Raw genomic sequence first — 230686 nt, 5'->3', positions numbered from 1 at the left:
CGCGCTGACCGCCGAGGGGGATCCGAATATCGGCGCGATCGAGGGTGAGGATTTCGTCGTCTGCTTCGAGGCACTGGCCACGCCGGTCGCCGCGCGGCAATGGCTGGCGAAGCTGCGCGAGCACACCGACAAGCCGGTCAAATATCTGATCCTGTCGCACTACCACGCGGTGCGCACACTCGGCGCCAGCGCCTACGACGCGGAAGTGGTCATCGCGCACGACAACACGCGCAAGCTCATCGCCGAACGCGGACAACAGGATTGGGATTCCGAGTATGGGCGTATGCCGCGGCTTTTCAAAGAGCCCGACACCATTCCCGGACTGGCCTGGCCCACTCAGACCTTCTCCGACTCGGTCACCATCGACCTCGGTGGCAACCGCGGCGACCTGCAGCTGAAGTTTCTGGGCCGCGGGCACACCGAGGGCGACATCGTGGCCTGGCTGCCCCAGCACAAGATCCTGTTCGCCGGGGACCTGGTCGAGGCCGAGGCCGCCCTGTACACCGGCGACGCCTTCCATCGGGAATGGGCCACCGGCACCCTCGACGCCGTCGAAGCACTGGGCGCCGAACAGCTCATCGGTGGCCGCGGCGCGGTGGCCCGGGGGCGTGATGCGTGCGACGCCGCGATCGAGCAGTCCCGGCACTTCCTGCGGGTCATGCTGACCGAGGTGGGCACGGTGCACCAGCGTGGCGGAACTCTGAAGGAGGCGTTCGAGGCCACGCACGTGGCGCTGTTCGACCGCTACGGGCGCTGGCCGATTTTCGAACACTGCCTGCCGTTCGATGTCTCCCGCGTGTGGGACGAATTGTCCGGTATCGAGCGGCCCGTCATCTGGACCTCCGAGCGTGACCGTGAAGTCTGGAACCAGCTGCAGGACTGAGGAATTCGACATGACAACCGATAAGACGGTCGCCATCATCGGCAATGGGCCGGTCGGTCAGACGACTGCGCTGCTGCTGGCCCGCTGGGGTATCCCCGTGATCGTGCTGGATGCCCGCCCACAGCGCGACGAGATCGGCTCGAAGGCCATCTGTCAGCAGCGTGACGTGCTCGATGTATGGGAATCCGTCGGTGCTGGACGCCGCATCGCGCAAGAGGGCGTTACCTGGACCACGGCCCGCACCTTCTACCGTGATCGCGAACTGTTCTCCTATGACCTGCCGGATTACGGTAAGTCGGCGTTCCCGGCGTTCGTCAATATTTCGCAGACCCGCACCGAGCAGATCCTCGACGAAGCCATCGCGGCGTCCGAACTGATCGACGTGCGCTGGGGCCATACCGTCACCGGAATCGCGCAGGACGACAACGGTGTCCGCCTGCGCTGCGCCACTCCCGCGGGGGAGGCGGCCATCACTGCTGCGTACGCCGTCGCGTGCGGCGGCCCGCGCAGCGATGACCTGCGCGGGGAGCTCGGCGTCGACTTCGGCGGTGAATCCTTCGATGATCGGTTCCTGATCTGCGATATCCGGGCCGATCTGCCGGACTGGGCCACCGAACGCCGCTTCTACTTCGACCCGGAGTGGAATCCCGGGCGGCAGGTGCTCATTCATCCCTGCCCGGACTCGACGTTCCGCATCGACTGGCAGGTGCCCGGCGACTACGACCTCGACGCGGAGCGAGCCAGCGGCGCGCTGGACGCGCGTATTCGCCGGATTATCGGCGACACGGACTACGAGATCGTGTGGAACTCGGTGTACCGCTTCCACTCTCGGGTCGTCGACCGCATGCGCGTTGGCCGGGTACTGCTGGCCGGCGACTGCGCCCACCTGGTGTCGCCATTCGGCGCGCGTGGCTTGAACTCCGGCGTCGCGGACGCCGAGAATGCCGCGTGGAAGCTGGCTTTCGTGCTCAATGGCTGGGCGCCGGCGGAACTGCTGGAGAGCTACCACGTCGAGAGACACGCGGCCGCTCTGGAGAATATCGAGGTCACCACCGACACCATGAACTTCCTGGTGCCGCGCGATGACCAGCAGCGCCGGGTGCGCCGCGACACCCTCGAACGCGCGGCGGTGGATCCCGCTACCAGTGCGGCGGTCGACTCCGGTCGACTGTCCGAGCCGTTCTGGTATGTCGATTCGCCGCTGACCACCCCGGATCCCGGCCGTCCCTTCCATGGTCGGCCGCCCCGTGGCACCGTCGCGCCCACTGCCCCGGGCATCATCGCGCCCGACGCGCCGGTCACCCTGCCCGATGGTGGGCACGGACGGCTACGGGAGTTCGCTCGCGACGGATTGCTGCTGCTGGCCGGACCGGATGTGGATGTGCAGGCCCTGGCGCGGTGCGCGACCACCGCCACGTCAGCGCCGATCCGGGTGCTGGAGATCGCGGCGATCGACCGCGAAGGGACACTTACTGCCGCATTGCGATCCGAGCCCGGTGAAGTCTGGCTGGTGCGGCCCGATGCCTACATTGCCGCGGCACTGGTCGAACCGAGTGTCGAGGAACTGACCGGTGCGATCCGGCGGGCCGGCGGTGCGCCGGCCGAGGTCGCCGTGGTGGCCTGACAGCGCGGCGCTCGAGTGCTCGTTTCAGCGTCGCCAACCACCTAATGGTCAATGATTTGACTATAAATCGAGGAGTTTTCGACATGGCCTACTACCGCCAGGTGGGACAGATCCCACCTAAACGACACACCCAGTTCCGCACCGGCGGCGGTGCGCTGTACTACGAGGAGTTGATAGGGGAGGAGGGCTTCTCCAGTGACTCTTCGCTGCTGTACCACCGGCATATCCCCTCGGCGATCCGGGAAGCGGCGACATGGGAGCCCGGAGACCTTTCGCTGAGTCCCAACCATCCGCTCATCCCGCGGCATTTACTGTTGCCCGCGCTGTTTGCGGGTGATGAGTGGAAGTCGATCGACGTGGTGACGGGTCGTCGACTGGTGCTCGGCAACGACGACGTCCGCATCTCCTATGTTGTCGCCGGTGCGGAATCACCCTTGTACCGCAACGCCATCGGCGACGAGTGTGTGTACGTCGAGTCGGGCGCGGGCCTGGTGGAGACGGTGTTCGGAGCGCTGCCGGTGCGGGAGGGTGACTATGTCGTCCTGCCCAGGGCGACCACGCACCGATGGCTGCCGGAATCAGGAAAACCGTTGTGCGCCTACGTGATCGAGGCGAACAGTCATATCGCGCCGCCCAAGCGCTACCTGTCGCGCTTCGGCCAGCTGCTCGAACACGCCCCGTACTGTGAACGCGATCTACACGGCCCCGCCGAGCCGCTGCTGTCGGAGCAGACCGACGTCGAAGTCCTCGTCAAACACCGGGGACCCAACGGGATCGCAGGTACGCGCTATCTCGTTCCGCACCACCCGTTCGACGTTGTGGGCTGGGACGGCTGCCTCTACCCGTATACCTTCAATATCTCCGACTTCGAGCCGATCACCGGCCGGGTGCACCAGCCGCCGCCGGTGCATCAGGTGTTCGAGGGGAACAAATTCGTCATCTGCAACTTCGTTCCCCGCAAGGTGGACTACCACCCGCTATCGGTGCCGGTGCCGTACTACCACTCCAATGTCGACTCCGACGAAGTGATGTTCTATTGCGGCGGCGACTACGAGGCGCGCAAGGGCACCGGAATCGGGCAGGGGTCGATATCGCTGCACCCGGGCGGGCACGCGCACGGCCCACAGCCAGGTGCGGTCGAGCGCAGCCTGGGTAAAGAATTCTTCGACGAGCTCGCCGTCATGGTCGACACCTTTCGGCCGCTGCAGCTCGGCGAGGGCGGAATAGCCTGCGATGACGGCGTCTACGTCGGCAGCTGGTCGCGGGCGAACTCATGACCGGACTACTGGACGGCCTGGTCGACGATGCCGGACTGTTCCCACCGACCGCATTGAGCATGCCCGACGCTGTCGCGCGGCACAGGGCCGACAGCCTCGCGGCCAGTCCGGTACTGACGCACCGATTCCTGTGCCCGGCGAGCCGTATCAGCGAACTGCGCGCCCAACTCGAAATCGGCGACCGCATTCGCGTCGGCCTAATCGCGGACAAAGGCCTGTCCGGACTGGCGACCGCGCTGTCGGACATAGCAGCCGACCCGGTCCTCGACTTGGCGCTCATCGAGTTCCCACTCGCTGCGGCGAACGTACCGGTGGCGGAGGTGATCGCCCAACTGCCGGACCGTGTACCGGTTTTCGTCGAGCCCGTGGCGTACTCCGACATCGCGGCCCTCACCCCCGAACTGGCACGGCTCGGTGTCGGCCTGAAGCTCCGTTGCGGCGGCATTCGGCCGGAATTGTTCCCGTCGGCGCCCGCACTGGCGGACGCACTGGTCGCCGCTGCCGGTGGGGGCGTTCCCGTCAAAGCCACCGCCGGTCTGCATCACGCGGTGCGCTACACCGATGAGCGGACCGGATTCACCCACCACGGATTTCTGAATCTGGTGCTCGCTGCCGCGGCCGCCGCCGGGGGCACGGACGCGGACGCGATCGAGGCCACCCTGCTGAGCGACGACTCCCTGCGGTTGGTGCGCGCGGCCACCACCCTGGATGCCGTGGCCGTCGCGGCCACACGTGGCCTGCTCACCAGCTACGGATCGTGCAGCACGACCATCCCGGTGGCCGAGGCCCAGGCCTTTGGACTTATTGACCCGGAAAGGATTTCATAATGACCACCACTTGGGCGCCGGTACCCGAGGGCTCTGGCTTCGGAATCGACAACCTACCCTACGGAGTCTTCTCGCCATCGGACGGAGTTGCCCGCATCGGAGTCCGGATCGGTGATCATGTGCTCGATCTATGGGCGGCTTTGGGCGACCAGGTGTTCGAAAGTGCTTCGCTGAACGACTTCATGGCTTGCGGGCGGGAATTCTGGACAGCGACCCGTCGTCGGATCACCAACTTGCTCACCGACCCGACGCAACGAGCCCGCGCGGCCGAGATATTGCATCCGGTGGACCAGGTCACACTGCACCTACCGATAGAGGTAGCCGATTACGTCGACTTCTATGCCAGCGAGCACCATGCCACCAACCTGGGCACCATGTTTCGCCCGGATTCGGCTGCGCTGCTGCCGAATTGGAAGAATCTACCGGTCGGCTACCACGGCCGCGCAGGCACGGTCGTCGCCTCCGGCGCTTCGGTGATTCGTCCTCGGGGACAGCGCAAGGCTGCGTCGGATCCGGTGCCGACATTCGGGCCGTCAGCGCGGCTCGATATCGAAGTCGAGGTCGGCTATGTGGTCGGTACACCCAGCAAACTGGGAAAGCCGGTGTCCACCAAGGATTTCGCCGACCATGTCTTCGGTGTGTGCCTGGTCAACGACTGGTCGGCCCGCGATATCCAAGCCTGGGAGTACGTACCGCTCGGGCCGTTCCTCGGCAAGTCGTTCGCTACCTCGATCTCACCGTGGATCGTTCCGTTGGAAGCTCTGGCCGCCGCGCGGGTACCGACGCCGCCGCAGGATCCGAAACCTTTGCCGTATCTGGCGGAGTCGCAGCCGTGGGGACTGGATCTGCGGCTGGAATTCGCGCTGAACGGGCACACCGTGTCGCGGCCGCCGTACGCGCAAATGTATTGGTCTCCGGCGCAGATGCTCGCGCACATGACGGTCAACGGTGCGAGCCTGCGTACGGGTGATCTGTTCGCTTCGGGCACGGTGTCCGGACCGGCTGCGGATCAGCGTGGTTCGCTGATCGAACTCACCTGGAACGGAACCGAGCCGGTGCACCTGCCCGATGGCGGCACGCGCACCTTCCTGGAGGATGGCGATGTCGTGACGTTGAGCGGATCCGCCCCCGGTCCCTCCGGTGCGCTGATCAGCCTCGGCGAGGTCACCGCCCGCATTCAACCGCCGGAAGCGGCGGGTTCCTGACGCATTGTTCTGTGCGGCGGCGGGTACCGCGAGTCAGTCCGGAGTACCCGCCGCTGATGCCGCGAGTCCGCGGATAGCCTGGTCGACGAGCCGCTTCGCCAGCGAATCGTCCAGCGGGCCGGTACCGAAGAGCAAATGGAAGTAGATCGGCGCGTAGATCATCTCGGCCGCATCGCCTGGTTCGATGTCGGAACGGAACACGCCCTCGTCAACCCCTCGGCGAATCAGCTTGTCCACCGCCGCGTATCGGTCGTTCCAGAACCGGGTCTTGAAGTCGGCGAGGGTCGCCGGGTCGTACTGCCCTTCGGCAATGATCTGGGCGATCAGCCGCCCCTGCGGTCCGGCGTACCGCGCGACCAGTGACTTCACATGGGTTTCGAGGGCCTCGCGGACCGGAAGATCCTCCGGAACTCGGACCTGTGGCAGATGACCCTCCATGAAGGCGTCTATGACCACGGCGGCCTTGTTGGGCCACCATCGATAGATGGTCGCCTTACTGACCTTCGCCCGCTTGGCGATCATCTCGATGGTCAGCTTCTGGACGGTGGTCGCCCGTCTCCGATCCCGAACCAGTAGGTCCATGGTTGCGTCCAGGATCGCCTGTCGACTCGATTCGCTTCGTACAGCCACAAGAGGATGTTATCCCGAATCCATTGTCAAGCACGGTATTGGCATGGTTCTATATTCCTATACGATACGAAACGTTTCGGATGACATAAGGGTGGTTAGCAATGAAGCTCAGCCGAATCTCCCGTTCGACGCCGGACGGCGACCAAACCAGGCTCGTCGCGGTCGAACCGGATCGGGATCGAGTGGTGGATCTAGCCCAGGCCTACCGCATCGGCCGTCAGCGCGGGTCGGCGTCCGACGCGGCCGCACGGCGGCTCGCGGCCGCGTACTTCCCGTCGAGCATGGCCGCCGCGATCGCGGCAGGTCCGGTATTCCTCGAGGCCGCGCAATGGGCAGTGGACCAGGCGGGTGACGATGCGTCGCTGCCGATCGGTGAGGTCGATTGGCAGCCCGCTGTCGATCCGCCGGTGATCCGCGACGGCCTGACCTTCCCGCTGCATATGAAGCAGTTCCACGAGAAGGTCGGCGGCGGTCTGCCGAACCCACAGCTATTCAAGACTCCCGGCTACTTCAAGGGGTCCACGGGTGTGGTCTACGGGCACGACCAGGAGGTGCCCTACCCGGGCTACTCCGAATTCGTCGACTACGAACTCGAAATCGGGTTGATTGTCGGAGGCTACGGCAGCAACCTCACGCCCGATGAGGCGCAGTCCACGTTGTTCGGTCTCACCATCTTCAACGACTTCAGCGCCCGCGATGTGCAGGGCTCCGAAATGGGGATGGGTATGGGACCGCAGAAGTGCAAGGACTTCGCCTACGGTATCGGCCCGTGGATCACGACCATGGACGAGTTCCAGGACTTCGACGCCATCACCGGTTCCGTCCACGTCAATGGCGAGCAGTGGACCAGCACCAAGGCCGACGGCATGATCTACACCCCCGCCGAACTGCTGGCCTATGTCTCCATCGGTGACAACCTGCAGCCGGGCGACCTCATCGGCTCGGGCACGCTACCCAACGGCTCCGGCCTCGAAATCGACAAGAAACTGCGCCCGGGCGATGTCGTCGAACTCGAGATCAGCGGCGTCGGCGTGTTGCGCAACCGGCTGAGCGCCGAACCCACGACCGCGCCGTGGTGGCCGGAGCCGCGTCCGTACCCCTTCGGTACGGCCACAGTCTGAGAGGAAACGCCCAATGACCGAAAACACCGTGATCGCGCCCGTTCGCCGGATCGTGACGGGCCACGACGAGAACGGCCGGTCGATCATCGTCAGCGTCGGCGAATGCCCGAATGTCTTTGTGTCCGAGGATGTTCCAGGATTCGGTGCGAGTGTCGCCTGGCTCACCGAGCCCGGCGATATCTCCAATGCCGGAAACGAGGACGCAGCCACCGCTGACACACAGGTGCCCATGTACCCCAAGGTGGGTGGCAGCATCTTCCGGATCGCCACCTTCCCGCCGGATGCCGCATACAGCGACCGCGCGGCGAAGACGATGTTCGGCGAATTCGGCGGCGAGCACGCGCGTGCCGCGGCGGAGCAGGATTCCCGGCACTTCTGGTTCCACCGCACCGACTCCCTCGACTACGGCATCGTGCTCGACGGTGAGATCTGGCTGATGACCGACGAGGGTGAATGCTTGATGAAACCCGGCGACGTCGTCGTCCAGCGCGGCACCAGCCATTCGTGGTCCAACCGCAGCGATAAGCCGTGCCGGATGGCGTTCATCCTGCTCGGTTCGCTGCCGCTGTTCGACGAGGCACGGCCGTGACCAGTGATGTGGTGTGGCGGCCCAGCTCGGAGCGTGTGGCCGCCGCGGAGGTCACTCGCTTCCGGGCGGGTTTACCCCCCGAACTTCGGGGTGCCGAGTACCTGGATCTGTGGCGCTGGTCGACCGAACATCCGGACCGATTCTGGCTGGCCATGGCCGACTTCGAGGATGTCCGGCTGGGTGGCGCACCGACCGGACCGGTCGCTCCGGACGAAATGATCGGTGGCGCTTGGTTTCCCGGCCGCACCGTCAACTATGCCGAGCACATGCTGCGCAAGGCCCCCGAGACCGCGCTGATCGTTGTGGACGACGACAACCGGTCGCATACCGTGTCGCGCGCGGAGTTGCACCGGCAGGTGGCGGCCCTGGCCGCGGCACTGCGGTCGATGGGTGTGCTGCCCGGTGACCGGGTGGCCGCGGTACTGCCCAATCGATCCGAGGCCGTGGTCGCACTGCTCGCGTGTGCGGCGGTCGGTGCCATCTGGTCGGTGTGTTCGCCGGAATTCGGTACCAGTGCGATCGTGTCCCGCTTCGCTCAACTGAGCCCGCGGGTACTCATCGCCGCGGACGGCTACCGGCACGGTGGGCGCGAACACGAGCGAACCGCCGAAATGACCGAGGTGGCAGCCGAATTACCGGAGCTCGAGCACGTGATCTGGGTGGATGATCTGCGTCCGGGGCAATGGCCCGCCTTCGACGTTCCGGTGCGAACCTGGGCTGCCGTCACCGACGCAGACATCGAACTTCAATGCACCGATCTGCCATTCGAGCATCCGCTGTGGGTGCTGTTCTCTTCCGGCACAACGGGAATCCCCAAGGGCATCGTGCACGGCCACGGTGGTGTGCTGTTGGAGCATCTGAAGATGCTGCGCATCCACAGCGATGTGCGGGCGGGCGATCACTACATGAACGTCGCCAGCACGGCCTGGGTGGTCTGGAACATGCTGGTCTCCGGCCTGGGCGTCGGCGCGACGGTGGTGCTGCTCGACGGTAGCCCGGTCCGGCCCGAACTGGGCCGCGTCTGGCAGGTCGCGGCCGAACACGACGTCGACGTCATGGGACTCAGCGCTGGCTATATCCACGCCTGCCTGAAGGCGGGCGTGCAGCCGCCCCGAAGCCGGTTGCGCACGCTCCAGGTGACCGGATCACCCCTGTCGGAAGCCGGATTCGATTGGGTCTACGAGCATTTCGATGATATGTGGCTCTCATCGATGAGTGGTGGCACCGACATCTGTTCCATCTTCGTCGGCGGCGTCCCAGAACTGCCGGTGCGCAAGCCGCGACTACAGGCACCGGCGCTCGGTGTCGCGGTCGCCGCGTGGGATGCTGACGGTAATCCGGTGGCGGGGGAGCAGGGCGAACTGGTTGTCACCAAGCCGATGCCGTCCATGCCGCTGCGATTCTGGAACGACCCGGACAACAGGCGTTACCTGGCCAGCTACTTCGAGATGTTCCCCGGCATCTGGCGGCACGGCGATTTCATCGAATTCGACGCGGACGGCAGTTCGGTGATCCATGGGCGTTCGGATTCCACATTGAACCGCCAGGGCATCCGGATCGGATCGGCGGAGATCTACCGTGTCGTCGAGGATTTCCCCGAAGTGCGGGAATCCCTGGTCGTGGGAGCCGAACTCGGCGCCGACGACTACGACATGGTGTTGTTCGTGGCGGCGATCGACGGTGTGGATCACGATGCGCTGCGGGCCCGGATCGCGGAAGCGCTGCGTACCTTGCTGTCGCCGCGGCATGTACCCGACGACATCGTGTTCATGCGCGCCATCCCGCATACGCGGACCGGGAAGAAGCTGGAGGTCCCGGTCAAGCGCATGCTCCAGGGCGCGGCCCTGACCGATGTCGTGGACCTGGGCGCGGTGGACGACAGCGGCCTGCTGCGGGAATACGAGGACTTCGCACACCGACGACACACTCTGGAGACAGTATGAGCAACGACGTCAGCTTTCACATCGGCACCTTCGCAGACGGAGACCAGCCGCCGTATCCGGGAATCGTCGTGGCCGGGCGCGTGTACGACACGCGTACGGTCCTGCCACATACGTCGACGGCGGCGATGCTTCGCGACTGGGAGCCTGCCCTGCGGTCCTTGCAGGACATGGCGAATACGGTGACCGGCGACGGCCGTCCGGTGGAGGAATTACGCGTGCTCGCGCCGGTGCAGCAGCCGGGGCAGATCTTCGCGGCGGGCGCCAACTACCGCGAGCACATCATCCAGATCACGGTCGCCCACCGCATCGGAACCCCCGGCGCGTCCGAGGCGGAACTGCGTGAGCAGGCCGCCCGGGAGACCGACGAGCGGGCCGCCCATGGCGACCCCTATGTCTGGGTCGGCGTGCCGACAGCCATCAGCGGTGCCTATGACGACGTGATCCTGCCGTCCGTGGGCGAAAACCACGACTGGGAACTGGAACTCGGCGTGATCATCGGACGCCGGACTCGCGATGTCGGCGTGGCCGAGGCCATCGACTCGGTCGCCGGATACACCATCTGCAACGACCTGACCACGCGGAGTCTGGTGCCGCGCAGCGATATTCCGATGATGGGCACCGATTGGATGCGGGCGAAGAACGCGCCCACCTTCTATCCGACCGGGCCGTATCTCACCCCGGCGAAATTCGTGTCGGACCCGCTCGATCTGGAGATCACCCTGCACCTCAACGGCGACCTGATGCAGAAGGGCTCGACCAGCGACATGCTGTTCGGCCCCGCGCAGCTGATCTCCTATATCTCCCGCTACACCACGCTAGAGCCGGGCGACATGGTCATCACCGGTTCGCCCGCGGGCAACGGCTCACACCATGGCCGGTTCCTGCGTGCGGGGGACGTGATGGAGGCCGAGATCACCGGCCTCGGAAAGCAGCGCACCGTCTGCCGATCGGCCTCCACCCAGGGCTGATCGAGGGCGAGCGCACCGAGGGCCCGACCGCGTACCACCGCGGTCGGGCCCTCGGTCGATGCCGCCGAGGCCCCCCGTGCTCGGACCCCGGCACCGAATCTTCCAATGCCGCAACCGAATAAGGCTTGGTCAGACGGTGCTGCCACCTCGGCGAGCACCGTGCTGCCCGTCATGAAGGCCGACAGATCCGATGCGCAGCAGAGGACGACGCGGGCGATGTCGTCGGGAATACCTGGGCGGCCACAGACCCCACATCCCGCGCGCCGAGTTCTTCATCGGCGCGAGCGCATCCACCCGTGCTTCAGCAGCGATGCGCTACCCACGTCGATAGACAGCGCGTCTCTATCGGCGGACGAGAAGGCTACCCTGGTGCTCGCGATGATGGGCGGCCTGCGCATCCGATCCCCGCTCGATCCGTTTCGGAAGCCTCCGGGCTGCTCGAGGTGATCATGAAACCGGCGTCACGCCCCGGGACCCGAAAAGGGCGGGGGCAGATGGAAATTCGCTGCCTCCCGCCCCGCTGACCGAGCCCGATATCTCACATGGGCGGTGCGACGAACTGGCCCTTGTCGGGGTCGTTGAACATCTGCTTGCTGATCCACTCGTCCGCGGTCTCCGCGATCCCCCACACATCGGAGGTCGCTGGATCGGACACGTCGTAGATGCTGGGGTGCCAGGTGTCCTCGTCGATGGTGGCGAGCTCGGTGCTGTACTCCATGGTGTTGCCGTTGGGGTCGTGGAAGTACGTGAAGGTGTTGTCACCGGCGCGATGCCGGCCGGGGCCCCAGATCTTGGGGATCCCGGCGCGCATGAGACGGCCGCTGCCGTAGAGGTATTCGTCCAGGCCTCGCAATTCGAACGAGACATGATTCAGCGCGGTATGCGGGCCGCGGGAGATCGCGATGCTGTGGTGCTGGTCGCTGCAGCGCAAGAACCAGAACAGCCCGCCCAACCGGGGATGGGTGTTCGTGTCGGACAGGCGGAAGTTCAGGTGCTTCTCATACCAGGCCGTCATCTTCTCCGGCTCGGGCGAATTGAACACCACGTGCGACAGGCGCACCGGAATATCTTCCTTCTCCTCGATCTTGCGATGCTGGCGGGTCTCCACATCCGACGACACCTCGATGGTGCGGCCCTCGAGGTCGAAGAACCGGAAACCGTAACCGCCACCGGGGGTTTGGAGGATATCCGGCTCATTGATCAACTGCACGCCCTGGCTGCCGAGACGGGCGGCGAGTCCATCGACGGCCGCGCGGTCGGCCGCGCCGAGCGAGATCAGGTCGAGGCGTTTCTCCGCAGCCTTCCGGACGCGCACGATGTACTGCTCCGGCGAGCCTTCCGCAGCGAAGTAGCTCACGTCACGCTCGCCACCTGTGCTGGCCAAACCCCAGTGCTTGGCATAGAACTCGACTTGTTTGTCGTAGTCGGGCACGGCGATGTCGACGTGACGCAGATGGGTGATCGGACTGAACGACATTCTTCCTCCTTCGAAATTCAATCTGCCGGTGCCGGCTTCTACGCCACTACGGGCGCGGCGGGCGTCGGCGGTGCGGCGGTGAGCGCGGGGACCATGGTGAGCAACTCCGCTAGTCGCGTCGCGGTATCGGCGACGCCGAGTACATACCGGTCCGGCCGCACCACGACGGCGTGCGAGTCGACCGCGGCGAGAAGCTCGCGGACCTGTTCAGGGTTGGTCAGAACGACAATCTCGGGATTGGCCTCGACCTCGATTCGCCGGTCCTCGGGGAGCCCAGCGAATAACTCGGCAGTGGTCGCCAGCAGGAAGCGCGCACCAACGATGTCGTCGAGGCGAGTCCCGTCCGCCAGCATGGGCTGGCTCGAGAGATGTCCTGCGTTCGGATCGTCAGGCCCAGCATGCCATCCCGGCCCGAGCGCCGGGAGGGGTGGATACACGTCCTGAGGGTGGCTGCGGATGTGCGCGTCGCGGCCCGCGGCCGTTGCCGGATCGGTCGTCTGGACGAGATGGGCCATGGTGGCCGCCTTCTCCACCCAGTAGCGGGCATGCGGTAGCCGTTCGCTCTGGTAGGTATCGAGCAGGGTCGGCGCGGCGGTGCCGCGGGCTACCGCTTTCAGCTTCCACGCCAGATTGGCGACGTCGCGCATACCGGCGCAGAGACCTTGGCCCCACAGCGGTGGCGCCTGGTGCGCGGCGTCGCCGGCGAGAAAGACGTTGCCGACGCGCCACTGCTCCGCGACGCGAGCCCGGAATGTGTAGATGGCGATCCGGTCGGGTTCGAAGTTGGTGACCGACAGGACGCCCCGGCTGATGCGCTCGATAGCCGAACGGGTCACGATCTCGGCCGGGTCGTCGCCGGGCATGACCTTGAATTCCATCCGTACGCGGTCGCCGGGCAACCGGACCCACAGTCCGGGCCGGGAATGGTGTCCGAGGAATGCCATCGTGCCGGGCAGGCCCGGGCCGCCGTGCAGCAGACCGTCGACGACCAGCCACGGGTCGTCGGAACCGAGCTTCTCGGTCTCGACGCCGAGTTGTCGCCGCACCGGCGAATTGGCGCCGTCACACGCGATCATCCAGCGGGCGGTAATGAATTCCGTCGCGCCATCGGCATTCTCGACCCGGCATCGGACAGCGTCGGAGTCCTGCGTGAAATCGAGGAGCGTGCGCCCCGAACACAGTCGTACATTCGGGTGTCGTTCGAGTTCCTCGCGCAGCAGCGCCTCCATATCCGGCTGATGGAACATCAAATCGTCATGCCATGCCTGAGTGCCGAATTGACCGGTGGGCAGCTCGAAGAGGATCTCGCCCGCCTCGTTCTCCATGCGGAATTCGGTCATCGGCTCGCAGATCGCCGACGCCCGCTCGCCGATACCCAATGCCTGCAGTGTTCGGAGTGTTTCGCCGTCGAAATGCACGGCGCGGGCATGCGGCCAGGTGGCGGCCTCGCGTTCAATTCCGATCGCGGAGATTCCCGCGCGTCCCAGTAGGGCGAGAGCCGTTGCCCCTACCGGTCCGCAACCGATGACAGCTACTTCGTAGTCGTACGACACCATCACTCCCTTGTGTACTAAACGTATCGTATCGAATCGACTGTACGTCGGTGCGGCGTGGATCACAATCCCTCTGGTCGACGAGATTTCGTGCGGGGACCTCGGGTTGCTACTCCGGACGGCGTTCGCCGAGCAGGCTGCCGCGTGCTCGGAATTCGGCGATCACCTCGTCGGCACATCGGATGGTCACATCGCAGACCATCGTCCGTCCCGAGCGGGAGCGGACGATCGCCTCGGCGGTCAAGACGTCACCGAGATATGCCGGGCGAAGGAACTGGATATCGGCGGCGGCGGTCACTGCGGCAGGACCGAAACTATTTGCGGCACAGGCGAACGCGGTATCGGCCAGGGTGAAAACCAGCCCCCCGTGCAAGATGTTGTGGCCGTTGACCATGTTCGGCCGAACCGGCATACGCGCCGATGCGCGACCCTGGCGGGCGGACACCATTTCGATGCCGAGCGTTCGTGATACCTGGTCGGTGGCCAGGAGTTCATGTACTGCGTCGACGACACGGTCCTCGTCGGCCCCATCGACGGCCGTGGTCACGGGGATACCGCCGAGGTCAGGGGAGCGGGCTCGAAAAGTTCGTCGACCACGGGTGCGCCGGGGGGCACCATCGCCAACTCGGCCCGAATCGCATAAAGGCGCCGCAGCCCGGCGGCCGCGGGTGTGAGCGAGTCCGGGGCGGACCGCAGGCTCGCACGGGCCGAGAGTTCCGTGTACCCGCCCCGAATCAGCACGTCGACCGCTTGCGCGGGCTCGGCTGTGGTGAGCCAGTGCCGAGCCCGGTCCAGGCAGGCCAGATAGGTGCTGATCGCCTCGGCGGATGCCAGGCCGGCCGGTCCGGCCACCAAGCCTTGCCCCGGGTAGTCGGGCAGTTCGTCGCCGATGGCGAGCAGTACCGGCAAGCCCTGCCCGCGGGCCAGCTCGTCCAGGGGTGGTCCGAGCAGGGTTGCCGCGATAGCGCCGGCGAGCAAGGCGTCGTAGCGCTCGCGCACCCCGCCCACGGGGGTCAGGGTGTAGTCGTCGGAGGTGAGTCCGTGCGAGCGCAGTAGGTGCCGCAGGACGATGGCGAACCCGTTGTCGACCGCGTCCACCCCCAGCTCGGCCCCGCGCAGAGCCGTGATCGTGTCGAAACCCTTGCGCCCCAACAGATGCAGCGGGGTGGTTCGCTCCACCTGCGCGAGCAGCCGGATCGAGGCTCCGGTGGCATTCCAGACGATCAGGTTGTCGATGGCCGTCACGGCCAGGTCGCAGTCTCCTGCGACGAGCTGGGCGCGCTGCTGGTCCGAGGATCGGGTGAGCGTGGTCTCGACCTCGACTCCCGCTTCGGCGAGGAAGCCGCGTTGGTCGGCTACGACATACAGCGGCGGGGGGACGAACACCGATTGGCGCAGTCGAACGGTCATGGGTGACTACCTTTCCTGGATCCCGATTGGCGGAATCGCGCGTACGAAACGGTACGTCTAGTACACAGTTACTGTAGATGACGGTTCTCGGCCGGGCGCTCTTTCCCCGATTAGGTGGTCGGCAGGAAATTTCCGCGATTCGCCCATTCCTTCCATCTGCTCTACGTATCGTATGCAACGAAACGGATCGTTTCTGTTAGTACGTCCGTGATCAGGAGGAGAACATGAGGATCAGCGCAGACCTCGCTCGTTGCGAAGGCCACGGACTCTGTGTGGAAGCGGCGCCCGAGGTGTTCGACCTGGACGACGACGCCGTCGTGGTCGTCACCCGGGCGGTCATACCGCCGGAGTTCGTCCGCAAAGCCGAGTCCGCGGTACGGCGCGGTCCTGAACGCGTTGCTGCACAAGGTCAGCCACATCCACGCCGATGCTCCGGTTCGTCGCTACAATAATGTGTTGCGCGGCTTGGCATCTCTGCCGGTCACTGTGACGACCGGCTGATCTGACCGGCTCCCGGTCCAACATCCATCCGCACCCGGGCGCGCGACGGGGCGCTGGGCCGGACCACAAACCGTGAGTATTGGTATCGAAGTCCGGCACGGATGTACCGGACTTCGATATCACTGTCGTCAGTGAGCGGCTTCCCGGAGCGAATCAGTGTTCCGGCGTCGCCACTGCGTGAACTCGCGCGGCATGCTCCAGCCCAGCACCGCGGTGACGGCGTCGGCGCTGCGTTGCACTGCTACGAATCTCCCGTTGTCGACCGCCCCTTCGACAATGTCAACCGGGAGGTCCGGCTGGAGTCGGCCGACCATTTGGATCCGGTGGCCGAACTGCTCGGACCAGAAGTACGGTGCGTCGAGATGTGGGGCACCCGGCGCGACACCCGTGAGGTGGGCAAGCAACGCGCGCGCCGCGGTGGCCGCCATGCCGGACGCCGACGTCCAATGCTCCACTCGGATCTGCCGGTCGCCGCGCTGGAACCGCGCCACGTCGCCAGCAGCCACGATGCCCGCCACATTCGTCCGGCCCCAGGCATCGGTCAGCACACCGTTGTCGCAGAGCACGCCGGATCCCGCGAGCCACTCCGTATTGGGAATCGCGCCGATGCCGACGAGGACCAGGTCGGCCGGTAGTCGCGTGCCATCGTCCAGTACGACGGCCGAGACCCGCTGAGCGCCATCGAATTCGGAGACTGTGTGGCCGGTGCGAAGCTCGACGTTGTGGTCGTTCATCGTCCGGCGGAGCAGATCGGAAGCCACTCGGCCCAGGTGCGCCTGGAACGGCTGTCTCGCGGCTTCCACAATGGTCACCTGTTTGCCGAGAGTGGCCGCCGTCGAGGCGACTTCGGCGCCGATGAAACCGGCGCCCACGATCACAACCCGCTGCGCGGACTCGAGTGATTGTCGAAGCGCGACGGCATCGTCGAGAGTGCGCAGGACGCGAATTCCGGTTAGCCTGTCGCCCTTGGGAATTCGCCGGGCACGGGCTCCGGTGGCGAGGACAATTCCATCGGTGGCCAGGGTCTCCCCGTCACCGATGGTCACCTGCCCCGGCCGCAGGCGGGTCGCCCCCGACCCCAATACCCAGCGTGCGTCGAGGGAGTCGTGAGAGGCGCTGTCCGCCAACGCGATATCGGCGATCTCGACCTTACCGAGCAGAAAGTCCTTGGACAGGGGTGGGCGATCGTAAGGCAGGTGGGGCTCGTCCCCGATGATGGTCAACTCACCGTCGAATCCCTCCGCGCGCAGGGTTTCGGCGGCCCGGAGGCCCGCCAGCGACGCGCCGACCACGGCGATGTGGGTCATGATCGCGCCTCCACGAGGAAGATTTGGCCATTCTCGACCACCACCGGGAACGTGGCGATCGATGTACGGGCCGGGGGTACATCGGGGGACCCGGTCGCCAGATCGAAGCGTGATTCGTGCAGCGGGCACTCGACACAGCCGTCCTCGACCCAGCCGTCCGACAACGAGGCCGTCTGATGGCTACAGGTATCGGCGATACAGAAGATCTCGCCATCGGAGTCGGCCACCGCGAGGGGAATATCGATCCCCGGCACGTCGGTCACGCGGATGATGCCGTTCGCCGGGACGTCCGCGCGGTCGCAGAGTTTGATTCGAATCATGGTGTCGCTCATTACTTCTCCGGCTGATCGAACTGCACCGGCACGGACGCCGGTCCACGGAACTGCCAGCCGACGAACCGCGGCTCGGCGGCCGGCCGGATACCGGGCAGGTCCAGGATCCGAGGCACGGCGGCGCGCATCATCGCGCGCACCAGATGGCTGCCGAGGCAGAAGTGCGCACCGACGGAGAAGCCGAGGTGATCCTCGAGTCCGGGGCGGTCGATGTCGAACTTCTCGGGATCGGCGAACTTCCGGTCGTCGTAGTCGGCGGCCATGGCCAGCACCAGGACGGTGTCACCGGCCTTCAGATCCGCTGCGGGGCTGGAGAAGTCCTGGATCAAGCGGCGCGGGTAACTGCCGACCGGTGTCAGCCACCGCACGGATTCGTCGATGGCGCGCTCGAATGCCGCACTGTCCTCGCGAACCCGCTGGCGGGTCTCGGGGTGGGTCATCAGCAGCCACGGCAGGGTGGCGATCGCGTCGCGGGCGTCGTTGAAACCGCCCGCGATCATGAGCTGGATATTGGCCGCGATCTCCTCGAGAGACAGCGGTTCGTCCGGGCTGGCGTTGGCCATGGCCGAGACAACCGTGGCGTCGGGCTCGTGACGCACCCGTTCGATGGCCAGCCGGACCACCTCGATGTTCTCGGCGCGCGCGTCCTCGACGACCTTCCAGACCTCGGGATCGTCGGTGTTGTTGATGAAACCGCCGATGTAGGCGTCGGACCAGCGGTGGATGTCCTCGGGTGTGGCGTCCAGGAGACCGATCACCTCCCGCAGGCAGGCCCCGGTGAAGCCGTTGGCGAAATCGGTCGCCAGATCGGCGCTTCCGCGACCGCGCAGTGGCGCGAGATAGCGCCGAGCGAGGTCGTCGACGACCTCGGGCCAGGCGCGCTGGATCGAGCGGCGCTTCAGCGGCTCGTCACCGGCGCCCCGGAGGCGGCGGTGCAGATCTCCTTCGCTGCGGATCATGGTTTGCCCGAGGGTGCGGGTGAGCAGCGCGCCGGGGATCTCGGTGGAGAAGATCTCCGGATGCGAGTCCACGAAGACGACGTCCTCGAAGCGGCTGATCAGCCACATTTTCATGGTTTCGGACCAGGTCCAGCGGTCGGACTCGCGCAGGGCGGCGAATGTGGGAAAGGGGTCGACCATCATGGCGTCGAGGTCGAGATCGATTTGCGGTGTCGGCACCGGGATTCCTCCTCATCGAGGGTGTTGCACCTCATGAGTGTGATCCGCGCCATCTCCTATGAAAAGCACATATATCGGGCCTTTGATCTAAGTTGTTCTTATGAAGTCGCTCGACGTCACCTTGCGCCAACTCGAATTCTTCGTGGCCACCGTCGAACGCGGAACATTGAGCGCGGCGGCGGCGCAGTTCCACGTTTCGCAGACCGCGGTGTCATTGGCCATCAGTCAGCTCGAGAAGGCGCTCGGCGTTCAGGTTCTGGTCCGCCGACCCGCCAAAGCGCCCGCGCTCACGGCCGCGGGACGGCAGTTGCTCGTCGATGCCAGGCAGGTGCTCGGCCATGTGGGTGAACTCGAAAGCGCGGTGCGCACCATCGGAGGGGATATCTCGGGTCGGCTCGCCGTCGGCTGCTTTCCGACGATCACCCCGTTCGTGATGGGCAGAATTCTCGAGGAGGTGCCGGTCCGCTATCCGGAACTGGAGATCGACCTCGTCGAGGACACCGTCGAAGGCCTGCAGCGGCGGCTCGCCGACGGCCTGTGTGATCTGGCGATCATGTACGACATCGGTTTGGGCAGCGATGTCACGACCCAGCCGTTGTATTCGTGCGCCCCCTACGCGGTGCTGTCGGCCGGACATCGATTCGCCGCGCGGCGCACCGTCGCGCTGTCCGAACTGATAGACGAGCCGATGGTGATGATCGATATGCCGCCCAGTTTGGAGTTCTTCACCGGCCGGATCGCCGAGGCCGGCTTTACGCCTGATATCCGCTACCGGACCAGAAGCGTCGAGACCGTGCGCACATTCGTCGGCCGCGGTATGGGCTGGGCGGTGCTGCTGCACCGGCCGGGGACCGAGCGCAGCTACGACGGCAGTGCGGTCGCGTCGGTCGATCTCGATGGAATGGGCCCGCCGGTCGACGTTCTACTCGTCATGAACGCCACCGCGCGAATGACCCGGCGCGCGCGGGCCTTCGCGGACATGGCTCGTGAACTGCTGCGCACCGGCCCGGTACCTGCCCGAATGTGAGTCACGGTGGCCGACGCTCGCCGTGGCATCGGACTATGCGCCGGTGATGAATTACAAGGCTGCGGCGATCGGGCGCAGGGCTATGCGATGCACATCGGTATAGATATTCATGGTGTCGCCGCGCAGGAAGCCGACGAGCGTGAGCCCGGCCTCGGCGGCCAGATCCACCGCCAGTGAGCTGGGGCCGAGACCGCGCCCAGCATGGGAATACCCGCCATCACGGCCTTTTGTACCAGTTCGAACGAGGCGCGGCTGCTCACCATGAGAGCGAGATCCGCTGTGGGAATCCGGTTTTCGCGCACGGCCCAGCCGATCACCTTGTCCACCGCGTTGTGTCGCCCGACATCCTCCCTGACCACCAGGGCCGTGCCGTCGGCGGTGAACAGGCCGGCGGCGTGCAATCCGCCGGTCGCGGCGAAAACCTGCTGCTGGGAGCGTAATTCGTCGGGCAAGGTGGACAGCACGTCGGAGTCGATCGTGAAATCGCCGTATCCGGGCCGGAATCGGCTTCGGATCCGGACGTCGTCGACCGTGGTCTTGCCGCACAGTCCGCAGGCGCTGTTGGTGATAAACCGGCGCTTCGGCAGCGGTCGCGGCCGACGTAGCTGGATATCGAGGACGTTGTAGGTGTTCTGCCCGTCGGCATCGGTTCCGGCGCAATATCGCGCGGAGACGATGTCGTCGACGGATTGGATGATGTTCTCGCTGTACAGGAATCCGTGGACCAGGTCGATGTCGGTGCCCGGGGTTCGCATGGTGACGTTGAGTGACTCGCCGCCGATGCGCATTTCCAGGGGTTCTTCGACCGCCAAGGTATCGGGGCGACGGATTTCGCCGGTCGCGGTCACCCGCACCATTGCGCGGCGTGCGGTCACCCCGCTCATGGCTGCGCTCCGGCCGGGGACGATGCTGGTTCCAGGCGGATCGTGACAGCCTTGGAGACCGGCGTGTTGGAGCGTTCGGCGACGTGGTCGAGCGGGACGAGCGGGTTGGTTTCGGGGTAGTAGGCGGCGACATTGCCGCGGGGAGTGGGGTAGGGGACCAGCCGGAAGCCGGTAACCCGGCGTTCGATGCCGTCGGTCCACTCCGACACCAGGTCGACGAGATCGTCTTCGGCGAAACCGAGGCCGGCGATATCGTCCGGGTGCACCATGACGACCTTGCGCCCCTGCTGGATTCCGCGGTAACGGTCGTCGAGTCCGTAGATGGTGGTGTTGTACTGGTCGTGGCTGCGCAGAGTTTGCAGGATGAGCCGGCCCTGCGGGACCGGCAGCCAGTGCAGATCGTTGACCGCGAAATTGGCTTTGCCGGTGGTGGTGTGGAATTCGCGGGCGTCGCGAGGCGGGTGGGGTAGCTGGAAGCCGTCGCGGTGGCGCACCCGCTCGTTGTAGTCGACGCAGCCGGGCACCACGCGGGCGATGGCATCGCGAATGGCGTCGTGGTCATGCCGGAATTCGTTCCACGGCACCGGATGGCCGGGGCCGAAGAGCTCTTGCGCGAGTTCGCAGACGATGGCGACCTCGCTGCGCAGGTGCTCGCTCACCGGCCGCAGCCGCCCGGTGGACAGGTGCACCATTGACATCGAATCCTCCACCGACACTTGCTGTTTGGTTCCGGTGGGGGAGAGGTCGAGATCGCTGCGGCCGAGGGTGGGCAGGATCAGCGCCATCGTGCCGTGCACGACGTGGCCGCGATTGAGTTTGGTCGAGACGTGCACGGTCAGCTCGCAGTTGCGCAGCGCGGACTCGGTGGCGTCGGTGTCGGGAGCGGCGGAGACGAAGTTCCCGCCCATGCCGAAGAACACCTTGGCGTGTCCGTCCCGCATGGCGCGAATGGCGTCGACGGCGTCGTGACCGTGCTTGCGGGGACTGGTGATCCCGAATTCGGAATCCAGTGCGGCGAGGAATGTTTCGGGCATCTGCTCCCAGATGCCCATGGTACGGTCGCCCTGCACATTCGAATGCCCGCGGACCGGGCACACGCCCGCACCCGGTTTGCCGATCATGCCGCGCGCCAGCAGCAGGTTCGTGCCCTCCTCGATGGTGGCGACACCGTGACGCTGCTGGGTCAGTCCCATCGCCCAACACAGAATGGTCGCCTTCGAACCGGCGAGCCGGGCGGCGGTGCGTTCGAGCTGTTCGCGAGTCAGGCCGGTCGCTTCCTCGACGAGGGCGAGATCCACTGCGCGCATGTGCCTTTCGTAAGCCTCGAAGCCCGCGGCGTGCCGGTCCACGAACTCCCGGTCGACCACCGTGCCGGGTGCGCTATCCTCGGCCTCGAACAGCAGTTTGCCCAGCCCCTGGAACAGCGCCATATCGCCGCCGAGGCGGATCTGGAGGAAGTCGTCGGCGATCTGGACTCCGGTGGTGAGACCCTTGACCGTCTGCGGGTCGCGGAACCCGATCAGGCCCGTCTCGGGCAGCGGATTGATCGCGATGATCTTCGCCCCCGCCGCCTTCGCCCGCTGTAGCGCGGACAGCATGCGCGGGTGGTTGGTGCCGGGATTCTGGCCCGCCACGACGATCAGATCGGCCTTCTCGAAATCGTCGATCGACACCGAGCCCTTGCCGATACCAATGGATCCGGTCAGCGCGGTGCCCGAGGACTCGTGGCACATGTTCGAGCAGTCGGGCAGGTTGTTGGTGCCGAAGCTGCGCGCCAGAAGTTGATACAGGAACGCGGTCTCGTTGGCGGTGCGGCCCGACGTATAGAACAGCGCCTCATCGGGAGAGGAGAGGCCGCGCAACGCGACCGCGATCAATCGGTAGGCATCCGCCCAGTCGATGGGGGAGTAGTGGGTCTTGCCGGGCCACAAGACCATCGGACGGGTCAGCCGACCCTGTTGGCCGAGCCAGTACCCGGACTTGTCGGCCAGCTCCCGCACCGAATACCGGGCGAAAAACTCCGGTCCGACGGTCCGCAATGTCGCCTCTTCCGCGACGGCCTTCGCCCCGTTCTCGCAGAACTCGGCCGGGCGGCGATGCCCGGCCGGCTCCGGCCACGCGCAGCCCGGGCAGTCGAAGCCGTGCCGTTGATTGACGCGCGCCAGCGTCCGCGCCGTGCGAAGCACGCCCATCTCTCCGACCGCGTGGTTCAAGGCCACCGTCACCGCGGTCACGCCCGCCGCCTGGGTTTTGGGGGCGGTGACCGAGAGTTCGGACTCGTCGGTGTCTCGTACCGGCGCGCTGCGGTGCATGGCTGGAATCACTCTCTTACGAAATGGGAAGAACACTGGTAGGTCAGTACCCGCGGGCGATCCACTCCGACAGGTGGGGCGCTTCGGTACCGATGGTCGTGTCGTCGCCGTGGCCGGTGTAGACGCGGGTGTGCTCCGGGAGTGTGAGCAGGCGGTCGCGGATGGACCCGATGATGGTGGGGAAATCGGAGAACGATCGCCCCGTCGCCCCCGGTCCACCGGAGAACAGCGTGTCGCCGGAGAACAATGTGTCGGCTTCGGGCAGGTGCAGGCACACCGATCCCGGGGAATGGCCCGGTGCGTGCAGGACGTGAATCTCGGTCCCTGCGATGCCGATGCGCTGTTGGTCGTGCAGTGGCCAGTAGGGCTCGCCCGGATGAGTCAGCTGCCAGAGCGGATCGTCGCCGGGGTGTAGCAGGACGGGCGCGTAGGCGTATTCGGCGAGTTGCGGGGCGAAGGTGACGTGATCGTTGTGCCCATGGGTGCACACGACGGCGATGACATCGCGGTCGCTGATGGCCTCCAGGATGGGGTCGGCGTCATGGGCCGCGTCCACGACGACGACCTCATCGTCGTCACCCACCACCCAGACATTGTTGTCGACTTCCCAAGTGCCGCCATCGAGTTCGAAGACTCCGGAAGTCACCACCCGTTCGATACGAAGCCGCCCACTCACAGCACGACCACCGACCGCAGCACCTTGCCTTCGTGCATGGTGTGGAAGGCCCGCTCCACGTCATCGAGGGCGATGCGCTCGCTGACGAACTTGTCCAAGGGCAGGCGCCCCTGCCGGTAGAGGTCGATCAGCATCGGGAAGTCGCGGTCGGGCAGGCAGTCGCCGTACCAGGAGGATTTGAGCGCGCCGCCGTGGGAGAAGAAGTCGATCAACGGCATATCGAGCCGCATCTGCGGGGTGGGTACACCCACGAGCACCACGGTGCCGGCCAGATCGCGGGCATAGAACGCCTGCTTCCAGGTTTCCGGGCGGCCCACCGCATCGATGACCACATCGGCGCCGAAGCCGCCGGTGAGTTCCTGGACGGCGGCGACGGTATCGGTGGTGGTGGCATTGACGGTGTGGGTGGCGCCGAGGTCGGTGGCCCAGGCCAGTTTTCGCTCGTCGCGATCCACGGCGATGATCGTGGACGCGCCCGCCAGCCGGGCGCCAACGATGGCGGCATCGCCGACACCGCCACACCCGATCACAGCCACCGAGTCACCGCGGCCGACGTTCCCGGTGTTGATCGCGGCACCCAGCCCGGCCATGACGCCGCAGCCGATGAGTCCGGCGACCGCCGGATCGGCGGTGGGGTCGACCTTGGTGCACTGGCCCGCGTGGACGAGGGTCTTGTCGGCGAACGCGCCGATACCGAGCGCCGGGGTCAGCTCCGTGCCGTCGGTCAACGTCATCTTCTGGGTGGCGTTGAAGGTGTCGAAACAGTACTGCGGGCGGCCCCGCCGGCAGGCCCGGCAACTGCCGCACACGGCCCGCCAGTTCAGGATGACGAAATCGCCGATCTCGACGGATTCGACTCCCTCGCCGACACTTTCGACCGTGCCCGCGGCCTCGTGCCCGAGCAGGAACGGGAACTCGTCGTTGATGCCGCCCTCTCGGTAGGTGAGGTCGGTATGGCACACGCCGCACGCGGCGACGGCGACGACGACCTCGCCCGGCCCTGGATCGGGGACGATGATGTCGGTCAATTCGACCGGTGCGCCCGGCTTGCGGGCGATGACTCCACGGACCTGCTGCGGCATAACTGGCTGTTCCTCCGTTGAATAGATCGAGCCATGCGTTCATGGGCATGCTTGGGCAGCGAGGCTGACTCCGGCGATCCGTTCGCGGACTTGGCCGGGTGGAGGGTGATCCCTATCCCTTTGGCGGGCTGACTCGCGCCTGACTGATCCTATACGAATCGTTTCGTTTTACAAGATTTCAACCGTTTTCGAGCAGCGTGGCCTCGAGAGCCGAACCCGGCGGAATCCGGTAGTCGTCCGGCATTACCCGCAGGTGGACCGCGAGCAGATGATCGCGGGTGGCTGCCACAGCCTCTTCGACGTCGCCCGCCACGCACGCGGTCAGGATGCGCTCGTGTTCGGCGACGGCATTGCCCCGCCGGACGTCGAAGTGCATGCGAATGCGCTCGGCCTGCGCCGCCATGTCACTCGTCAGGCGCGACAGCGTCTTGGAACCGCCTGCCTGGTACAGCGCCTGATGGAATGCGCGGTTGAACGGGCCGAAGGAGTTCTGCGCGGCAGTCGGGTCGGCCATCGCCCTGGCCAGTTTCTCGTTGGCCGCGCGCATGCGGTCCAGATCCGCCGGGCGCAGCCGCGGCACCGCGAGGCGGGCGGCGAACGTCTCCAGGTGGATGCGCAGCACTGCGATGTCCTCCGCCTCGACCGGATCTACGCCGGTCACCACCACGCCTCGGTAAGGGAGTCGTTCGATTAGCCCTTGCGCCTCCAGTTGCAGCAGCGCCTCACGGACCGGGGTGCGGCTGACGCCGAGGGAGGTGGCGACCTCGGACGGATCGATGCGGTCACCGGGACTGAGGTCGCCGCCGATGATCCGGTCGCGCAGTCGATCGCAGACCTTGTCTGCGACCCGTCGGTGGATCGAATCCATACTCACCACTCCCTGTGCTGTCGCCGGCGCGCGGATTACCGGCGGATCCAATATCCAATGTCCAACCCTATGGTGCGTCACATCCTAATCCGATACGATCCGTTTAGTATCGATACCGCTCGGAGAGGAAGGAGAGACGATTGACGCTCCTACTGGATGACGCCACAGTGCAATCAGTCTTCGACTGGAAACCCGCCATTGCCGCACTGCGGGAGGCGTACGGGGCGGCGTCCGAGGAATCGCGATTTCCGGAGCGGACGATCGCACGCGGCGGCACCTCTATGTTGCGGACCATGAGCGGTGTGCCGGGCAGCGGCGCGCTGATGGGCTTGAAGACCATCGCCGGCGCGATCGGCGTGCGCCAGTTCTCCTACCTGATTTCCCTGTTCGATCAGCAGACCGCGGAGCTCGTGGCGCTGCTCGACGGCAACTCGATCACCGGTTTCCGCACCGCGGCCACCTCCGCCCTGGCGGCCGACCTGCTGGCCGTGCCCGGACCGGTGACCGTGGGGGTCATCGGCTCCGGCTTCGAGGCGAAGAAGCACGTGCGCGCACTCGCCGCTGTCCGCGACCTCGAGGCCGTGCGCGTGTTCAGCCCCCGCGCGGAGAGCCGAGCCCGCTTCGCCGCGGAATTGGCGGATCTGAATACCTCGATCAGCGCGTCCGAGTCGCCGCAGGCGGCCGTGGCAGGGGCGAATCTGGTGATCTGCGCGGCGCGTTCCTATGACGAGTCGCCGATCCTGCTCGGTGCGTGGCTCCAGCCGGGCACGACGGTCGTCTCCATCGGCTCCACCGTGCGCGAACAGCGCGAAGTCGATCCTGAGGTGATCGCGCGCGCGGATGTCCTCATCGCGGACGTACTTCAGGAAGTGCTGCACGACAGCGGCGACCTCATCGCCGCGGCCGCGGCCGGGGTCGACGTCACCGACCGGATCGCCGCGCTGTCGGATCTCGTCTCCGGACGGCATCCCGGTCGCACGACCGCGGAACAGATCGTTGTGTACAAGTCCGTGGGCTCCGCGGTGCAGGATCTGGCCGTCGCCGCCATGTGCGCGGAGGCCGCCCGCACCGCGGGGCTCGGCTCGGAACTGCCGATCCACATCCAGCCCGTTGGAAAGTAAGGACGCACCATGGCAATTCCTCTGACCGATCAGCCGATGCTCGCCGACGTCCTGCTGTCCCGCAGTGCGGCGTTCATCGGCGGCGAATGGGTCGAGCACGGTGACTCCGGCAGCTTTACCGTCGAAAACCCTTCGACGGGAGAACAATTGGCCGAGCTTCCGTCCTTGAGCCGGGCACAGGTGGCGGGCGCCATCGATGCCGCGCATCGGGCGCTGCCCGGGTGGCGGGCGTTGGCCGCGAAAGAGCGCTCCCGGATTCTGCGGCGGTGGTTCGACCTCGTGACCGAGCACACCGAGGACCTGGCCTGGCTGATCGTCGTCGAAGAGGGCAAGCCGTTGTCCGAGGCGCGGAGCGAGATCGCTTATGCCGCATCGTTTCTCGAGTGGTTCTCCGAAGAGGCCAAACGGGTGCGGGGTGACATCTTCCCGGCTCCGGATGCCGCGAACCGGGTGCTGGTGCTCAAGGAACCCGTGGGTGTCTGCGTCGCGATCACACCGTGGAACTTCCCCGCCGCGATGATCACCCGCAAGGCCGCGCCGGCGCTGGCCGCGGGCTGCACGATGGTGGTCAAGCCCGCCGAGCAGACCCCGCTGACGGCGCTGGCCCTGGCGGAGCTGGCCCGGCGTGCCGGCGTGCCCGCCGGCGTCTTCAATGTGGTGGTCGGCGAGGCACGCGAGATCGGACCGGAACTCACCGGCAATCCGCTGGTCCGCAAGGTGAGTTTCACCGGGTCGACCGAGGTGGGACGACTGCTGCTGGAACAGTCGGCGGCAACCGTCAAGAAGGTGTCGATGGAGCTGGGCGGAAACGCGCCGGCGATCGTCTTCGACGACGCGGACCTCGAGGCCGCCGTCGCGGGCGTGCTGGCCGCGAAGTACCGCAACACCGGCCAGGCGTGCATCAGCGCGAACCGGGTGTATGTGCAGTCGGGTATCTACGAACGCTTCACCGCGCTGCTGGCCGAGAGAGTCGCCGAGCTGACGGTCGGCGACGGTTTCGAACCCGGTGTCGCACAAGGGCCCCTGATCGACGGTGCGGCGCTCGCCAAAGTCGAGGAACACGTCTCCGACGCCGTCGCGCACGGTGCGCGGGTGGTGTGCGGCGGCGCGAGGCATGAGCGCGGCGACCTGTTCTATCAGCCGACCGTATTGGCCGATGTCGCCGCGGGTATGAAGATCACCCGCGAGGAGACCTTCGGCCCGATCACTCCGCTGATTCCGTTCACCGACGAGGCCGATGTGATCCGGCAGGCGAACGACACCGAATTCGGCTTGGCCGCTTACCTTTTCAGTCGCGACGCGGAGCGGGTCTGGCGCGTTGCGGCGAACCTGGAGGCCGGCATGGTCGGCATCAACTCCGGCTTGATCTCGAACGAGACCGCGCCCTTCGGCGGCATCAAGCAGTCCGGCCTGGGCCGGGAGGGATCGATCTACGGCATCGACGAATACCTGGAGATGAAGTACCTGGCATGGGCGGGCAGCGGAGCGCTCTGAGCGCAGCCGCTCGAGAAGTCGCCCCCATCTATCGAAACAGCGGCAAGGAGGCCCACATGGCCGAGTACAACCTTTCAGAAGTCCGGGACTGGGCTCGGGAAAAGCTTGTCGGTGCGATCAACTGCACCATTCCGTCGTTCACCAACGACCTACGCGACATCAACGAGAAGGGCATTCGCCACGACATCCGGCTGGCGAAGGAGCACGGCTTCATCGGCAGTCTTGGTATTTCCGAAGTCAGCATCACGCTGCCGGAATACGTGAATTTCCTGCGGATCGCCAAGGATGAGGGCGGTAAGGACTTCTACATCGTCCACCACGCGAGCTGGAACGACCTCGAGCAGAACATCGAGGCGGTGCAGCGAGCGGAGGAAGTCGGCGCGGACCTGGTGCTGCTGTCGTACCCACCGAACTTCTATCCCGAGTCCGAGCAGGAGATCTTCGACTACACCAAAGCGGTGGCCGATGCGACGAATCTCGCCATCATTCTGTTCCCGATGGTGTCCTGGGGCTTCAGCAGCCGAATCCACCCGTCCGATATCCCCACCCGGCTCATCCGCCGCATGATCGACGAGATTCCCAATGTCGCGGTGATCAAGGCCGAGGGCGGATTCCCGAGCATCCAGAGCGTCATCGAATGCACGCGGCTGTTCGGCAAGGAGGTCGTCATCTCGAACCCGATCGAGGGTGAGCTCATCCCGCTCTCGCAGGTCATGCCCATTCAGCTCTCGGCCACCAGTGATCATGAGTTCTTCGGCCCGATGATTCCCCGGGTCATGCAGTTGCTGCGGGACGGCAAGTACGACGAGGCCACCGAGATCTATTGGCAGCTGCACCCGGCCCGCAAAGTCAAGGCCGGCCTGTTCGGCGCGGTGCACGGCGGCTCCGTGCTGAACCGCCAGGCGTGGAAATTCCAGGGGTGGCTCCAGGGCTACAACGGCGGGCCGCTGCGGATGCCCACCATGCGCATCCACGATCACCAGATGGCCGCGCTGCGTAAGGGTTTGACCGATTCCCGTCTGGAACCGAGCATGGACCCGTTCCGGGAATTCTTCATCGGCCGCAATCCCGCGTAGAAATTTCCACTGATCAGTCGCGTCGGCCGACCGGAGGGCCGACCGGAGGGTGGAACTTCCGGTCGGCCGCGCCCTTCAGGCACTCACGGACCGAGCCGACTCCGAACCGATCAGCGGCACGCCGAGCTGCGTTCGCAGCCTCATCCACCGACGATGGCCCGCAGCGCCACGTACAGGACCGACGGGCACAGCAGGCAGCCCATGCCGGTGTAGAACGTGGCTGTCATGGCGCCGTATGGCACCAGACGCTCATCGGTTGCGGCCAACCCGCCGGCCACGCCGGATGTCGTGCCCAGCAAGCCGCCGAAGGCCATGGCGGACTTCGGATTGTTCAGGCCGATCAGGGGAGCGATCAGTGGTGTCCCCACCATCACCACCACGGATTTCACCAGTCCGGCGGCCACCGACAGCGCGATCACCTCCGAGCTGGCGCCTATCGCGGTGCCGGTCACCGGGCCGACGATGTAGGTGGCCGCACCGGCGCCGATCGTCGTCATCGATTTGGCATCGGTATAGCCGAAGGCTGCCGCGATCGCGGCCCCGATCACGAACGACACCACCACGCCCAGCACGATCGACAGCGCGCCGGCCAGTCCGGCGCGTTTGATCTCGCGCAGGTCGACGCCGTACGCGGTGGAGACGATCGCGAAGTCCCGCAGCATCGAACCGCCCATCAGACCCAGGCCGGATAAGACGGCGAAATCGGCCAGTCCGTGGTCGGCGCCGGTCACCTTGCCACCCCAGAATGCCAGTGCCAGGCCGAGGATGATGGCGATGGCGGACCCCTGCAGCCGACCATGGGTCAGCTTCTGCGAAAGCCATCCGGATATCAGCACCAGCGCGCCGACCACTACGAAGGCGGTGAGCAGACCATTGCGTTCGAAGACCGAACTGATCGTATTCATCTCACACCTCCTGCTTGTTCTCTGTGGTCAGCGGCGGCAGCGGTTCAACCGGGGCGCCGATCCGGGCCAACACCGGCACAAGGGCAAATCCCGCGGCGAGTGCGCCGAGGCCGGCCAGGATTGCCATCGGTCCGCCGGCGACGGCCTTGACCACGTTCTGTGTCGAGGCCATGGCGATGACGATCGGGATGTACATCGCGCTCCAGAAGAGCACGCCCCGTTCGCTGGGCTCGGGGAACTTGCCCCGCTGGCGGAGCCAGTGAGTGACCAGCATGAGCATGATCATGGCGAATCCGACTCCGCCGACATTGGCGTCGACGCCGACCGCGATGCCGAGCAGGTCGCCGACGAGGGTGCCCGCGAGCATGCACGCCGCCAGCGTTGCCACTCCGTAGAGAATCATTGTCTTTCCTGACTAAAAGAGTGCGGTCGAGCGTGGCCGACCGGTGGGCTATGCGTCCGCGCCGACGAACAGGTCGGCGTAACGCTTGCGTAATTCGGCTTTCTGTACCTTTCCCATGACATTGCGGGGCAGCGACTCCACGACGCGGATCGCACGAGGCTGCTTGAAGCGGGCGAGGTCACCGGCGATGAAGCCCAGCAATTCCCCGGCCTGGGGTTGTCTGCCCGGCATCGGGACGACGACGGCCACCACCGTCTCCCCGAAATCCGGGTGGGGGACTCCGATCACGGCGGACTCCAGCACGTCGGGGTGGCTGTCGAGCAGTTCCTCGATCTCCTTCGGGTAGACGTTGTAGCCCCCGGAGATGACGAGGTCCTTGTCTCGGCCGACGATGCACAGATAGCCGTCCTCGTCGATGCGGCCGAGGTCGCCGGTGATGAAGAAGCCGTCCGCACGAAACTCCGCAGCGGTCTTCTCGGGCATCTGCCAGTAGCCGGCGAAGACATTGGGGCCGCGGACCTCCACGACGCCGACGTCACCGTCGGGCAGCGCCCCACCGGTTTCGCGGTCGACTACGCGGATCTCTGTGCCGGGTAACGGTTTTCCGACGGTGCCGGGTTTGCGCGGCCCGCCCTGGTATGGGTTGGTGGTGTTCATGCCGGTCTCCGTCATGCCGTAACGCTCCAGGATGGCGTGGCCGGTACGGGCTTCGAACGCTTCATGGTCACTCGCGAGCAGCGGGGCGGAGCCGGAGACGAACAGCCGCATCGAGGCGCAGGTGTCCGGGGTGAGCCGGTCGTCTTTGAGCAGGCGGGTGTAGAAGGTGGGCACGCCCATGAGCACGGTGGCCCGGGGCAGCAGATCGATGATCGCCTCGGAGTCGAACTTGGGTAAGTAGTACATGCTGGCACCCGCCGCCAAAGTCATGTTCGCCGCGACGAACAGCCCATGGATATGGAAAATCGGCAGGGCGTGGATCAGCCGGTCCTCAGCGGTGTACTGCCAGGCCTCCAGTAGCGCACGGCAATTGGAGGCGAGGTTGCCGTGGGTGAGCACCGCTCCCTTGGAGCGCCCCGTGGTGCCGGAGGTATAGAGGATTGCCGCCGGGTCCTCGGCCGTGGCCTCGTAGACCTGCTCGTAGCAGTCGTCGCCCGCGAGAAGGGTGCCGTCGCCCGAGACGCCGAGGGTCTCGACAACGAGTCCTTCCCCGCCGCGGTGGGCGTGATCGGTCCGCCGATTCGGGGAGCAGACGAGCACGCGCGGCGAAGCGTCGCTGAGGAAATAATCCATCTCCGCACCGGTGTAGGCGGTGTTCAGCGGCAGGAAGACGGCGCCGATCCGCAGGGTCGCCAGATACAGTGCGATGGCCTCCGGAGATTTCTCCACCTGCATGGCGACCCGATCGCCGGGAGTGACACCGTCGGCGACGAGTCGGGCGGCAATCCGTCGCACAGTATCCGCGGTCTCGCGGTAGGTGATGGACCGCTCGCCCGGCAGCTCGAACAGCGTGTGGTCCGGCCGTCGCCGCACCTGCGCGGCGAAGGATCGGTAGATGGTCGTGAAGGGCTGCATCGTGGATGTTCCTCTTTCGTCGTCGGTGGTCATGGCCGTATCTCGAACGTGGGACGCCGCCGTGGCATCGCCCAGCACGTCGCGCAGCGGTCCGCCGACTGCCACGATGCGGCGGCGAACGAAGTCCTCGTGCTGACGCTCCAGCCGCTCCGGCTCATAGCGATAGTTGATCATCGCGCCGTAGGACTGCCGCCAAGCTTCCGGTGAGTGGCTCGCGGGCCAGTTCAGCCGCCAGGCCGTGGCTCCGTTGCCCAGGTGGAAACGTGCGACCGGGTCGAGGGGGCGGCCGTCGGCATGTCGCTCGGCGGCGATGTAGCGAGCCAGCGCGCGGTAGAGCCGCGAACGAATCCGGTCGATGTCCGCCGCACCCAGATCCACCGTCACCAACTCCTGGACGAGCGTCCGTAGCTCTTCGTCCTGTTCGGCCTGCTTGTCGAGCCAGTGCCGGAATCCGGGGATGGGCGAGAGCGTGACGAATCGGGCCAGATGTGGCAATTGCTCTCCGACCTGCTCGATGACCTGTTTGATGAGAAAGCTGCCGAAAGAGACTCCGGCTAGACCGTCGAGGGCGTTGTTGATCGAGTAGAGCGCCGCAGTGTCCGCTGCCGCTGGGTTCAGCTCCGGGCCTGGCTCCAGTAGCGGGCCGATGGTATCGGGCATGCCGCACACCAAGGCGACCTCGACGAAAATCAGCGGCACGTCCCCGGTGGCCGGGTGGAAAAAGGCGTAGACGCGGCGATCCTGAGGTTCGAGGCGACGGCGGAGTTCGGCCGCGCTCGCCATCGGGTGGACCTTCTCGTAGTGCAGGAGATGCTGGTGCAGCTCCTGCGGTGAATCCCAGCTGAGTTGCTCCATACGGAGGAAGCCGCGATTGAACCAAGAGGTGAGGAGATGGTGGAAGTCGTGGTCGAGGGGGCGCAACTCCGAGTGACGGCGCAACAGCCGCCGCAGGTCCGCGCGCATCTCGACCAGGGCCAGGGTGGCGTCGGGGGCGTGGTTCATCCGGCGGAGCAATTGCTGGCGGGCCGGTTCGACCACGTCGAAGAGCCGGACCAGCTCCTCCTCGCTCCCGGATCCGGCGTTGTGTGCGTCATCCCACCGCCGGAAGGCGGCCCGAACCTGATCGCCGTCGACGTCGTAAGTCGCAGTGATGTGGGTGAAGAAGGCGAGTTTGTCGTTGTCGTCCAGCTCGGCGTAGGCGGCGAGGGCTCGAGTCGCGACCGCGCGCATCGAGGCTTCGCCCATATCGCTCGTCAGCACCTCGCAGGCGGCGAGCAGCTGGTCCAGCGGGGATACGAGCGAATCGGCGTCCGTCGGATCGCTGCCGTGCTGTCGCCCGAGAGCTCGGAACAGGTCGGTCAGCAGCCAGCCGTCTTGTTGCCCCATCGCGATTTCCTTCCCACCGTCTCTGTATGCATTAGAGACGGTGATGTATATAACAGGGACGATAGAGTATAGATGTGAGGCGCGCCACCCCTGGTGGTCGAGTAATCTGCTCTCGGAGGTGCACATTGGCTCGAGTCCCGGAATCTCAGCGTGTACGCGACGCGCTCGAGGACGCCGTCGTCCACGGCCGTTATCGACCCGGCGAACGCCTCGATGCCCTACAGCTCGAGCAGGAGTTCGGATGCTCTCGCACGCCGATCCGAGAAGCGCTGCTGGCCCTGGAGCGCTCCGGACTGGTGCAGATCCGCCCCAAGCAGGGCACCTACGTCACCGAGCTCAGCATTTCCGAGCTGGCCGAACGCTTCGAGGTCATGGCCGAACTCGAAGGGATGGCGGCACGGCTCTGCGCGCGCCGCATCGAACGGGCGGAACTCGATGAACTCGAACGTGCGCTGAAGGAGTGCGAGAACCACGCGACGACCGGCGATGCCGACGGCTACTACTACGCCAACGCCCGGTTCCACGGCGTCGTCTACGACTCCTGCGGCAACGAGTATCTGCGGCAGCAGGCCCTCACGCTCAAACGAGCCCTACAGCCGTACCGGCGACTACAGCTGCGAGTACCGGACCGCATGCGTAGATCCTTGACCGAACACCGTGAGATCGCCGACGCCATCGCTTCCGGAGACTCCGAATCCGCGGAGAACGCCGCCCGTGAACACGTGCTCGTGCAGGTCAAAGAGTTCAGCCAACTGGTGCGGACTTGGCGGCAGCTGACGGGGCGCTGATCGAGGCCGAATTGATCGCAATGCTGGCCCGCACCAGGGCAACGGGCGACGAGTCGCCGGGCATGGCCAACCATTTCCGAAGCGGAAGAGTAGTGCCTCGAGCCGGCCGAGCGGACGACACCGAGCGGGGCGACCCGCTCGTCGACGTCGACCTCGAGCGGTCCACGCCCCAATAACTGCCGCATCCCGAACCACGGTGCGCGGGAACCGAAAAGACCCGCCGACATGCTCGGGACGAGCCCAGCCATGGAATCGGCCCGGCCACACGTGCAATTGCCGCACGTGGCGCGAAATCAAGGGATTCGTCTGTTGTTCAGCAGCTGCCCGGAACACCGAACACCGCTCTGCTCCAACGGGTTTCATCTGTGATGACCAAACGAAACGGCTCGGACGTCCCCGGTGCGCTCCGAGACCCGTTCAGATGCCATAGCTTCCAGCAGTTCTCGGCGTGTCCGGGTGGGCTTGCTGCCACACTGGGCGGGTCAGGCCGATTCCAGCCGGACGGAACTGCACGAATGCCCGGTGCCGAACGTATGGATGGAGCGTGATCGCATGTCGCAGAGTTCGAATCATTCCGGTGGCCGCGCAGAGGACGCCGTACTGCTCGCGGCCGGACTCGCGGATCTGGCGCTGAGCCGGGTCGGGCCCGCGGTGGATCGGCTTCGGGGGCTGCTGCGGCGGTCGGACTTGGCGGGGCTGGCGGGTGAGGCGGAAGCGGATCTGAAAGCGCGCGGACGTCTTGCGCTGGACCGGTATGCGACAGTGTCCGAGGCGCATCTGGAAATCCTCGCCCAGCAGGTTGTGGCGCAACGCGGCACCTCCAGTGATGTCTGATCACTACGATCCGGGCGCCTTCAAAGCTCGCGTGGATGCCGCGCTGGAACAGTTCGTCGGGCAGGAGTACGACCAGTTCCTGACCATCGACCCGCAACTGCGGCCGGTGGCCGACCAGATCGTGGTGGCGACCACGCACGGTAAACGACTGCGAGCGGCGTTCTGCTACTGGGGTTGGCGTGCAGCCGGACAGCCGGATAGTGACGCAGTCGTGCGGGCCGCGGCGGCAATGGAATTGGTGCACGCAGCGGCGGCGGTGCACGACGACATCATCGATGACAGTCACCTGCGGCACGGTCTGCCCACCGCGCACATCACACTGCGGGAACCGTTGTCGGATCGACCGTGCACCAAATCGTCCGCCCGGGCACTCGCGATGCTGGTCGGGGATATGTTGATTGCGTTGGCCGGACAGCTTTTCGTCGCCAGCGGCCTGCCCTCGGCGTACCTGTCGCGAGCGCGGCCCCTGTGGGCGTCGCTGGCGCGGGAATTGATCGCGGGGGAGTGCCTGGAAATCCTCTGCACCGGTGCAGCACCGGACATCGCCGAGTCGTTGAAGGTGGTGCGATACAAGACCGCGAAGTACACCGTCGAGCAGCCGTTGCTCATCGGCGGCGCACTCGCAGGCGCCGCCCCCCGGCTGCTGAAGGCGTTGTCCGCGTATGGATTACCGTTGGGCGAAGCGTTTCAACTGCGCGATGACCTACTCGGCCTGTTCGGCGATCCAGCCCAGACCGGTAAGGCGAGCCTCGACGACCTCCGCACTCGACGTCCTACCGCTCTGCTCGCCGAGACCTGGCAGGCCGCCGACCACACACAGCGTAAACAATTGCGGCGCTTGTTGAATCGACGCGACCCCAGCAACGACGACCTGCACGAAATCCGCGATCTGATGACCCGTGTCCAGGCTCCTGCCCGAATCGAATCGATGATTACCGCGCGGGTCGAGGAGGCCACCTCCGCACTGGCCGGCGTCGGCGTTACGGCACACGCCGCCCGAGCACTGACCGAACTCGCCCACGCCGCGACCGCACGCCGGCATTAATCCTCGCCTGATACCAGGAGCCCAGATGACCTACACCGAAACGTCATTGGATGCACTGCGACAGTACGGCGACGAAATCGCCGACGTCACCGTTACCACGATGTTCGAACGCGGCGAGGTGGGCAAGTTCAACACGCTCATGCGCTATGTCTCCACCGTGGGCGCGCCCCTGCCCGACGGTCTGCCCGACGTCGCCCGGGACTATCTGCACGAAACCTCAACTCCCCCAGCATGGGTGGACTGGGATGAGATGGAGAAGGCCAGGCAGTTCTTCATCGATAACAACGTGCACATCTCCACCGCACTATCTTTTGCCGCGATGCCGGCCTGCTACGTTCTGCCGCCGGTCGCGAAACTGCTGTCGGCCACGCATTCGCTGGAGTACCCCTCCAAACGCATGGCCGAGACCGGACAGTTCACCGTCTACCTGATGCAGCCCGATGCCTTCGAGGCAGGCAGCCGTTTCATACCCGCGGTCCAGAAAGTGCGGTTGCTGCACGCGGCGATCCGTCACCATCTCTATCAGGAAAACCGATGGGACACCGACACATTCGGCACTCCCATCTGCCAGGAGGACATGATCGGCGGCCAGATGCTGTTTTCCCTCCTCGTGCTCGACAGCCTGCACCGACTGAACATCCACATGAGCGTCGACGGCGCGGAGGCGTACTTCTACGCCTGGCGCGTGGTCGGCGCCATGCTCGGCGTCGATCAGCGGCACGCACCACAGGATGCGGACTCCGCGCGGCAATTCCACGACCTCTATATGACCCGCCATATGGGCCCCAGCGACGAAGGCGTCCGCCTCACCCGACAGCTCATCGACCTCTACGAGGACGTCGTACCCGGAACCTTCTTCGACCCCATCGTCTCCGCGCTGATCCGCTACCTCATCGGAGACACCTGCGCCGACTGGCTGCAAGTGCCGCGCACCGCCTGGGATACAGCCGTCAAGACCGCGCCCACCCTGCTCGGAATCCTGGAAACGATCGAGGACAAATCCCCGATGGGCGCTTGGGCCCTCGATCGCCTCGGCCATTTCACCACCCTTTTCGAACTCAGTTCCCTCACCCGCGGCCGTGTCATGCATTACGCCATCCCGGACCATCTCAAGCCGGAGTTCGGTGTCTCGTCCACACTTTCGCGTACCCGTCGCTGGACACCCCCGCCCGTCTCCATCACTACCTGACACGATCAGTACATGCCCGAGGCGACATCCGTGTAAGCGCGTGCTCATGCAGCGCGTCGCGGACGAATGCCAGATCGCCATTGTCCGCGTTCGGGATCCACGCTCGCACATTCCGATGAGCGGACGCCCAACACCGCAGCTGCCGATGGCGACGGTGTGTCCGGGGCATCGTTGCGCCCAGCATGTGTTCAACCATTGCGTTGTGGCACTTCACCCTGGTGGCGATCGGGAGTGCGCAGGGGAGCGCCGACGTGGTGCAGGTGTCTCAGCGCCTCGCGGTAGGAGGAGATCAGCCCGGTTTCGTGGTAGGGCACTCCGATTTCGGTGCAGTAGTCGCGGACGATCAGCTGGGCGTGACGTAGGTTCGGCGTCGGCATGCTCGGGAACAAATGATGCTCGATCTGATAGTTGAGCCCGCCGAGGGCGAGGTCGGTCAACACGCCACCCCGCACATTGCGGGAAGTCAGCACCTGGCGACGGAGGTAGTCGGGACGTTCGTCGCCGATAAACGTTGGCATGCCCTTGTGGTTCGGGGCGAAGATGCAGCCCATGTACAGGCCGAAGAGGCCCTGGTGCACAGCAAGGAACGCGAAGGCTTTGTCGGCGGGCAGAACTGCGAACAGTGCGACCAGATAGGCGACGAAGTGCCCGAACAGCAGCGTGCCCTCCAATCCGCGGTGTTTGACCGATCGATTTCGGAGTGCACGTACGCCGGCCACATGGAGGTTCAGGCCCTCCAGCAACAGGAGAGGGAAGAACAGGAACGCCTGTGCCCTCCCAATGAGACGAGGCAGACCGCGGCTGGACCGTGCCTGCCGTTGTGACCAGGTCAGAATGTCGGGTGCGACGTCCGGGTCGAGTTCCTCGTGGTTCGGGTTGGCGTGATGCCGGGTGTGCTTGTCCTGCCACCAGCCGTAACCCAGGCCGATGCCGAGATTGCCGACGAGGCGCCCCACGACCTCCGTCGGCTGCCGTAGCCGGAAGACTTGGCGGTGCGCGACATCATGCATTACGAGGGCGACCTGAGCGAACGTCACGGCCATGAACCCCGCGACCAGCAGCGTCCACCACGAATCACCGACGAGGACGAACGCCGCCCAACCGGCCGCGAACGCGACCCCGACGAGGCTGAGCCGGACCGCGTAGTAGGCGAGACGTTGGTTCATCAGCCCCGCGTCGGAGATCCTGCGCAACAGACGGGCGTAATCACCGTCGGCGCCGCGCCGCGGTGACCGTGGAGATGACTCGGGGACCAAGGCAGGTGTCGTCATAGATCTTCCTGAGAGCTGAGTCGGAGACGCCACCTCCGTCCGTCGACGATGCCGGCCGGTCGGAATCGGAGAGCGCCGATTTCGATACCCCGAAGCTATCGGCCCGATTCTCGTTACCCGTAACCCTTTGGTATGACATCGAATCGGACTGGGGTGTGATACCGGATGCGTGCCGCGGACCAAGCCGACTGACCAGTTACCACCTACCCGTCAATGAGCCCTTGTATCAAGGGTTTCCACTCGGCGGTGCTCGATAGCGATGCGTTCGATGTCGCTGGGGGTTCCGGCCATGATGATGTGCGTGTGTTCGGCCACCAGTTCGGCGGGCCAGGTCCACCAGGCGGCGCGGCGTAGCCGTTCGATGTCGGCACTATCGAAGCGCTGCCGGATCGGCTTGGCGGGGTTGCCGCCGACGATGGTGTAGGGCGGCACGTCGGCCGTGACCACCGCACCGGCCGCGATGATGGCGCCGTCGCCGATCCGCACACCGGGCATGATCGTGGACTGGTAGCCGAACCAGACATCGTTGCCGACGACGGTGTCTCCTCGGCTGGGCATGGAAGTGACGATATCCAGGGTCTGCTCGGCCCACCGGCCGCCGAACATGGTGAACGGGTAGGTGGACACGCCCATGGTCGGGTGCTCGGCACCGGCCATCAGGAACCTGGTCCCGGCCGCGATAGCGCAGTACGCCCCGATGATCAGTCGCTCCGGTCCGTACGCGTAGAGCACGTTGCGACGCTCGAAGTCCGTCGCACCGTCGGGGTCGTCGTAGTAGGTGTACTCGCCCACAACGATATTCGGTGAGCTGACCAAGGGTTTCAGAAATACCACGCGGTCGTGCGCGGGCAGAGGATGAACAGTGGTGGGGTCTGGTGACAACTCGAGATCCTCGTTATTCATGGATGGTGATGGGACGGACGGTCACGATAGTGCCGCCGAAATTCGATGGCCGCTTCCCACGGCCAGGAATGCGCAGTGGACGCCGAACTGGCTGCGGTAGCGCTGCTGGGCATGGATCCGGTTGTGTCCCAGCGAGCTAGCCGCATCCTACGGCCGATCGGTCCCAGATTTCCCTCGAGGAATCCGCCCCTGTGGCGGCGGCAACCCAGACTTCTGACCGGGGTGCGGTAGCCGCTCGGCGCTACATCTTGGCGCTGCGGGCCATGACGAAGCTGTAGAGCCCGTAGGTGATGATGCCGGCCCCGGCGATCAGGAGCAGGACCATGCCGAAAGGTTGCGCGCCGAGCGTTTTCACGGCCCCGTCCAAGCCTGCGGACTTATTCGGATCGGATTCGGTCGCGGCGAGGATGACCAGCAGCCCTGCCGCGGCGACGGCCAGCCCCTTGGCGATGTAGCCCACAGTGCCCAGCCGCCGCACGAAGGCGCTCTTGACTCCGCGCAGATCGTCGAGGAAATTCTGCTTGGCTCCTTTGTACACGTGGTAGCCGCCGACCGCGATGATGACCAGCCCAGCAGCGACGAGCACAATCGTGCCCGCCGTGTGCTGCATCAGGCGTGCGGTGAGCCCGACGCTCTGGCTACTGCTCGGCTGGCCACTGCCCTGCGCGAAACGGAACGCGGTGATCGCGAACGCGAAATAGACGACGGACAGCGCGAGTGCTTTGGCCCGATCGAACACTTCGGACTTCCGGCTGTCGGCGCCCGGTTCGGACGCGCTGCCGAAGACGGCCTCCGCCAGCCGCCAGAGCGCCATCAGCACGAACGCGACCACGCCCACCCAAAGGGTGAACTTGCCACCCGGTTTATCCGCCAGTTCCGCCATGGCCCCGGATTGATCAGCGTTGCCCCCACCGCCGAACGCGAGTCGGATCGCGATGTAGCCGATGAGCAGGTGGACGAGGCCGGACATGACATAGCCGGCGCGGGCGAGACGCGCGAACACGCTGCTCTGGGCGATCTGCCCGACGGTATGGGATAGACCGGGGTGGGTCATGCTGCTCCTCCATCCAGGTACCACGGCGCGAAGCCGGCGCAGGACATCGACCGGATACCCATGTGCGCGGAGAAAGCACCTCCCCGGGCCGGCGCCCGGGTGACGGGTCGTTACGTTCCGTTTTGACCGAGCAAAGACCGAGTCATCAGACCCCACTCCCATGATCCCCGTGGCGAGCGACGGAAAGATTCAGCCCTTCCTTCCGAACCGAGCGAGGTAGTGCCGGGCCGAATACGGTGCGGACGGGAAAGTGCGTCCGACATCGACCCTGGCGGCCTCCGCATCCGATACCAGTGCGGCCGCGGGGACTCCTTCCTTCACGTCGGAAGGTCCGGCCCACTGCCGGTTTCGAGGTCTGCGCATCTGACCGGCATCCCGGAACGCACCTACCAGCGACGGCCGGCCGGCGGCGCGACGGTGACCCCACCCTTTGGTCCGTGGCTGCGACCAGCGGAAAGCTGCTCGATAAGCGGCAGATGCGGATGTTTGCAAGGGTACGTCTCCGTGTGCGTGGCGCTTCGTCTCGATAACCAGCTTCTGTCGATCGTGTTGCCGCGTTCTGACGGGGTAGCGGCACGAGCGTGAACGCGAACCTTCCTACTTGCCGTGCTGTCGGCGCACCATCTCGGTGATCCAGATGGGCGCGAACGGAGACGTGCAGTTCGGTGGGGTCGGGTAGTCTTTCAGCACCTCCAGGCGCTCACCGATGTCGATGGCACGGGCGCGATGCTCGGCGTGCTCGATCCCGATCTGAGCCAGGCAGTGGTTCATCGCCCACTGCGGGCGATCCGGGGCGTCTTTCATCTGCGCCTCGATGACGTCGAGCAGTCCTGCGAGGTCGAGGCCCTCGGGCTTTTTCGCGACGCGTTCGGTGGTCAGCTCCCAGCCGGCACTCGCGACCACTGGATCCGGATCGGCGAACCAGGCCAGGCGCAGCTCTTCGGCGTGCGGGTTCTTCTTCACCACGTAGTTCACGAGCCAGTCGTGCACCTTGGGTGTGCGCGCCTCGCGTAGCATGAGGTCCAACTCGTCACGTTCGAACACCTTTGGGCGGCAGATCAGGGTCGCCAGCAGTCTCGCCGCGGTGTCATCGGTCTCCCACAGTTGGCGCGCGAGTTCCTGCTGCGTTTTCAGCCGCTTCGCGAGCGCGCGCAGCTTGCTGAGGTTCACAGCGTGATCGTCACCGTGTTTCTCGTTCACCTCGCGTATCTTCGGGTCCTCGAGCGCGGTCAGCTCGGCGATCACCTCGGCCACCGTCGTCTCGGCCACCTCAGCCTCCTGTCCATCATGTGGGAGATTTCGCCTACGAGAAGGCACGGTCAACCAGGTGATCAGCAAGCGCGTGGTCAAGACTGCTATCCGCTCGGTTAGGCGTGTCGGGCATCCTCGTCCGGTCTCTGTTCGGCGGCATGGTCGGGTCCAGTTGCTGCTCGGCGGGCTCGCTTTCCGCGGGCTATCTCGGTGGCGAGGGCGTCCAGCGGCTGGGCGAAGGGCTGCAGTGGGTCGGTCAGTCGGGTCAGCCAGGCTCGGGCTGCGTCTACACCCTCGGGGTCGAGGGTATAGAGCCTGCGGGTGCCCTCCGCGCGGACAGTCACCAGCCCGGCGTCGCGCAGCACTTTGAGGTGTTGGGAGACGCCAGGCTGGGAGATCTGGGCATGTCGTTGCACGGCGGTGACGATCATGCTGGCCGGTTGTTCACCGGTTGCCATCAGTTGGAGGATGAAGCGGCGGACCGGGTCACCGAGCGCCTCGAAGACCTTGTCCGGCGCCGGGGTTCTCAAGAGGCCGGACCGTCCTCGAGTTCGGTCGTGTAGAAACCGATTGTCAGTTCGGCGGCCTGGCGAGCGGCCGCCGGATCGTCGCCGTTACCGATTGCCGCGTCGGCCCAGCCGAGGGCGGCCGCGCGGACGAAGGCCTTCCCCTCGGAAGTGGTCGGAAACGCCAGCCCTTCGGCCGGGTCCACCGCTTGGCCGCTTGCCAGGTGCAGCCCCAGAGCCATCAGAGCAAGATCCCACCCGACGCCGACGCCGCCGGGACCGTACGGCCACGCCACCTCGGTATCGACCTTCGCCTCGTGCACGAGCTTCAGCTCGGTGCCGTCCCCGTCGGGCGTGAGCGTGACCTCCAGCCACGACACTTGGGGCCCCACCTCCCAGGTGACGGCAAACCGTTCGGGCGCCTCGCACCGCTCGACGACACCGTTGGCGTTGCCCTCCAGCTGGTAGCGACCCCCGACCTGCAGGTTGCCGCTGATGGGCAGGAACCAGCGCGGGATCCGCTCGGCATCAGTCAAGGCGTCCCAGAGGTCGGCTCGGTCGGTGGGGTAGGTGCGTCGGGCGACAGCGATCGTCGTCAGCGCTCCATCGCGGGAGCCGGTGCGGACCTCACGAGTTACGAGCCCGACCACCTCGGCCGGGTCGATGAGTATGGTCATCTAATCTCCTTGTATAAGTTGTTACTTATATAGAATCATATGGTCGATTCCTGCGCAACGCCCCGCCATCGGCATTACCGAGCACTCTCAGGGGAACTTGCCAGCTATGGCGTCAATCACGTGACCAGCGAGATCCGGCCAAGATCTTGACTCGAGACAGTCGCATGTCTAGTAACGACAACTGGCTCACCCGAATCACTGCGATCACCGCGCCCGGCACGGTGGTGCTGTCCGGCGCGATCTTTCTCTTCGAAGGCATTCCGAAGTTCCTGCGGCCCGAGACGCTCGGCACCGGCCGGTTCGACAAGGCTGATATCCCGGCGGCTGCGCCGCGGCGACCGATAAGCGAGGGCGGGGCAGAGCGCCCGCCCCGATTCGAATAGCACACTGTGGCAACGGAGGAGCCGATCATGCGGTGGTATCACGACTATCTGCGCTGGCTGTATCGCACCGGCCGTCCGAATCTGTTCGCGCGCATACAGAATTGGCTCTCAGCCCGCCCTTTCGCGGCCGGAATCATGCCCCGCCGGGTCTCGGCGTTGGGGAGCCGGGGCCGGCGCAGCGGTCGCCTCATCTGGTTTCCGATCGTGCTGACCGAATTCGACGGTCGGCGCTATGTGGTGTCGATGCTCGGTGCCAACGTCAACTGGGTGCGCAATCTGACCGCCGCGGGCGGCCGAGCCATCCTGCAGCACGGTCGGGCTCACGGATGCCACCAGCGGACCGTGGCCGATGTTCAGCTCGACAGCCGTCCAGTGACGGTGCGCGTGCGCGTCCGACGACTGATCTCTGCCCAAAAATCGCAATCGGCCACGGGCGGTGGAAGGTCGGTGATTCGAGGTCAGCTCAATATGAAGTAGCGCAACCATAGATACGGTGCGGCGACCACGATGGTGATCGCGGTGACCACCGCACCCTTGCGGGTGAACTCCCAGAACGAGATCGGCGCCCCGGCGCGGGCGGCGATACCGAGCATGACCACGTTGGCGCTGGCGCCGACCGCGGTCAGGTTCCCACCGAAGTCCGAGCCGAGGGTCAGCGACCACCACAACGCGTCCGCGTGTACCGGATTGTCGATACCGCCTGCGAGGTCGGCGACCAGCGGGCTCATGGTCGCCACGTACGGGATGTTGTCGATGATCCCGGACAGCAGCGCTGAAACCACCAGGATCAACATCACCGCCACCAGAGCGTTACCGCCGGTGGCGTCGGCGGCCCAGCTGGCCATCGTCTCCACGACCCCGGTTTCGACCAGAGCTCCGACCATGACGAATAGGCCGGCGAAGAACAGCAGCGTCTCCCATTCGACCCCGGACAGGTAGTCCTCGGGCTCGGTCCCGGAGATCAGTACCAGCACACCGGCCCCGAGCAGCGCGACCACAGACGGATCGATATGCAGGATCGAATGCCCCACGAACCCGGTGAATACCGCCAACAGCACGACCCCGCACTTGGCCAGCAACCGCAGATCTCGGATCGCTTCGCGTTCGTCGAGGGCCATCACGTCCGCGATCCGCTCGGGCGCCGCATCGAACGAACCCCGGAACAAGCGCGGCAGCACGAGGGTGAACACCGCCAGTTCGAGCACCACGATCGGGGCCATATGTACCAGGAAGTCGTTGAACGACAAGCCACTTCGGCTGCCGATGATGATATTGGGCGGGTCACCGATCAACGTGGCCGCGCCGCCGATGTTGGACGCCAGTACCTCGGCGATCAGGAACGGCGCGGGCCGGATGCCGAGCCGGTCGCATACCAGCAGGGTGACCGGCGCGATCAGCAGCACGGTGGTGACGTTGTCCAGGAACGCCGATGCCACCGCCGTGATCAGCGTCAGCAGGATCATGACCCGCACGGGAGATCCCTTGGCGCGCTTGGCCGCCCAGATGGCGGTGTATTCGAACACCCCGGTCTGACGTAGCACCCCGACGATGACCATCATCCCGAACAGCAACAGCACGACATCCCAGTCGATACCGGTGTCGTGGGAGAAGAAGGCCTGTTCGGAATCGAGCACGCCCACAGCCAGGATTACCGCGGCACCGGCGAGCGCGGCGATCGTTTTGTGGATGCGTTCGGTCGCGATCAGCACATAGGCGACCACGAACACGACAATCGCGATCGCGGTCACCGCGGGCCACCCGCGCAGCAGCTACCGGTCAGGTCTTGGCGAGGGTCACCTGCAACAACCGGGACGCGGTGATCACCCCGATCATCCGCTTGCCCTCGACGACCGCGATCAGCGGACACCGGCAGCGCGCCATCAGCGCGGCCACCTCCACCACGGTGTCGTCGGCGCGGGCCACCGGCACGATCGGCTTGCCCGTCGATTGCGGCAGTAACTGGCCGACGGTCTTGCCCTGCAACGCCTCGGCGATCCGGTCGGCCACCGACTCCGACAACACCCCCGCCAACGACGGATCGTCCTGCACATATCCCGGAACCAGGAACCGCACCACCTGCGAGGCGGGCAGCACCGCGCGCGGCACCTGATCCGCATCCGTTACCACGATGCCCGGCAGCCGATGCTCGGCCAGCAGCCTCGCCGCGGCCAGCGCCTCGGAATCCATGGTCACCGACGGATAGTCCTCGGCTATCTGACTTGCGTGCACACCAGTACGATACGACCGCCGCGATCCCTACCGCGGCACATCCGGGCTCGCCGCCACCGGCAGCCCTTCTGGGCACCGTCAAAGACAACATTTGTGTGCGCACTACGTCACTCCCCATCGCCGGCCGGCCCGACCCGAAACCGGGCCGGGTTGCCGACCAGACTTCCCGGCGCACCTACCGTAAAGATGCCGTAAAGATGCCACCAAGGCAAACTGCGAATAGGTCGTGAACCGGCGGTCAGAGCCCAGCGCTCTACGGCGAGATGTGTCTTCTGCCGCCGTCGGCTTGCTCGACGCTGCCAGTCCGGCCACCGCACGTCGGTGGCGGGCCAAGGCGCCGAGGGGACTCCACCCACGGTCACGCCACGACGGCACCAGCGCCTTCAGCAGTAGTCCCAAACCGGGGACCGGGTGTAGTCGATCTTCGGCGAGTGGACCATGCCCTTCGGGCCGATCTACACAGCGGCGGCGTATGACTCCGACTAGTATTCGCCCGTCACTGCGGAGGATCTCTACACGTTTCTGCTCCCGGCCGCCGACCATGTCGAACTGCCAGTCCGGCTGGAAAATGCGATTCGGCTGGCGCCTCGATCGGCCCGTATCAGGCAAGCGAGCCGTACTGGACAATCGGGGCTCGTACCGCGACGCCCGACGTGGCTCTGACCACCTCACACCGAGCCTCTGGTTGCATCCGGAAGGGTTGCTGCCTGAACTCATTTGGACGAGCTGCTATCTCCGGCTCTGAAGTGGTCGGGACTACCCCGCCCCGAGTCGCCGACTGCAGCAATAGGATTCGGCCTCACCGGGGTTGCGACAGCTGATCGCAGGCACAGCATTGCCCCGCCGATCGTGATCGGCGGGGCAAGGCTGTGCGGAGGTGCCTGACCTCGGGCTCGAAACCGAAGGCTCAGTGGGGAATCGCGAAGTTGGCGCGGAATACGCCGTGTGGGTCGCGGGCCTGCTTGAGCTTTCGCAGCCGGTCCAAGGTGCCGGTGTCGAAAACCTCTGCGACACTGTCGCCGGCGGACAGGACGGTATACGGTTTGCGGCCGCTGACCCGCGCGCCCAGATCGGTGATGATGCGCTTCTGAGTGGCGTGTACCGCGGCGACGGTGTCGGGGTCCGAGCCGACGGCCTGCAGAGACAGTGCGTAGGGCTCCGCGAATGGCGGAACCGCACCTCGGGTGGGCTCGGCGAGCGCACCTCCCAGCTGCCGGAGCTGGATGCCCATCAGCGGATCGATCGGCGCGTGCAGCAGAATCTCGGCGGCGGTCTCGTCCAGGGCGGTCAGCAGCTCGGTTCGGAGTAATCCGGGGCCTGGGGCGGTGGGCTCGTTGACGATGGCGCCCAACTCGGCCGGGCCCAATTCCCGGCGGGTGTCCGCGAGGATGCCGTCGATCGTGTCCAGCCGTCGCAGCAGGTCCCGTCCGCGCGCCGGTTCGCCCAGGTAGGCGGCGGCGATCGCGATTACCGGCGGAGCCTGCGGCAGCTCCAGCCGATTGAGCCAGACCGTGAGCTCGCCCGGTGCGTGATCGGTGATGTCCTGGAAGGCATCACGGACCGCCTCGGTCTGCTCGGCCGGCCAGGCGATCAGGCCACCGAACAAGGCCGGAGCCGCGAACAGATCGAACTCCACTGCCGTCACCAGTGCGAAATCCCCGCCGCCGCCACGCAATGCCCAGAACAGCTCCGGGTCGGACTCCGCGGTGACCCGGGCTCGACGACCATCGGCATCGACGATGTCGAAGGCCGGACGCTGTCGGCCGCCCAACCGTATTTACGGCCGAACCACGACAACCCGCCACCGAGGGTATAGCCGACAACGCTGACCACCGGGGAGCTTCCGGCCAGCCCGGTCAAGCCGTGCGGGGCGGCCGCCGCCTGCACATCGCCCCAATTGGTTCCCGCGCCGACGCGCGCACGTCGCCGCGCCGGATCCACCTCGATCCGATCGAGCCGGCGCGTGCGCACCAGGATGGTTCCGGCGGTATCACCGGAAGCGCCGTGGCCGTTGGGCTGAGCGGTCACCGACAGGCCCGCGTCACGCGCGTAGCCGACCACTGCGGCCATATCCTCCGCGTCTTCGACGTGCACGACGGCCGCGACCGGCTGGTCGATATTCAGATTCCACGGCGTCCGTGCCGTATCGAACTCTTCGTCTCCCGGCAGCAGTACCCGTCCGCGCACGGCGGATCGCAATGTGTTGTGTGACATTCGGATTCCCTTCGCTACAAAAATGTTCACCGCGTCGTGCCCGCGCCACTGGACGGAGCCTGCCCCCGGGCGGGGGCCCGGGGGGCAGGGTCGGTTGCGGGGGAGATAGGTGTGGGCATCGGAAAGGCCACTTCGATATGGGCGGCGGCAGTCAGCGCACGACGCTCGGCGAATGGGGCCGTGATCAACTGGACCCCGATGGGAAGACCCTCGGCCGAGACGCCCGCGGGGACCGTGACCGCGGGCAGCGCCAGGTAGTTGGCGGCGATCGTGAGGCGGTGCGCCGCATACATGGTCGCGACTTGTGCGGTGCCGCCGAGGTCGTAGCCGACCGGCCAGGGCAGTTCGTCCGAGACCGGGCCGAGCACGATCGGATGCTCCGCGAGGAAGTGGGACCAGGCCGCGCGGCGGGTGAGGCGCTCACCCAGTGCGGTCATGTAGCCCGCCAGATCCAGCGGCGGGAACAGGTCGATCGCCGCGTCGATGAAGGTGTTCAGTCCAGCGCTGCCGACTCGCCGCATGGCTTCGCGGCGCTGGACCACCACCTCGGTGGAGACCAATCGGCCGTAGTCCGCCGCCACCTCGCCCAATTGCGGCGGCTCCAGTTCGGTTACCGGATATCCCGCGCGTTCGAGTGCGTCGGCGCAGCCGAGCAGCGCGGCCCGCAGCTGCGGATCGATATCGTCATCGAGCGTGACGGCGACCGCGGGCCGGGCGGTATCGGTCACGTCACGCACCGGAATCCATCCGGGATCGCGCAGATCAGCGCTGTCGCTGAGGACCTCGAAGGCGGTCGTCAGATCGCGCACGGTGCGCGCCAACGGCCCTGGTGCCGTGAACAATTGGTTCGTTGGTGCGGGTGCGGCCCCGGACAGACTCGAGGCCACCGCCACCCGGCCGGGTGTGGTGCGCAGGGACGCGACTCCGCAGAACGCGGCGGGTATGCGCAGTGAACCGCCGAAGTCGGTGCCCAGGCCGAGGGGTGTCATGCCCGCCGCTACCGCGGCGGCGTCACCGCCGCTGGAACCGCCCGGGCTGCGAGTCGGGTTCCACGGATTCACCGTCGGGCCCGCCTCGTCGTTGTCGGTGTGCCAGCGAGTGGCGAAGTCCGGCATGTTCGTTCGCCCGATGACGATCGCCCCGGCTCGCCGCAGTGCGGACACCGCGGGTGCATCCGCTGCCCGCGACAGCCTGTCCGAAGGCCGCCACGCCCCAGGTGGTCGGGCTGCCCGCGACATCGAGGTTGTTCTTGATGGTGACCGGAACCCCGTGCAGCGGCCCGATCGGCACCCTGCGGTCGGCTGCGGCCGCCTCCGCGCGCGCGGTCTCGGCGAATACCGTGGTAAGCGCGGCGATTTCGGAATCGACCTGCTCGATGCGCTCGAGATGCGCCTCGACGACCTGGGCCGCGGTGACCGCGCCCTCGGCGATCAGCGTCGCGAGCGAGACCGCGTCCCGCGTCCACAGCGCGCTGTCCTGGCCGGTGTTCACGATGCCTCCTGTTCGGCGAATACCGCTGCGGTGCGCGGTGTTCGGCTGTCGTCGATGGATTTGCCGAGGGTGATGAAGAAGAGGATCAGCCCGGCGGTAAGCAGGATGTGGCCCACACCCGCGCCGAGCGCGATCGCCTCACCGCTGCTGCTGCCGAGGACGGTGAGGGTGCCGTGCAGCGTCATGACCGCGATGGTGATGACCAGGCCGATGTTGTACAGCCAGAAGAACCAGGCGTACAGGCTTTTCCGGGCGCTGAGCGTGAACTGCTTCTCCAAGGCCAGCACGATGAGGAAGAACAGCATGCCCAGTGCCAGCACATGGGTGTGCACGACACCGAGCTCCGACCGCCCGGTGAAATGTTCGGCCTTGGTGATTTCGCGGTAGTAGAACCCGGCGATCAGGCCGATGATCATATAGATGTGAGCGGTATTGAACAGCATCTTCATCGGGCGCTCAACGGTTTTCACGGCGCAGCAGCAGCGCGCCGGTGGCGGCTACCAGGGCGGCGGTGAGGCCGTGCACATTCAGGGCGGTGGCGGTGGAGCCGCGGCGCACCAGGATGGTGAGCATGTCGCCGGTCGGGATGAGGGCGATGGTGAGCAGGGCGACGCCGAGGGCGCGGCGCTGCCCGGCCGCGAGCAGGGCCAGCATGATCAGGCCGGTGACCACATCGCGGACGCCTTTGACATTCAGGAAGCCGTCGGCATCACCGCGCGGCCAGTCGGTGAGGCCGAAACCCGGGGCCATTCGCTGCGGGGCGAACAGATAACCGCCGCCGACGGAGATGATGAACCCGGCTCCCAGTACGGCGCCGGCCGTACCGAGACGTTCGCCGAGCCGGCGGGAACCACGCACGGAAACAACTGATTCCGTGTTCGGAGGAAGGGACATGAGCACTCCTGGATCGATGGGATACGCGTCCCGAGCATCCAGTGCTGCCCGTACCGTTCGCTGACAGTCGTTGTCAGCGAACGGTACGCAGCAGTTCGAGCACCGCCTCGTCCGGAAGCCGGGCGCCCGCAAGGAACTCCGCGCCGAGGCGCACGGGCCCGAGCGCCGCTTCCGCCTGGTCGAGCGCCCGCCGCCGGAACGGGCCGATGCGGATCACCCCGGCCCGCCGGTTGATCCGGTCGGTGGCGCCGAGAATGCGGGCCGCGCGCCCCGGGGCGCCCTTCGCCAGAGCAACCAGGGCATAACCGATACCGATCTCGGCCAGCAGCGCCGCCGAGGTCTGGGCGGCCAGATCGCGGGGCATGGCCAGCTCTCGCAGCGCGTCGTCCGGCCGGCCCGCCGCGACCAGGGCCGCCGCATGCGCGGTGCTCACGAAGGCCAGGTTCACGAAGCGGACGGTATCGTGGCGTCCTGCAGGTGGCGGGCCGGCGGGCAGCGGTTGCTCGGACATCAGCCGGTACAGTTCCATCGCGCGGTCGTTGTCGCCGCGCAGGTGGGCCAGGTGCGCCTGCATCGCCGCCAGGAAGCGCCCGGGCGCGGGGATGATGTGCGGGGTGATCAGGGCCTCGGCCAGGTCGATATAGGTTGCCGCACCGTCGGTATCGCCGCCGACCAGGTGCATATCCGCCGTGAAGAGCAGCACGCCCATGCGCTCACCGGCGCCCAGGTCGGAGCTGAGCAGTTCCAGCGCGCTCGCGATCAGCGGGCGGGCGCTGTCCAGGCCGAGCATCCGGGTCCGGTAGCTGGCCAGGGAGATCAGGGCGCGGCTGTGCGACCGGGCGTCACCGTGCGCGCTCAGGCAGGTGAGCGCCGCCTCCAAGGTGGGCAGGGCGCGGGCCGGATGGTCGCCGCCCAGTTCATCGAAACCTCGTGCTATCAGTGCATTTCCGCGTAGCCATGGATCGTCGGAGGTGGTGCACGCGGTCAACAGGCTGTCGTCGTCGCCGAGCAGGTCACGCAGCGCCAGTATGAGCACGAACATCGGGTGCGGGGGCCGATCCTCGGTGAGGGCCGCGCGGGTCAGCCGCTCGAATTGCCCTGTGTCATCCCGGATTTGGCCCCACCAGATGTTGGTGAAGTACGCCGGCAGCTCCTCGGCGTATCGGCAGGCCAGATAGGCCCCGGTACACCCCGGTGGCGGTGTGTCGCCGAGCGGGGCGAGGACCTCGCGGCGGCGTTCGGAGATGTCGCCATGCAACCCGCGCAGCAGCCAATACCAGACGAGATTCGCGTACAGGCGAACCGCACGCTCGCCGTCGCCGACGTCCAGCGCCCACCGCAGCGCGGTTTCGCAATTGCCGTTTTCGGCGATCAGCCGCGCGAGCCAATCGGGTTGTGCGGCAGTGCGTAATCCCTGAGCGGCGGCGTCAGCGAATTCCAGGAAGCAGTCGGCATGGATGCGAGCGACCTCGTCCGCATCGCCGGCGGCGGTCAATTCCGCTGTCGCATAGGCCCGGATGGTCTCGGCCATTCGATAGCGCTGTCCATCGAAGTCCACCAACGACTTCGTCACCAGTGAGGTGACCGTGTCAATGGCGTCCGGACCACACACCTGGGTGATGGCGTCCAAGGTAGCCCCGCCCGCGAAAATCGAAAAACGCCGTGCTGCTGCGGCTTCCGCATCGGTGAGCAGTCCCCAGCTCCAGGCGACGGCCGCGTGCAAGGTGCGATGGCGGGGGACCGCGTGGCGAGTACTGTTGGTGAGCAGCCGGAAGCGATCGGTGAGCCGCGCGCTGAGGTCCGGCAGCGGCAGGCTCCGCAGGCGAGCGGCGGCAAGTTCGATAGCCAGCGGCATGCCGTCCAAGCTGCGCACGATGGCGCGGATATCCGCGGAATTACTCTCGGACAGGGCGAAATCCGGGAGCGCCGCGGTGGCGCGGTCGATGAACAGCCGGACCGCGGGCGATGCGGTGACCGCCACGATGCCCGCGTCGGCTTCGGGCAAGTCCAAGGTCCGGACCGGATACAGTCGCTCGCCGTCCACGCCGATCGGCTCCCGGCTCGTGGTGAGCACCCGCAGCAGGGGCAGCCGCTGCAACAGATCGTCGATCAGGCGCGCGGTCGCCTCTACGACATGCTCGCAGTTGTCGAGTACCAACAGCATTCGGCGGCCGGACAGCGTCCGCTCCAGTACATTGGCCCATTCCGTGGACAGTTCGTCGGGTCGCTCGAACTGAGCGAGCGCGTTCGCTATCGCCACTCCGACCGCGTTCATGGCCGGCCGGTCGGCCTGTTCCCGCTCGAGTGCGGCGAGTTCGACGAAAGCGAAACCGTCCGCCCAGTCCATGGCGTGCGCCTTGACCGTCTCGGCGGCCAGCCGGGTCTTCCCGACGCCCCCGGTGCCCGACAGTGTCACCAGTCGGGCCTCGCGCAGCGCCCGTCGCACTCCTTCCACGTCGCGTCCGCGTCCGACGAAGCTGGTGAACCGCCTGGGCAGCAGCGGCGCGGACACCTGTGATGTCTCGCTGTTCCGGGACGCTGCCGTGACTCCTGTTCGACCCGATCCGGGCGTCGTCTCGATGACAGGTTCGTCGACTGCGGGATTACGGGGTGCGTTCGTGTGAATTTCGGCCAGGGCCGAGCGCAGCACCTCGGCGGGTGTCGTGCCGAGCTCGTCCAGTAACAGGGTCTCTGTTCGTTGAAACTGTTGTATCGCCTCGGATGTTCGTCCCGCTGCCGCCAGCGCCCGCACCAGTCGTGCGGCCAGCGTCTCCCGGAACGGATGTGCCGCTGCTTCCGAGCGGAGCTCACGCAATACCTCGCCGCCTCGGCCCAGGGCACGAAAGGCGTCCGCTCGCAGTTCGACTGCCTCGAGCCGCTGTTCGGTCAAGCGCAGTGCCGCGGCGCGCAATGCCTCCGATTCCCCCGCATCGATCAACGGCTCCCCGCGCCACAAGGCGAGCGCGGCATCGAAGCACGCGCTGGCTCGTTCGGCCGCACCGGCCGCCAGCAATGTCCGCCCCGCCTCGACCTCACGCGTGAACCGATGCACATCGACGTCCTCGGGCGCGAGTTCGAGCACATACCCGCCCCCGTCATTGCGCACCGCCCCCGGTGCTGCCGCGCGTAACCGACTCGCCAAGGTCTGCAACGCATTCCCGGCCCCCGCCGGCGGGTTGTCCCCCCACACCCCGTCCACCAGACGCGCTGCCGGCACCACTCGCCCGGCTTCGAGCGCCAGCAACCCCAGCAATGCCCGCACCCGCGGCCCCCCGACTGACGCCTTCGTCCCGTCCGCGGCCTCCACCATCACCGGACCCAATAGCCTTACCAGCATGAATCGTCCACCTCGCGGTCGATCCTGCGTGGCGCCCGGCCCGCTCGTCAAACCGGGCGAACCTGGGACCTCGCCGCATTGCGGCTATCGAACCGCCTCAGGCGGAAGCCGACGGCCGCGAGGACCCGGTCGGTGTCGGGCCGTAGCTGGTGGATCTGCGTCGAAAGGCCGAGACTGGTTATTGCCTGCCCGCGCCTTTGCGGCGCGCGACCGCACCGGTCGCACCCCTCAGAACCGCCAGATCGGGCGAGGTGCGCGGGGCTCCGCCTATCGATATCGAGGAGGCTGGAAATGAATCACTCAGACTTGGACCCGACCTTCTATCGGAGCGCAGCGGAAGCGGCGGCCGCGCCACCGGAGCGGCTCGCATACGTTGTTGCGTTCGACCGCGCGGCACAGAAGCCAGATGCGCTGTCGGTAATCGATGTGGATCCGGCCTCGGCCACCTACGGCCGGGTGGTGGGCTGGACCGAGGTACCCCACCTGGGCAACGAGCTGCACCATTTCGGCTGGAACGCCTGCAGCAGCGCGCTGAAGCATGAGGGCCACCACATTGAGGGGCTGGCTCGGCGGTACCTGATCGTGCCGGGTCTTCGCTCGTCGCGCCTGTACGTGTTCGATACCCAGCCCGACCCACGCCAGCCCATGCTGTCCAAGATCGTGGACAGCTCCGAGCTCGCGGCCAAGGCCGGCTACTCCCGTCCACACACGCTGCACTGCGGGCCGGACGGTGTGTTCATGACCTGCCTCGGCGGGAGAGATGGATCGGACGGGCCGGGCGGGATCGCGCTGCTCGATCACGGTACGTTCGATGTGCTGCGGCAATGGGAGACCGACCGCGGGCCGCAATACCTCGCATACGACGCCTGGTGGCATCTCAACCAGAACACGCTGATCAGCAGCGAGTGGGGCACTCCGTCCATGATCGAGGACGGGCTGAAGCCGGAGCTCCTGCTGGCCAACAGGTACGGCCACGCGATCCACTTCTGGGATCTCACCACTGGTCGGCACCAGCAGCGGATCGATCTCGGCGAGCAGTACCAGATGCCACTCGAGTTGCGCCCTTCGCACGATCCGGACGCCGCTTGGGGGTTCGTCGGCGTGGTGATCTCGACCCAGGATCTGTCGGCCTCCGTGTGGCGTTGGCACCGCGATGGTGGAGTGTGGGCGGTCGACAAGGTGATCACCATCGCGGCCGAGCCGGCTGATCCCGACCTGCTGCCGCCGGTGCTGAAACCGTTCGCCGCAGTGCCGCCGCTGGTCACCGACATCGACCTGTCGGTCGACGACGCATACCTCTACGTCTCCTGCTGGGGTACCGGGGAGCTCCAGCAGTTCGACGTGCGCGATCCGGCTCACCCGAAACAGACCGGGTCTGTCCGGCTCGGCGGGATCGTTGGCCGCACTGCCCACCCGAGCGCGCCGAACCAGCCGCTTGCCGGCGGCCCCCAGATGGTCGAGATCAGCCGTAACGGTCGGCGGGTCTACCTCACCAACTCGCTCTACAGCGCGTGGGACGACCAGTTCTACCCGGACGGGGTTGGTGCCTGGATGGCCGTGATGCACACCGATCCCGACGGCGGAATGACCATCGATGAGTCGTTCTTCCCACACGACGAGGACTTTCGAGGTCTGCGGGTGCACCAGGTGCACCTCCAGGGCGGCGACGCCTCTTCCGACTCCTACTGCTACCGGTAGGCGGGTCGAGCGGGGACCGCTGGATCTCGACCGCATGCGCCCGGACGACGGAGTGTCCGCACACGTCCAATCTCGGACACGCAGGATGAGCGGAGGAGGCCTGCCCAGAACCTGCTTGCTCGAGGAGTAGAACTCGCTCGAGCCCAGGGGTCTGTCGAGTGGTTTTCAATCCGGAGCTCGCGAGGGTCAGCCCGCACCGCGCGCCATAGTCGCCTCGCGCACCCTTGCCGCCCTGGCCACCGCGTGGCCCGGCTGCCCGGTGAGGCGATCCACTCGTGTGGCGCGATTTGAGGCAAACGCCTCATGCGACCACGGAGGCGGCGGACCGATGATCAGGGCATGACAAATCGAGTTCAGGAATCATGGAGATCACCGGTCATGACCGAATTGACATTCGAACCACCGACCGTCGAGCGGTTCGGTAAGCACACTTCAGATCCCGCACATGGAATGCCGGGCGGCGGGCGGGTCGATGCACTCGACGTAAGCCGGCATGTCGGGTCGCGGCAGATTCTCCAGGAGCTGTCGTTGTCGATCGAACCAGGCGAGTTGGTCGCCATTGCCGGCGGCAGTGGAGCAGGAAAGAGCACATTGCTGGAGATCCTCGCGGGACTGCGACCACCGTCTGCCGGGGAGGTTCGGCATGACGGCGTCGTTCGCCGGGCCCGAGTCAGTGCCGATTCCCGTATCGGCTACGTGCCCCAAGAGGACATCATCCACCTCGAGATGCCCCTGCGCCGCACACTGCACTACGCGGCGCGGCTGCGGCTACCCGCAGGCACATCGGCGGCCGAGGCGGACCGGATAGTCGAAGAGACTATGGATGACCTCGACCTGGCTGATCGGGCCGAGGTGCCGGTCCGAGCGCTCTCCGGCGGCCAGCGCAAGCGGGCCAGTATCGCCGTGGAGCTACTGACCCGGCCACACCTGTTCTTCCTCGACGAACCCACCTCCGGGCTCGATCCGTCGACCGCAGCCGACGTGATGCGCCTGCTGCGCCGACTCAGCCAGCGCGGGGTCACGGTCGTCCTCACGACGCATGAGCCGGCCGGCATCGACCGGTGTGACCGGGTGGTATTCCTGGCGCGCGACGGTCACCTGGCCTTCACCGGCAGCCCGACCGAGGCTCGGCACTACTTCGGGGTGGAGGATCTCACCGAGGTGTACAACCGGCTGGCTCGTGAGCACACCCCTCAGATCTGGGCAGAGCGATTCGCCGACAGCGGTGGAAAGTCGAAAGCCCGACCTGACTTGGCTCTACTGCCCATCCCTGCCACCCGTTCAGACGTCAAGCACACCGGCACGGTCCGGCAATGGTGGCTACTTACCCGACGCAATGTCGATGTTCTCCTTCGCAACCGGCTGACCCTGGCGGTCCTGCTCGGCTCACCGGTGCTGGTCACCGCGATGATGGCGACGCTGTTCAAGCGCGGCGCGTTCGATCCGCGTAGCGAAGCCGACCTCGGCCCGGCCCAGATCGTGTTCTGGATTGCATTCGCAGGCTTCTTCTTCGGCCTTACATACGGCCTGCTCCAGATCGTCGGGGAGATGGCCGTCTTCCGGCGGGAGCGCCTGGCCGGCCTCAGCGTGGGTGCCTACGTGGCATCCAAGGTGACAGCGCTCTTTCCGGTTCTGGCTGGAGTGAGCGCGGTGCTCCTGGGTGTGCTGCGTGTGCTCGGTCGGCTCCCCGCCGTTGGATGGGACGTGTCCGCCTTCCTGTTTGTGACGATTGTGATCGAGGCGACCTCGGCACTGGCCCTCGGATTGCTCGCGTCGGCCGCGGTCTCCAACGCCGCGCAGGCCGCCCTCGCCCTGCCGATGCTCTGCTTCCCTCAGGTTCTGTTCGGTGGCGCCATAGTCCCGGTTGACGAGATGGCCTTCCCGGGACGCGTGATGAGTCTCGGCCTATCCAACCGCCACGCATTCGAAGCGCTGGGTCGCGACCTGGATCTCGACCGATACACCGCCACGCTGCCGGCCATGTCCGCCTACGGCAACACCTTCCACGGAGGCACGGGCGCCAATCTCATCGCGCTCGCCTCGTTTGCCGTTGGCCTCATGCTGGCCACGGTATGGGTCTTGGACCGGAGGTCCCGGCCCGACGCATCCCGGCGATGAAGGCCCCGCACAGTCGGTCCCGCCAGATGTCTGAACAGATGTCGGCGGGCACCGGGCGTGCGGCACCAACGATGTTCCACTTCCGAGCCACAGACTGACGTCCAGACCGGCCTGTCAACTGTCAATACCGTCCACCCGGACGCGCATCGAATACGCGCTCAGCCATGTGACGTCAAATATCGCACCGGGCAGCATCATTGGTGGTTGCCGAGCTGAAGTACCTGGCGCAGTGGATGCTTCAATTTCCCACAGCCGCATTGACCGGGAAACCCGCCAGACCCCGATCGATCGCGGCGAGACTGGCCTGTGTGCGGTTGTTGACGCCGAGCTTGGCGTAGACACGTTCGACGTGGTTGCGTGCCGTCTTCTCGGCGATGAACAGTTCGACGGCGATTTCTCGGTTCGACCGGCCCTGCGCGACGAGTCGCAGGATCTCGACCTCGCGGTCGGTCAGCCCGGCCGGCCATGGCGTCCGCCGCGATATCCGCGGACCGGCCACCGCAAGCACGGCCGCAGCCGACTCGGCGTCCAAGCGTCCGGCGCGCGCCTGCTTCCGTAACTGATCGGCAGCGCCGCGAGGATCGAGCGGCGGCCGGTGGGGACGCGGCTCGAGCAGTCGCTGATAAGCCTCCGCCGTGGCAAGCAGCCGGTCCAACGAGGTCAACTCCGCGCCGGCGATCCCCCGGGGAAAGCCGGACCCGTCGATCCGTTCCCGGTGCTTCATCGCGACCGGCACCACCGACTCCAGGCCGTTAACTCGGCTCAGTATCCGGCCGGTCAGATCCGGATACATCCGTACCCGTTCCCATTCAGCCGTAGTGAGCGGCCCCTTCTTCTCCCAGATCTGGTTGGACACTCCCATTTTGCCGAGGCCGTGCACGAGGCCGGCACGGTAGAGATGCTTGATGTCCGACGGCGACATACCCAGGTATTGGGCTGCCCCGGCCACCAGATTCGCGACGCCGCGCGAATGCCCCAGAGTGAACGGGGATTTGAGATCGACGAAATCAGCCATGGCCTCGAGTAACTTGTCGCTCTCCTCGTCCGTCAGGGTTCGGTCACGATCCGGTGCTTGGGCCAACGCCACGGTCCAGACGTCCATTTCGAGCAACCCGTCCACGATCGCCGCCGCATCACGATCGAACACCGCCGCCACGGCCGGGCTGAACTGACTGCCGCGCCGAGAGCGGAGAACAGCCTTCGCGTGCTCGAGCCCACCTGTCCTCAGGTGCACCTCGACGACGTCTGCGACGTGAGCGATGTGGATCTCGACCGGGATATCCTCTCCGCGAGAACCGTTGGGCAACCCCCGGCCGTCCCAGCGTTCGAAGACGTAGGCCAGCGCCTTTCCGACCTGCCCGTCCAAGCCCATCCGATCGGACAGAACCCCGGCGGAACTGCAATGCGACTGGATCAGTGTGGCGACCTGGCCGCGAGCTGTGACCAGAAAGGCGGTGGCACGGATGCCCCGCTCCCAGCCTGGCAATCCGCGTCCAACATGGCTCATCATCAGCCGCAGAAACGGGAGGCCGGTCGTGTCCACCGCGTAGGTGCCGGCCCGGAAGGCGATGTCGTCGCCGAAGAGCGCCGAGAGTTCGTGAGAGTCGGCGTGACAACCAATCCAACCGACCAGATTGGTGTAGTACACGGTCGCTCGCTGTTGTAGGTCGAGCCCCATTCGTTCGGCGATCCGTGTCGCGATCAAGGACGACCGAAGCATGTGTTCCATCGGCTGACCCAGACCGAGGTCGATCGCAAGCGATATCGCGGCGAGCAGTTCGGCTCTGCTCAGACCCTTTCCCGAGCCGGGCAGCCTCCCGTGCGGGTGCATCTTCCCATTGTCCACCCGAATGAACAACGGCCAGGCGCCGGGCCGCGTCGATGATGCGCTCACGGTTGCGTTCGGCATCGGCGCGCAGGGCAGGCTCGTCGGCGGTCACCGGCGGGGTCGGGGGACTTGTCACATGGACCACTCTGCAGGTCGATTCTGCCGCGATATTCCTCGCGCAGGTCGAGTAGCGCCTCGACGCCGAGCAGCCCGATGATCGGGTCGACGTCGGGATGGGCGCGAATCGTGGTAGTGCCGTTGGTGATCGCCAGGTCGAGAACGCGCCGCGCCCGGTCGCGGATCGAGGCGCGGGTGAAGGTGCGCTCGAGTTCGCCGGTGACCGCGATCGCCCCGGCCAGGGTGCCATCGAGGTTCGGTCGTTCGCGGTCGAGCAGTGCCTTGTCCAGGTGCAGGTGTGATTCGATAAGTCCCGGGATGACGACGCGTCCGGCGCAGTCGATTTCGTGGTCGGCACGCCCGGACGGTAGGTGGTCGAGCTGCATGATGACGCCCTGGTCGATGACAATGTCGACCAGGGCCGCGTCGTCGGCGATGCGGGCGTCGCGCAGCAGCAGATCCGCCATGGACAACCTCCGGGAGAAGAACGGGACAAAAGTTGTATACGACCCTCGTGTTTCGTTCCGCCGCGAGAAATGCGACGTCTGGGTTACCGATCCTGTTGCGCCGCTGGATCAGCGGCGCGGTCGCGGCGCCGGTATGCCGAGGTGGCGTGGGCGATATGTGCGGCGACCACCTGGGTAGCGCGCTCCGGATCGCCGGCGTCGAGTGCGGCGCAGATCTCCTCGTGCTCCTGCCAGGAATCCTCGGCGCGCCTGGGCAGGTCAACCGCGTATACCCAGGCGATCTTCCAGCTGAGCTGGGTGATCAGCTGGCTGAGCAGGGTACTACCCGAGGCCTCGGCGAGTACCTCGTGGAAGCGGCTGTTGAGTCGGGTGAGCTCGTCGAACCGTCCGTCGCGCACGGCGTCCTGGCCGAGTGCGGTGAGTTCCTTGAGCCTGCCGAGTTGCTCCGGGGTGCGGCGCACCGCGGCGCGGCCCGCGCACAGCGGTTCGAGCAGGGCGCGGATTTCGAGCAGATCGGCGGCGTCGGCCTCGGTCAGTTCGGCGACGAAGGTCCCGGCGTACGGGCGCGACCAGGCGAAACCCTCGGCCTCCAAGGTGCGTAGCGCCTCACGCACCGGAACTCGGGATACTCCGTAGCGCTCGGCGAGGGTGTCCTCGGTGAGGCGTTGGCCGGGCGCGAAGACGCCGCGGATGATGTCGTCGCGGATGGCTCGGCACACTTGTTGCGGAGTCATCCGTCGGGTGGTGCTGCTCACATGGCTCCCACAGCGCGCTGGGTAGTGTTGTTCCCAGCGACCTGCGAGCAGTCCCTGGCCGATTCATTCGAGTGCCCCTCAAGCAGTCGCTAGCGGTGGCGGACGACCGAGAGCAGTGGTTGTATACGATCCACTCCTCAACCGTCGGATCGGATGCCATGAATTTACTACAGTCGCGTGCCGGTGCCCGCTCCACAGACATATACCTTCCAGCAGATCCCGACCGGATCTCTTGGGGACTACTGCCGAATTCCCTCGCCAACCCGGTGATCACGGTGGACTCCGGTACGGCTGTGTGCTTGGACACCATCAGCCACGAAGGCATACTCGAGGATCAAGGCCGGGATCCGGCGGCCTTCTTCGCAGCGAGTGGGATCACGGAGATCCTGGCCGACACCGCGGAGGTGGCGCGCTCGGTCGTACACGACCCGAGCGTGCACGGGCCGCATGTGGTAACCGGCCCGATCGCGGTGCGCGGTGCGCGCCCCGGCGACGTGCTCGAGGTCGAGGTGCTCGAACTGCTGCGGCGCGCGGAATTTCCGCAGCTCGGGGACCACGATCCGGATGGTCCAGTGCCGCCGGTGTGCACGATCGCCACCGTCGATGCGGCCGAGCGCGGGGTGATAGATATCGGTGACGGTCGTGCGCTGCGCTTTCCGCTCGACCCCTTCCTTGGCATTATGGGCGTGGCCGCGGCCACCGAACAGGCTGTGCATTCGGTGCCGCCTGGCCCGCACGGCGGGAATATCGACGTGCGGATGCTGGGCGTCGGTGCGCGGCTTTACCTTCCGGTTCAGGTGCCGGGCGCGATGTTCTACGCGGGTGACCCGCATTTCGCGATGGGCGACGGTGAAGTCGCGCTCACCGCCTTCGAGGCCCCGCTGCGCGCCACCGTGCGACTGACACTGCACGCCGATCCCGGGGCACGGAAAATGGCTGCCGCCCTGGCTCTTCCGTATGCGGAGACCGCGACCGACCACCTGCTGCTCGGCCTGGACACCGATCTGGACGAGGCGGTGAAACAGGCCACCCGCAATGCCATCACGTTTCTCGGTGCGCGCTATCGGATACCCCCGGCCGTCGCGCTCGCGTACCTCAGTGCCGCAGCGGATTTCCGCATCTCCCAGGTGGTGGATGTGGTGAAGGGCGTGCACTGCTGTATCAGCAAGAGCCATGTGGAGGGGCTGTGAGCGAGTGCATCCGGTTCTCCGCGTCCGAGCGCGGCGCGGTGGCGTCGTGAACGGCTGAATCGCCCGAGTCTCGCGCCGCGCCGCCCATTTCGGCCGCGGCCGTCTGCGTGGACCCGTTGGAAGGACTTCATGGATGGATCTCCCACATCTGGCCTTACTGCTCCTCGCGGGTTTCGGCGCGGGGGTATGCAACGCCATTGCCGGGGGCGGCAGTCTGCTCTCATTTCCCGCACTGCTCGCCACGGGACTGCCGCCCGTCGCCGCCACGGTGACCAATTCGGTGGCGGTCTGGCCCGGCTATTTCGGTGGTGCGGCGGCGCTGCGGCGGCGACTCGACGACTATCGTGCCCTCGTCCCGCGTCTGGTCGTGACCGGGGCGGCCGGTGCGGTGGGCGGCGTGATCGCCTTGCTCGCCGCGCCGCCGCAGATCTTCGCCGCGCTGGTGCCCTATCTGATTCTGTCGGCGACGGCCCTGTTCGCCGCCCAGCCGCTGGTATCGCGGAAGTTGCCCGCGCGACAAGGGGATTCCAGGACAACCCTGTTCCTGGGCGTATTCCTCGGGGGTGCCTATGGCGCGTATTTCAACGGCGGCATGGGGGTCGTCGTCCTCACCGCACTCGCCCTCGGCATCGACGCCACGATCACCAGCCTGAACGGTCTGAAAAACATACTGACCCTGACCGTTTCGACGACCGCCGTGTTCGCCGTCGCATTGTTCGGCCCTGTGCACTGGCTCTCGGTGGCGGTCCTCGCTCCGGCCTGCCTCGTCGGCGGCGTGGTAGGCGCGAAGTTGGCGGACCGGCTGCACCCCAACGCTTTCCGCGCCGTGGTCATCATCTTCGGCATGGGTGCGGGGGCAACGATGCTGCTCAGCTGACTACCAACCCTGACATCGCCATTCGCGGTGGTGAATTCGTGTCACTGGTCGACCCGTCCGGCTGCGGTAAGTCCACGCTGCTGCGACTGGCCGCCGGTTTCGAGCGGGCCACCGCGGGCACTGTCGACGTCGCGGCGGCCCAACTCGGCTATGTATTCCAGGAGTCGACGCTGCTGCACGGTCCGCCGATCACCGCCGCAGGCAATGCGAACCCGGTGAAGGTTCAGCTCGCGGAGAAGATCGTCGGAAACGGAACCGATGACACCCTGGGCAATTTCGACACCGCGCGGGTCGACCGCGTCATCACCTCCGTGACCGATACGCTGCGCGGTCGTGGTCAGCAGGTTTCCGACGGCGTCACCGCCGCCGACCTGGTTACCAACCAATTCATCGATCCCGCAATCGGTTTGCGGGCCCAGTAGTCCGCTCAGGTCGCCTCGGGTACCGGGAGCCCGAGGCGGGCGACGATCTGGGCGAAGGACGAGCTGCAGGCCGCCGAGGCGAACTACCAGGTGTGGCCGCCCTGCCGCCATGGGCAGCGACCAATGCCGGGCTAATGGTGGGTCTGTGACCGAAGGGCTGGGTGAAAACCATTGGCCGCCGCTACTCGGACCATTCGTTGATGCAGTTCGCGAGTGGCCTGAGCGGCGAGCGGATGGGTCGAGCGGCTACCGGCCCATGCGCAGTGCCCGCCGACATAGACCGCACGCAAGTTGCGTGTTGAGCAGGCCAAGACGTAGGTGGCGACGGGATCCCATACTGGTCCAGTGTCGGGAGCGAACGGATCCACGATGATGAAGTCCGCGTATTTTCCGACCTCCAGCGAGCCGATCCGGTCTGCTGCGCCGATGGCCGATGCCGCGCCGAGCGTGTGCAGTCGCAGCATCTGTGCCGGTGTCAGGATGGCTGCGTCGCTGTGCAGCGCGCGTTGGGTGTACAGGCCGGTGCGCATGTTTTCGAAGGGGTCGGATACGTCGGTGCACGATTGATCGTCCAGCCCGATCCCCACCCGCATGCCGGTGGCCAAGATCCTTGGTATATCAGCGATCCCGGATCCGAGGCGGCCGTTGGACATCGGCTGCCACACCATGGCGCATCCGGTCTCGGCCGCGCGATCGATCATTCGGTCGGTGGGATGGACGAAGTGGCCGAACGCGAAATCCGGGCCGAGGACTCCGGCTTCGTCGTACCAGTCGAACTTGGCTTGCTGGATGTCGAGTTGTTCCGCGGTTTCGACGAAATGCGCTTGGTTGGTGACGCCGTGACGGTCCATCATCGCGTGTTCGCGCTCGGCGGTGGCAGGTGAGGTCGACCACTGTACGGATCCGTAGACCGAGCCGCTCAGGTAAAGATTGGGCGGCACAGTAGTTTTCGCGTAATCCATCACCGCACCGAAGGCCCCGAGCGCTTCGTCTTCGGGCAGTTGCTCGTCGTCGAGCCGGACGCTGGCGACGAATCGGATGCCCGCGTCGCTGGTGGCATCGATCTGGCGGGTGAGAAACTCGAGCGGCCGGACAGCGGCCGCCTTCATACTCGAGGAGGCGTAGTCGAACAGCGCCAGCACCCGGCTCTGGGTGAAGTTGTAGGCCGAGGTGATGCCGTTGGCGAGAAAGTCGAACGACCCCGCCAGGGTGAACCAGTACAGGTCCTCGGCGCCTGCGGCAAGCAGCATCTCGGTGTTGCGAGTGACCCACGGGTAAAGCGTGCTGTTGGCGGCGACACCGCGCATCCCACCGGTGAAGAGATGGCTGTGCGCGGAGACGAACCCGGGCCCGACCATGGCGCGCGCCACGTCGCGGACCTCACCACCCTCGGCAGGCGGATCTCCTTCTCCCACACCGGATATTCGGCCGTCGGCATCGACGGTCATCCAGCCGTGCAACCACTCGCGATCTCCCGCGACGGGCAGCAGCGTCGCATTCTTGATTGTCAGTACGGTCATCCGACGCGTCCGGGATCGAAGGTGCTGACCTCCGGGATGGCCTGCACCAGGGAATCGACTGTGCTCTCGAATAGTTCGGCGCCGAACGTGGCATCCGCACCGGTCGGATCGCCGATCACGCCGGACGCCGCGAAATCGTCGGCGAGCCAACCGAATCGGACCCGTTTACCGAATCCGACGTGCTTGTGGCCCGCGATCGAGTGCGGTACAGCGGCTTTCGCCTTGGTCATATCGACGAGATCGGGGCGCACGTGCAGCATCATCGACGTCTCGGCCCATCCGGCGTGGATGCCGAAACCCTCCTCGGTCGGCCCCGGCCGGGCAGGCGATGCGTAGAGGAAGGTCTGCAGGTCGAATCGGCGGCGCAATTCACGTAGCGCCACCTCGAGCAGGGCCGAGTTGCCGCCGTGGCAATTGACGAACAGGACCCGCCGCGCCGGCGTCGCGGCGATGCTGCGCCCCAGATCGACTACGACGCGCATCATCGTCTCCGCCTGCAACCACATCGCGCCGGGCAGATTGGCATGCTCGTCGGACTTGGTGTAGCCCAATGCGGGCAGCAACCATACGTCACTGCCCGCGGCGGCGGCGCGATCGACCGCGGCGCCGGAAACGGCCTCGGCCAGCACCAGATCGGTGCGCAGCGGCAGATGTGGGCCGTGCGGTTCGATCGCGCCGGTGGGCAGCACGAGCACGGAGTCGCGGCTCAGCGCCTCGGGGACTTCGGCCGTGGTCAGATCGGCGAAGTGCCGGGTGGATGTGGTCACCGCTGCCACCTTCCTGGATTGAGCAGACCCTTCGGATCGGTGCTGCGCGCCAGCGCCCGGACCCGATCGGCGTCGAGATCGACATAGGACTGGTGCGGCGAATGCACAGCGACGCCGAGCGCCTCCAGCGCGGGCACCCCCGCGAATACCTGTTCGGGATCGTGGTAGACGCCGTTGATCATCCCGAACATGGTCTGATGCCCGACTTCCAAGTGCAGCATCCCGCCGTCATAGACGTCCTCCACTTCCCGCAGCCGGGTGACGAGCGCGTCGCCTTGGCATTCCATGTGAAAGTAGGTGTCCGGCACGGCTTTCTGCAGCCACCAGGTCGGGTGGTTGTAAGAGAGGGTGCTCAACCGCATCGTCTGCGCCAGCCCCTCGCGCACCGCCTCGATCCGGCCGCCACCGGCCTCCAGCACCGCAACCGTCTCGTCGAGCGCTGCGGCGTCGACGATGCCGCGGACACTGGCCCGGCCGAGCATCAACGCGGGGTCCGACGGCAGTGCGTCGACGATCGTCGCACCATCGGCGGACAACAGCCGCGGCTTCGGTTCGATCGACGCGGCGCGCATGGCGGCAGGGAATGCCTCGTAATGGGACCCGAAGCTGGCGTACACGCACCTCCAGTCTTGCAGTGGTTCCAACCGGACCGTGGCCGAAACGATGATCCCCGCCACCCCATAGGTATGCACCATCGGCTGTGCCGCAGCACCTTCGAGGTGGAGCAGTTCGGCATCTTCGTGGCCGTAGACGACATCGACGGATTCCACGAAACCCATGTGGTTGCGGCCGTGCACAATGGTGCCCGTGCCGGCGGAGCCACCGGCCAGAAATCCGCCGAGGGTGGATTGCGCGGTCGACGGGTACATCCAGAGCTGCCGTCCGGCATCCCACGCGGCCTGCTCCAGGTTGATCATCCTGGCGCCCGCCTCCGCGGTGATGGTGGTGTCGGTGAGGTCTCGGATACCGGCCAGCGAGGTCATGTCCATGACAAGGCCGCCGAAGCGGGGCACCACCTGGCCGTAATTGCCGGTGCCCTTGCCGCGCGCGGTGATCGGTACGCCGCGACGCACCGCAGCCCGCACAATCGCCGGAACCTGTTGGGCCGTCTTCGGATAACATACCGCGTCCGGCCGCCCGAGGGGTTGCTGGGCCGAGAGGATCGGGCTCATCCCCGACCCGTCACGGGAGGCCCGGGCCAGGGCGCGGTCGAGGGTGCTCACGCCGCGCGGGCCGAGCAGCGCGAGCAGGTCATCGACCAGGCCGTCGAGTTGCTCGGGGCCGAAGTCGGGACGATCATCGGCCTCGATCATGGCGGCGGTCACGACGCGAAACCGATCTTGGGATCGATGAATCGGTTCGTCGCGATCTGTTCGGTCGTCAGTCCTTGTGGGACCGAGACTTTCTGCTCGGTGTAGACCGGCCGGGTGATGTCGATGACCCGCTGAACTCGCGCGGTGTCGAAATCACCGACCGTGGCATTGCCGCCGTTGCCGACCACACCGGCCTCGCGCATCCGCTTCGTCGCAAAGGTCGCGTTGCCCGCGTCGTATACCCAGCCGGTGTCGTACTTGTCGACTGCCTGCACGATCAGATCGTTGGCCGTGGCCGGATCGGCGAAATAGTCGAGCTGGGCTTGCTGCATCACCGGAACAAGGCGTTGCAGGCACGCCGAATCGGCCTCCAGCTTGCCGGACCGGACCGCGAGCGCGGACTTGTACTCTGGGTACCCGGCGTCGTGCAGCAACTGGTAGGCCACGGGCTTGTGCCATTGGGGGATCTTCTGTTCGTAGAGATAGGGTTCGGCGCTGATGAACCCTTGTTGCGCCTTGGCGCCGCCGGCAGCGACGAAGTTGGCCGGTGTGCCGTCGTAGCTGCCGTCCACCTGACTCTTGTCTAGAATGCCGGCACCGGTCAGATAGTCCATATAGGCGGCGCCCTGGAAGTACAGCACGGTCGCCTTCGCGGCTTTCAGGTCGCTGATGGAGTGCACATTCGGATAGGTCGCCGGATCCCACATGATCATCTGCGGGTTGATCTCCAGCGGTGCGAAGACGCCGGTGGTCGGCTTGGTGGCCGCGGACTGGATGGACTGGTCGGTGTCGACGAAGCCGAGCATGATCGAGTCGTCCTGATACATCTGCGATGTCACGGTCTGGAATCCGATCGCGGGGCCACCGGCGCGGATCTCCAGGTCCACCCCGGTGTACTCACCGTGGGCGAAAAGCGGACCGGTGACCTTCTTGCCCGCGGCGTCGATCGCCGGGTTCGGACCGAGTAGTTGATAGAGGCCGCCGTGTTCGGCCTCCGGGTTCCAATCGCTCTGCACCACGATTTTCGTCGGGCAGACCTGCTTCAAGTCGATCGCGCCGATCGTGCCGCTGTAACCGGAAGTTGCTGTCGGGCTGTCTGTTTGGGCGCAGCCGGTCAGTACGGCGAGGCCGATGACGGTCGCCGCGACGGTCACGCGGGCCGAACGCGGCAGACTAAGTGTTCTCATGTTTCTCCCAAAGGGGTGCAGCGGCAGGGTGGGATTTCAGTTGCGGGCGGAGTCGTACCAAGCGCCGACCAGCCGGCGAGACAGCCAGCTGAAGAACGCGAAAACTACGACACCGAGGCCGGAGGCCAGCAGGATCGAGGCGAACAATTCGGGTGACTGCAGCCGGGATCGGTAGTTGTCGATCAGGATGCCGATGCCGGGATCGCCCTGCTTGAAGAAGAAGTCGCCGACGATCGCGCCGACCACCGCGAGCCCGGCCGAGATCCGGACACCGGCGAAAATGGCGGGCATCGCGGCCGGGAACTCGAGCTTGCGCAGCACCGTCATCCGGCCAGTGGCACGCAGCGCGAACAGTTCCCGCAGGCTCTTGTCCACCGATTTCAGCCCGAACAGCGTGTTCGACACCACCGGGAACAGGGCGATCAGCACGCAGACGAACACCCGCGCGGTGAATCCGAAACCGAACCAGAAGCCGATCAGCGGAACCAATGCCAGGATCGGAATACACTGCAGCACAATCGCATAAGGAAACAGGGCAATCTCCGCCCAACCAGCTTGCGCCATCAGCACCGCCCAGACGATCCCCAGGACCACGGCGATCACCAGACCGGTGCACGCCACGGTCGCGGTCCGCTGCAACGCCTCCCACATATCCGGCGCTCCCGGACCGAGCAGGCCTTCGGTCACCACTTCATGCGGCGGCGGCATCAGAAACCGGCGCGACGGTGCCAGCACTGTGTAGGTCACCAGGTACCAAGCGCCGATCACCATGGCTAGGACCGCCAGCGGAGCAAGGACCGTACGCAGTTTGAACGTGCGCGCCGGGGCGGTGGTCACAATTGATTCGGATACTGTTGCGGCAGTGACTGTTTCGACGTTCATGTGTGACTTCCTCGCAGCGCCTGCGAGACTCGGCTCGCGAGTGCGGTGAACTCGGGGGTGAAGCGGATATCCGGTCGGCGCGGAAAATCGAACGGAATGTCGATCTCCTCGACGACGCGGCCCGGCCTGCCCGACATCACCACGACGCGGGTCGAGAGGTACACGGCCTCGGTCACCGAATGCGTGATGAACAGGCCCGCGAAGCGACGGTCGTCGAATAGTTCGGTGATCTCGTCGCCGAGCCGCTGTCGCGTGATCTCATCCAGTGCGCCGAAAGGTTCGTCGAATAAGAACAACTCGGGATCAACGGTGAGCGAACGAGCCAGCGACACCCGCATCCGCATACCACCGGAGAGCATTCGCGGCAGGTGTTCGGCGAACCCAGCGAGACCGACCAACTCGATGGCATCGTCGGCACGGCGATAGCGTTCGGCCTTGGCCATGTGATCGAGTTCGGCCAGTAGCGCAACATTGTCGCGCACCGAGCGCCATGGCAGCAGGGTGGCGTCCTGGAACACATAGCCGATCCGATTCGCCCCGACCTGGGTGTAACCCCCGGTCGCGGACTCCAGGCCGGAGGCGATTCGAAGCAGCGTCGACTTCCCGCATCCAGAGGGACCGACGACGCTGACGAATTCACCGGCCCGGACTGTCAGATCAACGCCCGAGAGCGCGACCGTGCCGTTGGGATAGGTGAGCTCGGTCGATTCGAATCCGAGCACCTGAGTGCCGGGGCGGGGCGGGGCGGCGCTCATGGTTGGCATGCTGGACATCAGACCTCCAGTACTGCGAAATCGGCTGTGCGATGGTCGGTTCGGCTGATGGATACGATCGCGCCGTCGCGAATGACGATCCGGTCCGCAGGTGCGTTCGCGACAACATCGAGCAGACTGCTGCCGCGTACGGCGAGAAATTCCGCGCGGGCGCCGGGCTTCGCGCCGGCCTCGGGCAAGCCGAGCACCGCGCGCGCACCGTCGGTAACCAAGTGCACGGCCACTTCCGGCGCCAGATGACCCGCCGTGATCAGCAGTGCGGCCGTTTCGAGTGCGTCACTGCGGCCGATCGGGTTGAACGGATCGCGGACATTGTCGGCACCGGCCGCGACGGGGATGCCCGCGTCGAGCAGCGCGGCGAGCGCGGTCAATCCGCGCGGCATAGCGACCGGGTCATCCCAGCCCTGCAGATACAAATTGGTGATGGGCAGGCTGACGATCCCCACGCCACTGCGCGCCACCGTGGCCAGCAGCGCGTCCAGTTCGTCCGCGGCCATGGTGCCGAGCCTGCAGCAGTGCCCAGCGGTGCGCGTCCGGGCGGCGGGCCACCCGGCGACCCGCTCGGCGAAGTGGGCGAGTGTGTGGTGGTCGCCGCACAAGAACTCGTCGACGTGTAGGTCGGCGCCGACTCCGCGGGCCTCGGCAATGTCGAGTAGCCGGGTGAGTTCGGCGATCGGGTCCGGCGCGATATGCGGTGCGCCACCGATCAAGTCGGCGCCCGCGTCCAGGGCCGCGTGGAGCAGTCCGGGATCGGCCGCCGGGGGTGTCAACGCCACGATCTCGATGTCGACGAGCCCGGACAATCGCCTGCGTACGCTATGCACCGCACGGATACCGCGCAACGGGTCCGTGCCACCGAGGATGTCGACGTGCGACCGAATGGCGGTCGTGCCGTTGCGCAACAGGGCCGATGCCGCCGCGGTCGCCCGGCTGCGGAAAGACTCCTCGGTCAGTTCGGCACTGCCCTGGCGCCATGTGTCGATCGCCGCTCCGAGATTGCCGAAGGTCGGCGTGAGCGCATCCCAGCTCAGCGCCTTGTCCAGGTGTGCGTGTGGCTCGGCGGGTGCGGTCAACAGCACGAAACCGGTCAGATCTATTGATGCGTCGGAGGTTTCGCCGATCCGGTCCGGTGCACTCGGGCGAACCGCGGTCACCAACGAGTGCCCGCCGTCGCGTCCGATGTCGAGATCGACCACCGAGCCGTCGGGCAAGGTTGCCCCGCACAGGCGCGAAACACGCTGCGGTAGCGGATGATCCATGGAGGTCCTTCGAGAGAGAAACAGGTCGTGGTGGCCCGCTCGTGGCTGGTCGGCGAGACGTTACGGATAGAGCTAATGTTGATGTGATCAACATTTAGCACTATTCAGCCGCCTTGTTTCGAGTAGATGAACGAGCCAGCTACGGTCTTGTTAATTCGCCGAGGTGACAGCGGGTGGTCTAGCGTGCGGGTGCCCGTCCGTGACGCACTTCGACGATCGGTGGTGGGATATGAAGGTGGAGAACGTGACCAAAAAGGCGACCGTCGACGCGCAAACCATGCTCGGGGCCGAGATCCGCCGCCGCCGGCGTGATCGCGGACTCACCCTGGTCCGACTGGCCGAGCAGGCGCAGATCTCGCACCCGTTCCTCAGTCAGCTCGAACGTGGCCTGGCACGGCCGAGCATGCTGACGCTGGCTCGCATCGCCGAAGCGCTGGGAACCACCCAGGTCGAACTGATGCTGGCGGCGGACACCCGCGGCGGCGAGGACGCCGAAGGGACTGCCGAGGGGCAGGTGATCCGATCCCACGAGGGCGTCCAGTTGCCGCGGGGTATCGCCAGATCGGGGCAGGAGGAGGGCTCGACCCGGCTGCTGGTGCACGGGCGCGCATCGTTCTACCCGCAAGAATTCGTCGACGTGCATGCCGAGTTCGGCCCCTACTTCGAGCACGACGAGGACGAGTGGGTGTACGTCGTCGAGGGGGCGATCGTGGTCGACCTCGGTGACCATGGCCACGCGCGACTCGCCGACGGTGACAGCCTCTACTACACTGGCGGCACACCACACCGGTGGCGTGTGGTGGACGGCCCGCATGCCAGGCTGATTGTCGTGAAAGCGGCTGGGCGCGAGGCGGATTCCCGTGGCTGGGACAAATAACTAGGCGGGGCCCGTATTTCCTGGAGGCCCTGATGAATGATTCCGACTCCATCACCGTCGTCGTACGCGACCGCCGCCGAGTGGCCGAGAATATCGACGAGTTCACCCTCGGCCACCCGCACGGTGGCCGACTACCGCCGTGGCAGGCGGGGGCGCATATCGACCTACTACTCGGCGACGGGATCGTCCGGCAGTACTCACTGGTTTCCGATCCCGACGACACCATTTTCTATCGGATCGCGGTACTGCGTGAGGCGCATGGGCGCGGTGGTTCGGTCCGGGCCCACCAACTCCTGTCGATCGGCGCAACGGCCTCGATCCGGCCGCCGCGCAATCACTTTCCGCTCGTGCGTGCACTCGGCTACGTGCTGATCGCCGGAGGTATCGGGATCACGCCGATGCTCGCGCTCGCCGCCGCCGCGCAGCGAAGCGGGCGGCCGTGGCGGCTGATATACACCGGCCGTGACGAGTCGGCCATGGCTTACCTGCGTGAGCTACGCGAACGCTACGGCGATGCGGTCCTACCGCATCACTCGGCGCGCGCGGGACGCCTGGATGTGGCGGCACTCCTCGCCGATTCGACGCCGGGAACCGCGGTAATGGCCTGCGGTCCAGCAGGGTTGATCGCCGCGGCGGAGGACGCTTGCGCGGGACTCGAGGCGGTCGATGTGTTCGCTGAGCGGTTCGTCGCGCGAGATTTCGCGGAGTCTGCCGCGGTCGCGTTCGAGGTGTCCCTCGCGATGTCGGGGCTGACGCTCACGGTTCCGGCGACTCGATCAATACTCGAGGTGGCCGAGGAATGCGGCGTGGTCGCGCTCTCGTCATGCCGGGAAGGGACCTGCGGTACCTGCGAGACGGGCGTGGTGAGCGGGGAGGTCGATCACCGCGACTCTGTGCTGTCGCCGGAGGAGCGCGCCGAGGGCGAGTCCATGATGATCTGCGTATCACGCTGCGCTGGAGCACGATTGGTGCTCGAATTGTGAAGCGCTGAATGTCCGGCATCGAATTCGGCGGCACGAACGCAGCGGCGGTACCAGGCCGCTGGGGCTGCCCTTATCCAGCCGCTGGGGCCGCCTTCGCCGCAGCGGGGCGAAGGCGGCCAACGCGCCGGCCACGCGATGTCCTGATGCAGGGGGTCAGCTGGTCTTGATGGTCCCGCCGTCGATGACGAGGTCGGCTCCGACGATGTTGGTAGCCTTGCCCGAGACCAGGAACGCCACGAGGGCCGCGACCTCTTCCGGTTCGGAGATTCGGCGCGAGGCGATGTCGAACTGGGCCGGCAGCGCCGCCAGCAGTTGTTCGTGCGAGATGCCCTGTGCGGCGGCGAGCTTCGCGCCGACCCATTCGGAACCGCGCCAGATCCGGGTGCCGACCACGCCGGGCGAGACCGTGTTGACGCGGACTCCCTGCGGACCGAACTCCTCGCTCAGGCGCTTGCCGAAGGCGGTGAGCGCGGCCTTGGCCTCGCTGTAGCCGACCGGCCCGGCGGACGGGAGATGTGCGTTGATCGAGGAGACGTTCACGATCGCGCCGCGACGGTCGACCAGGCTGGGCAGGGCGGCACGGGTCGCCCAGACGGCGCTGAACAGGTTGACATCCAGGAAGTGCCGCCACTGATCGTCGGTACTGTCGAGGAATCCGCCCAGCGTCAGTTGGTCGGCGTCGCCGCCACCAACGTTGTTGATCAGGATGTCGATCCCGCCGAGCTCTTTCAGCGCGGTGTCCACGAGCGCAGTGGCGCCGTCTTGCGAGCTCAGATCCACCGAAGCGGTGGCCACGGTGGCCTTTTCGAGTTCGGGTGTGATGGTGCGGGCGGCGCCGACCACGCGTGCGCCCGCGGCGGACAACGTCTCGGCGACGGCCAGGCCGATGCCGCGGCTCGCTCCGGTGACGACGGCGGTCTTGCCGGTCAATTCGAGATCCATGGAGACTTCCTTTCTTGAACTACAGGTCAAAAACTGGGGTATGCGAGAGCCACCGCAACGTGGCGGATCGGTCAGAGGGCAGTCAGAGCGACGTCGATAGTGCGATACAGCGCTTCGGTGTCGCGGGTCTTGGCCATGGTGCGCAGGCCGACGCTGGTGTTGAGCAGGAACTCGGCCGTGGCCCGCGCATCGACGTCGGGGCCGACGTCACCGTCGCGTCGGCCCTGTTCGATCCGGGCGGCCAGCACGGCGACGATACCATCCTCGATGCCACGCAGGGTTCGGGTGATCTCCTCGTCGTGGCCACCGAGCTCGGCGGCCGTGTTCACGACCATACAGCCCCGCCGAACCGGCCGTGCGACATCGGAATCCACGGTCTCACGCAGGTACGCGCCGATGCGTTCGCGGGCGCTTCCCGGTTGGAACAGCAGCTCCTCGGCGTGCTCCACACCCATCCGTCCGTAGCGGGCCAATGCCTGGTCGAACAGTTGCCGTTTGCTGCCGAACGTGTGGTACAGGCTGCCCTTGCCGACGCCGGTGGCCTCGGCGAGTTGTGCGGGAGAGGTACCGGCGTACCCGTGGGTCCAGAACTCCTCCATCGCGCGCTCGACCACGGTATCGGTTTCGAAGTTCCGTGGCCTGCCCATGCGACGACTCTAAATGTTATTGACCCGTAGGTCAAGAATGCTGGTGGCCGCGGCCGCCGACCTTCCGCGTCGCTCGGCCGACAGGCCCGAACCGGTTCCGGTGCAGACCAACCCACACACTCCCGACAGCAACTACCGCCGTCGAGAGTGTCACAACCTCAAGGACCGTTGCCGGAACCCGGCGGCGACGTATCACCCAACCCGGCGGACGTTCGTGGTCAACGCACTAGACGCAGAGGTGAGTCCACGGACGAGGTCCGCGGCGGTCGCGGTGAACCCGAAACACTGTCGGACGTTGTACGTCGTTGCCTCCATACAGTATTCGGGCGAGGTGGTGGCCACCGCATCGGTGAGCAGCACCACGTCATAGCCGATGTTCGCGGCGTCCATCAATGTCGACAACACGCATTGATCGGCGTTCACACCAGCGAACAGCAGGGTGTCGACCCGCAGGTTGCGCAGCACGGAATCCAGCACCGTATCGACGAAACCACTCATCCGGTACTTGTCGACGCGAATGTCTGCTGGCGCGATCTCGAGATCATCGACTACGTCCGCGCCCCAGCTGCCCGCTTCGAGCACTGCGGTGCTCGAAGCGGTTGCCGCACTGCCGATTCCGACGCCAGCGCCGGCGGGATCGTAGACATGCAGCACACCGGGCGGCAGGTTGGCCCGATCGGGCCGGTTGCCCCAATTCACCCACACGACCGGGATATCGGCTCCGCGCACGGCCGGCAGCGCCGTCCGCAGAGTATCGACGGCCACACGTGCGGGCGAGACGTCCACTCCGATGCGCGCAAGCCACCCGTCGACATGACAGAAGTCGTTCTGCAGGTCGATGACGATCAACGCGGTGCGCGCAAGATCGATGCTCACCCGTTGCGGCAGAGCATCGAGCTCCAGTGAGTGTGGCGGATGGATGGGGCGACGCAGATCCGCATGGTCGCCGGACAGCGACCAGGAGTTTCGGGACATCAGGTGTGGTCCTGTCGGTCGAAAGGTGGAATGGCGAAGGTGAGCAGGGTGGAGTCCTGTCCTGGTCCGGCCAGCAGACACAACCCGACCGGCAGGTTTCCCGCCCGGAGATGGGGCATCGACAACGCGGGCAGACCCGCCAGCGACGCGAGGCAGGTCAATCGCAATGTCTGCTGCCGCACCGCTTCCACCTCCGCCGACGAAGCGTCTCGGCGTGGAGCCGCCGACGAGGCGGCGGGCAGTGCGAGGACGACGCCGGGGGGAAGTATCCGCCGCAGCCGGGTACTCATGTCGTCGAGCAGGCCGCGGGCCTCGGTCTCGGTCGCGGCGTCGATCTCGCGGCCGACGTGGAATCGAGCGGCGACATCGGGCGCCAACGCGGTCGGCTGAGCGGACACGAAGGTGCCGTGCGCGCGCCAAGCCTCGGCGGCCTGAACCGTGCGGAATGCCATGAGAACCGTGTCGAGCCCGGCGCCGTCGGGGTAGTCGAGCGCGATCGTCTCCGGCGGTGGCAATACGTTTCCAGCGGCCGCATCACGCAGCGTCAGTGCCTGCACCGCGGCCCAAAAAGATTCGCGTGCCGCAGGATCCAGCAGATCGACCAGTTCCGGTGCCACCACCACCCTGGTGACGGGATGTACTTCTTGATTCGGCAGCAGCGCCCCGCCCGCCCGGGCGAGCAACGTCGCATCGCGGGTGAGCAGGCCCACGGCATCGAAGCTCGGTGCCAAACCCACCAGACCCGTCCGCGCGACCACCCCGTGGGTCGTGCGTAGCCCGTAGAGCCCGCAATATGATGCCGGGACGCGAATCGAGCCCGCGGTGTCGGTGCCGAGGCCGATATCGGCGAACCCGGCGGCGACCGCGGCCGCCGGACCGCTGCTCGACCCGCCGCTGACTCGGTGCGCCGCAACCGGATTCGGTGTCACGCCATAGTGAATATTGGCGCCCGCAAGTGAGAATGCCAGCTCGTCGGTGGTCGCGATACCCGTGATATCGGCCCCTGCCGTCAGCAATGCGGATACCGCCGCGGCGTGACGAGACTCCACCGGCGCTGCCGCCAGCCAGGTCGGGTTCCCCGCTCCGATTGCGTACCCGGCCACCGCGAACAGATCTTTGACGGCCACCCGCGCATCGCGGAGCGGTCCTCGGCCGCCGCGCACGAGCGGCGCCTCGGCCGGCGCGACACGCCAAATTGATGAGTCGGGGCTGACCGTGCTGCCGTCGGTGGGCTCGGCACCGCCGGACACATGCGCCACGGTGATGGTCCATCGACCGCCGCTGTCGCGCTCCCAGACTTGGGTTTGGACACCTTGTGAACCGTCCGTTCGGCGGGTCTCCGCGAGGATCGCCGAGGCATCGGGGCCGAGTCTGCGCACATATACCCGCACGAGGGAGCGGGTCGGTGCGCCGGCTCGCCCGGCCCGGAACTCGGCGATCGCGGCGTGGCCGACCAGCGCGGTTGCCGGATCGCTGCGGATCGGCCGAGGACCATCGGCGAATGCGGCGTCCAGTTCGGCGAGATCGTTGGCCATCAAGGCCCTTTCATACCGCGCGAATGCCGAACGTAGATCGGCGTCGAGGTCATCGAAGGGAGAGGTCACCGGTCAGACGGTAGCCATGAATGTTGATGTGATGAACATTGTTCACGTAAAGCTGTTGTGAACCTTTTTGCCGCGACCGGTTGATGGACTGCGACCTTCGCTCCGTTCGACGGTCGGTCCGCAACCTTTACTTCCTGGAAACGCGGCGCCTCTACATTGGCAAATGTAACTGTCATCAACATTTGAGGAGCCGCGGTGGCCTCACGAGCTCCCACCTTCTGCGCCGAAGCGCAGGCCTGGTTCCACGTTCGAGACATGGGGGAGGGCATCCACCTGATCAACGAACCCGGGCATGTCGCCAGCTACCTCGTCATCGGCGAACACACCGCGCTGCTGTTCGATTCCGGGCTCGGCATCGCTCCGATATCCCAAGTGGTGCAGGCGTTGACGACGCTGCCGGTGTTGGTGGTGTCATCGCATCACCACATCGATCACCGCGGCGGCAATGCCGACCTCGCCGCGCAGGTCGACGTTATCGACTTCGCCGCGCACCCCACGGCTGCGGACCCGAATTCCGGGTGCCTGCACACCGCTGCTGATCCAGCGTTCCTTCGTACGTATGCCGCCGCCATGTCGCGGGTGGTCGCCGAGTTCGACCGGTTCGCCCTGCTGGATTCCCAGTATTTCTTCACCCTGGCGCGGGTCGGTCGGTTACGTCCGCTGCCGGACCTGACCCAGTGGGCGATACCGCCGACCCCGATCAGCCGGGCGCTGGCCGACGGCGAAATCATCGACCTGGGTGGACGACAGTTCGAGGTACTGCACACGCCCGGCCATGCGCCGGACACCCTGTGCCTGTTCGACCACACCACCGGCACGCTGCTCTCGGGTGACACGGTGCTCGCCGCCGCCCACTGGCTGCACGGCGCCGGAGCCGACCCGGTCCGGTTTGCCGAATCGACGCACCGCCTGTCGAAGCTCCCGATCACCCGAATTCTGGCCGCCCACAACCTTATCTGCGAACTACCGGCCAGTGCGGCCACCGAGGTCGCCCATGCCGCGGCGGCGATGCTGGAGGGAACAACGATCGCCGGGCCGGCCCGCGACATGCTCGGCCAGCCGGTAACCCGCCACGACTGCGGTCCGGTCACCCTGCTCACACCACCCGTCGCCTGAACCGCGTTCCGCGGCGATAGCGACATCTACCCGAAAGGATCCGATATGGCTGGGGCACCTCCCGTCGTACGACACCTCGCCGACCTGTCGGCAGCTCTCATCTCACCCGCGGACACGGTACGGCTGTGCACACTCGCTGGACCCGAACACGGCTCCAGCGCAAGCGTATTCCTCGAAATCTGGGAGCCGGGCGGTGCGCAACCACTGAACTCCCATGAGGATTCGGCCGAAATCTTCATCGTGCTGGCCGGCACCGCCCGCGCACACAGCGACACACACGCCGTCGACCTCGGCGCGGGCGACGTACTGATCCTGCAACCGGGATCCGAACACCGCATTCTGAACACCTCCGGCACCGAACGGCTGTACACGATCACCGTGATGGCGGATGACGCAGGATTCGCTGATCTCGTCGACCGCGGCACGCCCACGCGGCTGTCCGACGCGGATATCCGCACTCTGGCAACAGGATTCGGGTCCGCGCCGAGTCATTGAATTTGCCGCCGGTCCGAAACACTCAGCACTGCAATGCAAATCTCACTACCGATAGCAATGGGGTGCGTCCTCGCGTCGTACTCGTCAAGGCCGCGACACCGTTGGTGTCCATCGGCCTGACGCTCGCCGCCTGGTACGCCGTATCGCTGGTGGTGCTCGCTCCCGGGCGCCGACTCTCACTCCCACCACCGCATATTGTCTTCACCGAATCGCTGGCGAATTCCGCCAAACACTCCTGCCTGCAGCGGCTCGTCCCCGATGAGCCAGCGGGCTACCGCACAGTTCCGCGCCGACGCGTCGCATGTGAATGACGTTGGCGTGGACGTAGTTTCGAAGAACCCCCAAGTTCAGCGCGATAGTGCCGAGCTCGCCGCCTACGGTTCGAAGGCGCTCATCGACGTCTCATCGGCAACGACTCCGACGGTGTGATCGGCAGTTTCGACGAGGCCGGGTACAGCGGGTGATCGACGAATTCGCCCCGATCCTGCGCCGGGAATATACCGAACAACCTGCGCGCCGAAGACATCGTCACCAAGGAGTTCCTCGACCCGACGATCAACGTCGGCAGCTGAAAACCCCACGCAGACAAGGACTGACAATGACCGAAAGCTACGACCTGTCCGAGGTATCCCGCGAGCAGCAGATGGGCGGCCTCGGCGTGGAGACCGACGCCCGCGATATCCGCGTCATCGACCTGACCGATTTCGCGGACCGCCGCGCCGAGATCACCAATCAGCTATGGGCCGCGGCCACCGAGATCGGCTTCTTCCAGCTCTCCGGGCACGGCATCCCGCAACACCAGATCGACAATGTATTCGCCCGCACCGCAGCATTTTTCGCGCTCCCGGAGTCGACCAAGGCGCGATATCCACTGGTCAAGGCGAATAACGCCGGGTGGGAGAGCCTGAGTCAGGTACGCCCGTCCATCGGCGTGCCCGATCAGAAGGAGTCCTACCAGATCACCCGCCCGCATATGGCCGAGCTGTGGCCGAGCGAAGCGGAGTTGGTCGAATTCCGCGCCGACATGCTCGATTTCGAGTACCAGGCGTGGACTGTCGCGATGCGCGTACTCTCCTGCTTCGCCGAACGCCTCGGCCTGGACCGCAATCACTTCAGCAAGGCGCACGATCCGGAATCCCCGCAGTACCAGAGCACGCTTCGGCTGTTGCACTACTTCGCCGTTCCGACAGAACTCCAGGGCGTGCCGGGTCGCTGGCGTGCGGGTGCGCACACCGACTTCGACTGTCTGACGCTGCTTTTCCAGCGGGACGGGCAGGGTGGCCTACAGGTCTGTCCCGGCAAAAAGATGCAGGAACAGCGATGGACGTCGATAACCCCGTCGTCCGCACTGATCACCTGCAATATCGGTGACATGCTCACCCGCTGGAGCGATGACGAACTGCCGTCGAACTTCCACCGTGTCCGCAGCCCAGGCGCGGGCGAGTACCAGGGCGACCGCTACAGCATCGCCTACTTCGCCCAGGCCGACCGCGACGCCGTCATCCAGGGGCCGCGCCACAAGTACCCGCCGGTGACCGCCGCCGACTTCCTCGCTCAGCGCGTGCAGGCCAACTACCGGCCGCGAGGGTAGCTTCACCACCGAAGACGAAAGACCGCCACCACACTCACCGAATCCGATCCGGCAAAGCTCGCGACCATCCTGACCGCGCAGGGGTGAACCTGCGCTACGCAGCCGCCCGGCCCGCGACACCGAGCCCGCCGCTGGCGGCCATGCCGTATGTCGCGGAAGCCAACCGGCGGATCGCGGAACTGACCGGCGCTAGGTTCGGGCGTAGCTATCTCGATTTGGTGGCGGATGGCCGCTTCGAGATGGACTCGACTGCCGCCGCGATCGGATTCGCGGCCCTGCGGGCGCAGGCGCCCGGATCGGCGCTACCGCTGGCGGAGACCATGCAAGAGGCGTTCTACCGAGCCGGTGACAGCCTCTCCGATCCCGCGACCTATCTGCGCATTGCCGAGCAGCACGAACTGGACGCCGACCGGGTGATCTCCGATCTCGCGGATCCGCGGACCCGTGCCGTGGCGCTTCGCGACTTCGGCCGCGCCGCGGAAGTGGACCGAGATGGCGGGGCTTCCCATTGGCCGGCACCTACCGCACTCCGGACGGTGTCACGTCCAACGTGATGGAGCAACTGGCCGAGGAATGGGACGGCTGGACCGCCCACGACGACACCTACGTCGTCGACGGCGAGAACGTCGTCGTCCTGGCCCGCTACACCGCCACCCATAAGCACACCGGCAAACCACTGAATGTTCGTGTGGCGCACCACTTCACGGTGCGCGCGGGCCACATCGTCCGTTTCGAACAATTCGTCGACACCGCCCTGGTCCGCGACGCCGCCGCCGTATGAGCGCAGCTGCGGCCTCGGGCGGACGAGGCGTTACCGGCTGGACCGGTAGGGCAGAGGGAACCGTGCGCGACCACGTCACTCATCTCGGGTCTGTGGGTCCCACCAGGATGGTGACTGCCGCGACGGCGGTGGGGCCGCCGACATTGTGCGCTGGGAGGCCGAGCCCCGGGAGGGCCCGGTCGGATAGGAAACGTGTCAGTGCTGCGATCTGGTCCCGTGTGCGGTGATTACCGGAATCGCATATTCGTCGGTTATATACACCAGCTGTGCAATGAGTATGAAGCATGTCCTGGCTATTGACTGTGAGGTGACCGAAGGTCTGCAGAGATCTCGCCGGAACCGCGGACCAGTAGGCGAGTGGGTATCACCTCGTGGCGGGGGAGGCCGTCGTCACCATCCAGGCGGGCGAAAAGGATTTCGGCGGCGACGCGGCCGATCGTCGCCGGATCCTGGGTGATGGCGGTGAGCGCTGGCTGCAGCAGTTCGGCCAGCGGCAGATCATCGAAACCGACAACGGCAATCCGGTTTTGCAAGCCACGCTTCCGGATCGCTTGCAGCACACCAACGGTCACCAGATTCTGGGCGCCGAACAGGGCGGTGGGGGAGTCCGGGCGGTCGAGCAGCGCCCCAGCGGCGGCCGCGGCGGCCGCCGCGGAGTGCAGGTCGGCGCAGATCAGGTCCGGATCGAGGGGTATGCCGGTGTGGGCAAGGCCCTCGATGTAGCCGGCGTAACGTTCCGCAGCGGTCCAGATCGTATGCAGGTCACCGAGATAGGCGATACGGCGGTGGCCTGCGGCGGCCAGGTGTTCGACGGCAAGGCGGGAGCCGGTGCGGTTGTCGACCGTGACGCTGTCGATTTCGGTGGTGGCCGGCATGCGGTCCACGAATACGACCGGGGTACCGCGACGCTGCTCGTGCAGCAGAGAGCCGTGATCGGTGCCCACCGGCATTACGATCAGCCCATCCACTCGTCTGGACAGCAGGGCGTCCAGCACCTCACGCTGGCGGGCCGGGTTCTCGTCGCTGCTCACCGCGAAGACGAGGGTGCCCCGGCTGTGCGCGAAATCCTCGACCGCCCGGTGCAGCGCCGAGGCGTACGGGTTCGCGACATCCATCAGTACCAGACCGATCGCGGCGGTCTTCTGGCCGTGCCCGCGCAACGTACTGGCCGCCAGGTTGTGCCGATAGTCGAGCATGGTTGCCGCATCGGTGACCCGCGCGGCCAGTTCCGGCGAGACGCCGCCTTCGCCGCGGACCACGCGCGACACCGTTTTGATACTCACCCTCGCCAGCGCCGCCACATCGCGCATGGTGGCGCCCCGGCGTGGCGCCTGGGATTCTGACAACGCTGACATAGCAACCCTATCCGTTCGCTCGTGTTCGATCCGAGAACCGTCAAATATGCTAGAAGAAACGTCTAGACGTGGCATAGATCACGTTATATGGTCTCTGACAACGTTGTCTAAGTAGTACCTGCAGGAGTACACCGATGTCCTCTCGTGTCGTCCGCATCGCCGCCGTCTGTTTCGCGGTCACCTCCCTGGCCTTCTCCGTCGCCGCCTGCGGCAAGGGGTCGAGCAACAGCAACAACGGGCAGGTCGTCGTCGGGCTCATCACCAAGACCGACACCAACCCCTTCTTCGTGAAGATGAAGGAGGGTGCCCAGAAGCAGGCTGATGCCGCTGGCGTCAAATTGCTCACCGCCGCAGGCAAGTTCGACGGTGATAACGCCAGCCAGGTGACGGCGATCGAGAACATGGTCAATGCGGGAGCCAAGGGCATCCTGCTCACTGCCAGCGATACGAAGGCGATCGTCCCCGCAGTTGAGAAGGCCCGTGCCAAGGGTGTCGAAGTGATCGCTTTGGACACCCCGACCGATCCCCAGAGTGCGGTCGACGCGCTGTTCGCGACCAATAATTTCACCGCAGGCCAATTGATCGGCACCTATGCCAAGGCCGTCCAGGGTGACAAGCCGGTGAAGATCGCGATGATCGACCTCAACCCCGGCGTGACCGTCGGCGTATTGCGGCACAACGGATTCCTGTCCGGTTACGGCGCCGCGCAAGCCACTCAGGACATGGCGCAGTACGTCACCGCCCCGAACGTGGTCTGTGCGCAGCCCGCTCAGGGCGACCAAGCGAAGTCGCAGACGGCGATGGAAACCTGCCTGCAGAAGGATCCGGACATCAACCTGGTCTACACCATCAACGAGCCGTCCGCGCTGGGTGTCTACACCGCGCTGAAGACCGCTGGCAAGGAGAACCAGGCGATGATCGTCTCCGTTGACGGTGGGTGCACCGGCGTGCAGGCGGTCCGCGACGGCAAGATCGCGGCGACCTCGCAGCAGTACCCGTTGAAGATGGCCAGTGCGGGCGTGCAGGCGATCGTCGATTACGCCAAGAACGGCAACAAGACCAGCGGCTACACCGACACCGGCGTCACGCTGATCACCGCCAAGCCGCAGGCCGGCGTCGACTCCAAGGACGTGCAGTACGGCCTGGACAACTGCTGGGGCTGAGAACTCCCGTCCCCAGCCGGAAAGCACGCCGGGACGGCGAATGAAGCTGCGCCGTATGCCGGGATGGTGACGGCCCTCGTTGTCCCGGTGTGCGCTCGGCCCGGTCCACCTGATTTCGTCGACGAGCGAGGATTCGCATGACCGCAACTACAACGTCTCCCGCGCCGCCGGAGCCGAAACACTCAGCGCTGAACCGGATACTGTCGGTGCCGAACGTCGGACCGGTGATCGCGATCCTGATCGCGGTGGTCTACTTCACCGCCCAGTCCGACCGGTTCCTGGCCGGTGACAACTTCTCGCTGATCGTGCAGCAGGTGATGGTGGTCGGCACGCTGGCGATCGGCCAGACGCTGATCATCCTCACCGCCGGTATCGATCTGTCCAACGGTGCGGTGATGGCGCTGGGCAACATCGCGATCACCAAGCTAGCCGTCGACACGGGTTTGCCTGTGCCACTGGCGATTCTGCTCGGGCTGGCGCTGACGGCCGCGTTCGGGTTGCTCAACGGCGCGCTGGTGAGCCTGATCAAGTTGCCACCGTTCATCGTCACTCTCGGCACGTATGGCATCGCGTTCGCGCTCACCCACATCTACTCGCAGGAACAGACGATTTCGGGTCTGCCGGACGCACTCACGTTCTTCGACAAGACATTTCCGCTGGGCGAGACCGACATCACTTACGGGTCGGTGGCGATGCTGGTGCTGTTCGCGATCACCTGGTACGGGCTGCGGCTGACAGCGGCAGGGCGGCACGTCTACGCCGTAGGCAATAACCCGGAGGCGGCGCGGCTCAGCGGCATCGACACCCGCCGTGTGCTTCTCGCCGTCTACACGGTCGCGGGCCTGATCTACGGCTTGGCGGCGCTGCTGCTGGTGGCCCGCACCGGCGTCGGTGACCCGAATGCCGGCCAGACCGACAATCTGGACTCGATTACCGCCGTGGTACTGGGCGGCACCAGCCTGTTCGGCGGACGTGGCAGCGTGATCGGCACGCTACTGGGCGCGCTCATCGTCGGCATCATCCGTAACGGCCTGCAACTGACGGGGGTGCCGTCGATCTACCAGACGCTGATCACCGGCATCCTGGTGATTGCTGCGGTGGCCGTGGACCAGCTCAACCGCAGGAGGCAGAAATGAGCGAGACAGCCACCGCAGCAGGCGACGCCACCACCGCAGGCGACGGAGCTCAGGCCGCGGTACAGCCGGTGCTGCAGGCAAAGGGCCTGGTGAAACGCTACGGTCAGGTCACTGCGCTCGACGGCGTGGATTTCGACCTGCTGCCGAACGAGATCCTCGCGGTCATCGGCGACAATGGTGCCGGGAAATCCTCGCTGATCAAGGCACTGTCCGGGGCGCTGATCCCGGATGAGGGCGAGATCCTGCTCGACGGCGAACGGGTGCGCTTCCGGCGCCCGACCGACGCCCGCCGGGCCGGTATCGAGACCGTCTATCAGGAGCTGGCGGTGGCACCGGCCCTCGATATCGCCGACAACCTGTTCCTGGGCCGGGAACTGCGGCGCCGCGGCATCCTCGGCTCGGTGTTCCGGATGATCGACAAGGATCGCATGGTGCGAGAATCGCAGCAGCACATGTCGAATCTGAAGATCGGGATCCGATCTATGAAGCAAGCGGTGGAGACACTATCCGGCGGCCAGCGCCAGGGTGTCGCGGTCGCGCGCGGCGCGGCCTTCGCGCGGCACGTGGTGATCATGGACGAGCCAACGGCAGCGCTGGGTGTCAAGGAGACCGGTATGGTGCTGGATCTGATCCGCGAGGTCCGCGACCGCGGCTTGGCCGTCATTGTGATCAGCCACAACATGCCGAACGTGTTCGAGATCGCCGACCGGGTGCACATCCAGCGGCTCGGCCGCCGAGTCGCGGTGATCCGCCCGCACGAATTCTCCATGTCCGATGCGGTGGCGATCATGACCGGTGCGATGGCCGGTGCGGAGGTCGACAACAACCGTGTCCATCACTGAGGCCGTGGCCGAGCGCGGCCTGATCGCGGTCGCGGGGGAGGCTCTGGTGGACCTGGTGCTCGCCGACGCCCCCGATCGCTTCCAGGCGGTGCCCGGCGGCAGCCCCGCGAACGTGGCCGTCGGCTTGGCCCGGCTGGGCGTGCCGGTTCGGATGCTGGCCCGCTTGGGCGGCGACCCGCTGGGCCATCGCATCCGAAACCACCTGCGGGACAACGCCGTCGCCCTCGATCATGTTGTGGACGCCACCGAGCCGACCTCACTGGCGATCGTCGATGTCGACCCGGATGGCATGGCGCACTATGACTTTCGCGTCGACGGCACGGCCGACTGGCAGTGGACCGACTCCGAACTGTCCACCGCTCTCGACGGCAGCGTGCTGGCCTTGCACACCGGCTCACTGGCGCTGACCGTGCCCCCTGGCGCCGACGCCTTGACCCGCCTGGTGGACCGTGCCCGGTCTACCGCCACCATCAGCTACGACCCGAATTTCCGCCCGCAGTTGATGATTCGCGACAACATCCTGGACCGAGTACACGCCATGATCGCCTGTGCCGACATCGTGAAGGCTAGCGCCGAGGATCTGTCCTGGCTGTACCCGGGCCGCAACCCCGAGGAGGTGGTCGCCGACTGGTCCGCCCGCGGCCCTGCTCTCGTGATCGTGACACTGGGCCCCGACGGCGCACTTGCCGCCACTGCCGCAGACGCCACTCCCATCCATCGCCCCGGCCGCCCCGTCGAGGTGATCGACACGGTCGGCGCCGGAGACGCATTCACGGCAGGCATTCTCGCCGGTCTGCGCGATCACCATCTGCTCGGCGCCGCATACCGAGAAGCCCTGCGTGCCATCCCGAAGCACGTCCTCACCGCCATTCTCGACAAGGCCACCATGGTCGCAGCGCTGACCTGCGGCCGCCGCGGAGCGGACCCGCCGACGGCCGCCGAGCTGTTCACAGGTCGCTGAATCTGGACTTCCTGGCGTTCCCCCAGTTCGGCGCAGCCCCGCTCGAACAGCTCATCGGCTACATCGAGTCCGCGCTGGCGTGGGCGTCGGACACCCTCGCCGCCCGCCCTGCGCCGCGCGACCGAATGGTTGCGGGCCAACCTCTACGAGCCCGAGCACGTCACCCTCTGCTGGGCCGACGCCCGAATGTCGAACATCCTCTACGACAGCGAATTCCGGGTCACCGGTGTCCTCGACTGGGAGATCGCCTACATCGGCGACCACGAGGCCGACCTCGCCTGGATGCTGTTCCTGGATTGGGCGTGCTCGGAATACCAGGACACCGAACGACTTCCGGGAACACCCACCCAGGAGGAAACGATCGCTCGCTACGAGCAACGCAGCGGGATGACGGTGCGCAACCTGCGCTACAACGAGAAACTGGCGGCCGTCCTGCTCAGTATCCCGCTGCTGCGGATGGCGCACCGGCTACAACTACCGCCGGAGATCGATGTGACCACGTTCTGCACTGCACGGATCGAGCAGCTGCTCCGCGACCCCTAGGCCGTGGATCGTGGATCAGAACAGCACGTCCGCGTGACGCTCACGGTCGAACGCGGGGATCGGGCCGCCGGAGCGGAGGGTATTGGCCAGGGCCGGGTCGGCCAGATGGAGGCGACCGATCGCGACCAGATCGAACTCCTCGTCCGACAACCGCCGGTACATCTCGTCGAGCGATGCGGGTTCGGGAATGCCGTTCTCGCGCAACGACTTACTCAGACCGATGCTGCCGACGGCCATGCTCGGCGCCCCGGTCAGCTTCTTGGCCCAACCGGCCAGGGTCAGGTCGCTGCCGTCGAAGGCGGGCTGGTCGAAACGGTGGGTGCTGGCGTCGAGAACGTCCACGCCCGCCTCGACCAGGGCGGTGAGGATCACGGCCAGCTCGTCCGGGGTGCGGGCGATGCGGGCGGTGTAGTCCTGCTGCTTGTGCTGGGAGAACCGGTAGAAGATCGGCAGGTCGGGGCCGATCGCGCGGCGGACCGCGCGCACCACTTCGACCGGAAAGTTCGTCCGTCGGCGCAGGTCGCCGCCCCAGTGGTCGGTGCGCTGGTTGGTGGCGTCCCAGAGGAACGCGTCAAGAAGGTAGCCGTGGCCCGCGTGCAGGGCGATGCCGTCGAAGCCGACGTCGACGGCATTGCGCGCCGAGCGTACGTAGGCGGCGATGACGTCCTCGATGTCGCGCTCGGTCATCGCGGCGGTCGGGGTGGTGGCCCAGGTCAGGTACCGCTGCGGGTATCCGGTGCGGCCGACCCGGCCCCACAACCCGGACGGGCGCAGCGGGGTCGGTGTCGGGTCCACCGCACTCATCGCACCCCACAGCGGGCCGACGTGCCAGAGCTGTGGCACTATTCGGCCGCCCGCCTCGTGCACACCGTCGACCACGTGGCGCCATCCGGCCAGCGCCGATTCACCGTGCAGCCGAGGCACTTTCACACAGTCGACCGCCGTCGGGTGATCGATCCCGATGCCCTCGGTGATGACCAGCCCGGTGCCGCCGTCGGCTCGCCTGCGGTAGTAGGCGGCGACGTCGGCGCCGGGTACTCCGGCCGGCGAGCGCCGCCGGGTCATGGGGGACATGACGATGCGGTTGGGCAGCGTCAGCGATCTGACGCGCAGCGGCGAGAACAGGGGGTCCACGGCGACACCCTGCCAGTGTCGGGGCTTTCCGGCAATCGGCCGGGTCCCACCCGAACAGAGATAATCGCGGGGACAACGATATTCCACGCGCTCTCGCGTGGCAGCGAGGAGGCCGAGCTGTTCGTGTCGAGAATGGCCGACGCGCTGTACGCGCTGGTGGCCGCGGGTAGGACGGCGCAACAATGAAGATCGATCTCCAGCTGAACGGTCGTCCCGACGAAGCCGTCTCGCGGGCAAACGAATTGATCGCGTGCGGCGCCGACGGCCTGTTCACCTTCGAAGGGCCCCACGATGTCTTCCTGCCGCTGCCCCTGGCGGCGACCGGTGCCGAACCCTGTCCGTAGTCGAGAACGTCATGACCGTCCCGCAATAGCAGCCCTCGGCGAGTGCGGGCGCGAGCACATGCCCAAGGACCGCCAACCGCCCACCCGAAACCGCAGGTCGTCCCCGTTCCCATGTTCGACACACCCCGCCGAGGCGCCAATCTGCGAAGCGTTTCCGCAGTTCAGAGCGCGCGCCCGGTCTCGAGACTAGGGTGGCGGACATGTTCGACTGGCGATTCCTTCGGGGCGTCGGCATTGCCGTCGCGATCCTCGCGGTGGTCCTCGGCGTATTGGTCGGCTCAGGGCTGATGCTGACCGACACGGCCGGTCCGATCGTCGACGGGCTGGCCGCTATCGGCTTCATTTAGTCCAGCTGCCACGAGAGCGGCCGGATAAGTGGACGCCGAAGGCGTCGGCGCCTCGTGATCTGCCCAGCTCAGGCCTGGTGATCCGCTGCGGCGGCAGACTTGGTCGGCCACAGTGCCATACGGTCGATGAGCCGGTCGCGCAGCACGAGGGTATGAAACACGACTGCACTCATGTGAGCGGTAAAGGTCAAGAAGAGCAGGAACGCGAGAATCGAGTGGCCGATTCGCAGCACGGCGTACAGGGTGATGTTGTGCGGCGCGATGCCGGGAAGGTGGAGCGGCCCGAAGAGGATGATCGGGTAGCGGGCCGCCGCGAGCATTGCCCAGCCGATCAGGGGTTGCACGAGCAGTAGCGCGTACAGCAGATATTCCGACCACGTCGCGATCTTGCGTTCCCGGCGGCTCATCGTGGCCAGGAATGGCGGCGGCCGATGCGTGAGTCGATTCACCAACCGCACCACTGCGAAAACGAGGATCGTGATGCCGAGCGGTCGGTGGATGGCCAGCAGCAGGGGGTAGTAGCTCAGCGACGCCACCATGGTGACGCCGAGGAGCAGTTGGGCGATGACCGTTACCGCCATCGACCAGTGCAACAGTCTCGAAAGAAGGGTGAAGCGGCCGGGCTTATCGCTCATCGCGCACCTGGGCGACGTTGACCTCGCTCGGCCGCTTGGCCTCGGCGGCGCGGCGGGTGAATGAGCGGGCGTAGACGGCAGAGCGCGCGCTCAGCAGCGGATCGTCGGATACGACGATGCCGTCGGGTAATACGGTCGGGTCGAAGTTGATGTCGCGTGCGTTTCCTGCGGCCTCGGTCTGGACGGCGTTGATCGTGATGGTGCCGGCGTCGATCGTGGGCCGTGAATCCGGCCACCGCTTGGTGGCATCGTTGGTCGGGTCCTCGGGGCCGCCGATGGTCAGGAGCAGCCGCCAGCTCAGCGGGCCGCGCGCCACCGCGTCGATCAGGGCGTCGAACAGGTAGTCGTTCTGTGCCGACGGCGGGGCACCGGTGGGCTGACCGTTTTGTAGCGGGACTGCCACCCAGCGGACGGGAGCGGTGGCGCCCGTGTCGTTGGTGAAATGAAACGCGTTGAGCCCGTGAAAGGTGCTGTTGGCGAACCCCGAACTAGGCGGGGACTGGTTGATGATCTTCATGGCGGCGGCGGACTCGGGGTGGCGGTCCATAAACGCGGCCATCAGCTGCGGGTCGGGCTTGCCGGTCTCCGGCACCGGCTTGGTGGCGAGCAGTCGTTCGTAGAATCCCTGCGGTGTGCTGTCGACGAAGACCGGGATGTTGACCATCGCGGTGCGCCACTGTTGGCCACCGGGCGGTAAGAACAGCAGGGCCAGCCCGCGAACTGTGTCCGGTTTGTCGGGCTGATCGGGCAGCCCGCCGGAAAGCGAAAACCGGCCGATCACCGGAACCGTCCCGGCTTTGAACACGGTCGCCTTGCACACCGCGGTACCGGCACCGTTGCTTTGGAAGGTCCCGCTGGCGCTGAGGCCCTTGGCATGGTTGCGCCGGAAACCGTCGTGACGCCCGTACACATGTTCGAACCGGTCGACGAACCGTGCAGGTGTCAGCGCGTCGGGCCGCAGCCAGCCGCCCGCGAAGGCAAACGCACCAACGTCCACCGCGGCGACACCGGCCACCGTCGTCATCCCCATCAGCGCGCTTCGCCGGGTGAGCGTGACCCTGTTCAGCCATCGATCCGGTGCGGGATCGGCACCGTGGTCGGGCTGCGTGTCCAACTCGTCCCGATGGCCGGAATCATTGCTGCCTTGCACTCGCCACCTTGCCTTTCCGCCGCGTGCGCCACTGGTATCGATGCCGGATCCGGAGCGGTCCACCTATCGCGGGCGATCGCCTGGACTCCTTGCCTGCGATGCGCCTCAGGTCGATGCGGCTGTGATCAGGACTTGGCCGCGTGGACACCTTTGTGTGCGTGAACGTCGTGTTCGACTCGGTCACCCAGGCTGGTATCGACGTTGCGCAGGTATTCGAAGACACGCTTCAGGACCGGCTCGGTTACGCCGGCCAGCAGGTGGCTCACGATGGTGTCGACGAGGCGATCACGTGCTGCGGCATCCATCACGGTGCGGACGAGGGTTCCCGCTTGGCCCCAATCCTCGTCTTCGCGGTGTCGTTCATAGGCGGTACGCACGATGTCGCCGTCGGTGTACCAACTGGCGGGTGGGTAGTGCTCGCTGGCGGCACTGAGGTCACGGGTGACCTCGAACCGGCCGAACGCGCCGCTGCCCTTGGCGTGCGGTTGCCACTCGGTGATCCGCTCCCGGTTGAACTGAGCCATCTGCTCGATCAGATAGGCATCCTGCAGCAGAATCGGGCCTCCGGGACCGACAGTCAGCGAAAACTCGTCGCTTTCAATACCCGAATCTGTTGTCAGTTTCGACTGTGAGGTATTCATCTCCCGACCTCCGATGTGTGTGGAAATCCGGGGAAGTGACCTAGCGCGGCGAACCTGTAGCTCACAAATGGACACACCGTCGCGGCATCACACCGCGCAACGTATAAATCGCCGATCATCCTCAGTGCTTCGAGCGCCGAAAACGCCGCTACACCCGCACTGCTCTGCGGAAAAAAATCCTACTCTTCCGCCAATCAGACCGAGGGCCCGTCAGTGAGATCACCGCTGTAGCGGGTCGAGGGTGGCTGGCGGCCATCGGGCGTCGCCGACTGGAAGCGACACCGTCCGGTGTCGATGCGTGATCGGGCCTGGCCGATCGAAACACTTTCCGCCGCACGAACGGCAGAGCACATGCTGCGATCAGAGCGAGAAGGCGTCGTGCTGCGCTCCGGCGGCAACGGCGCGGGGCGGGTGCGGCTGCCAGTAGGGCTTACCTGCCGAGATGCGGTGCGAGCCTCGAGCGGCTCGGTCGAGCGGCCGAGCCTGACGGCGGTCTCGGTGCCCGCGTTCGGTGACTACCGGCGGGTAGGGTGCTGCCCGGACGTCAGGGAGCGCCCGAGTCGCGTGCGGCGGCGCTAGCCAGGGGTGCGAATACGTACTGGCGCAGCGCGATACGGTCGGGGGTGAGCGCAGGGAAGGTTCGGCATGAATGGTGATGGTGGAGCGGCGGCGTACGAGCGTGCTGAAGCGTTGACGCGTGCGGACCGTGCGGCGGAGGCGGAGCCGGAATATAGGGTGGCGGCGTCGGCGGGGCATGTCTGTGCGATGCGGACGTTGGGCTTGCGGGCTGTCGAACGCGACGATGAGTCCACTGCCGAGAAGTGGTGGGTGCAGGCGGCCGCGGCTGGGGATACGAAAGCGATGCACAACCTCGGGTTTCTGAAATCCGAACAGCGGCAGCTCGCTGAATCGGAACGCTGGTATCGGGCTGCAGCGGAGGCCGGGAATGCTGACGCGGCATTCAATCTGGCGTTGCAACTGGTCGAGCGAGGGGATAGAGAGGAGGCAGTCGAATTCTATGCGCAGGCCGCCGAGGCGGGGGATACGAAGGCGATGAGCAACCTCGGCAACCTGCTGTCGGAGCTGGGACGGGACGAGGAGGCCGAGCGGTGGTTGCGGGTGGCCGTCGACGCTGGTTCCGGTGCGGCGATGGCCAACCTCGGCTCGTTGTACTTCCGGTGCGAGCGGGTCGCGGAGTACGAACAGTGGTGGCGTCGTGGGGCCGCGGCGGGCGATGTCACCTCCATGTACAACTTGGCGGTGGTCCTCGAGGTACGGGATCGAGACGAGGCGGCGGAGTTCTTTCGCGCCGCCGCCGCGGCAGGCCACCCGTATGCCGAGGAAAAACTGCAGGGGCTGCTGACCGGCTGGACACGCAGCGGCGCGCCGTACATCGCCGGGATCTTCTGACCCGCCGGAACCGGTGCTTGGCGGGTCGACTCGAAGTGGCCGATCTTGTCGTCGACGTTCGCGACCGGTGCCGGTGCGGGTCGATTCGTGGACCGGACGATCAGGCCCGGATGCAGCCTGCCCGTAACCCCGCCATCCATGTCTCCCTCGGCAACCCAGGCGCGGTGGCTGTGCTGCTGCAGGGACTCGGACCAGCCGCCAGTCCTCCAGGACAACGGCTACTGGAAGGTCAACGGGACCGGATACATGGACGGCGCCATCCGCTCCGGACAGCGTGTCGCCGCGGAGATCATCGCCGCCCGCTGAGGGAGCGGGTCACGATCTCCTGACAAGATCCTTACCGGCGACCTTCCCCGTGGGCAGTCATTCCTGCGCGGACACTGCATCTCGACATCGCCGGCCGCCTACACGGATCACTGATGCGCCAGAGCCTGTTTCCGTCACGACTCCGGTTGGACGGCAACACGTTTGGTTGGATACAGCCATCGCGTATGACCGGCCTCAGCAGACCGGAGCGGCAAAATCGGTTGCCGCCCCGGTCAGGAGCACCCACTGCCGACACGTTCCGCGACGCTGCGGAACTGCCCCTTCTCCAAAGAAGCGAGCTCGACCAGTGCCCAGCGCATATCAGGCACTGTCAGGTCGAACATTCAGCGTGACAACAGCTTTCAACCAGTAGCGCACTACCCGGTATGGCCCGCAATCGACGCTACTGCGTCCGCGAGCCGACACCGTCACCCGGTGAACTCCACCGAGGCCGCGCGACGGTGGCGGCTCCGAACTGGAACAGAATCCTGCTCGCCATGAACGGTCTCGCCACCGCCGCACCCAACTCGAACTAGCCGATAGGCAGGCAGAAGGTGTTCTCGGCCGAGCCAAGGGGGATGGGAATACACAATTCCACCGAGCCACCGACCGGAGTGGCCGTGGCGGCTGCTGCCGAGGCTGTACCGGCGCTCAACGCGATTGCGGGCAGCGCGAACGCGAATACGGCGAGTCGACGGATAATTCTTGAATTCATACAGTCATCCTCAGTTGTGCTATGTGACAAGCCCCGAACTCGAGGCGGCCCAATCAGATCACGGCCCGCGGGACCGCTGCCCGCCGTCGGCAAGAATTTGGGTTCTCAGATTATGTGTTTGCGGAGTTTTCGTGGATATGCCCAATAATTCCGCGGTATTCACGAAAACAACTGTGTTGTGAATACACACGAGAATTCTGTAGATTGATTGTCTTTCGTCGCAGCCGTCGAGTACCTGGAGGTCGGCTACGTGGGCATGGCCGCCACTGCAGCTTCCGTGGCATCTATGCTTGTGCTTGCGCTTTGTGGGGTTCTCAAGTCTGTTGAAGCCCGGTCACTCTGTCCGAGGCGCATTGTGGTGGCACCGAAAACGCTGTCGTTCGCAATAGTGTCGGTCACAAACATTCGCCTGGCCCGTTTTTCGCTGCGCTGCTGCCAGTAGTTTGATCTTGGAAACTCCTCACGCCTGAGAGGCCGCTGGACATCGAGGTCTCGGACATCGTTGTCCGGCAGTTGCCTTCGATGCCTGGAGAACATGTTCGACAAACTGGGGCCGGCCCACCGGCCTGGTGAAGGAGAAATATGTCCACCGACACCGATACGACACCTGAATCGGATGCCCTGCTGGGCAGGTTCTGGTCCGATCGGCTTTCGTCGATCACTCGCCATGATCTGCCCGCCTCGATCGTGGTGTTCCTCGTCGCCTTGCCGTTGTCGCTGGGCATTGCCATCGCCTCCGATGCCCCCATCGCAGCCGGCCTGATCGCGGCCGCCGTGGGCGGCATTGTCGTTGGCTTCCTGGGTGGCTCCCCGTTGCAGGTCAGCGGGCCCGCGGCCGGTCTGAGCGTGGTGCTCGCCGAGACCATCCACCAGTTCGGTTGGAAGACAACCTGTTTCATCACTGTCGGGGCCGGCCTGCTACAGATTGTGTTCGGGTTGAGCCGGATCGCGCGTGCCGCGTTGGTGATTGCGCCGGTGGTTGTGCAGGCGATGCTCGCTGGTATCGGTGTCACCATCGCCCTGCAGCAGGTGCACGTGCTGTTGGGCGGCTCGTCGTTCAGCTCGGCTTTCGAGAACATCACCGAGCTGCCCGGTCAGCTGCGGAACCTGCATGGTGACGACTTGGTGGTCGGCGTGGTCGTCATCGGCATCATCGTCGCCTGGCGTTGGGTGCCGGAGCGGGTGCGGCTGATCCCGGGCCCGCTAGTGGCGGTGCTGGTGGGTACGGTGCTCTCGCTTGTGCTGCCCGGCGATCCGGAGCGCATCAAGATCGACGGTTCGCTGTTCGACGCCATCGGCCTGCCCGGCCTGCCCGGCGGCGACTGGGGTGCGGTGGCGCTTGCGGTGCTGACCATCGCCCTGATCGCCAGCGTGGAGAGCCTGCTGTCGGCGGTGGCGGTGGACAAACTGCACACCGGCAAGCGCACCAACTTCGACCGGGAGCTGGTGGCCCAGGGCGCGGCCAACATCACCTCTGGCATGCTCGGTGGCCTCCCGGTCACGGGCGTGATCGTGCGCAGCTCCACCAACGTGGCCGCCGGAGCACGCACCCAGGCATCTGCGATTCTGCACGGCGTGTGGATCCTGGTGTTCTCCATCGCGCTGGTGGGCGTCGTGCAGCAGGTCCCGAAGTCGGCACTGGCCGGGTTGCTGATCGTGGTGGGCATGCAGCTGGTGAAGCTGGCCCACATCCGGCTCGCCCACCGCACCGGCGACCTGGCGGTATACGCGGTGACCATGGTCTGTGTGGTGTTCCTCAACCTGCTCGAGGGCGTGCTGATCGGCCTGGCGCTGGCGTTCGCGATGCTGCTGTGGCGAGTAGTGAAGGTGTCGGTACAGGCCGCGCCAGTGGCGGGCACCGACCGCTGGATCGTCACCATCGACGGCACATGCACATTCATGGCGCTGCCGAAGCTGACCAAGGAACTAGCCAAGGTCCCGACCGGTACCGACGTACTGGTCGAGCTGACCGTCGACTTCCTCGACCACGCCGCCTACGAGGCCATCCACGACTGGACCCGCCAGCACGAAAGCATCGGCGGCAACGTGGAATTCGTGGAGATCGGCACCGCGCGCATGGAACACGCGATGACCGGACCACCACGGCGCGGCCGGGCGCGCGGCATGCTCGACGAGGCACTCGGCCCGTGGCGCGACCGCAGCGATAATGCGGTCACGGCCGGTGTGGCCTCCTATCACCGCAGCCACGCCCACGTGCTGCGGCCACACCTGGACGAGTTGCGGGATCGGCAGGATCCGCACTCGCTGTTCCTCACCTGTACCGACTCGCGGATTGTGCCGAACGTGATCACCAACAGCGGCCCCGGCGACCTGTTCACCGTCCGCAATGTCGGCAACCTGCACCCCGCGGATGGTTCGGACGCCTCGGTGGAAGCGGCGCTGTCCTTCGCGGTGGACAACCTGAAGGTGCGCAACGTGGTGGTGTGCGGCCACTCCTCGTGCGGTGCGATGAACGCGCTACTCGCCGGCACCTCCGCCGGAACGAGGCTGGACGCCTGGCTCGCCCATGCCCGGCCCAGCCTGGACGCCTACCGGGCCGAGCACCCGGTACGGTTAGCCGCGGCGGCCGCGGGCTACGACGAAGCCGCTCAACTGGGCATGGTGAACGTCGCCATGCAGCTCGAGACCCTGCAGAATCATCCAGTTATGCGCGAGGCCGTCGCGGAGCGCGGCCTGACGGTGTCGGGCCTGTTCTTCGATATCTCCACTGCCTGCGTGCTGGAGATCACCGCCGATGGCATCAGCCAGATCACCGACCAGGACGCCACCGCACCGGTCACCGTCTGACCGATTGGATGCGAGTTCACCTGCACGCCAATCGAAGTCGTGCCAGGCCTCGACGTTCTCGCAGCCATGCCGCGGCGGCGGTGTCGCCCAGCATCCCGGCTATCGGATCATCGCATCGCACTCGACCTGGTACCTGTGACATGTCCGCAGGGAAAGGTCGACCATGCAGCCCCAACGACTGCGGGTTGTCTTTCCGGGCTGCAGATCGAGGAGATCGTTCAGCGACACCGCTCCTCGGCACAGTTCGTAGACAGCGACCTGGAAAACTCGTCCAGTACCTGCATTCCGATATTCCGCGCTACAACGCTGACGGGCGCCCGCCGGTGCCGGAGCGAACCACGATCGCGGATCCTCAAACGGCTGCTCACCGGAACCGAGGCCCGCCAGCCCTTCGGCTATGCCACCGACGGTCAGGCATAGGCGCGCGAGACGACAGCGATCAGCTGGTCGAGGAGACTCGGGGGAGCGATTTGTTCGAGCCCGCCTTCCGGTCCGCCGTCGACGACGTCGGTGGCCGAACCAAGTCGGCCCAACGCCGCTGTCACACTTTCGGTAACCACCGCGTGGACCGTCTCGATCGGGATTCCCTCCTGTGCGCAGCGGGTCGCGGCGTGCTCGAACCAATCGAATGTGAGGGCACCCGAGGCTTCGGCGGCGTCGAATACGACGAGCGCACGTTCGATGCCGGCCTTGAGAACTCGGTCCGCGACGGTATGTCGAGGGCGTTCGTTGTGGGCGGATGTTGCGCCTGCTGTTCGGCGTTCGTCGTGCGGGTCCACTGCCATGGCGCTCCCTCTGCCGCCCTTCAGACATCGACCGTACGGGCTGATCGCTGCGGCTTCGCGCTGACCGGCTCATTTCAGTGATCGAACGAACCGAGCGTCATCTCGATTGTGAACCTTCCCTACAATCTCGGCCCGGTGGCGTGCTCGGCGAACTCGGCCAACGTATTGCCGATACGCGACGCCAACCGGACGTTTGACCAATCCAGCGACCGCGTATCCAGGGGCGGCGCCTTCAGATCTGTGGTTGATCACAGCGGCGTGATCAACTCCATTCCACAAAACCCAGAAGCGCTGATAGCCGGACCGATTCCGGCGATCGCCACGTTACCGTTATGTGCTTCGCCACGCCGCGGGGATGGAAGGGAGTCACAATGACCATCGCCAGTTCAGCCCGTCGGGACTTGATCGTCTCAGGCCAGCCCGTCACATCGCCATTGAAAGACGTCCGGACACTATCGCGGAAAATGGTCGGCCACTTCGTCGAGCACATCGTTCCGTGCCGGACGTTGCCCGGCGAGGCGATCAATGGCGACATCACCACGATCACCCGGACCTGCCTCGAGCTCGCCGTGAGCATGCTCGACGGCTCCGATGGCCCCGAGCGGACCCAGAAACTACGCACTGCCGCCGAAGGCTGGGCTCGCGAAGGCATCCCGATCGACACCATCCACCACGCGGTACACGAAGGGTTCAAGCTCGGCTTCGACCTGGTCCTCGCCGATGCGACGGCCGCGGACTTCGACAGCATCAAGTCGGCCAGCCGGCGACTGCTCGAAATCCTCGACACAATCACCGCCACCGTCTCCCACGCCTACGTCAAGGAGTTGCGGGCCGTGGTCAGCGACCACCACACCGCCGCGCACACGCTCACCTCAGCTCTGCTCGGCGGCAACTCCACCTCTACCATGGCGCGCGAGTGCGGCATAGAGATCGCCGAATCCTATTGGATTCTCGCCGTGGCCATCCCAGCACACCCGGAGGAACACAACCCGCGCCTGGATGCCAAAGTCGTTGCACGACGCAAACTTCGGCGTATACAAGCGGAGCTCGCCAAAAAGTACACCGGCAATGCCCTTTCACTACTCAGCGTCGACGGCGGCACGATCCTACTACCCGCGACACTGGTGCCCAACGAAGACCTCGACGCGTTGATCGATGAATTGTCACGCGCCGCACAGGTTCCCATCACCGCCACGGTCGTCACCGCCCCGACCTCCCGTATTCCGGGCGCCACCGACCAAGCACACGAACTCCTCGACATGGTGCAGCGGCTGCAGTATGCGCGCGGACTATATCGCTTCGATCAACTCGCGATGGAATACCAGCTCACCCGCCCGGGCCCTGGTCTGGAATGGCTTCGCACAATTTTGGCCCCACTCGACGAACACCCCGAACTCCTCGAAACACTGCAACGACACTTCAGCCACAACCTCACCCGCCGGCGCACCGCCCAGGCGCTGCACGTACACACCAACACCGTCGATTACCGACTCAAGAGAATCGGCCAACTCACCGGCTTCGACCCAACCAAACTCTCCGGTATCTGGCACCTCCGAGCAGCTCTGATCGCCCGCGGATACCCGCAGCACACAACCGACACAACCAGCCGCCCCGCACTCGATCAGCCAACTCGAACGCGACCATAGGGTGTGCGCCGCAGCAGCAGCAACCACCAGTTGGACATCGCAGGCCACCGCAAGGCATCAGACACCACCCGAACTACCAGTTGAAAGCCCAATAGTTCCATGGCGGCCGCGGCCGACTCGGACCGGTGGACCTACGGGAGGTGATGTGAATCCACCCGGCTGTTGTCGATCCGGGTCGCCAGAGTTCGGCGGGCCAGGTGGTCGGCCGCGTGGTGGAGGGCGAGGGTGTTGGTTTGCCGGAGGCTCGATGACCGGAGCGATGCTGCTTTCGGCGGTGACTCGCTCGAAGCTATTGGCGCGCTAGGACATCGACGATACCTGCAGAGCTGGAAAGACATTCGTGATATGACCGTCGACGATCCGCCGGGTCGACATGCTGGTTTCTCAGGGTTCTCTCAGCTGAACCCGTATCGAACCCCCACAGGCCACCACCTGCGGTTTTGCGATGATTCGGCTCGGAAAAGTCACCCGCCCTCCTGCATAACCGCAGCTAGAGCGGGTGACGTGGTGTACTGGTTGTGCCCGGAGGGGGAATCGACCAGTACGTCAACCTCCTGCAACACCGAAAACTGCTGGTGATCGGGCAAACAGCGGTGGCGTGACGGTTCTGGTCCGGTTGCCGCAGGTTTCGTGCCCCCGGCCGGGGCGTGTCGAACATGGGAACGGGAACGACCTGCGGTTTTCGGGTGGCGACTGGTGATCAAAGCCGATACCAACTATGGACGGCCGATACCAACTATGGACGGCCCCAGCGGTGATCATGAGACCACTCGAACTCCAAAGTTGGGGTCAGGGGTTCGAGTCCCCTTAGCTCCACTCAAAATAGCAGGTCAGGACCGGTATTGTGCCGGTCCTACCCTGTTTCTATTTGGCCCAGCCCCGCGGACCCCCCGGTTTGCATTCTGGTTTGTATCGGATTCTTCGGAGGGGCCGGCGGGTGTAGTGATCCAGGGCATCCGATTGCGCATAGCCGACTTTCGGTGCGCCCTATGTGCGGCATAGAAAGGCGAGAAATCAGGGGAGGACGAAGCGTAACCAAGCGTCCGCGGACATGGCGAGCCTCCTGAGATCCGGCGATCTCTCTGTGCGTGATGTTGCCGGAGCCCCAGGAGGGCTTCGATTTACCCGTGGGATCAGGCCGATGGCACGGTGAGCGCGCCCCCGACCAACGAGGTGTCGATCAGATCGTGGCCGTGTCGATCACGAAGCGGTAGCGCACGTCCGAGTTGTCGACCCGTTCGTACGCTTCGTTGATCTGGCTCGCCTCGATCAGCTCGATCTCTGCGCCTAGGCCGTGCTCGGCGCAGAAGTCGAGCATCTCCTGGGTCTCGGCGATGCCGCCGATCATGGAGCCGGCGAGGATCTTGGCGCCCCCGATCAGCGAGAACAGGTTCAGCGAGATGGGTTCCTCGGGAGCGCCCACGTTCACCAGCGCGCCGGCCGTCTTCAGCAGGCTCAGGTAGGCGCCGAAGTTCAGCGGCGCGGACACCGTGGAGAGGATGATGTCGAAGGAACCGGCCAGCTCCTCGAACGTTTTCGGATCGCTGGTGGCGTAGTAGTGGTCGGCGCCCAGCTTCAGGCCGTCGTCCTTCTTGCGCAGCGACTGCGACAGGACGGTGACTTCCGCGCCGAGAGCGTGAGCGATCTTGACGCCCATATGTCCCAGGCCGCCCAGGCCGATCACAGCGACCTTCTTGCCGGGTCCGGCGCCCCAGTGCTTGAGCGGGGAGTACGTGGTGATGCCGGCGCACAGCAGCGGCGCCGCGACGTCGAGGGGGAGGCCCTCGGGGATGCGTACAGTGAATGCCTCGTCGACGACGACCTTCTGTGAGTAGCCGCCGTAGGTGGGTTCGCCGTCCTTGCCGATGCCGTTGTAGGTCTGCACATTTCCCTGCACACAGTGCTGCTCCTGGCCGTTGCGGCAGGGCTCGCATTCGCGGCAGGAGTCGACCATGCAGCCGACGCCGACGCGGTCGCCGACCTTGAACTTCGTCACACCGGAACCGACCGCCTCGACGACGCCGGCGATCTCGTGCCCCGGGACCATCGGGAAGATGGCCTCACCCCAGCCCGCACGGGCCTGGTGAATGTCGGAGTGGCAGATCCCGGCGAACTTGATGGCGATCAGTACGTCGTGCTCGCCGACCGTGCGGCGCACGATGGTGGTGCGCTCCAGCGGAGCCTTGGCGCTGGGCGCGGCATATGCGGCAACAGTGGTGGTCATGGCTTCCAGCGTGCCGGACGAACCGGCACTCGCCTAGGCCATGCTTTGCGTACGTCCAGTGGTCCTACCACCGACAGGATCAGGTTCGTAGTCGTACGACCGGGAATACTGGACAGCATGAGCGACAATCCTGCCCCGGACGACGCTCAGGCCGCCCACTCCGACGGCCTGGACCAGCGCGCCGAGCTCAGCGAGTTCTTGCGTACTCGCCGGGCCCGGCTCGAGCCGGGTGACGTAGGGATTCCCTGGCAAGGGCGGCACCGGCGGGTGCCGGGCCTGCGTCGCGAGGAACTGGCTCAGCTGGCCGGGGTCTCGGTGGCTTACTACACACGGCTGGAGCAGGGCAACGGGCGCAATGTGTCGGCGGAGGTGCTCGACTCGATCGCGCGCGCCCTGCGGCTGACCGACGCCGAGCACGCGCACCTCACCCACCTCGCCAAGCCCAAGCAACTGCGGCGCAAGTATCGGGCACCCAAGCAGCAGCAGGTGCGGGTCACGTTGCAGCAACTGCTGGAGTCGATGGACAGGATGCCCGCATACGTGGCCGGGGCGCGATCGGAGATCCTCGCCTGGAACCAGATGGCGGCGGCGCTCTTCGGCGACTGGGGCCAGCTGCCGCCCGCCGAACGCAATTGGGCGCGGCTGACCTTTCTTTCTCCCGACTACCGGCGGCTGTTCCTGGACTGGGATTCCAAGGCGTCCGACATGGTCAGCTATCTGCGGCTGTACGCGGGCCAGCATCCGGACGACCCGGAGCTGTCGGCGCTGGTGGGGGAGCTATCGGTCAAGAGCGAGGAGTTCCGGCGGCTGTGGGCCACGCATGACGTGAAGGAAAAGGGGCATGGTGTGAAGCGGATGCGGCACCCTGTGGTCGGTGAGCTGACCCTGGCGTACGAGACGTTGTACCTCCCGGACGAGGCGGAGCAGTACCTGTGTGTCTACCACGCGGAACCGGGCTCGCCGTCGGCGGAGGCGCTGTGTCTCCTGGCCAGCTGGGGCACGGACGCCGCCCAAGCGCCCATCAACTCAACTCGCCCCTGACGCCCCGGCTGGGCTGGGTTTCGCGTCCGGTCGCATCGCTCCCCCCGATCATGCTGGAGGTGCAGCACCAGGTCGGGTACGGCGTATGCCGAGAGTTGTGGACAAAATCGTGCTCGAGAAGGCCGTCGAAACATCGGCGGGCCTTGTTGGCGCCGCACCGGGTGTGGCAAGGCAGCCGTTCACCTTGGTCGGTAACTCTTATGGGGCGGCACGCCCTTGGCGCCCGTCGGTCGCGGGTTCTGGGTCAAACTCGAAGAATTCAATCCGGGTGGCATGAAGGATCGGCCGGCGCTGCACATGGTGCGCCGAGCCGAAGTGCGCGGAGATCTCGCGCCGGGCGCGCGGATCGTCGAATCCACCAGTGGCACACTAAGTCTCGGCTTGGCTCTGGCCGGTGTGGTGCACGGCCACCCCGTCACCTTGGTGGCCGACCCGGGCCTGGAACCGATCAGGTCACGGATGCTGGCTGCATACGGAGCCGAGGTCGATTTGGTCGCCGAGCCACATCCGATCGGGGGTTGGCAGCAGGCCCGCCGCGATCGCATGACCGAGTTGCTCGATCGTGAACCGGGTGCGTGGTGCCCGGACCAGTACGGCAATCCAGACAACGTCGATGGCTACGAATCGCTTGCCCTCGTATTGATCGAGCAGCTGGGCCGGGTCGACGTGCTGGTGTGTGCGGTGGGCACCGGCGGACATTCGGCCGGGGGATAGGGAGGTCACCTCGTGACGGTGTTCAGGAAGTTCCGCAGCTTCGACCTTGCCGCGCGGCTGCTCATGGTCAACCAGTTCGGCATCAACCTCGGCTTCTACATGCCGTATCTCGCCGGATACCTGGCCGGTCCGCTCGGTTTGGCGGCATGGGCGGTCGGTCTGGTGCTGGGGGGTGCGGAACTTTTCCCAGCAGGGCATGTTCCTTTCGGCGGCACGCTCGCTGATCGGCTCGGTTACAAACCACTGATCGTGGCCGGATGTGGGGCATGCCGCGAAGGCGGTCACGCTCAGCCAGAAAGATCCAACGGATTCATAGCTGCTCGCTCGACAATGGGGCGCTGACATTGTCCGAGATGCTGGAGTCGAGCATCGGTTCGCCGCCGCGGCCGTTGCTCGCGGTTGTCTTCGGTGCTCGATCAAACAGCGGCTCTGTCCGATTCGGCCGGCAAGCTGTTCAGCAGGGTGCGCACCATGGTTGGTACCTGGACGTCGAGTTCTGTGGGTATCGGCCGATCGGCTGTGAGGTATCGCCGCACCGCGGCGTAGGGCAGGTCGACAACTGTGAGAACGATCGTTGCCGTGGACAATCCGGTTTCGGTGCGTAACGAGTGGACGAGTTCGCGAATGGCCGCATCCCACCGGGCTGCTTCGCTGGCGCGCTCCTCACGCGCGGTCGCGGGCCAGCTCTGGGGAGCGAAGTGGTGGACACCCGCGAGCAGAACCTGCGCATCGAGCGGGCTGCTCCGGCACCACCGCACGATGTGGCCTGTGATCGCGGCGGCGGCCTCGACCGGATCGTCCACGTCGAACAGGACGTAGGCGTCCCGATGCAGGTGCCCGACGGCCCTGTTCCACAGGGCAGCCAGCAATGAGGGCCGGTCGGCGAAGCGATGGTAGACCGATCCGCTCGGTGCACCGGATTCCCGGATCACACCGGACATCGTGACGCCAGCCGGACCCTGCGCAGCCAGCAGCCGCGCAGCAGCGTCGAGGATCGCCGCGGTGTCGTGTACGAATCTCACCACGCTGTAGAGATTACTCTCCAGACATCCTTGTAGAGTGAAGTCTCTACAATGATGAGAGGCCGATCATGACCATCACCACCGAAGACGTCTACCGACTTGCTCCGTTCGTCCGCACCCTCGGAGTGGAATTCACTGAACTCACACCCGCCGCAGTCGCGGCCCGCCTGACCCACACCGTGGAGCTGTCGACAACAGGGGGTGGCCTGCACGGCGGTGCCCTGATGGGGTTGGCCGATGCGGCTGCCGCGGTCTGCGCGGTGCTCAATTCCGCCCCCGGGGCGCTGCCCGCGACAGCCGATTCGACGACGCACTTCCTGCGTCCGGTCCGCGGAGCGGCGCATGCGGTCGCCGAGCCGATGCGCATCAGCCGCAATGCGGTCGTGGTGGGCGTGCAAATCACCGACGAATCCGGCGAGCTGTGCGTCCATGTGATCCAAACAGTGCAGATACGCGTTCCGCGCGTAGCCGCCTGAGGTCGAAAGATCAGCGATCCGAGCCACGGCGCAGGAGCAGGAGCAGGGCATGGATCGCGGCTACCGTGGGCGACCTGCGCCAGCGATGCGCCGATCGCCGCTAGATCGGTGAAATCGGTAGGTCACGCCCTGGCTTTCACCTGCCGAACGCCTACCGGCCTGATCCGAATCGCTGGCCCTTCGACCGTCAGAGGCCGGGTTGTGAAGCGTGAGGCCCACAAAAATGCCAGGTCATAGTGCGGCTTCACATGTAGAAGGCGTAACGGGCTTGCGGACGATCCTGGGGGCTGAGGTGTCGCACGATCTGGCCGACGCGGTCTGCGGTGCGCAGGGTGATGGGTTGTCTGCCGTCGAGTTGGGTCTGGTTCCAGTTCATTTTGGTCAGCGCGAGCAGTTCCTCGGCAAGGTGTTCTGGGCTGGACTCGGTATCGATCATGCGGAACGGGAGAGGGGTGGGATGTACATGTCGGGGTAAGAGCCGTAGAAGGGGCCGCTGCCGCGGGTGTAGTGGACGCGCTGCTGGGCATCGAGGCTGAAGAGGGTGCCTCGCAGGGTGCGCGGCGGATCGGAAAAAGCCGGACAGGGTCGTGGCTCTGGAAACCAGAGCAGTTCGATGGTGTCGATGTCGGCCTAGTCGGCGGCGGCATGGAACCCGGCGATCTCTTCTGGAGTGTAGGAGGAGGTCTTGTGCAGAACCACTCGCGCGCCACGACGTCCGCAGTCTCGACGGAGGCACTGCCTGACGAACGGCGAGGGACGGGCCACGTCCTCGTCACAGACGTCGAAGCCGTCCGCGCGCAGCTGCTTCACACGTCTGCGGTGCAGCATGGGTCCGGCGCCGGCCGAGGTGGCTCACAGCCCGCATCTGCCGGCGGTGAGTGCGGTGATTGCACACTCGGCGGCATGCCGTGCCGCGAGTGCGGAGGGCAAGGGCGCACAGCTGTGAGAGGCACGGTCGACCGGTCCGCTGGTGATCTGCCACTGCCAGACGGCACGTGCGGCGGGCGGTGACGGGGGGTCCCAGACGAGTGCCGCAGCCGGGGGAGCGTTCTGCGCCGTCTGGACCAGCACGTCGTACATGACCCCGTCGCCCACTGCGGTGGTGACATACCTCCCGCCGTTGTCGTGAACGGTCCAGTCCAGGGGTGTCGGGGTCGACTCCGACACTTCCAGGAGGGCGTCGGCGAGGTCGGCCAGAATCCGGTACAGCGCGGCGCGTACCGCCTCGGTGTGGTCTCGGCCCCACTGGCACGGAGACCGTTCGGCGACCTCCTCCGCGAGGGTGTGCGCGGCGAGTTCGTCCAGCAGGTCTCCAGCGCCGGGATCTCCTCCCGCCAGGACCGCGGCAGCGCCCCAGGAGAGATCGTCCCGGGTCACGTCCGAGAAGCGTGCCAGTTCCCACAGGTCGGCCGGTCCCAGGTCGTCGACCGTGCGCCGGATGCAGAGGGCGGCCGTGTCCGAGGGGGCCGGGATCTCGGCGTTCAAGAGGCCCGCGCGCACGTCCGTGGCCGCGCACACATCGCCCGGCTCGAGCACGCCCGGCGGCACCGACCCCACTGTCTGGAGGACCTGCTCGTGGATGCGGCGTACGGGATGAGGCCCGCGGGGAGGTGCCGGTCGTCCGATCAGTGCGCACAGGGCCTCGAGCAGGTACGCCGGCGGAACCCTCAGACTGGTGCACGCTCCTGCCAGACGACCGGCCATCCTGATCAGTCGCCCAGCACTGCCAGGGCGTCGATCTCCACGAGCAGTCCCGGCGGGAGCTGCATGTAGACGGTGGTACGGGCGGGGAAGGGCTCGCCGACGGCTGCCGCGTACGCCTCGTTCATCTCGGCCGGGTGGGCGGGGTCGGTGAGGTACACGCGCAGCATGACGACGTCCTCCAGGCCCGCCCCGCCCGCCCCGAGTACGGCGTTCACGTTGCGCAGGACCTGTGCGGTCTGCTCGGCGACGGTGGTACCGACGACCTCGCCGGTGTCCGGGTCGAAGGGGAGCTGTCCGGAGACCTGCAGGACGGGGCCTTTGCGGATGCCCTGGGACAGCGGGGCGAGCAGAGAGGGTGCGTTGTCTGTAGTGATGACGGTTCTGGTCATGGTGTTCCTTGAAGCGGTGGTGGTCCTTGGAGGGGATGAGCAGGCGAGACCGGTACGGGGCGTCAGCTCCAGACCTGTCGTTCCTGGCTGCGGGGGTCGTCGATCTGGGTCCACTCGACATCGATGTGCATCGTGGCCCTGCGCTCGGTGTCGTAGGGGTCCCAGCCGGGGTCGCCGGTGGTGGCGAACCGGATCCAGGTCTCGTGCATGCGGTCCGCGAGATCCGCCGGGGGCTTGTCGGGGCCGAGCAGGGCGGCGGGGCCGGTCAGATCGGGCCGGTCCGCGAGGTCGAAGACGAAGGGCAGCTCGACGGCGTGGGTGGCGCCGAGCTCTCCGTCCAGGGCCTGGGAGCGCCAGGCGAACTCGTACGCGTAGGTGGCGGACTTCGGGTGGGCGGCATGGGCGCCGACCAGAGCGCGGCTGCCCGCGCCGAACAGCGCGTCGGCCATGATGGCGGAGCGCAGCCCCGCGAAGGACGCCTTGGGGCGGGACTTGCGGTAGGTCTCGACGAGCTGCACCGGATTCGGGTGCGAGCGGGCCGCCGCCTCGTCGACGTCGGCGGCGGTCGAGGTGGCGTACTTGCCCACCGGGACGAGGTAGAGGTTTCCCTCTTCGGTGTTGGTGCCGACGAGCAGGTCGACGTCGGAGCTGTGTCCGGTGGCGACGGCTTCGGCGGGCTGGGTGTCCAGGACCAGGCTGAAGGGGCTGAGCCCGATCAGCGGGTCATGGTGGGTGGCGGTCTGCAGATCGATGCCCGCGAGCTTGGAAGCGGCCTCCACCAGACGCTCGTCGGAGATCCCCGCGAAGGCGTCCACGTGTGGCTCGACGCCCAGGACGTCGGCGGCCGCGGAGGTGACGCGGGCGGCCTGCTCGGTGCTGAACGCCCCCAGGCCGCTGCCACTCTGCACGATCGCCCTGTGGAACAGGCCCGCGGCCTGTGGGGCGGCCAGGACGCCGCCGACGATGGTGGCCCCTGCAGACTGGCCGAAGAGCGTGACGTTGTCCGGGTCACCGCCGAAGCCGGCGATGTTTTCCCGCACCCAGCGCAGCGCGGCGACGACGTCGAGCAGGCCGCGGTTGGCGGGCGCACCGGGCAGATCGAGGAACCCGGCGATGCCGAGCCGGTAGTTGAGGGTGACGAGGACGACGCCGTCGCGGGCAAAGGCGGACCCGTCGTACATCGCGGACCGTGTCGAACCGGCGACGAACCCGCCGCCGTGCACGAACACCATGACCGGCAGGTCGCTCTGCGCGACGGCGGGCGTCCAGACGTTGACGGTGAGGTAGTCCTCGCCCCGGCTCCAGCCGGTGCCGAAGTAGGGGGCCATGTCGATGCTGCCGAGCTTGCGCTCGGACTGCGGCGCGTTGGGGCCGGGCACGGTGGCGTCCCGTACGCCGTCCCACGGCTCGTGCGGCTCGGGCGGCGCGAAGCGGCCCGCGCCCAGGGGCGGGGCGGCGTAGGGGATATTCAGGAAGGCGGCGGTGCCGTCGTCCTGGCGCAGACCGCGGACGGCTCCCTGCGTAGTGGTCACGACGGGTTCGGCGTGGTGGTTCATCTCTGGTGCCTTTCCGCGGGCTTCAGCCCTGCTCGGTGTACAGGGTGAAGGGCGCCCAGCCCTTGACGGCGAAGGTGCTTCCCTCGCGTACGACTTCGGTGGCGCCATGCCCGCCCAGGTGCGCCGGGATCACGAGCGCGTTGTTGTCGGCCGCCCAGCCCAGCACCTTGCGGCGGGTGACGCGGGCTTCGGCGGGGTTCTCGCAGAAGCAGCTGTTGGCGTCCGGCTCCAGTATCTGCACCGGGCTGTGCAGCATGTCGCCGACGAACACCGCACGGTCCGTGCCGGAGGTGAGAGTCAGCACGGAGGAACCGGGGGTGTGCCCGGGAGCACTGTCCAGGCGCAGGTTCGCGTCGATCTGGTGGCTGTTCTCCCACAGCTGCGTCAGGCTGGCCTGGTGCACCGGGGCGACGCTGTCCTCGAAGACGTTCTGGTTGCCGCGGCCGAGCAGCGGCTGGTGTCCGTTCTCTGGGTTCCAGAAGTCGAAGTCGTCCTTCGGCATCAGGTAGGTGGCGTTGGGGAAGGTGGGCACCCACTGCCGCCCGTCCAGGTAGGTGTTCCAGCCGACGTGGTCGATGTGGAGATGTGTGTTGATCACGATGTCCACGTCCTCCGGCTGGACACCGGCCCGGGCGAGGTTGGCCAGGAAGTCGGTTTCGAGGTGGCTCCAGACCGGGGCGTAGGGACGCTCCTTGTGGTTGCCCACGCCGGTGTCGACCAGGATCGTCCTGCCCTCGCTGCGCAGCAGCCAAGTCTGGATCGCCGAATTCACGATGTTGGTCTCGGAATCCAGGAAATGCGGGGCTAGCCAGTCGGTACCGGTCTCCCAGACTTCCTTCGAGCTTTCCGGGAAGAAGGTGTCGGGAGTCATTTCGACGGAACCGAAATACTCCCATACCCGTGTGATGGTGACGTTGCCGAGCGTGATTTGTTCCATGGGGCGTCCTTGGGAATGTGGAGGTTTTCCTGGAACCGTACGAGCGGCCTCGGCGCGCGCGGTATCCGTAACGTGACTGCACCTGCGCGCATGGCCTGTGCACTGAGCCCGGCCGCTTGTAGCCTGGGCGGGCCAGGGCAAGGCGACTCCGATCGAAAGCGGCAATTCCGGGAGACTCCGTGGACGAGCACACAGGCGACCGCGGTGCGGTCATGAGACCGGAGCCGGATCCGGGGGAGCTGATCGTCGGCCGGGACGCGGAATTGGCACGCCTCTTTCGTGCGGTGGACTCGGTGTCGGCTGACCCGGTGCTGATGCTGGTCGGTGACATGGGCACGGGGAAGAGCGCGCTGCTGGAGCATGCGGTGCACCGGGCTGAAGCCGGCGGCGCTCGCGTACTGCGGGCCGAGGGGAGCGAGTCGGAGTCGAGCCTGGCGTTCTCCGCACTGCATCAGTTGCTGCGGCCGGTGCCGGCCGAGGTCGACGCACTGCCAGGGAGGCAGCGCGCGGCGCTGCAGGACGCCTTCGGCGAGGGGTCGGCCACGCCGGGACCCGATCTCATGCTGGTCGGGGTCGCCGTCCTGAGCCTGTTGTCAGGCCTGGGCGACCACCATCCGGTGCTCGTGGTGCTGGACGATGCGCAGTGGTTCGATCGTGCTTCCCTGGACGCGCTGTCCTTCGTTGCCAGACGGTTGGAAGGTGAACCGGTCACCATGCTGATCGGTGCCCGTGGCGGCGATCACCTTCCGGGATTCGACCGTCATGTGCCGATGCTCACCCTGGGATCGCTCGACAAAGCTGCGGCCAATCAGCTGCTGGACCTGCAGCCGAAGAGCCCCACCGGGCACACCAGGTCGCGGATCCTCGACCAGGCAGGCGGCAACCCGCTGGCGCTGTTGGAACTGACGAGGACAGCCTCAGCACAGGACACGGCTGCGGGGCTGCCGTCTGCAGGTCCGCTTCCGCTCACCGATCACCTGGAGCGGATCTTCGCCGCTCGCCTGAACGGTCTCCCCGCCTCCACCATGTGGGCTCTGCTGCTCCTGGCCGCCATGGACAGCGCCGACTCAGCGATCGCCGTCTCGGCGGGGCTGCCGCGCGCCGAGGACGCGGCCTGGCTGCCAGCCGGGCAGGCCGGGCTGGTCCGGCGGACCGGCCAGGACGTCCGGTTCCGCCACCCACTGGTCCGGTCCGCCGTGTATCACGCCGCGTCCTTGGGCGCCCAGCGCGAGGCTCACCTCGCGCTCGCCGAGATGCTGCGGGACGAACCGGACCGGCGTGCCTGGCATCTTGCCGCCGCCTGCCCGCACCCGGACGCGGCCGCGTCGGCGGAGCTGGAGCGGACCGCTGGCCGGGCCCGCCGCCGCGGCGGCCATGCGGCGGCGGCCCAGGCCCTGCAGCGCGCCGCGGAACTCGCACCGCAACGCGAGGACAGTGCCCGGCTGCTGGTCGAAGCCGCCGCGGCGGCCGTGTTCACCGGAGACATCGCCTGGGTCGAGGAACTGGTCGCCGCAGCACGCGCGCGCACGGATGACGCAACCCTGCTGGCCTCCGCCGCCGTGCAGGCCGGACGGCTGGCGGTCCTGACCGTGCGCCACACCGTGGTCTTCTCCCGACTGGCCGACGACGCCGAGCGGTTGGCGGCCTCCCAGCCCGCCGCCGGGCTGGACCTCGTGGCCGGCGCCGCCGTGGTCCGCTTCTACTCCGGAGAGGAAACCCAGCGCCACCGCATCCAGGACATCCTGCGGCGCCTTCCCGAGAACGCCTCACACGCGGGTTTGCGCACCTGGGTGAGGGCTGTGTCGGACCCCTTCGACGACCGGGCCCAACTCGTCTGCCTGCTCCCGCAGTTGGCCGCTGAGGCGGAAGCCCGGCCGGAGCGGCTCACCGCCGTCGGGATCATGGCGTGGCTCTTGGACGAGACCCCACAGGCCGTCCGCGCCTTCGACGAGGCCTTCGACCACTGGGAGCTGCAGGGAGCGCTGCCCGAGGGGCTGGGCGGCGCGGTCGCCTGGGCCTACCTGGAGCGAGGAAGGTGGGAACAGGCCCGTGAGGCCTGCGCCCGCACCACCGCAGTCGGCCGGGCGGCCGGCCTCGACCACGCCGTGGCCTGTGCGGCCACCGTGGATGCCACCGTGCTGGCCTTCCAGGGCGATGCGTCCTCGGCCCGTGCCCGGGCCGAGGACGCGCTCGTCCTGATCGATCCGCTGGAAAGCCGCTCGGTCTCCGTTTATGCCCGTCGTGCGCTCGGTGCCGCGGCAGCCACAGAAGGCGCCTACGAGACCGCGTACGGCCAACTCCGCATGGTCTTCACGGTAGACGGCGCGCCCGTGCACTACCACGCCTCCTACCCGGCCCTCGCGGATCTGGCCGCGGCCGCTGTGCGCTGCGGCCGCCATGAGGAGGCTGTCGCGATCGTCGAGCGCTCGGCATCTGCGCTGGCGGACAACGCTTCACCTCGTCTGCGTGCGCTGATCAGCCGAGCCCGTGGCCTGCTGGCGGACCCCGACGACGCCGAACCGCACTTCCGGGCGGCTCTGGCGGATCCGGTACTGGAGTACTGGCCCTTCGAACGCGCACAGACCCTGCTCGACCTCGCCGAGTGGCTGCGGCGCCGTCGGCGCATCGCAGAGGCGCGTGGGCCGCTCACCGAGGCCCTGGAGACCTTCTGGCGCCTGGGCGCACGCCCGTGGATCGAGCGCGCCCGGGCCGAATCGCGCGCCGCCGGCCTCGACGTCACAGATGCGGCGCCCGACGCGCTCGCCGAACTCTCCCCGCAACAGCAGCAGATTATCCGGCTCGCCGCCCGCGGGCTGACCAACCGAGAGATCGGCGAAAAGCTCTTCCTCTCCCCCCGCACGGTCAGCTCGCACCTCTACCGCAGCTTCCCCAAGCTGGGCATCACCGCCCGATCCCAGCTGCGCGACCTCATCGAGGGCACCCTCGCGACGGCCGGCCACCAGGAATAAGGGCACCCCTGGCCGTGGAAGCAGTCACCTGACGCATACCGCCCGCCATCCCGCCGGACCAGACTGGCCACACGAGCGAGGAAGCAGGAACCGGCCAGGCGAACCCTTCGCCCTGGTACCCCGAGGCCCCCACTTGTCCCCAAGGCCTTGCGAAAACGCGGGCCCCAGGCCAGTGATCCCGGGCTGCGCACGGCCCCGCTCGTCGGAGCCGGACGGGAGCGGCCGACCACGACGAAGGAACGGAAATCCACGGTGGCTGCGAAAACAGCGTCGCTACGGGACCGGGTTGCCGCAGCCGACCCGGGGCTGCTGCGTCTGACCGCCGGGCTGCGTGCCGTCCTCGGCCTCACTCTCACCCTGGCCGCGCTGACGGTACGGGATCAGCCCTCGGTCGTACTTCTGGCTGGCGGCTTCACAGTGGTGGTCACCTCGTTGGCGAGCAGCGACCTGCACCCCCGCAACCAGTTCCTCACTCTGCTCGCCGGGGCTCCCGTGACCCTGGCCGCCTTGACGGCCGGGGGCCTGCTGGCGCCTTTCCCCTTCGCGTCCCACCTGGCCTTCCTACTGCTGATCTTCACCGCGGTATATGCGCGCCGCTTCGGACGACGGGGCCTGGACCTCGGGATCTTCGCCTTCATGGCCTACTTCCTGTCCCAGTTCGCCAGGATTCAGCCCCACCAACTCCCGCAATTGACTGGGGCGTTGGCCGTCGCCTTCGCGGCAGCCGCAGTCACTCGCTTCTGTCTGGTGCCCACGACCTCCTATGGAATCGTGCGGCGCCTGAGGGCGGCATTCAACAGACGGCTTCGTGATGCACAGCAGGCCACGTCAGATCTACTCGCAGACGGCGGAGCTGGCGTCCGCAGAGTCGAACGACGTCTCGACCGGCTGCACACCTCCGCGCTGCTGCTTCAGGAATTCCTGTACGAGGCTCCCGTCGGGCTGCTCCGAGACACAGCGGCGGAGCTGGAGCGGACGGCACGTGCGGACGCGACCGCACAACGCCTCGGCGTACTCGCGATCCGCGCGGCGAAGGATTCGACCGGGTCCTCCGCCAGCACGATGGGGGAGGCGGAGACGGCGGACTTGACCGACCGGACAGAGCGCGACCGTGTGACGCTGCGTCCAGGGGCAGCACAGCCCTCAGGCCCGTGGCGGCATACGACGCGGCAGGCGTTCCAGGTGACCGCCGCGGCCGCGCTCGCCGTACTCGGCGGACATCTTCTCTCCCCGCACCTGTGGTACTGGGCCGTGGCCACGGCATGGGTCGTCTTCATCAATGCCGAGCACACCGGGGACGTCCTGCTGCAGAGCGGCCGGCGGCTGATCGGCACCGTCGCCGGGGTGCCGTTCGGATACGGGCTCGCCGCCCTGGCCGACAGGCACACCACCTTGGCCCTGGCCTTTCTCCTCGCCTGCATCTTCGGGATGTTCTACACCCCCTCCGGCAGCTACTGGGCGGTGACCTTCTTCATCACCGGCTCCCTCAGCATGGTGCTCTCGGTCCTGCATACGCTCTCCCCGCAGCTGCTCGCACTTCGCGTCCAGGAGACCGTTCTGGGGGCCGGGTGCGGGATTCTGGCAGCCGCGCTGGTCGTCCCCATCGCTGTCCGCACGGTCGCCGAAATGCGTCTGAGAGAGCTACTTTTCCTTCTCGACCACCTCGTGCGCTGCGCGCCGCAGGCCAGCGTCCCGAAGCCCGCCCTCGATGCACGTGATCTTGATCAAGCGCTGGAGGCCTTCCGCACGGCTTGCCGTCCCCTGGTGCATCCACTCAATCCCCGCCGCGCCGAGCGCGCCCGGGTCCGCCGTGTTCTCGAACGCGTGGAAGCCACCTCCTTCCACGCGCGAAGCCTCGCCACCGAGACGGGACGCGCACGAGACGCAGCAGCGTGGCCCGCGTCTCAGCACTCGTCAACAGCTCGGCAGAACCGAACGAACCAAGCCATCTTGCCTCCGCAGCCCTGTACTCCCTGCCCATGCACCGCCCGACCTGACAGCTGATAGCAGCCACAACCCGTGCGCGTAGCCCTACCTGTCCGGGCATTCGCGTACGGGTCCCCCTGCGCCGCCGCTCAGGATTTCGCGAACCTGTGCGCTTCCGACCGGGCGGCTCAGAAAATCCGCCGCCTGGATGGTGAGCCGCACCGATATTCGGCCGCTGCTTTCCACCGTCGACGTGCCCACCCTCGTCCGTCGTGAGTGGCGAGGACCGGGTCGTGCTGCCGGATACCGTTCGCCAGTTGGCTTCCGGCATCGCCGGTGCCGAGCTGATCGAATACCCGTCGGCCGGGCATATTTTCACGCCTGCGGAAGCTGGGCCGTGGGTTGCGGAGGTGTCCGCCTTCCTGGACCGCCTGCCACGATGACGCAAATGGCCGCAGCGCAAACGACCACGGCCGGTGCACTGTACGGACGATTGGCGGTGCTGGGCCTGGCACTGTTCGTGTACCTGACCGCCGAGCTGTTCCCGATCGGCGCATTGAACGATCTCGCCATGGGATTGCATGTGGCCCCCGCCACGGCCGGGCTCCTGCTCACCGCGCACGCGATCGCGGCCGGGGCGGCGACGCTACCCGCGGTGTGGGCTTGTCGGCAGCTGGACCGGCGCCGCGCCCTCACCGTATCCCTTGTGCTGCTGGCCCTCTCACAGCATGCCGAGAGGCTGCTTGCTTCTCCCAGTCGCTCCGCGCGGCGCGGGTTTCCTCGGTTCGAAGCTTTCGATCACGTTGCCCAGCGGCCTTTCGCTGCCGCACATTGAACACCCCTTCCCGCATAGCCTCCACGGCTTCGACCGCCGCCGCTAACCGTTCAGCCCGGCGCTCCTTCCGTCGTTCGTTGCCCAGCTGGCGAGTCACGTTCCGCCAGGCAATCCATGCTTCCAACATGGCAATAGCGGCCGCGAAGATTGTCGCGACGGGTTGCGCCCACCAGTATGGATTCACGCTTCCCGCGGACTGTGCGGTAACCAAGTCCTCACGCATTCGAAACCGCCGGCCTGCGTTTGGTTTTCGGACGAAGCGTCATGACGCCCCCTCGGAGGACCCCACCACTACAAGGTTGATGGATGCCTTGCTGTCCTCGGATCGAGCGCCGAAGCTACCGATCGGCCCTACCGGAGGTGTCCGGGACGGGTCCTCGAAATCTCAGACCTCGCCGGACATGGGCGGCCACGATGTCAGCAACCAGCCAGTTGCTGCATGGTGTCTTCGATCGGGCTTCGGTCAAGGTCTTCTGCATTTGCCCGATGTTGATTGACTTCCTTGCTGATAATCAGTCGATTCAGCGGATGACGTCTACGGGAGTGTGGTGTCTCTGCGACGTAACAGCCAGCGCCGGATTTCGTCCGCACCCCAGATGATCACCGGGAAGGGTGCGACGAAGGCGAGCATGTCCGGGGCGAGCGCTGCCGTGCCGAGTAGGTGTTGAACCGGCGGGAAATAGACGATCACGGCCGCGAGCGCGAGTTCGAACGCGATGCCCCACAACAGGAGTGGGTTGGACAGCACGCCGATCGAGCGCAGCGAGGCCCGTTCGGTGCGGGCCGCGAACGCGGTGCCGATCTGACCGGCGACGAGGCCGAAGAAGGTCATCGTGGTGGCCTGCAGGTAGGCGTGGTGCAGTGGCGTACCGGGGCCGGTGGGATCGCCCGGATGCCATCCCGCGCCCAGCAGGACATAGAAGAAACCCGCCATGCCCAGTGCCGCCGCGATCGCACCGAGAAACAGCCAGGCGCGCAGCACCATCGGAATTCGGATGATCGATTCGGTGCGCCGCCGAGGCGGTCGGCGCATGAGACCGGGCTCGGCCGGTTCGCGACCCAGTGCGAGCGCGGGCAGGGTTTCGGTGCCGACATCGATGGCCAGTAGCTGTAAAACGGTCAGCGGCAAGGGGATCGCACCACCTGAGAGCGCGAACACGATGAACGGGGTCACCTCGGGCGTCGCGTGAGCGAAGATGTAGAAGATGAACTTGCGAATGTTGTCGTAGACCCGCCGCCCGGCCTCGATCGCCGCGGCGATGGTGGCGAAGTTGTCGTCGGTGAGGACCATGGTGGAGGCCTCGCGGGCCACATCCGTGCCGGAGCGGCCCATCGCGATACCGATATCGGCGCGACGCAGGGCGGGCGCGTCGTTGACGCCGTCACCGGTCATCGCCACCACATGGCCGGTATCGCGAAGTGCGTCCGCGACACGGAGTTTCGCCTCGGGCGAGGATCGCGCGAAGATCAGCTCGGGCGTCGTGGAAAGCAGTGCGTCCAGGTCGGCTTCGCTCATCCGGTCGAGCTGCTCGCCGGTCACCACGACCGGTTCGCCGCGGATGATCCCTACCTGGGCGGCGATGGTCGCTGCTGTCAGGCCGTGGTCGCCGGTGATGACGATGATGCGGATTCCTGCGCTGTGGCACGTTGTGACGGCATCGGCGACCTCGGCGCGGGGCGGGTCCGTCATCGCGACAAGTCCGAGCAACACCAGTTGCTGTTCGGCGTGTTCGCGCACCGTGGGCACGGGCTCGGTCGGCAGGCGGCGTTCGGCGACCGCGAGCACCCGAAGTCCTTGCCGTGCTTGCGTATCCACCAGCTCAACAAGCGTTGCGCGCCGGGCGGGATGCATCGGTCGCGGGTGGCCGTCGCCATCGAGTTCGGCGGTGCACAGCGGCAGCACTGTTTCGGGTGCGCCCTTCGTGTGCACCCAGATGCCGTCACTCGAGCTGTCGATCGTCGACATACGTTTCCACGCTGGCTCGAAGTGAAACTGTTTCTGCCGCAGACGTTGCCGGTCGTCAGGGTCCGTATGCGCACCCAGTGCTGCGCCGGCGATGAGGATGGCGGTTTCGGTCGGATCACCCAGCGCCCTTCCGGTCTGATCGAAGCGGGCGTTGTTGCAGGCGATCATCGCGGCGGCCAGTCGAGTGAGCGTCGAGTCGGCCGTGGGCGGTGCATGCGGTCGGAGCTCGTGCGGCCCGGTCGACGTATGGATCACGGTGACCTGCATCCGGTTGTCGGTGAGCGTGCCGGTCTTGTCGGTGCAGATCACATCGGTCGACCCGAGGGTCTCCACTGCGCTGAGCCGTTTCACGACCGCACCGCGTCGCGCCAGGTCGCGGACGCCGATCGCCAACGCCAAGGTGATCGTCGGCAGCAGGCCCTCCGGGACATTGCCCACCAGGAGTCCGACCGCGAAGACCACCGCGTTGAGCAGCGACAGCCCGGCGCCTATGGTGGCGAGGGGTACGAATGCCGCTCCGAGCAGCAGCGAAACCAAGGCGATCAGCCAGGCGACGCGGCGCACTTGATGTTCGAGCGGGCTCTCCTCACGCCCGACCCGTTCCGACAGTGCCGCGATGCGGCCGAGCTCGGTATGCATGCCGGTGGCGAAGACGACTGCGTGCGCGTCACCGCCGGTGCATGCCGTCCCGCTGAAGACGATGTCCTGTGCCTGGGCGAGCGGCACACCGGTGTCCGGGGCTTCGGCCGAACGGAACACCGGCAGCGATTCTCCCGTCAGTTCGGATAGATCGACCTCGACACCGCCCTCGAGCAGGCGGGCGTCGGCCGAGATCCGGTCGCCTTCCTGGATCACCAGCACATCGCCGGGCACCACATCGACGGCATCGATTTGGGTGATCTCCCTGTCCCGCATCAGCGTCGCTCGCGCTGGTAGGTACGCCGCGAGTAACTCCACTGCTCGCTCGGCATGCCGCTCTTGGATAAACGCGAATCCCGCGTTGATCACGATGACGACGACCACGGCGATGGCCACTGGTTCGATGCCGACCAGCCAGGCCAAGCCCGCAGCTGCCCAGAGCAGCAGTGCCAGCGGATGGGTGAACTGCGCCAGTAGCTCGCGCGGCCAGGTCCGTGCGCCCCGTCGACGCAGTGCGTTGGGGCCGACGTGGATCAGCCGACGCTGCGCCTCACGGCCGGTCAGCCCGGATCGAGAGCTGTGCAGATCGCGAAGTAGCAGCTCTATCCGCTCCGTCGGATCGAGCAGCATTCCGGATGTTACGTCGGCCTGCTCGGCGGCGACCGCAGTAGCACTGTCCACTGATGGCGAAACTGGCCTGTTCATAGGGATCAGTGCGGTCGGGCGTTGATGACCGGGATGTCGGCGGCGGGCAGGACCGCTTGGCCGGCCGAGCCGAGCGTCATCGCTGCGTCGGCACACAAGCCGTCGGTCAGCACGGCGACGGCCTGGTGGACATCGGTTGTGCGGCTGTTGATCACGATGATCACCACGACGTCACCGGGTTCCACGCGGCCGTTGTGGACCCCCACCTCATAGCTGGTGTCGTCGGTGTCGAGGCTGTCGGTGATGACGCGCGACCACCCCTGGGCTTTGTATACAGCGGGTGTGAAGGGGTCGTCGAGGTGGGGCATGATGTCCTCCTCGGGGCTGGCACCGGGTGAATCGGGGGCGGCATACTGCTCAGCCTGAGGTGCGCGCGGCGAGAGCCCAAGGGTCCAAAGGTGGTGTCCAGCGGGGCGATGGTCCTCGCACAGAGTTCTTGCAGGGCAGTGCTAGATTCCGGGTGTCGAGATGCTGCGCGGGGCCGGTGCGAATGCGCCTGTTCATTCCTCCATATGCGGTGGGTTGAGCTTCGTGGCCAGTACGGCGGCCTGGGTGCGTCGTTCGACGCCGAGCTTGGTCAACAGCCGGGAGACGTAGTTCTTCACGGTCTTCTCGGCCAGGAACATACGGCCTGCGATCTGCCGGTTGGTCAGCCCCTCACCGAGCAGTTCGAGCAGCGTTCGTTCTTGGTCGGTGAGCGTGGCCAGCGGCCCAGTCTTTGCTGCGGCTTCCTCGCGCAGTTTCGCCATGAGCGCGGCGGCGGCCCGATTGTCGAGCAGGGATTTGCCCGCGCCGACTTCGCGGATGGCGTCGATCAGTTCGAGGGTGTCGATGTCCTTGACCACGTAGCCGCTGGCACCGGCCAGGATGGCGTCGAGCATGGCCTGTTCGTCGGTGAACGAGGTGAGGATCAGGCAGCGGAGTTCGGGATGGTGGTTCAGCAGTTCGCGGCATAGTTCGATGCCGTTGCCATCGGGCAGGCGCACGTCGAGGACCACGACGTCGGGGCGCAGGGCCGGGATGCGCGCCATCGCATGCGATACGGTGCCCGCCTCACCGATGACTTCGAGGTCGGGCTCGGCGCTGATCAGGTCGGCCACACCCCGACGCACGATCTGGTGGTCGTCCACCAGGAACACTCTGGTCATTGCGCTGTGTCTCCGCGGAGCATGCATTCAGCGTAGGGCGGTGTTCGTGATCGCGGGTCGGAGTTCGACCCTTGATTGGTGACCGAAGCCCCTTGCCTTTCAGTGTGAATAATGTTGTGCCACGCGCAAAGTGCTACGGCGGTGGTGTCGGCGAGCATCAGACCGGTGTCCACGGGTAGCGCCTGCGGCCAGACCGCTGCGATGGCGGACATGTCGGCGGCGATCTGGGGGGTCGCGTCGGAATCGCCGTCGCCGCGCAGACGGATGCGGCGCTCCGCCACCGAGGGCGGGCAGTGGCACCGCAGTTGCAGCAGGTCGGCGTTCGCCTCGGCCGCGAGTGTGGCGGCGCGCTGCCGCTCGTCAGCGTCGATCCAGCTGGCGTCCAGGATCACCGAGTGGCCGAGTGCCAGCAGCTTTTGCGCCCTGCTACGCAGTTCGGTGTAGACACGAGCTTTACCTGCAGCGGAATACGTTCCGGCGCCGAAGGTTCCGATCGAGCCGGTGACCTCGCCGGTACCCCGCAACTGCTTGCGCACATGATCACTGGAGAGCAGGACCGCTCCCGTGCTCGCAGAAAGCTCCACGGCAACGGTCGATTTCCCGGTGCCGGGCGATCCGCCGACCAGCACCAGACGAACCGCGGCCCGCTCGAGATGGCGCAGTGCGAGCCACAGGTGCCGGTGCATACGATCGCGGGCCGTGGACTCGCCCTGGCCGAATCGGATGATGTCCACCTTCGCTCGCACGAGCGCCCGGTAGGCAACGTAGTGGTCACGCAACGAGGCGGGCGCCGGATCCTCAGTGATCCGCTGGTAGTCGTCGAGCAGCCGCTCGCCCAGTTCGGTATGCCCGCGGAACTCCAAATCCATGGCCAGGAACGCGAGGTCGTCGAGGCGGTCGACGTAACGCAGCCGGTCGTCGAAGTCCAGGCAATCCAGGATGCGGAAGCCGTCGGCCAGTTCGAAGATGTCCTCGGCCTGCAGGTCGCCGTGCCCGTCCACGATGTGCCCGTCGGCGATCCTGTTGTTCAGCAACGGTTCTCGGCCGTCGATGTAGCGCATCGCGAGCCGGTCGATCCGGTCGAGGAGATCCGGATCGGCGACGTCGGCCCGCTGTTCGGCAAGACTGCCCAGCAGCACCTGCCACCGATGGCGCAGTGCGTCCGCGGTGCCCTCCGCGTCGATCTCTGGTCCGCGACGGGCCCTGTCGTGGAAGCTTGCCAGCATCTGTGCCAGCGCCGACAGCTCCGCTGTGCTCTTAGCCTGGTCGGCCAGGATGTTGGACAAACGGCCGTCTTCGGGCATGCGGCGCATGACCAGCAGCGGCTCGGCGGGGGAGCCGCTGGGGTCGCTGAGATGGGCCAGGCCGAGATATACGTCCGGAGCCAGGCGGCGATTCAATTCGAGTTCCCTGGCACAGGCGTGCTCGCGCAGTTGCGGCGTGCTGAAATCGAGGAAGTCGGTTCGGACCGCCTTCTTTACCTTGTAGGCCCGGTCCCCGTACAGAACAACCAGTCCGGTATGGGTTTCCCGTAGCTCGGCGGGTGCGGCGAATCCGGGCATGGCGCAAACCCTTTCGGTGTGCTCACTGGTGGTGCTTCAAGGATTTCGTATCGGCCCCGGCTAGGTGATGTCCGAAGGTCACCGAGGTGAAGGGACTTTCGCATCTGTCACACCAGGTCGGCTCGCGGCTTCAAAAGTCATACGAGAAGGTGTCGTCCTGCCCGGGTGCGCGCAGTCTTGCGCATTCTGGGCCGTCAGAGCTGGATGCCGACTCGCGCGATACTGTTCTGGCGGTAGGCCGTCACAGTGAAGTCCGTGTCGGCGACCAGCCGCATCATCCTGGTATTCGCCGGAATCAACTCGGCGACGAATCGTTCGATACCGCGCTCACGCGCGAGGTGAACCAGGCAGCGCAACAGTTCGAGGCCGAAAGCGCCGGTCCGATCGTCCCGATCAGAATCGATGACTATCGCGAGTTCGGCCGTCTTGGTCGTGCCGAGCACGACGAAGTTACCGAGGCCGACGATCCGGTCGTCGGCGAAAGCGCCGAGCACACAGTGCGCCGGATCCCGCACGGCGAGGGCGCGAGCGACGTTGGGCAACTCCGTCGGACGCGGCACGAGATTTCGGAAGAGGCCGTCCTGATCGGGCCTCCCAGCGTGCAGAGCCGCGACAGCGGCGGCATCGGCTGGGTCGAGCGGACGGATGGTGATGGTTTCGGTCGAAGTGATCATGCCGTGGACTCCCAGCCACCGAGATCGAGATTGTGTCTCGAGCAGAGCATCTCTGAACGGGGTCGGATCGGGATGGGCCGAGGATCCCCAATCGAAGGACTGAACAGCACAGATGAGCGCGGACCGGGCTCGATCCGGTGCCGGATTATCTTGCCATTACGCGGTTCGGGTGACCATGACAGGGCAATGGGCGTGCTGCACGAGGAAATTGGAGGTTGAGCCGAGCAAAAAGTCGGTGAAGCCGCCCCGGCCGCGGCTGCCGACCACGATCAGTTGCGCCGACTTCGACCACTCCGTCAGCCGATCTACCGGCCCGGTCCGGTATACCTTGCGGGTGACGGGAACATCGGGGTACTTCTCCGTCCATCCGGCGAGTCGTTCGGCCAGTACCGCGTCCTCGACGGTTTCCACGGCGGGGCCGAAGCGCCCGGATTCGGCATGACCGGCGAATTCGCCGAAATGCCATTCGCTCCAGGAATGCAGGGCGATCAGATCGGTCTTGCGGTCAGATGCTTCGGCGAACGCGGCCGCGATGGCGGCCTCGCCGACGGGGCTGCCGTCGATCCCGACGACGATGGGTCCATCGTGGCGGATCTGGTCTCCAGTATCGGTGGGGCGGGCCACGACGATGCTGCCGTGCCCGTGGCTGGTGACCGCGAGCAGTGTGGAACCCAAGTGAGCGATGGTTCCGGCGTTGCCGGTGGCGCCGAGGACGACGAAGTGTGCGGTCTTCGATAGATGTGTCAGCAGACGGGCCGGGCTCGCGTCGGATACCTCGGTGGCGATGTCCACCTCGGGTGCGACTTCATGGGCGAGCCCGCGCGCCGCGGCGACGATTTTCGTGCCGCGCGTGCGGACGGTCTCGACCACAGAGGTGGGGACCACGTGGTAGCCGCCGAGCAGCGATTGGGTCGCGACGAGATCGAGGCCGTGCACGATGAGCAGTCGGCGGCCGCGCCGGCCGGCGACCTCGGCGGCCCAGCGGACGGCGAGGTCGCTTCCGTCGGACCCGTCGACGCCGACGACAACCGGTGCCGAGGCCACCTGGTGTGGATAATCGCGTTGCTGCGCGCTCATGGGAAGTCCTTCGATCTGAGCTGAGTCGGATACCCGAACGGTATAAGTTCCAGACGGATCCAACTGCGGGCGATGGTCCCTGATCCGCAGGCCGAAGGACGCTTCGGCGGCCCCTACCGCCACTGGCTCGAACCCACACGAGAAGTACCCAAGGCCCCCCGAGAGCGTCGGTGGCCCGACTGACGGTGGGCTGCGTACCGGCCCCGCCGGGAGCGTGAACGGGTGACAGGTCGGCACCGATCGGTCGCGATCGATCGGTGATATACCGCGAAGGAACGCAAAGCGCGTCGAGCGGCGCAAGTCGGCGGTTCAGGTCCGCTTGATCACCAGTGCCGAAATTCAGCGTTGTGATCGGGGAAGAAGAGGTCACCGGGCCATCGAGCTGTGGCCTTTGGCCTCTTTGGCGTCATCGTCGGCGCATGCGACGGTAGCGGCACAGATGTTGGCGTCGAGGACAAGGAACAGCAATGGCTAGTAGGCATCCTGATGCCGACAGCGTGCGGGCCGCGTTGGCGCTGGCCTTGCGTGCGCCGTCGGTGCACAATACCCAGCCGTGGCAGTGGCGCGTCGGCGACACCACGGTGCACTTGTACGCCGACGACAGCCGTCGGCTGCCGCAGACCGATCCGGATCGGCGCGATCTGATGATCAGTTGCGGGGCGGCGCTGCATCACTTCCGGGTGGCGGCACGCTCGTTCGGGTGGGACACCGTCGTGCATCGATTTCCGAATCCCGCCCAGCCCGACCATCTTGCGGCCATCGAGTTCGCTCCGGTGACACCGGACGCCGACATGGTCACGGCAGCCCGCGCGATCAGCCAGCGCCGTACCGACCGGCGGCGGGTCACATCGTGGGAGGTACCACATATCGCCACGATCATCGCGGCGGGCGTCGCCGAGGGGGTGCTGGTCAGTGAGATTCCCGGTGGCTCGACCCGCATCGGACTGGTGCGGGCCTTCAAGGATGCCTCGCGTCAGCATCACGTGGACAGCGGATATCAGTCCGAGCTGGCCGAGTGGAGCGGACGTCATGCGGCTGAGGAAGGGGTGCCCGCGCGCAATGCCGTGGTCGCCGCCGATCCGCTGACTCGCGAGTTCCGCAGCCCCGGACTGACCGAGGCGGTGATCCAGGATCTCGACGACGGCGGCGTCTTGCTGCTGGTGCACACCGCGTCCGATGATCCGCTGTCCCGATTGCGCGCCGGGGAAGCCACCAGCGCGGTGCTGCTGGCCGCGACGGGCTTCGGATTGGCGACCTGTCCGCTCACCGAACCGCTGGAACTGCCGGGTACTCGTGATCTCGTGCGTGCGGATGTGCTATCCGACAGCGGATTCCCACAGGTCATTATCCGGATCGGCTGGGCGGCCACCGGCGCCGAGCCGGTTCCGATTACCCCGCGCCGCGCACTGGCCGACGTGGTTCGCCCCTTGTGACTTCCCGAGACCCGGTGCAGTAACGCCCGAATTCGGGTCAGTTGGCTGCGCGCCCAGGGCATCGCGACGGTGGCCGCTTATCTGCTGCTGCTCGCACGTGTGCTGCTGCTGGCTGGTTCACGGCGGCTGTCGCTTAGTCCAGAGTCGGCGACGGCGTCGATGACCCGGCACCGCTGCCTTCCAGGCGCCGGGCCGCGGCCAGGCGATGGTGTTTGCGACGCGTGTGCCGCATTGTTTGCGGCACTGCAGTACGGAACTCGCCTCGTTCGTGCGGTGGATTCTCGCTGAGGCAGAGGATCTCCCCGCCATGTCTGGTGGGAGCGAGCGAGCAACTGCGGGCAGTGCAGCAACCGGAACAAAGGACTTTTGGCCGCCGGGCGGTCGGCATTGTCCTCTCGCTGCCGGACCCGGCCGCCGCGCACAGTCGAGGCATGGACTTTGTACGTGACATTGCCGCTATCGGACTGGCCGACGAGGTCGAGGCGGGCGGAAAAGGCGCCAATCTGGGCGAGCTGACCGCTGCGCGGCTGCCCGTGCCCGCAGCGTTCGTTGTGCTGCGCTCGGGCTATCTGGAAGCAATGCGCCGCAGCGGGGTGGCCGATGATCTGGCCGCGGAGCATCGTGCCGCGCTGGGTGCCGTCGGTGACCAGGTCGAACTCGCCCAGCACTGTGATCGGCTGCGGGCGCTGGTGGCCAAGGCGGGCATGCCCGAGGACCTCGAAGAACAGATTGTGCGCGCCTACGACGGACTCGGCGGCGAGGCGGGGCCCGCGCTGGTCGCGGTTCGTTCCTCCGCCACTGGGGAGGACAGCGCTTCCGCTTCGTTCGCCGGGATGAATGTGACAGCGACAAACGTGAGCGGCGCCGCGGATGTGGTCGAGGCGGTGCGCTCCTGCTGGGCGTCGCTGTTCAGCCCGCGTGCCGAAACCTATCGCGCTGAACGGAACTTCACCGGTGAACCGGCCATGGCCGTTGTGGTGCAGGTGATGGTCGCGGCCGAACGCAGCGGGGTGGCGTTCACCGCCGATCCTGGGACCGGAGACCAGAGCCGGATCGTGATCGAGGCGGCACGCGGGCAGGGCGAGGTCGTCGTCTCCGGAGCCGTAGAACCCGACCACTACGTTCTCGCTAAGGAGGATCTGCGAATTCTGGAGTCGCACACCGGAAAACAGGGCTTCGCGATCGTCCGCGGCATGGACGGAACTGGCGACCGGACCATCGAGGTCGATGCGGACAATCAGGCTCGGGTACTCGATGATGAGCAAGTTCGCGGGATCGCCCGGCTCGCCATGGCAGCCGAAAAACACTACGGCGCACCACAAGATGCGGAGTGGGCGATCGAGGGCGACCGGATGTGGCTGGTCCAGGCCCGCCCGATCACCACCCTCGGTACGATGCAAGCGCCGCGCGCCGACAGTGGCGACGGAGCGGCGCTGGTGACCGGGTTGGCCGCCGCACCGGGTGTGGCCAGTGGCGCCGTTCGGGTACTCGCCGGACCATCCGAGGGACATCTGCTGCACGAGGGAGAGATCCTGGTCGCCGAGATGACGACGCCGGACTGGGTGCCGACCATCCGCAAGGCCGCGGCACTGGTTACCGACAGCGGCGGCGTCACCTGTCACGCCGCCATTGTCTCCCGGGAACTGGGCGTGCCATGCGTAGTCGGTGCCCGCACAGCGACAAAGGATCTCGTGGACGGGCAGATCGTCACGGTCGACGGTGGCAGGGGCCGGGTCGTCGCGGGCGCGGTCACCCGCCCGGTCCGTGCCGTCGAGGTGGCGGCCGCGCCTCCTGCCGCGGTCACCACCGCCACCAAGATCTACGTCAATCTCGCGATGCCCGATATCGCGGAAGCCGTTGCGGCACAGGACGTGGACGGCGTTGGGCTGCTTCGCGCCGAGTTCCTGCTGATCAGCGCGCTCGGCGGGCGGCACCCGCACGACCTGATCGCCCGCGGTGAGCAGGAAGCCTTCGTCACCCGGATGGCGGACTCGCTCGGCGGGATCGCTCGCGCCTTCGCGCCCCGCCCGGTGATCTATCGCGCAACCGACTTGCGCAGCAATGAATTCCGCGGGCTGACCGGTGGCGAACAGTACGAGCCGGTGGAGGACAATCCGATGATCGGATATCGGGGCTGCTTCCGCTACATCCGCGAGCCGCAGATGTTCGCGCTCGAGCTGGCCGGGCTGGCCCGGGTGCGCGAGCAGAACCCGAACGTGCACTTGATGATTCCGTTCGTGCGCACCCGCTGGGAACTGGAGGCATGCCTCGAGCTCGTCGACGCCAGCCCGCTCGGACGGGCCCGCGGCCTGCATCGCTGGGTAATGGCCGAGGTCCCCTCGGTCGTGCACTGGCTACCGGAATATATCGGCCTCGGCATCGACGGTGTCTCTATCGGCAGCAACGACCTCACTCAGCTCGTCCTCGGTGTGGACCGTGATTCGCAGTTGTGTGCGGAGGTTTTCGACGAGGCCGATCCGGCTGTGCTGGCGGCGATCGAACAGATCGTGCAGACCGCCCGTGCCCACGGCATCACCTGCTCGCTGTGCGGCCAAGCGCCCTCCACCCGTCCCGACTTCGCCGAACACCTTGTCCGCATGGGCATCACCTCCATCTCGGTCAACCCGGACGCGATCGACACGGTCCGCCGCACCGTGGCCGCCGCGGAACGCCGAGTGCTGTTGGACGCCGCCCTGAACGCACGGCGGTGATGTGCGAGTGCGCATAAGAGAAGACTCCCGGCTCTCTGGCTGGAAGTTCCGGGGGTCTTCCCGCACTACCGGGACGCGGCCGCTCAGCTCTGCGCGCGGGCGATGATGAGTGGGCAGTCGGTGGCGTGCAGGATAGCTTGGCTGACCGAGCCGAGGGTCATGCCCGCGAAGCCGCCGCGGCCGTGGCTGCCCACGACGATCAGTTGGGCCTTTTCGGATTCGTCGAGTAGGCGTCTGGTCGGTCGGTCCTCGACGACCACGCGCTGTACTTCGAGATCCGGATATTTCTGCGCGTAGCCGGCCAGGCTCTCCGACAGCAGTTCTTCGGCCTCTTTCTGCATGTCGGCGCGAGAGATGTAGCGGTTGAATTCGGACCAGGTGAGTACCGCGCGCACGGCGACATCACGATGGGCGGCCTCGTCGAAGGCGACTTCGATGGCGTGGACGCTGGTGGGGGAGCCGTCGACACCGTAGTCGATCTCACGGAAAGCGATGTTCGGTCCGAAGTCGACCGGGGCGGCGATGCCGTACACGATGTGCAGAGGTGCGCGGTGGTGGACGGCGTCGACGGCGGCCCAGCGGGTGGCCGCCGCCGCGGTTTCGGAGCCGTCGATGCCGACCACGACGGGAGGGTTGATGGCGTTGGCAGACATGTGATGTCGCTACCTTCCTGTCGGAGCGGGGCTTACTCCGGGTGGACGACCATGACCGGGCACTGCGCGGTCTGCACCAGTGCGTTGCTGGTTGAGCCGAGCAGCAGCCCGCGGAATCCGCCCCGGCCCCGGCCGCCGACCACGAGAAGTTGAGCGGACTTCGACCAGTCGAGCAGCGGTCGGCGAGGCCCGGATAGGTACACCTTCCGGATGACATGGATGTCCGGATATTTCGCGTGCCACGTCGTCAGCTGTCCGGCAAGGAGCGCCTGTCCCGCGGTCTCGATGTCGCGGTCGGAGCGGATGCTGGGGAATGGGGTGAAGATGTCGAGGTACAGCTCGCCGCAGGCATGGACCGCGACGAGTTGGCTTTCACGCTCGTCCGCCTCGGCGAACGCGACCGCGATCGCGGCCTCGCTGACCGGGCTCCCGTCCACGCCGACGACGACGGGACCGGCGTCGCGGGTCTGCTGTTCGGTACCGGTGTCGCGGACTACCACGATGGTGCCGTGGCCGTGGTTGGTCACCGCGAGCAGGGTGGAGCCGAGGTGGGTGAGCGTACCAGCGGTGCCCGCCGCGCCGATCGCGACAAGATGCGCGGCTTCGGATCGGTGGATCAACAGCTGGGCCGGATTTGCCTGGGAGACTTCGGTTTCCACGGCCAGGGTGGAATCGACCCGATGGGCCAGGCGCTGGGCCATCAGCACGTAGTCTTGGCCGCGTCCGCGGATCTTCCCGAGCACACCGGGTAGCGCACTGAACGCCGCGCCGATCGAGGAGAGATCGAGGCCGTGCACGATGCGTAGTCGGCGTTGCCGGCGTGAGGCCGTTTCGGCGGCCCAGCGGACGGCGAGGTCGGAGGCTTCGGAACCGTCGACGCCGACGACTACTTCGGCCGAGGTCAGCCGGTGCGGATCATCGTTGTTCGGGGTGGCCATGAGCGCGGTGTCCCTTCGCTTCCGATGATCCGGTTACCCATACATTAGGAATCCGCACTGGCCGGGCACGGCTGTCGTTGGTCCCCAACCACAGGGCCTAAAGACAATTCATGCCATCGTGGACGGCAAGCAGCGCAGGGGCGCTCAGGGTAGGGGCGCCGACCAGCTCAACACCATGCCCCCGCCCTCGCCCCGCGCAATGCTGAAACTGCTGCCCGATCGCTCGGCCCGCGACAGATCTGCGCGACGATCTGGATGCGGCCGGGCTGACCGCGAAGATCGGCGTGGACTACCTGTACCCGACCTTGCCGGCTGCGATTCCGCCTACCAGGCGGCCGAGAAAGCGAGGTCGGTGGACCCTGGGGAGCGATGACCTTCTTCTCTGCTCGCGTACGCGCCAACGCGCGATGCTCGAGTCAGGACAAATGCCACCGGAAGAAGGTGACTGGTGTTGTCGGAGGACTCGGTGTTCCCCGTCCGTGGCGCGTGGTCACCGCTGCTGCGGGTGTGGTGGTTGCGACCGTGGCGTCCGAATCCCCTGCTGCGGCCGTTGGATCGGATCGAGGCCGTGCTGCGGATCATAGTCGTCGTCGCGGTGCTCGTCGCGATTCCGGTTGCCGGAACGCTTGGGACGACGGCCTATACCGGCGCCGCCGCTCGGATCCGTACCGAGAACGCGGCGAAGTCCGCTGTCAGCGCGGTGATCACGGAGGAACCCCAGCGGATGTCTTCACATCTGCTCGAGGCACGGGTGCAGTGGCTCCGGGATGGCCGACCCGGTACCGCGACGGTGCGGGTGCGTGGCAGTGCCGCGATCGGTGATCACCTGACGGTGTGGCTGGGACCCGATGGCGCTCCGACGGGCCCACCACAGCCGTCCAATGTCGCCGCGATGACCGGCATCGGCGTCGGTGTCGTGGTGCTGAACGGCACCTGGGTGGTCGCATGGCTGCTGCTACAGGGCACCGTATGGCTGCTCGAGCGTCGCCGTCAGATGCAGTGGGACCAGCAGTGGCGAAATCTCAACCGCCCGATAACAGAGGACAGGCAATGAGGGGAACGACCATGGGCAATTCCACAGTGCCGGAGATAATTGTGGCGGTCGACGGCTCGGCCAGTTCATATCAGGCGGTCGCCTGGGCGGCGGTCGATGCCGCGCTGCACCACTGCCCGCTGCGCCTTCTCACCTCGGTGGCGGTCCCCGACTTCGGCCCCGACCGGACCTTGAACGAGACGGACATCGACTGGTTGCGCCGCGACGGTGAGCGGATCCTCACCGAAGCGACCCGCGTGGCGCACCAGGCCGCCCCAGGCGAGGAGCTGGACTTGGCCACCGAGGTGATCTTCGCATCGATCATCCCGACCCTGATCCTGCACTCGGCGCAGGCCAGGATGCTGGTAGTCGGCAGCCGCGGGATCGGCGCGCTCCACCGCGGACTGCTCGGCTCGGTCAGCACTGCGGTCACCCACCACGCGCATTGCCCGGTCGCCGTTATCCACGGGAATTCGGCCATCGATCCGGTGTCGGCGAGTAAACCCGTCCTGGTCGGTGTCGACGGGTCATCCAATAGCGTGCCCGCCATCGAGCTCGCGTTCGAGGAGGCATCGCGCCGCAAGGTCGGACTGACGGCGCTACATACCTGGAGCGATGCCAGCGGCATCGATCTGCCGCATTCCGGCTGGGAGGCCGCGCGTGAGTCCGAGCAAGAGCTGCTGGCCAAGAATATGGGCGGCTATCGCGACCGGTACCCGGACGTGTCCGTGCTACGCATCCTGAAGCTGGACAGGCCGGTTCGAGCGCTGCTCGAAGAGTCGGCAAATGCCCAACTGCTAGTCGTCGGCAGCCACGGCCGCGGCGGATTCGCAAGCATGGTCCTCGGCTCCACCAGCAACGCCCTGCTACACACAGTCGATTGCCCGATGATCGTGGTACGCAAGGGGTGACGGTCACCTGCCGCCTGCAGCAGTTTGGGGGCCTATATGCGGACTCGGGCTGGGTAAGACGGCTTTGGGTCCGTGCCCGGCTGCCGCAGCGGCTCAGGGGTGGCCGTCGCGTGTGGCAGCCCGAGCGACGAGGCGATCAAGGTGGTCCAGGCGAGAATGGCGGCCCAGTCGCGCAGATCGCCGGACCGCTGATCTGCCGCCGTCGACTAGGCACGGTCATCGCGAACATGCTGCGCCGGTCGCTCGTCACAGACCGGACGGGTACATCTCGGGGGTCGTGCCCGTGACCGGCGTTGTGCGCGCGCAGCCAGATGGCGAATTCACGGGCCTCGGTGTTGCGCCACATCCAGGTCGGGAATCGTTCGAATCCGCGCAGCGCCTGTTCGGCGCTGGGGTCGTTGCCACGCCCGTGCACGTACTGGTTCACCCCGGTAGGTATCGGGCCAGTCCGCCTCGGTGGCGACCGCGGTGAAGCCCTTCTCCTCGGTCAGCCAGCGGGTGATCGCCGCGCGGGCCCGGTAGAACTCGTGTGTGCCCTGCGAACTTTCGCCGATCAGCACGAACCGGGCCTTGCCGATGAGTTCCTCGAGCACACGAGTGTGTGGGAGGCCGTCGGGTACGTCGATGGCGGCGCCGATGCTCGCCGCGGTGTCGACGAGCGGGACGGCGACGCCGGGGGTCGAGAAGCCGAGCAGAGTACGCACCTGCTCGTCGTTGACCTGGGTGAAGTCCCAGAACCATTCGCCGACCGCGCGGAACGGCGAAGGCATTGTCGCGCAAACCATTTCGTCGATCGAGGCACCGAGTTCCCGGCAGGTCGACTCCGGTGCGGCGGGACCGCGACAACGATCCGCTTCGGCTCGCCCACCCAGATCGCCTCGATGGCCGCGAACATGCTCGCGCCGTTGGCCAATCCGTTGTCCACCCAGGATCACCGTCCACCCGGCCACCTCGATCGAGTCTCGATCGGCGCGATAGGCGGCCTCACGCCGGCACGGGCCACCATCCAAGGGCCGAAGGTTGGGAGGTCGCGTCGGGACAGGCGTTTACCGCTGTCCGCTTTCCGCAGGCCCCGGTCAACGAACTGATCTCGGCGCAGACCGATGGACCGATCGGTTCCCCGGAGCACAAGGTGACGGCTGTGGCCGTGCGCCGCGTAGCGAGCGGGGCCGAACGTCCTCGGTGAGCAGGTCCTCGGGCTCTGGGGAAGGGACCCATGCCAGCGGATAGTCGAGATAACCGGCGTCTCGCCGCCTGCGCGAAGGAAGGTACCCCCGATGATTCGGATGGATGGGCTGACGAAATATTACGGCCGCAAACCCGCGCTGGTCGACGTGACGCTGCGGATCCCGGCCGGGGTCGTTTTCGGCTACCTGGGACCCAACGGCGCGGGCAAGACGACCACGATTCGGATCCTTGTCGGACTCATGCGCCCGACTCGCGGTACAGCATGGGTACAGGGAGCGGACACGGTCCGAGAACGCGAGGCCGCCCAGCACTGCATCGGGTACCTGCCCGGGCAATTCGTCGCCTACCACAATCTGACCGCACAGCAGTACCTCGAGTACCTAGCAAACCTGCGCGGCGACGTCGATCCCGCGGTGCGTGAGGCGCTGGTCAAGCGGCTGGACCTGGACCCGACGGACCGCATCGGCGCGATGTCGCACGGCAACCGGCAGAAGGTCGGCATCGTGCAGGCGTTCATGTCCGAGCCGGATGTGCTGGTGCTCGATGAGCCGACGCAGGGGTTGGATCCCTTGGTACAGCGCGAATTTCTCGCGATGGTGCGCGAAGCCCGCGACGCCGGACGCACGGTCTTCCTGTCCTCCCATGTGCTCTCGGAGGTGCAGGCCGTCGCCGACACCGTCGCCATCCTGCGGAAGGGACGAGTGATCGCCGAGCACTCGGTGGCCGAGCTGACCAATCAGGCACGCCACCGCATCGACCTCACCTTCGCCGGCGAGCCCCCGGACTTGGGCGTGCTGCGCCGAATCGATGGCGTGCGGCGGGTCGAGCAAAGCGCCGTCGCCGTGCACGTCGACGTGGACGGTTCGACCGCCGAACTGCTCAAAGCCGTCGCACCCTACGACGTGGTCGACATTGTCAGCCATGAACCGGATCTCGAAGAGGTCTTCCTCGCCTACTATGGACAGGAGTGAAAGACCATGCTGCGCAACGTCTATCAGAAGAGTCTGCGTGATCAGCGGCGTGGGCTGATCGGCTGGAGCATCGGGATCGTCGCGCTCGTGCTGATGGAAAGCGCGTTGTGGCCGTCGATCTCGGAAATGGCCGGCATGCGCGAGTTTCTACAGAACTATCCCGAGCCGCTGCGCAAGCTGTTCAATCTGGACACCTTCGGCACCGGGACCGGCTTCCTGAACGCGGAACTGTTCAGTATGTTGCTGCCGATCCTATTCCTGGTCTTCGCGATCAGCCGTGGCGCGCGGGCGATCGCGGGCGAAGAGGAACTCGGCACACTCGAGGTGCTCTTGGTGACCAGGGTCTCGCCCGTGCGCTTGGCGCTCGAACAGGCGGCCGTGCTCGCGACCGCCGTGTTCACGCTGGGCGCTGTGCTGTTCGGTGCGATCGTGGTGTGTTCGGCGATCTTCGGCTTGGACATCGCAATCGGCGCCGCGCTGACCGGAGCATTGTCGATGGTGCTGCTCGGCATCGAATTCGGCTGGCTCGCATTGGCTGTCGGCGCTGCCACCGGTAAACGGTCTGTGGCACTTGCCGTCACGTCGGTGTTCGCGGTCGGCGCGTACGTGCTCTACGTCGCGAGCAAACTGGTCGAGGCCGTGCGGCCATGGGGACCGGCGTCGCCGTTCCATCAGGCGATCGAGGGCGGGCCACTCGGTGCCGGGCTGCCTGCGGCATATGGCTGGCTGGTGCTGGCGGGTGCGGTGGCGCTGGTGGCCGCCCTGCCGGTCTTCGACCGCCGCGACATCGCGGGAGTGTGATCCATCGCCGTGGCGGAATTCGGCCTGCCGGTTTGATTTGGGACGGGCTGCGGCTGGGGGCCGCAGCCACGGGCGCGTGCGGCAGGTGTTGTACTCGGCCTACTGGTGTTACGTCATGAGGATATCGGTGAGCGGGCGGTGCGGCTCAGTGGCGCATGGTGAGGATGTCAGCGAGGGGGCGTCGCGGCGTCGGCGGGGTCTCGGCCTCGTCGTCGGGCGCTGTGCCGATGCGGATCACGACCTGCGGCACGCCGGGATGGGGGAGCAGGCTCGCGAGGGCCTTTCTGCCGGTGGGTAATTCGGTGATATGGGTCAGTGCGCAGGTCGCCAATTTGGCGGCGGTGCACTCGAGTAGTAGGGCGGACAGCGCCTCGCCGGTGTACAGCCAGTCGGTTTGGGAATCGGTGATCGAGCTGAGCATCAGCAGTCGCGACTGGTCCTCCAGCGTGTCGCGGCGGGCCGAATGCGGCGCGGACGGGTATTTGCGTCCTACACTGACGCGGGCGGATTCGGCATCGGAGACCAGCGCGTTGCGCGGAATGCCCTCCGGACCGCTGGAATGTCCAACCCACCAACGCAATTCGGACTGGTACTCCATATCGTATCGACGCATCGCGGTGGCCTGCTTAGATGCCGCCGCGAGTCGGGAGCGGACGCTGTCGTCGAGGACGGACAGCTCCAGATCATGGAATGTCACCAGCATGCGCGCGGTGTGCACCAACTGCGGCCAGTCTCTCGGCGGCAGCATCGGCAGCCGGTCGGTGTGCCGCCGATCGATGGCGCGAGCGCGAGCGAGCACACTGTCCGGTGGGTCGGGCCACCCGCGGAAGTCGATGACCGCGAGGTAATCGGGTTGCTCCGGATCAGGCAGGCGTGTGGTGTCGGTGTGCCAACCCTGTGCGGCGAACGCGGTGCGCACATGGTGCAGCATCGCACCGCAGCTGATCACCAACTGCCTGCCGAGCGGGTCCGCCGCGCTCAGCAGCCGGTCGTTGTCGCGGCGCAGATGCAGCCGAGTGCCGTCGAACTCCCAGCGCCACGGCTGGGTGTTGTGCACCGACGGCGCCCGGCTGGCCAGCCGCATGGCCGCCAACACGGTCGGATGGTCCGGCGCGGAGGGGACTGAAGAGGGGTTGCTATCGGTCATATCGCGAGTGTCGTCCGTCGCCATATCGTTCGATATGGGATTTGCGCCCGTTCTCGAGGGCACATCGTCACCGGCCGGAACAGTGGCGTCCCGGGTGTCGGAGCCGACCTCGATACGCCGGTGGTCGAGCCCTTCTTCGTCGAGCAGCCGATCGAGCCGCCTGCCGACCTCTCTCCCGGAGGTATGCAATGCGACCGCGGAACCGCCCAGCCTGCCCACACATCGGGCGACATTGATCCCACCTCCGCCGCCGCGCACCGAGCATAGCCGCGCGCGGTTCTTGCCCTCGCTGATCAGCCGATCCACCTCGAAGGCGGCGTCCACGGTCGGATTCAGGGTGACCGTCACAATCGTCGACACGGGATGACTCCTCTACCCGGGCGTATGACTCAGCTTCGGGCACGGCGGCGGCAGTCTCACAGTGCCGAAGGACCCCCGAACGAACGCCGTTGGTCGGTCGGGCCGGATCGACCGTCGCCGTCACCTCGACCGCGGAATCATGACCTTTGCTGGTGTGGGAGGGCGAAACTAGTTCGGGTGCACGACCATGATCGGACAGTCCGCATGCTGCACGAGCCAGCTGCTGGTCGAGCCGAGGAGTAGACCGCGGAGTCCGCCACGGCCGCGGCTGCCGACCACGAGCAGCTGTGCGGACTTCGACCAGTACTCCAACTGCTCGCGTGGCCCGGCAACGGAGACCTTGCGGGTTACGGTGACGTCAGGGTATTTCTCCTGCCAACCTGCGAGACGCTCGGCCAGCAGTGCGTGTTCGGCGATCTCGAGGTCGACGATGGGGATTTCGAGATACGCATCGGCGGTCGCGGACCCATCGGTCCCCACCACCACCGCAGCCGAGGCCAACTGGTGTCGATCCGCGTCATGTCTCATTCCGCTGCCCCTTAGGTCGCGATGTTCGCGTGGGTGTGTATCGGACTGTCGAACAAAGCATCTCGCCCGACCGACTCGGCTGTGAGGTGCCGAACGTCATCGGTCGCGATGACCAAGAGCATGCGACGGTTGCGTGGTCCAGCCGCGGGACTCAGGTCTCCATGGGCACTGGAACACGGGGCGCCGGTCATCGATTCATGACGGTCGCAAGAAGCGGGGAAGGGTTCGGTTTGCTGCACCGGGCCTCCCGCGGCTGCGGACTATCCTGTTGCGATCCCGGCGCGCGCCAGCTCGGTCAAGGTCGCCTGAACCACCCGTGGGCGCGCTGCCGCGACGGGGCCGGACAGGCCGACACCGAGGTCGAGGGTCGCTGCTTCCACGGCGATGACGACAAGCTCACGGGGGAGGCGGCCGAGCGCGCGGCCGAGAGGTACCGCGTCGGGGATGCCGAGGGCGTGGGAGCTGGTGGCGGTCGTGAGTTCACGCAGGGCCTCGACAGTTGTACACCAAGCGCGGCCCGGAGTGGACGGTTCACACTCGACGGCGTCAACGACGACGGCGAGCTCGGCGCCGTCCCAGGCATCGAGCAGTCCGGTCGGTTCGCCGTCGCAAACAGCGACGAGAACACCGGGCAGATCGAGCGCTTCGATGTCTCGGGCCACGGCCGGACCGATCCCATCGTCGCGGCGAAATTCGTTCCCGACGCCGATAACGACAGCCTGCGGCCCGGTCACCGGCGCACCACATCGAGTGCGAGGAAGTGCGCCGAGCACGAGATGCATGGGTCGTAGTTGCGGATGGTGCGTTCGCACAGTGCGGTGAGCGCCGCGTCGTCGAGGTCGAGGTGGTCTGTGACGACGCGACGCAGGTCGTCTTCGATGGCGGCCTGGTTCTGCGAAGTGGGCGGAACGATGTCGGCGGCGCGGATGATGCCGTCGCCGTCGATGTCGTAGCGGTGATACAACAGACCTCGTGGTGCTTCACTCACACCGTGGCCGATAGCCGCCCGAGGGGCGACGGGAACGGCTGCGCGCGCGGGTGTTTCGTAGTCTTCGATCAGCCGTAGCGCCTCCTCGATGGCATAGACGACCTCGACGGCGCGAACCAGGATGCTGCGGAACGGGTTGCGGCATTCACTGCCCAGTCCGATCTCGGTGGCGACCTGACGGGCTGTCGGCGACAACCGGGTGGAGTTGAGTGTGTACCGGGCCAGCGGTCCGGTGAGGTAGCGGCGGCCGTCGAGGGTCGCATGCAGGGCGGTCGAGTGCGGAACCTGGCCTTCGGTGACGTGGTCGGGGAATTCGGCAGCGGAGAAGGCGAGTCCTGTGCTGCTGTGGATATCTCCGGTTTCGATCGCGTACCGGTGCGCGGTGGATACGGCGAGCAGATCGTGGTTCAGTTCCGCGTCCGGAAATTCGAGGCCACCAGTCCAGCGCGCGGTGTGCACGGCGTAATCCAGAGCGCGGCGCAGCTGTTCGGCCAGTGGTGCGAAATCGGTAGGGGACGGAACGGAGTAGAAGCCGCCGACTCGCACGTTGATCGGATGGATGGATCGTCCGCCGATCAATTCGAGGACGGCGTTGCCGGCCTTTTTCATCGCCAGGCCCTGTTCTACGAGCTCACGATGATCGGCGGCCAGGGTTATGGCGTCGGGATAGCCGAGAAAGTCGGGGAGATGCAGCAGGTAGATGTGTAGGGAATGGCTGGAGATCCACTCTCCGCAATACAACAGTCGGCGCAGCCGCGCCAGGGGCGGGTCGAGCTCGGCGCCGCACAGCTGCTCGAGTGCGTTGCATGCGCTGGTCTGGTAGGCGACCGGGCAGATGCCGCAGATGCGGGCGGTGATGTCGGGTGGTTCGGTGTAGGCGCGACCGCGCAGGAACGCCTCGAAAAAGCGAGGCGGCTCATAGATGTTCAGCTCGGCCCGCTCGACGGCACCGTCGGAAACGACGATCCGCAGCGCGCCTTCGCCCTCCACCCGCGCAAGCGAACTGACCCGCAACTGCCTACTGCGATGACTCATCCGACCTCCTGCCCGCGAAGGCCGGGGCGGCCGCCGCGACAGTGTGGAACACTCGGTCGACGTCGTCGGTGGACATGCCATTGACACTCAGAATCGGCAGCAGCGCACGGATATTCGGAGACGCCATCGGGCCGAAGCAGCCGTAGCAGCCGCGATGGTAAGCCGGGCACAGCGCACCGCACCCGGCCTGGGTGACCGGGCCCAGACACGGAATGCCGTGTGCGACGGTCACACACGTGGTGCCGCGACGCTTGCACTCGGTGCAGACGCTGGTGTTCGGCAGGTCGGGTTTGCGCCCGGCGAGGAAGGCACACAGCGTGTCCAACAGTTGGCGACGGTCGATCGGGCAGCCGCGCAGCTCGAAATCCACTGGCACGTGCGCGGAGATCGGTGTCGAGGTGGCCAGCGTCGAAATGTATTGCGGGCTGGCGTATACCACGGAGGTGAACTCACTGACATCGGCGAAGTTGCGCAGCGCCTGGATGCCGCCGTGAGTTGCGCAGGCACCGATGGTGACGAGAATCCGTGACTGCGCCCGGATCTCGATGATGCGTTGCTGTTCCTCGGGTGTGGTGATCGATCCTTCGACCAGCGACACGTCGTAGGGTCCGGGTTCGACCGTGCTGGTCGCCTCGGTGAAATGTGCGATGTGCAGGCGTCCGGCCAGGCTCAGCAGCTCGTCCTCGCAGTCGAGCAGGGTGAGCTGGCAGCCGTCGCAGGAGGTGAACTTCCATACCGCCAAGGTCGGGGTCTTCGTCCGGGAAGTGTTCATCACAGCTCTCGAATCGATAGCAGCGGTTGGGCTGTCGCGTAGTCGACGACCGGGCCGTCGCGGCACAGCAGCAACGGTCCGAGTTGGCAGTGCCCGCAGTGGGCGACGCCGCACTGCATGTTGCGTTCGAGCGCGATCCGGATGTCGGTTGCGGCGATTCCCTTGCGCAGCAAGGTTTGCGCGCAGAATCGCATCATCGGTTCCGGACCGCACAGGAATGCCGTTGTGCGACCGGCATCCAGCGTGAGCCTGGTCAATGGTTCGGTGACGAAGCCGACCGCGCCGGTCCAGCCCGTCGCCGGATGATCGACAGTCTGCTCCAATTCGATGTCACCGGTTGCGGCCCACTGCTGTTGGTCGTTTCGGAACAAGATGTCGGTCGGGGTCCGGGCACCGGTGATCAGTACCACCCGCCGGTAGTGGTCACGCGCCGCGAGCGCCGTGAGTACGACCGGCCGCAGTGGCGCCAGTCCGACGCCGCCGCCGACGATCACAAGATCGCGCTCGAGTGCGGATTCGGGGTCCCACCCGCTGCCGAACGGCCCGCGCACGCCGATCAACCCATCGACCATGGTGTCGTGTAGCGCGCGGCTGACCGCGCCGACGGCGCGGATCGTGTGTTCGAGGACGTCGTCGGCGGCCGGGCTGCCGCTGATCGATATGGCGATCTCGCCGACGCCGAAGCTGTAGAGCATCATGAACTGCCCGGCCCGAAACCGTTGCGCTGCCTGGTGAACCGGTTCGAGCACGAGGGTCACGGTGTCGCGGTTGTGTGGGATACGGCCGACGACCCGGTAGGGCAGCATGGTGTCGCCCGGTGCCGGTGTACCCCGCGCGATGGTGGCGCTCGACGTCGCGCCGCGCTGGCTCATCGAACGTTTCCTCGGTCGCCGACGCCGCTCAGCGGTGAGGGTGTGAAGGTATCGCCAGGATTGCGGTACAGATCGAGCAGCCGCGCCCGGGTGGCCTGCAGGCGTTCCAGCACAACTTCGAGCAGCATACGGTTCAGGGCACGGCCGAATACCGGGTCCAGGTCGGCGAGCTCGGTCAGTCGAGCGGAATCGAATTCGATCGCGAGTACCGGTTCGACCGTGTGCGCACCGAAGTGCCAGCGGTATGGCGGTATCAGCCACGACCAGCCCAGCAGGTCTCCGCTGCCCAGCGTTTCGACGACGATATCGCCGCGGCCCGGGACATGCGCGTCGAGCCTGACCTGGCCGACGCGGATCAGCCAGCACCGGTCGGCCGATTGCCCCTCGGTGATCAGCTGCCGGCCGGCGGGGAAGCTGACGTCGCGACCGGCGTCGGCGAGTACGGCAAGTTCCGCGTTGGTCAGTGATGCCAGCTGTGCGAACTGCGATAGTTCGTCAACTGCGGTCACTGGCACCCCCTTCGGCGAGCGCGGTCATTTCGGCGGTGATGTCGATCCCGGCCGGGCACCAAGCGATGCAGCGTCCGCAGCCGACGCAGCCGGAACTGCCGAACTGGTCGTGCCAGGTGCCGAGCTTGTGGGTGAGCCACTGCCGGTACCGGCTCTCGCCGGACTGCCGGACACTGCCGCCGTGCTGATAGGAGAAATCCAGTTCGAAGCAGGACACCCAGCGTTCCCAGCGTTCGGCGTGGTCGCCGGTCAGGTCGGTGACGTCCTCGGCGGAGGTGCAGAAACAGGTAGGGCACACCATCGTGCAGTTGCCACATGTGAGGCACCGAGATGCCACGTCCTGCCACTGCGACGACTCGTGGGATTCGCGAAGCACAGTAGGCAGGTCGGCGTCCGGCATCGACCGTCCCATCCGTCCGGCAGCAGCGTCGACCGCCGTCCGAGCAGTGGTGACGTCAGTGGTTTCGGCGGGACGCGTGGTGAGGTGCGCGAGCACATCTGCTCCGCTCTCGCTGCCGACATCGACCAGGAAGCGATGCTCGTCGTCGTCGATCGTTTCGGTGAGCGCGAGGTCATATCCTTTCGAGACGCCGGGCCCTGTGCCCATCGAGACACAGAAGCACACGCCTCCCGGCTCGGTGCAGTTCACCGCGACCACGAACAGGCCTGCGTGGCGACCGGTGTATCCAGTGTCGGGATATGTCCCACCTCCGAGTACGCGGCCCAGGATCGCGATCGCGGCGAGATCACACCCACGCACGCCGAGAAACGCAAACCGTTGTGCGGAGTCTTCGGCACGTTGCTCGTTCAGGTCAGGCCCCATCTCCCACACCTTGCGGTGTGGCGGATGCAGGAACTGCTTCCACGAGCCGGGCCCGGCCGAATGCGCGAACACAGCCGCATCGTCGCGGCGCCGCAGCCGATACCGTCCGGGCGAGGTATCCACGCTCCACCCGGCGGGCAGTTGCGCTCCGGACGTGAGGTCGTCCAGCACGATCGCACCGTCGCGCTCCTGCGGACCGATGACGCGATACTCCGCCTCGTGCAGTACTTCTACGAGGCGGTCCAGGCCGGCGCGGTCGATCACCATGGTGTCGCCAGGCTTCATAAGGCCCCCTGCCGATCGCAGTATTCGTACGATGTCGAGTCTTGTGAGCGGATACCTGTGCGACGAGGGCCGAAGGTCACCACTCACGGCGACCGATGCCCCGAGCCAGCGACCGCTGTGCTCGCGACCGTCCCGTCGGTCAACGGGCTGCTGCCCGAGGGGCAAGAGGGTTCCACCCTCAGGCGGGCTGGCGGCGACCAACAGGGCCGCGGACAGGCCGACCCGCCTGGTCGGCACCGCATGGGCGATGCCCCACAGGCCGATGAGGGGCGCTGTTCCGTAGGCCGGTAACTCTCGCATCGCTCCACTGTTGGGCCCGGATTTCCCATGCTGCCAGGGTCTTTCGTCGGTACCCAGGAGATTCCTTCCGTTTGCTCTATACGCCTCGTGGTTTGATCGCTCCGGATCAGACCGGTGTCGATCGAGATGCTTCGGCAGCGGCGTCGGCTTGCGGTGCGCACTCGCCGCCGAGGCGGAGTACGGTGGCGAAGCCTGCGGCGAGGCATTCGGTCAGGGTCGCGAGGTCGGGGATCGCGGCGGTGTCCGCGTTGATCGCGACGTAGCAGGTTCCGGCGTGCGAGGTCATTGTCACGTTGACGGCCGTGCCGATGGTGGGGCCGAAAGCGTACATAGCGTCTATGCGCGCCCCGGCGATATAGAGGGGCACCGGGGAACCGGGGACGTTGGAGGCGACAAAGTCGACATGCTTGAGCATCTCGGTGACCACTCCGACCGGCAACCGGTTGAACGCCGCCGCGACAGCACCGGATAGCGGTATGGCCGGCTCGCGGCGCCAACGGTCGACCGCGGCGTCCACGGCGCGCATCAAGTCTGCGGTCTCGGCGATGTCGACCGGCAACGTGAAACGTGCGAGCGTGATCCGGTTGCCGCCGAGTGGATCATCGGCCGTCCGGAGACTGATCGGCATGGTCAGCCGCAGATGGTCGACTGTCGCCCCGTGCTGCTCGTGATACCTGCGCAGTCCGATGACCACCGCGGTCAGGAAGGCATCGTTCATCGTGCAGCCCACAGCGCGCGCGGCGCGGCGTATTTGCTCGACGGGTGCATCGAGCACCGCCAGTCGGCGACCGAGACTGCGTTCGATCATCACTGGCGACAGCGTCGCGGTAACGGGCTTGGCCAGGCGGACCAGCGAGGTCGCGAGCGCGGCGCTGTCGCGTACCGCCCGCGCGGGATGAGTGAGAGCTCGCCACGCGGTTTGCGGCGTCGCCATGATGCCGCCGCGAAGGAGATCTGAGCCGACCGACCAGTTCCATGCCACGGTATCGCGCAGAGCGCCGTCATGGTCGTACGGCGGCTCGGGCGGATGGCCGTGATCGGTGCCCGCACGATCGAAATCGAGTAGCGCGGTGGCGATCTGAATGCCACCGATCCCATCGGTGAGGCTGTGGTGCACTGTCATCACCAGCGCGCATCCCCCACTCGACAAACCGCTGAGCAAGGTCGAGCGCCACAATGGACGAGCCGGATCGAAGGCGGTCATCGCCTCGGTGCGCGCGAATTCGAGTACCGCGGATAGGGTTGCCGGTTCCGGCAGCGCGCCTCGTCGCAGGTGCCAGGACAGGTCGAAGTCCGGATCGAGCGCCCACCTGGGCGGGGCGAGACCGAACGGCGCGGTGACCAGCCGATGCCGCAACCTCGGCACGAGGCGGGTGCCGCGATCGATCGTCTCCACCAGGCGATCCCAGTCCGGATCGGTATCGAGGATCAGAACCGAGACGATGGTCGAACGCAGGACCGGATCCCGTTCCATGTTCCATGAGAACAGGTCCGATTGCGACATATGGGATTCGCGGGGGCCCATCACCTGCTGCCTTCGTCTTCGCCGTTGTACGTCGTACCGCTTCGCTTGTGCTTCCCCAGACCTCCACGGTCCGGGTCGGTTCCGCCGAGGCCGTCGCGCGGATCTTGTCTTCCAGAACCGTCGATCGCCGCACATCCGTTCCGATAACTCGACGCTGAACGCGATGTAGGCAGAAAACGTGGCGGCCAGCGGACATCGCGTCCCACGCCGAGCAGCATGTGCTCGATGTCGCGGGCCCCAAGGACGGCGCGCTCGGCGGTATCTGTATCAATAAGCCTGCTCGGTCCCGACCGAAGACAACCGATCACGAAGACCTTTATGTCGAGGCCCTTTGTCCTATCCCTGGACCGCTGGCGGGTCGGGAACCACCGATGGTCGGGGGTTACGCTGTTTCGCCGTACCTCTCGGTCAGCGCGCGACTACGCACTCAGGCCTCTGAGGTTTCTGTCCCGCTTTAGACAGACCCTCGGCCTGGGACTCGGTAGAATGAAGTGATGACGTTCCTCCAACAATCAGAGGAACTTTCCGATCTCAGCAAGATCGAGGACCGGGCGTCTTCGGTTGCCCAGATGCTGGTCGACCGCATCACCGCGACTCCAGACGCGGAGGCGTTCCGATTCCGTGACGGCAAGGGCTGGACCAGCGTGTCCTGGAGGCAACTCGGCGACCGCGTCGATATCCTCGCCGCCGGATTGATCGCACTGGGAATCCAGGGCGAAGACCGGGTCGCGCTCGTATCGTCCACACGCTATGAATGGGTGCTCGCCGACTTCGCCGTGATGTGCGCCGGTGCGGCCACCACCACCGTGTACCCAACCACCAACGCCACCGGCGTCGCGTTCATCGTCGCCAACTCGGGCAGCCGTATCGTGATTGCCGAGGATCAGACCCAGCTCGACAAACTGATCGAACACCGCGTCGAACTGCCCGACGTGCAACAGGTAGTGATCGTCGATGGCGAGGGCGACGGAAACTGGGTCATCACTCTCGACGACCTCGAAAAGCGCGGACGCGGACTGCTCGCCGAATCCCCCGACGCGGTCGCCGACCGCATCCGCGGGATCCGGCCCACGCATCTGGGTAGCATCATGTACACCTCCGGGACGACGGGCACTCCGAAGGGGGTTCGGCTTCCGCATTCGGCATGGACCTACAGCGCCGCAGCGATCGACGCCGTCAACGTGCTCGGCCCCGACGACCTGAACTTTCTGTGGCTGCCGCTGTCCCACGCGTTCGGCAAGGTGATGTTGGCGCTGTCACCACTGATCGGCTTTCCCACAGCGATCGACGGCCGGGTGGACAAGATCGTGGACAACATGGCGGTACTGCACCCCACCATCGTGGCGGCCGCCCCGCGCATCTTCGAAAAGGCGCATGCCCGGATCGAGGGCATGATGGCCGAAGAAGGCGGGCTCGAGAAGAAGCTCTTCGACTGGGCGATCGGGGTCGGCCTGAAGGTCTCGCGTGCCACACAAGCCGGCGAGAAACCGTCGCCTCTCGTTTCACTGCAGCACAAAGTTGCCGACAGGCTGGTGCTTTCCAAAGTCCGTGAACACTTCGGTGGTCGGCTGCGGTACTTCGTTTCGGCATCGGCCCCCTTGGACCGCGATGTCGCGCAATGGTTCGACGCGATCGGCGTCATCGTGCTCGAAGGCTACGGCCTGACCGAGACCGCCGCCGCCTCGTTCATCAACCGCCCAGGTGCATACCGGTTCGGAACCGTAGGCAAACCGTTCCCTGGCACCGAGGTCAAGATCGCCGAAGACGGTGAGATCCTGATCAAAAGCCCGGGTGTGATGAGCGGCTATCACGACCGCCCCGACGCCACCGACGAAGCTTTCGACGCGGACGGCTGGTTCCGCACCGGCGACATCGGCGAGGTCGACGCAGACGGGTTCCTCCACATCACCGACCGCAAGAAAGACTTGTTCAAGACCTCGCAAGGCAAATACGTCGCGCCCTCCGCGATTGCCGCCACATTCAAGGGAATGTGTCCATACGCAGCGGAATTCATCGTCTACGGAGAGACACGACCCTATTGCGTCGCCTTGGTCGGCCTCGACGCCCAGGCCATCACCGAATGGGCCGGCAAGCACGACCTAGCCAACAGACCGCTCGCCGAAATCGCTCGGCACGAAAAGACCCACGACGTCATCGCCGCCTATGTCGACCAACTGAACACCCAACTCGATCGCTGGGAACAGGTCAAGAAATTCGACATCATCGACCACGAACTGTCCGTCGAGGCAGGTGATCTCACACCGAGCATGAAACTTCGCCGCAAGATAGTCGTCGAGAACCTCGCCGACAGCATCGACACCCTCTATCACTGAAGTCGATCGATGACGGTCACCTTCACACGTTTAGGTCGGAGGCGCCCACTTGGTGAGCCAGCCGACGCGCGGTACGGACCAGGTCCGCACCTTCGCGGCGGATCGCATCGATCACCGGGGGCATGATCACGTCGTAGATCCCATAGACGGCCCCGGCGGCAGCGAGGTCCAGGCCGTGCACGATCCGCAGGCCGCGGCCCCGCTGCGACGCCATCTCGGCGGCCCAGCGGACGGCGAGGTCGGCGGCTTCGGAGCCGTCGATTCCGACCACTATTTCGGCCGACGGCAGTCGGTGTGGATCGTCGTGGTGCTGGGCGGTCATGGGCAGTGTCCCTTCGGATTCCAAAAATCAGCTATCCGGAGATTAGGGATCCGAGGCGATCCGGGCACGCTTGGCGTTGGTCCCGAACCACAGGGCACAAAGGCCGCTCCTGTCGTAGCTGATCCGGCATGCCCGAGCTTGCGCGGCCACATGTGCGTCTCGCCTCAGAGCTTGTCCATGCCGGCCTAACTCAGGGCAAAGGTGCCGACCAGCGCAGCATCGTCCCGCCGTCCGGACCCTTCGCAACGCGGAAACTGCCGCCCGCCTGTTCGGCGCGCGTCGCCAGATTCGCCAATCCGCTCAATCGCGCGACATCGTCGGGCAGGCCGATACCGTCGTCGGTCACCTCTATAGTGACGTCATCGCCTACGCGCAGATGGACCGTTACCGTCGTGGCGTGCGCGTGCCGTACCGCGTTGCTGACCGCTTCGCGCAGTACTGCCTCGACGTCTTCAGATAGTGGCGGCGCCAGCACCGAGACCGGGCCGACGAGTCGAATTGTGGTGCGCAGCCCGCTTTCGCCGACCATGTCGGCAATGATCGCGTGCAGTTGTTTGCGCAGCGTCGGGGCGCCCGCGGTGGTGCTGCTGTGCAGGTCGAAGATCGATTCCCGGATGTCTTGGACGATCGACTGGATGTCGGCGATGGTGTCGATGAGCCGGGATTTGACCTCGGGTGCGCGGGCCCGCTGCGCTGTGCCCTGTAGTGAGAGACCGACCGCGAACAGGCGCTGAATGACATGGTCGTGCAGGTCGCGTGCGATCCGGTCGCGGTCGGAGAGCACATCGAGTTCGCGCATCCGCCGCTGGATAGTCGCCTGCCGTAAGGCGAGTGCGGCTTGATCGGAGAAGGCGGCCATCATCGACTTCCCAGTCTCGTCCAATTGTTGCGCACCCGCCGGTTGCACGGTGACGAGCACGCCGATGACCGAATCCTCGGCGCGTAGCGGCAGGATCAGCGCGGGCCCGAATTTCGATGGCTCATAGAAGACCGGCCGGAAGCGCAGTTCGTCGACCGCGACGACCCGGCCGGACCGGAACGCTTCGCCGGAATTCGATTCACCCATCGGGATGCGCTCGCCGAGCAGTTCGTCGGCGCCGACGCCCGCGGCGGCGACTACCACCAGTTCGGTGACATCCTCGACCGGGACTTCGGGGTCCTCGGGCAGGGCGAGGAAGGTGCACGCCGACGGGGTGAGTTCTAGCGCCCGTTCGGCGACCAGTTCGAGTGCCGTACCCGGTTCGCCGCCCGCGAGCAGTTCGGTGGCCACGTCGTGGTTGGCTTCCAGCCATTGCTGGCGGGTCTGGGACTGCTCGTAGAGGCGGGCGTTGGCGATGGCGATGCCCGCCGCAGCGGCGAGTGCCTGCACCACGACCTCGTCGTCCTCGGTGAACTCCTGCCCACCGGCCTTCTCGGTCAAATACAGGTTGCCGAAGACTTCGTCGCGGACCTTCACCGGTACGCCGAGGAAGGTGTGCATCGGTGGGTGGTGGGAGGGAAAGCCGACCGAGGAGGGATGCCTCGAAAGGTTGGTCAACCGAAGGGGTTTGGGCTCCTTGATCACTAAGCCGAGCACACCGTGACCGCGCGGCAGATCGCCGATCATGACCCGGGTGCGGTCGTCGATGCCCTCGTAGACGAACTCGGAGAGCTCATTGCTGATCTTATCGGTTTCGCGTACGCCGAGCGCGCCGTATCCGGCGTCGACCAGCTCGATGGCGGTGTGCACGATCGAGCGCAGCGTGTTGTCCAAGTCCAATCCGGCGGTGACCACCAGCATCGCCTCGATCAGGCGATCCATCTGATCGCGGACCCCGACGATCTGGACGATCCGGTCCTGGACTTCGCCGAGCAATTCACGAAGTCGCAGCTGGGCCGGGGTCTCCGTCACCGGAGTTTGGCCGCGTCCGGTGGACATGCCATCCATACCCCCATTTTCGCATGACCTCACCCCATGGGGCGCCGTGTAAACCTCTTAGCCGATGATCATTCCCTTGTTGGTGGGCGTGTTAAGTCTGGAGGCCAGCACCGCCGCTCGAGTGCGGCGCTCGACCGCGAGTTCGGTCAGCGGTTCGATTGTGCTGAAGTCCAGAAAGTCGGTGGCGATCGGTTGCTTCGTCTTCGCGCGGTCCCCGCGCAGCACCATGACACCGGTGTGTTTTGCGCAGCTGCGCGGACGCGGCTGGGATCACTGCCATGTTCCGTGCGCTTCAGGTTCGACGAGTGTCATGCCTGCGGTAGCGCCACCGTCGATGACGAATTCCGATCCGGTCGAGAAGGTGGCCTCGTTGACGATGAAGCCGACCATCGCCGCGACCTCCTCTGGTTCGCCGAAACGCGGAAGCGGCTGGGCCGCAGCAATACTCGTATCGAAGCCGGCCGTCATCGGAGTATGGATCGGTCCAGGGTGCACCGAGCAGACCCGGACACCGGCGTCGCCGAGTTCTAGTGCGGCGGCCTTGGTCAACCCGCGCAGCCCCCATTTGCTGGCCACGTAACCGGCGATGCCGGAATAGCCCATCAGACCCGCGGTCGAGGAAACGTTGACGATGACACCTCCGCCATTGGCGCGCAGCCGCGGGGCCGCCAGATGCATACCGAGCCAGGCGCCGAACAGATTCACATCGACAACGTGCCGGAACATCGCGGGGGATTCGGACTCGATACCGCCGAAGTCGAGGATGCCCGCATTGTTCACCACAACGGCCAGTGGTCCGAAGTCCGCTTCGGCGTCGTCGAGTACCTGTCGCCAACCGCGCTCGTCGGTGACATCGAGGTGCCGGAATATCGCTGTCGGACCGAGGAATTCGGCCGTCGCGGCGCCCTCGGTGTCGAGGAGGTCGGCCACCACGACGCGCAAGCCGGATTTGACGAGCGTTTGCGCGATGGCCGCGCCGATGCCGTGCGCGCCGCCGGTGACGACGGCGCTTCGGCCATGGAATTCGGGCATGGTGCCCACCTCCTGATTGCTGACGCGCAGCTTTTCCTGCTGATGTACTCAGGATTTCGCAACAGGCGCCCCAGCGTGATGGCCGAAGGTCATTGATGTGACGGGACTTCCGGACCGTCTTCGCGCTCCCGTTGCCGGCGGCCGGCCGTAGCTGGCGTCCGAGAAGTCCCGTCAGGAGGGGGCGTCTTGCCCTACCTGCGGTATCGCCGCGGTGAGAGCGTGAATTGGGACGAAAGAAGGGATGACGACGATGGACCACGGACTGCCCGATGATCACACCGTGCGGGCGGCACTAGCGCTCGCGGTGCGGGCGCCGTCGGTACACAACACCCAGCCGTGGCGGTGGCGGATCGGAGACCGCAGCGTGCACCTGTATCTGGATCCGACCAGGGCGCTGCCCTCGACCCGCCCCGATCAACGCGATCTCGTCTTGAGTTGTGGTGCTGCGCTGCATCATCTGCGAGTCGCGTTCGCCGCGCTCGGCTGGTCAGCGGTAGTGCGACGGCTGCCGAATCCGGCGCAACCGAACCACCTGGCATCGATCGAACCGGTGCGCCATCGGCCGACCCCGAATGAAATCGAGTTGAGCGCCGCCATCGCCCGCAGGCGAACCGATCGCAGGCTCTTCACTGAGTGGCCGGTGCCGCCCGGGTACCTCGGATTGGTCACCGAGCGCGCGGCGACCCTGGGGGCGACCGTGCGGCAGGTGACCGACCGGTCGCGCGACTACGTGGTCGAAGCGATGCGGGCCTCGGCGGAGCAGCACGCCGGAGACCCGGAACACCGATTCGAGCCGGCCGAATGGCGTGACGGACCCGCCACGGCTGCCGAGTACGCACACGAACCCGACTTTGCCGAACTGCTCGTAGTCGGCACCTCCGCCGACGATCGGCTCTCGCGATTGTGCGCGGGCGAGGCGTTGAGCGCGGTGCTGCTGACCGCGACGAATGTCGGGTTGGCCACCTGTCTGCTGACCGAACCGCTCGAGACACCGACACTGCGGGACCGTGTCCGTGCCGGCGTCCTGGACAATTACGGCTACCCCCAGGCCGTGATCAGAGTCGGCTGGGCACCGACGGGCGATGGACAGTTACCCCGCACACCTCGTCGGGCGGTCGAGGATGTGTTGGCTCCATCGACGGTAGGGGTCGCCGAGGCGACCGCCTGCTGATCGGACTTGGACTACTTCGGATCGGGCGATCGCTTCTCCGTTGTCTCCAGGCGTTTTTCGCGTTTTTCCGTGGTCGCCAGGGCAGCCGCCAATCGGTCGCGTGCTTCTCCGGCGACCGCACGTAGCTCGGGCCGGTCGGTGTGGTGCAGAACCTCGCCGGACAGCAGCAACACCGGGTCGACCGCCTCGACGAGGGTGGTGTCGCCGTCGGTGCGAATCACGACATTGCACGGCAGCAGTAGTCCGACGCGGGGATCGGCGATCAGCGCACGCTGCGCGAGGATCGGGTTGCAGGCGCCGAGAATTAGGTAGTCGTCCATCCGCACACCGAGCTTCGTGTGCAGCGTGGCGCGCACGTCGATCTCGGTCATAATGCCGAAGCCCTGTTCGGCCAATGCCTTTCGCAGTGCCGAGACGGTGTCGGCGAACAGCGCTTGCACCCGCACAGCGAGGGTGGCGGCGATCGGCCGGCGGATCTCGGTCACGAGATCCCCGGGCCGCACGGCGGCGTCCAGTGCCACCAGATACACCTCGGTCGGTGGCCCCATCGGTTGATAGTCGGAGGAGCGGATCCAGTTGTCCAACGCGCGGTAGGCGTCACCGATGTGCCGATAGTCGCCGTGGTGCCTGATGCTTGCGCACAGCGTCGGCTCGGGACGGCGCAAGCTGACTTGTGCAGTGGTGCCGTCGAGTGCGCCGTCGGTCACCGGGAGACCGAAGTCCACCTCGGTGGTGATACCTGGTCCGAGCATGCCCAGATACGTCGTCGATGGTGGTCCGATCGCCGCGATTCCGGTGCGTTCGGCCAACTCGTAGAGTGCTCGCATCCCCTCGCGGATGTCGTCGCCGGCATGGTCGCCGTGCACTGAGCGGCGCAGTTCGAGCACGGTGGTGGTGTTCGATTCGACGATCTCGACCCGATATGACATCGCTGACCTCAGGACCGGTGCGCGATGTGGTCGAGTTCGGCGCGGGCGAGGCGATCTGCCCAAGCCTGCGCGCGCTCCAATTCGCCCGGCGTGACCGGGCCGAGGATGCCGTCGACGAGGAAGTCCACCGGTCGGTCGACGAGCTCATAACCCAGGCGCCGCAATCGTTTTCCGGCACCACGTGCGGCCGATCCCGGTAGCCAGGAGGGTTTCGCGGCCTTGGTCGCGAAGGCGGCGGCCCGGGAGCCCGGCGGCACCGGCAGTGCCGCGTCGAGCCATTCGCGCATGCCGATATCGACCGCGACCGGCGCCTCGGTCCGGCTCGCCGCGTCGCGCCGAGTCCGAGTCCGGCTCATCCCGAGGGCGTGTGTCGGGGCACCGACCACCAGCAGATCCACCGTCGGCTCGGGGTGCTGGGCTGCGGCGGCCACATCCAACACCTCCACCTCGCCATATCCGCCCAATGCCGCTGCGATGGCCTTGGCGATGGCAGCGGTGTTGCCGAACATCGACTCGTAGACGACCCGGATCCGCATCTCGGTCTCCTCTGCGCTGCTACCTGCGGAAACTCCTGCGCTCTCGACGCTACGGCCGCCCGACGGCCGCGCACAGTGCCGAACCGACGCAGGCCGAGGGACTTTCGACCATCCCGTACCCGACTTGCCCGACCGCGGTCGCGGACTACCGGGTGTACGAAGGTCGTGGACCCCGAACAGCGAACCCTTCCGCACCGCCCTGGATCTCGACTCCCTCACCTCGTCGAAAAGATCACCCGCGCAACCGGAGTCCGCATCAATGAGGCCGACTACCCGCACCTGGCCTCGATCGACTACTACGTCGACTTCCTCACCACGGCCGGATAGCGCAACGAACGACGGCAGCCATCGGTCAAGACGAATGGACCTCGAGAACCTCGTCGAGTGGTCGTCGTGGTGTCAGGGCCGATGCGGTGTCCTCGGGTGCGATGCCGATGCGGACGATGACCTGGGGGAAATCCCGGTGGGGGATCAGGTCGGTGAGCACCGAGCGGCTGGCGGCAAGTTCGGTGATGTGGGTCAGTGCGCAGGTGGCCAGGCCGCGGGCGGTGCATTCGAGCAGCACTTCCGAGAGCGCCTCGCCGGTGTGCAGCCACTGTGCCGGGGTATCACCGAGGGTGCTGAGCACCACCAGCCGGGCCTTGTCCTCCAGGTCGTCTCGGCGGGCCGAATACGGGGCGGAGGGAAAAGTACGTCCGACATCGACTCTGGCGGCTTCGGCATCCGATGCCAGCGCGGCCACGGGGATGCCCTCTTGGACCTCGGAATGTCCGGCCCACCAATGTAATTCGGTCTGGTAGTCCATATCGTAACGGCGCAACGCCGTGGCATGCTCGGTGGCCGCGGCCAGCCGGGGCCTGCTGCTGTCGGCGATTTCGTCGACCGCCACGTGATGTGGTCGCGCCAGTTCGCGCACGGCACCCAGCACGTCGTGCCAGCCGTCCGGCGCCAGCATCGGCAGGCGGTCGGTGCGGCGCCGGTGGATGGCCCGCACCCGGCCGGCCGCTGTGTTCAGCGCACCGGGCCACGGCCGGAACTCCAGCGTGGCCAAAAGGCCCGGCAGATCGGGTTCCGGGAATCGAGTGACCTGGGCAAACCAGCCCATCGACAGGAATGCCAGACGCCCGTGGTCGAGCACCGCGCCACAGCTGATCACCAGCTGCCTGCCGGTCGGATCCGCCGACTTCAGCAGCCGATCGGTATCGCTGCGCAGTTGCAGTCGCGCGCCGTCGAACATCCAGCACCAAGGCTGGGTGTTGTGCACCGATGGGGCCCGGGAGGCGAGCTTCAGCGCCATCCGCACGGTCCCCAGATCGGGTGTGCTCGCACGATCACTTACGTTCATATTCCGAGTCTGACCTTCGGGACCCGACCACCACGACGGGCATTGCGCACCTATCCGGAGGTCCATGGTCACCGACGCACCGGCACACCACTGGCCTGATCTCCGTCTGGACGGGTGATCACCAGGCCAGGTGGCGACAGGGGGCACCGCGATAGCTGGAGCGCGTGGCATGTCGGTGGCGCTGGTCTGCGAGGCCACTCCGGTGCCGGGGTTCGCGGCGCGGCCGATGTCACCGATCACGGCGACATGAAGTTCCCGCGGCCGCCCCATCGTCGTTGTCGTAGTCGGCTCAGCCGTGGTTCATCGTCAGAATGTCGGTCAGCGGGCGGCGCGGCGTCGGCGGGTGCGGTGCCGACGCGGATCACGACCTGGGGGATACCAGGGTGGGGCAGCATCCCCGCGATAGCCTCGCGGCCCGCGGGTATCTCGGTGATGTGGGTCAGCGCACAGGTCGTCAATCCGGCCGCGGTGAATTCCAGTAGCGCGGCGGAGAGTGCCTCACCGGTGTGCAGCCAGGTTGTCACGGATTCGCGGGGCGAGCTGAGCACCAGCAGTCGAGCCTGGTCCTCGAGGCTGTCGCGGCGCGCGGAATGCGGTGCGGAGGGGAAGGTGCGCCCGACGCCGACGCGGGCGAATTCGGCGTCGGAGATCGGGGCCTCACGCGGGATACCCTCCGGGTCGCCGGAATGGCCAGCCCACCAATGCAATTCGGTCTGATACTCGGTGTCGTAGCGGCGTACCGCGGTGACGTTCTCGGAGGCCACCGCGAGCTTCGTGTAGGCGCTCTTGTCCAGGACGTCGAGGTCGAGGTCGAGGGGTGTTACCAGCATCCGCGCAGTGTGCATCGACCAGGACCGCCCTCCTGCACTCGGTGCGATGCCCGATCAGCATCGTGCGAGGCGAATAGCGTCGCCGAGATCGGTGAGCCACGAGAGCCCTGCCGCCACCCATAGCAACAGCGCCAGCGGTGACTGAGCTGCCCGATCAATTCGCTCCGGCACCTCGTCAGCCCGGCCCGGTTGTCGCCCCATCACGCACGGCCCTGATCACGTTGCCTCCACACAACTCGCGGTCGTTGACAAGTTGCCCATGTTGCAACGCTGGAAAATGGGACTGTCCTGGAAAAGGGCGAAAGTCCTTCCTGGTCTCACCGGACCGCGAATTCTCGCCGCCCCATCACATCCGCCCCAGGCGTCTGGACCACGACCAAAGCCACGCCCGAACAGGACTAAAGACCGCATCGTGAACCGGTCGACCAGCGGATCGTGGACGTGTCAGAACAAGCCGGAGGGAATGAGTATGGCCAGCTACGGTACGGCGGTCCGAGACGAGTTGCGTGCTCCGACCCGCATGCTTCGGCGCGCGATACCGGATGTGTATGCGGGTTACAAGCAGTTGCACGATGCCGCGCTCGCCGCAGGAGTGTTGGACGCGAAGACAAAAGAGCTGATCGCCTTGGCAATCGCGGTGAGCAAGGAATGCGATGGGTGCATCGCCGCGCACGCGCACGCCGCGGTGCGGCACGGTGCCACGCCGGCGGAGGCCGCCGAGGCGATCGGTGTCACTTTCCTGATGAACGGTGGCCCCGCGACCGTCTACGGCGCCCGGGCGTACGCCGCGATCACCGAGTTCTACGCCGATCGCCGCGACGACGGCATGGCGCGGGCCGATCACACCTGACGCGGATACCGAACGACCGTTGAGGTCGGCCTGCGCGACGCCAGCAAGACAGCCGCAGGCCGTAGCAACCGCGGTGAGCAGCAGAGGGTGTTGGCCAGCGAGCGTGGGCGAGAGCGGGACGTGATCGCGTCTTCGAGTGGAGTTGCTCTCAGGGCGTTCGGTCAACTCACCAACCTGTCCGCCATTGAACGGTCAACTCGAGCCGGGCGGCGGCCCCGAGAGATCCGCGGCGGCCCGACGTAGCAATTCGGCTCCGGCGGCCCGGTGCAGCAGCTCGAGGACCTCGTCGTCGGAGGTTCGACCGTACTGCGAATACCATTCGCCGACAACGGAAAGACTCGACGGTGTCCGCAGGCAGATCACTTCGTCGGCTACCCCGAAGAGTTCGGGCACTATGGCGTGTGCGCCTAACTGGACGGCCAAGACGATACGCCTGGCACCGTGGACTTTGGCTATCTGGCAGGCGACTATAGCGTGGCACCGCTTGTGATTGCGTCGACGACGATGACCGCGACGCCGGGCCAACGGAATGCGCAGGCCCCCTTCCCGAACTCGGTCGACATCGTCACCGACGGTCGCTGCCGGTCTGCCAACCGATCTGCCGCCATTCCCGTTCCCAGTCAGCACGACGACGAGCGCCCAACATCCACGCGATGAACGCAACCAAGGCCAGGACGGCGCCCCAGATTTCGATCAGAACCGCCAGGCCGACCCCGATCGCGTTGCCGACGGCGACGCTGGATTGCTGCGGCGGACCGGTCGGAGAGCTGTCGGGGGCGAGCCACACCGTGACCTCATCGCCGAGGGTCGCCGTATCCGGGACCTCGATCGTCGCCGTGCCGGATCGGCCGTTCTGATTCCAGCGCACCGGCGCTTCGGCGTGGGTCTCGGTCATCTCCGACCGCGCCGACACCACTGCGGTCCGCTTCAAGTCCCCCGAAATCGCGCCCGTCACAGCGACTTTCGCCGAATTATCAGAGCTGATCCGCGCCGCCGCCGCCGTATATCCCGCGGTCCCCGCCGCACCCGCGATCGGAATGGCGACCAGCATCGCCGCAGCGGCCAGCATCCGGACCAGCGCCTCGAATCGATCCGACGCCCGCATCAGCGGATTGGTATTCCACGGTCGCGTCCTCCAGATACGGACCGACAGTGACGGGTACTGCGACACCCGGATCACCTCTTCTCAACGGCGCTGCCACCTCTGTGAATTTCGTGGTCGCCTGCTTTGAGCATCTCGCTCAGCGCGGTCCCGGAGCAGAGACAAAGGTCATGCATTGTCGAGTCCTGTGACCCCGCATCCGAGGTCACAGGCCCATCGCATGTGCGACAGCGTCGGCTGCCCGGCATAGCCGTGCGAACCGAGTTTCATTAATCGAGAGTCGAACAGCGCTGCTAAACGCCGGGGTTCGGTGGGGTCCACGCTCGAACGATGGCGCCGCTGTGCGGTTCGGGTGACCATGACGGCGCAATGGGCTTGCTATACAAGGAAATTGGATGTGCGGCCGAGCAACAGGCTAGTGAAGCCGCCGCGGCCGCGACTGTCGGCCATGATCAGTTACGCCGTTATCGGTCATATCGTCGAGTGCCGTCGGGCGATACGCCAGTCGATGCGGGCCTTACGCCCGTTCCTGAAAGGCCATGGTCACTGGCCGGCGACCGCGGCGGGTGGGTCGGGGAGTATGACGGAACGTAAGGCCTTTGCAGAGGTGCGCTCGGCGCGCTGTTTGATGCCGAGCAGCATCTTGCGCTCCATCACCCAACTGCCCGGCTCCATGATGAACCGGTTGAGTACGCGAGTGGGCAGCGCTGCCTCGGGCAGCGCGATGGGGTTGCGGCTGACCAGCCGAGTGCCTTCGGCGCTCGGATAGAGCCCGAACGCCCACACCCAGTGTGCACGGGATCTTGCTGGAACCCCATCCGGCGCAATGCCGGAACTGTGTGAACGACTCGCCCGCCAGCGCTTGCTGGACGTACTCGAACCGACCGCCGTCTGACCTCGGCGCTGCTGACTTACGGCCCTTACTCATTTCCGCCCGCCGAGCGGATAGTCGGTGCCGTGGCTCTCACACACCAGGTAGAGCGAATCGGGTACCCGGAGCGCTGTACTGATGTTCCTGGCCGGAATGTTGGCGATCTGGGCTGCGGCGGGTGCGCTGGCGATGAAATTCGGTCTCGTCGACCTCGGTCCGGCGATCGATTGCCGACTGCCGCTACACAGCCCAGTCCTCGGCGGAGTGGCGCTCGGTCTCATTGTCGAGGCCCCAATGGCAGCGACCGCGCTGCTTACCGCCCGCGGTGAGCAACACGCGCTGTCGCGATGATCTCCGGGTTGCTGCTGATCGGCTGGATTGTGGTGCAACTGGCTGTTATTCGCCCACACCAGTTGGCTGCAACCGGTGTGCGTGCTGCTCGGCTCGGCGGTTTCGAGCTCGGCTGGGCCGGGCGGCGACGATGATGTCCGTCGCTGACTGTGCCAACGAAGCCTACGTACGCGGGCCGACAAGTAGTCGATGGTCCGGCCGGGGTCGGCCTCAGAATCGATGCGCGATCCGATCGGCCTCGGTATGTGCGAGGCGTTCGCCCCAAGCGCGAGCGCATTCCAGCGCACCTGCGGCCAGTGGTCCGGTCACGCTGTCGACGAAGAAGTCCACCGGCTCATCGACGAGTTCATAACCTAAGCGCCGCAATCGTTTACCGGCACTGCGGGCGGCCGACCCCGGCAACCACGATGACTTCACGACCTTCGTGCCGAAGGCCGCGGCTCGGGTGCCCGCTACTACCGGCAGCGCCCTGTCGAGCCATTCCCGGACGCCGATCTCGACCGGGACCAGCGCGTCGGTCCGTTGCGCGGCATCACGGCGGGTCCGGGATCGGCTGAGCCCGAGGAGATGTGTCGGCCCACCCACCACCAACAGATCCGCAGCCGGTTGGGGCAGCTCCGCGGCGGCCGCCACGTTGAGCAACTCCACGGTGGCGTACTCGCTGAGCCCCTGAGCGACGGCAGCGGCGATAGCGGCGGTGTTGCCGAACATAGATTCGTAGATGACCCGCGCCAACATGTCGGTCTCCTCCTGATGTGAAACTGGGTGGAGGGTGCAATTGACGCTACGGACGGACGGTACCGTCGAACAGGGCCGAACCGACGCTTGCCGGGGGACCTTCGGACGTCGGGCAGTCCCGATGACTTTTCGGCCGTCGCTTCGGGGTCCGCGGCGCACACCGCTGGAACGGTTATTGGCTTGGACTTTCGGGGCAGGTCGGTCAAACCTCCGGTCAGGGCGCGATCGTCGTCGATTGCGGCTGTGGCAGGGCCAGCGATTGCGCGATCATCGATGACCAGGTGCGGATCGCGTCCCAGTCGCGCAGGTCGCCGTAGCGTCGGCCGCCCATGAGGCCGTAGAGCGTGCGTGCCTGTAGCGAGACACCGGCGCGTTCGTAATGCCCGGCGAAGGCGCGATAGTCCCACGGGGCGACCGACGCGACGAGGGCCGCGATCTTCTGCGGCACTTTGCCGCCGATCCATCGCCCGATCGGGCCGCGCAGTGCCGGACCGAGACCGACACTGAACATCCAGACATCGGTGTTGCGCAGCGCTTCGCGATGGGTCCGAACGAAGGTTGTCGCGGCTGGCAGGAGGTCTCTATTGTGCACCGCGCTACCGAGTACGATCGCGCGGAAGTGGGACAGGTCGGGCGCGTGTTCGATGTCGCTCAACTCCACATCGGCGCCACGAGCGCGGAAATCATCGGCGATGAACTCCGCAATATCACGAGTGGATCCCTCTGCGGTCGCGTAGATGACCGCGATCCGGGGCGTATTCGATTCCATGCCCTCAGCGTGGTGCAAAGCGGGGCTTACCGGTCAGAGTCGTGGTACCCGGGCTACCGGGACCAATGACCCATCGGAGGCAGTTGCGGCGCGGATCAGGCGACGGTAGTGCCGGGTTTCATAGAATTGTGGTTCGAAAGGCAGGTCGCATGTCTGCCAACGGCAACTGGCTCGCTCGAATCACTGCGACCACCGCGCCCGGCTCGGTGCTGCTGAGCCGTCTGTATGTCGGCGCGGTCTTTTTCTTCGAAGGCATTCTGAAGTTTCTGCGGACCGAGACGCTCGGCACCGGCCGGTTCGACAAGGCTGATATCCCGGCGGCGGGATTCGTTGCAGCACTCGACGGAGTATTCGAAATCGGCTGCGGTGCACTGATTCTGGCCGGTCTGCTTACGCGGCTCGCGGCGATCCCGATGATCGTGGACATGATCGGTGCACTGCTGATCACCAAATTGCCCATCGTCTGGGGTACGGCCGCACTGTTCACCGGCAAGTCCGGGTGGTGGGATTTCGTGCACGAATCCCGCGTCGACCTAGCCCAATTATGCGGAAGCGTGTTCTTGCTCATCGTCGGTGCGGGCGCCTACTCGGCCGATGCCGTGCTGGGCCGGGGAACCGGAAGTCGTCGGTAGGTGTCATTCGGCGCGTGTGTCATTGGTACCCGCAGGACAGGGCGATCGGCCCTGCCGATCGCCCTGCGAGCGGGCGCACAGTGTTGCTACCTGTCGAACCGATCCGCAGTCTGCCCCGGTTCGTGACGTCGAGGAGATGCCCGAGATGATGTATTGGTACGACCACGACCTCAATGGGTGGGGCTACGCCTGGATGAGCGTCGGGATGGTGTTGTTCTGGGGTCTGCTGATCGCCGCGTTCGTACTGGTGGTTCGCATGACCACCCGTTCCGATCACCCCGCCTCGACCGGTCCGTCACTGCGGACCGCCCAGCATCTGCTCGCGGAACGCTTCGCGCGCGGCGAGATCGATGAGAAGGAATATGTGAGTCGACTCGAGACGCTGCACGCGCATGCCGCGCCGCCGGGGTCACGGCGGTGATGAACGGCCCTACCCAGGAGTCGACCGGAGTCGCTATGCCGGTGATCGAACGAAGCAGTGTGGGGGATCGGGTCGAAGCTTTGCCGACTCGTCGGGCGATGGTGGGATCGGCGTTAGCGGTCGTGCGGGCGGGGAGGTTGGAGTTCTTCTCCGGCAACGGTTTCGCCGATCTCGCCGCGCATCGGCCGATGACCGTGGATACGGTGGTGCGGGTCGCGTCGATCACCAAGACGTTCACCGCAACCGGAATTATGCAGCTGGTGCAGCGCGGCCTGATCGACCTCGATGTCCCGGCCGAGCGGTACTTGCGCGCCTTTCCGCTCGTTCCCGCCGACCCCGGTTTTCGGCACGCCACCGTGCGCCACTTGTTGACTCACACTGCGGGGATCGGCGAGACAGTACATCCCACACGGGTTTTGCGGCCGGACTTCGGCGAGAGCGTGGAGCTCGGGACGCCGATACCAGCACTCGCGGACTACTACCGAGGTGGCTTGTGCCTGCGGGCCGAACCCGGCACTCGCTGGACCTACTCCAACCATGGGTTCGCCGCGCTCGGGCAGATCATCGCGGATGTCAGTGGAATCTCGTTGGCACAGTATTTGCGCGAGAATATCTTCCGGCCGCTCGGCATGACCGATACCGACCTGGAGCTCACGCCGAGCATGCGTGCTCGCCTCGCGACGGGCTACCACCTGCGGGGCAACGGACCACGCGCCATCACCCTTCGCGAGATGGTGACCGCCGGAGCCGCGTCGGCCTACTCGACGCCCCGCGACATGGCCCGCTATCTGGCGGCGCTCTCCGGCGGCGGGGCCAACGAATTCGGTGCGGTTGTCGAATCCAGCACGCTGGCAACGATGTTCGAGCCGCAGTATCAGCCGGATCGGCGGATACCGGGAATGGGGCTGGCCTTCTTCCGTGGCGTCGCGGGTAGTCATCGAATCGTCGAACATCAGGGCATACTGCCCGGGTTCGACTCCCAGATCTGGGTCGCGCCCGACGACGGACTCGGGATCTTCGCAAGCACCAACGGAGCGCACCGTGCCATGCTGTGGCTACCCGCGGAGGTTTCCGAGCTGATGAACGATCTGCTAGGTGTGCGCGCCGACGCGATTCGAACCGATGTCGCTCACCATCCGGAGATCTGGAACGAGATCTGCGGCTACTACCGCCTGCCCGGCGCCCTCACCGATCTTCGTGCCCGTTCCATGATCGGCGCCGGGGTGCAGGTCCGGATCCATTCCGGGAGGCCCGTGCTGCGGCTGTTGACCCCCGTTCCGAGCTTGCTGCGCGGATTGCCGCTGCATCCTGACGACCCCAGCGATCCGTGGGTATTCCGGGTCGACCTCACCCAGTTCGGCATCGGTACCGGCAGGATCGTGTTCACGCGGGCCCCGGCGAGCGACACGATGCACATGCATTTCGATCTCGTACCGATGACGCTGCTGCGCCGCGGCGACCGATAAACGAGGAATCAGCCGCGTGTGGCGCCGATGGCGGTCCGCACGGTCGCCGCGGCGCAGACACAGGAATTGGGCAGCTGGTCGGGGCGGGTTGTGGGTTGGCGATGGCGGGCGAGCGCTGCATTCCAGCCAGCGGCCCGCCATCGCCGTACGCCGATGATGCGGTGCGATGCCGCCGCAGCCGAGCAGGAGCCGTCGGTTCCCGGCATCCGCCCGATCACCTGGATGCGGTGGGGCATTCGGCCGCTCGCCGCATGACCTCCGGCTCTTGATCGGGCCGACAAATCGCCCCAGGCTAGAGCTGTGAACACAGGCGAGCAGGCCGCACAATTGATCGACGCGCGCCGATACGACGCGGTGATCTTCGATATGGACGGTGTGGTGACCGACAGCGCCTCGATGCACGCCGCCGCGTGGACCGACCTGTTCGACCCCTTCCTGGCGTCTCGCCCCGCCGGGCCTGGGCAGGACCGCTCGACCTTCACCGCGGCGGACTACCAGCGCTTCGTCGACGGCAAGCCGAGATATAGCGGTGTGGCGGATTTCCTTGCCGCACGCGGTATTTCGCTGCCTTGGGGCGTTCCGTCCGATCCGGAGGACGCCGCCACCGTCTGCAGCCTCGGCAACCGGAAGGATCATCTGTTCCAGGATCGGCTGGCCCGCGATGGCGTTCCGGTCTTCGAGTCCACTGTCGCCTTGGTGCGTGAACTGCGTGACGCGGGGATCGGTGCCGCGGTCTTCTCGGCCAGCCGCAACTGTGCCCAGGTGCTCGAGGCGGCCGGGATCGGGGACCTGTTCGCGGTACATGTCGACGGGATCGTCGCCGAAAATCTGGGGCTGCAGGGAAAACCCGATCCGGCGATGTTGGTCGAGGCGGCCCGGCGGCTCGGCGCGGATCCGGGCCGGACGGTCGTGGCCGAGGACGCCGAAGCGGGGGTAACGGCCGGACGGCGCGGCGGTTTCGCGCTGGTGATAGGTATCGATCGAACCGGGCACGCCGATCAATTGCGTGCCCATGGGGCCGATGTCGTGGTTGCCGATCTGGCCGAGGTGCGGGTGCGCGCCGGGTTCCGGCGCATGTCGGAGATTCCGGGTGCGCTGGAGTCATGGGCCCGGATATCGACTCTGCTCGATACCGCGAATGTGGCCGTGCTGATGGACTTCGACGGAACGCTCGCCCAGATCGTGCCCGATCCGGATGCCGCCGCCCTGGTCGACGGCGCGGCGGTCGCGATCACCGAACTCGCCGGTATCTGCCCGGTCGCGATCATCAGCGGTCGCGATCTCACCGATTTACGCAAACGGGTCGGGCTGGAGGGGATTTGGTATGCGGGCAGCCATGGTTTCGAATTGATCGATCCCGATGGCGGTTACCACGTACACGACGCGGCACCGACCGCCGAGCACGCCATTGCCGCTGCCGCGGATGAGCTGACCCGTCGAGTGGCCGAAATTCCCGGAATTCTGGTGGAGCACAAGCGATTCGCCGTCGCGGTGCACTACCGCAACGCCGCACCGGAGGTGGTGGCCAGTGTGATCGGCGCCGTGCACGCGGTCGCGCAACAGTCCGGGCTTCGGATCTCCAACGGTCGCAAGGTAACCGAGTTGCGCCCCGATACGGACTGGGACAAGGGCCGGGCGCTGGACTGGATCCTCGATCAGCTCGCCCGCCCGGAGCTGCCGATCTACCTCGGCGACGATCTCACCGACGAGGACGCCTTCGACGCGGTCGCCGCACACGGGATCGGAATCGTGGTGCGCCACAGCGAGGATGGCGATCGGCGCACGGCCGCACGGTTCGCGGTGGACGGGCCGGACCGGGCCAGGAAACTCCTCGACCGGCTCGCCGGGACATTGCATCGCGAATCCGACGCGGACACGGCCGATGCCTGGACACTGGCCTTCGACGGCTACGACCCCCACACGGAGAAACTCCGAGAAGCACTGTGCACGCTCGGCAACGGCTACTTCGCCACGCGCGGCGCGGCGCCGGAAGCACGGGCGGGGGAGCACCACTATCCTGGGACTTACGCGGCCGGCATCTACAACCGGCTCACCGACGAGATCGCCGGGCGGCAAGTCTCCAACGAGAGTCTGGTGAACCTGCCGAACTGGCTACCGGTGTCGTTCCGGATCGAGGACGGCCCGTGGTTCGACCTCGACACCGCAGAATTGCTGTTCTACCGGCAGGAACTGGACCTGCGCCGGGCCGTGCTCACCCGCCGCTTCCGGTTCCGCGACGCCGCGGGCCGGATCACCGCGCTCGAGCACCGGCGGGTGGTCGCTATGCACCGACCCCATGTCTGCGCTCTGGAGACCACGGTTGTCGCCGAGAACTGGTCGGGGCGCCTGGTGATCCGCTCGGCCCTGGACGGAGCTGTCCGAAATGAGCTGGTGCAACGCTATCGGGGACTGTCCGGCGACCATCTCACCGACATGCAGGGGACAAAGCTGTCCGCTGATTCGGTGTTGCTGACGGTACGGACCAGCAGGTCCGGAATTTCGGTGGCACTCGCGGCGCGCAGCAGGATCCTGCAGAACGGGGAAAACATCTACCGGGCAGGGGATTTCGTCGAACAAGATGGAGTGATCGGACACGATTTCACCGTCGAGGTGGCCGGCGGGGCGGCGGTCACCCTGGAGAAGACGGTCACCATCTGCACCGGGCGTGATCACGCGACCTCGACGCCGGAGGAGGAGGTCGTGCGCTGGCTGAGTGCCGAGGGCGGATTCGGGCAGCTGCTCGACGGTCACGTCGCGGCCTGGGAACGCCTGTGGGATCGGCTGTCCATCGAGCTCGAGGACCGCAAGAACGCGGCCCGTGTGCTGCGCGTCCATCTGCTGCATCTGCTGCAAACGCTCTCACCCAATACCGCCGACCTCGATGTCGGTGTCCCGGCGCGTGGACTGCACGGTGAGGCATATCGCGGACACGTGTTCTGGGATGAACTGTTCGTCTTCCCGGTCCTGAACCTGCGTTTTCCCGCCTTGACCCGATCGTTGCTCCGGTATCGCTACCGGCGACTGCCCGAGGCGCGGCGCGCGGCGCACGAAAATGGTTACTCCGGAGCGATGTTCCCATGGCAGTCCGGCAGCGACGGGCGCGAGGAAAGCCAGCAAATGCATCTCAATCCACGATCCGGGCGGTGGAATCCCGACCCGAGCCAGCGAGCGAATCACATCGGTATCGCGATCGCCCACAACGTGTGGCAGTACTACCAGGTGACCGGCGACCGCGAGTTCCTACGCGAATGCGGCACCGAGATGCTGGTGGAGATCGCCCGGTTCTGGGCCAGCATCGCCACCTACGACGCAACCCGGGACCGCTACCGAATTCGGGGTGTGATCGGACCGGACGAATTCCATTCCGGTTATCCGGCACGCCCTTTCGAGGGCATCGACGACAACGCCTACACCAACATCATGGCGGTGTGGGCAATCCGGCGCGCTCTCGACGCCCTCGACCTGCTCGCGCCGCGCGAACGCACCGAACTGCTGGAAACCCTCGGGGTGGCGCCATCGGAACCGCAGCATTGGGCCGAGGTCAGCCGCCACATGAACGTGCCACTCCACGATGGCATCATCAGCCAGTTCGAGGGCTACGACCAACTGGCCGAACTGGATTGGGCACGCTACCGGCAGCGGTACGGCGATATCCAGCGACTGGACCGCATACTCGAGGCAGAGGGCGACGACATCAATCGCTACCGGGCCGCCAAACAGGCAGACGTGCTGATGCTGTTCTATCTGCTGTCCTCCGACGAATTGCTGGAACTGCTGGGAGAACTCGGCTACGATCTGCCCGCATCGATGATCCCCCGCACCATCGACTACTACCTCGCACGGACCTCGCACGGATCGACGCTGAGCAGCGTCGTCCATTCATGGGTGCTGGCCCGCGCCAACCGGGAACGAGCGATGGAATTCTTCGACAGCGTCCTCGAGTCCGATATCGGTGACATCCAGGGCGGCACCACCGCCGAGGGTATCCACCTCGGCGCTATGGCAGGCAGCATCGACTTGTTGCAACGCTGCTTCACCGGGCTCGAAACCCGTGCCGAGCGTTTGATATTCGCGCCGCACTGGCCATCATCCCTTGGTGCGCTGACCTTCCCGATCACCTACCGCGGGCACCAACTCAGAATCCGAATCAGCGGCGGCGACGTCGAAGTCAGGTCGGAGCCAGGAAACTTGCCACCGATCGAGATCGAATGCCGCGGACAGATCGAACAGTTGGCCCCCGGCTGGACCTTCCGGGCTCGCGCCTAGCGCCCGCCCGGATTCGAATAGCACACTGCGGCAACGGAGGAGCCGATCATGCGGTGGTATCACGACTATCTGCGCTGGCTGTATCGCACCGGCCGTCCGAATCTGTTCGCGCGCGTACAGAATTGGCTCTCAGCCCGCGCTTTCGCGGCCGGAATCATGCCCCGTCGGGTAGCGGCGTTGGGGATCCGGGGCCGGCGCAGCGGTCGCCTCATCTGGTTTCCGATCGTGCTGACTGAATCCGACGGGCGGCGCTATGTGGTGTCGATGCTCGGTGCCAACGTCAACTGGGTGCGCAATCTGACCGCGGCAGACGGCCGAGCCATCCTGCGGCACGGTCGCCGGGAAGCGGTCCGGCTGGTATCGGTCGATCCGGAAAGCCGGGCCCCGGTCCACGGCGCTACCTCCAACTGGCACCGGGCGCGCGACCGCACATCCCGATACCACGCGATGCCCCGGTCGCCGAGTTCGAGCGCATCGCCCCGGACTATCCGGTATTCCGCATCGCCCCGGGCCAGTAGGCCCCGCACCGCGCTGCACGACAGGACATCGGCGACAGGACGTCGGTTGCGCTCGTTCCACGCGCTGGCCCGAGTGTCGGGGGCCAACGTCACCATCCCCGGTTACCTTGGCATCTGCCCCCGCGGCACCCCACCGAGAAGAATTGCCGTTATAGCAGGCAGTTTCCCAGCCGGTGGCCGGGCCGCGGCGGCTGCCGGGACAGGTGGCTGTGATGAGCGAATTGGGCCCGCTCGATTCGGGTTTCATGGAGATGGAAGACGCCGACCGGCACATCAGTCTCGGGATCGGCGCGATCGCGATCATCGCCGGTCCGGTACCGGCACGCCAGGAATTCACCGCCGCGATGGCTGGCAGCCTGGTGAGCGATAGTCGGCTCCGCCAGCGCGTACGCCGTACCGTCGCGGATCTCGCCGCCCCGGTGTGGGAGGACGATCCAAATTTCGATCTGGCACATCACCTGCGGTGGACGGCGCTGCCGGAGCCCGGCGACGAGGCGGCGCTGCGCGAATTGGTCGCCGCCGAACTCGAGGAACGACTCGACCGAGACCACCCGCTGTGGCAGTGCATCGTCGTCGAGCATCTGGCAGAGGATCGCTGGGCGCTGATCATCAAAGCCCATCACACGATGGTGGACGGCGCGTCCGGCATCGGCCTGTTCGAGAGTTTCTGCGATCCTGTCTCCAGCACGAGTGCGCCGCGCCCGACAACCGGAACACGTCAACAGATCAACGCTTTCGGATTGGCGGCCCAGAGCCTTCGACTGTCCATGGCCATGCCGAGAATGGCCTTCGACATGACGCGGGCCCTGATTCCGGTCGTGTACGCCGCAGTAACGCCGACCGGCACCTCCTCCTTCAACGGCCCGATCGGCCGACAGCGGCGCTACGCCGTCGCACGCGCGTCACTGGCGGACATCGCGGAGATCCGTGCCGCATTCGGTGTGACTGTCAACGATGTCGCCCTCGCCACCGTCGCCTCGGCCTACCGCACCGTGCTGCACAAGCGCGGCGAGGAACCGACCGCCGATAAGATCCGCATACTGGTACCGGTGTCCATGCGTCACGAGGACGCGAAATACGTTCTCGACAACCGAGTTTCGGCGATGCTGCCGTACCTGCCGGTCGAGATCTCCGATCCGGTCGAGCGGCTCACGGCCGTCCACCAGCGCATCGCACAACACCGATCACGCGGTGAGGCCGAAGCCGAGAAGTCCGTGCTGTCGATGGCGGGTCGGCTCCCATTCGCATTCGTCGCGTGGACCCTGCGGCTGGCCATGCATTACCCCCAGCACGGTGTCAGCGCGCTCGCCACGAATGTCCCGGGCCCGAGGCAGAAATTATCGCTACAGGGCCGCGAGGTCCTGGAAATCCTGCCCTGTATCCCGATCGCCATGCGACTGCGCACCACCATCGCGATCCTCAGCTACACCGACCAGCTGACCTTCGGCATCACCGGCGACTACGACACCACCCCCGATATCGACCTGATCGCCGACGAAATCGAACACGGAATCACAGAATTGCTGGACCGTGCCCGCGAACGAAACCAGAAGACGACTCTCGGCGATCGGCCGTCTTGACTGACGCGACCGGAAACCGGCCAGGCATCGAGCTGCCCCGATTCGGCCCTTGTCTGGAAGGGTTCGGTTCGTCGGGGTCCGCCAGGGCGCGTTCCGGATGGGCGTGTGCATGATGCGGTCGGCGAATGGAGCGGAGTTTCGGGCAGCAGCACCCGGTTATGTCGATAGTCTGATCGGCGTGATCGCTCCAGGGAGTTTCGATGGGCTCGAATCCGCACGCGCTCAGCTACATTCGGCTGCCCTCGACCTGCAAGGTAGCGACATCGCGCCCGAGCTGCGAGTGCAGCTTGGATTACTGGCCGCGCAAGTAGCGCTCGCCGAGTGCCTCGGGCCCGGAGTTGCCGCTGCCGCCGACGACGGGAGCGAGGCGCCACCACCTGCTGAGGCTGATCCGCTGACGGCGCGGGTCAACGTCGGGTGGGGCGTGAGGTCGAATAGGTTGTCTGGGACATCGACCTGATCGTCCGGAAACCTGGTCCCGCGGCAGCGAACTCGGTGAGGAGATCAACTCTGCCGGTGGCCCTGGCCCACCATGACATGGACCGGGTGCGAGAGCTGATCGCGCCGGATTTCATACTGGAGTACGGGTCCGGCTGTTGCCCTGGTGCGGGCACTACGACAGCCCGGACGGCTTCTTCGCCCTCTTCCCGCCTGACCCTCTTCGAGGAAACAGCGGCACCCCTTACCGCGCTCGGACAGGACCAATGACACAGCCGCTGCGGCACAGTAACCACAGCGCAACCACCTGCTGTTGAAAACCTCACTGGTCCATTCTTCGGCCTCAGCTGGTGCTCGCCCTGCTGCGCAAAGAGATTCGAATCTCCGTCGTGAACACCTCATCGCCGATATCCGGCCCATCCGGAACACTCGTCTACACGCGTAGGCCGCGAGTAACGCATGCATACTCGACCTGGATTCGTGTAGAGCACCTGCCGCCGACCCGCCGCGCGGAAATGGGGACTGGGAGTGCGAGCGGCACGGTATCGACCGATGTTTGCTGATTCCAGAATCGACGGACCTCGTCGTGTTCCCGGACGTGATCCGTTCCGGCGTGGTGACCGTATCGTTGGCGGCGAGCGCGTCGACGGCAGCTGACTAGGCGAGTTGCTAAGATTAGAAATTAATCTCTGTTGTGGTCGGGTTTCGGATGAGTGGAGAACATCATGGGCGATGCGCGCCAGCCGCTCTATCGAATGAAGGCCGACTTCTTCAAGACCCTGGGCCATCCGGCGCGGATCCGGGTGTTGGAGCTGCTCAGTGAACGTGACTACGCGGTCTCGGAGATGTTGCCGGAAGTCGGTATCGAGGCCGCCAATCTGTCTCAGCAGTTGGCGATCCTGCGCCGGACCGGGCTGGTTACCGCTCGCCGCGAGGGACTGTCTGTGTCGTATGCGTTGACCTCGCCGCGGGTTGCAGAGCTGTTGACGGTGGCGCGGGCGATCTTGACCGGAGTCGTCGCCGGTCAAGCCGAGTTGCTCGAGGGGCCAGTCGAGCCGACGTTGATCAGCAAGTCCGCGAGCTGACAATTCGAGCCGAGCATGAGTCGTTTACACGGGCGCAATGATTGCAGATTTTCTAAGATACATACTTTAGTGGATCGATTCGTGGGAGTGAGGCGTCGACAGTGACTATCGATTCCGCCGTCGAAGGCGATGAGTTGGCGCGGGTGATGTGGTGGGTGTCGTCGAGTTCGACCCGGCGCACGATGGTGACGCGCCAGCCTTCCACGATACCGACGCCGCTCGCCGCTGCTGGTGTCCGTGCCGGGTTGGTCGTGAATTCTATTGGCCCGCTGTAGTTTCGGACCAGCTCGGTGACCAGTGCGGCCGATGCGGCGAACTCGTCGCGGCGCACGGTGTAGCGGGCCAGCACATCACCGCCGGTCGCGCTGACTTCGGTCACCGGCAGTTCGACGGTCGGGTGTTCGATTCTGGCGTCGGTGGCGATACCGCTGGCCCGGGCGGGATAGCCGAGCGCACGGGCATCGTCGGTGGCCAGGACTCCGGTACCGGCGAATCGATCGTAGACACCCGCGTTGCCGAGGGTGAGCTCGGTGAGATCGGCGGCGATCGATCGCAGCTGGTCGGTATCGGGAAGCGCCTGCAGCACAACACCGCCCGGCCGGATCGCGCGCGCAGATCTCGTTGATCCGCAGCAGCTGTTCACGGATGCGCTGGGCGTGGGCGTTGGCCAAGCCGACGTCGTTGGCGAGGGCGGCGGCGTGGTTGTCGCGGCGATGCGGTTGACCGTGCTGCTCGCAGGGATGCGGGCCGCCCATGACGCGGCCTACCCGTTTCGGATCCGACGAGGCAGCCTGTCAGTGTGCCGCCGCGGTGGTGGGCTGTTCCAGCAGGTGCGGAGGTCGGTGGCCTCGGTGGGAGACCGGGAGATACCGGCGTGCGTGGTCGATCGCCTCGTGAGTCGTGGCGAAAATGCTCTGCGCGCCGTCGGCCGGTAGTGCGCCGATAGCGGTCAGGCGGCGTCTGTGGTCGCTGCGCAGTCCCGACATCAGCACCGTGATGTGGCGGTGCTCGAGCTTGCCGATGGCGTCCTTGAGCACGAGCGCGCCGGTGGTGTCCAACGCGGTGATCTTGGCCATGCGCAGGATGATGACCTTGACGTCGGCGACGTCGGCTAGCTCGAGCAGGAACCGGTGCGCGGCGGCGAAGAACAGCGGTCCGTCGATGCGGTAGGCGACGATGTGATCGCGCAGCAGGTCGTGTTCCTCGGCGAGATGGTCGCCCTCATCCAGCGGCACCTGTTCGAGCCGGGCCTCCCGCGCCACCGAACGCAGTGCGAGCACGACTGCGAAACCGACACCGACCGCAACGGCGGTGACCAGATCCAGTGCGACGGTGACACCGAAGGTGACCGCCATGACGATCCCATCACCCCAAGAGGCCCGCGCGATCGCGGCCAGCGACGCCGTCTCCACCATGCGCACGGTCGTTGCCAGCAGCACACCCGCCAGCGCGGCCAGCGGGATGTCGGCGACCAGCGGCGCGGCCAGGTAGATGATCGCCGCCAGGATTGCGGCGTGGGTGAGTGCCGCCAGGCGGGTGCGTGCGCCGGAGCGGACGTTGACCGCTGTGCGGGCGATCGCCCCGGTCGCGGGCACACCACCGAACAGCGGTGCGGCGATATTAGCCAAGCCCTGACCGAACAGCTCCCGATCCGGGTTGTGCCGAGTGCCCACTGACATCGAATCCGCCGCGGTCGCCGACAGCAGTGACTCGAGTGCGGCGAGTGCGGCCACCGCCAGGGCCGGTCCGATCAGTGAGCCGAGTTCGTCGAGGTGCACGAAGCTCAGCGACGGTGCGGGTAGCCCCGATGGAATAGTCCCGATGCGGGCGAGATCCATATCGAACACCGCCGCGACGACCGTGGCGGCGGCGACCGCGGCCACCGCGAACGGCAGCTTGGGAAGATAGCGGCCACCGATCAGGATCACTGCGGCCACCATGAGCGCGGTGACCGGCGTGGCCACGCTCGGTGTCTCGATGAAGCGGCGCACCGCGTCGACGGCCGACTGCCACACCTTGTCGCCGCTGGCATCGGTGATACCGAGTGCGGCCGGAAACTGTTGCAGCGCAATCACGACCGCGATACCCGCGGTGAACCCCTCGATCACCGGGGCGGGCATGTACCTGACCGCGCGCCCGACCCCGGCCGCCGCCAGCACCACCAGCAGCAGCCCCGCCATCAACCCGACCGCGAGTACGCCGCTGGCACCGTGGGCATGCACGATCGGTACCAGCACCACTGTCATGGCCCCGGTCGGGCCCGACACCTGGAACCGGGAACCGCCGAATACCGCCGCCAGCGCGCCCGCGATCACGGCGGTGGCCAAACCGCCCGCCGCGCCCAACCCCGAGCTGATGCCGAATCCCAGTGCCAGCGGCAACGCCACCAGCGCCACGATCAACCCGGCCAGCAGATCCGCGCCGGGAGCCCGGAGCGCGGGCCGCCATTCCGACCAGGTCGGTAGCAGTGACCGCACGATCAGCGCGCGCCGAGCAGGCGCAACTTCAGACCGGCCAACTGCTCGCGCAGTACCTCGGGCAGCCGGTTGCCGCCGATGGTGGCGTACCACTCATCGATCGAACGGGTCTCGGCCACCCACTCCTCGATATCGACCGCCAGCGCGTCACCCACCAGGTCTCGATACCCGTCGGCGATCCCGGTGAGATCGAGCGCATCCGGGGTCGGCACCAGACCGACAGGTGTCCACAGCGCGGGTGCCTCGTCGTCGAGGCGTTCCAGGGCCCACTTCAGAACCCGGACGTTGTCGCCGAAGCCCGGCCACAGGAACTTGCCGTCGGTGCTGCGCCGGAACCAGTTGACCTGGAAGATCTTCGGCAGCTTCGCCGGGTCGGCGGCCGCGCCCAGTTTCAGCCAGTGTGCGAAGTAGTCCCCCACGTGGTAGCCCAGGAACGGCAGCATCGCCATCGGATCACGCCGCACCACACCGACTTTGCCCGCCGCCGCGGCGGTGGTCTCCGACGACAGCACCGACGCGGTGAAAACGCCGTGCTCCCAGTCGAAGGATTCGGCGATCAGCGGCACTGTGGTGGCCCGGCGGCCGCCGAAGAAGATCGCCGAAATCGGCACTCCGGTCGGGTCGTTCCACTCCGGAGCCACCGACGGGCACTGCTCGATCGGTGTGCAATAGCGCGAATTCGGGTGCCCGGCAGGTGTTCCCGCCTCCGGTGTCCAGTCGTTTCCATGCCAGTCGATCAGGTGCGCTGGCGGCTGTTCAGTCAGCCCCTCCCACCAGATATCGCCGTTGTCGGTGCGGGCGGTATTGGTGAAGATCGAGTTCCCGGCCTCGATCGTGGCGATTGCGTTCGGATTCGTTTTCGCGCCGGTCCCCGGTGCGACTCCGAAGAACCCGGCCTCCGGGTTCACCGCATACAGTCGCCCGTCGGCGCCGAAGCGCATCCAGGCGATATCGTCGCCGATGGTCTCGGCTTTCCAGCCGGGCAGCGCCGGTTCGAGCATCGCGAGGTTGGTTTTACCGCAGGAGGACGGGAATGCCGCCGCGATGTAGTGCGTTTTGCCCTGCGGGGAGGTGAGTTTCAGGATCAGCATGTGCTCGGCCAGCCATCCCTCGTCGCGGCCGATCACCGAGGCGATCCGCAGCGCGAAGCACTTCTTACCGAGCAGGGCATTGCCGCCGTACCCGGACCCGTAACTCCAAATTGTGCGCGACTCCGGGAAATGCGCGATGTATTTGGTGTGATCGCACGGCCACGGCACATCCTGCTCGCCGGGACTCAGCGGCGAGCCAACCGAGTGCAGGCACTTCACGAATTCGGTTTCACCGGTGAGCGATTCCCACACCGGTGTACCCGAGCGGGTCATGATCTGCATCGACACCGCGACGTAGGCCGAATCGGTGATCTGCACACCATATTTCGGCTCCGGGGCATCCAGCGGGCCCATGCAGAACGCGATCACATACATCGTGCGCCCTGACATCGCGCCACGGTAGTGCTCGCTCATCACGGTCTTCATATCGACCGGATCAACCCAATTGTTCGTCGGTCCCGCATTCGAGGGATCTTCCGAGCAGATGAATGTGCGATCCTCTACCCGCGCCACGTCATCGGGATCGGAGACGCACCAGAACGAATTCGGTTTGGCCGTCAGCGGCACGAAGGTGCCCTTGGCTACCAGCTCCGCGGTCAGCCGGTCCCATTCCGCCCGGGAGCCGTCACACCAGACGATCCGATCCGGCGCGGTCAGCTCCGCCACCTTCTCGACCCAGGCGGCGACACCGGAATGATCGGTCGGGGCCGAGGCGGCCACCGTGGGGGCGGAGCTATCGATCACTGCTGCTCTCCTTCGGATTCGCGTACGTATCTAGTTTAGAAATCGTGCAATCAGTTAGCCAGCAGGTCGCCTCGTGAGAAATCGCACTCCCGCCAGGCATGTCTCCATCTCCGGGAAGCCGCAACCACGAGCAAGGGCCTCGAGAGGAAGTGCCGGGGTCCCGAACCGTATTCGACGCCCCGATCTCACGAACGATCAGCCGGTTGAGGTGGCAACTTACAAGATCTCAGCACTGCCCACACGCCCGTGGCGGCTGGCATACCGCGAACCAGCGATCTGAAGACTTGCGAATTTTAGCAAACAGATCGGATTCTCCTCGATCGAGGGTGTTAGCCGCGGCTGGCATGACCGCCGCTGCGCGCCGATGGGGGATACTAGTTGCATAATTGCGAACATGACCAGGATGTTGATCAGATGACCGAACGTACGACACCGACACTCCCGCAGCGGATCGCCTACATCTGCGGGCGTACCTTGCCCGCGTCGATGTCGGAATGGGTGCGCAACGATCTGACCGGTCCTGGCGCGACTCGGCGTTACCTGATGCGGTTCCTCATCCCGATCATCCCGGTGCTGTGCCTGTTTCTGCTGGTCCCGGGGCCACTCTGGATGGGCCTGGCGATGATGGCACTGCTATATCTGCCGCTGATCTACTTCACCGCTGCCCTGATGTTCGTCTACCGTCGCGCGCGCCTGGTCAAGCACGGACTCGATCCCGCCCTGGCCGACTCTCGACAGCGTGACCGCGCAGCAGCACAGCGACTGGACTACGAACGCCGCCACGGACGCGCCTGAACGCCAGCCACCCACTGTCCCCGCGTGATCGAACAATCGCGAATATCGGCAACAACCTCGAAGGAGACGAGTGGGACGCGGGTAACGCCGATCGGCCGACTGCGCGGCCGGATTCTGCGGTGCTACCACTGCGCGTTGCTGTGCCGAACCTCCGTGCTGGAGCCCAGAGCACGCTGCTGCCCGCGATGCGGCGCACAGCCGCTGGTCGATATCAGTACGGGAAGGCCATTCTCCCCACCGGTGCACCTCTGATCGGAACCGTCACCGCTCGCGACGGCCTACATATTCAGCCACCAAATCCAGCACACGAAAGTAGAAACATGCCCATTGCCACGCTCAACGGGGTGCGGATCAACTACGACGTCACCGGAACCGGCACGCTGGTATTGATGATCATGGGGACCGGCGGCCCGGGCAGGGTCTGGCGGACCCACCAGGTTCCCACTCTGGTCAAGGCCGGATTCCGGGTTGCGACGATGGACAACCGCGGGATCGCGCCCTCAGACGAATGCGCCACCGGCATGAGCTTCGATAACTTGGTCGGTGACACCGCGGCACTGATCGAACACCTCGGCGCTGGTCCCGCGCATGTGGTCGGCACATCGTTGGGTGCCCGGGTGGTCCAGGAGTTGGCGTTGGCGCGGCCCGACCTCGTCGGCAAGGCGGTCATGGTGGCGACCGCCGGGCGTCCCCATCCACTGTCGCGCACCCTCAACCTGGGCGAGCAGGGGCCCTCTACGACAAAGGTGTTCAGCTGCCTCCGCAGTACGCGGCGGCCATCAACGCGATGCTGAATCTTTCGCCCACACGATGCAGGACCCGACCCGCGCCCAGGAATGGCTCGACATCTTCGAATTCACCTCGGGCACACCGGCGCCGGGCGTGCGGGCACAGATCGGGATGGATCGCTCCTCCGACCGCCGCGGCGACTACGCGCAGATCAGCGTCCCCAGCCTTGTCATCGGTTTCGCCGACGACAAAATGGCACCGCCAGTTTTCGGCCGTGAAGTCGTCGACGCGATCCCCGGTGCCAGGTACGTCGAAATCGAACGCTGCGGTCACTACGGCTACCTGGAGCGACCCGACGAGATCAACCGCGTGATCATCGACTTCCTCACCGCGGCGTAACAACGCCCGGCAGCCCACAATCAGGAGACCTCGATGAACCAGCCCCTGCCACCGTGTCCGGCATGTTCGAGCGAATACACCCCAGCGTGACCGGTGTGTGCGTCGGTTGACCGCATCATCGGACGTCGAGTCAGTGGTCTTGTAGCGATTGGATGGCTGCGCGGAGTTTGGTGGTGGCTTCGGCGGCGACGGGTTCGAGTTCGGGTTCGCCGGTGAGCTGGACCATGAGGTCCGGGTTCATGGCTTCGATGATGATGGTGTCGGCGGCTGTGGGGTCGCTGCGGACGATCACGTTGCAGGGCAGTAGGAGTCCGATCTGGCGGTTCACGCCGACGGCGCGGTGGGCCAGAGGTGGGTTGCAGGCGCCGAGGATTCGGTAGTTCTCCATGTCCTGGCCGAGTTTGGCCTTCAGTGTGGCTTGCATGTCGATGTCGGTGAGGACGCCGAATCCCTGTTCGGACAGGGCTTTACGGGTCAGTTCAACGGCTTCGTCGAAGCTGGTGTGCAGTGTGGTCGAGAGGGCTAGGTTCATGATGCGGTCCGCTTTCGGTCGGTTCGGTTGGGGTGATGCGGTGTCGGGTGTGTGGCATTGCGCAGTTGGTCGCGGTGTCGGGAACGCCCAGGCGATGGAGTAGTAGTGTCGCCGGACACCATCCCATTGCGCTGTAGAGCAGCAGGTTCGCACCGACGAGCCCGGTCGCTATCAGCCACCACGGCGAGGCCACCGCGGCCAGCAGCGTGCTGACCAGTACGAACGTGCCTGCCAGCAGCGGCACGAGCCGCGCGATGGACCAGCCGCGCTGGCGAGCCGGTAGGTGCATGATTTCCAATCGTGTTGGGATCCGTGGTTGTTCAGGCCAGGGCGAGGAAGAGCTTCTCCAGCTCGACTTCGGTCATCGGCTCGGAACCGTCGGCGCTTTGTCCGGTGAGGCATTCACGCAGTCCGGTCGCGACGATCTTGAATCCGGCCCGGTCGAGCGCGCGTGACACGGCGGCGAGTTGGGTGACGACGTCCTTGCAGTCGCGACCCTGCTCGATCATGGAGATCACGCCGGCGAGTTGGCCGTGTGCGCGGCGCAGCCGGTTGAGTACCTGGGCGATAGTTTCTTCGTTGCCGACCATGGTGTTTCCCTTTTCGTTGGATACCTCACTCAAGGATACCCATGGGGGTATATACGGTGAGCGGCGTAGGTGATTTCAGTGGTGGGCGAAGCTGATCGAGGGGAGTGCCCTGCGCAGCCAGTTCGGTGACCACCAGGCGCCGTGTCCGGTGAGCCGCAGTAGCACCGGCAGTAGCACCAGTCGTACCGCGGCCGCGTCGAGCAGAACCGCGACGCCGAGGATGATGCCCATCTCCTTCGGGGGCAGCGGCTCGGAGAGTGCGAAGGTGAAGAACACCGCGACCATGACCGCGGCGGCGGCGAAGATCACCCGTCCGGAGTGCGCCAGGCCGTCGACCTGGGCGGTCTTCGGGTCACCGGTGTGCTCGTAGTGTTCCTTGGCCGTGGCCAGCAGAAATACCGTGTAGTCCATCGCGATCGCGAAGATCATGGCGAAGAAGAACACCGGTCCCCACCCGTCGAGGAAGCCTTGCGGGGTGAAGCCGAGCAGTCCTGCGCCGTGTCCGTCCTGGAAGATCAGTTTCGCGACGCCGAAGGCCGCGGCGGTGGACAGCAGGCTGACTACGGTGCCGAGGGCGGCGATCACCGGTGCTTGCAGCGCGATCAGCAGCAGGGCAAAGCCGAGGATGAGGATGATCGCCACGATGATCGGGAAGTAGTCGTCGAGAGCTCGCTGCAGGTCGAGGTTCTCCGCGGGTGCGCCGCCGACCAGTGCGGCAGCGGGCAGCTCGTCACGCAATCGGTCGAGGATTGCGCCCATCCGCGGGTCCGATGGATCGACCTCGGGTAGTGCCTGCATCGTCGCTAGGCCGCTGTCGTCGAGTGCGAGCTGCGGCGGGGTGACCATGCTGATCCCGTCGACTCCCTTGACTGCTGCGGCGACCTGGGCGGCCTGGGCGGCCGGGGTGATGATCTGCAGCATGCCGGGTGCGCCCTCGCCCATCTGGGCCTGGACCAGTTCGTAGCCTTGGCGCACCGGCGCGTCGGTCGGCACGACCTCGATGGAGGGCATGGCCACTTTCAGTCCGAACACCGGGATCGACAGGGCGATCAGCACCGTGACCGCGCCGATCGCGAACGGCCACGGATGGTTGTGCAGCAGCCCACCCCACGCCGCGAATCGCGGCGAGCGGTGCTGCTGATGCTTGGCATGCGGCAGCGCGCCAGCATTGATCTTGCCGCCCAGCGCCCCCAACGCGGCGGGCAGCAGGGTCATGGTGGCCAGCAGCACGAAGAACACCGCGAACATGATCCCGACCGCCATCGTCCGCACCGCGGGCGCTGGCACGATCAGCACCGCCGACAAGCTGACCAGGACCGTCAGCCCGGACAGCGCAACCGCCTTGCCCGCGGTGTTCATTGTTTCGGCGACCGCCGCCTCGGGGCTGGGGGCGGTGGTGCGTGCGTCACGGAAGCGGGCGACGATGAACAGCGCGTAGTCGATACCGAGCGCCAAGGCGAACATCATCGCGAAGTTCATTGCCCACACCGAGATCGGAGTGAGGTGGTTGAGCAGTACCAGTCCACCGGCCGAGGCGACCAGCCCCGCCAGGGTGAGCAGCAGCGGCAGCCCGGCGGCGACGAGGGATCCGAACGCCAGCACCATGATCGCCAAAGTCACCGGCCAGGAAAACATTTCGGCCTTGATCATGGCGTCGTGGTTGGCCTTGTTGAAATCGCTCCACAGCGCTGAGCTGCCCGTGGGATAGACCTCGATGCCGTTGCCGGACAAGGCGGTCAACGCGCCGGAGTGCTCGTCGACGGCCTTGACCATGTCATCGGTGGAGGCGTTCGCGCCCGCGATGAAAACGCCGGTGTGCCCGTCGGGGGTGACCGAGGTCCCCGGCTGGGGTGCGATCAGTTCACCGAAGCGCGCATCGCCGGTGAAGACCTCGGCGATCTCGCCGAGCACCCGCTGAACCGCCGGACTCTCGATGGTCTCGGTATCGGAATGGACCACCACCTGCACCGCCGCCGAGGAGTTCCCGCCGAAATGCTGCTGCGCCAGCTCGCGCACCCGCACCGACTCCGACCCGTCGGCCTGCCACCCCGCCCCCGCAAGCGAGGTGAACACACTCGGCGCGGCGGCGCCCAGGACGATCAACACCAGCAACCAGACACCGAACACGACCCGGGCATGCCCGGCCATCGCAGATCCGAGCCTGCCCAGCATCCCGCCGGAGCTGCTCGGCGGTGCGGTGTCGCGAGCCGGGGAAACAACCACAGAGTCGGTCATCGCTATCTCCTTCATACCCCAGGGGGTATATTGATGTCAGATCCGAAGATACCCCATGGGGTATAGGAAGGTGAAGGGTGGCATCCGGCACAGCGCCTGTCGGAGTCGTCGGACACCGATATGGAAGGAAGCTGAAAATGGCCGCGATAGATCTCTACCTCGACCCGGTGTGCCCATTCGGATGGGTGGCCGCACAGTGGCTGCTGGATGCCGCCCACGAGCATCGGACGTCGGTCACGCTGCGGCAGATGAGCTTGGCCGTGCTCAATGACGGCAACGACGTCGACGCCCATCATCGGCCGATGATCGACAGATCGCGGCGGCTCGGACGCCTCTTCGCGGCCGTCACCGCCCAGCACGGGCCGGATGGGTTCGCGCGCCTGTATCGAGCCTTCGGCGCGAGTGCCCATGACCAGCGGGAACAGGTCACTCTCGCCGCCATCGCGGACATGCTCCAAAGTCTCGGAATGGACCGGTCACTGGCCGCTACCCTCGACGCCAGCGAACTGGACCAAGCCGTTGCCCGGGCCCACGAAGTCAGCCAGCAAGTGCTAGGAGGACGTGGTGGCAGCCCGATCATCGCCATCGACGGCCACGGTTTCTTCGGCCCGGTTCTCACTCGGATTCCCGATGCCGAGAAAGGCGCCGCCCTGCTCGACGCCCTGATCGCCGCGGCGGGAACGCCGGAATTCGCTGCCCTGCAACGGCCGTACTCGGGGCCGCCGACCACCGAACGGGAACAGGGCACCTGATGTGCTACCCGGTCAGCTGCCGCAGCCGCGGAAAGACGACGTGGTTCGGGTGCGGAGCGCACGGCGACCAGGTCCGGGTCATTGTCCCGAAACCGCTGGGGCACCAAGGATATTCGGGTCAGACCCGCTCGACAGCACTCACGGGAACGTCGGTGACTCAGGGTGCGCGGTAGCGCACAGCGAATGAAACGGACAGCAGACCCGCTCCGGCCATCGGCTGATGTGCAGGGCGGGTGTGTCCGTCATACCCGCAGAATCGAAAGTCGTGGCAATGACGGTGTCGTCCATGGCTGTCCGCGCGCCCGCCGACAGCGCGAACCAGCATCATGGTGCGGACTTCGGGAACGCCGGATTGCTCGATCGTCCACACAGGTACGTCCGGCGGGATGAACGCGCCACAAGCCCTGACCGCCGCCTATCGACTCAGCGGTGGCCTAGGACATCAGCAAAAGGGACCCCGGCCTCTTCCGTCGATCATGCGCGCTGCGGTCCAGTGGGATGGATCGGCGTTTACCCCGGTCGGGAGGTATGTGATGAGTCGAATGACCAGGCAGGCTCGGTCGTGGGCGGCACGGCTGGGCGGTTGGCTGGCACCGGTTCTGGTGGTGGTCACAGTGGCAGCGCTGGCGATCGGCGCGGTCCTGTGGGTGTTCGGTTTGCGCGGTGCTGCCGACGGGTTCTGGATCGCGGCGACAGTGGCGGCGTTCGTTCCCGCGCTCTTCTGGATGATCGCCACGCTTGTGAAGGGCCGGGCCGGTGTCGACCTGATCGCGGTGTTGTCGTTGGCGGGAACGCTCTGGGTTGGCGAGTATCTCGCAGGCGCATTGATTGCCGTCATGCTGGCCGGTGGACGAGCCCTCGACGCCGCCGCCGAACGCCGGGCTTCACGGGATCTGCGCGCCCTGTTGGAGCACGCACCCCGGTCCGCTCGCCGTCTTGTCGGCGATGAGGTGACGGTGATTCCGCTCGGCCAGGTCGTCGTCGATGACGTGCTTGTGGTCGCCGCGGGCGAGATAGTGCCGGTCGACGGGCGAATCCTGAATACCATTGCGGTACTCGACGAGTCGGTGCTCACCGGGGAACCGCTGCAAGTGGAGCGTGGGGTCGGTGAACCGGTGCGCAGCGGTGTCGTCAATGCCGGCGATGCGTTCGAGATGTGTGCGAGCGCGACGGCGGCCGAGAGTACCTACGCCGGGATTGTGCGGCTAGCCGAGCAGGCCGGCGCCGAAAACGCACCGCTGGTGCGGCTTGCCGATCGATATGCGGCGTGGTTCCTGCCGCTCGCGCTACTGGTCGCCGGTACCGCTTACGCAATGAGCGGGTCGGCGGTACGGGCGGTCGCCGTCCTGGTGGTCGCGACACCATGCCCGCTGCTGCTGGCCGCCCCCGTGGCGATCGTCTCCGGACTGTCGCGGGCGTCGCGCCTGGGAGTCGTCGTGCGTGGCGGTAGCACATTGGAAAGCCTCGGCGACGCAACCACTTTGGTGATGGACAAGACCGGCACTCTCACCGCGGGCCGCCCCCAAGTCGTCGAAGTAATAGCCGCACCGGGCCGCGAGGCGGCGGAGATGATGCGGCTGGCCGCGTCGGTGGATCAGGTGTCGCCGCACGTGCTGGCCGAAGCGATAGTCACCGAAGCACTCGCGCGCGGTATCGACCTGTCGGCACCCACCGAAGTGGCTGAGCAGGCCGGGCGCGGGGTGTCCGGCACCGTGGACGGCCACCGGGTTGATGTCGGCAAACTGCGCGACTCGTTCACGAGTGCCGGCTGGGCCCGCGCGGTCGTCAACCGGGCAAGCCTGGACTCGGCCGCGATCGCCTGGATCGTCGTCGACGGCGAACTCGCAGCAGCGATCCTGCTGCGAGACCCATTGCGCCGACACGCACCCCGCACCATTAGGCGACTGCGTGAGGCCGGTCTGAACCGACTGGTCATGCTCACCGGCGACCGGCCCGAACCCGCGCGTGAAGTCGCCACCGTACTCGGCCTGGACGAGGTGTATGCCGAGCAAAGCCCCGCCGACAAGGTCGATGCCGTGCGCCGCGAACGTGAACACGCGGTGACAGTGATGGTCGGTGATGGTGTCAACGACGCCCCGGCACTGGCCGCCGCCACCGTCGGCGTCGCGATGGGGGCGCGCGGATCGACCGCCTCGTCGGAAGCCGCCGACATCGTGCTCACCACCGATCGTCTCGACCGGCTCGCCGATGCCATGGACACTGCCCGCTGGTCACGCCGCATCGCCGTGCAGAGCGCCGTCGTCGGCATGAGTATGTCGCTGCTGGCCATGATCGCCGCCGCCGCCGGCTGGCTGCCACCCGCCGCCGGTGCGCTGCTGCAGGAAGGCATCGATGTGGCGGTGATCCTCAATGCGCTACGCGCCCTGCGTGGCAATCCGGCACTGCGCACCGATCTCGCCCCGGACACCGAGGCTATGCTGCGCCGCTTCGCCGGTGAACATGATGCACTGCGCGACGCACTCGGATTGCTCCGCACCGCCGCCGATCGTCTCGCCGAGCGCAGCGGCGACGAGACCGCGTTGTCCGCGGTCGAGGCCGCGTACAGATTTCTCGTCGACGAGCTGATGCCTCACGAAGAGGCCGAGGAAACCGAACTGTATCCGGCGCTGGCCACTCCACTCGGCAGCGCCGAGGCCACCGCCACCATGAGTCGCACACATGCCGAGATCCAGCGGCTCACCACGCGAATCGGTAACCACCTCCGCATGGCGCGTATCACTGGCCGCATCGGCCCCGACCAGATCGATGATCTCCTGGCCTGCCTGTATGGACTCTACGTCCTGCTGAAGCTGCACTTTCGACAGGAGGAGGAGAACTATTTCACGCTCACCGACGAACCCGAATACGCCTCCCCACCAACCCAATCCGGCATCAAGCCATCCCTGCAACGATGACCGACCTGCCAGTAGACCACCTCCGGCTACACCGTGTCCGACCCAGGGCAAGGTGGTACAGCCACCCCGCAACAATGGGAGTCGTTGTCATTAATTCCCAGCCGATAGGGTGCCGGGCCACCACCACTGGTCGATCGAGACGTGTTCGCCGAAGTGCGAGAATGCGCGGGTGATCGATACCGATCTGCCGCGGGTGCTGGTCGTCGAAGACGACCCGCAATTGCTCGCGATGCTTGGTGGGTTGCTCACCGAGGAGGGGTATCAGGTCGACATCGCCGCAGACGGCCAGCAGGGATTGCACCTTGGTCTCACTCGCGAGTACGACGTGATGCTGTTCGATCGGGGGTTGCCCGCGATTGATGGGCTGGATCTGCTGACGAGGCTGCGGGTCCGTGGAATCGTCACTCCGATGTTGATCCTGTCCGCACTCGCCAATCCGGCGGATCGGGTGGCGGGTCTCGACGCCGGCGCCGAGGACTATCTGGGTAAGCCGTTCGATGTGGCGGAATTGCTCGCCAGGCTGCGGGCGCTGCGACGCCGGCACTTGGATGTCGCGCGTTCGCTGCCGGTGCTGAAAGGAAGACTCGAGCTGGACAGCCGCTGCGTCGTCGTGGCTGATACCGCGGCGGTGGTCCGGCTCTCCGAACGGGAATGCGATCTGCTGGCCACGCTGGCATCGCGGCCAGGAGTTGTATTCTCGCGCAAACAATTGCTGGCTATAGTGTTCGACGACGCCGAGAGCCCGGTGGTGGTCGATACCTATGTCCACTACCTGCGCCGAAAGCTCGGTCGCACGGTGATCGACACCGTACGTGGCCGCGGGTATGAGCTGGGACGTGGTGGGTGAGGCGGCGCCCGACCGACTCAGCAGACGCGTGCCTGATCCGGCGGACGATGCTGCGGATCGGACTGCAGTCGGCTGCCGCCGTGCTGGTGACCGTGCTGTTGCTCAGCGTGGCCGTGATCATGGTCGTATCGCATAGTGCGCGCAATGACCAGAACAGGTCGCTGGCCACAGCCATCGCCGAGGCCGACGATGTGAACGACCCACCCGCGGGGACCTGGCTGGTGATCCGGCGGGCAGGCAGCACGCAGGCTAGTCCGGGGCTGCCGCCGGGTCTGCCCGACGAGGCCGCCATGCGGCAGGCCGAACACGACGGTGCGCCGCGAACCGCGGAGGTGTCGATCGGTGACCGACGGTACCGGATCCGCACCGAACAGCGCGGCGACGCGGTGATCCAGGCGGTGTACGACCTGCGGGCGGCCGAGCGCGAGGCACGGGGTCTGGGCGCGGTCTTGCTGGTGTGCGGCGCCATCGGAATGCTGCTGGCGATACTGACCGGCGCCTGGGTCGCGCGCAGGGCGGTAACCCCGCTTATCGCGGCGCTGACATTGCAACGCCGGTTCGTCGCCGACGCGGGCCATGAACTGCGCACCCCGCTGACGCTGTTGAGCACCAGGGCCCAGCTATTGCGGCGGCGCCTGCGCGGCCACCCGGCCGAAGCCGAGGTCGACAGCCTGGTAGTCGATGCTGGTCAGCTGGCCGACATTCTCGATGACCTGCTGCTGGCGGCCGATCCCCGACAGGAGGCTCAGCCTCGGCCTTTCGATCTAGCTGCCCTGCTACGGGATGCGGTGAGCGCCGCCGAACCGGCGGCCGACCAGCGTGGTGTCCGACTCGAAATGATCGCCGCACCGGTGCAGCTGCAAGGCTTCGAAGCGGGGCTGCGGCGAGCGGTGAATGCTTTGTTGGACAACGGAATACGTCATGCGGATAGTCTGGTGCGGGTGGCGCTCGGAAGCGATGGCCGACATGTGCGGATCGATGTCACCGACGACGGCCCTGGGATCGATACCGATGTTCTGCCCATCCTGTTCACCCGTTTCGCGTCGACGCCGACCACCGCGAACCCGAGCGAACGACGTCGCTACGGGCTCGGTCTGTCATTGGTCAGCGAGATCGCCGCCAGGCACGGCGGTAGGGTTTCGGCTCGCAATCACGACGGCGGCGGCGCGACGCTGTCGATGACGCTGCCCACCGGTGCGCAGCACTGAATTGCCTTCGTCTCACCGCGTCCCAGAAACCTCCAAGAATCGGCTCATAGGGTTGGTCGCAACGCATTACCCGGTGACCGAGGAGATTCGAATGGCTATGGGGCTCACTACGATCAACGGGCTACCTACCCACATCCTGCTGGTTCACGTTGTCGTCGTACTGGTGCCGCTGGCCGCACTAATGCTGGTGGCGTCCGTGTTGTGGCCCGCTGCTCGACACCACTTGGGCCCGATCACGCCCCTTGTGTCGTTGGCCGCGCTGGTGGCGATTCCGTTGACGACCGAATCCGGCGAGTGGCTCGAACACCACACCGCCCATGATCCGTTGGTGCGCATCCACACGCAGTTGGCCGATGGTCTGCTGCCGTGGTCGGCGGTGACTTTCCTGCTGGCGGTCGTATGGTGGGCCACGCACAGCGAGTGGGTTGCCCGGTGGTCTCGGACCGCCAGGATCGCTGCCGTTACCGCGAACCGGGTTGTCATCATCGCGATGGTTGCCGTCGCGGTGGCTGTGTCCGCTGGTTCGGTGGTGCAGGTCTACCGAATCGGTGACAGCGGTGCGAAGGCCGCCTGGCATGACCGGCTCGGATCATAGGTAGCCGGGAGGGGATCGGAGCGTCGATCAGTGGTCGGGAACCTTGCTGCTACTGGCGTGTTCGACCAGACACACCTCCAAACCGGTCTACAGCTGAACTTTTCGCGCCAAACCGCCGAACATCCGTTTTTCGAGCCGGAAACGCGGGGTGACATTTTGGGGCAGTGGCTCGAGGGACGGGGGTGGGTGCCGGCATTTCGGTTGCCTCGTGGCCGGTCCGGTCTCGGCGTCATCGCGTTTGGGTGGTTGTGTATGAGTTGGCCGAGGAGTTCGGCCGCTTCGCGTGTGTCGATTTATGCGGCCTCGGCTTCGATGGTTGCGTGGGCGATGCCGCGGGGTCGTCCGGCTCGGGTCCAGCCCCAGTAGAGCAGCGCGGCGAGGAGCAGGGCCGCGGCGAGGGAGGCGAGTGGTTCGCCGCGGGCGAGGTTGACGATGAGGGTGAAGGTGACGACGGTGGCGCCGAAGAGGTTGACGGTGAGCCACTTTCGTTGCCGGGCTTGGTGGGAGAAGTGGGTCATGGCGATCAGGCCGGTGAGGAAGCTGACGAAGACCGCGACGGCGTAGAACAGCACGAGGCGCTGGTCTTGGCCGTCGGCTGCCACGGTGACTGCTGCCGAGACGGTGGTGAACACAGCGACTCCCCAGTAGGGGGTGTGGTGGGTGTTGGTGTGGCCCAGCACTGCGGGCAGGATCCCGCCTTCGCGGCCAGTCGTGTCGATGTGTCGGGCGAGGGCTTTGAGGAGTCCGGGTCCGGCTTGGAATGATGACGATGCCGCAGACAGCAGTAGTAGGGCGGTGGCGGCTTGGAAGAAGGCGTAGACGGCCGGTGAGGTGGCGGCTTGGGCGAGGTCGGCGAGTTGGGTGGAGTCGGTGCCGGGGACACCGACATGGAGGTGGACTGCGGCAGCGGTCAGCCCGAGGGTGAGTCCGCCGACCACGCCGAGGGTGAGCCACAGGGTGATTCGCCCGAACCGGCGTCGTCCTCGATCGTCGAGTTGGCCGAGTTGGGCGATTGCGGAGGAGGGGGCTTCGACACCGGTGGCCAGCGCCATGGCGACCGGGAACGCCAAGGCGACAGCCAGCACCGGAGCGCGGTCGGTGTGGTCGGTGATGGCGGTATGTGCGGTTCCGGTGGTGAAGCCGTCGATGATGACGATGGTGCCGCCGATGATGAACAACATGGTCAGCACGGCGAAGAGGGTGCGACCGAGGTGCCCGAACCAGGTGATGGCGGCGACGAACATCAGCAACCCCAGAGCTAGGGGTATCCGCCAGTGCGTGAGGCCGGGGATGTAGGCGATTACCGCGGAGGACCCCGCGGACACGCTGATCGCGATGGTCAACACGAAATCGACGATCAGTGCGCCGATCGGGATGAACGCCCACGCCTCTCCGAACGCCTCACCGGCTGCCGCGGCGGCGCCTCCGCCTTGGGGGTAGCGGGCCACCAGCTGCTGGTAGTTGACGATGATCACGCCGATGATGGCGACGACCAGGCCCATCGTGACCAGCAGCAACCCGAGATCACCGTGCAGTGCGCGCAGGGCGGCTTCGATGGCGTAGGCGACCGATGACACTGGGTCGGCCATCACAGCAAAGGCGAAAGCTGTCAACAATACTGGCCGCGAATGCAACACCGACCGGAATCGGGCGGTCGCGGATCGAGGCGGTGCTGCGGGCAGGTCCTGTGATACGGGCATGAGCGCGGTTCCCTCCGGTCGACAGCACTGCGGGATCGCCGACCAGATCTTCCCGGCACACCAGAACCCAAATTACCCCAGTGCATGACGCCCTGCTGCCGATATCGAAGGACGTTGCACGCTACGGTCGGTCGAGGTGCGGACCGCGCGGACGCCAGCGAGCAGTGGCTGTGTGGATACGATGGGCATTGTGTTGGTGTGTGCTTTCCACCGGCCTCTTCGCGTAGTGACCGCCGTGCTCGCAGCGGCCGGGATGGGCCTCTGGTCCTGTCGGGATTGGCCTATTCGGTTGTGGGACCGGTGGTTACCTGGGATCAAACCCTGCCATCGTCGATGCGTCCACGAACTCGCCTGAGCTGTTAGGTCAACAAAGTTCTGAGTTGCGGGATCTCCTCGACGAGAGGCCGTGCCCGGCCGCGTTCGCTGATCGACTCGAGCTGCCAAACGCCTGGTTCTGTGTTCGCGACTATGTCAAGAACGCCCGCAGTTGGGGGATGGCCTCGACGGGATGTTGTGCGCGGATGGCTTCGCCGATCGGGTCGAACTGCCACACCCCGTTCATGCGGGACAGTTTGCCCATGACCAGTCCGGTGTGGGTTCCACCGCCGGTCAGGTCGTAGCGGGCGATTTCGGTACCGGACACGCCGTCGACCAGGCGGCAGAACGCGTTCTCGATCTGGTCGAAGGTCTGGCCGGAGTAGGAGGTGACGATGAAGACGACGGTGGTGACCTCTGGGGGTAATCGGGTCAGGTCGACGGTGATTATTTCGTTGTCGCCCTTGCCTTCTCCGGTCGTGCTGTCGCCGAGGTGTCGTACCGATCCGTCGCGGGAGCTGAGTTGTTCGTGGTAGACGACATCGACGATCTGGTCGGCGGCGAACAGCAGTGCCGCCGCGTTCAGGTCGATGTCGTCCGACCGCGAGCGCAGCCAGCGGCTGGTGCGGACCGGATCCCAACCCAGCGCCATGGTGACATGGGCGAGCGCCGCTCCGCTCTCGTCGCGCAACATTGCGAACAATGGTTTCTCCCTGGTGTTGTCAGGCGAATACGAAGTAGCGCAACCACAGATACGGTGCGGCGACCGCGATCGTGATGGCGGTGACGACCGCACCCTTGCGGGTGAATTCCCAGAACGAGATCGGCGCCCCGGCGCGGGCGGCGATGCCGAGCATCACGACGTTCGCGCTGGCGCCGACCGCGGTCAGGTTGCCGCCGAAGTCCGAGCCCAGGGTCAGCGACCACCACAGGGCGTCGGTGTGCCCGGGGTTGTCGATTCCGGCCGCGAGGTCGGCGACCAATGGGCTCATCGTCGCCACGTATGGGATGTTGTCGATGATCCCGGACAGCAGCGCCGACACTACGAGAATCAACATGACCGCCACCAGCGCATTACCGCCGGTGGCGTCGGTGGCCCAGCCTGCCATCGTCTTCACCACACCGGTCTTGACCAGCGCGCCGACCATCACGAACAGTCCGGCGAAGAACAGCAACGTTTCCCATTCGACGCCGGACAAGTAGTCGGTGGGTTCGGTGCCGGAGATCAGCACCAGCACCCCGGCACCGAGCAGCGCGACCACCGAGGGATCGACGTGTAGCAGTGAGTGACCCACGAATCCGGTGAACACCGCGAGTAGCACGATGCCGCATTGGATCAGGAGTCGGCGGTCGCGGATGGCTTCGCGTTCGTCCAGTGCCATCACATCGGCGATCCGATCGGGCTCGGCATCGAACGAGCCACGGAACAGCCTCGGCAGGATCAGGGTGAACACCGCAAGTTCGAGTACCACGATCGGTGCCATGTGGACCAGGAAGTCGTTGAACGACAACCCGCTTCGGCTGGCGATGATGATGTTGGGTGGGTCGCCGATCAGGGTCGCCGCGCCGCCGATGTTGGAGGCCAGTACTTCGGCGATCAGGAATGGTGCGGCGCGGATGCCGAGTCGGTCGCATACCAGCAGGGTGACCGGTGCGATCAGCAGCACGGTGGTGACGTTGTCCAGGAACGCTGAGGCCGCGGCGGTGATCAGCGTCAGCAGGATCATCACCCGCACCGGGGACCCCTTGGCGCGTTTCGCCGACCAGATGGCGGTGTATTCGAAGACGCCGGTCTGGCGCAGTACCCCGACGATGATCATCATCCCGAACAGCAGCAGGATGACATCCCAGTCGACGCCGGTGTCGTGGGAGAAGAACGCCTCCCCGGAATCGAGCACCCCCAGCGCGAGAATCACCGCGGCGCCACCGAGGGCAGCTTTGGTTTTGTGGATGCGTTCGGTGGCGATCAGCAGATACGCCACTACGAATGCGGTGATCGCGACGGCGGTCATCGTGGGTCACCCGCGCGCGGCTCACCGATCAGATTGTGGCGAGCGCCACCTGTAGTAACCGAGAGGCGGTGATCACGCCGATCATCCGTTTTCCGTCGACCACCGCGAGCAATGGGCATCGGCAGCGGGCCATCAGCGCGGCGACTTCGATCACGGTGTCGTCGGCGTGGGCCACCGGCAGGATGGGCTTGGGTTTCGATTCCGGGAGCAGTTCGCCAACGGTCTTGCCGCGCAACGCTTCCGCGACCCGATCGGCCACCGATTCCGACAAAACCCCGGCCAGCGACGGGTCGTCTTGAACATATCCCGGTACCAGGAAGCGCACCACCTGCGACGCCGGTAGCACCGCAAGGGGCACTTGGGCGGCGTCGGTCACCACGATGCCCGGCAGCCGATGCTCGGCCAGCAGCCTCGCTGCGGCCAACGCCTCGGAATCCTTGGTCACCGAGGGATAGTCCTCGGCTATTTGACTTGCGTGCACACCAGCACGATACGACTGCCCGAGCCTCCACCGACACGTATCTGCCGTCGACATCGCCACGATCAACCATTGTCGTAGCGCACGCCCGCGTGAGCACCATGAGCCACCCCTTCGCCGGACCGCCCGACCCGCCGACCGGATCGGGTTGCCGACCAGACTTCCCGGCGCACCACCCGTAAAGATGCCGTAAAAACCTCGGTTGGGCAAACCGGGGCGTCGGGCGGCGGGCGTGGCGGTGGCGGTGGCGGTCCTCGCTGTCGCGGTACTCGTGGTGACCAGCGGCTGGCTGACCGCGGTGGTGACCGAATCAGTTGCGGTATACGCCGCGACGACGCCCTCGATGCGGTCAACCCCGAACTCGAATCGGCGTCCCGCTATCCGAACGTGTTCCCGATCGACCTCACCGACGCGGTCTGCGAACCCACCGTGTGCGCGGTCGTGGAAGGCAACCTCCTGATCTACCACGACGAGCACCACTTCACTACCAGCTACTCCCGCTCGCTGGCCGGGCCGCTCGGCCGTCAACTACAACCCCTGCTCGGCTGGTGGTAGGAGAGCCGATTGTCCCTTGTTCCCGGAAAACGGGATGTGTGCCGATACTGCCCGCGCTTCCAGTACGGTGTGCGGTGTGACCTGGCAACAGGAGGTGTCCGCTCGTGGTGGGAGGTCAGCGTGAATACGGCTGCCATGAGCACGCGGCCCAATTCGCGCCCCACTCCAGATCGTTGGCCGAGCTCGATTTCGTCCGACAACGGTTGGACAGGTGCAGGATCGAAGCTGGGCCTCCGCACTGGCGGCCGATGAGTTCGATGACCTGAGGTGTACCGATGCACATCCTGATTTCCGGGGCCAGCATCGCCGGACCCACGCTCGCCTACTGGCTCAACCGGTACGGATTCGACGTCACCGTTGTCGAACGCGCGCCGGCGCCGCGCAAGACCGGCGGCCACGCGGTGGATCTGTTCCGACCGGCCATGCAGATCGCGCAGCGCATGGGAGTAGCCGAGGACATCCGGGCGAAGGCCACCGGGACGGATAGGCTCTTGATCCATCGGCCTGCCGCGCGTCCGGTGATGCTGGATCTGCGCAAGATGTTCACCGCTGTCTCCGACAACCATGTGGAGATCATGCGCGACGATCTGAGCGAAATTCTTTATAACGCAACATGTTCCGATGTCGACTACATCTTCGCGGACTCGATCACCGCGATCGGTGACGACGGCGAAGTCAGTTTCGAGCACTGCCCGGCACAGCGCTTCGACGTGATCATCGGGGCCGATGGGCTGCACTCGAATGTGCGGGCACTGGTCTTCGGCCCCGAGTCCCGATTCTCCACCTGGCTCGGCGCTTATCTGGCGGTCTTCTCCGTTCCCAACTACCTGAATCTGAACGGTGTGATGGAGATGACCGTCGATGTCGGTCGGGTCGCGGGCATCTACGGCGCCGCCCGCATCGACGGTGGGCGCGCGGGGTTCTTTCTGCGCCCGCCGCAACCGTTGGACTACCACTATCGAGACATCGAGCGGCAGAAACAGTTGCTGCGCGAGCACTTCGGCGATATGGGCTGGCAGGTGCCTCGGCTGCTGTCCGAGCTGGAGGATACCCCGTCGTTCTACTTCGACTCCATCACGCAACTGCGGTTGGACACTTGGTCGCGTGGCCGGGTCGGCCTGGTCGGTGACGCCGCGTACTGCCCTGGCCCGGCGGTCGGCGGAAGCACCAGCATGGCTATGGTCGGTGCCTATGTTCTCGCGGGTGAACTCGCCGCCCACTCCGGCGACTACACCGCCGCGTTCGCCGCATACGAACACGAGATCGGCGACTATGTCCGGCGCAGTCGCCGTTTCGCTGTCGCCGCCGCGAAGACGATCGTCCCCGCCCGACGCTTGGAGCTGTGGGCGATGATCCAGGCCGTGCGTCTGATCAACGTCTTGCCCGCACCGGTCACCCGCGCGGCCGCCAAGCTCAACGCCAAAGGGGTGCGCCTGCACGACTCGATCGTCGTCAAGGACTACACACCATTCGACAAGACGCGGGGATAGTCTGCGCAGCAACTGCAGCCGAACGGATTCGATTTGGCTTCGGTATTCCATGAAAGAGCCCCCGATTCAGGCGATCTGTTCGGGGAGTTTGCGGCGGTCGGGAGCACATGACGTGGTGGTGGTGTCGATCGATCACTTCAGCGGGCATCGGGCCACGCCGGAGTCGCTGCTGAACTACCTACACCGAGCCGGTGTGTAGGTCCGCACCCTCTACTGATGCGTCTGTCTCACTCGCGGTCCGACCACCGAGCACCCCCGCGCGGCACAACGTCCTATTGTGCCGTAACCGATCAGAACGGTATGCATGCTCATACGCGACTCCTGGCAACCGTAGTGGGCGATCGTGGAACCATCGCCGACCAGGCTTCCCGGCACACCAGACGCTCACGCTAGCAGGCTCGAGCACCCGACATGGGCGAGCTAGTAGCCCACCTGGTCGCCGGCCGGATGATCGACTACATCGAGTTCGATGACGACTACGCCATGGCAAAAACAGTCGCCCCGAAGGCGGCCATCGGCAAGACCTTGACCGGCAGCGGTTTACGCCACCATTTCGACATCACCGTCGTCGCGATCAAACGCCGCGGCGGCGAATTCACCTACGCCACCGCCGAAACCGTGGTCGCCGAGGGAGACCACCTCATCGTGTCCGGTCGGATCGAGGATGTGGAGCGCTTCGCCGATATGACCTAGGCCCATGATATGAGCAATTGGACCAGTCTTCGTCTGGAATGGTCCGCCCAAGAAGGGATCGACGCCACCGGCACCGCGCGGCGCCTGCACGAAATGCGGGGCTTCTACACCTACATGACCAACGAACTCGTTCCCCTCATCGACCGCTGGCGCGAGCAATACGCCGCGGACCATGACTGAGGCACTGGCATCGCAACGCTGTCTTGGTCCCGGCCATCGCGCCGACGTCGCCGAACTGTTGCCGCCGCCATAATCACTGCGGATGTGCAGCCCGACGACCCGGGTTTCTCGCAATCCAGTGCCATGCTCGGCGACTGTTGGCGGTGTGCCGATGTTCGTGGTGTCCCGCGATGCCAGCCACGACTCGTATGACACGACCGATAAGCGGTATGGCATCTCGACCGGACCGCCAGCGCGGCCGCGGCCCAGATTGTGGCGGCGAAGACCCACGACTGATGAACCGGCCCGATCCAACGGCATAGATTTCGGGGCCTGGTTGGCCGACCGGATTTGAGTCAACCGGGCTACGTCGATCGTGCCCGATTTGATGGACACTCCGACCCCCGATTGGGCCCGGGATCCCCCGGCGGGGGATGTTGGGTCACGCCGGTGGGACATGATTCGGTCGGTTGGTGATCGCCGCGTCACGCATAGACCGCTGTGTCAGCTGGTTCGCAACAACACCATGGGCAGGGTGGTAACAGGCGACCCGGTGGCGTGTTCGATGGTGGCGCGTAGCTTGTTCCAGGCTTTCGGGTGGTTGTGGGCGTAGTGCTCGAGCGCGAGGGTGGATTCCTGGTCGGTCATGGGTGTCGCGGTCGCGGCGATGTTGTGTTTGGTGCCGGTCGAGAGGTGTATCTGGGGGTCGGCGAGCACGTTGCGGTACCACTGGGATTGGGTGCCGAAGCCTGAGACGATGACGTATTCGTCGGGGGCGGGCCGGTCGACGACTTCGAGAACGACGTATCTCGGTGTGCCGGTGCGGCGGCCGGTGTGCTGCAGCATCAGTAGTCGGGAGCCGAAGAGGAATCCGAGCCCGCAGCGGTAGAGCCATATGGGCGCGCGGACCAGCCAGCGGGTGCGTAGTGCGCGTGCGCCGACCTTGGTGAAGACGTTCGATTCGGTCATTTCGTTCTCCTGTTATTGGGCGCGTTCCCGAACCACGTGGGCGATATCGATGCGGTCGACCGCGCGGGTGGCGGGTAGTTGGGACAAGCCCGCGGCGGTTAGTACCGCGACGGCGGCCAGCACGATCGGGAGCGGGCCGAGCGAGAGGTGGAATGCCAACATGTCGCTGTTGAACGACCGCACGAACGCGCAGGCGGCCAGGATGCCCGCGACCAGTCCGAGCGGGACCGCGAGCAAGGTGGCGGCGAGGTTTTCCGTGGCCAGTGCGGCGGTGAGTCTGCGCACCGATACCCCTGCCGCGCACGGGGTGGCCAGTTCGGTGGTGCGTTCGGCGCGATTCACAGTCATTGCCCGCCACCTCGGTGGCGGTGTGCCCGCTGGCGTAGAAGGTGCCAAGGGGGTCGTCCAGCAGGCCGCCACTTGAAGCTGGCGCGGCGCGCCGAACGCTGGTGTCACGGTGAATATGTCGCTGACGGCGACGCCGAGACGATCTGCCAGTGGCGCACCCGCCAGCAGCCCGTCGGCCCGGAGTTCCCGGGTGTGCCCGTCGGGGGTGCGGAAGCCGTGCATCGTGGTATCGGTCAGGGTGGTCGAGTAGGTGTGTTCGCCTGCGGCGCCCGGCACCGGGGTGAATCGCGCCGGCTCGATCGTCGCGACTCCACGGAGGTTCGACAGTTGTTGTGCCAGTCCGGTTTCGGCGGTGGTGAGCACTGTGGCGTCCTCGCGTTGGATTTGTCCGAACTGGATGTCGAGCAGGTTGCGCATGCTGGTGAGTATCCCGACCGAGGCGAGTATCAGTGTGAGCGCCAGCACCGTTCCGGTCATGGTCGCCACGGTGCGCGGCGGCTCCTGGCGATCGTAGCGCCATGTGCACCGCGACCGGCACGCGCCGCCAGTGCGCCGACCCTCGGGTGAGCCGACCGACCCGGATCGGTGCGCTACCGTTGCCGCGCATCGCGGCCGCCGTGCGGTGCGGGCCGCCGTGATCGCGGAGCGAGTGCGGCGAGTACGCCGGTGAGCAGTCCGAGTGCGAATCCGGCGATGGTGGTGGGGAGGCGGTGTGCGACAACGGTATCCGGTATGCCGATGGCGCTGGTGTAGTCGGCGGTGACCGCCGAGGTCGCCACGAACGCCCCGAGCACGCCGAGTACCGCGCCGAGCGCGGCGATGGCAACACCGTAGCCGACGTAATGCCCGACCACGGTGCGCCGGCGGCGTGCGCGGCCGCGTGCGCACGGATCAAGCCGGCCCGAGTAGCCGCGGTGATGTAGCGGCGACTCTGGTCCGGGGAAACGGTGCGGTCGATATCGCCGTGGATGGCGGTGATGTGAATGCCGACCGGGAGGTGAGCGATGGGCGAGGCGAACCGCACCAACGGGAAAATCCGCGGTCAGGGGCAGGCTTTGTCTCGATCACAGACGGACAGCGAGACAACGGAGATCATTTCAGTCCCTTATCGACTTCCTTGCTGCGACAGACTCTTGATAGAAGTCGGCATAGGTCCGTGAGTCTTTTATCAGGTGATCGCAGAAAGCCGCGACATCATTGCCGATGAGTTCCATGACTCCTTTGTCGGCTGCGACCCCTTCCTCGAGGAAATCGAGAAGCCCCGAGAGCAAGCTCCCGTCGACCAGCTCGACTGGCCCGATCTTGAAAAAGTATTTTTGAATTTCCTTGTAGACAATCTGGTAATCGGTTGGGAGCGCTTTGACCCGCGCCATGTGCGCCCGCCACTCCCTCTTACCTTCGATGATGTCGCGGATGCCCACTTTATCCTCCTAGCCGGCCCAGTTTCCTTGCAACGTTGTTGTTGAGCTGGTCGCGCCACTTGTCGCGATAACTCTTGGCTCCTTCTTCCCCGGCAATCGCCGCGCAGAAGCCTTTGATGTCGTTGCCCAGTGCCTCGTGGACACTCTGACCATCCGACGCCGTTTCCTCGAGCAGTCCTAGCGCGCCGTCGAGGATCGGCATCAAGTTGCGACCCGTGAAGCCCGCATAGGGGGAGATATGAATCTTGATCTCTTCCCACGCCGCTGCATACTCTGGCGGGAGAGCCTTGGCTCGAGCTTCGAAGGCCGTGTATTCCTTGGTGAGATCGCTGCCTGTGATCGTCTCCCAGAAGTTCATTTCTCGCTTCCCTTGAGCTCATTGATGCGTGATGAGACGTATTCCCATTTCGTCCAGAATGTCGCGAGCTCTTTGCGTCCCGCGTCGTTGAGTGCGTAAAATTTGCGCGGTGGACCTAAGTCGGAAGGTCGTTTCGAAACATCGACCAGTCCATTCTTCTCCAACCGCAGCAGGATGGCGTAGACCGTCCCTTCGATGACGTCCGCGAAACCGAGTTCATTCAGCCGACGCGTGATGGCGTAACCATATGTCTCCTCGGCGCCGATGATCTCGAGGACGCAGCCTTCGAGCGTACCTTTCAGCATTTCCGTCAAATTGTCCGTAGAAGCCCCCTTTCGATAGAAGTACGCTACTCAGTGGTACTGACTACCACTAGACTGTAACACACAGTAGGTGCCGAGACACCTCGCGCCCGGATCGGAGAGGTCGTCGCGGAGCGGCCGTGGGTCGCGGTCGCGTGTGGGCAGCGATGCTCGCGACAGTCGTCGGGACAGCACTCATCGGGCACCCTGGGCGAGCTCGATTCCGCACCCCGATCGGCGTGCCGGCGGCCAAACACCTTCCAGCCTCCAAAGATCAGCCCGGAACAGCGCTTGCGGCCCGCATACCTCCGAGACCGCGCCAGCCGGAGTGCTTCCAGTGGTTGCACCGACCGGCGCTCGTCAGGCATCTCCGATCATGCAGAGGAATAGCGCAAGGACCGAATAGCTACCAGGGGTGCGCGTGCACGGCTCGATGAGGGGTCCCGAACTACGACGACCTCAGCCTGCGCTGGGTCCAGCCTCGCGTGAAATAACGGCCATCCGGCGGATCCGCAGCGACTTCGCTGAGCAGAGGCTCAGGCTCTCTTAACTGGCAACACAAACCGCCCGATAACGTGGCGACACACGCGTGTGATCGATGAGATGTGACAGACCACTGAGTCGGTTACGGTGACATCGCCGTGGTCCCCGCCATGATCGCGTGCGGACTGAGGCAAACGAGGAGTGAGGCATGAGCACGGAGTCTCCAGTCGCCGAGTCGGCGCGCGCAGCGAATGGTCCGCATTCGGCTGGGATGGCGGTGGTGGTCGGTGCGCTCGGGGTGGTGTTCGGCGATATCGGTACTAGCCCGATCTACACCCTGCAGACGGTGTTCAACCCGGATGATCCGCATCCGGTGCCGATCAGTTCGGCGAATGTGTACGGGATAGTGTCGCTGATCTTCTGGTCGGTGATGCTGATCGTCACGCTGACCTACGTGCTCTTGGTGATGCGCGCCGACAACGACGGTGAGGGCGGGATCATGGCGTTGATTACGCTGCTGCGCCGGATGGGTGGGGCGCGTGGTCGTGCCGCTACGGCGCTGGCGGCACTCGGGATCTTCGGTGCCGCACTGTTTTTCGGTGACAGCATGATCACCCCCGCGATTTCGGTGCTGTCGGCGGTGGAAGGTGTGAAGGTCGTCGAGTCGGGGTTGGAGGATGTGATCGTGCCGCTCACGGTGGTGATCATCGTGGGTTTGTTCGCGGTGCAGCGTCATGGGACCGCGGTGGTCGGTCGGTTGTTCGGGCCGGTGATGATCGTCTGGTTCGTCTCGATCGGTGCTTGCGGGGTGGGTGGCATCGCCGGGCATCCGGAAATCCTGCGCGCGCTCTCGCCGACGTATGCGGTGAGTTTCATGGTCGGGCATTTCGGTATCGCTTTTTTCGCGTTGGCGGCTGTGGTGCTCGCGGTTACCGGCGCGGAGGCGTTGTACGCGGATATGGGTCATTTCGGTCGCAAGGCGATCACGCGCGGCTGGTTGGGGTTGGTGCTTCCGGCGTGCACGCTGAGCTATCTTGGTCAGGGCGCGTTGCTGCTCGGTGATGAGAGCGCGGTGAGTAGTCCGTTCTTCCTGTTGGCGCCTGGGTGGGCGCGGCTGCCGATGGTGTTGATCGCGACCGCTGCCACGGTGATCGCTTCCCAGGCGGTGATCACGGGTGCCTATTCGGTGGCGTCGCAGGCCGCTCAGCTCGGTTATCTGCCGCGGTTGCGGGTGGCGCACACCTCGGAGTCGACGATCGGGCAGATCTATGTGCCCTGGATCAATTGGGTGCTGATGGTTTCGGTGATCACTCTGGTGTTCGCGTTCCGGAGTTCGGCGGCGTTGGCGTATGCGTTCGGGATGGCGGTGGTCGCGACGATCACGATCACGACCCTGCTGTTCTTCTACATCGCTCGGGCCAAGTGGGGTGCCCCGCTGTGGCTGGTCCTGCTCGGCGCCGTTCCGTTGCTGGCGGTCGATCTGCTCTTCCTGGCGGCGAATATGACCAAACTGGTGCACGGGGCGTGGTTGCCGCTGTTGATCGGGGTCACGGCGTTCATCGTGATGACCACGTGGGCGCGGGGGCGTGCGGTCGTCACCCGGGCAAGGGAGGAGAAGGAGGGGCCGCTGCGCGGGTTCATCGATCAATTGCGTGATCGTCGGCCGCCGCTGCTGCGGATCCCGGGTACCGCGGTGTTCCTGAACCGCGGGAAACAGACCACGCCGCTGGCGATGCGCGCCAATGTCGAACACAACCTGGTGTTGCATGAGCACGTGGTCATCCTGGCGATCGACACGGTGCCGGTGCCGCGTGTCCCGGACGCTGAGCGCACCGAGATTGATTCCCTCGGCTACGGCGACGACGGAATCATCCACGTGACAGCGCGTTTCGGGTACATGGAGACACCGAACGTCCCGCACACGCTGTGGCTGCTCGACCCCACCCAAACCGAAGGCCGGATCTCGGTCGATAGTGCCAGCTACTACCTATCGAAGATCGAGTTGAAGAAGGGTCCGGCACCGACCATGGCGGCATGGCGCAAGCGACTGTTCATCGCCACCTCCTACATCACCGCCGACGCCGCCGAATACTTCGGCCTGCCCGGCGAGCGGACAGTGATCATGGGTTCGCGCGTCGAGGTGTGAACACGATCGAATCTGCCCTCGCCGACATCCGTCGAAACCGTGTAAGGACGCCATCAATATTGAGCCTGCCGAACCCCAGCACGTTCGTGCGTTAGCGTCCGCAATATTGGGTGAGGTTGGCGAGTCCGGATCGGGGCACGGGCGGGCGTGGGCGAGGTATTCGGCCCAGCTGGCTCGGGCGTAGTGGGCCCATTTCTGGGTTCCTTCCCGGACCAATTGATGATCAACTCCGCACCGCTCGCAGTCCCTTAGACAGCGTCTCCTGTCGCTGATTCCGCCTCCGCGACCTTCTGGTAGCAGGTGAGTGGGGCGGCGAGTGAGGCTCGTGTCACTGGCGGGTGTCCGAACAGGTCGAGTACGGGAACTGGTTGACCGGCCCCGCGCTTCAGCGGGTAAGGCCAGCCTCATGGTCGGCGGCAGCGATTGCGTCGTGGAAACGCTTGTGGACCCAGTGGCGCTGCCCCAGGATGTTCACCTGCCCCCATCGGCCGGAGACCGGACCGAGCTGGGTGTGTCGTGGCATGGTGCCCATCAGTTGCTGCGGCTTGGCGCCGCCCGAGAGCTTGCTGCTCTCCAGCACGTATATGGCGTTCGCAGTGACTGCGACGCACCGATACTTGTTCCAGAACATCGTGAGACCAGTGAGATATGTGATGAGGAAGAAGATGAAGCTCGGCGCGGTCTGACAGATGAACACCTGCCGGATCTCACTGCCTGCGGGAAGTAGCGGTGCCGAACGCTCTACCAGGTCCTGCCGCGGTTCGAATGGCGCCGGACGATCCGGTTCGAGGCTGCTCGTCACTCACAAGTTCATACCACGTCGGCCCTGAGACCGCGTCGTCCGTGGCTGTGATTCGTTTGCGGCGCGCCGGAATTGTTTGTGCTCCAAGATTTTCGACTCGTGACCGATGAACTGCCGTAACGTCTTGTGCCGGAAGAGCTGTGGGCGCTGACCCAGCCGTTGCTGCCGAAGTTCACCCCGCGCCCGCAGGGCGCAGGCAGGTGGCGAAGGCGAAATCGGCGACATGAGACGGTCTTAGGTGGCCGTCAGGAGGCGCCGCTGCGTCTCGGTGGTCCCGGCCAGCCCGTCGTCTATCTCAACGGCGCCTACGCTGATCAGTCGCACTGGCGGCGGGTGATCGCCGACCTTGGCCCCGGGTTCCGGCATATCACCTACGACGAGCGGGCCCGCGGGAAATCCAAGCAGTCCGCGGACTACTCCTTCGAGGCGTGCTTGCGCGATGTCGATGCCGTCCTCGCGGCGCGGGGGGTGCAGCAGCGGGCGATCGTGGTGGGCTGGTCCTACGGTGGCGTGCTGGGGTGGCATTGGGCCGACCGCAATCCCGACCGTGTGCTGGGGGTGGTGACCGTGGACGCCGCTCCATGCGGCTTGACCGGCGAGGAAGGCGCGGAGCGGATCCGGAAACTGTTCCACCGGATGCGGTTTCTGCTGCCGCTGACGCGCCTGTTCGGCATGGCCGCGCGGATGACCGCCGCCCAGCACGCCGAGGTCAACATCGAACTCAACGAGATCGCCGACGCCAGCGTGCCGGTCCTCGACCGCGCGACCCGCCCGGTGCGGTTCGTCCTGGCCACCGGTGACAGCCTCGGGGGCCAGAAGGGGGAGATGGAACAGGTGCGGACCTCACTGGATCCGGTGCTCGCCCACAACCCGAACGTCACGGCGAGCGCGAAGGTCGCGAGCAACCACTCCCACATCCTGCGCAAAGACTTCCGTGCCGTCGCCCAAGCCATCCGGGAGACGGCAGCTATCTAGACAGCCATAGGCACCAGCCGCGTTCGACCATCGATCCGTTCAATCGGATTCCATCACAAAGGATTTGGAGGAGAACACGCCCCTTACCCTCACCGAGCAGGACAAGTCGACCCTGCGCACCGCCGCCTACGGCGCCGTGTCCCTGCTAGCCGCCGCCAGCAAACCGCACAAGGTCGCCACCAACGGCGCGATCGCCCTGTCCTCGGCGATCGACCTGGTCGGGCGCGTGCTCACCGAAACGTCAAGCGGCACATCTATTCCGTGTCGTCGCTTTGCTCTTCGGCGAGTTCGACCAGCAGGTCGGAGGCATCACGGTTGCCTTGTGCGGCGAGTCGCCGTAATTCAGCGATGTCGCCACGTTCGGATGCCAGTTCAACGAGCTGGTCGACCGCATCACGGTTGCCATCAGCAGCCAGGCGCCGTAGTTCGTCCATATCGCCACGCTCACCAGCGAGTTCGACGAGCTCGTCAGCCGCGTCACTATCGCCGGCGGCGGCCCTGGCTCGCAGGTCGAACAGATCAGAATCGGTCATGAAAGCCACCCTATCGGTGGTTCGGATTGCTCTCCGGGGCTTCTACAACCCAACCATCGACTAGTCCGGACCACCTCCGGCGACCGCGCCAGGCCACGTTTCGGCTGCGGAACACATGGGTCAGAACCCTGAATCCGGCACGCCTTGCGCGATTGACCTTCCGGAATGCCTTCTGAGCCTTGATAGTTGAACATGTCGGCGGGGTGCTCTGATCTTGGATCGTTGGCGATCTTGTTCCCGCACTCGGCCAGCAGCCACCCCTCGGGTCCGGCGGGTCGTCGGTTGGATCATGTGGTTGTGCCTGTTATGAACGTTCAGCGAGTCCGGTGCCCGGATTCATCGCTCGCAGGAGTGATCGGTGTGTTCATAGAGTGCGGTCCATACGGCGAGGTACGACAGTGATGCGACGGTGTCGACGCCTCGGCTGGTCAATCCGATCGCGTCGGTGGGAGGGCGGTCCCAGCTGCCAGGGCTGGCGCTGGTGATCAGTCCGTGCGCGGCGAGCACCCGCAACGCGGGTATCAGCGCGCTGCGACGGCCCGCGATGGTGGTGGCCAGCTCGGCGATGACGTGCGGGCGGCTCGACAGCGCGTCGAGGACTTCGACGACGTGGCGGTGACTTACCAGCTCGCGCAAGCTCGCGAGGTCGTCGGGTTGGTCGTCCACCGAACGGCGGGTGTGAGCGGACATTATGTTCGGACGGTAGCGGCGGATGAGTTGCTCGAGGTGTCTTCTTGACATGATTTTGGTGATCGGGCCGAATTATTTACGGAATCTCTACGGCTGCGCCGGCGTCGAGAGCCTTAGGCTGGCCCATCGTGGTTTCACCGGTCGACGTGGTCAAGCGTCTTGTGCTCGGACGTCCGTTTCGTAGTGATCGGCTCGGTGAGACGCTGCTGCCGAAGCGTTTGGCGCTGCCGATTTTCGCCAGTGACCCGCTGTCGTCGGTGGCGTATGCGACACAAGAGATTCTGCTGATCCTCACCTTGGGTGGGCTTGCCTATATCCATTTGGCGCCGTGGGTGGGGGGTGCGGTCGTGGTGTTGCTGGCGGTGGTCGTTTTGTCCTACCGGCAGGTGGTGCAGGCCTACCCGTCCGGTGGCGGTTCCTATGAGGTGGCTGCGGAGAATCTGGGACCGGTCCCGGGGCTGGTGGTCGCGGCGGCGCTGCTCGTGGATTACGTGATGACCGTGGCGGTCTCGGTCGCGGCGGGCGTGGACAACATCATCTCCGCGGTTCCGGATCTGAATCCACATCGGGTGGCGATAAATATCGGGTTCATCGCTTTGTTGACCGCGATGAATTTGCGTGGTGTGCGGGAGTCGGGGCGGGCGTTCGCGGTGCCGACGTATGCGTTCGTCGCCGGTGTGCTGGTGATGATCGCGGTGGGTCTCGGTCAAGCGCTGTTCGGTCACGCGCCGGTGGCCGAGAGCGCGCACTACGAGATCAATGCCCACCACATCGGGCTCAGTGGTGCGGCGGTCGCGTTTCTGGTGTTGCGCGCCTTTTCCTCGGGTTGTACCGCGTTGACTGGCGCGGAGGCGATTTCCAATGGTGTACCCGCGTTCCGGAAACCCAAGGCGCTCAACGCGGCCCGCACCATGTCGGCGATGGGCATCATCTCGATCACGATGTTCTCCGGGGTGACCGCGCTGGCGATGATTTCCCGCACCCGGGTCACCGAGGACACCTGCGATCTGATCGGGTTCCCCGGCGACTGCCACACCGATCCGCAGCGCACGGTCATCGCGCAGATCGCCGCGGCGGTATTCGGAGGCAACAGCGTGGTCTTCTACTACCTGATGGTGACCACGGCGCTGATCCTGATCCTGGCGGCCAACACCGCCTACAACGGGTTTCCGCTGCTGAATTCGATTCTGGCGCAGAATCGGTACATGCCGCGCCAGCTACACACCCGCGGTGACCGGTTGGCGTTTTCCAACGGCATCATCCTGCTCGCTGTCGTCGCGGGCGCGCTGATCTACGCCTTCGACGGTTCGGCGACCCGGTTGATCCAGCTCTACATCGTCGGGGTGTTCACCTCCTTCACGCTGTGTCAGGCGGGGATGGTGCGGCATTGGAACCGTGAACTGGCCACGGCCACAACGGCCGGCGAGCGGCGTCGCATCCATCGAGCCAGGGCGATCAACGCGTTCGGTTCCTGCTTCACCGGCATCGTGCTGGTCGTGGTGATGATCACCAAATTCAGCCACGGCGCGTACCTGGTGGTGTTCGCGATCCCGGTGCTGGTCGCGTTGATGTATTCCATCCACCGCCATTACACCTCGGTGCGCGCCGAACTCGACATCGCCGACGGTGACGAGGAAACCCTGCCCAGCCGGGTGCATGCCATCGTGCTGGTCTCGGGCTGGACCAAAGCGGCGCGGCGCGCGGTGCAGTTCGCCCGCGCTACCCGCCCGGACACCCTGACCGCGATCACCGTCAACGTCGACGATGCCGATACCCGCCTGCTGGACCAGCAGTGGGAGCGCCGCAATGTGATCATTCCGTTGAAGGTGATCGAATCCCCCTATCGCGAGATCACTCGCCCGGTGCTCGACTACATCAAAAGGCTCCGCCGGGACCAGCCCCGTGACGTCGTCAGCGTCTTCATCCCCGAATACGTGGTCGGGCATTGGTGGGAGAACCTGCTGCACAATCAGAGCTCGCTACGGTTGAAGGCGCGGTTACTGTTCGAGCCGGGTGTGATGGTGACCAGCGTGCCGTGGCAGCTGCGGTCCTCGGCATCGCGGGACTTGTCGCGCGTCGAGCACCACCCGGGCGAAGTACGCAAAGGCATCACAACCTCGCCGCCGACGCCGAACTAGTCGGGCGGCAAGGGCACCGGTCAATTCCGGGCGGGTTCTGGTCGCGGTCGCGGGCACCCTTCCAGGACAGGGTCTTGATCAGCACACCCATCAAATCGACAATCCCGCCGCCGCGACCGCGCCGCGCGTCGGATTGCGCGGGCTGCTCGGAGGTGGCCGGGTTCGGCGTGGCCTATCGGCCGCCGCGCGTCGGGCCGCCGAGTACCGGCTGCTACGTCGCGTGAACGAAGCCGCCGACCTGCTCACCCCGTTGGGAGTGACGGTCATCGCCCTCGGCTGGCCTGCACGTCATCGCCGTCCTGACCGCCAGCTGCAATCCCGAGCGCCACCACGGCCCGACACGAGTCGCGGCCGAACATCGCGGAGGAACACGCACAGTGGCGCGGGCAATTCCGGGTTCGCTTGACACGGCCGGTTGTAAGGAGCGTTCATGGACCCGCATTCGGGGCATGAAGGAAACGACATCGACACGAGGCTCATCGCGATACCGGCGTATTCGCGCGCTCGATCGACGTCGCCGAGATCTCGGTACGCGCGAGCCAGCCCGTCGTTGGCGTGTGCTCGCTCGGGTAGGTTCAATGCCTCGTCTGCTAACGCCAGTGCGGTGCTGCGCTTTTCGGCGGCTGAGCCGTTCGAGCACCGAAAAATCCGCAGAGTAGCCGAGTCGGTCTCCGAGCAAGGGCCGCTGCACGGTCATCGTCATGGCGCGGTGCGTTCGGTCGGCCTCGAATCGATACAGCCGCCTGCAGGTCGCCTGCCCCGCTCCGACCGGTTCGATCACAGCGCGGTATGCGGCTATGTGCGGACGTTCGCGGACCAGGCGGTGGTTCGGCGGCGGTTCGAGGGCCTGGGCGCTCGGGTCCGAGACATAGTGATCAGCCAACGGCAATCTGGGTGACGCTTCGCGCTGCTAGGTGCTACCCGTAGGGTTGGTATCTGCCGTCGGCGGCCGCGGTGAGTCGGCGGGCCAGGGCGCGTACGGCGTCTTTGAGGGCGTCTGGGTGTTCGATGACGAACGGGCGGTTCAGGCCGGCGAGGACTGCGGGAATCCAGTCGAGTCGTTCGGCCCGGATTCGGACCCGGACCCACGGGCGCGTGTCGGCCGGCGGTGAGTCGATCTCGTGCATGGTCGCGATCGTCGTGGGGAGCAGCGGGCGGACCTGGGTGAGCGTGCCCTGCACTCGGATCGATACCTCGTGCCGGTAGGGCGCGGTGGCAAGTGCGGACAGCAGGTGGGCGGCCGGCTCGAATCCGGGGGGCGGAGTGAACGTTCCGGGCAGGGTGGTCACCGCGGTGATGCGGTCCACCCGGAACTGGCGTAGTTCGTCACTGTTGCTGTCCTGCCCTGTCAGGTACCACCGGCCGGAGTGGTCGACGAGCCCGTAGGGGTGCACGGTCCGCTCGCTGGGCCGCCCGTTTCGGGCGGTGTAGTCGATCGCGACCGGTCGGTGCTCGCGGGTGGCCTCGGCGAGCCGGAGCAGGACGGCGGTCTCGACAGCGACTTCCGGGCGAGCGTCGGCGGTGAATTCGACGGTGTTGATCAGTGCGTCCAGCCGGGCCGTCAGGTGGGCGGGCAGGACGCGGCGGAGTTTGGCCGTCGCGCTGTGGGCTGCGCGGGCGGAAACTGTCGATCGGTCGGCGCCGCGGTTGGTGAGGAGTCCGAGTAACACCGCCACCGCCTCGTCGTCGGTCAGCATCAGCGGCGGCATTCGGTACCCGGGGGCGAGCCGGTAGCCCCCGTAGCGGCCCCGAACCGATCGGACGGGGATATCCAGGTCGGTGAGATGGGTGACGTATCGCCTGACGGTGCGTTCATCGACGCTTAGCCGTCCGGCGAGTTCACCGACGGTATGGGTGCCGCCGGTCTGCAACAGCTCGAGCAGGGCCAGCACTCGGGCGGTGGGGCGCGTCATCGGGAAATTCTCGCATCTATACCGGGCGGAAACTGTCCGGTATTGACTTTACCGTGGCATGCGGCGGCGGAACTTCCGCCTCGTCCGACAGCAGGAGCACGCAATGAATCTGGTCTCGATCCGCCTGATCACCGATGACATCCAGCGGTTGGTCAGCTTCTATCAGCAGGTGACCGGTGTCGAAGCAACCTGGGCTACACCAGATTTCGCCGAAATCGTCACACCGGCCGGCACCCTCGCGATCGGAAGCACCCGCACCGTGGCGCTGTTTGCGGCAGGCAGCGCGCGCCCAGCCGACAACCACACCGCGATCATCGAATTCCTGGTCCCCGACGTCGATGCCGATTACCGGCGGTTGCGGGATGCGGTCGAAGATTTCGTCAACGAGCCCACGACGATGCCGTGGGGGAACCGGTCGTTGCTGTTCCGCGATCCCGACGGCAACCTGATCAACCTCTTCACCCCGGCCACCGCGCAAGCCGTCGCAAAATTCGCCGTTCGACATCCGCTCGATACGGCCGGGTAGACCGGGCGCATTGCTGCGCCCGGTCCCCCTCAGAACTGTACGTGCCAGTCATCCGGCATACGGCTCAAGCAAGCTCGGAGGCGTTGTGAGGCATGCTGATTCACCGGATCTCTTGCCTCCGTGGCGCGTGCGCGCTGGCGGCAGAAGGTGCGGATGAGAGGGCGATCGTCCGAGTCGTCGGGTCGCGTGGTGGTGATGCGCTGTTTGCGGATCGCCACCAGCGTGACGCGCACCCATTGTTCCCATTCGTGTGGGCTTTGCGGGTGTTGATCGGCAATATGTCGAGCCGACCGTTGCACACGCCGAATTCTCCCACAACGCGACTAAGGAATACGAAACCACGATTGCCCCCTATCCGCACAGATGCCCAACCAAACTACCCCCGCCCCTACCGGAAACCTATCATGATCCGATTCCGACACAACGATGATGTTCCATGATGTCGCACTTACTTGCCGATTATCGGAACAGTGTTGAATACCCTTCGGTAATCACCACGATCGGCCGCGCACTCGAACAGTGACGACGTGCCCGCCGCAGGCAGGTGTCAAATACCTCCGAAGGATTAATTGAAGAGAAGGGGTGTCATGGACACGCCACAACCTCGTGCAACCCGGCAGCTGCATAGGCGCACGGATCGGCAGAAACGATTGAGCAGAGGGGTTGATCGCGCAACCACTGATCGATGCTGGGCGGCAGGTACCCGTCGGGGAGTGTTTTTGCGGCGGACCTGAGGACGTCGGTGAGGATTCGACGGTTATGAATCTTGCGAGCTTAGAGAATTTGGCAGCCGAAGCGTTGCGAAGGGGCATCGACAATCTGGAGAGGCGTCAGGAACCAGATGGCAGCTGGCGCGGTCACTATGGTGGTCCGGCATTCCTGCTGCCGATGTACGTGGTGTTGTGCCAGGTTTCCGGGTACCGCCTGCCTATCGATAGAGTTGCACGTATCCGCAGGCATCTAATGTCCACCGTCAACTCCGATGGCAGCATAGGATTGTATGAGGGCGGAGCTGGAACGGTTTTCACCTCTGTCCTTGGGTACGTTGCACTCCGCATCCTGAGTGAAGACGTGCAGGAACCCACAGTCGTGCGACTGCGCGAGTGGATCCATGAGAATGGCACTCCGCTACGCTCGGCGTCCTGGGGAAAATTCTCGCTGTGTTTGCTGGGCCTGTACGACTACGAGGGAATTCATCCTCTCCCACCCGAGGTCTGGCTCCTGCCGTACTCGTCACCCCTCCACCCCCGCCGGACGTTTTGCCAAGCACGGCAGGTGGCCCTACCCATGTCCTGGCACAATATCTGCTCGACTCACAGCGGAAGGATGGCAGCTTCGAAGGTTGTTGGGGGGTCTGCTTCACCTATGGCACCTGGTTCGGCGTCTGGGGTCTCCTCGCGGCAGGAGTGCCGGTTGGACACCAAAGCATCGAACGGGCTTGCGCATTTCTGTTGTCTATCCAGCAGGACGACAACGGTTGGGGGGAGGCTCCGGAGAGCTGCATCAGCAGGCGGTATGAGCCGTCGCAGGGAAGCCAGGTGGTGATGACCGCCTGGACGTTGCTGGCTCTGATACGGGCTGGTTACTCCGCCCACCCAGGGGTTAGGAATGGCATCCGCTTTCTGATCGAGCGCCAGCACGGCGACGGTCATTTTGTGCGCGAGGGCTACAACGGAGTCTTCGGTCGGACCACGATGCTTAACTATGACAACTTTCGGCACTATTTCCCCTTGTGGGCATTCGCGGAGTGGTTGCGCGTCAATAATTGATCAAACGGAAGTGATATTTCTTCCACATATAGTGAGCCTTTTTCATCCTGACTGAAGGAGGCTGTGCCTCAGTGTGATTGGTATGGCGTGTCAGAGTGAGGATGGGCGAAGCCCCTGGTAGATCAGCTGTCGACCAAAACTGCTGAGTACCCGAGGCTTCACGTGTTGTTCTACTGTTCCGCGCTGCCGTTGTCACGTCGGACTTTTCACTTCGTCGCCGGGCTGATCCGTCGGCGCCGCCGCGCGATCGGCTCGGGCTCGACCCAGGCCGGCAAGCCCTGCTCGTGCTGGGCCACCTGCGTAAAGCCGAGACCTACGCCGATCTCGGGGCCGGGTTCGACATCTCGACGACCACCGCATGGCGTTACGTCGGCGAGACCGTGGAATTGCTGGCTGCCCGTGCCCCGAAGTTGCGGTCGGCGCTGAAGCAGGCGAAAACCGACGGGCACGCCTGTCTGATCCTGGACGGCACGCTGATCCCGATCGAGCGGGTGGCCGCCGCCCGGCCCTACTGCTCGGGAAGGCACCGCCACCAGGGATGAACGTGCAGGTCATCGCCATACCCGACGGGGATGTCGTGTGCGTGTCGGGTGCATTGCCCGGCAGCGTGCACGATACGAAGGCCGCCTGGATCTGGCAGATCGTGGCCGAGCTCGAGCGCAGCGGATGGATCGTGCTGGCGGACAAGGGCTATCACGGTATCGACGGCCTGCTCGCTCCGTACAAGGGGCGCGGGCAGAAGCAAGCCAATCGAGCCCACGCACGGCTGCGTGCCCGGTGAACGCCAACGCTCAGCTCAAGAGCTGCTGAGTTCTACGGAAGCTACGCTGCTTGCCCGCACAAGGCCGGACAGCCCGCCAAAGCGATTCACACCTTCCAAATCCGCGAACTCGAAGCCAACCGAGGATGAAAGAGGCTCACTAATGCGTTGGCGGAGAACACAATTAGGGCTATACAAGACAGAAGCGATCCGCGACGACTCGCCGTTCCGGACCGGTCCGCTGCAGGGTTTGGCCGATGTCGAGCAGCTCACCAGCAAATGGGCGGCCTGGTACAACAGCTCCCGGCTGATGCACCGCCGCGTTCGCCGTCCACCGGTCGAGCAGGAAGCCGACTACTATGCACAAGTCGCCATCCGCGGCGCAGTCACCACCGATGGCCACCGACACGGCCAGATCCAGCACGATCTTGCCCGGATCGTGCGCGGCCAACCGCTTGCGCAATGGTGCCAGCGCGCCCCGACAACGCCCGATCCAGCCCGACCTCCTCCGCCGTGCGCAGCAGCACTACCGCTCCGGCCTGCGACACGACCCCGGACCCGTCACCGCCAACTTTCAGCGACGGGTACCACGACATAGATTCACTCACCAGGTACTCCACCACCGCGAAATTCAACCCTAGAAAAGTCGAATTATCGTAGGTAGGAGCACCTTTCACTCACCTCCGGCAAGCGGTGCCGAGATCACCGCGAATGGCCGAGGCCTAGGAGTAGGTCTGCCGGTGGCTGCGGTTCGTTTCGATGATCTCGTCGAGGGTGTCGCGGGTTCGGAGCAGCTCAGCGATGTGCTGTTGGAGCTGTTCGCGTTCTTTGAGCAGGCGCGCCCATGTCTCGTCCGTCTGTGCGGCGCTGGGTGAATCGCCGCACGGCAGCAGTTCCGCGATGGTGCTGCTCGACAGCCCCGCGGCATAGAGCCGCTGGAGCAGGCGAACTACGGGGGCGGGCTGCGGGCCGGTCGGGGTGAAGACCAGCACCCCGCGCGCCGCCACCGGCGACGGACCGACCGGTTGCAGGCCCGTGGTGTCGGGATGGCTGATCCGGCCGCCGTGCATGATCTGTCCGAAGAGCCGTCCGCCGCGGTGCACGATGTGGATGCACTCTTGGTGGTCGGGGTTGCCGAAGCGTCCGAACTTCATGGTGCCCAAGGCATACGGGCTGACCTGGATGCCAGTGCGGCCGAGCGGCCGAGCGTGCATGGTGTCTCCTGCGTGGTTGGTGGCAGCCGGCGGGCCGGGTTCAGGGAGCGCCCGAAACCGTCTGTACTGCTTTGTATCCGGATCTTCGCGAGCGCACCCCGGGTGCGTCCGGATCGGTCGCACCGCGGGGCAAGGGCGTCAGGCCTGGGCGTACTCGGCAGCGACGTCGAGGATCCAGGTGATGCCGAAGCGATCGCGCAGCATCCCGAACCCGGGCGCCCACTGCGCCGGGCGGAATTCCTCGATGACGCTCGCCCCGTCCACGAGACGTCCCCACAGCGCGCCGACTTCCTCGACGGTGGCGCCGCGGACGGACAGGAAGAACGGTTCGGTGGTGAGGGTGGCGCCGTTCTCGCGGCGGGTGGTGGGCGCGCCCTGCGCGATCGGGGTGTCCGCACCGGGCACGTCGTAGGCCATGACGCGGAAGCCGTTGTCGGCGATGACCTGTCCGAACACCACCTTGGTGGCGTCGGGCGCTTCGGCGGGCATTCCGAAGTCGCCGTAGGTGGCGATGGTGGTCTGCCCGCCGAACACCGATTGGTAGAACTCCAGGGCCGCGCGAGCCTGACCGTGGAAGTTCAAGTGGGCGACAGCGTGTACCGACATGGTGATCGGGTCCCTTCGGAGGTGTTTTCGCCGCCGGAGGGTTCCAGCGACAACGCCACCCTGCCAGCAGTACAGGTCAGGGAACGTCCGCTATTTATGGCAGTCTGTCCCCATGCCGACCGCGTCGTCGAAGGTGACCTCCCGCCGCCTGCTCTCGCTGCTGTCGTTGCTGCAGGTCCGCCGTGACTGGCCGGGTGCGCTGCTCGCCCAGCGGCTGGAGGTGAGCGAGCGCACGGTTCGCCGTGACGTCGATCGGCTGCGCGAGCTCGGTTACCCCGTCCAGGCGGTCAAGGGACCCGAGGGTGGTTATCGGCTCGAGGCGGGCAGCGAGCTGCCCCCGCTGTTGTTCGACGACGAGCAGGCGGTCGCGCTCGCGGTGGCGTTGCGGATCGCGGTCGGGACCGGAGCGGGTATCGAAGAGGCCGCTGCCCGCGCTTTGGCGACCGTGCGGCAGGTCCTGCCGTCGCGCCTGCGGCGACGCGTCGACGCCCTCGAGGTGACCGTGGTCGAATCGGCCGGGCGCGGCGCCGATCTCCAGGTCGACACCGCCGTTCTGCTCGCGCTGAGCGCCGCCGTCCGGTCCGCGGAGGAGGTGCGGTTCGACTACCGGTCCGCGGCAGGGCCGCAGGATCCCAGGTTGCGGCCGGCGCGGCGGGTGCAGCCGCATCACCTTGTGGTCCGGGGTGGACGCTGGTATGCGATCGGATGGGATCCCGAGCGCCAGGATTGGCGGATCTATCGTGCCGATCGGATGGCGCTGCGCGTTCCCAACGGGCCGCGCTTCAGCCCCCGGCATGTGCCGGGGGGCGACGTCGCCGCGTTCCTGTCCGCCCGGTTCAAAGGCTCCGACAGCACCGACACCTGGCCTTGTCGCGGTGAGGTGGTCCTCGACCTACCCGCCGCACAGGTCGCCCCGTTCGCCGGCGACGCAGTCGTCGAGGAACTCGGCCCCGCCCGCTCCAGACTGCTGACCGGTTCCTGGTCCTGGGCCGCACTCGCCGCGACGCTGGCGCGTTTCGACACCGAGATCGAGGTCATCGGCCCGGACCCGCTGCGTGACGCCTTCGCCACCCTGTCCCAGCGCGCCGCGCGCGCCGCACGCCCAGGGACATAAGCATGTTCGAAGCATCGGAAGAACTCGCGTGGGTGTGGCGCACCGATCAGCCGTCGAACCATTCGGTGGCCTGGCCCGGGTCGGACCAGAACCTTGGGACGGTGCTGATCTGGGTGCCACGTCCTTCGGGGCAGGTGTGGATCTCCCATTCGGAGGCGGCGGTGAGCGTTCCTGGCGGTCAGGACACGTATTCGTCGCATGCCCCGCAGAGCAGGAACTCGCGGTACTTGATGTGCGCGCCGATCCTGTTGCCGCTCAACGGGTTTCCCCATCTGCCGGGCGCGCATGAGCGAGCAGCGAATCGTAGCTGATCCCAGAGACGGCGGGCACGGACTCCACCGCCCTCCGGTCGACCGGGTGGCCGTCTGGTTGTCGGCCCTGGACCGCCACGCCGACCGCCTGGCCGCGGCTCGACAGAGGGACCTGATGGTTCAGTTCGGAGGTGCGACGGGAACCCTGGCCTCCCTCGGTCCCGGTCCGGACGGCCTCCGAGTGAGAGCGACTCTTGCCGAGGAACTCGGCCTGCGAGACCCCGAGATCACCTGGCACGTTGCCCGCGATGGTTTCGCCGAGATCGTCGGCCTGCTCGCCGCGATTGGCGGGTCGGTCGGCAAGATCGGCACCGATGTCGCCACCCTGTGTTCGACCGAGTTCGGAGAACTGGCCGAGCCCCACCCAGACCGCAACAACCCTCGATCCCACGACGAACTCCGACCGAGGCTCGACCCGCGTCGGCGCCAGCCACGCCGGATATCGGCAGCTGCTGGTCTGGGCACGGCAATGGCCAGAACGCAGCTGGGCGGTGGAGAACGCTGAAGGCCTCGGTCACCATTTGGCACTGTGGCTGGTGACGATGGGGGAGGCTGTGGTGGATGTGGCGCCGGCCGCGACCGTCCGGGTGCGACAGCTTTCGCGCGTGGTAGCCGCAAGAACGACCGCATCGACGCTGCCGCTGCAGCGAGTGTCGCTGCACTGCACGGAGATTGCCGACCGGCGCAGACGGAAACAGACGCCGATGCGCTCGCGTCGCTCAACGAACGGCGGAAGAACTTAGCGTCCGTCCGTGACCTGAACCCCGCTGGCTGCGTCGGCCATCCCAATACCGCGCGAGCCGTCCACCAGCGCGCAGGGACGTGGAGAAGGGTGCCGCAAGTCTCGCGCGCCCGTCGCTCAGTGCTCCCCCTCGGCGGTCACCGGGTTGGTGAGACTTCCCAGACCGGTGATCCTGACGGTGACCCGATCACCAGGCGACAGGGCGCCCGAGCCAGCGGGGGTTCCGGTCAGCACGACATCGCCGGGTTCCAGTGTCATCGCCGCGGTGATATAGGCGAGGAGTTCGCCGACCGGGGTGAGCATGTCCGCGGTGCGGCCCGACTGCCGCATTCTGCCGTTGACCAGGCATTCCACCCGCAGAGCAGTAACGTCGACGGACGCAGCCGCGACCATCGGTCCCAGCGGGCAGAAAGTGTCGAAGGACTTGGCGTAATCCGGCAGGCCCAGCTCGTGCTGAATGTCGCGAGCCGAAACGTCGTTGGCGCAGCAGTATCCGGCGATGGCGTCCACGGCGGCGATGGCATCCACTCGCCGTATGCGGCGGCCGATGACGATCCCGAGTTCGGCTTCGTGTTCCACGCGGGAGGACTCCGGAGGTAGCACGATGGCCTCCCCGGGTCCGATAACAGTACCGGGCGCCTTGAAAAAGATCTGGGGTGTCTCGGCGCTCGCTCGCCCCACTTCGGCGGCGTGCGCGGCGTAATTCAGACCGACGGCAACGATTTTTCCCGGGCGCGGAAGCGGTGCGGAGGCGGTCGTGCACCGCACGGTCACCACGCTCCGGTGAGAGGTTGGGACTCGGCCGCGGGCCGATAGATGTCGGCAACAGCTTCGGTTATCCGATCGATGAGCTGCAACGCATGCGCCAGCACCCGACGCTCGTCCTCGGTGAGGGTCCGGTGCAGTGCTTCGACGAGCACGTGGACGCGCTCTCGTCGATCGGCATTGATAGCGGTGCTTCCCGCCGCCGTGAGCGTGAGGACCTTCTTGCGCGCGTCGCGCGGGTCGGGACCGGCGGCCACGAACCCCGCCTCGACGAGTTCCTTGACCGTCGTGGCCATGGTCTGGTGTCGGACCCCCCTGCGCGCCGCCAGGTCGGCGGTGGTCATCGGACCGCGCACGTCGAGCAGGTCCAGCACCGCAGCGAGAATGGGGGCGAGCCGGTCGGCCACGCGCGTACTACGGACCAGAGCGCCGACCGCGAGCCGCAAATGGCTGGCCAATTCGTCGGCGGTAGGCGCCGGTGGGGTCGAGGACGTGTCGTTCATAGCACCAGTCTAGCCGATATACAGCAAGGCCTGTACAGTACAGCCTGTACATCTGAACCGAGGAGCTGACCGTGCAATTGATAAAGCATGCCCATGCCTGCGTATCGCTGGTAGGAGACGGTGGCCGGATCGTTGTCGACCCGGGGACCTTCACCCCGGACGCGGCGGCGGTTGTTGCCGCCGCGGACGCGATCCTGATCACCCACGACCACTTCGATCACTTCGACGAGGCGGTGATCGACAAAGCCCTGGAAACCCGTCCGGAGCTGCGGGTCTACGGACCGGCCGCCGCCGTCGGGCGTTGGGCTGACCGGTGTGACCAGGTCAGCGTTGTGGCCGCCGGCGATCGTTTCACCGTCGCGGGCTTCGACGTTGCGGCGGTCGGTGACCGGCATGCCGAGATCCATCCCGACATTCCCGCCGGCGCGAATGTCGGCTACCTCGTCGACGGCCGCGTCTACCACCCCGGTGACGCCTACCACGTCCCCTCCGCGCCGGTCGAGACGCTACTGCTGCCGACCAGCGGGCCCTGGACCAGAGTCGCGGCCGCGGTCGACTTTGTGCGCGAGATCGCACCGAAGCAGCTCATCCAGATCCACGAAATCATGCTCAGCGACATCGGGCAACAGTCGATGGCACGCTTTCTGAGCCCGGCCATGCTGAGCGAGGTCCCGCTGACCATCGTCCCTGTCTCCGATGCGATCACGGTGTAGCGGGTCACATCAACACGGATGGTCCGGGCTACCCACCGCCCCTTATCTAGATGTACGGACATGAGAGAGGTTGGTGACTCGGTGGCTGGAAGGATGTCCTGGTCGAGGGCTTCGGGCCGGGGGCGAATGTGAGGGTTTGGCTTGACAGCGCAGCAGATCTCTCAGATCGGCAGCCCTCGCTGCGAAGTGCTGCCCGCTGTGACGCGGTCGCTCTGTTCGTCGAACGTGCCGCCGCCGCAGTGCCGGGCTTTGCGCTCACCGAGGACATCCTCACCGCGGTGACCGAGATCTGCCGCCACCTCGACGGGCTGCCGTTGGCGATCGAGCTGGCCACGGCCCGGCTGCGGACACTGTCACCCGAACAGATCCTGGAGCGGCTCACCGACCGATACGCACTGCTGACCCACGGCAGCCGCAGCGCGCCCAACCGACAGCAGACCCTGCGGTTGTGCATCGACTGGAGTTACTCCCTGTGCACCCCGGCCGAACAACAGGTGTGGGCCCAGTTGTCGGTGTTCGCCGGCAACTTCGAACTCGACGACGCCGAACAAGTGTGCCGGAATGACCTCGCAGCGGAGGACCTGCTCGACGTAATCACCGGCCTGGTCGACAAGTCCATCCTGATCTGCGAGCAGTCGGGCCCGGTGGTGCGGTTCCGGCTGCTCGAGACGGTTCGCGACTACGGCCTCGACAAACTCGATGAAGCGGGCCGGTACGCCGACCTGCGACGCCGACACCTGAACTGGTACCGAAAGCTCGCCCTGGACGCCGACGCCGACTGGCTCAGCCCCCGCCAACTCGACTGGATCGCCCGCCTCGACCGCGAACAACCCAACCTGCGCCAGGCACTGGACTTCTGCCTGACCGACACCGAAGCGGAACCCGACGCCGCGTTGTCGATAGCGGCAGCGCTGCAACCGTTCTGGTTCTCCCGAGGCCAGGTCGGCGAGGCGCGGCACTGGCTCGACCTCACCCTCGCCAGACGGCCCGCGCCCGCTACCGCCGTCCGCGCCAAGGCGCTGTGGCGTGCCGTCCTGGTGGCCGTATCCCAGGACGACCGCACCGCGGCGGCCGCACTGGTCGCACAGGTGCAGGAGCTGGCCGAACAGACCGAGCGACCGATCGTGCACGGATTCGCGGGGCTAGCTCTCGGCCTCTACGCGGTTCGCAGCGGCGACCTACCGCAAGCACGCGCACCCCTGGAAGCTGCCGTCGAGTCGTTCACTGCGGAGGACGACGTCTCCGGGCAGGTCTTCGCCCTGCTCGGGCTGGGATGGACTCACGAATTGGAGGGAGACAGCGCAACAGCTCTCTCGTACCACGAGAAGGGCCTGGCAATCACCGAATCATATGGCGATTACATGCATCGGTCATATGCCTTGTGGGGCACGGTGGTTGCCGCGTGGCGCCACGGTGATCGCGACGGTGCGCTGCGGCAGTTGCGGCAGTGGCTGCCACTGATCAGGCAGCAGAAAGACCCGCTCATGGCCTCGACAGCCCTGGAAACACTGGCGTGGATTCTGGGAGTCCAGGGCGGCACCGCGCGGCTCGCCGCGGTGTTGCTGGGCGCCACAAAGGCACTGCACCAGTTGACGGGCGCCTCCGTGGTGTTCTTCCCGAGCTTGGTGGTCCATGGCGAGGATTGCGAACGAGCGGCCCGTCGCACGCTCGGGCAGCGATACTTCGATGCCGCCTATCACGAAGGCGCCGCAATGGATCTCGACGCCGCGATCGGCTACGCCCTGGGCGAGCATCCCCAGGCTGCGACTCGCGGTCCGGGTCCGTCCGAGCTGACGACCCGGGAGCGGGAGGTGGCCGACCTCGTCGCAGACGGCCTGACCAACAAAGCCATCGCCGCCCGCCTGCACATCTCCCAGCGCACCGCCGACGGACACGTCGAACACATCCTGACCAAGCTCGGATTCACCAATCGCGCCCAGATCGCCGCCTGGGTCGCCGACCGGAGCCGATCGGCACACCCTCGAGGACGCTGACCTCGGCCATTCACGCGAGACACGCCGCCAGTAGCTCTGAAATGGTGGAAGGTGCTCTGAACCGAATAACCCCCGGCTTGCCGGTCGAATATCGAGGTCGTGGGGCAATGTTGGCCGCGAGTCGAAAGCGCCACGGTCCACACCCCCGTACCGGGTGGGGACTGCGGCGCGGGCCGGGATGAGGGTGACCGGTCCGACACACATCGGCTGCACGTGGCAGCGGCTCAGGCGGGCACCGTGAATTCCTCGGCGGCGCCGAGGGGTTTGGGTCTGCTGCCGGTCGTTGCATGCAGCCGTAGATATTGTGCAGAGACCGCGATCGTGAGGGTGAGCGCGGTCATTGCGGTCAGCATCATGACCGAGATCCAGAACATCTGGTCGTAAAGGCCTATGTCGCAACGGATGATGGCGCGCCGTGCAAAGGTCAGTGGGCTGATATCGGCGAACGGCTTGAATGCCGAGGGAGTGGTGCCGAGTGGGAACACGCCACCGAATGCGAACACGCCAAACATGTAGAAACTGAACGCTGCGATGCTGCCCGCGACGCGCCCGAAGACAACGATGAACATGTGCGTGGTGACCGCGGCACTGATACCGACGAGAACCACGACAGCAATCATGGTGGCCCAGTTGTGGGGTTCCCATCCGATCGATTTGCCGTATGCCGCAGTGGCGCCGGCCGCGACGATTCCCCACACCGCACCGATCAGCGTCTTGTCGACCACCGAGCGTAGTGCACGGCGTCGCAGCGAGCCGGGTTGTGTGCTTGCCCGCAACGGTTTCAGCAGCATCCAGGCGACGATGACGGTGAGGAATGTTCCTAGGACCACGATGACCGGGCCTGCGCCGCCGGCAAGAACTTTGTGGCTGCGATCGCCGTTGACGACCCGTTCGGCGGGCTCCTGGTTGGAGATGTTCATCGAGAACGGCTGGCTGAACATGCTGGCCGAGGCGTTCGGGTCGGCGACGTGGGGTGCGGTCGCCGACCCGTCGGTGAGTCCGGCGTCGAGTTGGTGCATACCGTTGTCGAGCTGTTCGGCGCCGTCCTCGAGCTGGTGGCCGCCGGTGGCGAGCTGCCCGAGTCCGGTGGTGAGCTGCTTGGTTCCCTGATCGAGTGCTTGCGTGCCGTCGCGTAGCTGTCCTGCGCCCTGTGCCAGTGCCAGCACCCCGGCCCGGTAGTCGGCGTTGGGGTCGGTGAGTTGCCGGGCGAGTTCGCGTGTGCCGTCGCGTAGTTGGGTGATCTGGGAAGTGATGCTGTCGGGGTTGGTTTGGCGGACCTGGTTGAGCAGTGATCGTAGTTGCGTGACGGCGGAGATCATCGCCGGATCGGAACTGGCGGCCAGTTTGTCCAGCAGAGGATCGAGCTGGGTGGCGAGCTGATCGAACGGGGTGAGTGCGGCCAGGATCGGTGAGGCGATCTGGTCGACTCCGTCGCGGATCTGGGCGGCCCCGTTACCAAGTTGGTCCGTGCCACCGACGAGTTGGGTCGCTCCGGTGGCCAACTGTGTGGCCCCGTTGCTGAGCTGGCCGGTGCCGTCGGCGAGTTGAGTGCTACCGGTCAGTGCTTGATCGAGCCCGGTGGCCAGTTGTGCTGATCCGTCGGCGAGTTGTGCGGCGCCGTCCGCGAGTTGCGTTGCGCCGTGGGCGGCGTCGCCGAGGCCGGAGCCGAGACTGTTGATGCCGATGAGGACCTGGGTGGCGAACTCTCGCCCAATCGAAGCGGTGATTTGCCGTTGTGCTTGTGCGATGACGCTGTCGGCTACCGAGGATCCGAGTGTTCCATTGAAGTCGTTGTACCAGACGTTGATTCGTGCGGGCGTGGGTTTGGGGTCGGTGACGGTGAGGATGTCGCGGGTGAAATCGCGAGGAATGACGACGGAGAAGGCGTAGCGGGACTCGCGCAGTCCGGCTACTGCTTCGACGCTGGAGACGCGATGGAATTCCACGTCGTTGCCCGAGGCGAGCCCGTCCAAGATCTGGGCACCGAGGTTTTCGGGTTTGCCATTGTCGATGCCGCCGACGTCGTCGCTGGCGACTGCCACCGGGACGTGTTTGAGATATACCTCGGGATCCCACATGACCCACATGTAGACAGCAGACACCAACGTTGGTACAACGAGCCCGAGAACCAGCAGCGCTCGCAGCAGACCAGGCCTGCTCGGCGGGTCAGCTCGGAGAACGCGCAGTCCGTCGATGACTCGCGCTGTGATGGAATTACCTGCCATGACGGCCCTTCCGGCACCGATCGGGCACAAGTGGCCCGCGGCGCGCATGCCCTGGAAAGTTGGAGATCCGCGAGCCTTGCTGTGGGCACGATCGGACTTGGCAAGACGCTAATCAGACGCGTGTGCATTCGGTGACCAAGTCAGACAGTGTGGCAGTGAAGACCCACCCGATGTCGCAATTTCCCCCATGGCGGCAAGACGACGGATTTCACCGTAACCGGGTCGTCACCGCGACGAAATAGCGGGCGATCCGATGATCCTAGCGATCGCAGCTGTCCAGAAATCGTCCCACCGTGACGTGTACGGGCAAATCTGGGTACACCGCAACAGCAGCATTGGGCTGCCCGCAGCCAGGAGCGCGGCTGGGCAGCCACCATGGTGTTGACCGAACCCGATGCGGGCTCCGATGTCGGTGCAGGGCGCACGAAGGCAACCGATCAGGGCGATGGCACCTGGCATATCGAAGGTGTCAAGCGATTCATCTCCGGCGGTGACGTCGGTGATACCGCAGAGAATCTGTTCCACCTGGTGCTGGCCCGGCCCGAGGGCGCCGGGCCGGGAACCAAGGGACTGAGTCTGTTCTTCGTCCCGAAGTATCACTTCGACCCGGTGACACTGGAATTGGGTGAGCGCAACGGCGTGTATGTGACTGGCGTCGAGGACAAGATGGGGATCAAGTCCTCACCCACCTGCGAGGTGAGTTTCGGCGCCAACGGTTCCCCTGCGGTGGGCTGGCTCGTCGGTGACAAACACAACGGCATCGCGCAAATGTTCAAGGTCCTCGAGAATGCGCGAATGATGGTGGGGGTCAAGGCGGCCGGAACGCTGTCCACCGCCTATCTCAGCGCACTCGACTACGCCAAGGAGCGGATCCAGGGTGCCGACCTCACCCGCGCAACCGACAGCGCCGCGCCACGGGTACCGATCCTCGGCGCGGCGCAGTTGAGGGTGTGCCGGTCAGAGAGGTTTCGGCCGGTGTGCGTTGGCCGAGCTGACATGCGCGGTGTCGTCGATGGGCCCATAGACCTGGCGGACTGTTGAGCCGATATGCGAGTTTCGCGGGGCTGAGAAGACTTCCGACGAGGGTGTCCACCGGTATGGGGGGATCGTCGTCGGCACCAACGCACGATCGGACCCGGCTCGCCGGACCCGACGCGCCTATCACTCCCTGCGAGACCATCCTCGCCGTCGCCGTAGCCGACGTCCTCGACGCACAGGCGTACGCGGGATTACAGTTCCTGGATCGTCGCGGCGAGCCTGTTGGGTGTGAGAGCTCCCTATCGCAGCTATCCGCTCGCGCAGGCCGAGCAGGCGCACGGGATCTGGAGGGGCGCCGGACCACCGGTTCGATCGTGTTGGTGTCCTGAGGTTTTGGTCAGTCGAGATCGTGGCCGGTGAGGCCGCGGTAGACGAATCGGGTGAGGGCGTCCACGGCCTGCTCGTCGGTGAGCGCCAGGCCGCCCTCCTCCACCGCCTGCAACAGGCCGGCGGCCGAGACGAACATCATCGCCAGGGTGGCGTCGGCGGAGCCGGGTAGGCGCAGGCCGGCGGGGGCGAAACCGTCGAGGTGGTCGGCCACCTCGTCACGCTGCTCGGTGGCGAAACGCGCTGCGATGTGGGCGAAGTCGTCATTGACCAGGGCCGCCTGCTGGACGGCGGGCAGGACCGGCCAGTTCGTGCGGGCGAAGGACCAGTAGCTCGCGATGTGGTAGCGCACCGACTCCGGGTCGGTGAAGTCGGCGGTCTGCGCCGGGTCCTCGGCGGAGGTATCGCTCTCGTCGGCAAGGTCTTTCAGCAGCGACTGGAGCAACTCCTTCTTGCTCGCGAAGTGGTTGTAGAATGAGCCTGCGGCCCGGCCGGCGGCCGCGGCCATGAATCCGCAGGTCCACGTCGCGGGAGCCGGGCCGACCGGGTTCGCCCTCGCCATCGATCTGGCGCGTCGCGGCATCGGGGTCCGCATTGTCGACAAGGCCGGGGAGTTCTTCGCCGGGTCGCGCGGGGACGGGTTGAGGCCGCGCACCCTCGAGGTGTTCGACGATCTCAGGGTGCTCGTACAGGGCGCATATCGTCTCGACCCGTTATCAGCCGCACCGCTGTGGCAGGCCCTCGCACTGGCTGCTGCTGGCGAGGACGCCCTCAGCGGGCGCGCCGTTGTAGCAGGCAGCTCACGGGGTGCTGAGCGGTGTGGTCGTGTCGATGGCCGAGAATTGTGGGGCTCCGGCGCGCTCGACCGGGAGTCGCTGCCTGTCGGCGTCGTCGGTGCGAGGTACGGCCAGCGAGACCACCGCTTCGGCCAGCGCCTGCACCGACGCGGTCGCTGCGGCGGTGTCTCGGTCGGCCAGCCACGCGAACAGGGTTCCGTCCAGGGCGATGGCAACCATGCGTGCCAGTGCTTGTTCGGGAACTCGCCATTGCACGTCGAAGCGTTCGCTCCCCAGGCGCAGGAACATCGCGGCGATATCGGTGTACAAGCGGTATTGCCAGCGGCCGAGCTCTCCGGGGTTGGTGGTGGAACGGATGTCCTGCACCGTCAATTCGTACAGCACCGCCTGCCGACCGGGATCGCTCATCCCCGCACTCAGCATCCGCTCCATCCCGGTCGATACCGCTGCGCGCAACGAATCCGAGGAAATCTCCAACCCCTGCAGGACCGCAGTCTGCGACTGCACCACCGATTCGGTCAGTTCCTGCAAAAGTTCCTCTTTGGATCTGAACGCGTAGTGAAACGCGCTTTGAGCCATCCCCGCCTCCGCGCAGATCGCGCGGGTTGTCGCTGCGGCGACTCCGTCGCGGGCCATCACCGCAAACGCAGCGTCCACCAACCGACGCCGCCGCTCATCGGACTTCAACCGTGCCACAGCAGACTCCTCCGCGACGTTGTGCCGGGCTCGAGACCCAGCCTCCGCGCACACCACCATACTGGGTCAGTTGACCCAGTCAGCCGTGAGTGGCCGTGAGCGCGCCATAGCGGGCTTATCGGACGGTCTTGACTTTCATCACCGACAATCCGCCGAGTGTGGCGAAGCCGGCGGCAAGGATATACAGCCCGGCGAATCCACCGCCGAGCTCGATCACCCAGGCGCCGACGAGCGGGCCCAGAGCCTGGGGGAGAGCCATCGCGATGTTCATGACGCCGAGTTCTCGAGCATTGTGTTCGCCATCGGGGAGGACGTCGGCGGCGAGTGCCTGATCGATCGACATGAAGGAGCCGAAACCAGCACCGGTGATCGCACTGGCGATCGTTGCGCCCCAGACGCTTCCGGTGGCAAGGATGACGATGGCGGAGATGGTCTGTAGTAGAGCGGCGATCATGACGAACGGCTTTCTGGCCCGGAAGCGATCAGACAGCCAGCCGCTGAGGATGGAAGCAACCACGACGCAGATCGTGTAGCCGCCGGTCAAGGTCAGCAGCGCGGTGTCGGGGTCGGTGACCTCGAGGCCGAACTGCAGGTAGTACAGGGCGAGCGAGGTGCCCAGGGCGTTGCCGAGATTGACCAGCACGCGCCCGATGAGGGTCCAACGGAAGTCGTGCACGACCAGCAGATGCCGGAGGGTTTGTGAGGCGCGGCGCGGACTGCTGACCTGGGGATCGGGTGTGGATAGCACGAACGGCGCCACGCAGGCGACGAGCAGGGCTGCGACGAGCAGATAGGAACGGGTGGTGCCGAGGGCCAGCGCCGCGATCAGCCCGATACCGAGAATGATGCCGAACGCCTGAGGTGCAGAAATCCAACTGGATACGACGCCGCGCTGCGATGTGGGCACCTGGTCGCCAATCATTGCGGTCAGCGACGCGCAAGCGATGCTGAAACCGATCATCGCCATCGACCAGCACAGTGCTATCCCGGTCGTCGTGTGCTGGGTGGCCAGCACGGCAAGCGCGGCCGAGAACACGAGGGATCCGGCGACGATCCACGGTCTGCGGCGGCCGAAGCGGCTGGTGGTGCGGTCGCTGAGCGCACCTGCGACGGGGAACGCGACGGCCGAGCACAGTGCGGCTATGCCGGAGATGAGACCGAAGTCGGCGACGCTGCGTTGCCAATTATCTTGGTGCAGAACAGTTCCTATGCCGAGGCTGCTGTTGAGTTGAGAGGGCAGGATCAGCTGGAACGACGTCAACTGCGCCATCCAGATTCCCAGCCATGCAAGGGCGAAGGCAGCGATCCAGCGGCGGCTGACTTGTCGCGCAGGGCTGCCACAGACCGGGGCCGGGGCGCTGTCCGCGGCCGAGGTGTTGGTGTCGTTCATGCCGGCTTTCGGTCGAGCGAAATGGGCGTCCCGAATTCGGTTGCCCAGCACAGCAGCTCGGGTGGGAGCGGTGAAGCTCTCCCATCCGAACCGTGCAACCCGGCTGTCATGGGAAGATCTGTGCGAGTGGGGGTTCGACCGCACGATGCCGGTCAGTGAGTGGGCAGCGGCGTGCTGATCTCTCCTGCGGCGTGCAGGGTGCTGTAGGCCTGGGCCAGCGCGACGATGGCGGCAGGAACCCCGAAGATCACTGCGCCGAGGATGGGTCCCACCGCCGCGCCCAGAGCCAGTCCTGGTATGCAGCCCCCGATTGCGCCGACAACTGCACCGACTGCGCAGCCGCCAACGAGTCCGACGACACCGCCGACCATGGTGCCCACGGTGGCGGCCAGCATGAACTCATTGCCGGCCTGACTGAGCGCGTTGTTGATATCGGTTTGTCCGTCGATGTCGGTTGCAGTGGCCACCGCCGACTGCGGCTGGTCGGGCACAACCGCGATGTCTGGCTGTGGGCGAAGGTCGATACCGGTGTCAGGGGCGTCGAGAGCTGCGGCAACCCGGGTGTCGACGGCCGTCTGGGGTGCAACCTGGTCCGGGATTGCGGCTGTCGCCGTGGCGGCCGGGGACAGCGGAGATTCGGCCGAGGCATTGGTGGCGGTGATCGTGTTTTCACCGGCCAGTACCGCGATCGCGATGGCGGTGGTTGCGACTGCGAGACGAGTGCGGGATGTGTGATGCACGAGACATTTCCTTGTGTAAAATTCTGTTACATTTTCCGTGAGCCGTGAGCCGTGAGCCGTGAAAGCCGCATGCGACTGGATAAGAGCTGAGGCTTTGTTGTGAGGGGTATCGGGGTCGTGCCCTCGAGCGGATCCGGACTTCGAACTCCGGCTGTCGCGAGATTCAATCAGCACTCACCCGACAGGCATAGGGGGATATCTGTCAGCACGGGGGCATCTGCGTCACAACTCGAACCGCAGGTCTATTTCTGCAGGTAGATCCTTCGATTCAAATGCAACTGGCATTATTTGGCCGCGCGGCGACGGGTATGCCGCCGCTGACGGCGGGTTAGAACGAGATTCGCGAAATTCCACCACCGCGGTGCGGTGAGTTTTCCGTTGCCGCCGTAGCAGCGGCTCGTTCGGCGCTGGGGCTTCGGCCTGTCCAGCGTTGATAGGCGCGCCGGAATTCTCGGCTGTCGCTGAATCCGACTTCGATCGCGATGGCCGTCAGAGGCATGTCCGATTCACGCAGCAGAATTCGAGCGCGATGCGTGCGTACCCGATCGCGAATTTCGCCGAATTTCTCACCGGCCTCGGCGAGTCGCCGGTGCAGGGTGCGCTCGCTGATTCTCAGGTGTTCGGCGATGAATGCCGCGGTGATCGGTCGTCGCAGATTCTGCCGCAGAACGGCCTCCACCGTGGTGACGATGTCGTGGCGGGATCGTTCGGGGTCGGCGAGGTGGCGGGCCGCGTCGACGGCCAACCCGATTTGGGCGGGGTTGGCGGTGGGCAGCGGCCGATTCAACAGGGCGGCATCGAAGTAGACGCGGGTGGCGCATGCGTTGAATCGGATGGGGCAGCGGAAGACTCGGTTGTAGGCCTCGGCGTATACGGGCCGTGGGTAGGCGAATTCGAGCCGAGTCGGTGTCATCTGATTGCCGAATATCGACCGAGCCAACACGAGTATCGATGTGCACGATTCCTCGCAGAGGAAGGCCAGCAGTTCCGGGTTGGGGCTGCGCTCGGCGAGCCGCAGCGCGAATTCTTTTGCGCCTGATTCGAATTCGTAGTCGAGCAGGCTGCCCGCAGCCTGGTGCAGGTCCAACCCAAGCGACACGGCCTGGCCGACGGAAGCCGCCGCGCGCAGGGCAAAGCCGGTCAGCCCCCAGGACACGAACACATCACGGCTACCGACCTGGATGCCGGTGGGCCCGGGCTCCAACCCTCGCAGGGCGCGCTGCAGGATGGCCGTTGCCTGACGAAACGACACCCGAGTCTCGGGCAGCGTCAGCTGCTGGCGAGTCAGACCGATCCCGGCAAGCCACGATTCGCAGGCCACGCCGCGATGGTCGGCGAGATCGAATACGCCCAGCAGCACACTCGGCGGGATTCGCGCATCCTGCAGGGCGGGGTCGTCGGCGCATCTCCGGCCATCGTGTGTGTCGGCGTGCGATTGGCGCAAAACCATAGGCGTCACCCGGTGATCAGAAGAGTATGGCGGGCAGCAGAGCCGACGGCATACGGCGGCATCGCACTGGCCCAACCGGGACGTGGCTTGGGTGCACGCATCCGCGGCCTGTACCCGCTTGTGGCGGGCCATCAGTTCGGTCAGCCGACCCGGTCGGGAGAACAGGTCGGTTGACCGAACTGTAACACGAATTCTCTGGGCAGCATCGTGCACGCCATCTACTCTCAACGCGTAATTGGGTCGCTTGACCCTGTCATTTGCCCAAAACGGTTGAAAGCTAAGGAGAAGCATGACGGATAAGACATATGCGCTGGTCACGGGCGCTGCAGGTGGTATCGGGTTGGAGGTCGCGCGACGGCTTGCGTCCCGCGGTCATGTAGTTCTCGCCGCAGAACGAGACCAGATGCTGGCCGAGCAGGCCGCTGAACAGATCGGAGCGGGAGCGGTGGCGGTGGCGTGCGATCTGGCCGATGGTGCCGCCGTCGCGGCGTTGTCGGCGCGTATCGAGAACGAGTGGGGCAGCGAGTTGGAGGTGTGTTTCCTCAACGCTGGCATCGTCGTTCCCGAAGATGTCGTGGACACCTCGCCTGAACGGGTCGACTTGCAATTGCAGATCATGCTGGTGTCAGCGATCAAGCTGGCCCGCTCGACGGCAATCGCGATGACAAAGCGCGGTAGCGGGCACATTGTGGCGACCGTGTCGCAGGGAGCGGTACTCGCCCTGCCGGGCAGCGCAACGTATTCGGCGGCCAAGGCCGGGCTGCGTGGGTTCCTGGCTGCACTGCATCTGGAGCTTCGAGGCAGCGGTGTCACGGTCGGAGGCGTGTACCCGAGCGCGGTGGACACTCCGATGCTGCGGCACGAGGCGACCCACCGCGGCAGCCTTCTCAACTTCGTCGGCACGATCTCCTCACCCGGCGATGTCGCCGACGCGGTGGACAAAGCCCTGCGTACCGGCCGCGTGGAGATCTTCGTCCCGGCCTCCGACGGGATCCTCACCCGTTTGGCGCAGTCCATGCCACGGCTGGTCCCGCTGATGCTGCCCGCCGCCAACTGGATCGGGGAGAAAGGCCGCCAACGCTACCTCGCCCGCATCGGCGCCTGACCCCCGTTCGTCACGATCAGATCTTTTACCCGACCATCGGAGAACCCATGACCAAGGAAAACAAGAGCGCAACCCGCTCCACGGCCGAGGCCAACGGCACCAAGGAGACTCGGCAGGCTGCCGAGGTACTCATCGACCGCGGCGATGCTGTCGCCATCGTGGGCGCTGGTCCGGCCGGGTTGAGCATGGCCCGCATGCTGCGCCACTACGGCGTCGAATACGACCAGTTCGAACGTCATTCCGACGTGGGCGGAATCTGGGATATCGACAATCCGGGAACACCGATGTACGAGTCGGCGCACTTCATCTCCTCACGCGACCTCTCCGGCTTCTACGACTTCCCGATGCCGAAGTATTTCGGCGACTATCCCAGCCGCCCGCAGATCCTGGCCTACACCCGCAGCTTCGCCGACACCTTCGATCTGCGACAAGCCATCTCGTTCGACACCGCGGTCGTGGCGGCCACCCCCAAGGGCCACCACTGGGTGCTGACCCTCGCCGACGGCCAGCAGCGTCGCTACCGGGGGGTGATCTGCGCGACGGGCACCAACTGGCGTCCGCGTATCCCGACCCATCCGGGAACCTTCGACGGCGAGGTCCGTCATGCGGTGACCCACCGTCGAGCCTCCGAATTCGCTGGTAAGCGTGTGCTGGTCGTCGGTCTGGGCAATTCCGGCGCCGACATCGCCTGCGACGCGGCCCAAGCTGCGGATGCGGCGTTCATCAGCGTTCGCCGCGGCTACCACATCATCCCCAAGCATGTGTTCGGAGTGCCCGCCGACAAGTTCGACGACACCAGTTTCACGATTCCGCGATGGCTCGAACGCCCGGTGGTGACCGCGCTACTGCGGCTGATCGTCGGCGACGTGACCCGATGGGGTCTGCCCAAACCCGATCACAAGCTGCTCGAGAGCCATCCGCTGCTCAACAGCCAACTGCTGCACCATCTCCAGCATGCCGACATCGCTGTCAAAACCGATATCGAACGCTTCGACGGTCCGGACGTCGTGTTCACCGACGGGTCCCGCGAGAAGATCGACCTGGTGCTGTACGCGACGGGCTACGAGATGCGCATCCCGTATGTGAACGCGGACCTGTTCGCCTGGAACGGCGACCGGCCGGCGCAGTACCTGACGGCGTTCAACCGTGAGCACCGCAACCTGTTCACCCTCGGCTATCTCGAAACCAACTCGAGTGCGTACACGTTGTTCGACAACATCTCCAATATCGTCGCCCAGTATCTGCGTGACCAGACGACCCAGCCACAGAGGGCTGCGCAGTTCGACCGCCTGATCGCCACCGACCGTCCCGACCTCAGCGGCGGTCTGCACCTCGTCAAGTCGGCCCGCCATGCTGGATACGTGGACGCGAAGTCGTTCAAGAAGGTCATCAAACGAGTGCGTAAGCAGATCGGCTGGACCGCTCTGACACCCCACTTCGCTGATCATCTGGCCCAGCCTCAGCAGGTGCAGGTAGCGGCACGCTGACCGGACAGCAGCCACAGCACTGTGTGGCTGCGCCACCGCAGTCGCGCGGGACGAGCTGGTGCGCCACCACACCGATCGTCAACCGAGTCGGCCAGGATAGCTGTTGACTGCCGAGGCGCCGTGGATCGCCGTCCGAGCGGTATCTACGGTTGTATGCCGCTCGTGGTCTCGATGATCTTCGGCTTACATCCCGCTTGGGGCATGTTGACAGTGCCACTCATCGGGTTCGTGACGGGATTCGGATGGGCCTCGTTCGGCATGCTCGTTGCGGGTGTGTTCCGGTCGATCGAGAACTTCAACTACGTCCCTGGCATCGTCACCACCCCGCTATTCCTCACCGCTGGCACATACTGCCCGATTTCCGCACTGCCGAAGTGGACGCAGATCGTCGTCAATGCAAACCCGGTCTATCACTATGTCCAGCTTGTCAGACATGCAGTGTTTGGCTTCTGAACCCAATGCATCGACCACATTCGAGGCGGTCGGTGAGGAAATATCCCGCGAGCCGAGATGATGCGACTGGCGAAGGTGGCCACGTCCCCCAAAGTCTAATCGTAGCGGTAGAGCAGGTTCAGCCCGCCTTTGTAGCAGAGAGCCTCGATCTCCAGGAAGAGCTGCATCTGCAATAGATACCGATCGCGTTAAAGGTCAGTTATGAGTTGAACCCATTCTGCGCGCAGAATGCCGATTTCTTTCGGAATTATGTATGTGAATGCAACACTGGAGGGGCGATGAGCTTCAACGTATGGATTAGTGCTGGGCTGGTCGAGACCGATTGCCCATTTGGCGAGTATCGGATTTCTAGCTTCAAGCTGGCGCAGGCCGAGGACGCGACGGCCATCTCTGATGGCGATACCGGTGTCGCACGGAGTCGGCGCCGCAACTGCATGTGTGTTGGGTTGCGATTGGTTTACTGCGGCGGCGATCGCGACCATCGGGATGGCGGCCACCGCGCTCGCGATTCGAAGATGGTCACAGTTTCGAGTGGTTGGAATGGCGGTATGGATTTCTTTTCTTTTGATGATTGTCAGTCAGATCCTATGGGGAACGCACTTTTTGATCTTATCGCACACCAGCATGGTGACATGGTTGCTACTGATAGCCATGGCTGTGGCGAGTCTGATAGTTCTTCCGGCTCATATTATTAATGTCTTCGAGCACTGGGAGGTTCTGCTCCGGCAGCAGTGGACCAGGCGGTCCGAGCCGCTTGCAGACTGGAAACCAGATAATCGGCCATCAAGGATCTCGATTCATGTTCCGACGCATGCTGAGCCGCCAGATTCGGTAATCGAGACCCTAAACGTGTTGTCGCAGTTGCGATACGTGGACTTCGAGGTATTGGTGATCGACAACAATACAGCGGACGAGACGTTGTGGCGGCCGGTTGAGGAGCATTGCCGTCGTCTCGGGCCCAAGTTCCGCTTCCTGCACGTCATGGGTATAACCGGCGCGAAAGCCGGTGCACTGAACTGGGCTCTTCAGCACACGGATCCGACTGCCGAGCTTGTTGCAGTGGTGGATGCCGACTACCACGTTGATCCAGATTGGCTGAAGCACACGGTCGGCTTTTTTGATGATCCGGAGATGGGATTCGTTCAATGTCCGCACGCCTATCGTGACTACAGCGACTCAGTATTCGGGAGAATGGCCAACACCGAGTATGCGATGTTCTTTCAAACGTCCATGGTGTCGTTGGATGAACATGGTGCCGGTTTGACTGTGGGAACCATGTCACTAATTCGCCGCAATGCGCTACTGGAGGCCGGAGGCTGGGCCGAGTGGTGTCTGACCGAAGATTCCGAACTGGCCATCCGCATCCATGCCCTCGGGTACCGATCCGTCTATTTGACCAAGGCCTATGGCAGGGGGCTGATCCCAGAGACATACGCGGGCTACAAGAAGCAGCGGTTCCGGTGGACCTATGGTCCAGTGCAGGAGTTTCGGACACATTGGCGACTGTTTGTGCCTGGTCCAGCGAGGTCTCCCTCTGTACTCACGGTCCGCCAGCGGATGCACCACGCGGTACATGGGTTGTCCATAGGACTGGCGGGCCTTCAACTGGTACTCATCGCGCTCTCGATAGCCTTGATCGCCGCGGCCGCCTGGAATCAGGACTCGCCCCCTCTTCTAGTACCGGCCTGGACTGCCCTAATTGCTATGGCGGCGTCGCGGAAAGCCATGCGGGCGCTGACCTATCGTCATGTGCTTCACTCGACCTAGCGGCAAGCGGCCGGTGGGGAGATCGCCACCGCCGCGCTGACCTGGGTGATCGCTGTCGCTGCTTTTGCCGCTGACATCGGATTACCCGCACATTGGCAGCGCACCAACAAGTTCCGCTCGTTGCCTTCCGGCTTGGGCGTGTTACGTGTAGCCGCCGGCGAAACCGTTTTGGGCATTATTTCTTTGTCGGTAGGCATCGGCGCCATCATCGTGGCATCGCCTGGTCTAACGCTCGCTATCGCCATAGGACTCATCAGCTACAGCATGTTTTTTCTGGCTTCTCCGGTGATCGCGGTGATAGCTGACCGGGATCTGCGGCGGAAATCAATCTCCGACAGCCGGCATTCACATACCGAATCCGTCAGTCGAGTAGTAGATGCAACTTAATTTAGGGTCCGTCACCACACATTAGTGCGTCCGCGCGCATCGAGCGAGTGGCGACCTGACTTAGGACACAGTTCGATCTTGTGGCCGGTGGCGGCGCGGTGACCTGCGCTGTTGCTGTCGGGTTGGTGAAAATGTGCGCACTAAGTCGATCTCGTTCGTAGGGTTTCGGGGTGGCGTACGTGCGCACGGTGAAGACCGCCTCGGGGGCGACCGCGGTACAGATCGTGTGGTCCTCGCGGCGAGGGTCGCGCGATATCGAGCATGTCGGGTCGGCTCACGGGCAGAAGGAGCTCGAAGCGTTGCAGGCTGCGGCGTGCCAGCGTCTGGCGGGCGGGCAGGCCGAGTTCGATCTCGGCCTCGGATCGGCCGAAATACCCAGTGCGACATTGGAAATCGTTAGTTCACGGGCGGGCCATTTGTGGGATGGGTTGTGCCGGGCCTACCAGGTTCTGGGCTTGGATGACGCCGCCGGTGGTGATGAGGTTTTCCGGGATTTGGTGCTGGCGCGGGTCATCGAGCCGACTTCCAAGGCCGACTCGCTGCGGGTCCTGTCCGAGACCGGCATCGAGTCGATGTCGTATCGGACGCTGACTCGGCGGCTACCGGAATTCGCGAAAGATAACTTCCGTCAAGGGATTTCGGCTGCATGCGCTCGCCACGCCGGGCTAGGTCCGGCCACTTTGGTGCTCTACGACGTCAGCACCCTGTACTTCGAAACCGATGCCGGCGACGGGTTCCGCGAGCCCGGGTTCTCCAAGGAACGCCGCCTGGAACCGCAGATCACGATCGGCCTGCTCACCGACGCCACCGGATTCCCGTTGATGGTGTCGGCGTTCGAAGGCAACAAAGCCGAGACCGCCACGATGCTGCCGGTGATCAACGCGTTCAAGACCGCGCACCGGCTCACCGATGTCACCGTCGTCGCCGACGCGGGCATGATCTCCGAAGCCAACCAGACCGCCATCCAAGCCGCCGGCCTCACGTTCATCCTCGGCACCAAAATCCCCCGCCTACCGTCGGTGATCGACGAATGGCGCCGCAAACACCCCGGCCAGCAGATCCCCGACGGACAGGTGTTCACCCAGCCTTGGCCTGCCAGCAGCAGCGAGAAAGCCCGCGGCATCCCCGACCGGGTCATCTACTACCAATACCGCGCCGACCGCGCGCGGCGCAGCCTGCGCGGCATCGACGAGCAGATCGCCAAAGCGCAACGCGCCGTGGACGGCAAGGCACCGGTCAAACGCAACCGGTTCATCAAACTCGCCGGGGCCACCAAGACCGTCGACCGCGCGTTGGAGACCAAGACCCGGGCACTGGCCGGGATCAAGGGCTACACCACCAACCTCACCAGCGCCACCCCGGAGTTCGTTATCGGCGCCTACCACCAGCTCTGGCACGTGGAGAAGAGTTTCCGCATGTCAAAGCATGATTTGGCGGCTCGCCCGATCTACCACCACAAACGCGAATCCATCGAAGCACACCTGAACATCGTGTTCGCCGCGCTAGCCGTCAGCCACTGGATCGAGCACCGAACCAGTTGGAGCATAAGGACATTCGTCCAGACCGCCCGCCGCTACCGCACCATCGAGATCCGCGCCGGGAACCAAACCCTCACCGCCGCAGACCCTCTACCCGCCGACCTCGCCGAAATCCTCAGCCACATCCACGAACACGACGGCCTCGGTGGATTTGCGCACTAATTTGGCCGAAGTCAGGTTAGTGCGTCCGCGCGCATCGAGCGAGTGGCGACAATGCCAGAGTCGCGT

At 65.9% G+C, this 230686-nt stretch carries 216 protein-coding genes and 14 pseudogenes (1 of these 230 cut by a window edge); 105 read left to right on the top strand and 125 right to left on the bottom strand.

The features are described from left to right. From ACQP2U_RS19665 to fahA, 5 genes are all read left to right on the top strand, one after another. On the top strand, positions 1–883 hold the 3' portion of the coding sequence (locus ACQP2U_RS19665) for an MBL fold metallo-hydrolase (protein WP_433715990.1). 80 nt of this gene lie to the left of the window's left edge; only the last 883 of its 963 coding nucleotides appear in the window; the start codon falls outside the window, past its left edge; it ends in the stop codon at positions 881–883. Positions 884–893: 10 nt separating this feature from the next. Next, positions 894–2507, top strand: a complete 1614-nt coding sequence (locus tag ACQP2U_RS19660; RefSeq protein WP_433715989.1) for an FAD-dependent monooxygenase — start codon at positions 894–896, stop codon at positions 2505–2507. 83 nt (positions 2508–2590) lie between these two features. Beyond that, the gene (locus tag ACQP2U_RS19655; protein ID WP_433715988.1) at positions 2591–3784 is read left to right on the top strand and encodes a homogentisate 1,2-dioxygenase; all 1194 of its coding nucleotides are present in this window, start codon (positions 2591–2593) and stop codon (positions 3782–3784) included. Further along, entirely contained in the window at positions 3781–4611 is an 831-nt protein-coding gene (locus ACQP2U_RS19650; RefSeq protein WP_433715987.1) for a hypothetical protein, read from the top strand. The genes ACQP2U_RS19655 and ACQP2U_RS19650 overlap by 4 nt, the downstream gene beginning before the upstream one ends. Further along, on the top strand, positions 4611–5816 hold the full coding sequence (gene fahA, locus ACQP2U_RS19645) for a fumarylacetoacetase (protein ID WP_433715986.1): 1206 nt from the start codon (positions 4611–4613) through the stop codon (positions 5814–5816). The genes ACQP2U_RS19650 and fahA overlap by 1 nt, the downstream gene beginning before the upstream one ends. Before the next feature lie 33 nt (positions 5817–5849). On the opposite strand, the gene ACQP2U_RS19640 is transcribed toward fahA, so the two are convergent. Next, on the bottom strand, positions 5850–6446 hold the full coding sequence (locus ACQP2U_RS19640) for a TetR/AcrR family transcriptional regulator (protein ID WP_433715985.1): 597 nt from the start codon (positions 6444–6446) through the stop codon (positions 5850–5852). Between the two features lie 101 nt (positions 6447–6547). On the opposite strand from ACQP2U_RS19640, the gene ACQP2U_RS19635 reads away from it, so the two are divergent. The 4 genes from ACQP2U_RS19635 to ACQP2U_RS19620 are packed head-to-tail and all read left to right on the top strand — an operon-like array spanning position 6548 to position 11067. Then, positions 6548–7567: a fumarylacetoacetate hydrolase family protein gene (locus ACQP2U_RS19635; RefSeq protein ID WP_433715984.1), complete on the top strand. Its 1020-nt coding sequence runs from the start codon at positions 6548–6550 to the stop codon at positions 7565–7567. 13 nt (positions 7568–7580) lie between these two features. Continuing rightward, entirely contained in the window at positions 7581–8156 is a 576-nt protein-coding gene (locus ACQP2U_RS19630) for a cupin domain-containing protein (RefSeq protein ID WP_433715983.1), read from the top strand. Continuing rightward, on the top strand, positions 8153–10099 hold the full coding sequence (locus ACQP2U_RS19625; RefSeq protein WP_433715982.1) for an acetoacetate--CoA ligase: 1947 nt from the start codon (positions 8153–8155) through the stop codon (positions 10097–10099). The genes ACQP2U_RS19630 and ACQP2U_RS19625 overlap by 4 nt, the downstream gene beginning before the upstream one ends. Continuing rightward, on the top strand, positions 10096–11067 hold the full coding sequence (locus tag ACQP2U_RS19620; protein ID WP_433715981.1) for a fumarylacetoacetate hydrolase family protein: 972 nt from the start codon (positions 10096–10098) through the stop codon (positions 11065–11067). Before ACQP2U_RS19625 ends, ACQP2U_RS19620 begins: the two co-directional genes overlap by 4 nt. Before the next feature lie 538 nt (positions 11068–11605). Here the strand turns inward: ACQP2U_RS19620 and ACQP2U_RS19615 are convergent. The 4 genes from ACQP2U_RS19615 to ACQP2U_RS19600 form a co-directional block, all read right to left on the bottom strand. Further along, positions 11606–12544 carry a VOC family protein gene (locus tag ACQP2U_RS19615; RefSeq protein WP_433715980.1) on the bottom strand — a complete coding sequence of 313 codons (939 nt, stop codon included), beginning with the start codon at positions 12542–12544 and terminating at the stop codon, positions 11606–11608. Between the two features lie 38 nt (positions 12545–12582). Further along, entirely contained in the window at positions 12583–14100 is a 1518-nt protein-coding gene (locus tag ACQP2U_RS19610) for a bifunctional 3-(3-hydroxy-phenyl)propionate/3-hydroxycinnamic acid hydroxylase (protein WP_433715979.1), read from the bottom strand. A gap of 106 nt (positions 14101–14206) precedes the next feature. Next, positions 14207–14644, bottom strand: coding sequence for a PaaI family thioesterase (locus ACQP2U_RS19605; protein WP_433715978.1), 438 nt, complete (start codon positions 14642–14644; stop codon positions 14207–14209). Next, positions 14641–15507 (bottom strand): ABC transporter substrate-binding protein, encoded by an 867-nt coding sequence (locus tag ACQP2U_RS19600; RefSeq protein ID WP_433715977.1) that lies wholly within the window; start codon positions 15505–15507, stop codon positions 14641–14643. Before ACQP2U_RS19600 ends, ACQP2U_RS19605 begins: the two co-directional genes overlap by 4 nt. 224 nt (positions 15508–15731) lie before the next feature. Between ACQP2U_RS19600 and ACQP2U_RS19595 the strand changes: the two genes are divergently transcribed. Further along, the gene (locus tag ACQP2U_RS19595) at positions 15732–15959 is read left to right on the top strand and encodes a ferredoxin (protein ID WP_433715976.1); all 228 of its coding nucleotides are present in this window, start codon (positions 15732–15734) and stop codon (positions 15957–15959) included. 177 nt (positions 15960–16136) lie between these two features. Here ACQP2U_RS19595 and ACQP2U_RS19590 read toward each other — a convergent pair whose 3' ends face one another. From ACQP2U_RS19590 to ACQP2U_RS19580, 3 genes are read right to left on the bottom strand one after another with little or no spacing between them, the layout of a single operon-like run. Next, positions 16137–17315 carry an NAD(P)/FAD-dependent oxidoreductase gene (locus ACQP2U_RS19590; RefSeq protein WP_433715975.1) on the bottom strand — a complete coding sequence of 393 codons (1179 nt, stop codon included), beginning with the start codon at positions 17313–17315 and terminating at the stop codon, positions 16137–16139. Further along, positions 17312–17647, bottom strand: coding sequence for a non-heme iron oxygenase ferredoxin subunit (locus ACQP2U_RS19585; RefSeq protein ID WP_433715974.1), 336 nt, complete (start codon positions 17645–17647; stop codon positions 17312–17314). Before ACQP2U_RS19585 ends, ACQP2U_RS19590 begins: the two co-directional genes overlap by 4 nt. Next, positions 17647–18825: a cytochrome P450 gene (locus ACQP2U_RS19580; protein WP_433715973.1), complete on the bottom strand. Its 1179-nt coding sequence runs from the start codon at positions 18823–18825 to the stop codon at positions 17647–17649. Before ACQP2U_RS19580 ends, ACQP2U_RS19585 begins: the two co-directional genes overlap by 1 nt. Positions 18826–18925: 100 nt before the next feature. On the opposite strand from ACQP2U_RS19580, the gene ACQP2U_RS19575 reads away from it, so the two are divergent. Further along, positions 18926–19852, top strand: a complete 927-nt coding sequence (locus ACQP2U_RS19575) for a LysR family transcriptional regulator (RefSeq protein WP_433715972.1) — start codon at positions 18926–18928, stop codon at positions 19850–19852. A gap of 51 nt (positions 19853–19903) precedes the next feature. On the opposite strand, the pseudogene fdhD reads toward ACQP2U_RS19575, so the two are convergent. From fdhD to ACQP2U_RS19550, 5 genes and pseudogenes are all read right to left on the bottom strand, one after another. Further along, positions 19904–20736: pseudogene (gene fdhD, locus ACQP2U_RS19570) on the bottom strand (formate dehydrogenase accessory sulfurtransferase FdhD). Then, positions 20733–23048, bottom strand: a complete 2316-nt coding sequence (locus tag ACQP2U_RS19565; protein ID WP_433715971.1) for an FdhF/YdeP family oxidoreductase — start codon at positions 23046–23048, stop codon at positions 20733–20735. The pseudogene fdhD and the gene ACQP2U_RS19565 overlap by 4 nt, the downstream one beginning before the upstream one ends. Before the next feature lie 43 nt (positions 23049–23091). Then, positions 23092–23724: an MBL fold metallo-hydrolase gene (locus tag ACQP2U_RS19560; protein WP_433715970.1), complete on the bottom strand. Its 633-nt coding sequence runs from the start codon at positions 23722–23724 to the stop codon at positions 23092–23094. Further along, positions 23721–24806, bottom strand: a complete 1086-nt coding sequence (locus tag ACQP2U_RS19555) for an S-(hydroxymethyl)mycothiol dehydrogenase (RefSeq protein ID WP_433715969.1) — start codon at positions 24804–24806, stop codon at positions 23721–23723. The genes ACQP2U_RS19560 and ACQP2U_RS19555 overlap by 4 nt, the downstream gene beginning before the upstream one ends. A gap of 178 nt (positions 24807–24984) precedes the next feature. Continuing rightward, the gene (locus tag ACQP2U_RS19550) at positions 24985–25674 is read right to left on the bottom strand and encodes a GntR family transcriptional regulator (protein WP_433715968.1); all 690 of its coding nucleotides are present in this window, start codon (positions 25672–25674) and stop codon (positions 24985–24987) included. A 140-nt stretch (positions 25675–25814) separates the two neighbouring features. Between ACQP2U_RS19550 and ACQP2U_RS19545 the strand changes: the two genes are divergently transcribed. Genes ACQP2U_RS19545 through ACQP2U_RS19535 form a run of 3 tightly spaced genes read left to right on the top strand, consistent with a single transcriptional unit; the run spans position 25815 to position 29365 of the window. Beyond that, positions 25815–26795 (top strand): ornithine cyclodeaminase family protein, encoded by a 981-nt coding sequence (locus ACQP2U_RS19545; protein WP_433715967.1) that lies wholly within the window; start codon positions 25815–25817, stop codon positions 26793–26795. 9 nt (positions 26796–26804) lie between these two features. Further along, a complete protein-coding gene (locus ACQP2U_RS19540) occupies positions 26805–28289 on the top strand; it encodes an NAD-dependent succinate-semialdehyde dehydrogenase (RefSeq protein ID WP_433715966.1) in 1485 nt (494 codons plus the stop codon). A 56-nt stretch (positions 28290–28345) separates the two neighbouring features. Then, positions 28346–29365, top strand: coding sequence for a dihydrodipicolinate synthase family protein (locus ACQP2U_RS19535; RefSeq protein ID WP_433715965.1), 1020 nt, complete (start codon positions 28346–28348; stop codon positions 29363–29365). Between the two features lie 140 nt (positions 29366–29505). Here ACQP2U_RS19535 and madM read toward each other — a convergent pair whose 3' ends face one another. Genes madM through ACQP2U_RS19520 form a run of 3 tightly spaced genes read right to left on the bottom strand, consistent with a single transcriptional unit; the run spans position 29506 to position 33631 of the window. After that, a complete protein-coding gene (gene madM / locus ACQP2U_RS19530) occupies positions 29506–30270 on the bottom strand; it encodes a malonate transporter subunit MadM (protein ID WP_433715964.1) in 765 nt (254 codons plus the stop codon). A 1-nt stretch (position 30271) separates the two neighbouring features. Continuing rightward, the gene (gene madL, locus ACQP2U_RS19525; protein ID WP_433715963.1) at positions 30272–30673 is read right to left on the bottom strand and encodes a malonate transporter subunit MadL; all 402 of its coding nucleotides are present in this window, start codon (positions 30671–30673) and stop codon (positions 30272–30274) included. Positions 30674–30721: 48 nt separating this feature from the next. Continuing rightward, a complete protein-coding gene (locus ACQP2U_RS19520; RefSeq protein ID WP_433715962.1) occupies positions 30722–33631 on the bottom strand; it encodes an AMP-binding protein in 2910 nt (969 codons plus the stop codon). 125 nt (positions 33632–33756) lie between these two features. Between ACQP2U_RS19520 and ACQP2U_RS19515 the strand changes: the two genes are divergently transcribed. The 4 genes from ACQP2U_RS19515 (at position 33757) to ACQP2U_RS19500 (ending at position 37487) form a co-directional block, all read left to right on the top strand. Beyond that, positions 33757–34419 carry a GntR family transcriptional regulator gene (locus tag ACQP2U_RS19515; RefSeq protein WP_433715961.1) on the top strand — a complete coding sequence of 221 codons (663 nt, stop codon included), beginning with the start codon at positions 33757–33759 and terminating at the stop codon, positions 34417–34419. A 552-nt stretch (positions 34420–34971) separates the two neighbouring features. Next, the gene (locus ACQP2U_RS19510) at positions 34972–35253 is read left to right on the top strand and encodes a hypothetical protein (RefSeq protein WP_433715960.1); all 282 of its coding nucleotides are present in this window, start codon (positions 34972–34974) and stop codon (positions 35251–35253) included. After that, positions 35246–36298 carry a polyprenyl synthetase family protein gene (locus ACQP2U_RS19505; protein WP_433715959.1) on the top strand — a complete coding sequence of 351 codons (1053 nt, stop codon included), beginning with the start codon at positions 35246–35248 and terminating at the stop codon, positions 36296–36298. The genes ACQP2U_RS19510 and ACQP2U_RS19505 overlap by 8 nt, the downstream gene beginning before the upstream one ends. A 25-nt stretch (positions 36299–36323) precedes the next feature. Continuing rightward, entirely contained in the window at positions 36324–37487 is a 1164-nt protein-coding gene (locus ACQP2U_RS19500) for an oxygenase MpaB family protein (protein ID WP_433715958.1), read from the top strand. A gap of 188 nt (positions 37488–37675) precedes the next feature. Here the strand turns inward: ACQP2U_RS19500 and ACQP2U_RS19495 are convergent, their stop codons facing one another. From ACQP2U_RS19495 to ACQP2U_RS19465, 7 genes are all read right to left on the bottom strand, one after another. Next, complete coding sequence (locus ACQP2U_RS19495; RefSeq protein ID WP_433715957.1) at positions 37676–38758, bottom strand: fatty acid desaturase family protein; 1083 nt, start codon at positions 38756–38758, stop codon at positions 37676–37678. Between the two features lie 210 nt (positions 38759–38968). After that, the gene (locus ACQP2U_RS19490; RefSeq protein ID WP_433715956.1) at positions 38969–39661 is read right to left on the bottom strand and encodes a CatB-related O-acetyltransferase; all 693 of its coding nucleotides are present in this window, start codon (positions 39659–39661) and stop codon (positions 38969–38971) included. Positions 39662–39902: 241 nt separating this feature from the next. Next, positions 39903–40715, bottom strand: coding sequence for a DUF1206 domain-containing protein (locus ACQP2U_RS19485; protein ID WP_433715955.1), 813 nt, complete (start codon positions 40713–40715; stop codon positions 39903–39905). Between the two features lie 189 nt (positions 40716–40904). Then, positions 40905–41036, bottom strand: coding sequence for a hypothetical protein (locus ACQP2U_RS19480; RefSeq protein WP_433715954.1), 132 nt, complete (start codon positions 41034–41036; stop codon positions 40905–40907). 276 nt (positions 41037–41312) lie between these two features. Continuing rightward, a complete protein-coding gene (locus tag ACQP2U_RS19475; protein WP_433715953.1) occupies positions 41313–41984 on the bottom strand; it encodes a DNA alkylation repair protein in 672 nt (223 codons plus the stop codon). Positions 41985–42082: 98 nt separating this feature from the next. After that, positions 42083–42496, bottom strand: a complete 414-nt coding sequence (locus tag ACQP2U_RS19470; protein WP_433715952.1) for an ArsR/SmtB family transcription factor — start codon at positions 42494–42496, stop codon at positions 42083–42085. Further along, positions 42493–43149: an SRPBCC family protein gene (locus tag ACQP2U_RS19465; protein WP_433715951.1), complete on the bottom strand. Its 657-nt coding sequence runs from the start codon at positions 43147–43149 to the stop codon at positions 42493–42495. Before ACQP2U_RS19465 ends, ACQP2U_RS19470 begins: the two co-directional genes overlap by 4 nt. A gap of 164 nt (positions 43150–43313) precedes the next feature. Here ACQP2U_RS19465 and ACQP2U_RS19460 point away from each other — a divergent pair, with 164 nt between their 5' ends. Next, positions 43314–43532, top strand: a complete 219-nt coding sequence (locus tag ACQP2U_RS19460; protein WP_433715950.1) for a hypothetical protein — start codon at positions 43314–43316, stop codon at positions 43530–43532. Between the two features lie 27 nt (positions 43533–43559). Continuing rightward, a complete protein-coding gene (locus ACQP2U_RS19455; RefSeq protein ID WP_433715949.1) occupies positions 43560–44009 on the top strand; it encodes a nitroreductase family deazaflavin-dependent oxidoreductase in 450 nt (149 codons plus the stop codon). Here the strand turns inward: ACQP2U_RS19455 and ACQP2U_RS19450 are convergent. The 9 genes from ACQP2U_RS19450 to ACQP2U_RS19410 form a co-directional block, all read right to left on the bottom strand. Continuing rightward, positions 43991–45280: an SLC13 family permease gene (locus tag ACQP2U_RS19450; RefSeq protein ID WP_433715948.1), complete on the bottom strand. Its 1290-nt coding sequence runs from the start codon at positions 45278–45280 to the stop codon at positions 43991–43993. The genes ACQP2U_RS19455 and ACQP2U_RS19450 overlap by 19 nt on opposite strands. A gap of 28 nt (positions 45281–45308) precedes the next feature. Beyond that, positions 45309–45761, bottom strand: a complete 453-nt coding sequence (locus ACQP2U_RS19445; protein WP_433715947.1) for a CBS domain-containing protein — start codon at positions 45759–45761, stop codon at positions 45309–45311. Positions 45762–46668: 907 nt separating this feature from the next. Then, entirely contained in the window at positions 46669–47406 is a 738-nt protein-coding gene (locus ACQP2U_RS19440) for a hypothetical protein (protein ID WP_433715946.1), read from the bottom strand. Continuing rightward, entirely contained in the window at positions 47403–47975 is a 573-nt protein-coding gene (locus tag ACQP2U_RS19435; protein WP_433715945.1) for an FAD-binding oxidoreductase, read from the bottom strand. The genes ACQP2U_RS19440 and ACQP2U_RS19435 overlap by 4 nt, the downstream gene beginning before the upstream one ends. 26 nt (positions 47976–48001) lie before the next feature. Further along, positions 48002–49105 (bottom strand): amidase family protein, encoded by a 1104-nt coding sequence (locus ACQP2U_RS19430; RefSeq protein ID WP_433716530.1) that lies wholly within the window; start codon positions 49103–49105, stop codon positions 48002–48004. Beyond that, positions 48987–49466: an amidase family protein gene (locus tag ACQP2U_RS19425; RefSeq protein WP_433715944.1), complete on the bottom strand. Its 480-nt coding sequence runs from the start codon at positions 49464–49466 to the stop codon at positions 48987–48989. The genes ACQP2U_RS19430 and ACQP2U_RS19425 overlap by 119 nt, the downstream gene beginning before the upstream one ends. Beyond that, positions 49463–49915 (bottom strand): DUF2871 domain-containing protein, encoded by a 453-nt coding sequence (locus ACQP2U_RS19420; RefSeq protein WP_433715943.1) that lies wholly within the window; start codon positions 49913–49915, stop codon positions 49463–49465. Before ACQP2U_RS19420 ends, ACQP2U_RS19425 begins: the two co-directional genes overlap by 4 nt. 7 nt (positions 49916–49922) lie before the next feature. Then, positions 49923–50360: a DUF4267 domain-containing protein gene (locus ACQP2U_RS19415; protein ID WP_433715942.1), complete on the bottom strand. Its 438-nt coding sequence runs from the start codon at positions 50358–50360 to the stop codon at positions 49923–49925. A 73-nt stretch (positions 50361–50433) separates the two neighbouring features. Next, on the bottom strand, positions 50434–53697 hold the full coding sequence (locus tag ACQP2U_RS19410) for an AfsR/SARP family transcriptional regulator (RefSeq protein WP_433715941.1): 3264 nt from the start codon (positions 53695–53697) through the stop codon (positions 50434–50436). Between the two features lie 291 nt (positions 53698–53988). Between ACQP2U_RS19410 and ACQP2U_RS19405 the strand changes: the two genes are divergently transcribed. Both ACQP2U_RS19405 and ACQP2U_RS19400 read left to right on the top strand, forming a co-directional pair. Then, positions 53989–55395 carry a selenium-binding protein SBP56-related protein gene (locus tag ACQP2U_RS19405; protein WP_433715940.1) on the top strand — a complete coding sequence of 469 codons (1407 nt, stop codon included), beginning with the start codon at positions 53989–53991 and terminating at the stop codon, positions 55393–55395. A 303-nt stretch (positions 55396–55698) separates the two neighbouring features. After that, positions 55699–57513, top strand: coding sequence for an ATP-binding cassette domain-containing protein (locus ACQP2U_RS19400; RefSeq protein ID WP_433715939.1), 1815 nt, complete (start codon positions 55699–55701; stop codon positions 57511–57513). Positions 57514–57751: 238 nt separating this feature from the next. Here ACQP2U_RS19400 and ACQP2U_RS19395 read toward each other — a convergent pair whose 3' ends face one another. From ACQP2U_RS19395 to ACQP2U_RS19385, 3 genes are all read right to left on the bottom strand, one after another. Beyond that, positions 57752–59344: an HD domain-containing phosphohydrolase gene (locus ACQP2U_RS19395; protein ID WP_433715938.1), complete on the bottom strand. Its 1593-nt coding sequence runs from the start codon at positions 59342–59344 to the stop codon at positions 57752–57754. Positions 59345–59403: 59 nt separating this feature from the next. Further along, a complete protein-coding gene (locus ACQP2U_RS19390) occupies positions 59404–59925 on the bottom strand; it encodes an amidohydrolase family protein (protein ID WP_433715937.1) in 522 nt (173 codons plus the stop codon). Positions 59926–60008: 83 nt separating this feature from the next. Beyond that, complete coding sequence (locus ACQP2U_RS19385; protein WP_433715936.1) at positions 60009–60680, bottom strand: GntR family transcriptional regulator; 672 nt, start codon at positions 60678–60680, stop codon at positions 60009–60011. Positions 60681–60838: 158 nt separating this feature from the next. Between ACQP2U_RS19385 and ACQP2U_RS19380 the strand changes: the two genes are divergently transcribed. The 3 genes from ACQP2U_RS19380 (at position 60839) to ACQP2U_RS19370 (ending at position 63169) form a co-directional block, all read left to right on the top strand. Further along, positions 60839–61870: an acetamidase/formamidase family protein gene (locus ACQP2U_RS19380; protein WP_433715935.1), complete on the top strand. Its 1032-nt coding sequence runs from the start codon at positions 60839–60841 to the stop codon at positions 61868–61870. Between the two features lie 133 nt (positions 61871–62003). Further along, a complete protein-coding gene (locus ACQP2U_RS19375) occupies positions 62004–62747 on the top strand; it encodes a sulfite exporter TauE/SafE family protein (RefSeq protein WP_433715934.1) in 744 nt (247 codons plus the stop codon). After that, positions 62630–63169, top strand: a complete 540-nt coding sequence (locus ACQP2U_RS19370; protein ID WP_433716529.1) for an ATP-binding cassette domain-containing protein — start codon at positions 62630–62632, stop codon at positions 63167–63169. Before ACQP2U_RS19375 ends, ACQP2U_RS19370 begins: the two co-directional genes overlap by 118 nt. 131 nt (positions 63170–63300) lie before the next feature. On the opposite strand, the gene ACQP2U_RS19365 is transcribed toward ACQP2U_RS19370, so the two are convergent. The 7 genes from ACQP2U_RS19365 to ACQP2U_RS19335 all read right to left on the bottom strand — a co-directional run bounded on the left by ACQP2U_RS19365 (position 63301) and on the right by ACQP2U_RS19335 (position 70870). Then, positions 63301–64689 (bottom strand): amidohydrolase family protein, encoded by a 1389-nt coding sequence (locus ACQP2U_RS19365; RefSeq protein ID WP_433715933.1) that lies wholly within the window; start codon positions 64687–64689, stop codon positions 63301–63303. Further along, positions 64686–65456, bottom strand: a complete 771-nt coding sequence (locus tag ACQP2U_RS19360; RefSeq protein WP_433715932.1) for a creatininase family protein — start codon at positions 65454–65456, stop codon at positions 64686–64688. The genes ACQP2U_RS19365 and ACQP2U_RS19360 overlap by 4 nt, the downstream gene beginning before the upstream one ends. Next, positions 65453–66769, bottom strand: coding sequence for an FAD-binding oxidoreductase (locus tag ACQP2U_RS19355; RefSeq protein ID WP_433716528.1), 1317 nt, complete (start codon positions 66767–66769; stop codon positions 65453–65455). The genes ACQP2U_RS19360 and ACQP2U_RS19355 overlap by 4 nt, the downstream gene beginning before the upstream one ends. A gap of 8 nt (positions 66770–66777) precedes the next feature. Then, complete coding sequence (locus tag ACQP2U_RS19350; protein WP_433715931.1) at positions 66778–67956, bottom strand: ABC transporter substrate-binding protein; 1179 nt, start codon at positions 67954–67956, stop codon at positions 66778–66780. Between the two features lie 36 nt (positions 67957–67992). Further along, positions 67993–68727: an ABC transporter permease gene (locus ACQP2U_RS19345; protein ID WP_433716527.1), complete on the bottom strand. Its 735-nt coding sequence runs from the start codon at positions 68725–68727 to the stop codon at positions 67993–67995. Between the two features lie 107 nt (positions 68728–68834). Next, positions 68835–69611: an ABC transporter ATP-binding protein gene (locus tag ACQP2U_RS19340; RefSeq protein WP_433715930.1), complete on the bottom strand. Its 777-nt coding sequence runs from the start codon at positions 69609–69611 to the stop codon at positions 68835–68837. Continuing rightward, positions 69611–70870 (bottom strand): amidohydrolase family protein, encoded by a 1260-nt coding sequence (locus tag ACQP2U_RS19335; RefSeq protein WP_433715929.1) that lies wholly within the window; start codon positions 70868–70870, stop codon positions 69611–69613. Before ACQP2U_RS19335 ends, ACQP2U_RS19340 begins: the two co-directional genes overlap by 1 nt. Before the next feature lie 199 nt (positions 70871–71069). Here ACQP2U_RS19335 and ACQP2U_RS19330 point away from each other — a divergent pair, with 199 nt between their 5' ends. Beyond that, positions 71070–71747: a helix-turn-helix domain-containing protein gene (locus ACQP2U_RS19330; protein WP_433715928.1), complete on the top strand. Its 678-nt coding sequence runs from the start codon at positions 71070–71072 to the stop codon at positions 71745–71747. Between the two features lie 32 nt (positions 71748–71779). Continuing rightward, positions 71780–72730, top strand: coding sequence for a PDR/VanB family oxidoreductase (locus tag ACQP2U_RS19325; protein ID WP_433715927.1), 951 nt, complete (start codon positions 71780–71782; stop codon positions 72728–72730). 153 nt (positions 72731–72883) lie between these two features. Here ACQP2U_RS19325 and ACQP2U_RS19320 read toward each other — a convergent pair whose 3' ends face one another. From ACQP2U_RS19320 to ACQP2U_RS19305, 4 genes are all read right to left on the bottom strand, one after another. Further along, the gene (locus ACQP2U_RS19320; RefSeq protein ID WP_433715926.1) at positions 72884–73672 is read right to left on the bottom strand and encodes an SDR family oxidoreductase; all 789 of its coding nucleotides are present in this window, start codon (positions 73670–73672) and stop codon (positions 72884–72886) included. Between the two features lie 71 nt (positions 73673–73743). Further along, entirely contained in the window at positions 73744–74319 is a 576-nt protein-coding gene (locus tag ACQP2U_RS19315; protein ID WP_433715925.1) for a TetR/AcrR family transcriptional regulator, read from the bottom strand. A gap of 192 nt (positions 74320–74511) precedes the next feature. Next, positions 74512–75294: a cysteine hydrolase family protein gene (locus ACQP2U_RS19310; protein ID WP_433715924.1), complete on the bottom strand. Its 783-nt coding sequence runs from the start codon at positions 75292–75294 to the stop codon at positions 74512–74514. Next, positions 75294–76898, bottom strand: a complete 1605-nt coding sequence (locus ACQP2U_RS19305) for an AtzH-like domain-containing protein (RefSeq protein WP_433715923.1) — start codon at positions 76896–76898, stop codon at positions 75294–75296. The genes ACQP2U_RS19310 and ACQP2U_RS19305 overlap by 1 nt, the downstream gene beginning before the upstream one ends. Positions 76899–77093: 195 nt before the next feature. Here ACQP2U_RS19305 and ACQP2U_RS19300 point away from each other — a divergent pair, with 195 nt between their 5' ends. The 6 genes from ACQP2U_RS19300 (at position 77094) to ACQP2U_RS19275 (ending at position 80881) form a co-directional block, all read left to right on the top strand. After that, positions 77094–78014, top strand: coding sequence for an MBL fold metallo-hydrolase (locus ACQP2U_RS19300; protein WP_433715922.1), 921 nt, complete (start codon positions 77094–77096; stop codon positions 78012–78014). A 45-nt stretch (positions 78015–78059) separates the two neighbouring features. Further along, positions 78060–78509 (top strand): cupin domain-containing protein, encoded by a 450-nt coding sequence (locus tag ACQP2U_RS19295; RefSeq protein WP_433715921.1) that lies wholly within the window; start codon positions 78060–78062, stop codon positions 78507–78509. A gap of 62 nt (positions 78510–78571) precedes the next feature. Beyond that, positions 78572–78820: a hypothetical protein gene (locus ACQP2U_RS19290; RefSeq protein WP_433715920.1), complete on the top strand. Its 249-nt coding sequence runs from the start codon at positions 78572–78574 to the stop codon at positions 78818–78820. A gap of 287 nt (positions 78821–79107) precedes the next feature. Then, positions 79108–80100 (top strand): isopenicillin N synthase family dioxygenase, encoded by a 993-nt coding sequence (locus ACQP2U_RS19285; RefSeq protein ID WP_433715919.1) that lies wholly within the window; start codon positions 79108–79110, stop codon positions 80098–80100. 83 nt (positions 80101–80183) lie between these two features. Continuing rightward, positions 80184–80654 (top strand): hypothetical protein, encoded by a 471-nt coding sequence (locus ACQP2U_RS19280; protein ID WP_433715918.1) that lies wholly within the window; start codon positions 80184–80186, stop codon positions 80652–80654. After that, a complete protein-coding gene (locus ACQP2U_RS19275; protein ID WP_433716526.1) occupies positions 80654–80881 on the top strand; it encodes a nuclear transport factor 2 family protein in 228 nt (75 codons plus the stop codon). Before ACQP2U_RS19280 ends, ACQP2U_RS19275 begins: the two co-directional genes overlap by 1 nt. Before the next feature lie 293 nt (positions 80882–81174). Here ACQP2U_RS19275 and ACQP2U_RS19270 read toward each other — a convergent pair whose 3' ends face one another. Further along, positions 81175–82236 carry a LacI family DNA-binding transcriptional regulator gene (locus ACQP2U_RS19270; protein ID WP_433715917.1) on the bottom strand — a complete coding sequence of 354 codons (1062 nt, stop codon included), beginning with the start codon at positions 82234–82236 and terminating at the stop codon, positions 81175–81177. 134 nt (positions 82237–82370) lie between these two features. On the opposite strand from ACQP2U_RS19270, the gene ACQP2U_RS19265 reads away from it, so the two are divergent. The 5 genes from ACQP2U_RS19265 to ACQP2U_RS19245 all read left to right on the top strand — a co-directional run bounded on the left by ACQP2U_RS19265 (position 82371) and on the right by ACQP2U_RS19245 (position 86881). Next, positions 82371–83399: a sugar ABC transporter substrate-binding protein gene (locus ACQP2U_RS19265; protein ID WP_433715916.1), complete on the top strand. Its 1029-nt coding sequence runs from the start codon at positions 82371–82373 to the stop codon at positions 83397–83399. A 224-nt stretch (positions 83400–83623) separates the two neighbouring features. Beyond that, complete coding sequence (locus ACQP2U_RS19260; protein WP_433715915.1) at positions 83624–84535, top strand: ABC transporter permease; 912 nt, start codon at positions 83624–83626, stop codon at positions 84533–84535. Then, on the top strand, positions 84532–85377 hold the full coding sequence (locus tag ACQP2U_RS19255; RefSeq protein WP_433715914.1) for an ATP-binding cassette domain-containing protein: 846 nt from the start codon (positions 84532–84534) through the stop codon (positions 85375–85377). The genes ACQP2U_RS19260 and ACQP2U_RS19255 overlap by 4 nt, the downstream gene beginning before the upstream one ends. After that, the gene (locus ACQP2U_RS19250) at positions 85364–86338 is read left to right on the top strand and encodes a carbohydrate kinase family protein (RefSeq protein ID WP_433715913.1); all 975 of its coding nucleotides are present in this window, start codon (positions 85364–85366) and stop codon (positions 86336–86338) included. Before ACQP2U_RS19255 ends, ACQP2U_RS19250 begins: the two co-directional genes overlap by 14 nt. 129 nt (positions 86339–86467) lie before the next feature. After that, positions 86468–86881: a phosphotransferase gene (locus tag ACQP2U_RS19245; protein ID WP_433715912.1), complete on the top strand. Its 414-nt coding sequence runs from the start codon at positions 86468–86470 to the stop codon at positions 86879–86881. A 15-nt stretch (positions 86882–86896) separates the two neighbouring features. Here ACQP2U_RS19245 and ACQP2U_RS19240 read toward each other — a convergent pair whose 3' ends face one another. Continuing rightward, the gene (locus ACQP2U_RS19240; protein WP_433715911.1) at positions 86897–88015 is read right to left on the bottom strand and encodes an NADH:flavin oxidoreductase; all 1119 of its coding nucleotides are present in this window, start codon (positions 88013–88015) and stop codon (positions 86897–86899) included. A 182-nt stretch (positions 88016–88197) separates the two neighbouring features. Here ACQP2U_RS19240 and ACQP2U_RS19235 point away from each other — a divergent pair. Both ACQP2U_RS19235 and ACQP2U_RS19230 read left to right on the top strand, forming a co-directional pair. After that, positions 88198–88347 (top strand): annotated as a pseudogene (locus ACQP2U_RS19235) (LLM class F420-dependent oxidoreductase); the annotation flags it as partial. A 212-nt stretch (positions 88348–88559) separates the two neighbouring features. After that, complete coding sequence (locus tag ACQP2U_RS19230) at positions 88560–88706, top strand: hypothetical protein (protein ID WP_433715910.1); 147 nt, start codon at positions 88560–88562, stop codon at positions 88704–88706. Positions 88707–88774: 68 nt separating this feature from the next. Here ACQP2U_RS19230 and ACQP2U_RS19225 read toward each other — a convergent pair whose 3' ends face one another. From ACQP2U_RS19225 to ACQP2U_RS19210, 4 genes and pseudogenes are all read right to left on the bottom strand, one after another. Next, positions 88775–89341, bottom strand: coding sequence for a cytochrome b (locus tag ACQP2U_RS19225; RefSeq protein WP_433715909.1), 567 nt, complete (start codon positions 89339–89341; stop codon positions 88775–88777). Next, a complete protein-coding gene (locus tag ACQP2U_RS19220; RefSeq protein WP_433716525.1) occupies positions 89331–90371 on the bottom strand; it encodes a catalase family peroxidase in 1041 nt (346 codons plus the stop codon). The genes ACQP2U_RS19225 and ACQP2U_RS19220 overlap by 11 nt, the downstream gene beginning before the upstream one ends. Positions 90372–90616: 245 nt before the next feature. Further along, positions 90617–90832: pseudogene (locus tag ACQP2U_RS19215) on the bottom strand (catalase-related domain-containing protein); the annotation flags it as partial. Positions 90833–90916: 84 nt separating this feature from the next. After that, positions 90917–91132, bottom strand: a pseudogene (locus ACQP2U_RS19210) (catalase); the annotation flags it as partial. Positions 91133–91777: 645 nt separating this feature from the next. Here ACQP2U_RS19210 and ACQP2U_RS19205 point away from each other — a divergent pair. Then, positions 91778–92542, top strand: coding sequence for a tetratricopeptide repeat protein (locus ACQP2U_RS19205; RefSeq protein WP_433715908.1), 765 nt, complete (start codon positions 91778–91780; stop codon positions 92540–92542). A gap of 138 nt (positions 92543–92680) precedes the next feature. Then, positions 92681–92848, top strand: coding sequence for a hypothetical protein (locus ACQP2U_RS19200; protein ID WP_433715907.1), 168 nt, complete (start codon positions 92681–92683; stop codon positions 92846–92848). A gap of 532 nt (positions 92849–93380) precedes the next feature. On the opposite strand, the gene ACQP2U_RS19195 is transcribed toward ACQP2U_RS19200, so the two are convergent. After that, the gene (locus ACQP2U_RS19195; protein ID WP_433715906.1) at positions 93381–93563 is read right to left on the bottom strand and encodes a hypothetical protein; all 183 of its coding nucleotides are present in this window, start codon (positions 93561–93563) and stop codon (positions 93381–93383) included. Between the two features lie 582 nt (positions 93564–94145). Here ACQP2U_RS19195 and ACQP2U_RS19190 point away from each other — a divergent pair. Beyond that, complete coding sequence (locus ACQP2U_RS19190; protein ID WP_433715905.1) at positions 94146–96371, top strand: SulP family inorganic anion transporter; 2226 nt, start codon at positions 94146–94148, stop codon at positions 96369–96371. A 410-nt stretch (positions 96372–96781) separates the two neighbouring features. Here ACQP2U_RS19190 and ACQP2U_RS19185 read toward each other — a convergent pair whose 3' ends face one another. After that, positions 96782–97156 (bottom strand): hypothetical protein, encoded by a 375-nt coding sequence (locus ACQP2U_RS19185; protein ID WP_433715904.1) that lies wholly within the window; start codon positions 97154–97156, stop codon positions 96782–96784. A 371-nt stretch (positions 97157–97527) separates the two neighbouring features. Between ACQP2U_RS19185 and ACQP2U_RS19180 the strand changes: the two genes are divergently transcribed. Then, complete coding sequence (locus ACQP2U_RS19180; protein ID WP_433715903.1) at positions 97528–98802, top strand: PucR family transcriptional regulator; 1275 nt, start codon at positions 97528–97530, stop codon at positions 98800–98802. 1180 nt (positions 98803–99982) lie between these two features. On the opposite strand, the gene ACQP2U_RS19175 is transcribed toward ACQP2U_RS19180, so the two are convergent. Next, positions 99983–101026 carry an NAD(P)-dependent alcohol dehydrogenase gene (locus tag ACQP2U_RS19175; RefSeq protein ID WP_433715902.1) on the bottom strand — a complete coding sequence of 348 codons (1044 nt, stop codon included), beginning with the start codon at positions 101024–101026 and terminating at the stop codon, positions 99983–99985. 117 nt (positions 101027–101143) lie between these two features. Here ACQP2U_RS19175 and ACQP2U_RS19170 point away from each other — a divergent pair, with 117 nt between their 5' ends. The 3 genes and pseudogenes from ACQP2U_RS19170 to ACQP2U_RS19160 form a co-directional block, all read left to right on the top strand. Continuing rightward, the gene (locus tag ACQP2U_RS19170) at positions 101144–102067 is read left to right on the top strand and encodes a helix-turn-helix domain-containing protein (RefSeq protein WP_433715901.1); all 924 of its coding nucleotides are present in this window, start codon (positions 101144–101146) and stop codon (positions 102065–102067) included. Between the two features lie 216 nt (positions 102068–102283). After that, positions 102284–102781 (top strand): pyridoxal-phosphate dependent enzyme, encoded by a 498-nt coding sequence (locus tag ACQP2U_RS19165; RefSeq protein ID WP_433715900.1) that lies wholly within the window; start codon positions 102284–102286, stop codon positions 102779–102781. Between the two features lie 12 nt (positions 102782–102793). Next, positions 102794–103069, top strand: a pseudogene (locus ACQP2U_RS19160) (MFS transporter); the annotation flags it as partial. Positions 103070–103197: 128 nt separating this feature from the next. Here the strand turns inward: ACQP2U_RS19160 and ACQP2U_RS19155 are convergent. Next, positions 103198–103806 carry a TetR/AcrR family transcriptional regulator gene (locus ACQP2U_RS19155; protein ID WP_433715899.1) on the bottom strand — a complete coding sequence of 203 codons (609 nt, stop codon included), beginning with the start codon at positions 103804–103806 and terminating at the stop codon, positions 103198–103200. A 65-nt stretch (positions 103807–103871) separates the two neighbouring features. Between ACQP2U_RS19155 and ACQP2U_RS19150 the strand changes: the two genes are divergently transcribed. Continuing rightward, on the top strand, positions 103872–104279 hold the full coding sequence (locus tag ACQP2U_RS19150; protein ID WP_433715898.1) for a PaaI family thioesterase: 408 nt from the start codon (positions 103872–103874) through the stop codon (positions 104277–104279). Between the two features lie 244 nt (positions 104280–104523). Here ACQP2U_RS19150 and ACQP2U_RS19145 read toward each other — a convergent pair whose 3' ends face one another. From ACQP2U_RS19145 to ACQP2U_RS19125, 5 genes are all read right to left on the bottom strand, one after another. Beyond that, complete coding sequence (locus tag ACQP2U_RS19145) at positions 104524–104715, bottom strand: hypothetical protein (protein ID WP_433715897.1); 192 nt, start codon at positions 104713–104715, stop codon at positions 104524–104526. 416 nt (positions 104716–105131) lie between these two features. Next, on the bottom strand, positions 105132–105827 hold the full coding sequence (locus tag ACQP2U_RS19140) for a hypothetical protein (protein WP_433715896.1): 696 nt from the start codon (positions 105825–105827) through the stop codon (positions 105132–105134). Positions 105828–105988: 161 nt separating this feature from the next. Beyond that, complete coding sequence (locus tag ACQP2U_RS19135) at positions 105989–106372, bottom strand: RidA family protein (protein WP_433715895.1); 384 nt, start codon at positions 106370–106372, stop codon at positions 105989–105991. A gap of 62 nt (positions 106373–106434) precedes the next feature. Next, a complete protein-coding gene (locus tag ACQP2U_RS19130) occupies positions 106435–107928 on the bottom strand; it encodes a carboxylesterase/lipase family protein (RefSeq protein WP_433715894.1) in 1494 nt (497 codons plus the stop codon). Between the two features lie 22 nt (positions 107929–107950). After that, positions 107951–108865: an MBL fold metallo-hydrolase gene (locus ACQP2U_RS19125; protein ID WP_433715893.1), complete on the bottom strand. Its 915-nt coding sequence runs from the start codon at positions 108863–108865 to the stop codon at positions 107951–107953. A 179-nt stretch (positions 108866–109044) separates the two neighbouring features. On the opposite strand from ACQP2U_RS19125, the gene ACQP2U_RS19120 reads away from it, so the two are divergent. The 4 genes from ACQP2U_RS19120 (at position 109045) to ACQP2U_RS19105 (ending at position 114595) form a co-directional block, all read left to right on the top strand. Then, entirely contained in the window at positions 109045–111834 is a 2790-nt protein-coding gene (locus tag ACQP2U_RS19120; RefSeq protein WP_433715892.1) for a helix-turn-helix transcriptional regulator, read from the top strand. A 252-nt stretch (positions 111835–112086) separates the two neighbouring features. Further along, positions 112087–113838 (top strand): FUSC family protein, encoded by a 1752-nt coding sequence (locus ACQP2U_RS19115; protein WP_433715891.1) that lies wholly within the window; start codon positions 112087–112089, stop codon positions 113836–113838. 194 nt (positions 113839–114032) lie between these two features. After that, positions 114033–114203, top strand: coding sequence for an alpha/beta fold hydrolase (locus tag ACQP2U_RS19110; RefSeq protein ID WP_433715890.1), 171 nt, complete (start codon positions 114033–114035; stop codon positions 114201–114203). A 5-nt stretch (positions 114204–114208) separates the two neighbouring features. Then, complete coding sequence (locus tag ACQP2U_RS19105; protein ID WP_433715889.1) at positions 114209–114595, top strand: hypothetical protein; 387 nt, start codon at positions 114209–114211, stop codon at positions 114593–114595. 535 nt (positions 114596–115130) lie between these two features. Here ACQP2U_RS19105 and ACQP2U_RS19100 read toward each other — a convergent pair. The 6 genes from ACQP2U_RS19100 to ACQP2U_RS19075 form a co-directional block, all read right to left on the bottom strand. After that, a complete protein-coding gene (locus ACQP2U_RS19100) occupies positions 115131–117881 on the bottom strand; it encodes a cation-translocating P-type ATPase (protein ID WP_433715888.1) in 2751 nt (916 codons plus the stop codon). Between the two features lie 29 nt (positions 117882–117910). Then, a complete protein-coding gene (locus ACQP2U_RS19095) occupies positions 117911–118213 on the bottom strand; it encodes a hypothetical protein (RefSeq protein WP_433715887.1) in 303 nt (100 codons plus the stop codon). A 192-nt stretch (positions 118214–118405) separates the two neighbouring features. Beyond that, entirely contained in the window at positions 118406–119053 is a 648-nt protein-coding gene (locus tag ACQP2U_RS19090) for a response regulator transcription factor (RefSeq protein ID WP_433715886.1), read from the bottom strand. Beyond that, positions 119050–120615: an AAA family ATPase gene (locus ACQP2U_RS19085; RefSeq protein ID WP_433715885.1), complete on the bottom strand. Its 1566-nt coding sequence runs from the start codon at positions 120613–120615 to the stop codon at positions 119050–119052. The genes ACQP2U_RS19090 and ACQP2U_RS19085 overlap by 4 nt, the downstream gene beginning before the upstream one ends. Before the next feature lie 194 nt (positions 120616–120809). Beyond that, positions 120810–121289, bottom strand: coding sequence for a GNAT family N-acetyltransferase (locus tag ACQP2U_RS19080; protein WP_433715884.1), 480 nt, complete (start codon positions 121287–121289; stop codon positions 120810–120812). Positions 121290–121445: 156 nt separating this feature from the next. Continuing rightward, on the bottom strand, positions 121446–122366 hold the full coding sequence (locus ACQP2U_RS19075) for a universal stress protein (protein ID WP_433715883.1): 921 nt from the start codon (positions 122364–122366) through the stop codon (positions 121446–121448). Between the two features lie 467 nt (positions 122367–122833). On the opposite strand from ACQP2U_RS19075, the gene ACQP2U_RS19070 reads away from it, so the two are divergent. Further along, positions 122834–123799, top strand: a complete 966-nt coding sequence (locus ACQP2U_RS19070) for an Acg family FMN-binding oxidoreductase (protein WP_433715882.1) — start codon at positions 122834–122836, stop codon at positions 123797–123799. 431 nt (positions 123800–124230) lie between these two features. Continuing rightward, positions 124231–126510, top strand: coding sequence for a phosphoenolpyruvate synthase (gene ppsA, locus ACQP2U_RS19065; RefSeq protein WP_433715881.1), 2280 nt, complete (start codon positions 124231–124233; stop codon positions 126508–126510). Positions 126511–126593: 83 nt separating this feature from the next. On the opposite strand, the gene ACQP2U_RS19060 is transcribed toward ppsA, so the two are convergent. Together ACQP2U_RS19060 and ACQP2U_RS19055 are read right to left on the bottom strand one after the other, a co-directional pair. Then, positions 126594–127163: a universal stress protein gene (locus ACQP2U_RS19060; protein WP_433715880.1), complete on the bottom strand. Its 570-nt coding sequence runs from the start codon at positions 127161–127163 to the stop codon at positions 126594–126596. 32 nt (positions 127164–127195) lie between these two features. Then, complete coding sequence (locus tag ACQP2U_RS19055; RefSeq protein WP_433715879.1) at positions 127196–128101, bottom strand: universal stress protein; 906 nt, start codon at positions 128099–128101, stop codon at positions 127196–127198. 448 nt (positions 128102–128549) lie between these two features. Here ACQP2U_RS19055 and ACQP2U_RS19050 point away from each other — a divergent pair, with 448 nt between their 5' ends. Then, positions 128550–129155: an Rv1733c family protein gene (locus tag ACQP2U_RS19050; protein ID WP_433715878.1), complete on the top strand. Its 606-nt coding sequence runs from the start codon at positions 128550–128552 to the stop codon at positions 129153–129155. Beyond that, positions 129152–130045, top strand: a complete 894-nt coding sequence (locus tag ACQP2U_RS19045; protein ID WP_433715877.1) for a universal stress protein — start codon at positions 129152–129154, stop codon at positions 130043–130045. Before ACQP2U_RS19050 ends, ACQP2U_RS19045 begins: the two co-directional genes overlap by 4 nt. Positions 130046–130337: 292 nt before the next feature. Here the strand turns inward: ACQP2U_RS19045 and ACQP2U_RS19040 are convergent. Beyond that, positions 130338–131037 (bottom strand): annotated as a pseudogene (locus ACQP2U_RS19040) (erythromycin esterase family protein); the annotation flags it as partial. Positions 131038–131322: 285 nt separating this feature from the next. Here ACQP2U_RS19040 and ACQP2U_RS19035 point away from each other — a divergent pair. Next, the gene (locus ACQP2U_RS19035; protein WP_433715876.1) at positions 131323–132204 is read left to right on the top strand and encodes an ABC transporter ATP-binding protein; all 882 of its coding nucleotides are present in this window, start codon (positions 131323–131325) and stop codon (positions 132202–132204) included. Between the two features lie 6 nt (positions 132205–132210). Beyond that, a complete protein-coding gene (locus ACQP2U_RS19030; RefSeq protein WP_433715875.1) occupies positions 132211–133005 on the top strand; it encodes an ABC transporter permease in 795 nt (264 codons plus the stop codon). 145 nt (positions 133006–133150) lie between these two features. On the opposite strand, the gene ACQP2U_RS19025 is transcribed toward ACQP2U_RS19030, so the two are convergent. The 9 genes and pseudogenes from ACQP2U_RS19025 to ACQP2U_RS18985 form a co-directional block, all read right to left on the bottom strand. Further along, positions 133151–134512, bottom strand: coding sequence for an Acg family FMN-binding oxidoreductase (locus tag ACQP2U_RS19025; protein WP_433715874.1), 1362 nt, complete (start codon positions 134510–134512; stop codon positions 133151–133153). 168 nt (positions 134513–134680) lie between these two features. Continuing rightward, positions 134681–135010: pseudogene (locus ACQP2U_RS19020) on the bottom strand (universal stress protein); the annotation flags it as partial. Between the two features lie 290 nt (positions 135011–135300). After that, positions 135301–135774, bottom strand: a complete 474-nt coding sequence (locus tag ACQP2U_RS19015) for a hydrogenase maturation protease (RefSeq protein ID WP_433715873.1) — start codon at positions 135772–135774, stop codon at positions 135301–135303. After that, positions 135771–137063 (bottom strand): Ni/Fe hydrogenase subunit alpha, encoded by a 1293-nt coding sequence (locus ACQP2U_RS19010; RefSeq protein WP_433715872.1) that lies wholly within the window; start codon positions 137061–137063, stop codon positions 135771–135773. The genes ACQP2U_RS19015 and ACQP2U_RS19010 overlap by 4 nt, the downstream gene beginning before the upstream one ends. Beyond that, complete coding sequence (locus tag ACQP2U_RS19005) at positions 137047–137835, bottom strand: oxidoreductase (protein ID WP_433715871.1); 789 nt, start codon at positions 137833–137835, stop codon at positions 137047–137049. The genes ACQP2U_RS19010 and ACQP2U_RS19005 overlap by 17 nt, the downstream gene beginning before the upstream one ends. After that, positions 137835–138707, bottom strand: a complete 873-nt coding sequence (locus ACQP2U_RS19000) for an FAD/NAD(P)-binding protein (RefSeq protein WP_433715870.1) — start codon at positions 138705–138707, stop codon at positions 137835–137837. Before ACQP2U_RS19000 ends, ACQP2U_RS19005 begins: the two co-directional genes overlap by 1 nt. Then, a complete protein-coding gene (locus ACQP2U_RS18995) occupies positions 138704–139216 on the bottom strand; it encodes a Crp/Fnr family transcriptional regulator (protein WP_433715869.1) in 513 nt (170 codons plus the stop codon). The genes ACQP2U_RS19000 and ACQP2U_RS18995 overlap by 4 nt, the downstream gene beginning before the upstream one ends. Beyond that, the gene (locus ACQP2U_RS18990; RefSeq protein ID WP_433715868.1) at positions 139203–140324 is read right to left on the bottom strand and encodes a 4Fe-4S dicluster domain-containing protein; all 1122 of its coding nucleotides are present in this window, start codon (positions 140322–140324) and stop codon (positions 139203–139205) included. Before ACQP2U_RS18990 ends, ACQP2U_RS18995 begins: the two co-directional genes overlap by 14 nt. A gap of 406 nt (positions 140325–140730) precedes the next feature. Beyond that, complete coding sequence (locus ACQP2U_RS18985) at positions 140731–142128, bottom strand: wax ester/triacylglycerol synthase domain-containing protein (protein WP_433715867.1); 1398 nt, start codon at positions 142126–142128, stop codon at positions 140731–140733. Between the two features lie 515 nt (positions 142129–142643). Here ACQP2U_RS18985 and ACQP2U_RS18980 point away from each other — a divergent pair. Next, entirely contained in the window at positions 142644–144482 is a 1839-nt protein-coding gene (locus ACQP2U_RS18980) for an AMP-dependent synthetase/ligase (RefSeq protein WP_433715866.1), read from the top strand. Positions 144483–144504: 22 nt separating this feature from the next. Here ACQP2U_RS18980 and ACQP2U_RS18975 read toward each other — a convergent pair whose 3' ends face one another. From ACQP2U_RS18975 to ACQP2U_RS18960, 4 genes are all read right to left on the bottom strand, one after another. Then, entirely contained in the window at positions 144505–144804 is a 300-nt protein-coding gene (locus ACQP2U_RS18975) for a universal stress protein (protein WP_433715865.1), read from the bottom strand. A 190-nt stretch (positions 144805–144994) separates the two neighbouring features. Beyond that, entirely contained in the window at positions 144995–146731 is a 1737-nt protein-coding gene (locus ACQP2U_RS18970; RefSeq protein ID WP_433715864.1) for a sensor histidine kinase, read from the bottom strand. A 48-nt stretch (positions 146732–146779) separates the two neighbouring features. Next, positions 146780–146950, bottom strand: a complete 171-nt coding sequence (locus ACQP2U_RS18965; RefSeq protein WP_433715863.1) for a hypothetical protein — start codon at positions 146948–146950, stop codon at positions 146780–146782. 42 nt (positions 146951–146992) lie between these two features. Further along, the gene (locus ACQP2U_RS18960) at positions 146993–147754 is read right to left on the bottom strand and encodes an SDR family NAD(P)-dependent oxidoreductase (RefSeq protein WP_433715862.1); all 762 of its coding nucleotides are present in this window, start codon (positions 147752–147754) and stop codon (positions 146993–146995) included. A gap of 250 nt (positions 147755–148004) precedes the next feature. On the opposite strand from ACQP2U_RS18960, the gene ACQP2U_RS18955 reads away from it, so the two are divergent. Continuing rightward, a complete protein-coding gene (locus ACQP2U_RS18955) occupies positions 148005–148925 on the top strand; it encodes an Acg family FMN-binding oxidoreductase (RefSeq protein WP_433716524.1) in 921 nt (306 codons plus the stop codon). 11 nt (positions 148926–148936) lie between these two features. On the opposite strand, the gene ACQP2U_RS18950 is transcribed toward ACQP2U_RS18955, so the two are convergent. Together ACQP2U_RS18950 and ACQP2U_RS18945 are read right to left on the bottom strand one after the other, a co-directional pair. After that, positions 148937–149854, bottom strand: coding sequence for a DUF302 domain-containing protein (locus ACQP2U_RS18950; RefSeq protein WP_433715861.1), 918 nt, complete (start codon positions 149852–149854; stop codon positions 148937–148939). Between the two features lie 8 nt (positions 149855–149862). Next, positions 149863–150390 (bottom strand): hypothetical protein, encoded by a 528-nt coding sequence (locus tag ACQP2U_RS18945; protein WP_433715860.1) that lies wholly within the window; start codon positions 150388–150390, stop codon positions 149863–149865. Positions 150391–150555: 165 nt separating this feature from the next. Between ACQP2U_RS18945 and ACQP2U_RS18940 the strand changes: the two genes are divergently transcribed. Further along, positions 150556–150717: a hypothetical protein gene (locus tag ACQP2U_RS18940; RefSeq protein WP_397038998.1), complete on the top strand. Its 162-nt coding sequence runs from the start codon at positions 150556–150558 to the stop codon at positions 150715–150717. Between the two features lie 25 nt (positions 150718–150742). On the opposite strand, the gene ACQP2U_RS18935 is transcribed toward ACQP2U_RS18940, so the two are convergent. Beyond that, a complete protein-coding gene (locus ACQP2U_RS18935; protein ID WP_433715859.1) occupies positions 150743–151735 on the bottom strand; it encodes an Acg family FMN-binding oxidoreductase in 993 nt (330 codons plus the stop codon). 236 nt (positions 151736–151971) lie between these two features. Continuing rightward, complete coding sequence (locus ACQP2U_RS18930; RefSeq protein ID WP_433715858.1) at positions 151972–152565, bottom strand: hypothetical protein; 594 nt, start codon at positions 152563–152565, stop codon at positions 151972–151974. 469 nt (positions 152566–153034) lie between these two features. On the opposite strand from ACQP2U_RS18930, the gene ACQP2U_RS18925 reads away from it, so the two are divergent. Next, on the top strand, positions 153035–153415 hold the full coding sequence (locus ACQP2U_RS18925; protein WP_327098136.1) for a carboxymuconolactone decarboxylase family protein: 381 nt from the start codon (positions 153035–153037) through the stop codon (positions 153413–153415). A gap of 192 nt (positions 153416–153607) precedes the next feature. Here the strand turns inward: ACQP2U_RS18925 and ACQP2U_RS18920 are convergent, their stop codons facing one another. The 3 genes from ACQP2U_RS18920 to ACQP2U_RS18910 form a co-directional block, all read right to left on the bottom strand. Beyond that, entirely contained in the window at positions 153608–153838 is a 231-nt protein-coding gene (locus tag ACQP2U_RS18920) for a hypothetical protein (protein WP_433715857.1), read from the bottom strand. Between the two features lie 142 nt (positions 153839–153980). Beyond that, entirely contained in the window at positions 153981–154586 is a 606-nt protein-coding gene (locus ACQP2U_RS18915) for an Rv1733c family protein (RefSeq protein ID WP_433715856.1), read from the bottom strand. Positions 154587–155060: 474 nt separating this feature from the next. After that, a complete protein-coding gene (locus tag ACQP2U_RS18910) occupies positions 155061–155303 on the bottom strand; it encodes a hypothetical protein (RefSeq protein ID WP_433715855.1) in 243 nt (80 codons plus the stop codon). A 223-nt stretch (positions 155304–155526) separates the two neighbouring features. Here ACQP2U_RS18910 and ACQP2U_RS18905 point away from each other — a divergent pair, with 223 nt between their 5' ends. Together ACQP2U_RS18905 and ACQP2U_RS18900 are read left to right on the top strand one after the other, a co-directional pair. Next, positions 155527–155739 carry a hypothetical protein gene (locus ACQP2U_RS18905; RefSeq protein ID WP_433715854.1) on the top strand — a complete coding sequence of 71 codons (213 nt, stop codon included), beginning with the start codon at positions 155527–155529 and terminating at the stop codon, positions 155737–155739. Next, the gene (locus ACQP2U_RS18900) at positions 155736–155873 is read left to right on the top strand and encodes a hypothetical protein (RefSeq protein WP_433715853.1); all 138 of its coding nucleotides are present in this window, start codon (positions 155736–155738) and stop codon (positions 155871–155873) included. The genes ACQP2U_RS18905 and ACQP2U_RS18900 overlap by 4 nt, the downstream gene beginning before the upstream one ends. Positions 155874–155949: 76 nt before the next feature. Here the strand turns inward: ACQP2U_RS18900 and ACQP2U_RS18895 are convergent, their stop codons facing one another. Further along, positions 155950–156477, bottom strand: a complete 528-nt coding sequence (locus ACQP2U_RS18895; protein ID WP_433715852.1) for a hypothetical protein — start codon at positions 156475–156477, stop codon at positions 155950–155952. Between the two features lie 214 nt (positions 156478–156691). After that, a complete protein-coding gene (locus ACQP2U_RS18890) occupies positions 156692–157246 on the bottom strand; it encodes a flavodoxin domain-containing protein (protein WP_433715851.1) in 555 nt (184 codons plus the stop codon). A gap of 149 nt (positions 157247–157395) precedes the next feature. Here ACQP2U_RS18890 and ACQP2U_RS18885 point away from each other — a divergent pair, with 149 nt between their 5' ends. The 5 genes from ACQP2U_RS18885 to otsB all read left to right on the top strand — a co-directional run bounded on the left by ACQP2U_RS18885 (position 157396) and on the right by otsB (position 164031). Next, positions 157396–157878, top strand: a complete 483-nt coding sequence (locus tag ACQP2U_RS18885) for a DoxX family protein (protein WP_433715850.1) — start codon at positions 157396–157398, stop codon at positions 157876–157878. A 136-nt stretch (positions 157879–158014) separates the two neighbouring features. Next, the gene (locus ACQP2U_RS18880; RefSeq protein ID WP_433715849.1) at positions 158015–158299 is read left to right on the top strand and encodes an SHOCT domain-containing protein; all 285 of its coding nucleotides are present in this window, start codon (positions 158015–158017) and stop codon (positions 158297–158299) included. Between the two features lie 35 nt (positions 158300–158334). Beyond that, entirely contained in the window at positions 158335–159765 is a 1431-nt protein-coding gene (locus ACQP2U_RS18875) for a serine hydrolase domain-containing protein (RefSeq protein ID WP_433715848.1), read from the top strand. Between the two features lie 18 nt (positions 159766–159783). Then, positions 159784–160020: a hypothetical protein gene (locus ACQP2U_RS18870; RefSeq protein WP_433715847.1), complete on the top strand. Its 237-nt coding sequence runs from the start codon at positions 159784–159786 to the stop codon at positions 160018–160020. 45 nt (positions 160021–160065) lie between these two features. After that, positions 160066–164031, top strand: coding sequence for a trehalose-phosphatase (gene otsB, locus ACQP2U_RS18865; protein WP_433715846.1), 3966 nt, complete (start codon positions 160066–160068; stop codon positions 164029–164031). Positions 164032–164282: 251 nt separating this feature from the next. Here the strand turns inward: otsB and ACQP2U_RS18860 are convergent, their stop codons facing one another. Next, positions 164283–164645: a hypothetical protein gene (locus ACQP2U_RS18860; protein ID WP_433715845.1), complete on the bottom strand. Its 363-nt coding sequence runs from the start codon at positions 164643–164645 to the stop codon at positions 164283–164285. A 116-nt stretch (positions 164646–164761) separates the two neighbouring features. On the opposite strand from ACQP2U_RS18860, the gene ACQP2U_RS18855 reads away from it, so the two are divergent. Then, complete coding sequence (locus tag ACQP2U_RS18855) at positions 164762–166129, top strand: wax ester/triacylglycerol synthase family O-acyltransferase (RefSeq protein ID WP_433715844.1); 1368 nt, start codon at positions 164762–164764, stop codon at positions 166127–166129. 1163 nt (positions 166130–167292) lie between these two features. Continuing rightward, positions 167293–167652 (top strand): ArsR/SmtB family transcription factor, encoded by a 360-nt coding sequence (locus ACQP2U_RS18850; protein ID WP_419150678.1) that lies wholly within the window; start codon positions 167293–167295, stop codon positions 167650–167652. A 136-nt stretch (positions 167653–167788) separates the two neighbouring features. On the opposite strand, the pseudogene ACQP2U_RS18845 reads toward ACQP2U_RS18850, so the two are convergent. From ACQP2U_RS18845 to ACQP2U_RS18835, 3 genes and pseudogenes are all read right to left on the bottom strand, one after another. Further along, positions 167789–168356: pseudogene (locus tag ACQP2U_RS18845) on the bottom strand (formate hydrogenase); the annotation flags it as partial. 90 nt (positions 168357–168446) lie between these two features. Then, entirely contained in the window at positions 168447–170129 is a 1683-nt protein-coding gene (locus ACQP2U_RS18840) for a SulP family inorganic anion transporter (protein ID WP_433715843.1), read from the bottom strand. 2 nt (positions 170130–170131) lie between these two features. Then, positions 170132–171964 (bottom strand): phosphoenolpyruvate carboxykinase (GTP), encoded by a 1833-nt coding sequence (locus ACQP2U_RS18835; RefSeq protein WP_433715842.1) that lies wholly within the window; start codon positions 171962–171964, stop codon positions 170132–170134. 414 nt (positions 171965–172378) lie between these two features. On the opposite strand from ACQP2U_RS18835, the gene ACQP2U_RS18830 reads away from it, so the two are divergent. From ACQP2U_RS18830 to ACQP2U_RS18820, 3 genes are all read left to right on the top strand, one after another. Next, complete coding sequence (locus tag ACQP2U_RS18830; protein ID WP_433715841.1) at positions 172379–172759, top strand: DUF5313 family protein; 381 nt, start codon at positions 172379–172381, stop codon at positions 172757–172759. Between the two features lie 320 nt (positions 172760–173079). Beyond that, positions 173080–173553 carry an alpha/beta fold hydrolase gene (locus tag ACQP2U_RS18825; protein ID WP_433715840.1) on the top strand — a complete coding sequence of 158 codons (474 nt, stop codon included), beginning with the start codon at positions 173080–173082 and terminating at the stop codon, positions 173551–173553. Next, positions 173453–173887, top strand: coding sequence for an alpha/beta fold hydrolase (locus tag ACQP2U_RS18820; protein WP_433716523.1), 435 nt, complete (start codon positions 173453–173455; stop codon positions 173885–173887). The genes ACQP2U_RS18825 and ACQP2U_RS18820 overlap by 101 nt, the downstream gene beginning before the upstream one ends. A 130-nt stretch (positions 173888–174017) precedes the next feature. Here ACQP2U_RS18820 and ACQP2U_RS18815 read toward each other — a convergent pair whose 3' ends face one another. The 4 genes from ACQP2U_RS18815 to ACQP2U_RS18800 form a co-directional block, all read right to left on the bottom strand. After that, positions 174018–174419 (bottom strand): DUF302 domain-containing protein, encoded by a 402-nt coding sequence (locus ACQP2U_RS18815; protein ID WP_433715839.1) that lies wholly within the window; start codon positions 174417–174419, stop codon positions 174018–174020. After that, positions 174367–174708: a YgaP family membrane protein gene (locus ACQP2U_RS18810; RefSeq protein ID WP_433715838.1), complete on the bottom strand. Its 342-nt coding sequence runs from the start codon at positions 174706–174708 to the stop codon at positions 174367–174369. The genes ACQP2U_RS18815 and ACQP2U_RS18810 overlap by 53 nt, the downstream gene beginning before the upstream one ends. A 31-nt stretch (positions 174709–174739) precedes the next feature. Then, on the bottom strand, positions 174740–175009 hold the full coding sequence (locus ACQP2U_RS18805) for a metal-sensitive transcriptional regulator (RefSeq protein WP_433715837.1): 270 nt from the start codon (positions 175007–175009) through the stop codon (positions 174740–174742). Positions 175010–175084: 75 nt separating this feature from the next. After that, the gene (locus ACQP2U_RS18800; protein ID WP_433715836.1) at positions 175085–177244 is read right to left on the bottom strand and encodes an MMPL family transporter; all 2160 of its coding nucleotides are present in this window, start codon (positions 177242–177244) and stop codon (positions 175085–175087) included. A gap of 137 nt (positions 177245–177381) precedes the next feature. On the opposite strand from ACQP2U_RS18800, the gene ACQP2U_RS18795 reads away from it, so the two are divergent. From ACQP2U_RS18795 to ACQP2U_RS18775, 5 genes are all read left to right on the top strand, one after another. After that, positions 177382–177996 (top strand): mycothiol-dependent nitroreductase Rv2466c family protein, encoded by a 615-nt coding sequence (locus tag ACQP2U_RS18795; RefSeq protein ID WP_433715835.1) that lies wholly within the window; start codon positions 177382–177384, stop codon positions 177994–177996. A 542-nt stretch (positions 177997–178538) separates the two neighbouring features. Beyond that, the gene (locus ACQP2U_RS18790; protein ID WP_433715834.1) at positions 178539–180911 is read left to right on the top strand and encodes a heavy metal translocating P-type ATPase; all 2373 of its coding nucleotides are present in this window, start codon (positions 178539–178541) and stop codon (positions 180909–180911) included. A 169-nt stretch (positions 180912–181080) separates the two neighbouring features. Continuing rightward, positions 181081–181758 (top strand): response regulator transcription factor, encoded by a 678-nt coding sequence (locus ACQP2U_RS18785; RefSeq protein ID WP_433715833.1) that lies wholly within the window; start codon positions 181081–181083, stop codon positions 181756–181758. Positions 181759–181805: 47 nt separating this feature from the next. After that, a complete protein-coding gene (locus ACQP2U_RS18780; protein ID WP_433715832.1) occupies positions 181806–182966 on the top strand; it encodes a sensor histidine kinase in 1161 nt (386 codons plus the stop codon). A 91-nt stretch (positions 182967–183057) separates the two neighbouring features. Further along, positions 183058–183561, top strand: coding sequence for a hypothetical protein (locus ACQP2U_RS18775; RefSeq protein ID WP_433715831.1), 504 nt, complete (start codon positions 183058–183060; stop codon positions 183559–183561). 293 nt (positions 183562–183854) lie between these two features. Here ACQP2U_RS18775 and ACQP2U_RS18770 read toward each other — a convergent pair whose 3' ends face one another. From ACQP2U_RS18770 to ACQP2U_RS18755, 4 genes are all read right to left on the bottom strand, one after another. After that, entirely contained in the window at positions 183855–185150 is a 1296-nt protein-coding gene (locus tag ACQP2U_RS18770; RefSeq protein WP_433715830.1) for an amino acid permease, read from the bottom strand. A 577-nt stretch (positions 185151–185727) separates the two neighbouring features. After that, complete coding sequence (locus tag ACQP2U_RS18765) at positions 185728–186270, bottom strand: TerD family protein (protein ID WP_433716395.1); 543 nt, start codon at positions 186268–186270, stop codon at positions 185728–185730. 28 nt (positions 186271–186298) lie between these two features. Further along, a complete protein-coding gene (locus tag ACQP2U_RS18760) occupies positions 186299–187588 on the bottom strand; it encodes an SLC13 family permease (RefSeq protein WP_433715829.1) in 1290 nt (429 codons plus the stop codon). A gap of 28 nt (positions 187589–187616) precedes the next feature. Continuing rightward, positions 187617–188069 (bottom strand): CBS domain-containing protein, encoded by a 453-nt coding sequence (locus ACQP2U_RS18755; protein WP_433714042.1) that lies wholly within the window; start codon positions 188067–188069, stop codon positions 187617–187619. A gap of 282 nt (positions 188070–188351) precedes the next feature. Here ACQP2U_RS18755 and ACQP2U_RS18750 point away from each other — a divergent pair, with 282 nt between their 5' ends. The 4 genes from ACQP2U_RS18750 (at position 188352) to ACQP2U_RS18735 (ending at position 190984) form a co-directional block, all read left to right on the top strand. Next, positions 188352–188621: an SGNH hydrolase domain-containing protein gene (locus ACQP2U_RS18750; RefSeq protein WP_433716522.1), complete on the top strand. Its 270-nt coding sequence runs from the start codon at positions 188352–188354 to the stop codon at positions 188619–188621. Positions 188622–188896: 275 nt separating this feature from the next. Continuing rightward, on the top strand, positions 188897–190111 hold the full coding sequence (locus ACQP2U_RS18745; protein WP_433715828.1) for an FAD-dependent monooxygenase: 1215 nt from the start codon (positions 188897–188899) through the stop codon (positions 190109–190111). Positions 190112–190522: 411 nt separating this feature from the next. Next, positions 190523–190804 carry a TrkA C-terminal domain-containing protein gene (locus ACQP2U_RS18740; RefSeq protein WP_433715827.1) on the top strand — a complete coding sequence of 94 codons (282 nt, stop codon included), beginning with the start codon at positions 190523–190525 and terminating at the stop codon, positions 190802–190804. Positions 190805–190813: 9 nt separating this feature from the next. Then, positions 190814–190984, top strand: coding sequence for a hypothetical protein (locus ACQP2U_RS18735; RefSeq protein ID WP_433715826.1), 171 nt, complete (start codon positions 190814–190816; stop codon positions 190982–190984). Between the two features lie 483 nt (positions 190985–191467). On the opposite strand, the gene ACQP2U_RS18730 is transcribed toward ACQP2U_RS18735, so the two are convergent. The 6 genes from ACQP2U_RS18730 to ACQP2U_RS18705 form a co-directional block, all read right to left on the bottom strand. After that, positions 191468–191932 carry a nitroreductase family deazaflavin-dependent oxidoreductase gene (locus ACQP2U_RS18730; RefSeq protein WP_433715825.1) on the bottom strand — a complete coding sequence of 155 codons (465 nt, stop codon included), beginning with the start codon at positions 191930–191932 and terminating at the stop codon, positions 191468–191470. Positions 191933–191944: 12 nt separating this feature from the next. Beyond that, positions 191945–192757, bottom strand: a complete 813-nt coding sequence (locus tag ACQP2U_RS18725; protein WP_433715824.1) for an FtsX-like permease family protein — start codon at positions 192755–192757, stop codon at positions 191945–191947. 113 nt (positions 192758–192870) lie between these two features. Beyond that, positions 192871–193134 carry a hypothetical protein gene (locus ACQP2U_RS18720; protein ID WP_433715823.1) on the bottom strand — a complete coding sequence of 88 codons (264 nt, stop codon included), beginning with the start codon at positions 193132–193134 and terminating at the stop codon, positions 192871–192873. A gap of 243 nt (positions 193135–193377) precedes the next feature. Further along, positions 193378–193701: a DUF1048 domain-containing protein gene (locus ACQP2U_RS18715; protein WP_433715822.1), complete on the bottom strand. Its 324-nt coding sequence runs from the start codon at positions 193699–193701 to the stop codon at positions 193378–193380. Position 193702: 1 nt separating this feature from the next. Further along, positions 193703–194059: a DUF1048 domain-containing protein gene (locus tag ACQP2U_RS18710; RefSeq protein ID WP_433715821.1), complete on the bottom strand. Its 357-nt coding sequence runs from the start codon at positions 194057–194059 to the stop codon at positions 193703–193705. After that, positions 194056–194364, bottom strand: coding sequence for a PadR family transcriptional regulator (locus ACQP2U_RS18705; RefSeq protein WP_433715820.1), 309 nt, complete (start codon positions 194362–194364; stop codon positions 194056–194058). The genes ACQP2U_RS18710 and ACQP2U_RS18705 overlap by 4 nt, the downstream gene beginning before the upstream one ends. 751 nt (positions 194365–195115) lie before the next feature. On the opposite strand from ACQP2U_RS18705, the gene ACQP2U_RS18700 reads away from it, so the two are divergent. Beyond that, the gene (locus ACQP2U_RS18700) at positions 195116–196990 is read left to right on the top strand and encodes a potassium transporter Kup (RefSeq protein ID WP_433716521.1); all 1875 of its coding nucleotides are present in this window, start codon (positions 195116–195118) and stop codon (positions 196988–196990) included. A gap of 385 nt (positions 196991–197375) precedes the next feature. Here the strand turns inward: ACQP2U_RS18700 and ACQP2U_RS18695 are convergent, their stop codons facing one another. Next, the gene (locus ACQP2U_RS18695) at positions 197376–197792 is read right to left on the bottom strand and encodes a hypothetical protein (protein ID WP_433715819.1); all 417 of its coding nucleotides are present in this window, start codon (positions 197790–197792) and stop codon (positions 197376–197378) included. A 126-nt stretch (positions 197793–197918) separates the two neighbouring features. Here ACQP2U_RS18695 and ACQP2U_RS18690 point away from each other — a divergent pair, with 126 nt between their 5' ends. Beyond that, positions 197919–198767: an alpha/beta fold hydrolase gene (locus ACQP2U_RS18690; protein WP_433715818.1), complete on the top strand. Its 849-nt coding sequence runs from the start codon at positions 197919–197921 to the stop codon at positions 198765–198767. A gap of 254 nt (positions 198768–199021) precedes the next feature. On the opposite strand, the gene ACQP2U_RS18685 is transcribed toward ACQP2U_RS18690, so the two are convergent. Together ACQP2U_RS18685 and ACQP2U_RS18680 are read right to left on the bottom strand one after the other, a co-directional pair. Continuing rightward, complete coding sequence (locus tag ACQP2U_RS18685) at positions 199022–199300, bottom strand: hypothetical protein (RefSeq protein ID WP_433715817.1); 279 nt, start codon at positions 199298–199300, stop codon at positions 199022–199024. A gap of 336 nt (positions 199301–199636) precedes the next feature. Further along, complete coding sequence (locus ACQP2U_RS18680; protein ID WP_433715816.1) at positions 199637–199990, bottom strand: winged helix-turn-helix transcriptional regulator; 354 nt, start codon at positions 199988–199990, stop codon at positions 199637–199639. 128 nt (positions 199991–200118) lie between these two features. Between ACQP2U_RS18680 and ACQP2U_RS18675 the strand changes: the two genes are divergently transcribed. Continuing rightward, positions 200119–202128 (top strand): APC family permease, encoded by a 2010-nt coding sequence (locus ACQP2U_RS18675; RefSeq protein ID WP_433715815.1) that lies wholly within the window; start codon positions 200119–200121, stop codon positions 202126–202128. 917 nt (positions 202129–203045) lie between these two features. Here the strand turns inward: ACQP2U_RS18675 and ACQP2U_RS18670 are convergent. Next, entirely contained in the window at positions 203046–204041 is a 996-nt protein-coding gene (locus ACQP2U_RS18670; RefSeq protein WP_433715814.1) for a helix-turn-helix transcriptional regulator, read from the bottom strand. A 103-nt stretch (positions 204042–204144) separates the two neighbouring features. Between ACQP2U_RS18670 and ACQP2U_RS18665 the strand changes: the two genes are divergently transcribed. From ACQP2U_RS18665 to ACQP2U_RS18645, 5 genes and pseudogenes are all read left to right on the top strand, one after another. Next, positions 204145–204567, top strand: coding sequence for a VOC family protein (locus ACQP2U_RS18665; protein ID WP_433715813.1), 423 nt, complete (start codon positions 204145–204147; stop codon positions 204565–204567). Positions 204568–205326: 759 nt separating this feature from the next. Continuing rightward, positions 205327–205848 (top strand): annotated as a pseudogene (locus tag ACQP2U_RS18660) (hypothetical protein); the annotation flags it as partial. After that, positions 205827–206336, top strand: a complete 510-nt coding sequence (locus ACQP2U_RS18655) for a hypothetical protein (RefSeq protein WP_433715812.1) — start codon at positions 205827–205829, stop codon at positions 206334–206336. The pseudogene ACQP2U_RS18660 and the gene ACQP2U_RS18655, both read left to right, overlap by 22 nt. A 162-nt stretch (positions 206337–206498) precedes the next feature. Further along, positions 206499–207246 (top strand): annotated as a pseudogene (locus ACQP2U_RS18650) (transposase family protein). Between the two features lie 12 nt (positions 207247–207258). Next, a pseudogene (locus ACQP2U_RS18645) lies at positions 207259–207466 on the top strand (IS3-like element ISMyma10 family transposase); the annotation flags it as partial. 3 nt (positions 207467–207469) lie between these two features. Here the strand turns inward: ACQP2U_RS18645 and ACQP2U_RS18640 are convergent. The 3 genes and pseudogenes from ACQP2U_RS18640 to ACQP2U_RS18630 all read right to left on the bottom strand — a co-directional run. Continuing rightward, positions 207470–207704 (bottom strand): annotated as a pseudogene (locus ACQP2U_RS18640) (transposase); the annotation flags it as partial. A gap of 114 nt (positions 207705–207818) precedes the next feature. Continuing rightward, entirely contained in the window at positions 207819–208310 is a 492-nt protein-coding gene (locus ACQP2U_RS18635) for a MerR family DNA-binding protein (protein ID WP_433715811.1), read from the bottom strand. A 138-nt stretch (positions 208311–208448) separates the two neighbouring features. Continuing rightward, positions 208449–208916, bottom strand: a complete 468-nt coding sequence (locus tag ACQP2U_RS18630) for a VOC family protein (RefSeq protein WP_433715810.1) — start codon at positions 208914–208916, stop codon at positions 208449–208451. Positions 208917–209028: 112 nt separating this feature from the next. Between ACQP2U_RS18630 and ACQP2U_RS18625 the strand changes: the two genes are divergently transcribed. Genes ACQP2U_RS18625 through ACQP2U_RS18615 form a run of 3 tightly spaced genes read left to right on the top strand, consistent with a single transcriptional unit; the run spans position 209029 to position 210846 of the window. Then, the gene (locus ACQP2U_RS18625; protein WP_433715809.1) at positions 209029–210030 is read left to right on the top strand and encodes a helix-turn-helix transcriptional regulator; all 1002 of its coding nucleotides are present in this window, start codon (positions 209029–209031) and stop codon (positions 210028–210030) included. A 2-nt stretch (positions 210031–210032) separates the two neighbouring features. Continuing rightward, entirely contained in the window at positions 210033–210341 is a 309-nt protein-coding gene (locus tag ACQP2U_RS18620; RefSeq protein WP_433715808.1) for a hypothetical protein, read from the top strand. Then, the gene (locus tag ACQP2U_RS18615; protein ID WP_433715807.1) at positions 210316–210846 is read left to right on the top strand and encodes a lyase family protein; all 531 of its coding nucleotides are present in this window, start codon (positions 210316–210318) and stop codon (positions 210844–210846) included. Before ACQP2U_RS18620 ends, ACQP2U_RS18615 begins: the two co-directional genes overlap by 26 nt. A 354-nt stretch (positions 210847–211200) precedes the next feature. Here the strand turns inward: ACQP2U_RS18615 and ACQP2U_RS18610 are convergent, their stop codons facing one another. Both ACQP2U_RS18610 and ACQP2U_RS18605 read right to left on the bottom strand, forming a co-directional pair. Then, positions 211201–211851: a fumarylacetoacetate hydrolase family protein gene (locus tag ACQP2U_RS18610; protein ID WP_364358761.1), complete on the bottom strand. Its 651-nt coding sequence runs from the start codon at positions 211849–211851 to the stop codon at positions 211201–211203. A 2-nt stretch (positions 211852–211853) separates the two neighbouring features. Continuing rightward, positions 211854–212351 carry a MarR family winged helix-turn-helix transcriptional regulator gene (locus ACQP2U_RS18605; RefSeq protein ID WP_433715806.1) on the bottom strand — a complete coding sequence of 166 codons (498 nt, stop codon included), beginning with the start codon at positions 212349–212351 and terminating at the stop codon, positions 211854–211856. Between the two features lie 71 nt (positions 212352–212422). Here ACQP2U_RS18605 and ACQP2U_RS18600 point away from each other — a divergent pair, with 71 nt between their 5' ends. Then, positions 212423–213064: an MBL fold metallo-hydrolase gene (locus ACQP2U_RS18600; RefSeq protein WP_396958999.1), complete on the top strand. Its 642-nt coding sequence runs from the start codon at positions 212423–212425 to the stop codon at positions 213062–213064. Between the two features lie 128 nt (positions 213065–213192). Further along, the gene (locus ACQP2U_RS18595; protein ID WP_433715805.1) at positions 213193–215058 is read left to right on the top strand and encodes an ATP-binding protein; all 1866 of its coding nucleotides are present in this window, start codon (positions 213193–213195) and stop codon (positions 215056–215058) included. A gap of 224 nt (positions 215059–215282) precedes the next feature. On the opposite strand, the gene ACQP2U_RS18590 is transcribed toward ACQP2U_RS18595, so the two are convergent. After that, a complete protein-coding gene (locus ACQP2U_RS18590) occupies positions 215283–217283 on the bottom strand; it encodes a YhgE/Pip family protein (RefSeq protein ID WP_433715804.1) in 2001 nt (666 codons plus the stop codon). Between the two features lie 312 nt (positions 217284–217595). On the opposite strand from ACQP2U_RS18590, the pseudogene ACQP2U_RS18585 reads away from it, so the two are divergent. Further along, a pseudogene (locus ACQP2U_RS18585) lies at positions 217596–218231 on the top strand (acyl-CoA dehydrogenase family protein); the annotation flags it as partial. 427 nt (positions 218232–218658) lie between these two features. On the opposite strand, the gene ACQP2U_RS18580 reads toward ACQP2U_RS18585, so the two are convergent. Beyond that, positions 218659–219156 carry a TetR/AcrR family transcriptional regulator gene (locus ACQP2U_RS18580; RefSeq protein ID WP_433715803.1) on the bottom strand — a complete coding sequence of 166 codons (498 nt, stop codon included), beginning with the start codon at positions 219154–219156 and terminating at the stop codon, positions 218659–218661. Here ACQP2U_RS18580 and ACQP2U_RS18575 point away from each other — a divergent pair. Next, positions 219155–219322, top strand: a pseudogene (locus tag ACQP2U_RS18575) (FAD-dependent monooxygenase); the annotation flags it as partial. The gene ACQP2U_RS18580 and the pseudogene ACQP2U_RS18575 sit on opposite strands and share 2 nt — an antisense overlap. A 126-nt stretch (positions 219323–219448) precedes the next feature. Here the strand turns inward: ACQP2U_RS18575 and ACQP2U_RS18570 are convergent. From ACQP2U_RS18570 to ACQP2U_RS18555, 4 genes are all read right to left on the bottom strand, one after another. Then, complete coding sequence (locus ACQP2U_RS18570; protein ID WP_433715802.1) at positions 219449–220141, bottom strand: TetR/AcrR family transcriptional regulator; 693 nt, start codon at positions 220139–220141, stop codon at positions 219449–219451. Between the two features lie 115 nt (positions 220142–220256). After that, on the bottom strand, positions 220257–221411 hold the full coding sequence (locus ACQP2U_RS18565) for an MFS transporter (protein WP_433716520.1): 1155 nt from the start codon (positions 221409–221411) through the stop codon (positions 220257–220259). A gap of 272 nt (positions 221412–221683) precedes the next feature. Further along, positions 221684–222271, bottom strand: coding sequence for a hypothetical protein (locus tag ACQP2U_RS18560; RefSeq protein ID WP_433715801.1), 588 nt, complete (start codon positions 222269–222271; stop codon positions 221684–221686). A gap of 328 nt (positions 222272–222599) precedes the next feature. Beyond that, entirely contained in the window at positions 222600–223721 is a 1122-nt protein-coding gene (locus tag ACQP2U_RS18555) for an AraC family transcriptional regulator (protein WP_433715800.1), read from the bottom strand. Positions 223722–223733: 12 nt separating this feature from the next. On the opposite strand from ACQP2U_RS18555, the gene ACQP2U_RS18550 reads away from it, so the two are divergent. The 7 genes from ACQP2U_RS18550 (at position 223734) to ACQP2U_RS18520 (ending at position 230620) form a co-directional block, all read left to right on the top strand. Further along, positions 223734–223895 (top strand): hypothetical protein, encoded by a 162-nt coding sequence (locus tag ACQP2U_RS18550; protein WP_433715799.1) that lies wholly within the window; start codon positions 223734–223736, stop codon positions 223893–223895. 115 nt (positions 223896–224010) lie between these two features. Continuing rightward, a complete protein-coding gene (locus tag ACQP2U_RS18545) occupies positions 224011–224826 on the top strand; it encodes an SDR family NAD(P)-dependent oxidoreductase (RefSeq protein ID WP_433715798.1) in 816 nt (271 codons plus the stop codon). 47 nt (positions 224827–224873) lie between these two features. Continuing rightward, the gene (locus ACQP2U_RS18540; protein ID WP_433715797.1) at positions 224874–226313 is read left to right on the top strand and encodes a flavin-containing monooxygenase; all 1440 of its coding nucleotides are present in this window, start codon (positions 224874–224876) and stop codon (positions 226311–226313) included. A 153-nt stretch (positions 226314–226466) separates the two neighbouring features. Further along, positions 226467–226766: an ABC transporter permease gene (locus ACQP2U_RS18535; protein ID WP_433715796.1), complete on the top strand. Its 300-nt coding sequence runs from the start codon at positions 226467–226469 to the stop codon at positions 226764–226766. Between the two features lie 405 nt (positions 226767–227171). Beyond that, complete coding sequence (locus ACQP2U_RS18530) at positions 227172–228533, top strand: glycosyltransferase family 2 protein (RefSeq protein WP_433715795.1); 1362 nt, start codon at positions 227172–227174, stop codon at positions 228531–228533. 45 nt (positions 228534–228578) lie between these two features. Further along, positions 228579–228920 (top strand): hypothetical protein, encoded by a 342-nt coding sequence (locus ACQP2U_RS18525; protein ID WP_433715794.1) that lies wholly within the window; start codon positions 228579–228581, stop codon positions 228918–228920. 170 nt (positions 228921–229090) lie between these two features. Further along, a complete protein-coding gene (locus ACQP2U_RS18520) occupies positions 229091–230620 on the top strand; it encodes an IS1634 family transposase (RefSeq protein WP_433715793.1) in 1530 nt (509 codons plus the stop codon). Positions 230621–230686: the final 66 nt, after the last annotated feature.

The sequence above is a fragment of the Nocardia sp. CA-084685 genome (genome assembly GCF_050955785.1).
Lineage (GTDB): Bacteria > Actinomycetota > Actinomycetes > Mycobacteriales > Mycobacteriaceae > Nocardia.
The sequence above is the reverse complement of the archived record's forward strand: the minus strand, read 5'-3'. Positions and strand labels throughout refer to the sequence as shown.

Coding starts and splice junctions, on each gene's coding strand:
- ACQP2U_RS19355 (WP_433716528.1), bottom strand. CDS start 66,769: ATGATCGAGGCCGATGATCGTCCCGACTTCGGCCCCGAGCAACTCGAC.
- ACQP2U_RS19150 (WP_433715898.1), top strand. CDS start 103,872: ATGACCATCACCACCGAAGACGTCTACCGACTTGCTCCGTTCGTCCGC.
- ACQP2U_RS18625 (WP_433715809.1), top strand. CDS start 209,029: ATGCCGACCGCGTCGTCGAAGGTGACCTCCCGCCGCCTGCTCTCGCTG.
- ACQP2U_RS18880 (WP_433715849.1), top strand. CDS start 158,015: ATGCCCGAGATGATGTATTGGTACGACCACGACCTCAATGGGTGGGGC.
- ACQP2U_RS19565 (WP_433715971.1), bottom strand. CDS start 23,048: ATGCACCGCAGCGCGCCGGTACGAGACACCGACGAGTCCGAACTCTCG.
- ACQP2U_RS18740 (WP_433715827.1), top strand. CDS start 190,523: ATGGGCGAGCTAGTAGCCCACCTGGTCGCCGGCCGGATGATCGACTAC.
- ACQP2U_RS19320 (WP_433715926.1), bottom strand. CDS start 73,672: ATGGATCTCGAATTGACCGGCAAGACCGCCGTCGTCACCGGAGCGAGC.
- fahA (WP_433715986.1), top strand. CDS start 4,611: ATGACCACCACTTGGGCGCCGGTACCCGAGGGCTCTGGCTTCGGAATC.
- ACQP2U_RS19655 (WP_433715988.1), top strand. CDS start 2,591: ATGGCCTACTACCGCCAGGTGGGACAGATCCCACCTAAACGACACACC.
- ACQP2U_RS19375 (WP_433715934.1), top strand. CDS start 62,004: ATGGATCTCCCACATCTGGCCTTACTGCTCCTCGCGGGTTTCGGCGCG.
- ACQP2U_RS19130 (WP_433715894.1), bottom strand. CDS start 107,928: ATGAACCACCACGCCGAACCCGTCGTGACCACTACGCAGGGAGCCGTC.
- ACQP2U_RS18980 (WP_433715866.1), top strand. CDS start 142,644: ATGACGTTCCTCCAACAATCAGAGGAACTTTCCGATCTCAGCAAGATC.
- ACQP2U_RS18540 (WP_433715797.1), top strand. CDS start 224,874: ATGACCAAGGAAAACAAGAGCGCAACCCGCTCCACGGCCGAGGCCAAC.
- ACQP2U_RS18545 (WP_433715798.1), top strand. CDS start 224,011: ATGACGGATAAGACATATGCGCTGGTCACGGGCGCTGCAGGTGGTATC.
- madM (WP_433715964.1), bottom strand. CDS start 30,270: ATGAATACGATCAGTTCGGTCTTCGAACGCAATGGTCTGCTCACCGCC.
- ACQP2U_RS19230 (WP_433715910.1), top strand. CDS start 88,560: ATGTTCGACTGGCGATTCCTTCGGGGCGTCGGCATTGCCGTCGCGATC.
- ACQP2U_RS19500 (WP_433715958.1), top strand. CDS start 36,324: ATGACCTACACCGAAACGTCATTGGATGCACTGCGACAGTACGGCGAC.
- ACQP2U_RS18810 (WP_433715838.1), bottom strand. CDS start 174,708: ATGCACCTACCGGCTCGCCAGCGCGGCTGGTCCATCGCGCGGCTCGTG.
- ACQP2U_RS18745 (WP_433715828.1), top strand. CDS start 188,897: ATGCACATCCTGATTTCCGGGGCCAGCATCGCCGGACCCACGCTCGCC.
- ACQP2U_RS19125 (WP_433715893.1), bottom strand. CDS start 108,865: ATGGAACAAATCACGCTCGGCAACGTCACCATCACACGGGTATGGGAG.
- ACQP2U_RS18775 (WP_433715831.1), top strand. CDS start 183,058: ATGGCTATGGGGCTCACTACGATCAACGGGCTACCTACCCACATCCTG.
- ACQP2U_RS18850 (WP_419150678.1), top strand. CDS start 167,293: ATGGGCGATGCGCGCCAGCCGCTCTATCGAATGAAGGCCGACTTCTTC.
- ACQP2U_RS19595 (WP_433715976.1), top strand. CDS start 15,732: ATGAGGATCAGCGCAGACCTCGCTCGTTGCGAAGGCCACGGACTCTGT.
- ACQP2U_RS19590 (WP_433715975.1), bottom strand. CDS start 17,315: ATGACCCACATCGCCGTGGTCGGCGCGTCGCTGGCGGGCCTCCGGGCC.
- ACQP2U_RS19105 (WP_433715889.1), top strand. CDS start 114,209: ATGGCCGCAGCGCAAACGACCACGGCCGGTGCACTGTACGGACGATTG.
- ACQP2U_RS19170 (WP_433715901.1), top strand. CDS start 101,144: ATGAGCGACAATCCTGCCCCGGACGACGCTCAGGCCGCCCACTCCGAC.
- ACQP2U_RS19495 (WP_433715957.1), bottom strand. CDS start 38,758: ATGACGACACCTGCCTTGGTCCCCGAGTCATCTCCACGGTCACCGCGG.
- ACQP2U_RS19265 (WP_433715916.1), top strand. CDS start 82,371: ATGTCCTCTCGTGTCGTCCGCATCGCCGCCGTCTGTTTCGCGGTCACC.
- ACQP2U_RS18895 (WP_433715852.1), bottom strand. CDS start 156,477: ATGTTGGCGCGGGTCATCTACGAATCTATGTTCGGCAACACCGCCGCT.
- ACQP2U_RS18875 (WP_433715848.1), top strand. CDS start 158,335: ATGCCGGTGATCGAACGAAGCAGTGTGGGGGATCGGGTCGAAGCTTTG.
- ACQP2U_RS18965 (WP_433715863.1), bottom strand. CDS start 146,950: ATGGTGCTGCGCGGGGACCGCGCGAAGACGAAGCAACCGATCGCCACC.
- ACQP2U_RS19295 (WP_433715921.1), top strand. CDS start 78,060: ATGGCTGGGGCACCTCCCGTCGTACGACACCTCGCCGACCTGTCGGCA.
- ACQP2U_RS19520 (WP_433715962.1), bottom strand. CDS start 33,631: ATGGGGCAACAAGACGGCTGGCTGCTGACCGACCTGTTCCGAGCTCTC.
- ACQP2U_RS19575 (WP_433715972.1), top strand. CDS start 18,926: ATGAAGTCGCTCGACGTCACCTTGCGCCAACTCGAATTCTTCGTGGCC.
- ACQP2U_RS19225 (WP_433715909.1), bottom strand. CDS start 89,341: ATGAGCGATAAGCCCGGCCGCTTCACCCTTCTTTCGAGACTGTTGCAC.
- ACQP2U_RS18830 (WP_433715841.1), top strand. CDS start 172,379: ATGACCGAACGTACGACACCGACACTCCCGCAGCGGATCGCCTACATC.
- ACQP2U_RS18710 (WP_433715821.1), bottom strand. CDS start 194,059: ATGAACTTCTGGGAGACGATCACAGGCAGCGATCTCACCAAGGAATAC.
- ACQP2U_RS18725 (WP_433715824.1), bottom strand. CDS start 192,757: ATGACCGGAACGGTGCTGGCGCTCACACTGATACTCGCCTCGGTCGGG.
- ACQP2U_RS19350 (WP_433715931.1), bottom strand. CDS start 67,956: ATGAGAACACTTAGTCTGCCGCGTTCGGCCCGCGTGACCGTCGCGGCG.
- ACQP2U_RS19390 (WP_433715937.1), bottom strand. CDS start 59,925: ATGGCGGATCTGCTGCTGCGCGACGCCCGCATCGCCGACGACGCGGCC.
- ACQP2U_RS18990 (WP_433715868.1), bottom strand. CDS start 140,324: ATGAAGCCTGGCGACACCATGGTGATCGACCGCGCCGGCCTGGACCGC.
- ACQP2U_RS19650 (WP_433715987.1), top strand. CDS start 3,781: ATGACCGGACTACTGGACGGCCTGGTCGACGATGCCGGACTGTTCCCA.
- ACQP2U_RS18555 (WP_433715800.1), bottom strand. CDS start 223,721: ATGGTTTTGCGCCAATCGCACGCCGACACACACGATGGCCGGAGATGC.
- ACQP2U_RS19010 (WP_433715872.1), bottom strand. CDS start 137,063: ATGAGTCATCGCAGTAGGCAGTTGCGGGTCAGTTCGCTTGCGCGGGTG.
- ACQP2U_RS18590 (WP_433715804.1), bottom strand. CDS start 217,283: ATGGCAGGTAATTCCATCACAGCGCGAGTCATCGACGGACTGCGCGTT.
- ACQP2U_RS19035 (WP_433715876.1), top strand. CDS start 131,323: ATGATTCGGATGGATGGGCTGACGAAATATTACGGCCGCAAACCCGCG.
- ACQP2U_RS19000 (WP_433715870.1), bottom strand. CDS start 138,707: ATGAGCCAGCGCGGCGCGACGTCGAGCGCCACCATCGCGCGGGGTACA.
- ACQP2U_RS18665 (WP_433715813.1), top strand. CDS start 204,145: ATGAATCTGGTCTCGATCCGCCTGATCACCGATGACATCCAGCGGTTG.
- ACQP2U_RS19135 (WP_433715895.1), bottom strand. CDS start 106,372: ATGACCAGAACCGTCATCACTACAGACAACGCACCCTCTCTGCTCGCC.
- ACQP2U_RS19630 (WP_433715983.1), top strand. CDS start 7,581: ATGACCGAAAACACCGTGATCGCGCCCGTTCGCCGGATCGTGACGGGC.
- ACQP2U_RS18680 (WP_433715816.1), bottom strand. CDS start 199,990: ATGTCCGCTCACACCCGCCGTTCGGTGGACGACCAACCCGACGACCTC.
- ACQP2U_RS18705 (WP_433715820.1), bottom strand. CDS start 194,364: ATGCTGAAAGGTACGCTCGAAGGCTGCGTCCTCGAGATCATCGGCGCC.
- ACQP2U_RS19255 (WP_433715914.1), top strand. CDS start 84,532: ATGAGCGAGACAGCCACCGCAGCAGGCGACGCCACCACCGCAGGCGAC.
- ACQP2U_RS19660 (WP_433715989.1), top strand. CDS start 894: ATGACAACCGATAAGACGGTCGCCATCATCGGCAATGGGCCGGTCGGT.
- ACQP2U_RS19195 (WP_433715906.1), bottom strand. CDS start 93,563: ATGAATTCAAGAATTATCCGTCGACTCGCCGTATTCGCGTTCGCGCTG.
- ACQP2U_RS19045 (WP_433715877.1), top strand. CDS start 129,152: ATGAGGGGAACGACCATGGGCAATTCCACAGTGCCGGAGATAATTGTG.
- ACQP2U_RS19175 (WP_433715902.1), bottom strand. CDS start 101,026: ATGACCACCACTGTTGCCGCATATGCCGCGCCCAGCGCCAAGGCTCCG.
- ACQP2U_RS19460 (WP_433715950.1), top strand. CDS start 43,314: ATGTCTAGTAACGACAACTGGCTCACCCGAATCACTGCGATCACCGCG.
- ACQP2U_RS18770 (WP_433715830.1), bottom strand. CDS start 185,150: ATGGCCGACCCAGTGTCATCGGTCGCCTACGCCATCGAAGCCGCCCTG.
- ACQP2U_RS18615 (WP_433715807.1), top strand. CDS start 210,316: ATGAGCGAGCAGCGAATCGTAGCTGATCCCAGAGACGGCGGGCACGGA.
- ACQP2U_RS19600 (WP_433715977.1), bottom strand. CDS start 15,507: ATGACCGTTCGACTGCGCCAATCGGTGTTCGTCCCCCCGCCGCTGTAT.
- ACQP2U_RS18620 (WP_433715808.1), top strand. CDS start 210,033: ATGTTCGAAGCATCGGAAGAACTCGCGTGGGTGTGGCGCACCGATCAG.
- ACQP2U_RS19060 (WP_433715880.1), bottom strand. CDS start 127,163: ATGTCTGCCAACGCCATCAACCCTCCCGTCGTGGTCGGCATCGACGGC.
- ACQP2U_RS19325 (WP_433715927.1), top strand. CDS start 71,780: ATGAATGATTCCGACTCCATCACCGTCGTCGTACGCGACCGCCGCCGA.
- ACQP2U_RS18925 (WP_327098136.1), top strand. CDS start 153,035: ATGGCCAGCTACGGTACGGCGGTCCGAGACGAGTTGCGTGCTCCGACC.
- ACQP2U_RS18960 (WP_433715862.1), bottom strand. CDS start 147,754: ATGCCCGAATTCCATGGCCGAAGCGCCGTCGTCACCGGCGGCGCGCAC.
- ACQP2U_RS19505 (WP_433715959.1), top strand. CDS start 35,246: ATGTCTGATCACTACGATCCGGGCGCCTTCAAAGCTCGCGTGGATGCC.
- ACQP2U_RS19075 (WP_433715883.1), bottom strand. CDS start 122,366: ATGAGCGCGCAGCAACGCGATTATCCACACCAGGTGGCCTCGGCACCG.
- ACQP2U_RS19345 (WP_433716527.1), bottom strand. CDS start 68,727: ATGGTGATCGGCGCTTGGTACCTGGTGACCTACACAGTGCTGGCACCG.
- ACQP2U_RS18950 (WP_433715861.1), bottom strand. CDS start 149,854: ATGTCATATCGGGTCGAGATCGTCGAATCGAACACCACCACCGTGCTC.
- ACQP2U_RS18795 (WP_433715835.1), top strand. CDS start 177,382: ATGGCCGCGATAGATCTCTACCTCGACCCGGTGTGCCCATTCGGATGG.
- ACQP2U_RS18900 (WP_433715853.1), top strand. CDS start 155,736: ATGATCTCCGGGTTGCTGCTGATCGGCTGGATTGTGGTGCAACTGGCT.
- ACQP2U_RS19070 (WP_433715882.1), top strand. CDS start 122,834: ATGGCTAGTAGGCATCCTGATGCCGACAGCGTGCGGGCCGCGTTGGCG.
- ACQP2U_RS19340 (WP_433715930.1), bottom strand. CDS start 69,611: ATGTCCAGCATGCCAACCATGAGCGCCGCCCCGCCCCGCCCCGGCACT.
- ACQP2U_RS19185 (WP_433715904.1), bottom strand. CDS start 97,156: ATGGCAGTGGACCCGCACGACGAACGCCGAACAGCAGGCGCAACATCC.
- ACQP2U_RS18685 (WP_433715817.1), bottom strand. CDS start 199,300: ATGACCGATTCTGATCTGTTCGACCTGCGAGCCAGGGCCGCCGCCGGC.
- ACQP2U_RS18930 (WP_433715858.1), bottom strand. CDS start 152,565: ATGCTGGTAACACCCCTCGACCTCGACCTCGACGTCCTGGACAAGAGC.
- ACQP2U_RS18970 (WP_433715864.1), bottom strand. CDS start 146,731: ATGGATGGCATGTCCACCGGACGCGGCCAAACTCCGGTGACGGAGACC.
- ACQP2U_RS18670 (WP_433715814.1), bottom strand. CDS start 204,041: ATGACGCGCCCCACCGCCCGAGTGCTGGCCCTGCTCGAGCTGTTGCAG.
- ACQP2U_RS18765 (WP_433716395.1), bottom strand. CDS start 186,270: ATGTTGCGCGACGAGAGCGGAGCGGCGCTCGCCCATGTCACCATGGCG.
- ACQP2U_RS19510 (WP_433715960.1), top strand. CDS start 34,972: ATGTCGCAGAGTTCGAATCATTCCGGTGGCCGCGCAGAGGACGCCGTA.
- ACQP2U_RS18805 (WP_433715837.1), bottom strand. CDS start 175,009: ATGGTCGGCAACGAAGAAACTATCGCCCAGGTACTCAACCGGCTGCGC.
- ACQP2U_RS19555 (WP_433715969.1), bottom strand. CDS start 24,806: ATGCCGCAGCAGGTCCGTGGAGTCATCGCCCGCAAGCCGGGCGCACCG.
- ACQP2U_RS19550 (WP_433715968.1), bottom strand. CDS start 25,674: ATGGATTCGATCCACCGACGGGTCGCAGACAAGGTCTGCGATCGACTG.
- ACQP2U_RS19200 (WP_433715907.1), top strand. CDS start 92,681: ATGTCTCCCTCGGCAACCCAGGCGCGGTGGCTGTGCTGCTGCAGGGAC.
- ACQP2U_RS19085 (WP_433715885.1), bottom strand. CDS start 120,615: ATGCCCGGATTCGCCGCACCCGCCGAGCTACGGGAAACCCATACCGGA.
- ACQP2U_RS18985 (WP_433715867.1), bottom strand. CDS start 142,128: ATGTCGCAATCGGACCTGTTCTCATGGAACATGGAACGGGATCCGGTC.
- ACQP2U_RS19405 (WP_433715940.1), top strand. CDS start 53,989: ATGAATCACTCAGACTTGGACCCGACCTTCTATCGGAGCGCAGCGGAA.
- ACQP2U_RS19395 (WP_433715938.1), bottom strand. CDS start 59,344: ATGCACCCGCACGGGAGGCTGCCCGGCTCGGGAAAGGGTCTGAGCAGA.
- ACQP2U_RS18855 (WP_433715844.1), top strand. CDS start 164,762: ATGAGCGAATTGGGCCCGCTCGATTCGGGTTTCATGGAGATGGAAGAC.
- ACQP2U_RS19180 (WP_433715903.1), top strand. CDS start 97,528: ATGACCATCGCCAGTTCAGCCCGTCGGGACTTGATCGTCTCAGGCCAG.
- ACQP2U_RS18975 (WP_433715865.1), bottom strand. CDS start 144,804: ATGACCGCCCAGCACCACGACGATCCACACCGACTGCCGTCGGCCGAA.
- ACQP2U_RS19310 (WP_433715924.1), bottom strand. CDS start 75,294: ATGTCCCGAAACTCCTGGTCGCTGTCCGGCGACCATGCGGATCTGCGT.
- ACQP2U_RS18790 (WP_433715834.1), top strand. CDS start 178,539: ATGACCAGGCAGGCTCGGTCGTGGGCGGCACGGCTGGGCGGTTGGCTG.
- ACQP2U_RS19415 (WP_433715942.1), bottom strand. CDS start 50,360: ATGTCCCTTCCTCCGAACACGGAATCAGTTGTTTCCGTGCGTGGTTCC.
- ACQP2U_RS19335 (WP_433715929.1), bottom strand. CDS start 70,870: ATGGATCATCCGCTACCGCAGCGTGTTTCGCGCCTGTGCGGGGCAACC.
- ACQP2U_RS19420 (WP_433715943.1), bottom strand. CDS start 49,915: ATGAAGATGCTGTTCAATACCGCTCACATCTATATGATCATCGGCCTG.
- ACQP2U_RS18815 (WP_433715839.1), bottom strand. CDS start 174,419: ATGAACCTAGCCCTCTCGACCACACTGCACACCAGCTTCGACGAAGCC.
- ACQP2U_RS19400 (WP_433715939.1), top strand. CDS start 55,699: ATGCGACCACGGAGGCGGCGGACCGATGATCAGGGCATGACAAATCGA.
- ACQP2U_RS18885 (WP_433715850.1), top strand. CDS start 157,396: ATGTCTGCCAACGGCAACTGGCTCGCTCGAATCACTGCGACCACCGCG.
- ACQP2U_RS19270 (WP_433715917.1), bottom strand. CDS start 82,236: ATGTCAGCGTTGTCAGAATCCCAGGCGCCACGCCGGGGCGCCACCATG.
- ACQP2U_RS19585 (WP_433715974.1), bottom strand. CDS start 17,647: ATGAGCGACACCATGATTCGAATCAAACTCTGCGACCGCGCGGACGTC.
- ACQP2U_RS18630 (WP_433715810.1), bottom strand. CDS start 208,916: ATGTCGGTACACGCTGTCGCCCACTTGAACTTCCACGGTCAGGCTCGC.
- ACQP2U_RS19410 (WP_433715941.1), bottom strand. CDS start 53,697: ATGCTGGTAAGGCTATTGGGTCCGGTGATGGTGGAGGCCGCGGACGGG.
- ACQP2U_RS19090 (WP_433715886.1), bottom strand. CDS start 119,053: ATGACCAGAGTGTTCCTGGTGGACGACCACCAGATCGTGCGTCGGGGT.
- ACQP2U_RS18825 (WP_433715840.1), top strand. CDS start 173,080: ATGCCCATTGCCACGCTCAACGGGGTGCGGATCAACTACGACGTCACC.
- ACQP2U_RS19485 (WP_433715955.1), bottom strand. CDS start 40,715: ATGACCCACCCCGGTCTATCCCATACCGTCGGGCAGATCGCCCAGAGC.
- ACQP2U_RS19365 (WP_433715933.1), bottom strand. CDS start 64,689: ATGACCGTACTGACAATCAAGAATGCGACGCTGCTGCCCGTCGCGGGA.
- ACQP2U_RS18955 (WP_433716524.1), top strand. CDS start 148,005: ATGGACCACGGACTGCCCGATGATCACACCGTGCGGGCGGCACTAGCG.
- ACQP2U_RS19145 (WP_433715897.1), bottom strand. CDS start 104,715: ATGATCGATACCGAGTCCAGCCCAGAACACCTTGCCGAGGAACTGCTC.
- madL (WP_433715963.1), bottom strand. CDS start 30,673: ATGATTCTCTACGGAGTGGCAACGCTGGCGGCGTGCATGCTCGCGGGC.
- ACQP2U_RS19455 (WP_433715949.1), top strand. CDS start 43,560: ATGCGGTGGTATCACGACTATCTGCGCTGGCTGTATCGCACCGGCCGT.
- ACQP2U_RS18565 (WP_433716520.1), bottom strand. CDS start 221,411: ATGGCGCAGTTGACGTCGTTCCAGCTGATCCTGCCCTCTCAACTCAAC.
- ACQP2U_RS18860 (WP_433715845.1), bottom strand. CDS start 164,645: ATGGTGACGTTGGCCCCCGACACTCGGGCCAGCGCGTGGAACGAGCGC.
- ACQP2U_RS18700 (WP_433716521.1), top strand. CDS start 195,116: ATGGCGGTGGTGGTCGGTGCGCTCGGGGTGGTGTTCGGCGATATCGGT.
- ACQP2U_RS18535 (WP_433715796.1), top strand. CDS start 226,467: ATGCCGCTCGTGGTCTCGATGATCTTCGGCTTACATCCCGCTTGGGGC.
- ACQP2U_RS19490 (WP_433715956.1), bottom strand. CDS start 39,661: ATGAATAACGAGGATCTCGAGTTGTCACCAGACCCCACCACTGTTCAT.
- ACQP2U_RS19030 (WP_433715875.1), top strand. CDS start 132,211: ATGCTGCGCAACGTCTATCAGAAGAGTCTGCGTGATCAGCGGCGTGGG.
- ACQP2U_RS19435 (WP_433715945.1), bottom strand. CDS start 47,975: ATGTCACACAACACATTGCGATCCGCCGTGCGCGGACGGGTACTGCTG.
- ACQP2U_RS19635 (WP_433715984.1), top strand. CDS start 6,548: ATGAAGCTCAGCCGAATCTCCCGTTCGACGCCGGACGGCGACCAAACC.
- ACQP2U_RS19190 (WP_433715905.1), top strand. CDS start 94,146: ATGTCCACCGACACCGATACGACACCTGAATCGGATGCCCTGCTGGGC.
- ACQP2U_RS19205 (WP_433715908.1), top strand. CDS start 91,778: ATGAATGGTGATGGTGGAGCGGCGGCGTACGAGCGTGCTGAAGCGTTG.
- ACQP2U_RS19315 (WP_433715925.1), bottom strand. CDS start 74,319: ATGGGCAGGCCACGGAACTTCGAAACCGATACCGTGGTCGAGCGCGCG.
- ACQP2U_RS19095 (WP_433715887.1), bottom strand. CDS start 118,213: ATGCCCCACCTCGACGACCCCTTCACACCCGCTGTATACAAAGCCCAG.
- ACQP2U_RS18635 (WP_433715811.1), bottom strand. CDS start 208,310: ATGCACGCTCGGCCGCTCGGCCGCACTGGCATCCAGGTCAGCCCGTAT.
- ACQP2U_RS18945 (WP_433715860.1), bottom strand. CDS start 150,390: ATGCGGATCCGGGTCGTCTACGAGTCGATGTTCGGCAACACCGCTGCC.
- ACQP2U_RS18580 (WP_433715803.1), bottom strand. CDS start 219,156: ATGGCCGCGGCCGCCGGCCGGGCCGCAGGCTCATTCTACAACCACTTC.
- ACQP2U_RS19080 (WP_433715884.1), bottom strand. CDS start 121,289: ATGATCACTTCGACCGAAACCATCACCATCCGTCCGCTCGACCCAGCC.
- ACQP2U_RS19005 (WP_433715871.1), bottom strand. CDS start 137,835: ATGAACACTTCCCGGACGAAGACCCCGACCTTGGCGGTATGGAAGTTC.
- ACQP2U_RS19380 (WP_433715935.1), top strand. CDS start 60,839: ATGAATTTACTACAGTCGCGTGCCGGTGCCCGCTCCACAGACATATAC.
- ACQP2U_RS19285 (WP_433715919.1), top strand. CDS start 79,108: ATGACCGAAAGCTACGACCTGTCCGAGGTATCCCGCGAGCAGCAGATG.
- ACQP2U_RS18735 (WP_433715826.1), top strand. CDS start 190,814: ATGAGCAATTGGACCAGTCTTCGTCTGGAATGGTCCGCCCAAGAAGGG.
- ACQP2U_RS18760 (WP_433715829.1), bottom strand. CDS start 187,588: ATGACCGCCGTCGCGATCACCGCATTCGTAGTGGCGTATCTGCTGATC.
- ACQP2U_RS18780 (WP_433715832.1), top strand. CDS start 181,806: ATGCTGCGGATCGGACTGCAGTCGGCTGCCGCCGTGCTGGTGACCGTG.
- ACQP2U_RS18730 (WP_433715825.1), bottom strand. CDS start 191,932: ATGACCGAATCGAACGTCTTCACCAAGGTCGGCGCACGCGCACTACGC.
- ACQP2U_RS19220 (WP_433716525.1), bottom strand. CDS start 90,371: ATGGGGATGACGACGGTGGCCGGTGTCGCCGCGGTGGACGTTGGTGCG.
- ACQP2U_RS18905 (WP_433715854.1), top strand. CDS start 155,527: ATGTTCCTGGCCGGAATGTTGGCGATCTGGGCTGCGGCGGGTGCGCTG.
- ACQP2U_RS19540 (WP_433715966.1), top strand. CDS start 26,805: ATGGCAATTCCTCTGACCGATCAGCCGATGCTCGCCGACGTCCTGCTG.
- ppsA (WP_433715881.1), top strand. CDS start 124,231: ATGGACTTTGTACGTGACATTGCCGCTATCGGACTGGCCGACGAGGTC.
- ACQP2U_RS18935 (WP_433715859.1), bottom strand. CDS start 151,735: ATGAACGTAAGTGATCGTGCGAGCACACCCGATCTGGGGACCGTGCGG.
- ACQP2U_RS19610 (WP_433715979.1), bottom strand. CDS start 14,100: ATGGTGTCGTACGACTACGAAGTAGCTGTCATCGGTTGCGGACCGGTA.
- ACQP2U_RS19615 (WP_433715980.1), bottom strand. CDS start 12,544: ATGTCGTTCAGTCCGATCACCCATCTGCGTCACGTCGACATCGCCGTG.
- ACQP2U_RS19465 (WP_433715951.1), bottom strand. CDS start 43,149: ATGACCATACTCATCGACCCGGCCGAGGTGGTCGGGCTCGTAACTCGT.
- ACQP2U_RS19620 (WP_433715981.1), top strand. CDS start 10,096: ATGAGCAACGACGTCAGCTTTCACATCGGCACCTTCGCAGACGGAGAC.
- ACQP2U_RS18890 (WP_433715851.1), bottom strand. CDS start 157,246: ATGGAATCGAATACGCCCCGGATCGCGGTCATCTACGCGACCGCAGAG.
- ACQP2U_RS19055 (WP_433715879.1), bottom strand. CDS start 128,101: ATGGCCACCCCGAACAACGATGATCCGCACCGGCTGACCTCGGCCGAA.
- ACQP2U_RS18605 (WP_433715806.1), bottom strand. CDS start 212,351: ATGAACGACACGTCCTCGACCCCACCGGCGCCTACCGCCGACGAATTG.
- ACQP2U_RS19535 (WP_433715965.1), top strand. CDS start 28,346: ATGGCCGAGTACAACCTTTCAGAAGTCCGGGACTGGGCTCGGGAAAAG.
- ACQP2U_RS18800 (WP_433715836.1), bottom strand. CDS start 177,244: ATGACCGACTCTGTGGTTGTTTCCCCGGCTCGCGACACCGCACCGCCG.
- ACQP2U_RS19275 (WP_433716526.1), top strand. CDS start 80,654: ATGGAGCAACTGGCCGAGGAATGGGACGGCTGGACCGCCCACGACGAC.